This window comes from Bradyrhizobium sp. Kon56 (assembly GCF_055807635.1).
The window spans coordinates 1-222,196 of the sequence record NZ_JBVVOU010000005.1 but is presented as its reverse complement, the minus strand read 5'-3'; the positions used below and the strand labels follow the sequence as shown (position 1 = coordinate 222,196).

Below are 222,196 nucleotides of genomic sequence, written 5' to 3'. Positions count from 1 at the left end.
GACGTCGGACGGCTATCTCAGCGTCATCGTCTACAACGACAAGCAGTGGGAGAACTTCTTCACGGCGACGGGACGCGACGATCTGCGGGCCGACGCGATGTTCGCGACATTCGCCGGCCGCGCCGCCAATATCGACGTGGTCTATGCCGAGCTCGCGCGCATCTTCGAGACGCGTTCCACAACGGAATGGATCGACCTGCTCACCAAGGCCGACGTGCCTGTGATGCCGATGCACGATCTCGCGTCGATGCTGCACGATGAGCATCTGGAGGCGACCGGCTTTTTCCCAGTGGTGAACCATCCAACTGAAGGGCCGATCCGGAGCATGAGGGTGACGGCGACCTGGTCCGAGACCGAAGCCGAACCGGTGCGGCTTGCGCCGCAGCTCAACGAGCACGGCGCGGAAATCCTGCGTGAGATCGGCTATTCCGCCGACGAGATCGACGCCATGGTCCGCGATGGCGTCACCCGTTCGCCGCCCCGGAATGACGATGCATTGGTGCGCCCATGAGCTTCATCACCGGCGTCGGCCTCACGCCTTTCGGCAAGCACGAAGGCTCGTCCTCGCTGGACCTGATGAGCAAGGCCGCGCAGGCCGCGCTCGACGACGCCGGGCTCGAGCGCGCCGAGATCGACGGCATCCTCTGCGGCTACTCCACCGTGTCGCCGCACATCATGCTGGCGACCGTCTTTGCCGAGCATTTTGGCATCCGGCCCGCTTACGCCCATGCCGTCCAGGTCGGCGGCGCGACCGGGCTCGCGATGACGATGCTCGCCCATCATCTCGTCGAAGCGGGCGTCGCCCGCAATGTGCTCGTGGTCGCCGGCGAGAACCGCCTCACCGGGCAGAGCCGCGATGCCTCAATCCAGGCGTTGGCGCAGGTCGGCCATCCCGACTACGAGATGCCGCTCGGCCCGACCATTCCCGCCTATTACGGCCTCGTCGCGAACAGATACATGCACGAATACGGCGTGACGGAAGAAGACCTCGCCGAATTCGCGGTGCTGATGCGCGCCCACGCCTGCACCCATCCCGGTGCGCAATTCCACGATCCCATCACGGTCGCCGAAATCATGGCCTCCAAGCCCGTGGCAATGCCGCTGAAGCTGCTCGATTGCTGCCCGGTGTCCGACGGCGGCGCAGCCTTCGTCATCAGCCGCGAGCGGACAGGAGAGGCCGGCGTGCGCATTCGCGGCTGTGCCCAGGCCCATACCCATCAGCATGTCACCGCAGCGCCGCGCTTAAGCGAGCTCGGCGCCGAGATCTCCGTCGCCCGCGCCAGGGAGGCCACCGGCCTGGCGATTTCCGACGTGCGCTACGCGGCGATCTACGACAGCTTTACCATCACGCTCGCGATGCTGCTTGAAGACCTTGGTCTCGCTGGCCGCGGCGAAGCAGCCGCACGCGTGCGCGCAGGCCATTTCAGCCGCGACGGCGCCATGCCGCTGAACACCCATGGCGGCCTGCTCAGCTACGGTCATTGCGGCGTCGGTGGCGCCATGGCGCATCTGGTCGAGGCCCATCTGCAGATGACGGGACGGGCGGCGAATCGCCAGGTGCGCGACGCCTCGATCGCGCTGCTGCACGGCGACGGCGGCGTGCTGTCGTCCCACGTGACCATGTTCCTGGAGCGGGTGCGATGAGCGAGCATCTCAACGACTGGACCAAGGGTGAAGAGGCCATCACCTTCCAGACCTGCACCCCATGCGGCCATGTGCAGTATTTTCGTCGCGCCTTCTGCGCGGCCTGCGGCGCGTCCGATCCGCGCGAGCAACGCGCCAGCGGCAAGGGCAGGGTCTACGCGGCATCGCTGGTCTGCCGCGCCGCCACGCCCGAGACGCGCGCGCACGTGCCCTACAACATCCTGCTGGTCGATTGCGCCGAGGGTTTTCGCATGATGGTGCATGGTGAGAATGATCTCGCCATCGGCGATGAGGTCAATGCGAGCTTCAAGCTGTTCGCCGGAAAGATTGTGCCGTTCTTCGCCAAAGACAGATAGCGAACTTTGAATGCTCGAGCGTAGCCCGGATGGAGCGCAGCGAAATCCGGGTTTTCACCTCACCGATAGACTTTCCCGGATTGCGCTTCGCTCCATCCGGGCTACCGCAGCAACGCGAGCGGTGGGATTCGTCATTCGGGGGCGGTCCTGAGAGACCGAGCCTGGAACGGGAATTCTGGGCCTGGCCTGTGCGAGGGCCACCCCGGAATGACGAAAGCTCTCACCCGGCTCTTAACTAGCGCCCGTAGAACAGGATGCTGGCGATGACGAGCATCGCCATCACCGCCAGCATATGCGCGAACGCTTCCGAGGCCGCCCCCTTGGTGGCTTCCTTCATGCCGTTTTCTCCCTAGACTTGGGCGTGACTCATCGATGCGCGGTTAGCGCCCAACGGCCAATTGTTTTTACTCGGAACACCCCTTGCGAGTATCCGCCGCGATCAAGTCCCCACGCGGCGAATATCGACTGTGCCAAGGTCGTTCAGCAATGCGGCGGCATTTTGACTCGATGTTGTTGCTCCTGCGGACGCGCAAGAATACAGTTTCGTGGAACTTTCGCCGCTAACGACAAAAAGCATCAAAGGCTTAGGGAAAAACTTCAGGAAAATCATGGCCCGCATCAACTACAGCGACCCATCCAAAGCATCCGACCGCACCCGCGAAATCCTCGACAAGAACCGTAATGCCAACATCTTCCGGATGATGTCGCATTCGCCGAGCTATTTCGAGCAATACTGCCGCCTCGGCGGTGCCATCCGCCACAAGGGCGAGCTCGATCCGATCGTGCGCGAGCTAGCGATCACCCGCACCGGCATTTTGTGCGAGGCGCCGTATGAGATCGTCGCGCACAAGCGCATCGGCAAGAATGTCGGCGTAACTGACGAGCAGAATGAGGCGATCGAGAACTGGCAGGCCGCGAGCTGTTTCGACGAGACGCAACGCGCCGCACTCGCCTTCACCGACGAGATCGTCAAGCTGAACAAGCCGACCGATGCGACCTTTAAGGCGATCTCGTCGAAACTGACGCCGGCCGCGCTCGTCGAGCTGCAGCTCTCTGTCGGCTTCTACATCATGACGTCGAAATTTCTGGAGACCTTTGAGATCGACCTTCAGCCGGTCACCGAAGTGGTAGGCTGATCGAGGCATTGCTGTGAGGGACGCTCATGACGATTGATGAATATGCCGCCTGGGCTGCAACGATTGCGAAAGTCGATGAGCGTCCGTCCAACGAACGGCTGTCCTATCTCGGGCTCGGCCTCGCCGGCGAATCCGGCGAAGTCGCCGACCACATCAAGAAGCTGCTCCGCGATGACTGGCTCGACCAGGCGGGCCTCGTCGAAGAGCTGGGTGATGTCATCTATTACTGGGCATGCCTGTGCGTGGCGACCGGCCAGCAGCCATCCGAGCTGCTCAAGACCAGTGCCGCCAAGATCAAGCGGCGGATCAGCGAGGCGGCGAGCCGCTAGGCCGCTCAGGTCGACGTCAGGATATCCACCCTGGCGTTGGCGACGATCAGGCGGTCGGCGAGAAGCTGCGCAAGATTGCGCATGATGCGTTCGCTGGCGTGCGGGTGCTGCTTGCGGAAGCGTTCGAAATCCTTCAGCGGCACTTCGAACGCCGTCGCTGCCATATCGGCGAAGACGTCCGCGGAGCGGGTGGTCTCGATCAGCGCCATCTCGCCGAACGCCATGCCAGCGGTGAGTGTTGCCAGCCGCACGCCGTCCGGCAGGGTGACATGCACCGCGCCGCTGCGCAGGAAGAACAGGGAATCGGCTGCGGCGCCAGTGGAGAGGATTTTCGCGCCAGACTGATAGGTCCGGATCGTGCAGATCGAGGCGAGGTCGGTCAGCTCTTCCTCGCTCATGCCGGCCAGCAGCGGCTGCTCGGCAAGCTCGGAGGTCTCGTGGAAATCGATCGAGCCTCCGTACCGATAGATGATCTGGTCTTCGGCCCATTCGATCGCTGTGTCGAGCAAATAGAAGTCGCGGACGTTCTTGAGCTCGGCGGTCCATTCCCGCAGGCTGTCCCATTCCTTGGAGGCACGCCTGACGCCTGACAGGACGGCGGTCACATTCAGCGCCGCGAGTTCTTCGAACGCTTCGGCCACCAGCCGCGCTCCGGCGCGTGTGGTGGAGGTGACGCGGTGGAGATCGAAGATCACGAATTGCGGCCGCGGCCGACCCGCAAGCCGGCGCGAGACATAGTCGACCGCCGACAGCGACAGCGTGCCGACCAGCTCGATGATCCTCACCTCCTGCTCGTGGGCTGCGAGAATATCGCGTTCCTGCGGGCGGCGGACGCGGCGCGACGGACTCTTGCCGATGTCGTAATCGGCGATGACGGCGTTGCGTGCGTCGTCGCTGCGGTTGAGCATATGCAGATCGTAATGCGAGGACAGCGCCTCGCAGACCTTGATGCCGCGCACGCTGTTGCCGTGCTTGTCGAGCCTTGGCGAATAGCTGCCGAGCCCGAGGCGGGCGGGGAGTGCGGCGAGAATTCCGCCGCCGACGCCACTCTTGGCGGGGATGCCGATCCGGTAGATCCATTCGCCGGCATAGTCGTACATGCCCGACGACGTCATCACCGACAGCGTGCGCGAGATCGCGTAAGGCGTCAGCACCTGCTCGCCGGTAACCGGGTTGACGCCACGGTTGGCGAGCGTTGCCGCCATCACAGCGATGTCGCGCGCGGTGACCAGCACCGCGCATTGCCGGAAATAGACGTCGAGTACGGCCGCGACATTGTCCGAGATCACCGCATTGGTCTTGAGGAGATAGCCGATGGCACGGTTGCGGTCGCCGGTCTGGCTTTCGGAAGCGTAGACGGCCTCGTCGACGGCGAGATCGCGGCCGGCAAAACGACTAAGCGCGAGGCGAATTTGCTCGAAGGCATCCGGACCCTTGCTGTCGTGGATCAGCCCGGTGCAGGCGATCGCGCCGGCATTGACCATCGGGTTGAATGGATGATTCTCCGAGTTGAGCCGGATCGAGTTGAAAGGATCGCCGGAGGGCTCGACGCCGATTGCGCTCTCCACCCTGTTTGCGCCGAGCAGGTCCAGCGCCAGCGCGAACACGAACGGCTTTGACATCGACTGGATGGTGAAGGGCGCCCTGGAGTCGCCGACCTCGTAGACATGACCGTCCAGGGTCGCGAGGCTGATGCCGAAACAGGCAGGATCGGCCTTGCCGAGCTCGGGAATGTAGTCGGCGACCGCGCCCGAGGTCTCTGCCGAGAATTCGTTGAGGCAATTGTCCAGAAACCGCAGCAAAGGCGGCTTCGAGCGCGTCCAGGCGGTAGCGAGAGGCGAAAGCGGTTTCATTGCCTCTCTTTGTGCAACGCAATCAGGGCACGCGCAACCCGTCCGGCACCACGGTCTGCCGCCGGACCAGCAGCAGGGCGAGCAAAATCGTGGGGATCAGGATGGCGAGGCCGAGCAGCGTCACCTGCATCTGCGACAGCGGCATGATGCCGCCGCCGGGGGTGGCCACCACGAAACCGCCGATCACCAGCAGCACGCGGATGGGCCACTCCAGCGCACCGGCGCCGCGGAGATCGCCGACGAAGGGCTGGTAGCCCTGGATGCCGCCGCAGATGAACAGCGTGCCGAACGCCGCGAGCGCCATCAAGCCGAGACCGGCCAGATAGGGGCTCGGCCCCTGCAGCACCAGCGCGGGATTGAGCACGAAGAAGAACGGGATGAAATAGATGATGCTGCCGACCCACATCGATTCCCAGCCCGTCTTCATCGCCGGCGAGCCGGCAATACCTGCCGCTGCGAATGATGCAATCGCGACCGGCGGGGTGATCGACGACAGCATGCCCCAGTAGAAAATGAACATGTGCACGGCCATTTTGTTCAGCCCGAGCTTCTCCAGCGCGGGTGCGACCAGGATGGCGAGGAAGATGTAGCAGGCCGTCGTGGTCAGGCCGAGCCCGAGAATCAGGCTAGTCAGGGCGCACATGCCGAGCAGCAGGAACGGATTGTCGCCGGCGATATGCAGCAGGTCGTTGGCGAGGCTCGACACCACGCCGGTCATCGAGAAGGCGCCGATCAGCAGGCCGCACCCGGCGAGGATGCCGACAAGCTCGACGAAGGTGCGGCCGTTGACCTCGAGGAATTTGCCGATGGTCGCGACAGTCCAGCGCGTGTCCTTCGAGAACAGCTGGTTGAGCACAAGAAGCAATGCGGTGGCGTAGAATGGCGCATGGCTCTCGCGCTTGAAGTAGAGCAGCATCACGATCAGGAGGGCGATGACGAAGACGTAGTACCAGCCATCCTTGATTGTATCCATGACCCGCGGCAGCTCCGCGCGCGGAATGCCCTTCAGCCCGTGTCGTGCGGCGTAGGAATCGACCTGCATGAACAGGCCGATATAATAGAGCGCGGCGGGAATGATGGCCGCGATCGCGACATCGGCGTAGCTGACATTGAGGAACTGCGCGATTACGAAGGCGGTCGCGCCCATCACCGGCGGCGCCAGCACCGCGCCGGTCGAGGCACAAGCCTCGATCGCGCCCGCATAGGAGGCGCGAAAGCCGCTCTTCTTCATCACCGGAATGGTCATGGTGCCGGCGGTCAGCACGTTGGAGATGATCGAGCCTGACATCATGCCGAGCAGGCCGCTGGCGAAGATGCACACCTTGGCCGCGCCGCCGCGGAACGTGCCACACAGCGCGAAGGCGAGATTGATGAAGAACTTTCCGGCGCCGGTCATCATCAACGCGGTGCCGAACACCAGGAAGCCGATCACGGTGTCGGCAAACGCCTGGATGGGAATGCCGAGCAGGCTCTCGCCCGACAGCACGTGATAGGCGGTCGCCTGCTCCAGCGTCGACTGCGTGCCGCGGAACGGCCCGAGCCAGCTGGATTCCGCGAACAGCGGATAGACGGTGAAGGGAAGCACGCTCAGTAGCAGGCTCCAGCCGCCGGTGCGGCGCAGCGCCTCCATCAACATCACCCACATCACGAGACCGGCTGCGATCACGCTGTTCGGCGCGCCGCCGAATTCCCAGCCGGCCTCGGCGGCCTTGCGGACGTTCGACATCAACAGCAGCGCGGCGGCAAAGGTCACGACGAAGCAGAGAAGGTCATACCAGGGAATGCGGTCGAGCGGCGCGCGCGGGGTCCCCGGGAAGATCAGGAACGTGAACGGCAGCATCAGGGCGATCAGGAGGTAGAAGTATTCCGTGTTGAGCTGGGTGTAGCCGACGAAGAAGCGCAGCGAGAATTGCTGGTTGATGCAGAGCAGGATGGTCGCGGCGGTCGCGAGGACGAGCAGCCAGCGCCACGCGCCACGCAAGCTTCGCACGCGCGTAACTTCAGCTTCCTGCATGTTGGCGGCGGCGCCATGCGGATCGTCGAACACGATCCGCTTGGCCTCGTCCTGGGAGGGGGTGGAGACTGAAGCAGACGACATGATCGACCCCGGGCGTGGACAATTAACGCTGTGAACTAATCCTCGAACCCGTTCGGCATGTCGGCCTTCGCAAGCGCCGCGGCACGCGCCTTCATCCAGGCGTCGAGGAACGCCTTATCATCCGCAGGCGGATTGGATTTTCCGTAGTCGGTCCACGCGGCGCCAAGCACCTCTTGCCGCTTGATCAGTCCGTTGTTGTGCGCCTCCTGTGCGTCGTTCCATTGCCCGGCCTCCTTCAAAGCCTTCACCGCGCCGGGATGCACCGGCACCACCCAGTTCTTGGTCTGGCGATCGGCCGCAAGCCCGCCGGCGCCGGGCGCGGAGTCCTTGTAGGAATCGTAGTTCACGATCATCGCCTTGGTGATCGCATAGACCTGCTCGGGGGCTTGCGAGGCGTAGGCGACGAAGATCGGATAGGGATAGTTGCCGAGCTCGATCGGCTTGTCCGGCGAGATACCGGCGCCGCAGGTCGCTGTCTGCGGGAAGAAGAACGAGCCGACCTTCTGCATCCGTGCCCAACCTTCCTTGTCCTTGGCGGGCAGCGGCGGCCAGACCAGCCCGCGCGGCGAAGTCTCGGCTTCCTTGGCGGGACCGGTGATGGTGGTGCCGAAGGCCGCATCGGTGTCGTTGTTGATCAAGCCCTTCCACATCGCGCCGTAGCTTGCGAACTCGACGATCTTGACGTCCTTCTGCGTCAGGCCGGCGAAGGCGAGCACCGCGAGCGAGTTCTGGTTCAGTGCCGGCGAGCCGACGACGAAGCCGACGCGCTTTCCCTTGAGGTCCTTCAGCTCCTTCACCCCTGTATCCGCGGCCACGCCGAGCGAACCGCAATTGCAATCAACGCTCGAGAGCAGGATCTGGAGCGGCTGCGGGCCCCATTCCCTGGAGCCGAACTCGAACACGCCCTCCTGCGCGAAATATGTCCCCGATCCCATCGCCGCGGAGACCGCGCGCTTGGCGCGCAGCGGCGCCAGACGCGCGACATCGTTGCCTGCGGGGAGCACGCGCACGTCGGTCGAGTATTTGTCCTTCATCATCTTGCCGACGCCGACCGCGATGTTGAAGCCGGCGGTACCGGTGTCATAGGCGGTGAACGTCAATGTTGCCGGCAGCTTGATGTCGTCGGCGAATGCATAGCGTGTAGACACAAAAGAAAGGCCTGCCACCACGGCAGGCGCGAGCATGATCAGCCCACGACGCATGTTTCCCTCCAATGATCCTCGCGTTTGCCGCGACGATTTCTTTCTTTGTTTGAAACAGGTTTTGTTTGAGAGATCATGTCATCGCGGTCAGGCAATGGCAACGCCGTACCGCGAACGCAGCAATGAGGCTGACAGAATGTCGCGGAAAACGACGGAGAATGCAGTCAGCTTGCGACGATTGCGATCGCCTGTCCTTCGGTAACGACGTCGTCGAGCTTCACCAGAAGCGATGTGATCTCGCCGCTCACAGGCGAAAGCACCGGTATCTCCATCTTCATCGCTTCGACCACCACAATCTCATCGCCATCTGCAACGGTTCCTCCAACCTGCACGGGAGTTGCGCAGACGCGTCCGGCGATCTCCGTGACGATCTTAATTTCTGGCATGCCATCGCCTTTTTGTTGTGGTCGCAAAATGCCTGAGGTAGTTTCTTCTGCAAGCGGAATTTAATTCCGCACAGCGGAACAAGCGGTAGGGATCATGGGACGACGTTCGGAGCGGTTGAGTAGACAAGGTGCGCTCGCTGGCGAAGCCGGTGAGGGTGATGTCATCCAGGTGGTGTCGCGCGCGTTCGACGTGTTGCGATGCTTCGAGGGCCACGAGGCCAGGCTTGGCAATCTGGAAATTTCAAATCGCTGCGGCCTGCCGCGCTCGACCGTGTCGCGGCTCACGCACACGCTGACGCGGATGGGGCAGCTGGTCTATCTGCCGCGCGATCAGAAATATCGCATCGGGCCAAGCGCGGTGGCGATGAGCGCCTCGATGATGAAGGGCGCGCAGCTGCGCAGCATGATTCGCCAGCGGCTCCAGGAAGTCGCTGAGCAACTGCCGGGCACCGTCGGCTTCGTGGTCCCCGATCGCTTCCATCTGGTCTATCTTCAGTTCGCGCGTTCGGCCTCGGCACTCGGGCTGCACGAGGGCACCGGCAGCCGCATCTCGATGGCCTCGACCGCTGCAGGCGCAGCCTACACTGCGGCATTGGCGCCCGAGGTCGGCGATGCCTTCATCGCGGACATGGAGCGGGAAGCTCCCGAGGCTGCGAAAATCCTGCGGCCCCGCATCGAGGCCAACCGGCAGTCGCTGCATGAGCGCGGCTATGTCGTGGCCTGCGGCCTGTGGAGCCCGCATATCAACGGGCTCGCGGTGCCGATCTGGTCGCCGCAATACCAGACCTTCGTCGTCATCACGATCGGTCTTCTGTCGGCGATGTACGACGAAGAGCGCCTGCATGCCGAGGTCGCGCCGCTGATGCTCGCGCTCGGCCGTTCGCTCGGCAGCCTGATGGAGGGCGCGGAAGGCGACGTCTTCAACGCCCGCATCCCGCGTAAACCGGTCGCCATCGCCGTGCACAACAATAACAAGCCGATCAATTCGGAGGGAGTGAATGAACTGGAAGCCGGAACTCGACGAGCTCGCCCGGCGCGAAGCCTTCGCGCGGGAGATGGGCGGCGTTGACAAGGTCAAGCGTCAGCATGACCAGGGCCGACTGACTGTTCGGGAGCGTATCGACAGACTGACCGACAAGGGCAGCTTTCACGAGATCGGCGCCGTCTCCGGCGTCGGTGAATACGATTCCAGCGGCGAGTTGCAGAAATTGACGCCGGCGAACTGCGTGTTCGGCCGCGCGCGCATCGAAGGCCGCACCATCGTCGTGGTCGGCGACGATTTCACCGTGCGCGGCGGCTCGGCGGACGCGTCCATCTCCGCAAAACCGCTGATGGCGGAGGAGATGGCGCATGATCTCCGCCTGCCCATCGTCCGCATCATCGAAGGCTCCGGCGGCGGCGGCTCGGTCAAGACTATCGAGACCAAGGGCGCGGCGAACTTGCCGGGCGGCATCGGCGGCACACGCTGGTATCGCTTCACCACCGAGAATTTGTCGCGCGTGCCCGTGGTCGCGCTCGGCCTCGGCTCGGTCGCAGGGCTCGGTGCCGCGCGTCTTGCCGCCAGCCACTATTCCATCATGACCCGGAAGTCCGCGATGTTCGTCGCAGGTCCGCCGGTGGTGAAGGCGCTGGGGCAGGACCTCTCGAAGGAAGAGCTCGGCGGCGCCGACATCCAGACCCGCGCCGGCGCGGTCGATCATGCCGTCGACACCGAGGAGGAGGCGTTTGCCTGCGCCCGGCGATTCCTGTCCTATCTGCCGTCGTCGGTCTACGAGCTACCACCGACCTTGCCCTGCACCGACAATCCGGAGCGCACAGAAGAGGCGCTGATGAGCGCGGTGCCACGCAACCGCAAGCAGGTCTACAAGATACGGCCGATCGTCGAGCAGGTCGTGGACAAGGGCTCGTTCTTCGAGGTCGCCAAAAATTTCGGCAAGCCGATCATTGTCGGCCTCGCGCGGCTCGAGGGCAGGGCGGTGATGGTGCTCGCCAGCGACAGCTTTCACTATGGCGGCTCCTGGACGGCGGATGCCTGCCAGAAGGTGGTGCGCTGGGTCGACTTCGCCGAGACCTTCCATTTGCCGATCGTCTATCTCATGGACTGCCCCGGCTTCATGATCGGCCTCGATGCGGAGAAGGCGGGCACCATCCGCCATGGCGTTCGCGCTATGGCCGCGGTCAACCAGGCCACGGTGCCCTGGTGCACGGTGATCCTGCGCAACGCCTTCGGCGTCGCCGGCGTGGTGCATCAGCCCGCCGACCGCTTCTCGATCCGCTACGCCTGGCCGTCGGCTTATTGGGGCTCGCTCCCGCTCGAAGGCGGCATCGAAGCCGCCTACCGCGCGGACATCGACGCGGCCGAGGACAAGGCGGAGAAACTGAAAGAGATCGAGGACCGCCTCAACAAGCTGCGCTCGCCATTCCGTTCCGCCGAAAAATTCTGGGTGGAGGAGATCATCGATCCCAGGAAGACGCGGTCGCTGCTGTGCGAGTTCGCGCGGCTGTCGGAGCCATTGCGGAAGCCAGGGCCGCCGGAGAGTTTTTCGATCAGGCCGTAGCCTCAGCCGTCACTGCGAGCTGCTGATGCCGATCTCAGCCTAATTGCAGTTCGGCAAAATTGATCTATCGCAACACGTAGCGTTCGATTGTCTGCAAGCGTCTCGTTTGAAACGAGGGAGAGACGTCATGACAAATGCGGGTAACGCGCTGCTTTGGACAGCCATATTTTTCTGCCTGTCGTTCGCTTCGATTTTTGTAGTCTGGTTTGCCGAGAGGTTGCGCGCGGGCTTCGTAAGGAAGCCGTAAAGCCTCCTCGGTTCGCTCCCTCGTCACCTGCTGACCGGACGGCAGATGCCTGCCGCCGGGCGGTGCCCTCGGCGTCGACGGCGTTGTGCTCGCGCTTTGCCGCGGCAGCGATGACGTGACCTCAAAACAATAACGCGCTACGCTTCCCGGGCAAGAACAAGAGGAAGCGCCAATCGTGTACGACTTCATTATCGTGGGCGGCGGCTCGGCGGGGTCCGTGCTGGCCCACCGGCTCTCCGCGAGGAGCGCCAACAAGGTCCTGCTCTGCGAGGCTGGACAGGACACACCGCCCGGAGACGAGCCGGCCGAGATCAAGGACAGCTATCCGGGGACGGCCTATTTCGATCCGCGCTTCCACTGGACCGAGCTCAAGGTCACGACCCAGATCGTCAGTCACAACAACCCGGACGAAGGGCGCCCGCCCCTGCGCAAATACGAGCAGGCTCGCGTGCTTGGCGGCGGCTCCTCGATCAACGGCCAGATGGCCAACCGCGGCGCGCCGACCGATTACGACGAATGGGAAGCGCGCGGCGCCGCGGGGTGGAGCTGGAATGATGTGCTGCCCTTCTTCAAGAAGGTCGAGCGCGACCTCGATTTCGACGGTCCCTACCACGGCAAGGACGGCCGCATCCCGGTCCGCCGAATCCCCAGGGAGCACTGGACGCGGCATTCGCAGGCGTTCGCGCAAGCCTTCCAGCAGGCCGGACATCAGTTCCTGCCCGACCAGAATGGCGAGTTCGTCGACGGGTTTTTCCCGGTGACGCACTCGAACCAGGCCGAGCAACGCGTCTCGGCTGCCATGGGCTATCTCGATCGAGACACGCGCAAGCGCGCCAACCTCACGATCTCCACCAACACGCAAGTCAGGGAGTTGCTGTTCGAGGGCACGCATTGCGTCGGCGTGAAGGCGGTGGTCGACGGGCGGGAGCAGGAATTCCGCGCCGGCGAGATCATTCTCTCCAGCGGCGCCATCCATTCGCCGGCGCATCTGTTGCGCGCCGGCATCGGCCCGGTCGGTCACCTCAGGGATATGGGCATTCCCGTGTTGATGGGGCTGCAGGGCGTCGGCCAGCGCCTGATGGATCATCCCTCGATCTCGCTATCGTCCTTTGTCCGCCGCGGCGCGCGGATGAACGAGCACACCAGGCGCCACATGCAGCTTGGCCTGCGTTACTCGTCCGGGCTCGAAGGCGTACCGAAAGGCGACATGTTCGTCGTCCTGCTCAGCAAATCGGCCTGGCACGCCGTCGGTGAGCAGATCGGATCGCTGCTGACGTTCGTCAACAAGACCTATTCCGAGACCGGACAGGTCAAACTTGCCTCGCGCGACACGGCAGTCGAGCCGATCGTCGAATTCAACCTGTTGTCCGACCGGCGCGACCTTGATCGCCTGATGAGCGGTTTCCGCAAGATGGCGGCCGTGCAGATGAGCGACGTCGTCAGGGCCGTGACGGACAAGCCGTTCCCGGCCTCCTATACCGACCGCGTGCGCAAGATCGGCGTGGTCAACACCAAAAACAGGATTCTCACCAAGATCGCCGCGGCCCTGATGGACGGGCCGGCGGCGCTGCGCCACTACATGATCGACAATTTCGTGGTCGAGGGCTTCACCTTCGACGACGTCATCAACGATGACGAGGCGCTGGAAGCCTTCGTGCGCAAGGCCACGATCGGCGTGTGGCACGCCTCCTGCTCGTGCCGCATGGGCCGGACCGATGATCCGATGGCGGTGGTCGATCCAGAGGGGCGCGTCAAAGGCGTGCAGGGCCTGCGCGTCGTCGATGCCTCCATCTTCCCGGTGGTGCCGTGCGCCAACACCAATTTTCCAGTCCTGATGTCGGCGGAGAAGATCTCGGCCGCGATGATGCAGTGAGCTGGCGCGGCTTTCGGGGCGCGAACTGGCTTGTCGACGCTGACCGGCTGGGACCGCCAGTCAGACCGCAAAAGCTAAAATAGGGGGCGAGAACGGTTCCGCGGCAGACGGTCTGGCGGACATGCATCTGAAGGCGGAACTTGGAACCCGGCTTGGGCGTTCTTTGCCAAATTTCGCCTTACGGCCGGGGCCGGACCGCTGACCGCGCGTCCATCTCGGGGCCGGACCGCACTTTTGGCGATGGAGCTTCACGGGGGTTCAATGATCAATTCATCGAGCCGGGCGCAAACCAGCGACCCCGGAGAGTTGCCCAGGATTTCGACCGGCAGTGATGGCCTCGACGATATCCTCTACGGCGGGCTCGATCCCAATCGCATGTACCTCTACGAGGGTCGGCCCGGCTCGGGCAAGACCACGATGGCGCTTCAATTCCTTCTCGAGGGCGCCCGCTCCGGTGAACGCGTGCTCTATATCTCCTTGTCGGAAACCAAGCGTGAGCTGACGCTGGTTGCACAGCGGCACGGCTGGTCGTTGCAAGGAGTCGACATCTTCGAACTGGTGCCGCCTGAGACGACGCTCGATCCGGAGCGCGAGCTCACCGTCTTCCACCCCGCCGAGATGGAGCTGAGCGAAACCACGGGCCTGATATTCAAGGAGGTCGAACGGATCAATCCCGCGCGCGTGGTGCTGGACAGCCTGTCCGAGCTCCGCCTCCTTGCGCAGAACCCGCTGCGGTACCGGCGCCAGGTTCTGGCCCTGAAGCACTTTTTCACCAACCGCAACTGCACGGTCATCCTCCTCGACGATCTCTCGTCCTCCCAGGACGATCTGCAACTCCATTCGATCGCGCATGGCGTCGTGATGCTCGAACAGCTCGCCATTGATTATGGGGCAGAGCGCCGGCGGCTTCGCGTGATCAAGATGCGCGGCATTCGATTTCGCGGCGGTTTCCACGATTTCACGATCGAAGCGGGAGGGGTGCGGATATTCCCCCGTCTGGTGGCGGCGGAACATCACACCTCGTTTATCGGTGAGTTGACGCCCAGCGGCAATGCACACCTCGACCAGCTACTGGGAGGAGGGCTCGAGCGCGGCACCAGTGCGCTGCTCTTGGGCGCCGCCGGTGTCGGCAAGTCGTCTCTCGCGCTGACCTATGCGATCGCGGCGGCAGATCGCGGTGAGCATGCGGTGTTCTTTGCCTTCGATGAAGGTCGCGGTACAGTGGAGGCCCGGGCTCGAACGCTGGGCCTGCCGCTTGAAAGCCATCTGCAATCGGGACTCATCCGATTTAAACAGATCGATCCCGCCGAAATGTCCCCCGGCGAATTCGCCGCCAATGTGCGCAACAGCGTCGAAAAGGACAACGCCCGAATTGTTGTCATCGACAGTCTGAACGGCTACCTCAACGCAATGCCGGATGAGCGATTTCTCATCCTCCAGATGCACGAGCTCTTGAGCTATCTCGGGCAGAAAGGCGTGCTGACCGTCCTTATCCTCGCTCAGCATGGGCTGGTCGGCCCGATGGAAACGGCCCTCGATATCAGTTATTTGAGCGATGCCGTGCTCATGCTGCGCTATTTCGAGGTCGGCGGAACGGTGCGGCGCGCCCTCTCGGTCGTGAAGAAGCGCAGCGGCAATCATGAAAATTCCATCCGCGAGTTTCGTCTTGGCAGTGCCGGCATTACGGTCGGTCCTCCGCTGACCGGATTCAGCGGCATCTTTTCCGGGAATCCGCGTTACTCGGGCACGGAGATACCGGAGGGGCTGTCGGAATGAGCGCCGACCGCGATCATTGCGTCCTCGTGTTTGCTCCGATTGGCCGCGATGGACCGGCATCGGTCGAGCTTCTCCGCAGTTCGAATCTCGTGGCAATCAATTGTCGAGGTCTGCCTGAACTGGTCAACGAGATGTCGGCTGGCGTGGGCGCGGTGCTTCTCGCCGAGGAGGGCTTGTTCGGAAAGGATACCCAGCCGCTGGCACATTGGATCGAGCGGCAGCCGCCCTGGTCCGACCTGCCCTTTGTCATTCTTACCAGCCACCGGGAGCAGCCGGCGGTGGTTGCCTGGCGCCGCAGCATCGTCGAGACACTCCGCAACGTCTCGCTGCTCGAGCGCCCGGTTCAGCCGATCACGCTGACGAGCGCAATTCAATCCGCAATGCGGGCCCGCCGGCGGCAATATGAAATTCGGACCTTGCTGCAGGCGCGCGAGCGGACGGCCCAGGAGCTCGAGAAGCTCGTGGTCGAGCGCACCCGTGCCCTCGAGGAGGCCAACAAGCATCTGCGGGCCGAAATGGAAGAGCGCGCCCGCGTCGAGGAGACCCTTCGTCAGGCCCAGAAGATCGAGGCCATTGGGCAATTGACCGGCGGAGTAGCTCACGATTTCAATAATCTGCTGATGGTGATCTCCGGTGGATTGGACATGCTCGACCGACAGACCGATCCTGATCGGCGGCGTCGGCTGTTGGAAGGAATGGTTCAGGCGGCGCAGCGTGGTGCGGGCCTGACCAGGCAGCTTCTGGCTTTTTCACGGCGGCAGAAGCTCCGGCCCGAGGCCGTCGACATCCCCGCGCAGATCGGCGGCATGCGCGAATTGCTCGATCGGAGCCTGAGAGGCGACGTTCACGTCGAGTTCGATTTTCCGGAGGGGCTTTGGCCGGTTGAGGTCGATCCGGGAGAGCTCGAACTGGTCATTCTCAATCTGGCGGTCAACGCCCGCGATGCGATGCCGAACGGCGGTACGATCGTTGTCCGTGGCGAGAACCTGGCCGGCCTGAACGAGAACGAGATCGCGGGCGATTACGTTCGCCTATCCGTGGTCGACAGGGGTGTTGGAATGAGCCCCGAGATCCTGGCGCGGGTCTTCGAACCGTTCTTCACGACCAAGGATGTCGGGAAAGGCTCGGGCCTGGGGCTTGCTCAGGTCCACGGATTTGCCACGCAATCACGCGGGATGGTTCGAATAAAATCGATCGTCGACGAGGGCACCAGCATCGAGCTCTATTTGCCGCGATCCAGGAATATCCCTTCGGGTGAACGGCACCTCATCGACCTGAACAGGGCGCGGCCCAAGAAGGCCAATCAGGGGCGAATCCTCCTCGTCGAAGACGACGACGAGGTCGCCGCGCTCGTCAGCGAGATGCTTGCGCAGCTCGGTTACCAGGTCACGCGGGCGGCCAGCGCTGCGGCGGCTCTCGGTGCCCTAGCGGACGGCCGCTCCGTCGATCTGGTGTTTTCCGATATCATGATGCCGGGCGGCATGAACGGTGTCGAACTCGCGCGCGAGATCAGAAGAAGGCGAAGCGACATTCCGGTCCTGCTGACGAGCGGATACGCCGAAGCCGCGGTTCACGACGCCGAGCAGGCCGGGATCCGGATCCTATCGAAGCCTTACCACATCGACGAGCTCGCCGCAGCGCTCGGCGCTGCAAAATCGGACTTTGCGATAGCCACAGGAGCGGGTTTGGCGACGACTCGGGGTTGACCAAGCGCGCAACAATCACCGGCCGGGTTTATGGCTCGAGGGGTACCCTGCGCAATTGTGCGCTCGGGCCGGTCGACGCCCATCGGTGAGCGGCGCGTGCACATGCGATCGCGTTTCGGTTGCGACGACACGCGTTCGTTCTCTGCGAGTTATCTATCTCCGCCGCTACGTCTGGGCTATGAGGACTGCAGAAATCGGCCTGCAAATGAAGCCACTTTTGGCCGTTCTTTTAGCCGATTTCAGCCAAACTGTTATTGGTTTCTCATTGCCGGGGCAGGGATCTTCAATTTGGAGCCCTGCAATGTTCAAGGCGGTTCTTTCTGCGTGTCTCTTGGTTGCCCTCAGCTCCGTCGCTTCCGAAGCACGGACTTATCGCATTCATCAAGTACCTGAATGCAACGTCACGATGCCCTGCGACTTCTCATATGCGCAACCGCGCCGTGAGCGGGCTTCCCGGTCCCCACTGAATCCCAGGTCCTCGCTACAAGCCTATCGCGCGACGCAATTGACAGTGACCGACGCGGGCGGCGCCCCGACGACGAGCATCTCCAGCGCCCGCATCGTCGGCAGTCGTCCGGCAGGGTGTCCTTCCTCCTTCTGCGGCTGCGGCGCGGCTCTGCGCGTGTTCGGCCGTATCGTGCCGGAATTGAATCTTGCGGCCAATTGGCTGCGCTTCCCGCGGACATCACCCGCACCGGGAATGGTCGCAGCGCGACGTGGACATGTATTCGTCCTCGAGCAGCATTTGGAAGGGGACATCTGGATGGCGTACGATGCCAACTCGGGCGGACACGCGACGCGAATGCATGCGCGTTCATTGCGTGGCTATACGATCGTCAACCCGCGCGGGGGGTCCCTCGCCTGAGCGGCCAGCCGACATAATTGCGACACATGAACATCCGCAAGGCGTCTGTTGACGGTTACGGCAGGTTCGCCTTGCTGATTTTCGATCTGCGACGGCTGGTCGCGCTTTACCTTCAGGTACGTCTTCCGCAATCGAGCGGCACCCCGAACCCGGACGACCCGCCTCGTGTCGGGCGGATCGGTGACGCCGCATTCTACGGCGTCACCGGCACCATCAGATACTAAGCCATCGCCGCTTGCGGCTTCGGCTTCGGTTGTCGCGACAGCGTCAGCACGATCAGCGAGGCGAACACGCAGAGCGCGCCGGCGATGAAGAAGGCGGGCAGGTAGCTCTGATAGACCGTCCGCGAGAGACCGGCGCCGAAGGCAGCGGTGCCCGCGCCGAGCTGGTGGCCTGCAAAGATCCAGCCGAACACCAGATTGGCGCGCTCAGGTCCGAATTTCTGCGCGGTCAGGCGCACCGTGGGCGGCACAGTTGCAATCCAGTCGAGCCCGTAGAACATCGCGAAGATCGAGAGCCCATAGAACGAGAAATCGCTGAAGGGGAGGAAGATCAGCGAGAGCCCGCGCAGGCCGTAATACCAGAACAGCAAATAGCGGTTGTCGTAGCGGTCCGAAAGCCATCCCGACATGATGGTGCCGAAGAAGTCGAAGATGCCCATTGCAGCCAGCAAGCCCGCGGCCTGCACCTGCGGGATGCCGAAATCGAGGCACATCGGAATCAGATGCACCTGCACGAGGCCGTTTGTGGATGCGCCGCAGACGAAGAACGTCGCAAACAGGACCCAGAACGCGCCGCTCTTCGAGGCCTCGCGCAGCGTGCCGAGTGCGACGCCGGTGATCGAGCCATGGCTGACGGGCGGCGCTGGCAGGGGTGTGGTGCCTTCGTCGCCGAACGGGCGCAGGCCCAAATCGCTCGGACGGTCGCGCATCGCGAGCAGGACCGCGAGGGCGGAAACACCAAGTGCGATGCAGACGAAGCCGAGCGCAAGCCGCCAGCCGAAGCGTTCGGTGAGGCTTGCCAGCAGCGGCAGGAACACGAGCTGACCGGTGGCGACGCTCGCGGTCATGATGCCGACGACGAGGCCGCGCCGCGCCGCGAACCAGCGCGTCGCGATGGTAGCGCCCAGCACCAGCGCGGTCATGCCGGTGCCGATCCCGATCACGACGCCCCACAGCGCGACGAGCTGCCAGACCTCCGTCATGCCGAGCGAGAGCACCAGCGCCGAGACCACGATGAGCTGCGCGGTCAGCGTGACATTTCGCAGGCCGTAGCGGTTGAGCAGGGCCGCCGCGAACGGCGCCATCAGCCCGAACAGGATGAAGCGAATCGACAACGCCGACGAGATCTCCGCCGTGCTCCAGCCGAATTCCTTCTGAAGCGGAACAATGAAAACGCCGGGCGCGCCGACCGTGCCGGCGCTGATCAGCGCGGTGAGGAAGGTCACGCCGACCATCACCCAGCCGTAGTGGATATTGCGGCGGCCGAGTGTTGCCGCGAGCCAGTTCGAGATCATTGGGCCTCAATCTTGATGGGCAGGCGAGAGCCTGCGCAAGTTTTCAGAATGGCACGGGACGCGTCTGTCGGAAATGACGGAGTTCCCTCATTTCCGGACGTTCTCGTCAGTGCGTCAGGCGCTCTACCGCGATCGCAGTAGCTTCGCCGCCGCCGATGCAGAGCGCGGCGACGCCACGCTTGAGGTTTCGCGCCTCGAGCGCATGCAGCAGCGTCACGATCAGCCGTGCGCCGGTGGCGCCGATGGGATGGCCGAGCGCGCAGGCGCCGCCGTTGATGTTGAGCTTGTCGCGGGGAATGCCGAGATCGCGCTGGGCCGCCATCGCCACCACGGCGAAGGCTTCGTTGATCTCGAACAGATCGACATCGCCGGCATTCCAGCCGACTTTGTCCAAGAGCTTGCGGATCGCCGGGATCGGGGCCGTAGTGAACCATTGCGGCTCCTGGCTGTGGGTGGTGTGGCCTTTGATCACGGCGAGAGCCGGCAGGCCGCTGCGATCGGCGAGCGAGCGCTTCGTCAGAACCAGCGCAGCGGCGCCGTCGGCGTTGGCGGAGGAGGCCGCCGGCGTGATGGTGCCGTTGGCGCGGAACGCCGGCTTCAGCCCGGGGATCTTTGCGGGATCGACCTTGAGCGGATGTTCGTCATTGGCGACGATGCGGGGGCCGGCCTTCTCACTCAGCGTGATCGGCGCGATCTCGGCCTTGAACGCACCGCCCTCGACCGCCTTGCGTGCGCGGCTGAGCGTTTCCATCGCAAAGGCGTCCTGGTCCTTGCGGGTGAACTGATAGGCTTCTGCGGTGGCCTCGCCGAAATCGCCCATGGAGCGGCCGGTCTCGTAGGCGTCTTCGAGGCCGTCCATCATCATATGGTCGATGATGCGATCATGGCCGGCGCGATAGCCGCCACGCGCCTTGGCGAGCAGATACGGCGCGTTGCTCATGCTTTCCATGCCGCCGGAGACGACGATCTCGGCCGAGCCGGCGCAAATGATGTCGTGCGCCAGCATGGTCGCTTTCATGCCGGAGCCGCAGACCTTGTTGACAGTAGTCGCGCCGGTGGCATCGGGTAGGCCGGCGGCCCGCGCCGCCTGGCGCGCGGGGGCCTGGCCCTGGCCGGCGGGAAGGACGCAGCCCATGAAAACCTCGTCGATTTTCTCCGGCGCAAGCTTGGCACGCTCCAGTGCCACGCCGATCACGTGCGATCCGAGCTTGTGCGCGGCCAGCGGCGAAAGCTCGCCCATGAAGCGGCCGAGCGGTGTCCGGACGGCGGAGACGATGACGACGGGATCGGCGGCTTCGGCCATGGGTGAGACTCCGTGAGATGCCAACTATGTAAGATTACGGTCATCATATGATGCGGCGCAAAAAATGCAACTGCGCGGGGCATGAGAAATTGTCGTAGGTCGGATGAGATTTGCTCGTTCGATCGGACGAGGTGGAGAGCGCCTACCGCTTCCGATTCACAAACGCGCCCATCAGCCGCGTCGGCTCGTCCGTCAGGAACGACTCGCCGAAGACTTTGACGCTCAAATTTACCGACTCGGTCAGCGGCAGCTCCTCCCATTGCCGCAGCAATGCCTTCTGCGACCGCAGCGCCTCGGGGCCGCATTCGAGCAGGGCCTTCACGAGGTGCTCGACCTCGGCATCGAGCCCACCCTCCGGCGCGACCTTGTCGACCAACCCCCAGGCCAGCGCCGTCGGCGCGTCGATGTTCTCAGCGGTCATCACCAGCCAGCGCGCGCGGGCCCACCCGATCAGGCGCGGCAGCAGCGCGGCATGGATCACCGAGGGAATGCCGACCCGCACCTCCGGCATGCCGAAATGCGCATCACGGGCGGCGATCCGGAAATCGCAGGCCGCGGCGACTTCGAGCCCGCCGCCGAGGCACCAGCCGGGCATGCGCGCGATCATAGGGGCCGGGAAGGCGCGCACGGCCTCGCAGAGGTCGCGCAGGCGGCTGATGAAGGCCTCGGCGGACTTCTGGTCGAGCTTGGCCATCTCCTTGATGTCGGCGCCGCCGATCATGCTCTTCTCGCTCTGGCCGCGCAGCACCACGACCCGGATGCTGCGGTCGGACGAGAGCTGCTGCAGGCCTTCGCGCACCGCATCGGTGACGGGCGAGCTCAAAATGTTCAGCGAGCCGGCATTGCAGATCGCGACATGAACGACGCCGCGCGCATCGCGCGTCACGCCGCAGTGGTTGTTGAGCATTTCCATGAGAGGATCTCTGAGCTTCGTAGACGTGCGAATACGCCGGTCAGGTCACACTTCCGGGCCGAAACGCATTGCTTGTCAAGCCGGCGGGGAGGGAGTTGCCAGCGCTAAGTCCGCAGCATAGTATGATGAAAATCATACAAAAGAGGCCGCGATGACCGACATCGATCAACTCGACCTGTTTTCGCCTGCGGGCCGGCGCGAGCGGGTGGTTGAATGGCAGGTGCCTGCGCCGGTTGCGAAAGTGGCGATGGGCCTGTCAGGCATGGATGCGATGCTGGGCATCCGCGACGGAAGGCTGCCGCCGCCACCCTTTGCCAAGCTGATCGGCTTCATCATGGCCGTGGTCGAGCCGGGCCGGATCGTCATGGAACTCGAGCCGCGCGAGGATCTCGAAAACACCATAGGCCTCCTGCACGGGGCCACAGCCGCCGCGCTGCTCGACACCGCCATGGGGTGTGCGATCTCGACCCGGCTGGAGCCCGGGCAGGGCTCCGTCACCCTCGATCTGAAAATGACCTTCCTGCGTCCGCTCTCGGTCCGGTCCGGGTTGATCTCCGCCGAAGGCAAGGTGATCAAGCTGGGACGCCAGACCAGCTACGCCGAGGGATTTGTCCGCGACGGTAAGGGGGCGCTTGCGGTGCACGCAACGGCGACCTTTTCCATGATCGGCAACAATTTTACCGGGAATTAATGCGCCGTCCGGCCGATATCCGTGTTATTAGATGACCCCCGACATCCAATGAGATCCGCATGCGCTATTCCCGGGAACACAAGCAGGAAACCCACGACCGCATCGTGAAGAAGGCTTCCGTGCGGCTGCGCGAAAAGGGCGCCCACGGCATCGGTGTCGCCGACCTCATGAAGGAAGCGGGCCTGACCCATGGCGGCTTCTACGCCCATTTCGATTCCCGCGAGGCGCTGGTGATCGAGGCGTTTGGCTACGCTATGGATCGCTCGATGGAGCACTGGCGCAAGCAATCCGATCAGGTCACGCCGGAGAAGCAGCTCAGTCAGATCGTTGAGACCTATCTCTCCGCGGTGCATCGCGACAACCCCGGTCACGGCTGCTCGATCCCCGCGCTCGGCGCCGAGATCGCCCGAGAGAGCCCGAAGACGCGAAAGGCCTTTGCCGGCAAGCTCGACGAGATGATCGAGATGATCACGGACTTCATCCCGAATCTGCCGCGCAAGGCCGCGCGCAAGCAGGCGATCGCGACGCTGGCGACCATGGCCGGCACCATGTTGCTCGCGCGCATTGCCGGCTCGAGCGAGCTGTCGGATGAGGTGCTGAAGACGGGCAAGGACAGCGCGCTGGACGGCGCGCGGCGTGAGCCGAAGGCTGCGGCGGCGAAAAAGGCGAAGCAGAGCTAGGCTTCAGAGCCCCGCAAACAACGCCCGCTCGCGCTCCACAATCTCGGAAATATAATCCGCCACCGCGCGGATGCGTGCGAGGTCCTTGCTGTCGGCGTGCATCAGCATCCAGAAGGTGCGGGTGATCGAGACCTCTTCCGCCAGCACCGCAATCAGCTGCGGATAGTCGGCCGCCATGAAGTGCGGCAGCACCGCAATACCGAAGCCGGCGAGCGTGGCGTTGAGTTGTGCGATCAGATTGGCGCTGCGCAAGCGCGCGGAGATCTTCGGCGAGACCTGCGGCAGATAGTCGAGCTCGGGCGTGAACAAGAGCTCCTCGATATAGCCGACGAATCGATGCTGCGGCAGGACCTCGCGCGAGGTGATTTTCGGGAAGCGGTCGAGATAGGCGGGCGCGGCATAGAGTCCGAGCCGGTAGTCGAGCAGCTTGCGGCCGACGATGCGGCCTTCCTTCGGCATGGTCAGGCTGATGGCGATATCGGCCTCGCGCTTGGAGAGGCTGAACAGCCGCGCGGTGGCCACCAGTTGCAGGTCGAGATCGGGATACCGGTCCGCGAACGGCGCCAGTCGCGGCGCCAGGAAGGCGGTGCCAAAACCGTCCGGCGCGCCGATCCGCACCGTGCCGGTCAGCCGCGCCACGGAGCCACCGACCTGCTCCTGGTTGGCGACGATGGTCGATTCCATCGCTTCCGCGCTGTCGGCGACGCGCTGGCCGGCCTCTGTCAGCAGGTAGCCGGTCTTGCGCCGGTCAAACAGCTTGGCCGAGAGGTGCTTCTCCAGCCGGTCGACGCGGCGGATCACGGTGGCATGGTCGACGCCGAGCTGTTTTGCCGCAGCCGAAACCGAGCCGCCCCGCACGATGGCCAGCACGAACCGGAAGTCGTCCCAGTCGATAGCGCCTTGATCCAGCATTTTCGCACATCTATGGTGCATTATCTCAGACTTGAATCCTATAAAATGCAGGTCGATAGGATTTGTCAAAGCGTTCAAGCTCGCCTCAAGGAGACCATTCCATGCGTTCAGTCGGACATTTCATTGGTGGCAAGGAGGTCAAGGGCACCTCGGGCCGCACCGCCGACGTTTTCGAGCCGATGACCGGTGACGTTCAGGCCAAGGTGGCGCTGGCGTCCAAGGCCGAGGTTCGCGCCGCCGTGGAAAACGCCCGCGCCGCGCAGCCGGAATGGGCCGCGACCAACCCGCAGCGCCGCGCTCGCGTCATGATGAAGTTCGTCGAGCTGGTGCAGCGCGACTACGACAAGCTGGCCGAACTGCTTGCCCGCGAGCATGGCAAGACCGTTCCTGACGCCAAGGGTGACATCCAGCGCGGCCTCGAGGTCGCGGAGTTCGCCTGCGGCATTCCGCATCTGATGAAGGGCGAGTACACCGAAGGCGCCGGCCCCGGCATCGACATCTATTCGATGCGCCAGGCGCTCGGCGTCGTCGCCGGCATCACGCCGTTCAATTTCCCGGCGATGATTCCGATGTGGAAGTTCGCTCCTGCGATTGCCTGCGGCAACGCCTTCATCCTGAAGCCGTCGGAGCGCGATCCCGGCGTGCCGATGATGCTTGCCGAACTGATGATCGAGGCGGGCCTGCCGTCCGGCATCCTCAATGTCGTCAACGGCGACAAGGAAGCGGTCGACGCCATCCTCGACGATCCCGACATCAAGGCCGTCGGCTTCGTCGGCTCCACCCCGATCGCGCAATACATCTACGAGCGCGCCACCCAGACCGGCAAGCGCTGCCAATGTTTTGGCGGCGCCAAGAACCACGCCATCATCATGCCGGATGCCGACATGGACCAGGCAGTCGACGCACTGATCGGCGCCGGCTACGGTTCGGCCGGCGAACGCTGCATGGCCGTGTCAGTCGCGGTTCCGGTCGGCAAGGCCACTGCCGACCGCCTGATGGAAAAGCTGGTCCCGCGCGTCGAGAGTCTCAAGATCGGCACCTCGATCGATCCCTCCGCCGATTACGGTCCGCTGGTGACGCGCGAGGCGGTCGAGAAGGTCAAGGGCTATATCGACATCGGCATCAAGGAAGGCGCGACGCTCGCCGTCGACGGCCGCGGCTTCAAGATGCAGGGCTACGAGAACGGCTTCTATCTCGGCGGTTCGCTGTTCGACAACGTCACCAAGGACATGCGGATCTACAAGGAAGAGATTTTTGGCCCCGTGCTCTCGGTCGTGCGCGCGCACGATTACAAGGAAGCGCTGGCGCTGCCGTCGGAGCATGATTACGGCAACGGCGTTGCGATCTTCACCCGCGACGGCGACGCCGCGCGCGACTTCGCGGCCAAGGTCAACGTCGGCATGGTCGGGATCAACGTGCCGATCCCGGTGCCGATTGCGTACTACACCTTCGGCGGCTGGAAGAAGTCGGGCTTCGGCGATCTCAACCAGCACGGCCCGGATTCGGTCCGCTTCTACACCAAGACCAAGACGGTGACCTCGCGCTGGCCGTCCGGCGTCAAGGAAGGCGCGGAGTTCTCGATCCCGCTGATGAAGTAACCGTCGTTGGAGCGAAGCTAACAGATGCAGTTCGCTCTGAACGAGGATCAGATCGCGGTTCGCGACATGGCGTTGGCGTTTGCGGCGGAAAAGATCGCGCCGCACGCGCTGCGCTGGGACGAGGAGAAGCATTTTCCCGTCGAGGTGATGCGCGAGGCCGCCACGCTCGGCATGGGCGGCATCTACATCCGCGAGGATGTGGGTGGCTCCGCCATGACACGGTTCGACGCGGCGCTGATCTTCGAAGCGCTGGCGACGGGCTGTCCGACCACCTCGGCCTTCATCTCCATCCACAATATGGCGTCGTGGATGATCGATGCCTACGGCAGCGACACCCAGCGCCACAAATGGCTGCCCAAGCTCTGCACCATGGAGCTGATCGCGAGCTACTGCCTGACCGAGCCCGGCGCCGGCTCGGACGCGGCAGCGCTCCGCACCCGTGCCGTGCGCGACGGCGATCATTACGTTCTCAACGGCCAGAAGCAGTTCATCTCCGGCGCCGGCGGGACCGATCTCCTGGTCGCGATGGTGCGCACCGGCGGCGATGGCCCCGGCGGCATCTCGACGCTGGTCATCGACGGCAACACGCCGGGCGTCTCGTTCGGCGCCAACGAGCGCAAGATGGGCTGGAACGCGCAGCCGACCCGCGCCGTGATCTTCGAGAACGCCCGCGTGCCGGTCGCCAACCGGCTGAGCGAGGAGGGCGTCGGTTTCAAGATCGCGATGGCAGGCCTCGACGGCGGGCGTCTCAACATCACAGCGTGCTCACTAGGCGGCGCGCAGACCGCGCTCGACAAGGCGCGTTCCTACATGAAAGAGCGCAAGGCTTTTGGAAAACGCCTCGACGAATTCCAGGCATTGCAGTTCCGTCTCGCCGACATGGCGATCGAGCTCGAGGCCGCGCGTACGTTCCTGTGGCGCGCAGCGGCGGCGCTAGACCGCAAGGATCCCGACGCCACGATGCTCTGCGCGATGGCCAAACGCTTTGGCACCGATGCCGGCTTCGAGGTCGCCAACCAGGCGCTTCAGCTGCACGGCGGCTACGGCTATCTCAGCGAATACGGCATCGAGAAGATCGTGCGCGATTTGCGCGTGCACCAGATTCTCGAAGGCACCAACGAAATCATGCGGCTGATCGTGGCGCGCAAATTGATCGAGGGCGCCCGATGAGTGGAGCGGAGGAAGGCGATCTGGTCGCATGGGTCGAAGGCTCGGCCGGATTTATCAGGCTCAACCGCCCCAAGGCGATCAATGCCGTGACGCTGGAGATGTTTCGCGACATCGACAAGGCGCTCGACCGTTTTGAGGCCGATCCCGCCGTTGCCGTGATCGTGCTGGAAGGTGCCGGCGAGCGTGGCTTGTGTGCCGGCGGCGACATCCGTGCGCTCTGGGAAAGTTCGAAGGTCAATGGTGACCTCGGCAAGATCCTGTGGCGGGAAGAGTACATCCTCAACGCCCGGATCAAGAAATTCCCGAAACCTTATGTCGCCTTCATGGACGGCATTGTGATGGGCGGCGGCGTCGGACTCTCGGCGCATGCGAGCCATCGAATCGTGACTGACCGTACGAGGCTTGCGATGCCCGAGGTCGGGCTCGGTTTCTTTCCCGACGTCGGCGGCACTTGGCTGTTGTCACGCTCGCCGGGCGAGATCGGCACTTATTTCGGCCTGACCGGCCAGACCATGAACGGCCCCGATGCGATCCATGCCAGGTTTGCCGACGCGGTGGTATCGGCGGCCAAATGGCCCGAGTTGCGCGACGCGCTGACCAAAGTTCGCCAGGGCGTCACCGCGGCCGATGTCAGCAAGCTCATCAACGGTTTTGCGACCGGGGAGATCGCGGGGCCGGTCGCCGCAAAGGAGCCGGCGATCGACGCACTGTTCGGCTTCGACCGCATGCAAGACATTTTTGCCGCGCTCAAGCGCGACGGTTCCGAGTTCGCGCTGGCGACGTTGAAGGCGCTCAACGAAAAATCGCCGCGCGGCATGGTGGTGACGCTCAAGCTGCTGCGGCTCGCGCGCACCGCGTCGAGCCTGGAAGAATGCCTGGTGCGCGAATATCGGGCTGCGCTGGAAGTCTTCCGCAGCGACGACTTTCGCGAAGGCGTGCGCGCCGCCGTGATCGACAAGGACCGCAATCCGACCTGGTCGCCGTCGCGAATCGAGGACGTCACGCCGGACATGCTTGCGCACTATCTCGCCGAGATCGGCGCCGACGAATTGAAGTTCAACTAACAACGTCTTTCAAGCGGAGGAAACCAAGATGGCCACGATCGCATTCATCGGTCTCGGCAACATGGGCGGCCCCATGGCCGCCAATCTGGTCAAGGCCGGCCACAAGGTCGTCGCTTTCGACCTCGCCGAGGCCTCCCGCAACCAGGCCAAGGCCGACGGTGCCGGCATCGCAGAGAGCGCTGCGGGCGCCGTGAAAGGTGCCGATGTGGTCGTCACCATGCTGCCGGCCGGCAAGCATGTGCTCGGCGTGTGGGGCGAGGTCGTTCCCGCGATGACCAAGGGCGCGTTGATCATCGACTCCTCCACCATAGACGTCGAGAGCGCGCGGCAGGCGCATGCGCTCGCGGCCAAGCACGGCGTGCTTTCGGTCGACGCGCCGGTGTCCGGCGGCACCGGCGGAGCCAAGGGTGCGACGCTCACCTTCATGTGCGGCGGCGAGGACAACGCGTTTGCAGCGGCAAAGCCCGTGCTGGAGAACATGGGCAAGAAGATCGTGCATTGCGGCGGTGCCGGCGCGGGCCAGGCGGCAAAAATCTGCAACAACATGATCCTCGGCATTTCCATGATCGCCGTGAGTGAGGCGTTCGCGCTGGCCGAGAAGCTCGGGCTCTCGCACCAGGCGCTGTTCGACGTTGCCTCGACCTCGTCGGGCCAGTGCTGGTCGCTGACGACCTATTGTCCGGTGCCCGGGCCGGTGCCGACCTCGCCCGCCAACAACGACTACAAGCCGGGCTTTGCCTCGGCACTGATGGTGAAGGATCTGACACTGGCGCAGGACGCCGCCAAGGCCGCCGGCGCGGCGACGCCGCTCGGCAAGCATGCGCAGGAAATCTATCAGGCCTTTGACGCAGCCGGCCAGGGCGGGGTGGATTTTTCCGGAATTATCGAGCACGTTAGGGAGCTGGCCGGGAAAGCCTAATGACGACATTTCAGGAAGCGCGCGCGTTTCTGCTTCACAACCGCACGGACTATGAGACAGCGGTCAAGGGCTTCCGCTGGCCGGATCCGATTCCCTTCAACTGGGCGCTCGACTGGTTCGATGCCGAGCTAGCGGCGAATGCGGACAGCAAGGATCGTCCTGCGCTCTGGATCGTCGATGCCGCGCAGGATCGGCAGACCAAGCTCTCGTTCGGGGCGTTGTCGCGCCGCTCCAACCAGGTCGCCAACTTCCTCCGCGCGCAAGGCTTGAAGCGCGGCGATCATCTCCTGCTGCTGCTCGGCAATGTCGTTCCGCTGTGGGAGACGATGCTGGCCGCGATCAAGCTCGGCGTCGTCGTGATTCCCGCGACGACGCTGCTCACCGCCGACGAGCTGCGCGACCGGCTCGATCGCGGCAAGGCAAAGGCGGTGGTGGCCGCGCAGGACCAGGTTGCGAAGTTCGCAAGTCTTGGCGCCGATAATATCGTCCGCATCGTCGTGGGCGAGGCCTCCGATGGCTGGCTTTCCTATGATGACGCCGCAAGGGCGTCGGAGAGCTTTGCAGCCGACGGCCCGACCAACGCTGACGACCCGATGCTGCTCTATTTCACCTCGGGCACCACGGCAAAGCCGAAGCTGGTGCGGCACAGCCAGCGCAGTTATCCCGTCGGCCATCTCTCGACCATGTATTGGATCGGGTTGAAGCCCGGCGACGTCCATCTCAACATCTCCTCGCCCGGTTGGGCCAAGCACGCCTGGAGCTGTTTCTTTGCGCCGTGGAATGCGGGCGCGACCGTCTTTGTGGTCAACCAGCCGCGCTTCGACGCCAAGGGGCTGCTTGCCACCATTGGCCGCTGCGGCGTCACCACGCTGTGCGCGCCGCCGACGGTGTGGCGGCTGTTCATCCAGGAGAATCTTGCGTCGTTCAAGGTGGCCTTGCGCGAGGTCTGCGGCGCCGGCGAGCCCCTCAATCCTGAAGTGATCGAGCAGGTGCAGGCCGCCTGGGGCCTCACCATCCGCGACGGGTACGGCCAGACCGAAACCACGGCGCTGGCCGGCAACTCGCCGGGGCAAAAGATCAAGGTCGGCTCGATGGGCCGGCCGCTGCCGGGCTATCGCGTGCAGGTCAGCGACGCCGATGGTCATCCGGCCAAAGAGGGCGAGGTGGCTCTAGTGCTCGGCGAAAACCGCCCCGCCGGCCTGATGCAGGGCTATCAGGGCGACGACGGTGGGCTGTCCGGCGCCGAAGGCGAGCTTTATCGCAGCGGTGACGTCGTGTTCGAGGATGACGATGGCTATCTCACTTTCGTCGGCCGCTCCGACGACGTATTCAAATCCTCCGACTATCGCATCAGCCCGTTCGAACTCGAGAGCGTGTTGCTCGAGCACGAGCTCGTCGCGGAAGCTGCCGTGGTGCCGAGCCCGGACCCGATCCGGCTCGCGATCCCCAAGGCCTATGTGCTGCTGACATCCGGTGCGGAGCGTTCGCCGGAGACGGCGCTCTCCATCTTCAGGCATCTGCACACGCGCCTTGCACCGTTCAAGCGCATCCGGCGCCTCGAGATCGTCACGGAGCTGCCGAAGACGATCTCGGGAAAGATCCGCCGCGTTCAGCTGAGACGGCTGGAGCGTGACGACGACCGCAATGATGCCCTGCGCGGCCGGGAATTCCGCGAAGAGGACTTTCCGGAGCTGCCGAAAACACGGAGTGAGAATTAAGTGAACGAAGTCTGGAAGAAGCCGCCGATTTCCTTGGGCGCCTATCAGGCCATGGTCGGCAAGGAGATCGGCGTGTCGTCGTGGCACCTGGTCGATCAGCCCCGCATCGACACCTATGCCGACGTGATCGAGGATCACCAGTTCATTCACGTCGACCCGGAGCGTGCGAAGAAGGAGACGGCGTTCGGCACCACCATCGCGCACGGCTTCCTGACGATGTCGCTGCTGTCGATTATGTCCTACGAGGTGATGCCCGTCATCGCGGGCACCACGATGGGGGTCAATTACGGTTTTGACAAGCTGCGTTTCATCTCGCCGGTGCGCTCGGGCAAGCGCGTTCGGGGCCGTTTCGTGCTGGCGGAAGCCAAGCTGCGCAAGCCGAATGAATTGCAGTCGCGCACCAACGTCACCGTGGAAATCGAAGGCGAGGACAAGCCCGCGCTGGTCGCGGACTGGCTCGGGTTGATCTATTTCGCCTGAGTGGGCCGTCGCTGCCGGGCTTGACCCGGCAGCCCATCGCTGCTCAAAAGTTGTCCAAATCGGTGCGCTCGAACCCTCTCCCTCGCGAGAGAGGGTGGCGAAATCGAGCGGAGCGAGATGAAGCCGGGTGAGGGGTATCTCTCCACACGCTCATCTGCCGAGACAGATCCCTCATCCGGCGCTTCGCGCCACCTTCTCCCACAAGGGTAGAAGGGAAGACAGCACAAGGAAGCACAATGGCAATCAGGTTCGACGGACGCGTCGCCATCGTCACCGGCGCGGGCAATGGTTTGGGGCGCGCGCATGCGCTGGGATTGGCAAGCCGCGGCGCGAAAGTCGTGGTCAACGATTTCGGCGGCGCGCGCGACGGCAGCGGCGGCTCGCTGTCGCCGGCGGAGACCGTTGTCGAGGAGATCCGCAAAGCGGGCGGCACCGCCATGGCCGACGGCGCCGACGTCTCGAATTTCGAGCAGGTCACCGCGATGGTCGAGCGCGCCACCAAGGAGTGGGGCAGCGTGGACCTCTTGTGTGCCAATGCCGGCATTTTGCGCGACAAGTCGTTCGGCAAGATGGAAGCGGCCGATTTCCAGAAGGTGCTCGACGTGCACCTCGTCGGCACCTTCTATTGCTGCAAGGCGGCCTGGGCCGGCATGCGCGATCGCAACTATGGCCGCATCGTCCTGACGACGTCGTCCTCCGGCCTCTACGGCAATTTCGGCCAGGCCAATTACGGAGCGGCCAAGTCCGGCATGGTCGGCCTGATGAACGTGCTGGCGGAAGAAGGCCGCAAGAGCGACATCCGCGTCAACATCATCTCGCCGACGGCAGCGACCCGCATGACGGAAGAGCTGCTGCCGCCGCAGGCGCTGCAGTTGATGAAGCCGAACGCGATCACGCCCGCGGTCGAGTACATGCTGAGCGAGGACGCGCCGACCCGCACCATCATGGGCGCCGGCGCCGGCTCGTTCGCGGTGATCAAGATCGTCGAGAGCGAAGGCATCAACCTGCCGGAGTCCGAGTGGACCCCGGATGCGGTCGCGGCGCATTTCGCCGAGATCAGCGACATGTCAAAGGCGAAGGCGCTGCAGGGAGCTTTCGAGCAGACGCAGAAATACGTGGCGCAAGCCGCTGCGCGCGCCGGGGTAAAACTCTGACAGCGGTCGCCGTCATCGGCGCCGGCCCTGCCGGTCTGATGGCGGCCGAAGTGCTCGTGCAGGGTGGTGCTCGCGTCACCGTCTACGATTCGATGCCGTCCGCTGGCCGCAAATTCCTGATGGCCGGCCGCGGCGGGCTCAATCTCACCCACAGCGAACCGCTGCCTCAGTTCATCACGCGCTACCGCGAGGCGGCGCAGAGGTTGCAGGCTGCGATCGAAGCGTTTCCGCCTGACGCGCTGCGCGCCTGGAGCGAGGCGCTGGGCGAGCCGACCTTTGTCGGCTCCAGCGGGCGTGTGTTTCCGAAGGCCTTCAAGGCCTCGCCCTTGCTGCGGGCCTGGCTGCGACGCCTCGATGCCGCCGGCGTGCACTTTGCGTTTCGCCAGCGCTGGATGGGATGGGACGGGGACGGACGACTGGTCTTTGACCCACCCGGCGGCGGAGACGGCATCGCCGCGGACGCGATAGTGCTGGCACTCGGCGGCGCCAGCTGGCCGCGACTGGGCTCCGATGGCGGCTGGACGACGATCCTGGCCGACAAAGGCGTTGCGATCTCGCCGCTGCGGCCGGCGAACTCCGGCTTCACCGTCGCATGGTCCGAAATCTTCCGCACGCGCTTCGAGGGCCAGCCGCTCAAGGGCATCACGCTCTCCTTCGGCCCACACCGCGCCCGCGGCGAGGCCATGATCACAAGCGGCGGGATCGAGGGCGGGACGATCTATGCGTTGTCGGCCGAGCTGCGCGAGGCGATCGCAGCGAACGGCGCAGCGGTCCTGCACGTCGCGTTGCGGCCGGATGTCGATCATGGCGAACTCGTCAAGCGCCTGTCCGCCTCGCGCGGCAAGCAATCCTTCTCCAACTTCCTGCGCAAGGCTGCGCAGCTGTCGCCGGTCGCGGTCGGGCTGCTGCAGGAGGCCACCATCGGTGCTGGCCAGTCGTTGTCGGCAATATCGGCCGAGCGATTGGCGGAGCTCATCAACGCCGTGCCGGTCAAGCTCACACGCGTCGCGCCGATCGCGCGCGCGATCTCCAGCGCCGGCGGGATTTCCTTCGACGAACTCGACTCGGACTTCATGATCCGCAAACTGCCGGGCGTGTTCGCGGCCGGTGAGATGCTGGACTGGGAGGCGCCGACCGGTGGCTACTTGCTCCAGGCCTCGTTCGCGACGGGAGCTGCGGCGGGCAGGGGTGTGTTGCGACGGCTCGTCCAACTGTCGTCCTGACCATCCGCATCATGACGTCCCGGTCCGGGTTGCGAGATCCGTGAGGAGGCCGAGCACGCCGAAGCTTGCCGCCACCGCGCAGACCATCGTCCAGCCGCCAAAACTCCAGGCCAGCGATGCCGCCGCCGCGCCGATGCCACCGCCAACGAAGAACAGCGCGACGAACAGGCCGTTCATGCGACCGCGGGCCTCGGGGCGCAACAGGTTGATGGCGCGGCGGCCCAGCGTCTGATCGGTGGTGATGCCGACGTCGAGCAGGATCGTGCCGAGGCTCAGTACCAGCAGACCGGTGATCTGGGATTCAAGCACGCTCGCCCAGGCACAGAGCGCAAGCGAGCCGATGATGAGCAGATGGGCGGCAAAGAACATCGGCCGCGCCCGGCCCTTGTCGCCCCAGCGTCCCGCGATCGGTGTCGCCGCGGCGCCCGCCACACCGAGCAGCGCGAAAGCCGCAATTCCCTTGGCGTCGAGGTCGAACGGCGCATCCGGCAGCCGCAGCGCGACCGCCGACCAGAACGCCGTGAAGGAGGCCATGACAAGCGAGGCGGTCCAGGCCCGCACGCGCAGCACCGGCTCTTCGCGCAGCAGTCTTGGAAAGGACAGCAGTAAATCGGCGTAACTCGCGCGTGCCGACGGTCGAAGGGTTGGAAGGTAACGGGCGAGTGCGCCGGCAAGCAGGGCCATCAGAGCGGCCGAAACGACATAGTAGGCGCGCCAGCTCCAGAGATCGGCGATCAGGCTCGCCGCAGGTCGTGACAAGAGGATGCCGATCATCAATCCGCCCATCACCTCGCCGATGGCCTGACCGCGGCGATCCGGCGCCACCATAGATGCGACCAGCGGAACCATCATCTGGATCGCCGCGCAACAGGCGCCAAGGATGAAGGTGGCGAGCAGCAGAAGCGCAGGCGTCGGCGCGAGCGCCGTCGCGAGAGCGGCGAGGATCGCGCAGCCGAGTGTGCGGAGGATGACAAGCCTGTTCTCGACCAGATCGACAAGAGGCACGAGCAGCAGCAGGCCGAGTGCGTAGCCGAGCAAGGTCAGCGTGCTGATCAGCCCCGCCTGCCACGCCGGCATGGACATTGACCGGCCGATCAAGCCGAGCAGGATCTGTGGCGCGAACAGATTGGTGACGATGACACCGGCGGTGATCGCGCCGAGCCAGATCAGCGGCCGCTCGGCGAGCTGGTTTCGGGACGCAGGCCTGATGGTTTCGGAGACAGTCATGGGACCTCGCAGCTGTAGCGCGAGACCCTTTAAGCGGAGCGAGCAATATGCTACAATTCAAATAAGCCTATAAAGAATATGCGGGTTTGTTATGAATACCCATGACCTTGTCGCTTTCGTCGCCGTGGTCGAGACCGGATCGATTGTCGCAGCTTCGGCGCGTCTCAATCTCACCCAGCCTGGCGTGACCCGACGCATCCAGAATCTCGAGGAGATGTTGGGGGCGCAGCTTCTGGATCGGCTCTCGAAGCCCCTGAAGCCGACGGCAGCGGGGCATGAGGCCTACGAGCAGGGCAGGCGCCTGCTCAGGATGCTGGACGACCTCAAGTCGGGCGTTGCCAGCGACGGAATGGTCCGCGGCGAGTTCAGGCTCGGCCTGACGCCGTTTCTCTCGGAAGCGGGCTTGACCGCACCACTCGATGCGGTGCGCGCCGAATTTCCCGCGCTGGCGGTGCGGGTGGTCTCCGGTTGGTCGCCGAACCAGCTCGAGCGTGTCTGCCGCAACGAGCTCGATGCAGCCGCGATTTGTCTCCCCGACGGTGCAGTGCCGCCCGCCGATCTGGCGGCCGACGATCTCGGCGCGCAGCCCGTCGTCTTCGTCGTCGCACGCGAGATGAAGATCCCGCGCACCGTCGACCTGGAACGGCTGTCCCAACTGTCGTGGGTGATCAACCAGGACGGCTGTGGATTTCGCGATACGCTGAAGCGAAAATTCGATGCCTCGCATCTGCCGTTCAACATCGCCGTCGAGGCGCTGGACAGTGAGCTCCGCCTGTCGCTGGTGTCGCGCGGCCTCGGCGTCGGGCTGGTCACCCCGATCGCCCTGAAACGTAGCGCATTTCGCGACAGGCTCAAGCCGGTCGCCGCGCGCGACTTCAAACCCGCCGTGCGCGCTTGGGTGGTGCATCGCGCCCCCGCCGGTCGGCTGGAGCGGCCGATCAAACTCTTTCGCGACGGATTGGTCCGGGAACTCCAGGCACTGATCGGGGGCTAGCTATCTCAGCTTCCCCCGTGCCGCCACCGGCAGCGTGCCGATGATCTCCTCGCCGCGCACCATCACCACTTCGTCCATCATGTTGACGACGACGCAGACATGATTTGGCACGACCCGCACGACGTCGCCGACGTTAGGCCGGGTGTTGCTGCGGGAGAGGTCGAGGAAGCCGTGCTCCTCGGCGAAGCGTGCGATCTTCGCTTCGGGGTGCTCCAGGATGAGGCCGTGGCCGTCGAGGCCGCCGGTGTCCGTCGTCAGAGTCTTTGAGCCGGCGTCCAGAATCCCGCGCTCAGGCGCGGCGCGGCTGACCACGGTCGAATAGATGTGCAGCGCGCAGTCGTCCCAGGTGGCGACGCCGGCCGCGACCTGCATGCGGTCGTTATAGATGTAGGTGCCGAAGCGATGCTCGGTGCCGCCCTTGAGCTTGCCGAGGTTCTTCAGGTTCGGCGTGCCGCCGGTCGAGACGATTTTTGCATCCAGCCCGTGTGCGCGCACGCCGGCCAGAGCTTCGTCATAGAATTTTTGGGCGTCCGCCCAACCAGTCTCGGTCGGATACAGCATGAAGCCGGCGAATTGCAGGCCCTTGGATGCGGCAATCTTCTGCGCCAGTGCAATCGCCTCGGCGGGCGTCTCGACGCCGGCGCGCTGGCGGCCGGTATCGCATTCGACCACGACCGATAGCGGTCGACCTGAGGCTGCGGCGGCCTTGGGCAGGCCGGCGACGACGGTCGAATTGTCAGCCGCGACCGTCATGTTGGCCTTCGCCTGCAGCGCCCCTAACCGCGCCATCTTCTCTTCGCCGAGCAGGTTGTAGCTGATCAGGATATCGTCGATGCCGGCATTGGCCATGATCTCGGCTTCACCGAGCTTCTGGCACGTGATGCCCTTGGCACCGGCCGCGATCTGCATCTTCGCGATGGTGGGGTTCTTGTGCGTCTTGACGTGGGGACGGTTGGCGATCCCGGCGTCGTCGCAAGCCTTCTGAATCCGCGCGATGTTGCGCTCTACCTTGTCCATGTCGATAACGGCGCAGGGCGTGCCGTATTCGCGGGCGATCTTGGCGGCAAGGGTCGTTGTCATGGAAGTCTCTGAGTTGGCGCGCATCCCGTTTGCAAAAGCGGTGCCCACTTTTGCGGAATGCACGCTAGGCCTGTTCAATCTCTTCGCGCCGCACTTCGAGCTCCAGCCATTTGTCCTCGGCCTCGGCCAGTTCCTTTTGCGCCTTCGTCAGAGCGTCGGAGGCCTGGTCGAAGCGCTTGCGATCCTTGCGAAAGAGATCGGGGTCGTCAAGGAAGCGCTGCTGCTTGGCGATCTCGGCCTGCAGCTTGGCGATGGTCTTGGGCAGCGTCTCCAGCGCGTGTTGCTCGTTGAAGGTCAAGCGTCGTCTCGCGACGCCGGACGGCACGGCTGATCGCTGCTCTCTCGTCTCTTCGACGGCCTTCGCGGTCGCGCGCTTCACGTCGGCGCCGCGCTGGGCCAGCATGTCGGTATAGCCGCCGGCATATTCGAGCCAGCGTCCGTTGCCCTCGGGCACGATCACTGACGTCACCACGCGGTCGAGAAAATCGCGATCGTGGCTGATCAGAATCACGGTGCCCTCGTAGTCGCTGAGCATCTCCTCGAGGACGTCGAGGGTCTCCAGGTCGAGGTCGTTGGTCGGCTCGTCCAGCACCAGGAGGTTGGAGGGTTTTGCCAGCGCGCGCGCCAGCATCAGCCGGCCGCGCTCACCGCCCGACAGCACCTCCAGCGGCGTGCGCATCTGTTCCTGGGCGAACAGGAAGTCCTTCATGTAACTGACGACATGCTTCGGCTTGCCGCCAACCATGACATGGTCGCCGCGGCCGCCGGTCAGCGCCTCGGCCAGCGTCGTCTTCGGATCGAGACTTTCACGATGCTGGTCGAGCGTCGCCATCTCGATGTTGGCGCCGAGCCGTATGCTGCCGCTGTCCGGTGCGCTGCCGCCGGTCAGCATCTCGATCAGCGTGGTCTTGCCGGCGCCGTTCGGGCCGACGATGCCGATGCGATCGCCGCGCTGGACGCGGATCGAGAAGCCGTCGACGATCTTTCGCTCGCCATAGGACCGGCTGATATTCTTGGCCTCGATGACGAGCTTGCCGGACTTGTCGGCCTCGGCAGCCGCCAGGTTGGCGTTGCCCGTCGCGCCGCGATGGGTGCGGCGCTGGTCGCGCAGCGCGTGGAGATTGCCGAGTCGCTTGACGTTGCGCTTGCGGCGGCCCGAGACGCCGTAACGCAGCCAGTGCTCCTCGTTGACGATCTTGCGGTCGAGCTTGTGCTGGTCGCGCTCTTCCTCCGCGAGCACCTCGTCGCGCCAAGCCTCGAAGGCACTGAAGCCGCGGTCGATCTGCCGGATCTGGCCGCGGTCGAGCCAGGCGGTGCTGCGCGACAGATTGCCGAGGAAGCGCCGATCGTGGCTGATGATCACCAGCGCGCAGCGGCGGCTCTCCAGTTCACTCTCCAGCCATTCGATGGTCGGAAGATCCAGATGGTTGGTCGGCTCATCCAGCAGCAGGATGTCGGGCGAGGGCGCCAGCACGCGTGCCAGCGCGGCGCGGCGCGCTTCGCCGCCGGAGACATGCGCCGGATCTTCTTCGCCGCTGAGACCGAGCTGCTCGACCAGATAGCGCGCCTGATAGTGGTCGTCGCCAGCATTGAGGCCGGCCTCGACATAAGCGAGCGTGGTGGAGAAACCGGAAAAATCCGGCTCCTGCGGCAGGTAGCGAATGGTGGCGCCGGGCTGCACGAAACGGCTGCCGCCATCCGGTTCGACCAGGCCGGCGGCGATCTTGAGCAGCGTCGATTTGCCGGAACCGTTGCGGCCGATCAGGCAGACGCGCTCGCCGGTCGAAACCGACAGTTCGACGCCCGCCAGGAGCGGCGTGCCGCCAAAGGTCAGCTTGATATCGCGCAGTTGAATCAGCGGTGGCGCCATGCGGTGTCTCAGTCCTGTCTTGTTGCGGCCTGGTCGGCGCGGCGGCGCTGAATGCGGCGGATGGTCTGGTCGAGCGTCGACAGAAACGTCGAGCGGTCGCGCGGTGAATACGATTTCGGACCGCCGGTGACTTCGCCGGCCGAGCGCAAATCGGTCATCAGGTTGCGGACCGCGAGCGTCATCCCGATCGATTCCTCGGTGAACGCCTTGCCGTTGGACGCGATCACATCGGCGCCGGCCTTCACGCAGCGGCTTGCGAGCGGAATATCCGAGGTAATGACGATATCGCCGGGCCCGGCGCGTTCCGCGATCCAGTCATCGGCTGCGTCCATGCTGGCACCAGCGGCGATCCGCTCGATGAGTGGATCCTGGGGCACGCGGATGAAATTGCCCGCGACCACGCTCACGGGCAGGCCGTGCCTGCCGGCAACGCGATAGATCTCGTCCTTCACCGGACAGGCATCGGCGTCGACATAGATACGAGTGGTGTTTTGAGGGTTCGTCATGGTCCGTAGATGGGGCTTGCGAAGCGGTTCCGCAGCAGCCGCGTGGTACCCCATTCGGGCCGCAAAGGCGAGGGGATTGACCCCGGTTCCTCAGGGCCTACGATCGGGCCGAAACAACAAGAAATTGGGGAAAGCCAAGCCATGCCGAACCGGCTCGAAACCTATCGCGTCGAGGCCTACAACACGGCCAAGCAATCCGAAAACAAGATGCATGACGATGCAGTGGCGCGCCGCTTCGGGTTCTCCGGCGGGCTGGTCCCCGGCGTCGACGTCTTCGCCTACATGATGCATGTGCCGGTGTCGCGCTGGGGCCGCGATTTCCTGTCGCGCGGGCTGATCGAGGCGCGTTTCATCAAGCCGGTCTATGACGGCGAGACCGCCGACGTCGATGCGACCGAGCACAACGGCCTGCTCACCATCGAGGTGTTCAGCCGCACCGAGCTCTGTGCCACCGGCACGGCGGCGCTGCAGGCAACTGCGACTGCGGCTGCGGTGTCGTTGAGCGACTATGTCGAGGTCCCCGCGGTTGCCGAGCGCAAACCGGTCAGCCCAGCAACCTTCGAGACCGGCAAATGGTTGGGCACGACGCCGCGCCGCTGGGCCGGGCAGGATGCCGCCGACTATCTCGCCGACATCCGTGAGACCGATCCGATCTTCGCGGGCGAGGGGCTCGGCCATCCCGGCCTGATCCAGCGCGTCATGAACCGCGTGCTGGTGGACAACACGATGCTCGGCCCCTGGATCCATGTCGGCAGCCGCATGCAATTGCTGTCAGCCGCGCGCGCCGGCGACGAGATCACCGCGCGGGCAAAAGTCACCGCGAACTACGAGAAGAAGGGCCACCGCTTCGTCGAGCTCGACGCGCTGGTGGTCGCCAACGGCACGACGCCGCTGGCGCACTGCCAGCACATCGCGATCTACCAGCCGCGCGAGCAGGCGGCGGCGTAGGGAAGGAGCACAGCGCGTCCTCACACTCGCTGTCATTCCCCGCGAAGGCGGGGAATCCAGTACGCCGAGGCTCCTCCGTATCCCACGACCGTCTCTGGAATACTGGATCGTCCGCTTTCGCGGACGATGACAGCGGAGTTTGTGGCGACGACGGAACGCCCTTTACGCCGCTTTCCCCTTCGCATCCTGGATCGCGCGCCACACGCGTTCCGGCGTCAGCGGCATGTCGATGTGCTTGATGCCGTATTCGGAGAGCGCGTCGATCACCGCGTTCACGACCGTCGACAGGCTGCCGGCGCAGCCGGCTTCGCCGCAGCCTTTGCTGCCGAGCGGATTGGTCGTGGCCGGCACCGGGTGGTCGCCGACCGTCATGTTCGGAACGTCCTCGGCGCGCGGCAGAGCGTAGTCCATCAGCGAGCCCGTGATCGGCTGGCCGCTCTCGTCGTAGCGGACGTGCTCCATCAGCGCCTGGCCGATGCCCTGGACCACGCCGCCATGGAGCTGGCCCGCGACCAGCAGCGGATTGATCACCGTGCCGAAATCGTTGACCGCGCTGTAGCGCACGATCTGCACGACGCCGGTCTCAGGGTCGATCTCGACCTCGGCGACATGGCAGCCGTTCGGGAAGGCTGATGGCACCGGTTCGCTGGTGTGATCGACGTCGAGGCTGTCGGGTACGCCCTCCGGCATCTTGCTGTCGTGCAGGCGTTTGGCGAGCTCCATGATGTCGATGCTGCGGTCGGTGCCGGCGATCGTAAAGCTGCCGCCTTCGAATTCGATATCGGCTTCGGAGGCCTCCAGCATGTGCGCGGCGGCGCGCTTGCCCTTTTCGATCACGAGCTTGGCGGCGCCCACGATCGCCATGCCGGTCGCGGTGATCGAGCGCGAGCCACCGGTGCCGTTGCCGGTGTGGACGATGTCGCTGTCGCCCTGCACCAGCTTGACGCTGTCGAAGGGAACGCCGAGCTGCTGGCAGAGGACCTGCGCGAATGCGGATGCGTGGCCCTGACCGTAATCGAGCGTCCCGGTGATGAGCTGCACCGAGCCATCGGGATCGAACACGATCTTGCCGAGCTCGACGCCGGGAGGTGCGGTCACCTCCAGATAGGAGCCGACGGCGATGCCGCGCAGCTTGCCGGACTTCTTGCTCTCCTTCTTGCGCTTGGCAAAATTCTCGTGGTCGGAGATTTCGAGGGCCTTGTTGAAGACGGCCTGGAAGTCGCCGCTGTCATAGGTGACGCCGGAGGACGCGGCGAACGGCATCTGGTTCTGCTTGATGAAGTTGCGCTTCCGCAGGGTCAGCCGGTTGATGCCCATCTCGTCCGCGGCGCGGTCGATTAGCCGCTCCATGTAGTAGTTGGCCTCGGGCCGGCCGGCGCCGCGATAGGCGCCCATCAACGTGGTGTTGGTCAGCACCGTCTTGATGTCGACGGCCATCAGCGGCGTGCGATAGACGCTGGAAAAGTTCTTGCTGGTGTTGAGCGAGAGCGGACTGGGAGCAACGCCGGTGATGTAGGCACCGAGATTGCCGTAACCCGAGAGCTTGGCGGCGAGGAAATGCCCCTCGGCGTCCAGCGCGAGCTCGGCATGAATCTTCTGCGCGCGGCCGTGACTATCGGAGAGGAAGCTGGTCGAGCGCTCGTCCAGCCACTTCACCGGTCGTCCCAGCGTCTTCGCCGCGTACAGGATGCACATGTATTCGGGGTAATTGATGTTCTTCATGCCGAAGGAGCCGCCGACATTGGCGGTGAGAATGCGCACGTTTTCGTTCGGCACTTTCAGATTCTTGGCGAGATTGGCACGGTTGCCTGCCACCCCCTGCGTGGGCACCTGAAGAGTGTAGCGCTCGGTCTTCTTGTCATAGGAGGCAAGGCCAACGCGTGGCTCCATCGAGACCACGGCGACGCGGGTGTTCTCGATGTCGACCTTGGTCACGTGAGCAGCACTGGCGAAGGCCGCGTTCACCTTGTCGGTGTCGCCATAGTGGTAGTCGAGCGCGACATTGTTCGGGATGTGGTCGTACAGTTGCGGCGCGCCGGGTTTTGCGGCTTCCTCGGGATCGGTCACCGCCGGCAGCGGCTCGATGTCGAGTTCGACCGCCTCGGCCGCGTCGCGCGCCTGGGCCAGCGTCTCCGCCACCACGAAGGCGACGGGATCGCCGACGAAGCGGACCTTGTCGGTTGCGAGCGGCTGGCGGTTGGTCTGGAGCAGGGGCGAGCCGTCACGGCTCTTCAGCGGCAGGCCGCAGGTGAAGGGGCCGTAGCCGGCCGCATCGAGGTCTTCGCCGGTCCACACCCCGAGCACGCCCGGCATTGCTCTGGCTGCATCGATGTTGATGCCGCGAATGACGCCATGGGCATGGGTCGAGCGAACGATCACGGCATGGGCCTGGCCGGGCAGGTTGAAATCGTCGGTGTAGCGGCCCTTGCCGCGCACCAGGGTATCGTCCTCCTTGCGGCGGACCGGCTGCCCGACGCCATATTTTTGCAGTGCAATAGCGTTTTCGAGCGTGGAGGATTTGGTGTGTTCTTGCATGGAATTGACCTGAAAAGCCGGCAAATGCGCGGTTTGGGGGGCGCCTGGGGTCCGGACCCCTCAAAAATAACCCACCGGCCCGCTCACGACAACGCACGAATGGGCATGGTCCCATGTGATGCGTTGTTGCGCAGGATTGGTGCGCTGCTAATGTTTCAGGCGAAAAAGCAATTCCAGATCGGCCTAACCGGCCGCGGAAAGACAGTTTGTATGAATGACCACACGCGGCTCCGCGACGGCCTTGCGCCGCACGGTGAGCTGGGGTCGATGGCGGCGGCGTTCGCCACTGAACCGGCCGTCGGCGCGCAAGCGCCGGGAACCGGCGTCTACGCGGCGCTCGACCTCGGCACCAACAATTGCAGGCTCCTGATCGCCTGTCCGACCCACGACGGCTTTCGCGTGGTCGATTCCTTCTCGCGCATCATCCGGCTCGGCGAGGGCGTCTCGGCAACCGGGTGCATCAGCGAGGCCGCGATCGAACGCGCCATCGTGGCGCTTGGCATCTGCCGCGACAAGATCAACCTGCGCAAAGCGCGGCGGCTGCGGCTGATCGCCACCGAAGCGTGCCGCGCCGCCTCGAATGCCGAAGGCTTTCGCAGCCGCGTCGCTGCCGAGACCGGGATCGAGCTCGAGGTAATCGACCGCGAGACCGAGGCGGCGCTTGCCGTGCTCGGCTGCTCGCCGCTGGTCGATCCCAGGGGGCGCGGCGCAATCCTGTTCGACATCGGCGGCGGCTCGACCGAGCTGGTACGGATCGAGCGCGACGCCGCAAATCCGGAGCCGCGCATCAAAGCCTGGATGTCGATCCCGTTCGGTGTGGTCACGCTTGCCGAGCAGTTCGGGGGCCGCGACGTGACGCCCGAGATCTACGCCGCGATGGAGCGCGAGGTCGCCCATCACATCGCGCCGTTCGCCGAACAGCATGGCGGCGATCTCACTGATATGCATCTGCTCGGCACGTCAGGCACTGTGACGACGCTCGCCGGCATCCATCTCAACCTCGCGCGCTACGACCGCCGCCGCATCGACAGCGTCTGGATGAACGATACCGACGTCACCGCGACCATCAACAAGCTGCTTGGCATGAGCTACGAGGAGCGCGCCGCGAACAGCTGCATCAGCGTTGAGCGCGCCGATCTCGTCCTGGCCGGCTGCGCCATCCTCGACGCGATCCGCCGCGCCTTTCCGCTGCCACGCCTGCGCGTCGCCGACCGGGGCTTGCGCGAAGGCATGCTGGTCGAGATGATGCGCGAAGACGGCGCGCTCAGGAGCTGGTGAGATGGTCAAGGACACCACCGGCCGTTTGCACGTCCAGGTCAAGACCCACGGCAAGCGCAAATTGTCGTCGAAGCTCTGGCTGGAGCGGCAGCTCAACGATCCCTATGTGGTGAAGGCGAAGGCGCTGGGCTATCGCTCGCGCGCCGCGTTCAAGCTGCTCGAGATCGATGACAAATACCGGCTGCTGAAGCACGGCATGGCTGTGGTCGATCTCGGCGCCGCGCCGGGCGGCTGGAGCCAGATTGCCGCCAAGCGCGTCGGCTCGGTCGACGGCAAGGGCAAGGTCATCGCGATCGACCTGCTCGAAATCCCCGAGATTGCCGGCGTCGAGTTCGCGCAGCTCGACTTCATGGACAATGACGCGCCGGACAAGCTCAAGGCCATGCTCGACGGCGGCGCCGACATTGTCATGTCCGACATGGCTGCCAACACCACCGGTCATCGCAAGACCGACCAGCTTCGCATCGTCGGCCTGATCGAGACCGCTGCCGCGTTCGCCTGCGATGTGCTGAGGCCGGGCGGGACCTTCCTGGCGAAGGCGTTCCAGAGTGGCGCCGACGCCGAACTGCTCGCCCAGCTCAAGCGCGATTTCGCCACGGTGCGTCACGTCAAGCCGGCCGCAAGCCGTGCGGATTCCTCGGAGCGCTACGTCCTCGCGACGGGATTTCGGGGCGGGGCGACGCAATAGCGGACGAGAAGAGAGCCTACCCCAGCCGCTGATCCCGCACATCCTGCGTATCCTCGGTCGCCGCCTTGACGGCCGCCTTGGCCGCGCCCTTGCCGGCGCCCTTGCGGCTCGCGATCTCCACGGCTTTGCGGCCGGAAACTTCGTGGCCGGCATCGGCGGGCATCTGCCAGAAGAACCAGCTCGACGCCGCCGAGGTCACGGCGATCACGACGAAGGCCGGCGCAAACACGGTGGCGTCGAGCTCGCTGACGTGGCTGAACCACATCGTCGTCTCCACGGAGGCGGCGCCGACCGCGACGCCGGCCGAGACCGCGAGCTGCTGGTTGACGCTGACGAGCGTGGTGGCGCGGCTCATCTGCGCCTGCTCGACCTCGGCATAGGCCACCGTGTTGATCGCGGTGAACTCGAGCGAACGGAAGAAGCCGCCGACCACCAGGATGATCATGATGATCAGCAGGGGCGTCGTCACGGTGAAGAGGGCACAGGCGGCCAGGAAAACCGCACTGATGATCGCGTTCACCGTCATCAGGTTGCGGAAGCCGAAGGCGCGGATGATGCGCGCGGCCAGCGCCTTCATGCCCATGGCGCCGAGCGAGGAGCCAAACGTGACGAGGCCGGACTTGAACGGCGAGAGGCCGAATCCGATCTGCATCAGCAGTGGCAGCAGGAACGGCAGCGCGCCGATGCCGAGCCGGAACATGAAGCCGCCGAGAACGGCCGCGCGCAGTGTCGGCAGCCTCAGCAGCGTAAAGTCCAGCACCGGCGACCCCGTTCGCCGCGCGTGAAGGACATACAGCGTCATCGAGATCGATCCGCCGACGACCAGGGCGGCAACCGTGCTCCATGGCAGCAGATTGAGTCCGGCGACCGACAGCCCGAAGGCGATGCCGGCGAGCCCGAGGCCCGCGAGCACCATGCCGTAGAGGTCGAACGGCTCTCGTTCCTCGCTTTTGATGGGATCGATGAAGCGCAAGGCCATGAAGATGCCGAGCAGCCCGATCGGGATATTGATCAGGAAGATCCAGTGCCATGACGCGTAGGTGGTGATGAAGCCGCCGAGCGGCGGCCCGATCACGGGTCCGATCAGGGCAGGGACCGTCACCCACGCCATCGCGTTGACCAGCGCGCTCTTGTCGACCGACCGCAGCAGCACGAGGCGCCCGACCGGCGTCATCATTGCCCCGCCCATGCCTTGGAGGATGCGCGCGAACACGAAATCGGTGACCGATGTCGAGAGCGCGCAGCCGACCGAGCCGACCATGAACACGCCGACGGCAATCGCAAACACCAGGCGCGCGCCGAACCGGTCGGCGGTCCAGCCGCTCGCCGGGATGAAGACCGCAAGCGACAGCAGATAGGAAGTGATCGCGAGCTTGAGCGTCAGTGGGCTGGTGCCGATGTCGGCCGCAATCGCGGGCAGCGACGTGGCGATCACCGTCGAGTCCATGTTCTCCATGAAGAGAGCAGTGGCTACGATCAGCGGAATGATGCGTTGCTTGTCGACCATGACGGATTGGTAATGGACATCGGGAACGAAGGGCGAGAATTGCGGCTTATCACCGCCACTGGGCCGCGACCATTGCGGATCGACGCATAGCACCTAAATCCCGCGTGACCCCAAGCGGGTGCGCCCTGCGCCGGAGATCACGATGATCTGCTGTTCGCCAGTACGTGCCGCCGCGAAGGCTATCCGCCGCCGAACTTGCCCAAAAAAGCCTGTGCATGGCTGGCCGGCGGTCCGAATTGCTTTGATTCGTCGCCCGCCCGTGCTATCGACCCGCGTCAACCCCACCGATGGGCTCCGATTCTCCGGCGTTGCCGCAAGGTACGCCGAGGGCGGCGCTCATCCATAGCTATTTGCGGCAGGGCCGCGGAAGGAGTTGGCACATGGCCACGGTGCAACAAGGCATTCGCGAAGCCCTCACGTTCGACGACGTGCTGCTGAAGCCGGGCCTGTCGGACGTCATGCCGGGCGAGGTCGACATCCGCTCCCGCGTCACCCGCGCCATTCCGCTCAACATCCCGATCATGGCCTCCGCCATGGACACGGTCACCGAAGCCCGCATGGCGATCGCCATGGCGCAGGCCGGCGGCATCGGCGTCATCCATCGCAATTTCGATCCCGAAGGGCAGGCTGCCCAGGTGCGGCAGGTCAAGCGCTACGAGTCGGGCATGGTGGTGAACCCGCTCACGATCAGCCCGGACGCCACGCTGGACGATGCGCTCAAGCTGATGAGCGATCACGGCATCTCCGGCATTCCCGTCGTCACCGGTGCGGGCAAGTCCACGCCGGGCAAGCTGGTCGGCATTCTCACCAACCGCGACGTCCGCTTCGCCACCGACCGCCAGCAAAAAATCTCCGAGCTGATGACGCATGAAGGTCTCGTCACGGTGCGCGAGAATGTCAGCCAGGACGAGGCGCGGCGGATGCTGCATCAGCATCGCATCGAGAAGCTGCTTGTGGTCGACGAGCAGTATCGCTGCGTCGGCCTGGTCACCGTGAAGGACATGGAGAAGGCGGTCGCCCATCCGCTGGCCTGCAAGGACGCGCAGGGCCGCCTCCGCGTCGCCGCCGCCACCACGGTCGGCGATAGCGGCTTCGAGCGCACCGAGCGGCTGATCGATGCCGGCGTCGATCTCGTCGTGGTCGACACCGCGCACGGCCATTCCCGTCACGTGCTCCATGCGGTCAACCGCATCAAGCGCCTGTCCAATTCCGTGCAGGTCGTTGCTGGCAACGTCGCGACCTCGGAGGGTGCGCAGGCGCTGATCGATGCGGGCGCGGACTGCATCAAGGTCGGCATCGGCCCGGGCTCGATCTGCACCACGCGCATCGTCGCCGGCGTCGGCGTTCCGCAGCTCACCGCGATCATGGATGCGGTCGAGGCGGCGAAGAAGTCGGACATCCCCGTCATTGCCGACGGCGGCATCAAGTTTTCCGGAGACCTTGCCAAAGCGCTCGCTGCCGGTGCCGACATCGCGATGGTCGGCTCACTGCTCGCCGGCACCGACGAGACGCCCGGTGAAGTGTTCTTGTGGCAGGGCCGCTCCTACAAGGCCTATCGCGGCATGGGCTCGGTCGGCGCGATGGCGCGCGGCTCGGCCGACCGCTACTTCCAGCAGGACATCAAGGACACGCTCAAGCTCGTGCCCGAAGGCATCGAAGGCCAGGTGCCTTACAAGGGCCCGGTCGGCAACGTCATGCATCAGCTCGCGGGCGGCCTGCGCGCCGCGATGGGCTATGTCGGTGCAAAGGACATGAAGGACCTGCACGACAAGGCCCAGTTCGTCCGCATCACCGGCGCGGGCCTGCGCGAAAGCCACGTCCACGACGTCACCATCACGCGCGAAGCGCCGAACTATCCGGGCGGGGGTTAGTCTCCGCTCTCGTGCCGCTCGGCTGCGCGTTGTTTTTCGCGCGCTAGCCTCGCATGCGCTGTCATGCCCCGGCTTGACCGGGGCATCCAGTACGCCGCGGCCTTTTCGGCTCGATCACGGCCGCCTCTGGAATACTGGATCGTCCGATCAAGTCGGGCGATGACAGCGAGGGCGTAGTTGGTGTGTACCAAACTTCATTTGCGGCGCTGTCGCGCCACCACGCTCCACCGTTTTTGTATTGACGCAGCTGCCTCCCTCCGCTTCCGTCCACGCCGAAGTATAATTTGGAGGAAGCCATCATGTCCCAAGGCAAACGCATCGTTCTCGCCGCGCGTCCCGTCGGGGAGCCAAAGCCGTCCGATTTCCGCATCGAGGAATTCGCGGTTCCTACGCCTGCCGCAGGCGAAGTCCTGCTGCGCACGATCTGGCTCTCGCTCGATCCCTATATGCGCGGGCGCATGAGCGACGGTCCGTCCTACGCGACGCCGGTGCCCGTCGGTGGTGTGATGGAAGCCGGTACGGTCTGCGAGGTCGCAGCCTCCAACAATCCAAACTTTGCCAAGGGTGACATCGTGCTCTCGCGCGCGGGCTGGCAGACGCACGCGATCTCCGACGGCAAGGGGCTGAACAAGATCGACCCGAAGCTCGCGCCGATCTCGACGGCCGTCGGCGTGCTGGGCATGCCCGGCATGACCGCCTACACGGGCCTGCTCGATATCGGCAAGCCGCAGCAAGGCGAGACCGTCGTCGTCGCCGGCGCCTCCGGCGCGGTCGGCTCGGCCGTGGGACAGATCGCGAAGATCAAGGGCGCACGCGCGGTTGGAATCGCCGGCGGCAAGGACAAATGCGATTACGTCGTGAAGGAGCTCGGCTTCGATGCCTGCATCGATCACCGCGATCCCGATCTGGCGACGAAGCTGAAGGACGCCTGCCCGAAGGGTATCGACGTCTATTTTGAGAATGTCGGCGGCGCCGTGTTCGAGGCGGTGTTCCCGCTGCTCAATGCGTTTGCGCGCGTACCCGTCTGCGGCCTCATCGCCCACTACAACGACACTGAAGCGAAGCCGCCGAAATGGGCCGCCAGCATGATGCGCGCGACCCTGACCAAGCGGCTGACCTTCCGCGGCTTCATCGTCTCCGACTTCGCCTCCCGCCATGGCGACTTCCTGCGCGACATGTCCGGCTGGGTCCGCGAGGGCAAGGTCAAGTACAAGGAGTTCGTCACCGAGGGCCTGGAGAGCGCGCCCGAAGCCTTCATGGGGCTTCTCAAGGGGGCCAATTTCGGCAAGCAGCTGGTGCGGGTCGGGCCGGACAAAGCTTGATCGGCCGCTCTCGCCCCCTCGGGGGCCGGGTATGGTTAACAAAGAGTGACTGATCGGCCACACCCGCCCGTAAAAGCCGCAGGTGTGACCGTCGGTTCATTGACGGGCTCGCGAAGGCATTGAATCATTGCGCATATTTCAGGTGCGATGATGTTAGAGCTTGTTGTTTTCTGCGTAATCCTGCTGGCTGCCGGTTATTGGGCGACCATGTTTGTCATGGGCCGTCGCGACGACGTCATCCATGGCAAGTTCGTCCATACCGAGGACGTGTTCGCGCAATCCGCGATGCCCACACCCACGCCGCCATTCCCCAAGCGCCCGGTCAATGCCGCGCGGCCTGCCAATGTTCTGCCCGCCAATACCGGGGCCAAACCGGTGAACAGCGACGCGCTGCAGTCCTTGCTTGCCGCGATCCAGCAGGATCTCAAAAGCGTCGCTTGAGCCGCGATGGGCAGCGCTCATGCTCGCCGCCCATCTTGGGGCGATCGAACAAAGTTTAAGGCACGCGATAGCGGATTGTGTAGGCGTCCTGCGGCGCGACCGGGCTTGCCAGCGGCGAGGCGATGCGGTCGGCGAGGTGCCAAGGGCCGAACTGAGGGCCGAACTGAGGGCCGAACTGAGCGCCGGACTGTTCGGAGCGATGCGGCTCGGCCGGCAGGCGGAGGCGGAATTCGAAGGTGCCCTTGCCGGGCAGGTTCACGACCAGCACGCGGTCCGCAGTGCGGTGGTTGAGCGGTACCGCGCCACGCAGCACGGAGCGGCCATCACCGAGCTCCCGCACGCCCTCGACCAGTGCCAGCGTCTGGTTGCGGTCGGTATGCAGCTCGATCTGGGTGTCGGACGCCGCCGCCAAGGTCTCCTTGGGCATGCGGATCTCGAACTCGACCGCGGGTTTCGAGGGATTGAGGCCGAGATAGGCGAGCGCGGCATGGCGCATGTCGTAGGCGGCAAACGCAAACAGAGCGAGGGCGGCGAGCGCAGCGAGGCCATGCCTGAGGACATCGCGCCAAGTCCGATAGCTCATTCGGGAGTAGACCGTCATTGCCAGCGCCACCGCGAGCGCCGTCGCGATGCCTGCCAGCGCCGACATCAGGATGCCGAACTGGCCGTCGGCGGACTCGGTCAAAGCGCCGGTCAGGCTGCCGATCTGGCTGAAGAGGGTGTTCATGGCGGTCTCTCGCCTTGCGCCCCCGAGGGGCCAAAATCGCTTTAACTGTCGACAGTTGGTCGCCTCATCGGGAACGCCGGTTCAACTCGTTGATTGTCAGGACCAGCGGTGACCGCTAATGGACGCTAGCTGTGCCTTCCGCCGGATGGGAAAATCCCGAGAAATTCCGATGTCCATTCAAATGGTTTTGCTGCCGGTCTTCGTGCAAGTCGGCCTCACCTTCGCGCTCCTGATCGCCATGGCGATGGGACGCCGGCGCGCGCTCGTTTCCGGCGAGACCAAGAGCCGCGACATTGCGCTCGGCGAGCCGAACTGGCCGAAGGGCGCAACACAAATCGCCAATTGCTACCGCAACCAGTTCGAGCTGCCGGTGCTGTTCTACGCCCTGATCGCGCTGGCGCTCCCCTTGCGCCATGCCGATTTGTTCATCGTGCTGATGTCCTGGGTGTTCGTGGTGACGCGCTTCGTCCATGCCGGAATCTTCGTCTCCTCCAACAATCTCGGCCGCCGCTCCACGATCTGGCTCGCCGGCGTGCTCGTCCTGCTCGCGATGTGGATCTACTTCGCGTTGAAAATGCTGTTGCTGATCTAGGCGCTACTCGCCGATCCTGATCTGAAAGATTCAAATGACTCCCGCTGCCCGGCTGTCCGCAGCCATCGAACTGATCGACACCATCGAGAAGGACCGCGTGCCCGCGGCCAAGGCGCTGAAGGAGTGGGGCACCGCGCACCGCTTCGCCGGATCCGGCGACCGCGCCGCCATTGCCGGCCTCGTCTGGGACGTGCTGCGCCGCTATGCCTCGAGCGCCTACCTGATGGATTCGGATACCGCGCGTGCGCGGCTGATCGGCATGCTTCGCCTCGAGCGCAACATGGATACGGCGACGATGGCCGCGCTGTTCGACGGCAGCCGCTTTGCCCCCGCGCCGTTGACCGAGCCCGAGCAGGCCGCGCTCGCCTCGCGGTCGCTTGAAGGTGCCCCGGCCGCGATCGCCGGTGACTATCCGGAATGGCTGGATCCGTATTTGGCAAAAGCGTTCGGCGACGAACGCGTCGCGGAGGCGGCCGCGATGGCGAGCCGGGCGCCGCTCGACCTGCGCGTCAACACGTTAAAATCCAATCGCGACAAGACGCTGGGGGCGCTTGCTCACCTTCATGCGAAACCGACGCGTTGGTCCGCAACCGGCCTGCGCATCGAGCTTTCGGCCGATGCGCGCAACCCCGGCATCCAGGCCGAAGAGGATTTCATCAAGGGTGCCATTGAAGTGCAGGATGAGGGGTCACAGCTTGCGGCTGCGTTGACCGCGGCAAAACCCGGCGAGCAGGTGATCGATCTCTGTGCGGGGGCCGGCGGCAAGACGCTGGCGCTCGCCGCGATGATGCAGGGCAAGGGCCGGCTGATCGCGACCGACAGCGACAAGCGGCAACTTGCGCCCATTCACGAACGCCTGTCGCGCGCCGGCGTCCACAATGCCGATGTGCGCACGCCCAAGGGCGAGGCCGATCCGCTGGCGGAGATCAGCGCGACCGCCGACCTCGTCGTGATCGACGCGCCCTGCACGGGAACCGGAACCTGGCGCCGCAATCCCGATGCCAAATGGCGCATGCGTCCGGGCGCGCTGGAGATCCGCCTGCGGGACCAGACCGCGGTGCTCGATCGCGCGGTTCCGCTGCTCAAGGCCGGCGGCCGCATTGCCTACATCACCTGCTCGGTGCTCTCAGAGGAGAACGGCGACCAGGTGAGGGCGTTCACCGCCCGCCATCCCGAGTTCGCTGTGGTGCCGCCCGAGCAGACCGCGAGCGTGCTCTGGGACAAGGCGGAGGAGTTTGCGCAAGCCGCGCTGCAATCGCCGGAAGGCTGGCTGATGACACCGCGGCGGACGGGAACGGACGGGTTCTTCGTCTCGGTCTTGAAGAAGGCATAGCCCACCCCACGACATCGCGGATGACGCGACGCCTGTCTCACCAAACAAGAACCCCGCGAACCGGAACCCGGTCGCGGGGTTTTCTAACTCGACGTTCTGCCGGTACGTCCGTGGTCAGAACGGTGCGCGGGCTTTAGCCGACGCGGAGATTGTCAGCCGAGGACTTGCCGCTGCGACGATCGGCGACGATGTCGAACGAGACCTTCTGACCTTCGTTGAGGGTCGAGAGGCCAGCGCGCTCGACGGCGCTGATGTGCACGAACACGTCCTTGTCGCCGTCATCCGGCTGAATGAAACCAAAACCCTTTTGATTGTTGAACCACTTCACGGTGCCCATAGCCATGGGAATTTCCTTTGCTTAAGAAGTTAACACGCGGACCGGTACGCACTATTGCGCCCATAGTCCTGATCAGTCGATGTTGGAGAAATCATCTGAAGCGTGCGCGCCCGTCAGCAACGAAGCGAAGCGGCCCAGTCGTTCGGCCAAGTATCGATGATCACAATATAGCGAGATTTTGGGGCCACTTCAAGGCACCACCCGCCGCTCGGGATGTCGCCGAATTTTGCTATTTTGCGGTGCAAATTAACCCTTCCGGGGCGCCTCAATCGACGATAAACAGCGTCGCCCCCGTCGTCGTCGAGGATCGGTGCGCTGCATCGCCGAAATCCGAGACCTGGTAGCTCATCCCCGCCGTGAGCTTGAACTTGCGGCCGTCGCGCAGCTCGCTGTCGAGCTCGCCCTGCAGCACGTACAGCACGTGGCCGCGGTCGCACCAATGGTCGGCGAGATAGCCCGGCGAATATTCGACCATCCGCACCCGGAGATCGCCGATGTCGAGCGTACGCCACTTGGCTTGCCCGGTCTCGCCGGGATGGACGGTCGGCTCGACCTTGCTCCAGTCGGTGACGGTGAACGGGGAGGTGGGCAGCTTCATGATGGTGATCCTGAGGCGGCGACGGCAGTGCCGTTACTATCGGATGCTTTCGCGGTAGTCCTCATTTTTACAGTTCTTATTGTTTTCGGCCCTTATTTTTGCCCATGCATCAGCGCGCAATCTGCCGTCACCGGCATCCTGCTTGCGATGATGACCCAGACCAGCAGCGCGGCGGCACTGATTCCCGCGCCGAGCACGCAGACGCCGGACCAGCCGGCCATCGCGTACACCATCGTCGACGCGATCGCGCCAATCGCGCTTCCGACCGAGTAGAACACCATGTAACCGCCCACCAGTCGGCTCGCCGCATCGGGCCGCACGGCGATGATCAGGCTCTGGCTCGTCACGTGCACGGCCTGGAGTCCCAGATCCAGCACGATCACGCCGGCGACGACCAGCCAGAGCGAGCTTTGCAGGCAGGCGATCGGAGCCCAGGCACCCAGCATCAGCAGCAGTGACAGCCCGGTGGTCCGCTGGGCCCATCCGAGATCGGCAAGCCGCCCGGCATTGCGCGCCGCGAGCGCTCCGGCGAACCCGGCGACGCCGAGCAATCCGATGGTGGTATGCGACAGCGCGAAGGGAGGCGCCGAGAGCGGCAGCACGATCGACGTCCAGAACACGTTGAGATTGGCGAAGATCAGAAACGCAAACAACGCGCGCTCGCGCAGTATCGGCTCCTCGACAAACAGCGAGGCGGTTGAGCGCAACAGCGACAGATAAGAGGATCGGGCCAGCGCCGACTGCCGGCCGCGCGGCAGCACGCGCAGGAGCAGCGCCGCCATGGCCAGCATGAGGCCGGCCGAGACCAGGTAGACCATTCGCCAGCCGCCGAAATCGGCCAGCGCGCCCGAGGCGAACCGCGCCAGCAGGATGCCGGCGACGACGCCGCTCGTGACGGTGCCGATCGCGCGGCCGCGCCCGTCCGGTCTGGCCAGCGTCGCGGCAAAGGCGACGAGGACCTGGACGACGACGGCGAGCATGCCGACTAGCGCCATTCCCACAAGCAGCACGGCGGCATGCGCCGCCGTGCCGACGATGACGAGGCCGATCGCCGACAGCACGGTCTGGCCGACGATCAGGCGGCGGCGATCCCAAAGGTCGCCGAGCGGCACGACCAGGATCAGGCCGAACGCGTAGCCGATTTGGGTGAAGGTCACCACCATCCCGATCGCGGCGGGGTCGATGCCGAGATCGCGCGCCATGGCATCGAGCAGCGGCTGCGCGAAGTAGATATTGGCGACGCTCAGGCCGCAGGTCAGCGCCAGCAGCATCGCCATCCCGCGCGAGAGCCCGCGCCCGGCGGTGTCGTCGGCCTTTTCGTCGGCGTTGGTCGGTCCGGCTGTGGCGGCATCGTGGATTGTCATTGTCGTCTCCGGCACGTTCTATCTAGTCTTAAAATAAGACCAGTTGCACACCGCGCTGTCCAGTCCTATTTTAAGACCAATTTGGAGGGCGGCGAATGAAGCGGACCGGTTTTGCCGAGGCTGACTGCCCGGTGGCGCGTGCACTGGACGCAGTTGGGGACATTTGGTCGCTTCTGATCGTGCGCGATGCCTTCGACGGGCTGCGTCGATTTGGCGATTTCCAGAACAACCTCGGCATCGCCAAGGGCATGCTCACTGCGCGGCTGCACAGGCTGGTGGAGCTTGGCGTGCTCGAACTGATTCCGGCCTCCGACGGCAGCGCCTATCGGGAATATGCGCTGACCAAGAGGGGGCGCGAGCTGTTTCCAGTCGTGGTCAGCTTGCGCCAATGGGGCGAAGCGAATCTCTACGCGCGCGGCGAAGTCCATTCGGACCTGGTGGACGAGACGGGCCAGCCGGTCGGGAAGCTCGTGCTTCCGTCGCGGGCCGGCCGTCCGCTGGCATGGTCCGATACCAGGGTGAGAAAGGCCGGTCTGCGCAAGCGCTGATTCGCGTCGGCCTTGGTGCGTCCTCGAGCTAGAAGCGCGACTCAGGGCACCGGATGATTCGCCGATCCCTGCACGATCTTTCCGGCCGCGTTCACCCGCAGATATTCGCAGATCCGCTTTCCCCGCTCGTTCTCGTAGAACACCACCACGCTATCAGGGCTGACGAACAATTCGATCAGCGAGAAATGCAGATTCGGCAACAGGGCGAGCGCCTTGCCCCAATAGGCGCGCAACGCATCCTTTCCGCGCACGGTGCCGCTTTCATCGAATCCCATCGCGGGGATGCGGTCCGAGGTCATCACGGTGTCCTCGTCATAGAGCGTGAGCACGCGTTCGAGGTCGCGCGCGTTCCAGGCCTCGACCCAGGTGCGGCCGAGCTCTGCAAGCGATGACGGCTGATGATGGTTTGGCATGGCGTTCTCCCTGATCGGCCCTTGGTGAGTGGCGGGCCATATAGGTCAATAATACTTACCTATATCGATCTGTCCATACCCCAAAGAAGAATGTGGGCGCGCGGCCCGCGCGGTTGCGGGAAAAGCCCCCGTCGCGTATCTGCTTGCCATGACAGCAGCACAGACCGACCGCTCCGCGTCGACGCCCTCCGTGGCCTCGGCGCATGACAAGATTCTCATCGTCGACTTCGGCAGCCAGGTGACGCAGCTCATTGCGCGTCGCGTGCGCGAGGACGGCGTCTATTGCGAGATCGTCCCGTTCAACAAGGCCGAACAAGCCTTCAACGAGATGAAGCCGAAGGCGGTGATTCTCTCCGGCGGCCCTGAATCGGTGCATGAGGCCGGCTCGCCCCGCGCCCCGCAAGCGATCTTCGATTCCGGCGTGCCGGTGATGGGCATCTGCTACGGCCAGATGGCCATGGCGGAGCAGCTCGGGGGCACGGTCGAGGGCGGCCATCACCGCGAATTCGGCCGCGCCGATGTCGAGGTGAAAGCGCCGAGCAAGCTGTTCGAGGACGTCTGGTCGCCAGGCGGCAAGAACCAGGTCTGGATGAGCCATGGCGACCGCATCACCAAGATGCCGCCGGGCTTCTCGGTGGCCGGCACCTCGCCGAACGCGCCGTTCGCCATCATCCAGGACGAGACGCGCAAATATTACGGCCTGATGTTCCACCCCGAAGTGGTGCACACACCGGACGGCGCCAAACTCATCCGCAATTTCGTTCGCAAGATCGCAGGCCTGTCCGGTGACTGGACCATGCGCGCCTTCCGCGAGGAGGAGATCGCCAAGATCCGCGCCCAGGTCGGCAAGGGCAGGGTGCTCTGCGGCCTGTCCGGTGGGGTCGATTCCGCGGTCGCGGCCGTGCTGATCCACGAAGCGATCGGCGAGCAGCTCACCTGCGTTTTCGTTGATCACGGCATGCTGCGCCTTGACGAAGCGAAGACGGTCGTCGACCTGTTCCGCCACCACTACAACATCCCGCTCGTGCACGTGGATGCCTCGAAGCAGTTTTTGGGCGAGCTCGAAGGCGTCACCGACCCGGAAGTGAAGCGCAAGACCATCGGTCGCCTCTTCATCGAGGTGTTCGAGGCGGAGGCCAAGAAGATCGGCGGCGCTGACTTCCTGGCGCAAGGCACGCTCTATCCTGACGTGATCGAGAGCGTCTCCTTCACCGGCGGCCCGTCGGTGACGATCAAGTCGCACCACAATGTCGGCGGTCTCCCCGAGCGCATGAACATGAAGCTGGTCGAGCCCCTGCGCGAGCTGTTCAAGGACGAGGTGCGCAAGCTCGGCCGCGAGCTCGGCCTGCCCGAAATCTTCGTCGGCCGCCACCCGTTCCCGGGCCCCGGCCTCGCCATCCGCTGCCCCGCCGAGATCACCCGCGACAAGCTCGAGATCCTGCGCAAGGCGGACGCGGTCTACATCGACCAGATCAGGAAGCACGGTCTCTACGACGACATCTGGCAGGCCTTTGCCGTGCTGCTTCCTGTGAAGACCGTGGGCGTCATGGGCGACGGCCGCACCTACGACTTCGTCGTCGGCCTGCGCGCCGTCACCTCCACCGACGGCATGACCGCGGACTTCTACCAGTTCGACATGAAGTTCTTGGGCGAGACCGCGACGCGCATCATCAACGAGGTGAAGGGCGTGAACCGGGTGGTGTATGACGTGACCAGCAAGCCGCCTGGGACGATTGAGTGGGAGTAGTTTTTAGAGACCGAGGCATGCTGATGCGCGCCGCGTTGAAAGTGGTGATGGCCGCAATATTTGCCATGCCGGCTGCGGTGGCTCTGGCGAAGTCTCCGGACTGCGCGAGTTGGCCCAATAACATGGCCCTCGTGCACCTCAAGAACGCCGGCCTGATTGATATCCCATCAGTGATCGAGGCGCAGACCAAGGCCGTTCGTCTCGCATCCGAAAAGATCGGCAAAGACCTCTACCAGCAGGTTTACGACATCACGTTTCACACCAAGGATGGCAAGACGATCGAGGTCATCACGAAAAGCCAAGCATCAAGCGAGGAATGCTCGATGAGCGGCGTCGACATCTACGTGGTCTCGAACAAAATCGGCGGGTCGGCGGAGCTGCCATCTGACGGCAGGACTAAAAAGTGATCCGGTTGCATCGAAAGCTCAAGAACCGAAATTGACCTGCAGCGGATGCGTAGGGCGGATTAGCCGCAAATCCGGCCTCTCTCGCCGAGTCGCGCGCAAGATGGCAGATTACGCTTCGCTAATCCGCCCTACGATCTCTGTCACGGCTTCACGAACCGATACACGAAGCGATCGGTTTTGCCCTTGATGGCGGGATCGAACACCTTGATCGTGTGCGGGTCGTCCTTGGTCGCGAGCAGGGTGCTTTCCGCGTCCAGCACGAAGCCGGCCGCCTCCACCTCCTTGCGAACGGATGCAGGCTCAAGCCGATGCAGCGATTGGGCCTCGCTCGTGCCCGCCCCGAGCGCGGCGGCGTGGTCGACGATGACGTAGCACCCGCCGGGCTTCAGCCGCTCGTAGACGGCGCGATTGAAGTCGGCCGCCGTCGCGCCCCTGGCCTGGATCAGCGCGGTGTGGAGGTCGTGATAGAACAGGTGCAGCCACAGGACATCCGCTGGTCGCGTGACCTGCGGCATCGCCACGAGGTCCGCTGACACGGCTTCGACGTTGTCTCGGCCCGGCTCCTTCGCAAGCCTCCGCATAAGGCCGAGCGGATCGTTCTTGAAGTGCGCGACTTCGGCCGGCACGAAGCTGTCAACCCGTCCTTCGGGTCCCACGATCTCGGAGAAGACACGGGTCCAGTCGCCGTCGCCTGGGTAAACGTCGATCACGGTGGCGCCCGCATCGATACGTGCGAACCGGATCAACTCGGACAGCTTGGATTGGTCGTACATCTGGATTTCCTTTAGGCTTGGGCATTCGACACGCGCGCGGCTCGTGCCAGTGCCTGCGTGTCGACGTACTCCCGGATGTTCGTCAGTTTGCCGTTGCGAACGGTGATGGCGAAGACCCAGTCGTCCCTAAACGTCTTGTTCGTGGCTTTGATCTTTCCCTTTGCGAATCCGACGACCAGGACCCGGTCTCCTTGCGCCACGAACTCGCGGGGTTCGGTGGACGTTTCGATCGACTTGGATGCCCTCTCGAGCAAATCCGCCACCCCGTCGTGCCCGCGATGCGTTCCGGCCAGCGGCCAGTCCTCGCCGGGGATGATCCACTCGATGTCTTCGGCGATCAGCGCCAGCAGAGTTTCCCTGTCGCCTCGGCCGATCGCGGCGAAGAAGTCCTTCACGGTCTGGATGTTTGTCTCGATACTCATGGGAATTTCTCCATTTCGCTCCGATCGGATCGCGCTCGATCCGATCGCATGCTTGGTGTCCTCGTGTTCATCAGTCGAACTTGACCAAATCCTTGAAGATCAGGTGGCCCCAGCTGTTTCCGCGCGCCTGCACAAGCAGCCCGCCTTCCGAAAGCCCGCCGAGCTTGATCGGCGCGAAGCCGAGAGTTTCCGCAAGCGTGCCAATCGCCGCTGCGGCAGCGTCATCGTCGCTCGCCAGGAACACGACTCTCCTGCCACCATGGACGGCCGGATCCTGGGCAAGGACGGCAGCACCCAAATGGTTGAAGCCCTTGACCAGTCGACCGCCGGTGAAGGCTTGCGCGAGGGCCTTGGACGAAGGTTGTCCCCCCAGTTTCTCAGGCGGCACGCCGTAGGCGTTGGTCACATCGACGATCGTCTTGCCCTGCCAGGTGGGCAGCGCTTTCGCGACATCCTGGTGCGACTCGAAACGGACCGCCAAAAAGACGATGTCCGCCTTGACGGCGTCCGCCAGCTTTTTGGGAATGATCGAGGGTCCGATCACGGCCGCGGCGGATGTAAAGCTTTCCGGGTCGCGCGTGGTTGCAACGGAGACTTCGATGCCGTTGCGGGCAAACGCGCTGGCCAGGGCTTGGCCGATAGGGCCGAAGCCGATGATTGCGTAGCTCATGATGTTTCTCCGAACTTGTGTCGATGGCGCGGTCAGACCTGGGCCATGCCGCCATCGACGGCGAGCTCCACGCCGGTGATGTAAGAACTTTCATCGGAGGCGAGGAACGTGACGGCAGCCGCGATTTCCTCCGGCTTGCCCCTGCGACCCATCGGGACCTGTGAAGCAAATTGGCTGGCCGCTTGCTCGGCTTGCTCGCGGGTCAAGCCCGTCGTCGTCTCCAGGGCGGGGGTCTCCGTTGGCCCGGGGCTCATCGTATTGACGCGGATTTTGCGGTCCTTCAGCTCCAGCGTCCAAGCGCGCGAGAAGCTGCGCACCGCCGCCTTGCTCGCGGCGTAGACGCTGAACCCCGGCAGCCCCTTCACGTTCGACACCGAAGAGTTCAGGATGATCGAACCGCCGTCCTTAAAGAGGGGGAGGGCTTTCTGCACCGTAAAGAACAGGCCCTTCACGTTCACATCGAAGGTCTGGTCGAAATGGGCCTTGGTCGCTAGCGCGAGCGGCGCGATTGTCCCCGCGCCTGCGTTCGCGAAGAGAATGTCGATGTGACCATGTTTCTCCTTCACGACGGCATAGAGCCGGTCCAGATCTTCCAGGCGCGACACGTCGCTCACGACCGTCGTCACGTTTCTCTCGATGAAGGCTGCGGCCTCCTTCAGCTCTTTCTCGCGTCGCCCGGTGATCACCACGTGCGCACCTTCGTCCACGAAGCGCTTGGCCGTGGCCAATCCAATGCCGCTGCTGCCGCCGGTGATGACGGCGATCTTGCCTTCTAGTTTTTTCATGATGTTTATCTTTCATTGTGTGTGGGCCAGGCGCGGGACCGCGCCGGGATCAGAGTTGCGCCAGGCCGCCGTCGACGGCGACTTCGCTGGCGGTCATGAAGCTGCTGTCCGAGGAGGCGAGAAAGGCAGCCACCGCCCCGATCTCCGCCGGATCGGCCATGCGCTGCAGCGGAGTCATCGCGGCGAACACCTTCTGTCCCTCTTCGCCCAGCGCTTCCTTCGCGAGTTCGGTCGCGGTCGCTCCGGGCGACAGCACGTTGACCCGGATGCCGCTGCCTTTCAGGTCCTCCGCCCAGGTCCGCGCGAGGTTTCGCACGGCCGCCTTGCTCGCGCTGTAGGCGCTCATGGCCGGGGCGCCCGTCGTGCCGGCGCTCGATCCCGTCAGGATGATCGAACCGCCCCGGCGCATCAGCGGCAGCGCCTTCTGCACCGTGAAAATCGTACCCTTCACATTGGTGTCGAAGGCCTCATCGATGTGCGCGGCGGTGATCTTGCCGAGCGCAAGCTGACTTCCCGCGCCGGCATTGGCGAAGACGATGTCGAGGGTTCCGCGCTCGGCCTTCACCGCCGCGTAGAGGCGGTCGAGGTCGGCTTCATCCGAGACTGAGCCCTTCACCGCGCGGGCATTGGGCCCGAGGGCGGCGACAGCAGCGTCGAGGGCTTGCTGTCGGCGGCCGAAGATGAAGACGAAAGCGCCATCCTCGATGAAGCGCTTTGCCGCGGCGCGGCCGATGCCGGTCGCGCCACCCGTGATGACTGCAACCTTGCCGTCAAGCTTTCCCATGATGTCTCCTGTCGTGGTGTCGGGGCAGCATCTGCTCCCGAGGACCCCGACATAGGTCCGCCGGCCCCAGGCGTTGAGTGCGGAAGCGCGCACATCGGTGGTGCGAAATCGATCCGGCCGGACGACTAACGCCGACGGCGACGATCGGTGTCCGTCGCTCAGAATGGGCCCTGCTGGCCGGAACCGGCTATGATGACTGCCCATACTGCTGTAGGAGGCATCAGATACGGCTTGAAAGGCGCACCGCGCGGTGCGGGATTGCACCATGATCGACTGGGACGATGTTCGCTATTTTCTAGCCGTCGCGCGGGGAGGCTCGGTGCGGGCGGCCGCCGAGCACCTCGGCGTGAACCACGCGACCGTGCTGCGACGCATCGCCCAGCTCGAGGAACGCCTCGGGGTCCAGATGTTCGAAAAGCTGCCTTCGGGCTACCGGCTGACGGCTGCGGGCGAGGAGGTCCTCGAATTCGCCGACCAGATGGAAGCCTCGTCACACCAGCTGGAGACGCGCGTGTTCGGGCGCGATCAGAGCGTGCGCGGGCGTCTGCGGGTGACGCTGGCGCCGCCGATGGCGACACATTTGCTGATGCCTGATTTCGCCGATTTCGCGCGTCTGCATCCCGATATCGAGATGGATGTCCTGTCGTTCGGCGAACTGGCAAATCTGACCAACCGTGAGGCCGACGTCGCGATCCGCGTCGTCTACGACCGCAAAACCCTGCCGCAAAATCTTCATGGCATGAAGGGACCGGAGCTGTTCGGCGCCGTCTACATGTCCAGGGATCGACTGGCCGCGTGGCGTGCGGGCGCGCCGGATCCCTTCCGCTGGATCGTCATCAGCATGCACGGCATCCCGGATTGGGCCAGCGCGGGCGAGGTTCGCACCACGGGCGTTCCATTCAGGACCAGTGACGCCGGAGCGCAGATCGCTGCTGTCCGGCAAGGGCTGGGGATCACGACACTGCCGTGCTTCGTCGGCGATGCCGACCCGCTGCTGGTGCGGGTGCCCGGGACCGACCTGCACATGTACGGAACGGTCTGGCTCCTCACGCAGGGAGAGACGCGCAAGACCAAGCGCGTGCGGCTGTTCACGGAGTTCGTATCACGCAGGCTCGCCGCGTACGCGCCGCTGCTGGCGGGGCTGTCGGTGGCGGGCGAGTGACGCGGGGCGGGTCGTGGGCGGAAAGCTTGGCCTCGACAGATCAATGCGTTATCGTGCTTCCGAAACAATCGAGTGGGAGTAGGGTTGTGACTGCTATTGATCCAGCATCGCTGGGTGTTGTTTCCTGGAGAGGCAGCGCCGCTTAGGTCATGGGGTTTGGGGTATTCATCCATCGATTGGACTCGATCTACGACGACAGCCCCGCTGAGCAGTACCAATTTCCCAGTCAATATCTTCATCGCGTTGAAGCCTGCATCGGCGATTGGATAGTATATTACGAACCGAGCAAGGTTGCTGAAACGCGCGGTTACTTTGCAATTGCTCGGGTTCAGCAGGTTCTTCCCGATCCCGGTACTTCCGGGATGTATCTCGCTTTAATGGAACCGGGAAGCTATCTCGATTTTGCCAATTCAGTCCCATTCAACGGACCGACGGGTCCAGTAGAGCGCGGTGTTCTTAACGAACAGGGGCGGATTTCAGGACGCGCTCAGTCCGCAGTCCGCCCAATCTCTCCCGACGATTTCAATAGAATATGCGAGCTTGGTTTCGCGGAGAACGCGCCGCTGCTGCCGCGGCGCGACGGCGACCTTCCATCGCTCGATCTTAACGACCAGCCGCAGGTGCCATTCGCGGTTGAGCAGCAGCGCGACCGTGTTAGCGTAACGATCTCGAAAGTCCTGCGTGATCGAGTTTTCCGCCGCATCGTGCTGCCTGCCTATGAAGAGCGTTGCGCCGTCACCGGCCTCAAGCTCATCAATGGAATGGGGCGCGCGGAGGTCGCGGCGGCTCACATACGCTCCGTCGAGGCAAACGGGCCGGACATCATCAGCAATGGCGTTGCTCTTTCGGGCACCGCACATTGGATGTTTGATCGTGGTCTCATCAGCTTCGCGGACGATCTGGAGATATTGATCTCGCGCCAGACAAACGATCTGGAGGGAGTGCAATCGATCATCAACAAGACGGGGCGCGCTCTTGCGCCGCGTCGTGCGTCAGATCGGCCACCTCCGCACTTCTTAAAGTGGCACCGCGAGCATTGTTTCAAGCAATAAGCAAAACCATACGGCTCATGCGCTCGTACCCGCCCGCCGCTGAGCCGCAATCAGCATCTCCACAAACGCGGTCACCTTCGGCGGGCGGAAGCGGGCTGCGGGGTAGACCGTGTGGATGCCGCCGGATGGCAGTTGCCATTGCGGCAGGATGTGGATGAGGCGGCCCGCCGCGAGATCGTCGGCCACCAGGAAATCCGGCAGCACCGAAAGGCCGCCGCCGGCGAGCACCGCTGCGAGCACCCCCGGCGTCGTGTCGATGGCGATGCTCGCCTGCAGGCGCACGGCGCGTCGGTCGAGATCACCGCGCGAGAACTGCCACAGCAACGGCTCGCGCAGCGCCATGTTGGCGATGAACGGTAGCGTCACCAATTCGTCGGGATCGCGCGCGGCGGCGATCCGATCCGCGAATGCGGGAGCGCCGACCAGACATTGCCGGAACGATCCGATCTTGCGCGCCTGCAGGCTGGAGTCGACCAGCCACCCCACACGGATCGCCATGTCGATCTGGCCTGAGGCGAGATCGACGGTCTGATCTCCGAGCGTCAACTCCACGCGGCAGTGGGGATAGCGTGCCGCGTAGGCCGTGACGACGGCGACGACGACGGCGGTGCCGTAGTCGTTGGGCGCCGTGATCCGCAAGGTGCCGGTCGGCGCGGCGGCTGCCTGAGCGAGCTCGTCGAAGGCATCCTCCGCTTCGCGCAGGATCATGACGCAGCGCGCATGAAACATGCGGCCCGCCTCGGTCGGATGAACCCGGCGCGTCGTGCGCACGAGCAGGCTGGTGCCGAGATCGCGCTCCAGCTGCGCCACCTGCTGGCTCACCACGGCCTTGGTGATGCCGAGCCGTTCGGAGGCCCGCGTGAACGATCCGCTGTCCACGACGGCTGCGAAATAGGCCAGTCGGTTCAGGTTCATAGGTTCTGCCCGGTCAGATTTATTGTCAGTCAATACCATACATTATGTCTGTTTTGTTGATATTTATCTACCAATGTGCGCGTGCCACATTGCGGTTCAAGGAGATCGCCATGTCCGCGCCCATTCAAATCACCTACCTGTTCGATCCGCTCTGCGGCTGGTGCTACGGCGCCGCCACGCTGCTCGAACAGCTCGTGACCCGTCCGGATTTCGCTGTCGAACTTGCGCCGACAGGTCTGTTCGCCGGCGAGGGCGCCCGTCCGATGGACGACGGCTTTGCCGCTTATGCCTGGAGCAACGACCAGCGGATTTCGCGCTTGAGCGGCCAGCCCTTCAGCGAAGCCTATCGCCGCGATGTGCTGGGCGACCGTACGCGCCTGTTCGATTCCGGTCCGGCGACACTGGCGCTCACGGCTGTCGCGCTCACGGCGCCTGATCGGGAGTTCGCGGCGCTGAAGGCCTTCCAGCTCGTCCGCTATGTCGAGGGCCGCGACAGCACGGACATCTCCGTTCTGTCGGATGTGCTGCGCGCGATGAATTTGCCGGAGGTTGCCGCGCGCCTGGCGAGCCCCGACGCCGCGTTGATCGCCGCGTATCGCGCACGCCTCGAGGCCGCGCGTGCCGAGATGCGCCGGTTCGGCGTCAGCGGCGTCCCGGCCCTGATCGTAGGGGCCGGCGATGACCGCCGCCTCGTGCAGGCAAGCGCCCTGTTCGGCAGCCTGGACGTCCTCGTCGACGGACTGAAGGCGGCCTGAGCGCCGCGATCAACAGAGACCGGACCATCCAGCTTTCATTTCGCAATCGTAGACAAGCACCAGGAGACCAACATGCTGACAAGGAGAACCATCATGAAAACCACTCTCGCCGCGGGCGCCGCCGCCGTCTTCGCACGCGCAGGCCTCGGCCATGCCGCGGGCGGGCTCGCCTGGAAGCATTTTCCAGCCGGACAGAACGGCTTCTTCCGGGCGCCCGTTCTGGTGTCCGGGCCGAGCGAAGCCGTGCTGATCGATGGCGGCTTCACGCTGTCCGATGGCAAGGCTGTCGCCGACGCCATCAAGGCCACCGGCAGGAAGCTCACCACCATCTATATCAGCCAGTCGGACCCGGATTATTATTTCAGCCTCGGCGCGATCAAGGCTGTCTTCCCCGAGGCCCGCGTGCTCGCGTCGCCAGCGACATTGGCGGCCATTCACGCCAGCGTCGAAAAGAAGCTTGCCGTCTGGGGCCCGCAGCTCAAGGCGAACGGCCCGCAGGTGCTGGCCGATGTGGTCATCCCCGAAGCGTTCGACGGCAAGACGCTCAGCGTCGACGGCGAGACCATCGAGATCGTCAGCGCCGACGGCCTGGCCAACCGGCGCTATCTGTTCGTACCCTCGCTCAACGCGGTGTTCGGCGGCGTCCTGATCTTCTCCGGCGTCCATGTCTGGACCGCCGACACGCCGACCAGGGAGCAGCGTGCCGCCTGGATCGCCAATCTCGAAAAGATCGCGGCGCGCAAGCCGGCGATCGTCGTGCCCGGCCATTTGTCGGCGGATGCGAAGACCGACCTGTCCGGTGTCGAGCACACCATCGCCTACCTCAAGGCGTTCGACGAAGAGTTGGCCAAAACCAAGGATTCGGCGGCGCTCAAGGCGGCGATGGAAGCGCGCTTCCCCGGCCTCGGCATGGGCGTTGCGCTCGACATCGGCGCCAAGGTCGCCACCGGCGAGATGAAGTGGGGTTGAGATGGGGGCGAACCTCGACCTGATCCGCGCCACCTATGAGGGATCATCGTCGGAAGAGAACGGCCGCAACTTGCTGGCCGCTCTCGCTCCCGATGCCGCATGGACCGAAGCGGAAGGGTTTCCATACGCGGGCACCTATGTCGGGGCGGACGCGATCATATCAGGCGTGTTCCGGCGTCTCGCCACCGAATGGACCGGCTACCGCGCCGATGTTCACACCTATCTCGAAGACGGCGACCGCGTCGCCGCCTTCGGCGTCTACTCCGGGACCTACAAGGCGACGGGCAAGTCCATGCGCGCCAATTTCGCGCATCTTTATCTGGTGAAGGACGGCAAGATCGCCAGCATGACCCAATATGTCGACACCGCGATGGTGCAAAAGGCATTGGAGCCTGCCGGCCGGTAACAGCCGCATCACGTCGGAATGTAGGAGTGGGGAGCCCGCGACATGCGGGCTCCCCTTTTTCGTTCCGGCGTCTGCTAGATCTTGATGGAATTGTGCGCGGCCGAGGAAGTCCACCGCGCGCGTGAACGTGGTCATGGATATCCGTGCCAAACCGCAAGATCGGTCGAGCGTGTCATGGCCGTCAGCGACTAGATGGAGCCGCCACGGAGGAGGGACGATGAAGGCGGCGCTGCAAAACTATCAGGACCGCATGCGACGGGTGCTGGACCATATCGACCGGCATCTCGACGGAGATCTGGACCTGGACGGCTTAAGCGCTGTTGCCGCCTTCTCGAAATTTCATTTCGACCGGCAGTTCTCGGCAACCTTCGGATTATCTGTGCATCGCTATGTCCAGCTGGCCCGCATGAAGCGCGCTTCGCACCAGCTGGCCTATATGGACGCCCTTGATGTCACGGATGTTGCGATGGATGCCGGTTACGACGCACCGGATGCCTTCGCCCGCGCCTTTCGGCAACGGTTCGGGCAATCTCCGTCGTCGTTCCGGAAGTCTCCCGACTGGGAGCCGTGGCTTGCGGCCTTAGGGCCTCTCGACAACGCCAGGAGCAAGCTCATGCAGAAGACGTTTACCACCGACGACGTGACGATCCGCGATGTGCAACCCACCAAGGTGGCGATCATGGAGCATCGCGGCGACCCGGCTACGCTTCCCGCCACAATCCAGCGCTTCATCGCGTGGCGCAAGGCGGCTCACCTGCACCCCAGCACAAGTCCGACCTTCAATGTCTGGCGTTCCGAGCGGCGGCCTGCGTCACCCGCCGATTACAGCGTGGACCTTTGCGTCGGGACCGCACAAGCGATCGTGGCGAACGGCGAAGAAATCAAGGCCGGCGAGATCCCCGGCGGACGCTGCGCGGTGCTGCGCGTTGTCGGTTACACCGACAATCTGGAGCCCGCCGCGCTCTATCTTTATCGCAACTGGCTTCCCGCCAGCGGCGAAGAAGCACGCGACTTCCCGATCTATTGCCAGCGGCTGAGCTTCTTCCCGGAGGTGCCGGAGCACGAGACGGTCGCGGACGTTTTTCTGCCGCTGAAATAGCGCCGCTCGCGGCGGCCTGTCGCTTCCGATCACGGAAACGGGCAGGCCGCCATTCCCCGATCAATATCGCCACGATGTGATCCCGCGTTCAACTCGGGAAACGGGTGGCAGCTCGCCGGTGCCTGATGTCTTGTTCGGCTCCTTTTTGACATCAGGAGAGTCTCGCGGTGGAACTGGCCAACAAGACGATCATCATAACCGGCGCCAGCAGCGGTATCGGTGCTGCCGCAGCGTCGCTGTTCGCGTCCGAAGGCGCCGATGTGGTGCTCGGGGCGCGTCGCGGCCCCGAGCTGCAGGCCGTTGTTGCAAGCATCAAGAGCGCCGGAGGGCGCGCGACGTTTCTCGCCGGGGATGTTCGGGACACCGGCTATGCAGCCCGCCTTGTCGAGCACGCCGTCAAGACTTTCGGAAAGCTCGACGGCGCTTTCAACAATGCCGGCATTGTCGGCGAGATGACGCCAGTCCCCGAGATGAGCGTCGAAAACTGGACCGATGTGCTTGCGGTGAATCTCACCTCGGCGTTCCTCAGCGCGAAGGCGCAGATCCCGGCACTGCGCAAGCAGGGCGGCGGTTCGATCGTTTTCACCTCGTCCTTCGTTGGCTTCAGCAACGGGGGCCTGCCGGGAATGGCGGCGTACGCAGCCTCAAAGGCAGGACTGATCGGCCTGGCTCAATCACTGGGCGCCGAGCATGCGGCCGAAGGCATTCGCGTCAACGCGCTTCTGCCTGGAGGGACCATCACCCCGGCGGCGGGCGAAGGAAATCCCGACGCCCTGAATTTCATCGCCGGGCTCCACCCGATGAAGCGGATGGCCAGTCCCAAGGAGATCGCGCAGGCGGCGGTTTTTCTCCTGAGCGACCGGGCATCGTTCATGACGGGCAGCCCCATGACGGTTGACGGCGGCATGTCGGTCCGCCTGACCTGACCACGAATCCGCTCGGGCCCGATCGACGGGGCTCTGCGCCGTCGATCGAGCCAATTGATAGCGGGGCGCGCAGTGCGCGAAAGGCCTGCTTCACCCGTGCGCCTCCTGCCAGTGCGGATAGGTGACATAGGCGGTGACGGCGCCTTGCTCATGCGAGCGAATGGTGACCTGCGTGCCCTTGGGCATGTGGACGGTCTCGCCCGGACCGGCGGTCACGGTGCCGGCGTTGCTCGACACCGAGAGCTTCCCTTCGAGCACGATCATCACGTCGTCGACGGCGATTGTCTCGTCGAGGATCTGGTTCGGCGCGTAGCGGCCGTAGCCGATGGTGATCGGCGCGCCGTGACGCTGGTCGATCACGTTGCCGACGAATATGTCGCCATCCTGGCCGGGCGAACGCTCGAGCGTTGCGTCCGAGATGGCAAACTTGCGAACTTGCATGAGATGTCGTCCGTCTTTTCAAAGTGGGCGGGTTGAGGACGATAGAAGCCTCAGGCAAGTGTTTTGTTCAGCGCGCCTTGCGGGACCGTTTGACGCAGATGGTGCGACGATGGCTGGCGCGCAGGAGACGATTGGTGCCCAGCCCACGGCGACGGTCGCCTCGGCGCAAACACTGGATGTTCGCCACGCGTCTCCATGATACGAAACCCCCGTCGTTCGCTTCCGGAGCCAATGTTCATGTCTGCCACCGCGCCGAGTCAGTCGCCCGCAACCTCCGCCGAAACCGATCCCGAAACACTCGGCTGGATGAAAGGCTTCCCGCCGTCTCCGGACCGCACCATCAGCTTCCAGGATGGTTCGTTCCGCAGCTTCCCCGAGCTACGCTGGGCATGGAGCAACATCCGCCAGCTGGTGCCGACCGTGAATGTCTGGCGCGGGGCGGGGCCTGCATCGGTGTTGCCGCGGGAAGACCACGACATCGGTGCGTCGGCCTCGACCACCATGGACAGGCGGCCCATGACGTTCGCGAAGATGCTCGAGGAAACCTACACCGACGGCATCGCCGTGCTGCATCGGGGCAAGCTGATCTATGAGCGCTATTTCGGCGCGTTGAAGCCGCACAAGCCGCATATCGCGATGTCGGTGACGAAGTCGTTCACCGGCTTGCTCGCCGGCATTCTGGTCGCCGAGGGCAAGATCGATCCGCAGGCGCCCGTCACGGACTATGTGCCGGAGCTGAAGGCGAGCGCGTTCGGCGACGCGCGCGTGCACGAGGTCATGGATATGACCCCCGGGCTCGAATACACCGAAATCTACACCGACAAGAACTCGCATGTGTGGGGACTGCGGCGCGCCAACGGCATGGCGCCGATTCCACCCGACTATGACGGTGCGACCACCATCTTCGATTTCCTGGTCGGGCAAAAGAAGCAGGGCGAGCACGGCAAGGTCTTTGCCTACAAGACCGTCAACACAGACGTGCTGGCCTGGATCATCCGGCGCGTCAGCGGCATGACGTTGTCCGATCTGCTCTCCGAGCGCATCTGGCAGCCGATGGGCGCGGAGGAAGACGCGCATTACCACGTCGATCGCATCGGCACCGAAAGCGGCGGCGGCGGCCTGTCGACCTGCTTGCGCGATCTCGCCCGATTCGGCGAGACCATGCGCAATCACGGCCGCTTCAACGGCCGGCAGATCGTGCCTTCATCTGTCGTCGAGGACATCGCGCGCGGCGGCGATCCCGAAAAATTCAAGCCGGCTGGCTACACCACGCTAACAGGTGCCTCCTATCGCAATCAATGGTGGGTCACGCACAACGCCCACGGCGCCTATATGGCGCGTGGCGTTCACGGCCAGGGCATCTATATCGATCCCAAGGCCGAGATGGTGATCGCGCGCTACGCCTCGCACCCCGCAGCGGGCAACGCCGCCAACGATCCCGTGACGCTGCCGGCCTACATGGCGCTGGCGAAGGAGCTGATGGCGAGCGGGTGAGGCCGCCTACGGCAGCTCCCGCCAGCGCATCGGCAGAATGCCGTCCTGCCTGAAACTGTCGATGAAGCGGAACCGGGCGGCTTGCGGATTGGGACGGGCTTCGATCGGTGTGCCCAGGATCTGCACGACGTCGTTCTCGTCATAGGTGGGCCAGGGTGGCAGGCCTGATCCGTTGGGATCGCCGTGCGCTGCGAAATTCACCCAATAGGCCATCATGGTCCGCGCCAGAGCGCGGTCCTCTTCGGCCGGCGGTGCCGAGCTGCCGATCACCTGCTGCGGAGTGAGTGTGCCGAACACGAACGGAATTTCAGTCACGTGCGAGGCGATCGGCGTGTAGTGCGAGGTATAGCTGAAGTGATAGCCGTAGACCGGCGCTCGTCCCCCGCGCCGATGCAGACGCAGCCACTGCCAGCATTGCTCGCCGACCACGATGTCGCCCGTGAGCGCCGCCGCGGAAGTCCTGGCCTCCGCATCGGTCGCCGCGGGATAGACCTTCAAGAAATCGTTCATGCGCCCCTTCCCGAACATCGCCTCGGCCGCGGCGAGAAAGACTTGTGCCGATTGATCAGGGAGTGACTGCGAACGGAAAGGAAATTCCTCGGCCGCATTCCAGCCCGCCAGCAGCGGGATGTGCATCTGTTCGCCGCGCCGGAAGCGCCGCGCGGGCACATCAGGAACGACAAGACCATCGATACTCGGCGAGAAGGCCGTCACGACCGGGCTGTTCCTGAAACTCCACGGCGCGGCTGCATTCAACGAATCGGCCGGCATGCTGCGCAAAGCTGCGATCGACGCGTTGTCCTGTTGCCGGGCAAAAGCGAGACCACGCGCGCGGGCTTCTTCAAAGCCCTGAAGCGGGCCGTGTTTGCCATCCCAGAACGCGCCGCTCTGTCCTATGGCCTTGTGAAACAGTCCGTGCGCGAGCGGCGAGGCGATCAGGATTCCGACGGCCATGGCGCCGGCGGATTCGCCGAACACGGTGACGTTCTCGGGGTCGCCGCCGAAGCCGGCGATGTTGGCCTTGACCCAGCGCAGCGCCGCCAGTTGATCCTGCAGGCCGTAATTGCCTGAAGGCGCCTCCGCGTCGAGATCGGGGTGGGCGAAGAAGCCTAAGATGCCGAGGCGGTAGTTGAAGCTGACGACGACGACACCTTTCGCTGCTAGCGCGTTGCCATCGGTTGCGGGATTCGCCGAGGAGCCGAACTGAAAGCCGCCGCCGTGAATCCACACCATCACGGGCCGCTTCTCATCCGCGTGCTTCGCCGCGGTCCAGATGTTGAGATAGAGGCAATCCTCGTCGCGCGGTCCCGGCCGCGGGTCGTTTTCGAGCGCCGATAGACACCCCGCGCCGAACACAAGCGCATCGCGCACGCCATCCCAGGACTCCGGGGGCTGCGGAGCGCACCAACGCAGAGGCCCGACCGGCGGTGCTGCGTAGGGAATGCCTTTGAACGAGATCACGCCGCTTGCATCGCGCGGGCCGCCACGCACGGCCCCCGCTTGCGTGCGGACCACGCGTTGCAGCCCGGCTGCTGTCGTACTCGTGAAACCATGCATGGCCGTTTCTTTCGATAGCGTGGGCGGCGCCCGGACGCCCCCCGGGCAGGTTCAGGCGGCACCCTATCGACATTCCTCTTCGCTCGATTTAGATGTTCTGCCAATCAATTTCTAAAAACCGGCAAACATGCGGCAGCCGCTCCGTTTTCCATGGCCTGATCTTGATGTGGATGATGTCTCCGCGCCCGTTATCGCCGTGCGCGTCGACGTGATCGGGACCAACGACGAGGTGCCCGATCACAGGCACCGCAAGGGGCAACTTGTCTTTGCGCTGGGCGGCGCCGTGACGTGCCGCGTTCCCACCGGTCTGTGGATGGTGCCGCCGCATTGCGCGGTGTGGATTCCAGGAGGCATGCAGCACAGCAACCTCGCGACGGAAAACGCCCGGCTGTTTTTCGTCTACATCGAGCCTGAGGTCGTGGACCTGCCGGATCGGTGCTGCACGCTTTCGATCTCCCCACTGCTGCGTGAAGTGATCGTCGAGCTGGCCAATCAGATCGCGGATGACGAGGCGAGGGTGGAGCTTCTGGCGAGCGTCCTGCTGCGCGAGCTTCCCCGCATGCCGGTTCAGCAGCTGCATCTGCCGCTCTCGCCCGAGCCGCGGTTGAAGAAGATTGCCGCGGCGCTGGCGAAAAACCCTTCCGATCGCAGGACGTTGGCCGAATGGGCCGATCGCGTCGCGCTGAGCGAGAGCAGCCTCGCGCGTCTCGTGGTCAGGGAGACGGGCTTAAGCTTCGGGCGGTGGCGCCAGCAATTGCACCTGATCGTCGCCTTGCGGGAGCTGACGTCCGGCGCGAGCGTGCAGCAGGTGTCCGCCGATCTCGGCTACGACTCCGTCGCGGCCTTCATCACCATGTTCAAGAAGGCGCTCGGGAAACCACCAGGGAAATATCTGAGCGGTATTTTCCCTGAATATAAGAATTGACTTATATTAGCGTCGACCGATATTAATCCTGGCACGAAACGACAAGGAGGAGCGCCATGGAGATCGACGTCGTCAGGGTATTAGGGCTGGTTACGCGTTCGGTGAGGAATTTCGAGAAGGACGGGAAGGCAGCCAGTGCGGTGACACTGACGCGGCTTTACGAGACCAGCGTCGACGATCTCTGGGACGCAGTGACCAGCGAGCAACGCATTCCGCGCTGGTTCTTGCCGGTCGAGGGAGATCTCCGGCTCGGCGGAAAATACCAGCTCAAGGGGAATGCAGGCGGGACCATCACGGCATGTACGCCGCCGACCCATTTTGCGGCGACCTGGGAATTCGGCGGCGCGATGAGCTGGATCGACGTCAAGCTGACGGCAGAACGAAGCCAGGCGCGGCTGACGCTCGAGCACACCGCGATGATCGAGGATCATTGGAATCAGTTCGGTCCAGGGGCAGTCGGGATCGGCTGGGATCTCGCCATTGCCGGGCTGGAGCGATATGTTGCGACCGGGGCATCGGTCAACCATGAGACGGCCGAGGCATGGATGGGCTCTCCCGCGGGCAAGGAATTCATGACGAGCAGCGGCGAGTATTGGCGCGCAGCGCATGTCGCAAGCGGCGTGGATCCTGCGTCCGCGAAACAGCGGTCGGACCGTACCATCGCTTTCTATCGCGGCGAGACGCCGCCCGACGTGGCGCATCCGGGCACAGGAAGCTGATGCAAATCTTCGAGGTCCTTGCCGACCCCGTCCGCCGTCGCATCCTCGAGCTGCTTGCGCCCGGCGAGATGGCGTCCGGCGAGGTCGTCGAAGTGATCGGAGCGGAGTTCGGGATCACGCAGGCCGCCGTGTCGCAGCACCTCAAGGTGCTGCGCGAGAGCGGCTTCGCGACGGTTCGGGCGGAGGCGCAAAGACGGCTCTATTCGGTCGATGCTGCGGGCCTCCAAGCGGTGGATGCATGGATCGGTCAGTTCCGCAATTTCTGGGAGCCGAAGCTGGATGCGCTGGCGACGGAAATCGCGCGCGGCAAACGCGAGCGTCGTAACGCGCCAATGAGCAAGCGGAGCGGGAAGCGGGCGTGAAGGCATCGCGGCCACGCCTCATGGAGACGTTTCCGTTCTTTGCCCGGCGGGGGATGGGCTTAAGCGGCGGCATCTCGGTGTCGCCCGGGCTGGCGGCCCATCTGAGGCCGTACTGCAGGTTCGCGGCCTGCGCGGCGGCGACAAGCTGTACAAAGCCCCAGACGATTGCGGCGGGCAGCATCGATAGCTCGAAGCTCATCGCCATTGGCTGTCCCCCAATCTGCAAGAAATCAGCGCGATCCCGGGTGCCATCCGGGAGTTTGGGAATCTCGGGATCGAGGTGATCCCAGGCATATCCGCGCGAGCAGAACAGCACGACGGACGGTTTGAACGTGCTGGCATCGTGCAGCGTGCCGACATAGATGCCGATTAAGTCCAGCTTCTCGTCCGGCTTGTTGTAGATAGGCGAGCCGCAGTTCGGACAGAACCCTTTGCGCTTGACCGCGCCGCTGACGGCAGTGCGCTCGATTTCGCGCACCTCGCCTGTCACCGCGACTGCGCTGCGCGGGAACACGAAGATGGAGCTGTGGCCGCTGCCGGTATCGCGCTGACAGTCGCTGCACTGGCATTGGAAGCCGCGGATCGGCGCGGACGCAATGGTGTAACAAACCGCGCCGCAGGCACAACGACCTGAATATGTCATTCGTCTCCCTCCCAACGGGCCGGCGCGATTTCACACAAGCCGGATATTTGCCGGCCCGCTCACTCGCGCGACATCTTCTCGAACCTCTTCACCAGCCGCTCCCGCTTCAGCCGCGACAGGCGCTGGATCCAGAACATGCCGTCGAGCTGGTCGATCTCGTGCTGGTGGCAGACAGCACGCAAGGCTTCCGACTCCTCTTTGTGCATGCTGCCGTCGAGATCCCGATAGCTGATCCGCACGCGGGCGTGGCGCTGGACCTCGTCGTTGACGCCGGGCATCGAGACGCTGCCTTCGCGATGCAGGATCATCTCGGGTGAGGCCCATTCGATCTCCGGATTGACATAGGTCTGTGCACCGTCCCTGGCGTCGAGCTCGAGCACGACGACGCGCAAGGGCACGCCGACATGCGGCGCCGTGATGCCGATCCCGGGCGCGGCGCGCATGGTCTCGAGCAGATCATTTGCAAGCTCGCGGAGCGCATCGTCGAACGCGGTGACGGGGTGAGCCGGCATCGCGAGCCGGCGGTCGGGATAGCGGACGATCGGGCGAATGGTCATGCAAGCTCCTAGCACTCACGGATGGTTGAAGCATCCCGTTCTTGACGCCCTACCAACTGGAAGGTAGCTAGGGACCATGACCCACGTTTCCTCGACAGCCGACGACATCCTGGCCTGCGCGCGCAGCTTGATCATCGCGGGCGGCTACAATGGTTTCAGCTACGCCGACGTGGCCGAGGTGGTCGGTATCCGCAAGCCGAGCATCCACCATCATTTCGCCAGCAAGGTCGATCTGGTCCGCACGCTCGTGTCGCGCTACCGCGCCGAAGCCGAGGCGGGACTGTCCGCGCTCGAGCGCAATGTCCCTGATCCGCGCGACCAGCTCGAAAACTATGTCGCGTACTGGAAGGCGTGCATCAATGATGCGACAGCGCCGTTCTGCGTGTGCGCGCTGCTGGCCAGCGAGCTTCCGATCCTGCCGGAGGAGGTTGCGCTCGAAGTCCGTGCGCACTTCCGCTCCTTGGCTTCCTGGCTGACGGCCGTCATGGAGCGTGGCAAGCGGAAAGGGCAACTCAAACTCTCCGGCACAGCCCGCGTCGAGGCCGAAGGATTCATGGCGACCATTCACGGCGCCATGCTGTCGGCGCGTGCCTATGGCGATCCAAAGATGTTCGGTGTGATTACCACCCCGCTGCTGGACCGGCTGTCCAACAAGCACTGAGAGACATCGGCGAGACGATGACGATAGCCAGCAAGTGGGCTGGATCGAAGACGGTTTCGTTGTGTGTAAGAAAACTACCAACTAGTAGGTATAGGAGAGACTGCGATGGCGCGATATCAATTGAATCCGGTTCATTGCGACCGCGAGCGATGGCTGAAGCAATATTACTTCGTGCGAGCGGCGTTCTCGGTTGCCTGGGTCGCTGCTGCGTTTGCCGCCGGGGCTTCTTCTCCAGTGATCGCCGGCGCCTTGCTCGTCCTCTATCCCGCATGGGACGCCGCTGCCAACTTCGCGGACGCGGTTCGCAGCGGCGGACTCGCTCAAAGCCGCCCGCAGGCTCTGAACGTTGTGGTCAGCCTGGCGACCACCGTCGCGGTGCTTGTGACCTTGCAGATGAGCATGAACCGGGTGCTCGGAATCTTCGGGGCATGGGCGATCCTGTCGGGATTGCTCCAACTCGGAACGGCCATCCAGCGCTGGCGGAGTTTTGGCGCGCAATGGGCCATGGTGCTCAGCGGGGGCCAGTCGGCTCTCGCAGGCGGCTTCTTCATCTTTCAGGCCACGATGCCCGCGATTCCCTCGATCGCGAATGTCGCGGGCTATGCTGCAGTCGGTGCGCTCTACTTCCTGGTCTCGGCGGTCTGGCTCACGGTCGGCGAGTGGCGGCGTAGCGCGGCTGTTTGAAGCCTTGCCATTCAAGCCTTGTCGCGGACGCTCACCCGTCCGGATAGGGCGTGCCGTCCTTGTGCACGAATCGGCCGTCGGAGTTGGCGCTCATCATGTCGATGTCGGAGCAAATCGTGAGATCGTCGGGCGAGCGAGAGCCGACTTCGAGATAGAGGGCGATGGCGCTCGAACGGTTGATCAAGTGATGGCCGTTGCCGCTGTTTTTCGCGAAGGCGGCGCAGTCACCGGCGCGGAGCACGATCTCGCATTGGTCCTCGATCAGCGTCACTTCGCCTTCGAGGACATAGACGAATTCGTCCTCATGCGAGTGCCAATGTCGCTGGCTCGACCAGCTGCCCGGCGGCAAGCGCATCAAGTTGACGCCGAAATCGGACAAGCCTCCGGCATTGCCGAGCCGCTGCCGGACCCGATCGGCGCAAGGTGCATCGAAGGGCGCGGGGTAGCTGGAGCCCTTGCGGGCGGGTACGGCAGCGAGGTCGATTTTCGGCATGGGCACTTCCCTGCAGTTCTTTAGCGTCGCGTGGCCTGGCACATCACGGAGCGCGGGGCTCGTCGTCGAACCCGGTCACGGACTTCGCCGCATCCGCACGGCCAGTTCCGCACGGCAAGGCCGGATGGCGCGCGAGAAGGCGGACGATCGCGTTCGCGACGGGACGAATTCAATAGCGGCGGGATGATGCCATCATGCAGGTGTTTTGCCCGACGAGTCAAACGGCGGGTCTTCCTTCGCACTGCAAAGAGCTGCGCTGTAAGTCCTTGATCCCAAAGCGCCCGGCTACTGTGCATGGGGTTGTTTTCGCATTTTTTGTTTGGCAGGTCACAAAAGCGTGCCGCAAAAACTTGCGTCGGCCTGTCGGCCCACCATGTTCCCATTCGTCTTCCACCCAGACAGATCTGACGGGAGACCAAAATGAACGCTTCCTCCTATCGCTGGGTGATCGTCGCCGCGGGCGGCTTGCTCGGGTGCGTCGCCATCGGCGGCATGTTTTCGCTGCCGGTGTTCCTGCAGCCGATCGCAAAGGATACCGGCTGGTCCGTGACCGGCATCTCCAGCGCGATGACGATCGGCTTTCTGGCGATGGCCTTCACCAGCATGGCCTGGGGCACGTTGACGGACCGGTTCGGGCCGCGGCCGGTGGTGCTGACGGGATCGACGGTGCTGACCGTGAGCCTGTTCGCGGCGAGCCACGCAACCTCGCTGCTGGCGTTTCAATTCGTCTTCGGGCTTCTGGTCGGGGCTTCCTGTGCGGCGATCTTCGCGCCGATGATGGCGACCGTGACCGGCTGGTTCGACACCCATCGCAGCCTCGCGGTCTCGCTGGTGTCGGCCGGCATGGGCATGGCGCCGATGACGATGGCGCCGCTCGCGGCCTGGCTCGTCTCCGGCCATGACTGGCGCACCTCGATGCAAATCGTGGCGCTGGTGGTCGGCGCCATCATGATTCCGGTCTCGTTCCTGGTGCGCCGCCCGCCGGCGCTCGCGCACGCCTTGGCCGCGCCTGCGGGCGAGGGCGCCGTGCAAGGTGAGATGTCGATGGGAGAGGCGCTGCGCTCGCCGCAATTCCTGATCCTGCTCGCGACCAACTTCTTCTGCTGCGCCACGCATTCCGGTCCGATCATTCACACCGTCTCCTATGCCGTGAGCTGCGGCATCCCGCTGGTCGCGGCGGTGACGATCTACAGTATCGAAGGCTTTGCCGGCCTCGGCGGACGCATCGCCTTCGGCCTGATGGGTGACCGCTTCGGCGCCAAGCGCGTGCTCGTCTCGGGCCTGCTGTTGCAGGCCTTCGGCGCACTCGCCTATGTCTTCGCGCATCAGCTCGCGACGTTCTACGCCGTCGGGGCCGTCTTCGGCTTCATCTATGCCGGCACCATGCCGCTCTACGCGGTGCTGATCCGCGAAAATTTCCCGCTCAAGATGATGGGCACCGTGATCGGCGGCACCGCCATGGCCGGCAGTCTCGGCATGGCCACGGGCCCGCTCGCCGGCGGCCTGATCTACGATGCGTTCTCGAGCTACGCCTGGCTCTATATCGCCTCCTGGGCGATGGGCCTCGGCGCCTTCCTGATGGCGATGAATTTCAAGCCGTTCCCGAAGCCGCAAGCGGAGTTGGCGCCGGCGGCAGCGTAAGCAGGTTCATCGAGGCGCAGCGCTAGAGCTGCGCCTCGATCGCGAGCTTGTCGACGATGGACCACACGTGCCGTATTTTTCCGTCGCGAAATCGATAGAACACGTTTTCGCAAAAGGACACGCGCCTGCCGTTCACATCCAGCCCCAGAAACGTTCCAGCCGGTGTGCAATCGAACTTCAGCCGGGCGGCGATGTGGGGCGGATCGCAGACCAGCAGCTCGATGTTGAAATGCAGATCCGGAATTGTGCGAAAATCCTGCTCCAGCATGGCACGATAGCCGGACAGTCCGAATGGTCGCGCATTGTGGGCGACATCATCGTGGACGAACTGTCCGAGCGCGGGCCAATCCTGCCGGTTCAGGCAGGCGATGTAATTGCGGTAGATGTCGGCGAGGTCGGACCTGGTCATGGCGTGCTCCTGCGGCTCCGGCCCTAACGCGGCAACGAGAGAAAAGGCGCCGGCGCTCACAGGCGTTTTTCGAAGAACAGGTCCGGGTAGGGGTCGTCATTGAAGCGGGGGATCTCGCTCCAGCCGCTTCGTCGGTAGAGCTGGCCGGCTTCCGCCAAGGCGCTGTTGGTGTCGAGCCGCAATAGCTTGATGCCGAGCCCGCGCGCGGCGTTCTCGGTCATGTCCATCAGGCGCCGGCCGAGCCGCAATCCGCGCGCCGCCGGTGCGACCCACAGCCGCTTGATCTCGGCATAGCCGTGATCGGTGCCCTTGAGCCCGACGCAGCCGACCGGTAGCGTGTCCGACATCGCGACGATGAACGTGCCGCGCGGGCGGCGCATATCCTTGGCGTCGGGATCGCGCGACAGCGAGACGTCGAACCCCTGCTTGAAGCGGCGGCCGAGCTCGCGATAATATTCGCCGAGGCAATAGCGCGCCTGTTCGCTCCGTGGGTCCATCTCGTCCAGCGTGACGCGCTCGCGCGTCAGCGCGGAAGCAACCAAATCCATCGCCGCCAGCAGCGCCTCGCGTTGCGCATGTTGGGCGAGGAAGCCCTCGGCCTGCGTATTCGACAGCGCCTCGTAGGCCGCGAACTCGCGCCGGCCCGCACGCGTCAACGTCGCGACGCGACGGCGCGCATCGTCCTCATGCGCATTGGTCTCGACCAGCCCTTCGTCCTCGAGGCAGCGGAGGAGGCGGCTCATCAGGCCGGAATCGAGGCCGAGATAGTCGCGAATCTCGGCCACGTCCGAACGTCCATGCCCGATCGCGTTGAGCACGCGCGCCGCCCCCAGTGGCCGCCCGCGTCCCAGGAATGACGTGTCGAGCGCGCCGACAGCGGACGTGACGGCACGATTGAAGCGGCGGACGCGGGAAACAGGGTCGAGCATGATATATCTGACTTTAGTCAGACATATCATCGAAGTCAATCAGTGCACGTTTTCGCTTCACCAGCGAACTGCGCTTCAATCCAGGCCCAGGACCTTGCGGGATTTCCGCGTGAGTTTCGCCGCGATCAGCGCGTGCGCCTGCGCCAGATAGGCCGTGAGCTCGGCGTCCGGCAGCGCGTTGTTGCCGACGAGTTGCACCCATTTGGCGCGCGCCAGATAGGGCGCCGGCCGCGCAAGGCCGTGCTCGATCAGCATGGCATAGGCCATGTTCGAGACCTTGAACATGTAGCCGCCGGAGCGCGCGGCAAAGCCGCCGCCGAGTGCGAACATCTTGCCGCCGACCTTGAACACGGAGGTGCCCTCCCACTGCACCACCTTGGTGACGGCGGGCAGGCGCAGGCAGCGGGTTTCGAAAGTTTTGGGAGTCATCGCCTAAGCGATAGCACAGCGTACGCGGCTTGCAACGCCGCAACGATGGAGCGCCTCTGCGTGCCGCACCGCGTCCGCGATACGAGAGGAACGACCCCACTTGTATCGTGCCGTCCGATCCCCCACACTCCACATCACTCAATCAGTCACAGGAATAAGGTCATGGCTCGCATTCGCTGTATCACCGAGATGGGGATGGGCGTCGACGTGCACGGCAGGGACGCCACCAAGGCGGCGAAGCGTGCCGTTTCTGATGCCATCAGGCATTCGAGCCTCGGCTTCTTCCGGATGATCGACAAGACTGCGAACGACATGTTCGTCGACGTCACGATCGCGGTGCCGAATCCCGAAGCCGTCGACAAGGACGCGGTCGCGAAGGAACTGCCTTACGGCACCGTCACCGTCAACGCGGTGAAGGGCGGGCTGGAGATTCCCTCGGCTGCGGAGCAGGGTAACGACCCCATCCTCATCGCCAATGCCGCCGTCATCGTCAGCTTCGATAAGGACTAGGCCGGTGTCCGACGGTGACGTGACCCTACTGGATCGCCCGATCTGGAGCGCGCTGACGACCAGCCACAAACATCTGGCCGAGGGTGGCCCGGGAGCGCTGCGCTATCCGGTGGACGTGACGCCTTTTGCCGACATGGTCGACATGTCCGAGACGAGCTTTGCCGAGCTCGGCAATCTCCTGTCGGGCTCGCAGGTCGCCGCGCTGTTCACACCCGAGGCCGTCGACGTTCCCGCCGGTTTCAAGGTCGTGCTGGCCGGACCCTGCGAGCAGATGATCGGCTCCCCGGCCGATAGCCCGCTTCGCGATGCCGAGATCGTCCGGCTGGGTGCAGCCGACGTTCCCGCCATGATGGCATTGACGGATTTGACGAAGCCCGGTCCATTCGCGCGGCGCACGCACGAACTCGGGACGTTTCTTGGCATCCGCGCCGGCGGCGAATTGGTCGCGATGGCCGGCGAGCGCATGAAGCCGGGCAATTTCGTCGAGATGACGGCCGTCTGCGTCCACCCTGATCATCGGGGGCGGGGCTACGCGCAGGCGCTGCTGGCGGCGGTCGCGCGGCAGATCGAGGCGCGCAGCGAAATTCCGTTCCTGCACGTGTTCTCGAGCAACTCGTCGGCCATCGCGCTGTACCAGCGGCAGGGGATGCGGACTCGGCGCCGCCTGCACGTGACTGCGTTCATGAAGCAGAGATGAGCCGCGCCGTCCGGTCAGGCTTCATATCTGGCGAATTCACGCTATATCGATCCCAACCATCATTGGGGAAACACATGGACGCCAGAACACCTGATTTTTCCGCCACGCGGACAGCAATGCAGCGTTACGTCGATCAGGAGATCATTCCGGGTGCATCCTGGGCGGTGCTGCGGGGCCGCGAGGTCGTCGATCAGCAGTGCGTCGGTTTCGCCGATCGCGAGACCAGCACCGCGCTGCGGCCCGATCACATTTTTCGCGCCTTCTCCAATACCAAGATCTTCGTCACCTGCGCGATCATGCTGCTGGCCGAGGAAGGCCGCATCGGGCTCGATGACGTTGTCGAGAAATTCCTGCCGCAACTCGGCAATCGCAAGGTTCTGAAGCCGGGCGCTTTGAGCCTTGCCGACGTCGAACCGGCGAAGAGCCCGATCACGATCCGGCAGCTTCTGACCCATACCTCCGGCCTCAGCTACGGCATCTTCGATCCCGGCACGGTGCTGTTCAAAAGCTATAACGAGGCACGCGTTCTCAATCCGTTGACGCCGCTGACTGACATGATCGACCGGCTCGCCGATCTGCCGCTGTCCTTTCATCCCGGCGCGTCCTGGGAATATTCGGTTGCGACCGACGTGCTCGGGCGCGTCGTGGAGGTCGTCTCCGGCAAGCCGCTCGACGCCGTGCTCAAGGCGCGCATTTTCGAGCCGCTCGGCATGACCGACACTGGCTTCCACGTGCCGGACGCGCAGCAGGGCAGGCTGGTCGCCCTCTACAACGGCGCGGATGTGCTCGATCCCATGAAGCCCGGCCTCACCCGGGCCGACGACCTGCCTTATCCGCAGGCCTATCGGCGGCAGTTCCCGCGGCTGTCGGGTGGCGGCGGACTGGTCTCGACCTTGCCCGACATGCTCGCTTTGATACAGGCGCTGCTTCCCGGCTCGGATGCTCTGCTGAAGCCGGAGACGCTGCGGCAGATGACGACGAACCAGCTGCCCGCCGGCGAGAACATTCGCTTCGCCAATCTCGGCCCGATCCCCGGCAAGGGCTTTGGCCTCGGCGGCGCGGTCACCTTCGCGCCGATGCCGTTCGATCCCCCGAATTCGACCGGCGAATTCCAGTGGGGCGGCCTCGCCGGCACCCATTGGTGGATCTGCCCGCAGGCCAATACCGCCGGTGTGCTGATGACGCAGCGCTACATGGGCTTCTGGAATCCGTTCTTCTTCGAGTTCAAGCGTCTGGCCTATCAGGCCGTCGGAGGCTGATCGCGAAAAAAATTGCAGGTTGCCGCGAATCCTTTCCGGTCGTCGCGCCCTCTCTTGACGGTCGAGGCATTTTGCTTCGGCTCATCTCGGAGGATGTGATGGCATTTTACAGAAAGAACATCGGCGGCCTGCATCAGGCCGTGCGGATCGCCTTAGGCGTCGCGGTGGCGGTCGCGGCATTCGTGTATCTTACCGGCGCTGCGGCGTGGCTGGTTGCGCTCGGCGGCGCCGGCTTCGCACTGACCGGCCTCGTCGGCTATTGTCCGATTTGCGCGATGGCCGGCATCGGAAGAGGAGGCGCGTCGTGAGCGCGGCCGGGATCTCGCCGGACCTGTTCGAGGCCGCGCGCCTCGGCGATCCCCAGGCGATCGCGTCTCTGCTCGAGACGGCGCAACCGAACATCCGCCGCTACGCCCGCGCCACCTGTCGCAGCTCGGCGGACGCCGAGGATGCGACGCAGGAGGCGCTGTGGATCCTGTTTCGCCATGTCGGCACGATCCGCTCGTGGCTGGCGTTTTCGGCCTGGCTGTTCAGTGTGGTCCGCCGCGAATGCCTGCGGCTTGCCCGCAAGGCAGGCCTCGCGCCGGCGATCGACGACGGAGAGGCAGAGGCGCTGCTGCTGTCGCGTCCTGAAGCCGATTTGCGGATCGACATCGCGGCGGCCTTCGAGGCGCTGCCGCCGCACTACCGCGACGTCGCGCTGATGCGCGACGTCAAGGAAATGACCATCGACGAGATCGCCGTCGCGCTCGGCGCGACCCGGCAGACCGTGAAGGCACGTCTGCATCGCGCCCGCGCCCTGATGCGCGAATATCTGACGAGATGAGCCATGACCGATTATCAAAGCCGTGACGACCTGAAATCTATCCCGGCCTTCGTGGCGCTCGCGCCGGTCGAGGCCAACGCGTTCCTTGCGTTCAACCACGCGGTCGAAGGACGGATTGATCCCGCTAAAATATCGCGAGCTGATCTCGCTCGCAGTCGTGCTCACCACGCAATGCGCCTATTGCCTCGACGTGCACACTGCGCAGGCGGCGAAGGCCGGTGCAACGCGCGAAGAAGTCGCGGAAGCCGCGTTGATTGCGGCCGCGGTTCGCGCCGGCGGCACGCTCGGCCACGCGTTGCTGGCGCAGCGCCTGCTCGGCCGGGTCTTGAGCGGCTGCTCGCGCTGCCGCATGCCCGGGCGATGATCGACATGCCGATCGGATTGAAATGGAGTGGTTATCGCATCTGCGATTTGCGCGCACGCGAGCTGGTCGGTCCCGCCGTGTTTCTCGGCGCCCGCCGCGATCTCTGGACGTTCGCCGATATGGCGGCAGCCAATCGCCACTACTGGGAGCGCGAGGGCAAGGGCAGGGGCGTATCGGCGCAGCTCTGGAACATCAGGGACAAGATCAGGGACGTCGACGCGATCATGACGCCGGCGCGGCAGGCGACCATCGGCGAAGCGCATCCGGAATTTGGCTGGGCGGGTCCGGCTTGCAAAGAAGACATCGGCGGAGGGCCGCGGGCAGCGCATCGCACTCCTGCAGCAGCGCGGCTTCGGGCGCTTGCCGACATGGCTGACGCAACGACATGGCACCGGCATCGGCCGTGACGATCTGATCGACGCCTGTGCCTGCGCGATCGCGGCACGCGACAGCACGCAGCGATTCGGCGGGGAGGAGCCCGATCCGCGAGGCTTGCGGATGGAGATCAATTATTGAGGTCGTCGGGGTGCGAGGGACCGGGAAAAAGCTGCAATTTATTTGAAGCTTGCAGGAACAGACGACGGCTGGCCCGCGTTCCTCGTGCGAACCGAACACGGAGAAGCTCGTCCGATGAGGGATGTCAGTCAGTTCGCGACCGCGATGCTTGCGCTCGTCTTCACCGGAGCACTGCTCGTCACCGGCCAGCTCTTCATCGAGCAACGCGCACAGCGCGATGTGATGCACGCCACCAACCATTTGCTGCGGCCATTGTGACCTGTACGGGAAAATGACCTGACTACTCGACCTTGCGTCGTTCGTCCGCTCGCCTAGACTGGGCGGCATCTCATGAACGAAGCCGGGGTCCTGATGTCCGATCTGTCCGCCTTTCCCATCACCAAGCGCTGGCCGGCCAAGCACCCGGAGCTGCTCCAGCTTTATTCGCTACCGACGCCGAACGGCGTCAAGGTCTCGATCATGCTGGAAGAGATCGGGCTTCCCTACGAAGTCCATCTCGTCGATTTCGGCAAGGATGACCAGAAGACGCCGGAATTCCTCTCGCTCAATCCGAACGGCAAGATCCCGGCGATCCTCGATCCCGATGGTCGCGGCGGCAGGCCGCTGCCGCTGTTCGAGTCCGGAGCGATCCTGCAATACCTCGCGGAGAAGACCGGCAAGCTGCTGCCGCAGGACGCCGCGCGCCGTTATCAGACCATCCAGTGGCTGCATTTCCAGATGGGCGGCATCGGGCCGATGTTCGGCCAGGTCGGCTTTTTCCACAAATTCGCCGGCAAGGACTTCGAGGACAAGCGGCCGCTCGAGCGCTACGTGGGCGAAGCCAAGCGGCTGCTCGGGGTGATGGAGATGCATCTTGCCGGCCGGCAATGGTTCATGGACGACGATTACACCATCGCGGACATCTCCATGCTCGGCTGGGTGCGCAACCTCATCGGGTTCTACGGCGCCCGCGATCTCGTCGAGTTCAGCCAGTTCAAATCCGTCGCCGCCTGGCTCGACCGCGGGCTGGCGCGTCCGGCGGTCGAGCGCGGGCTGAATATTCCGAAGCGGGCCGGAGGCTAGAACAGCCGTCCGCCGTTCGGCACGGGCTTGCTCGGCTGCACCAGCACGACCTTGCCGTCGGCATCGGGGAAACCGAGGGTCAGCACCTCCGAGACAACGGGGCCGATCTGGCGCGGCGGGAAATTCACGACCGCAGCCACCTGTTGGCCCACTAGCGTTTCAAGCGGATGATTTTCGGTGATCTGCGCCGAGCTCTTGCGCACGCCGATCGCGGGACCGAAGTCGATCCACAGCCGCCAGGCCGGCTTGCGCGCCTCGGGGAACGGCTTTGCATCGACGATGGTGCCGACGCGGATATCGACCGCGAGAAAAGTGTCGAAGTTGATGGTCGGCGATGCGGTCGCGGCTGGATCGTGGGTGACGTGCATGGAGTGTCCGTTCGAAGAGCTGGCATCGTTTTCGCAATATTGTCGCGCGAACCGGAGTTGCGTACAACGCCTTGGGATCACGATACGACGCATGCGCGAGGAACGCTTTGCCCAACATCATCTACGGCATCAAGAACTGCGACACCATGAAGAAGGCGCGCGCCTGGCTCGACAGCCATGGCGTCGCCTACGCGTTTCACGACTACAAGACGGCGGGCGTGGAGAAGGACAAGCTCAAGCAGTGGAGCGAGAAGGTCGGTTGGGAGACGCTGCTCAACCGCGCCGGCACGACTTTCAAGAAGCTGCCCGATGCCGACAAGGAAGGCCTCTCCGAGAAAAAGGCGCTGGCGTTGATGCTAGCGCAACCATCGATGATCAAGCGGCCGGTGCTTGAAGTCGGCGGCAAGCTGCTGGTCGGCTTCAAGCCGGAGATCTATGCCAAGGAAGTCACGACCAAGGAAGCCGCCGCCAAATCGCGCTGACCGCTAGTTCAGCTCGATGATCTCGGTGGGAACACCTGAGCCCTGCTGGTCCGCGAACTCGACCAGTTCGGCCGGCGCGATGCGGCCCGGGGTGCGATGGAACAGGTCGTGGTCGATCACCGCGCGCAATCTCGGGCGCGGCAGCGCGTCATTTCCGCGCATCAGATTCTTGATCTCGAAGCCGCCGTCCTCGCAGAAGGTCTTGAGCGACGCGATGATGTGACAGACCTTGCCGTCGCTCTGGAACGGCAGCAGCAGGCGCTCATAGGCGACGATACGGCCGTAGATGTCATCGACGTCGGCAACGCTGTAGACAGGCAGCCCACGCGCCACGCATTCATGATAGACCGGCATCACCAGGGGCGCGAGACGCGGCCCGATATAGTCGTCGAGCAGAACGCCCTTGCCGGTGTGTCCATAGGCGCGCGAGATGCGCGTGCCTTCGCTCTGGATGGTCAGACGCGGTGTCGGCATCGACGCATCCACCGTATAATAGATCAGATCGGAGAGCTCTTCCTCGAGCCGCGCAGGCTGGTACTCCCAGATCGCCGGGGCCGTCTGCTCGCGCGCATAGAGCCGCAGCCACGTGTTCAGGAGATCACGCTGCCTGATCGACTTGACCACGGAAGGAGCCGCGCTTGCAAAATCCAAGACAATATTCCCGGCGAATAGAAATTCCGGACGCATGAAACCCGCGCATGATCCTCGCTGCGGGAAAATTTTCTATGAAGGCTGGCGCATGGAACGAAAGACCGTTAACGACGGCTTGATGACCGGCGCTTTGCGAACCGGGAAGCCGGGCAGGCGCGACATCAAAACATGTCCGACTAAGGGAGCATAAGTCTCCCGGCCGGAGGCCTGACCTGCTCAGCTTTCCGCCTTGCCTAACCCCCGTCACCTCCGGCATATTCCGCGCCCGGAGGCGGCGTTCCGGATGGGCTCCAGGGAGTGGCTCCAAGGGCCTCCGGAAAGCCGAAGCAACAAGGATAGCCACGCGCGTTGTGCGGGCAGGGGGAAAACTGTTTGGCCGATGAGTTCATTCTCGAAACGGAAGGCTTGACCAAGGAGTTCGCGGGCTTCTTCGCCGTCCGCGACGTTGCGCTCAAGGTTCGCCGTGGGAGCATTCACGCGTTGATCGGCCCGAACGGCGCCGGCAAGACGACGTGCTTCAATCTTTTGACCAAGTTCCTCAAACCGTCTGCCGGAAAAATCCTGTACAAGGGGCAGGACATCACCGCGATGGCGCCCGCCGACGTGGCTCGCCTGGGGCTGGTTCGCTCGTTCCAGATCTCGGCGGTATTTCCCCATCTCACCGCGCTGGAAAACGTGCGCGTCGCGCTTCAGCGCCAGCACGGCAGCTCCTTCGATTTCTGGCGCTCCAAGTCCGTCCTCAACCAATTCAACGATCGCGCGCGCGAGCTGTTGAACGATGTCGGCCTCAGCGAGTTTTCCAATACGCCCGCGGTCGAGATGCCCTACGGGCGCAAGCGCGCACTGGAGATCGCAACCACGCTCGCGCTCGACCCGGAGATGATGCTGCTGGACGAGCCGATGGCCGGCATGGGCCACGAGGACATCGACAAGATCGCGGCGTTGATCAAGCGCATCTCCGCGAAATACACCATCCTGATGGTCGAGCATAATCTGAGCGTCGTTGCCAATCTCTCCGACATCATCACCGTGTTGACGCGCGGCCAGGTGCTGGCGCAAGGCCATTACAGCGAGCTCACCAAGGACGAACGCGTCAAGGAAGCCTATCTGGGAGCCGGTCATGGCTGAGACTGCAACGGCGGAAGCTCCCGCAAAGGCCGCGAGCGGCGGCAACCTCCTCCAGGTCCGCAACCTCGAAGCTTGGTACGGCGAGTCCCACATCCTGCACGGGATCAACTTCGACGTGAACGCGGGCGAGGTCGTCACCCTGCTCGGGCGCAACGGCGCCGGCAAGACCACCACGCTGAAGTCGATCATGGGCATCATCGGCAAGCGCACCGGCTCGGTGAAGTTCAATAACCAGGACATCATCCGCACGACCTCGGACAAGATCGCGCGGATGGGAATCGCGTTCTGCCCGGAAGAGCGGGGAATTTTCGCCAGCCTCGATGTCCGCGAGAACCTGCTGCTGCCACCGGTGGTGCGTCCCGGCGGATTGCCGCTCGAGCAGATCTTCGATCTGTTTCCGAACCTGAAGGAACGGCTCAACAGCCAGGGAACCAAACTCTCCGGCGGCGAGCAGCAGATGCTCGCGATCGCGCGCATCCTGCGCACCGGCGCGAACTTCCTGATGCTGGACGAGCCGACGGAGGGTCTCGCGCCCGTCATCATCCAGCAGATCGGCCACACCATTGCGCGGCTCAAGAAGGAGGGTTTTACGATCCTCCTGGTCGAGCAGAACTTCCGGTTCGCATCCACTGTCGCTGACCGCTATTACGTGGTCGAGCACGGCAAGATCATTGACGGATTTTCCAATGCGGAGCTCGCCGCCAACATGGACAAGCTCCACACCTATCTCGGTGTCTAGAACTGCCAACAAGAAGATTCATAGGGAAGTAGCATGATGACAAAGTCGATTGCGTCGTTTCTGCTCGGCACGGCGCTGGCCGTGACCACCGCGGGCGTAGCCTTCGCGCAGGACAAGACCGTCAAGATCGGCGCGCTGTCCGATCAGTCCGGGCTCTATGCCGATCTTGGCGGGCCGGGCTCGACGCTCGCCGCGCAGATGGCCATTGAAGATTCCGGTCTGGCTGCGAAGGGCTGGAAGATCGACATCATCTCGGGTGATCACCAGAACAAGCCCGACATCGGCACCGCGATCGCGCGGCAATGGTTCGACGTCGACAAGGTCGACCTCATCGTCGACGTGCCGAATTCCGGCGTGGCGCTCGCGGTCAACAACGTCATCAAGGAAAAGAACGGCGTCTATATCAACTCGGGCGCGGCGACCTCGGATTTGACCAACGCGCAGTGCTCGCCCAACACGGTGCACTGGACCTACGACACCTACATGCTTGCCCACACCACCGGCCAGGCGCTGGTGAAGGCCGGCGGCGACACGTGGTTCTTCCTGACCGCGGACTACGCCTTTGGCGCGGCGCTGGAGCGCGACACCACCGCTGTCGTTACCGCAAATGGCGGCAAGGTGGTCGGCGGCGTCAAGCACCCGCTGAACACGCCGGACTTCTCGTCCTTCCTGCTGCAGGCGCAGGCTTCCAAGGCCAAGATCATCGGCCTTGCCAATGCCGGCGGCGATACCACCAACACGATCAAGCAGGCGGCCGAGTTCGGCATCGTCAAGGGCGGCCAGAAGCTCGCGGCGCTGCTGCTGTTCCTCACCGACGTCAAGGCGATCGGGCTCGAGACCGCACAGGGCCTCAACTTCACCGAGACCTTCTACTGGGACATGAACGACCAGACCCGGGCGTTCTCGAAGCGCTTCGCCGAGAAGATGAAGAACAACGCGCCGCCGACCATGGTGCAGGCCGGCGTCTATGCGGGCGTGCGTCACTATTTCAAGGCACTGGAAGCGCTCGGCGGCAACCCGCATGACGGCGTCAAGGTCGTCGAGAAGATGAAGTCGATGCCGACGGAAGACGATCTGTTCGGCAAGGGCGAGATCCAGCCCAACGGCCGCACCATCCACAATGCCTATCTGTTCGAGGTGAAGAAGCCCTCCGAGTCCAAGGGACCGTGGGACTTCTACAAGCTGGTCGGCACGGTGCCGGGCGACCAGGCCTTCACGCCGCTGTCCGAGAGCAAGTGCGCGCTCTTGAAGAAGTAAGCTAACCGCCCGCAGGCCATCAGGCCTGCGGGCGACTTTCAGGGAACGCCGAAGGGACCAGGTGCGGGATCGATGCAGGCTCTTTACGCTCAGCTACTGGTAGGACTGATCAACGGCTCGTTCTACGCGCTGCTCAGTCTCGGGCTTGCCGTGATCTTCGGCATGCTCAACATCATCAATTTCGCCCATGGCGCGCTCTACATGATGGGCGCGTTCGTCGCCTACTTCCTGCTGAACCTCGGCGGCATCAACTACTGGTGGGCGTTGCTGCTTGCGCCTGTTATCGTCGGCATCTTCGGCATGATCCTGGAACGGACCATGCTGCAATGGCTGACCGGGCTGGATCATCTCTACGGCCTGCTGCTGACCTTCGGCATTGCGCTGATCGTGCAGGGCGTGTTTCAGAACTACTTCGGCTCCTCCGGCCTGCCTTACGCCATTCCGGACCAGCTCAAGGGCGGCATGAATCTCGGCTTCATGTTCCTGCCGGTCTATCGCGGCTGGGTCGTCATCTTCTCGCTGGTGGTCTGCATCGCGACCTGGTTCCTGATCGAGAAGACGCGGCTCGGCGCCTATTTGCGCGCCGCCACCGAAAACCCGACGCTCGTGCGCGCCTTCGGCGTCAACGTGCCGCGCATGATCACGCTGACCTACGGCCTCGGTGTCGGCCTTGCAGCGCTCGCCGGCGTGCTGTCGGCGCCGATCAACCAGGTGCGGCCGTTGATGGGCGCCGACCTCATCATCGTGGTGTTCGCGGTGGTCGTGATCGGCGGCATGGGATCGATCATGGGCTCCATCATCACCGGCTTCGCGCTCGGTGTGATCGAAGGCCTGACCAAATATTTCTACCCCGAGGCCTCCAACACCGTCGTGTTCGTGCTGATGGTGCTGGTGCTCTTGGTGAAGCCAACGGGATTGACGGGAAGGGCGGCCTGATATGACAGCCTTGACGGACGACACGCTGCCGGTAACCCCGCGCGCGATCCGCGACGAGATGATCGTGTTCGTGGTGATGGCGCTGCTGCTGGCTTCGGTGCCATTCACGGGGGTCTACCCGTTCTTCGTGATGCAGGCGCTGTGCTTCGCGCTGCTCGCCTGCGCCTTCAACCTGCTGATCGGCTACGGCGGTTTGCTGTCCTTCGGCCATGCGATGTTCCTGGGCACGGCCGGCTATTGCAGCGCGCATGCGCTGAAAGTATGGGCGCTGCCGCCGGAACTCGGCATCCTCGTCGGCGTCGCCGGTGCCTTCGTGCTCTCGCTCATCACGGGCTATATCTCGATCCGCCGCCAGGGCATCTATTTCTCGATGATCACGCTGGCGCTGTCGCAGCTCTTGTACTTCATCTACCTCCAGGCGCCGTTCACCCATGGCGAAGACGGCATCCAGGGCATCCCGCAGGGACGCATGTTCGGCCTGTTCGATCTGACCAAGCCCACCGTGCTCTACTACGTGGTTCTGGTCGGTTTCCTCGCCGGCTTCCTGCTGATCTTCCGCATCATCAACTCGCCGTTCGGCGAAGTCCTCAAGGCGATCCGCGAGAACGAGCCACGGGCGATCTCGCTGGGTTACCGGACCGATCAGTACAAGTTCCTGGCTTTCGTCCTGTCGGGCACGCTGGCCGGCTTTGCCGGTGCGCTGAAAGTCTTCGTGGCGCAGAATGCCTCGCTCACCGACGTGCACTGGTCGATGTCGGGCGAAGTCGTGCTGATGACGCTGGTCGGCGGACTCGGAACCGTCTTCGGTCCCGTGGTCGGTGCCTTCGTGATCATCGCCATGCAGCAATATCTGGCGGGGTTCGGCCAATGGGTGACCGTGATCCAGGGCTCGATCTTCGTGATCTGCGTGCTCACCTTCCGCCGTGGCGTCATCGGCGAAATCGCGCATTACTTCCGGCGGTCGCTGTAAGTCGTTGATATAATAGAAGATGTGTTGACGCGCGAAAGCGGTGGATGATCCGGCTCCACGGGCGTGAGGTGGCACGCGCGTGGATCGAAAATGGTCTATGACAGTTTCATGACGGCCCGCTTGGGCCAGGCCATCATCCAACCGGTAGTCTCTCCCCCATGATGCGATTGTTTCGCGCTTTCCTGCCGAAGGAAGAACGGTTCTTCGACCTGTTCGACCGCCACGCCCAGACCGTGATCCAGGGCTCGATCGCGCTCCAGAGCATGCTCAACGGGGGCGAGGAGACGCCGGTCTATTGCCAGCGCGTCAACCAGTTCGAGAACGATGCCGACAACATCACCCGTGAGGTGCTGACCGCGGTGCGCCGCACCTTCATCACCCCGTTCGACCGCGGCGACATCAAGAACCTGATCACCTCGATGGACGACGCCATCGACCAGATGCAGCAGACCGCCAAGGCCGTGATGCTGTTCGAGGTCCGCAGCTTCGAGCCGCCGATGCGGGAGATCGGCGGGCTTCTGATCGAATGCGCCAATCTGGTCGGCCGCGCGCTGCCGCTGATGCAGAAGATCGGTCAGAACGTGGCCATGCTGACCGCGATCACGGAAGAGCTTGGCAAGCTGGAAGGCCGCGTCGACGATCTCCATGATATCGGTTTGAAGGAACTGTTCCTCAAGCATCGCGGCGGCAACGCGATGGATTTCATCGTCGGCGCAGAGATCTACGACCATCTCGAGAAAGTCGCCGACCGCTTCGACGACGTCGCGAACGAGATCAACAGCATCGTCATCGAGCAAGTTTAGGGCAGGGGCCACGCCGTGGATGTTGCGTTGGGTCTTCCCGTCCTGGTCGGATTGATCGCCGTCGCGCTGCTGTTCGACTTCCTGAACGGCCTGCACGACGCCGCCAATTCGATCGCGACCATCGTCTCGACCCGCGTGCTGCGGCCGCAATACGCGGTGTTCTGGGCCGCGTTCTTCAACTTCGTCGCCTTCATGGTGTTCGGGCTGCACGTTGCCCAGACTATCGGCACCGGCATCATCGATCCCGCGATCGTGGATGCTCAGGTGATCTTCGCCGCGCTGGTCGGCGCCATCGTCTGGAACCTGGTGACATGGGCGCTCGGCATCCCATCGTCCTCGTCTCATGCATTGATCGGCGGCTTGTTTGGTGCCGGCGTGGCAAAAGCCGGCCTTTCAGCGGCGGTCTGGAGCGGGTTGTCCAAGACGGTGATCGCCATCGTGCTGTCTCCGCTGGTCGGCTTCCTGCTCGCGATGGTGCTGGTCGCGATCGTCTCCTGGGCCTCGGTGCGCTCCACGCCCTTTGCCGTGGATCGCGCCTTCCGCATCCTGCAATTCGCCTCCGCCTCGCTCTATTCGCTCGGCCATGGTGGTAACGACGCTCAGAAGACCATGGGCATCATCGCCGTGCTGCTCTATTCGCAGGGCCAGCTCGGCGGCGAATTCTTCGTACCCTTCTGGGTGGTGCTCTCGTGCCAGGCCGCGATGGCGATGGGGACGCTGATGGGCGGCTGGCGCATCGTCCGCACCATGGGCCTGCGCATCACTAAGCTGACCCCGATGCAGGGCTTTTGCGCCGAGACCGGCGGTGCCGCGACCCTGTTCATGGCGACCTTTCTCGGTGTTCCGGTCTCGACCACCCACACCATCACCGGCGCCATCGTCGGCGTCGGCGCGGCCCGCCGCCTCTCGGCGGTGCGCTGGAACGTCGCCAGCTCGATCGTCTATGCCTGGGTGATCACGATGCCGGCCTCGGCCATCGTCGCCGCACTGAGCTGGTGGGCGGTCAAGATCTTCGTCAGGTAACCAGCTTCAGTCCGACAATGCCGGCGACGATCAGCCCGATGCTGGCGAGGCGGAACGCGGTGGCCGGCTCGCCGAACAGGATGATGCCGAGCGTCGCGGTGCCGACCGCACCGATGCCGGTCCAGACCGCATAAGCGGTTCCAATCGGCAGCGATTTGAGAGCGAGCCCGAGCAGGATGATGCTGCCGGCCATGGCGCCGAGCGTGAGGATTGACGGAACGAGCCTGGTGAACCCCTCGGTATATTTGAGGCCGATGGCCCAGGAGATCTCCAGCAGACCGGCGACGAACAGGATGCTCCAGGCCATGACGACCCTCCATTCAAGGCAGGGTCGTCCCCGCGACTGGTGTGCTGATAGCAAGGGAAGGCCGTCCCTCCCAACCCAAGCCCGATATGGGGCTGGCCGGAAGCCTCCGCAATCACCAGATCAGGCTTGATCAGGCTCATTTTCCCTGCCAAACGCTGCCGCAATGTCCGACATCGCCACCACAGCCGAATCGACGGCCCGTTCCTCGCTTGCCGCTGAAGTGTCGCGGCGGCGTACCTTTGCGATCATCTCGCATCCGGACGCCGGCAAGACCACGCTGACCGAAAAGCTGCTGCTGTTCGGTGGCGCCATCAATCTGGCCGGCCAGGTCAAGGCCAAGGGCGAGCGGCGCAACACGCGTTCGGACTGGATGAAGATCGAGCGCGAGCGCGGCATCTCGGTCGTGACCTCGGTCATGACCTTCGAGTTCGAGGGCCTCGTGTTCAACCTGCTGGACACGCCGGGCCACGAAGACTTTTCGGAAGACACCTATCGCACGCTCACGGCGGTCGATTCCGCCGTCATGGTGATCGACGCCGCCAAGGGCATCGAGGCGCGCACCCGGAAGCTGTTCGAGGTCTGTCGTCTTCGCGACATCCCGATCATCACCTTCATCAACAAGATGGACCGCGAGAGCCGCGACGTCTTCGAGCTGCTCGACGAGATCGAAAAGACGCTGGCGCTCGATACCACGCCAATGACCTGGCCGGTCGGCCGCGGCCGCGAGTTCCTCGGTACCTACGACGTCGTCAATGGCGGCGTGCGCCTGCTCGAAGGCGGCGGCGCCAAGACCGGCGCGGCGCAGCAGATCGAGATCGCCGAGCTCGCCAAGCTCAACGCCAATCTCGACGTATCGGCGGTCAAGGACGAGCTCGAGCTCGTCACCGCGGCTTCAAAACCGTTCGAGCTCGAAGCCTTTCGCGAGGGCCATCTGACGCCGGTTTATTTCGGCAGCGCGCTGCGCAATTTCGGTGTCGGCGACCTGCTGCAAGGGCTCGGCAAGTTCGCGCCCGAGCCGCGCGCGCAGGAGAGCGACCAGCGCAAGGTCGAAGCCACCGACCCGCGCATGAGCGCCTTCGTGTTCAAGATCCAGGCCAACATGGATCCCAATCACCGCGACCGCATCGCCTTTGCCCGCCTGTGCTCCGGCAAGCTCAGCCGCGGCATGAAGGCGAAGCTCGTGCGCACCGGCAAGAGCATGCCGCTGTCCAGCCCGCAATTCTTCTTCGCGCAGGACCGTTCGGTTGCGGACGAGGCTTATGCCGGCGACGTCGTCGGCATTCCCAATCACGGCACGCTGCGCATCGGCGACACGCTGACCGACGGTGAGGATTTCAACTTCGTGGGCGTGCCGAGCTTTGCGCCGGAAATCGTCCGCCGCGTGCGTCTCACCGATGCCATGAAAGCGAAGAAGCTGAAGGAAGCGCTTCAGCAGATGTCGGAAGAGGGCGTGGTGCAGGTATTCCGCCCGCGCGACGGCGCACCGGCGTTGGTTGGCGTCGTTGGCGCACTCCAGCTCGACGTGCTGAAGGCCCGGCTGGATGCGGAATATTCCCTCCCAGTCGAATTCGAGGTCAGCGAGTTCCAGCTCGCGCGCTGGGTCTCTTCGGACGACCGCAAGAAGCTCGATACCTTCATCGCTGCCAACACCTCCAGCATCGCCGACGATGTCGACGGGGATCCCGTCTATCTGGCGCGGAACGAGTTCTATCTCGGCTACACAAGGGAACGTGCCGAGGGCATCGAGTTCACCAACGTCAAGGACGTCAAGAAGAAGGGCTAGGGCGTAGCTCCGTCCGCTCCTCACCCTCCGCTGTCATGCCCCGGCTTGACCGGGGCATCCAGTACGCCGCGGCTTCCCGGCTCAATCACAGACGTCCCGGAGTACTGGGTCGCCCGGTCAAGCCGGGCGACGACACCGAGGTTGAACGCGAGCACGTGAACGCCGGCGATCTTGACGTTGTCGGAGGTAATGCCACGTTTTACTCTTGCGGTATTGTGAGATCGCATGATGTGGCGCGGCATCCTTGTTTTTCTCCTGCTGGCGATCTCGATCGTTGCCGCCGACGCGCGGCCGCGACAGATCAACCCAATTCCGTTTTCGCACGAGCCATGCAGTGTGCTCGACGGCCGGCCCTGCACGCCGTCCTATTGCAGCCCGCTTGAGCCTGGTCCCTGTATTCCCGAGATCGACTATCCCTATGGGCAGAACCTCCAGCTCACGATCCAAAGCGTGCCAGCGGACGCCGATCGCGCCAAATATCAGAAGCCCGATCACGATCTCGATACGATCGGCGATCTCTTCGCCGAGCTGCGCACCTGCTGGTCACCGCCATCGGACAATGCGCGCGCGGGCATGCAGATCGCCGTGCGTTTCAGCTTCAACAAATCGGGCGGCCTGATCGGCCCGCCGCGCCTGACCTATGCGACCGCAGGCGTCCCCGCCGAGACGAGAACCTCCTACCTCAATGCGATCAATTCATCGTTGAACGCCTGCCTGCCGCTGAAATTCACCGGCGGCCTTGGCGGTGCCATCGCCGGGCGGCCGATCGCGATCCGGTATGTCGACAATCGCGAGATCGGCAAGTAGCGCATCAGTTGCGACCCGCGGCCAATCGATGATACGCCATGGGCTGGGGCGCTGGTTGAGGGGAGAATCTCGTGGGTCTGCTGGTTATGATCCTGGGGCTTGCGCTGTTTTTTGCGGCGCATGTGTTCACGACGAAACGCGATGCACGCGCGCAGGCCATCGCGAGAGTGGGCGAGGGGACCTACAAGATCCTCTATTCGCTTGCCTCGCTTGCGGGGCTCGCACTGATCATCTGGGGCTTCGCGCATTATCGCGCGACCGGCTGGATCGACGTCTGGTATCCGCCGAAGGCGCTGAAGCACATCACGCTCGCACTGATGCTGCCCGCGGTCATCCTGGTGGTTGCGTCCTATCTGCGCGGCCGCATTTACGCGACACTGAAGCATCCGATGCTGGCCGGCATCAAGCTGTGGGCGGCGGCGCATCTTCTGGCCAATGGCGATCTCGGCTCCATCATCCTGTTCGGGTCCTTTCTGGGCTGGGCGGTGTATGACCGCATCACGCTGAAGCGTCGCACCGATGGCGGCGGTCCGCCGATTCCGGTCGGCGGCGTCACCAACGATCTGATCGCGGTCGTGGTTGGAATCGTCGCTTATCTGGCGCTGGCTTTTGCGTTCCATCCCGTCGTCATCGGCGTTCCCGTGATGGGCGGCTAGCCGATCAGCACAAGACAGGACCGCATGCCCGTGCGCGGAAGATAACGAAAGTAACAAGCCAAGGGCAATCCGATGGACTGGCCGCATTCTCAGATCCCGCCAATGCGGTTCGAGGCGCGCTTCGGCGATCGGGTGGTACCGGCATTTTGCGATCGGCCGTCGAGCCTGTGGGCGATGATTGCGGACGCCTGCGCCCGCAATCCCGACGGCGAAGCGCTGATCTCAGGCGGTGTCCGGCTGAGCTGGCGGCAGGCCGTCGAGCAGGCTGCGCGGATCGCGGCGGGATTTCGCAAGCTCGGATTGCAGCGCGGCGATCGTGTCGCGATCCTGCTCGGCAACCGCGTCGAATTCCCGCTGCTGCTGTTTGCTGCCGCGCATGAGGGGCTTGTCACGGTGCTGCTCAGCACGCGGCAGCAGAAGCCGGAAATCGCCTATGTGCTCGCCGACTGCGGCGCCAAGATCCTGATCCACGAGGCGGCACTTGCGGAGCGGCTGCCGGACGCACTGGACGTGCCCGATGTGATCGACCGCATCGCCATCGACCACGATCCGGCTCTGTCGGATTTCGCGGTGCTCGTCGACAACGCCCCGGCCGCGGCGCCGGTCGAGACGAGCGAGGAGGACACCGCGATGATCCTCTACACCTCGGGCACGACAGGCAAGCCGAAGGGCGCGATGCTGGCCCATTGCAACATCGTCCATTCCTCGATGATCTTCATGTCCTGCCTGCAATTGACGGCGGCCGACCGTTCGATCGCGGCAGTGCCGCTCGGCCATGTCACCGGCGTGGTCGCCAACATCACGACGATGATCTGCTGCGGTGGCGCGTTGATCATCATGCCGGAGTTCAAAGCCGGCGAATATCTCAAGCTCGCCGCGCGCGAGCGCGTCACCTACACGGTGATGGTGCCGGCGATGTACAATCTGTGCCTGCTCCAGCCCGATATCGAGAGCTACGATCTGTCGAGCTGGCGCATCGGCGGCTTTGGCGGCGCACCGATGCCGGTTGCCACCATCGAGAAGCTCAAGGCGATCATTCCCGGCCTCGCGCTGGCGAATTGCTACGGTGCGACCGAGACCACGTCGCCGTCCACGATCATGCCGGGCGAGTTGACGGAAAGCCATATCGACAGCGTCGGACTGCCGTGTCCGGGTGCACGCATCCTGGCGATGGACGCGGACGGGCGTGAGCTGCCGCCTGGGGAAATCGGCGAGCTCTGGATCCAGAGTGCCTCCGTCATCAAGGGCTATTGGAACAATCCGAAAGCCACGGCCGAAAGCTTCACCAGCGGGTTCTGGCATTCCGGCGATCTCGGCTCGGTCGATGCGGAGGGATTTGTCCGGGTGTTCGACCGGCAGAAGGACATGATCAATCGGGGTGGCCTCAAGATCTATTCGGCCGAGGTCGAATCGGTGCTGGCCGGCCATCCCGCCGTGGTCGAGAGCGCGATCGTCGCCAAGGCCTGTCCGGTGCTGGGCGAACGCGTCCACGCCGTGGTGGTGGCGCGTGCGCCGGTGGACAGCGAGGCCTTGCGCGCCTGGTGCGCGGAACGGCTGTCCGACTACAAGGTCCCGGAGACCATGGTGATCACCGCGGAGCCGCTGCCGCGCAATGCCAATGGCAAGGTGCTGAAGCGACAGCTGCGGGAGCTGTTGGGAAATTGACCCGGGGAGGCGGTCTCTCGGGCTGTCCCGGGTGGTTAACGCCTTGATCGGGCTCGCTTTGCCTTGCCACCGCCATATCGTTAGGGTACCCCGCCGCCACGTGGGGACGGGATTCCTGACGCGAACGCTTTGGCGCGCGCACCCGGACGGGCATGGGATTAGCATAAGTGTCTGAATTATTTGACGAAGTCGACGAGGAAGTACGTCGCGAACAGCTCAAGAAGCTGTGGGATAAATATTCGATCGTCTTTATCGCACTGATGGTGCTGATCGTCGCCGCCGTGGGTGGCTGGCGCGGTTACCAATATCTTGAAGCCAAGAAGGCTGCCGAGGCCGGTGCTGCCTTCGAGAAGGCCGCTGAGCTGTCCGAGCAGGACAAGCATGCGGAGGCCGAGGCGGCCTTCACCGAGCTCGCTGCCAAGGCTCCATCGGGCTATCGCACCCTGGCGCGGCTGCGTGCTGCGGCCGAGGCGGCGGCCCGCGATCCCAAGGCAGGCGCCAAGCTGTATGACGACATCGCCGCCGACCGCAGTGTAGGCGGCGAGTGGCAGGATCTGGCAAAGATCCGCGCCGCCGGTCTCCTGCTCGACAGCGCCGGCTATGCGGACATGCAGCAGCGGCTGGAAGCCTCGACCGCACCCAAATCGACCTTCCGTCACACCGCCCGCGAGATGCTGGCGCTGTCGGCCTGGCGCAACAACGATGTGACTGCGGCCCGCAAATGGCTCGACGCGATTGCCGAGGACGGCGAAACGCCGCCCGGCCTGCGCTCACGCGCCGAGGCGCTGCAGGCCCTGCTGCCGCCCGTAGCGAAGAGCTGAGCCGAGAGCTGAGACGAGATACCGACATGCGCCGCACGCCACGCTTGATCGCAACCGCCGTCCTGATCGCCTTCACGGGCGTGCTGGGCGGTTGCTCCAGCTTCGATCCGAGCGACATGCTCGACTTCCTCGACACCAAGAAGAAGCTGCCGGGCGACCGCAAGCCGGTGTTCCCGGAAGGCGTGCCCGGCCTCGAGCAAGGCGTTCCGAAGGATATGTACAAGGGCGCCCAGCAACAGCCCGATCCGAACGGACCCGCCGTTGCGGCTCTGCCCACCGAGCCTGCGCCCGAGCCGAAGCCGGCGAAGGGTGCCAAGGCGAAAAAGACCAGGCAGCCGGCCACCGCAGCCGTCGCGCCGGCTGAGGCGCCCGCCGGCGAAGTCGACGGCGAGGCCCAGCCCGAGGCCGCGCCGCCCGCGGCCACGCCGCCGCCCAGGCAGAAGATCGTGCGCAAGCGCACCACCGCGCCGCCGCCCGATCAATCCGTCCAGCAGGCGCAACCGACCCAGACCACCCAGCAGCAAACGCAGGGCGCCTTCCCGGCGCCCATGCCGAGCGGCAGCTTCTCGCGCTGATTTTTTCATTTCATTGACAGGCGCGGCTCCGGCAGCGCACGAATGACCCATGTCCTTTAAGATTGCCATTATCGGCCGACCCAATGTCGGCAAGTCGACGCTGTTCAACCGTCTGGTCGGGCAGAAGCTCGCGCTTGTCGATGACCTCCCCGGCGTCACCCGCGACCGCCGCGAGGGCGAGGCCAGGCTCGGCGATCTCGACTTCACGATCATCGACACCGCCGGCCTCGATGAGGGTGCCAAGGGCTCGCTGACCGCCCGCATGCAGGAGCAGACGGAGGCCGCGATCGCACAGGCCGACGCGCTGTTCTTCGTGATTGATGCCCGCATGGGCCTCACGCCCAACGATCGCGCCTTCGCCGATTTCGCCCGCAAGGCCAACAAGCCGGTGATGCTCGTCGCGAACAAGAGCGAAGGCAAGCACGGCGATGCCGGCGCGATGGAGGCTTTCGCGCTCGGCCTCGGCGATCCCATCCAGATCTCGGCCGAGCATGGCGAGGGCCTGGGTGAGCTCTATGACGCCTTGAGAGAGCTGATGCCGGAGCCCGTCGAGGAGGATGAGGTCGAGGACGACGAGCCGCTGACGGAGGAAGAGGCGGCCACGCGTCCGATCCGGGTCGCGATCGTCGGCCGGCCCAACGCCGGCAAGTCGACGATGATCAATCATCTGCTCGGCGAGGAGCGCCTGCTGACGAGCCCGGAGGCGGGTACCACGCGCGATTCCATCGCGGTCGAGATCAACTGGAAGGGGCGCGAGTTTCGGGTGTTCGACACCGCAGGTCTGCGCCGGCGCTCGCGGATCGAGGAGAAGCTCGAGAAGCTCTCGGTCGCCGACGCACTGCGCGCGGTGCGCTTTGCCGAAGTCGTCGTGATGATGATGGATGCGCAGAACCGCTTCGAGGAGCAGGATCTTCGCATTGCCGACCTGATCGAGCGCGAGGGTCGGGCCGTCGTGCTCGCCGTCAACAAATGGGACCTGATGGAAAGCAAGGGCGGCGGCGCGATCTCGAACCTGCGCCGCGATGCCGATCACTTGCTGCCGCAGATCAAGGGCGTGCCGATCGTCGCCGTCTCCGGCTTGATGGGCGAGGGCATCGATCGATTGATGCAGGCGATCCAGGATGCCTATGCGCTTTGGAACAGGCGTGTGTCGACCGCGGCGCTGAACCGCTGGTTCGAGGAGGCGGTCCAAGCCAATCCGCCGCCGGCCGTGTCCGGACGACGACTCAAGCTGAACTACATCACGCAGACCAAGGCCCGCCCGCCAAGCTTCGTGTTGTTCTGCTCGCGTGCGGACGCGGTACCGCAGTCGTATCTGCGATATCTCACCAATTCGCTGCGTGAGGCCTTCGAGCTGCCGGGCACGCCGGTGCGCATCACCTTGCGCGAGAAGGCCAATCCGTTCGCCCACAAGCGCAAGCGGCCGTCGTGAGCAACGACGCCGGCGAGGCGATGGCGCAGGGCGCAGCGCCAGTCCGGCGCGGTGCGGTCGCCTTCATCTTCGTCACCATCCTGCTCGACATGCTCGCGCTCGGCGTGATCATGCCGATCCTGCCAAAACTGATCGAGAGCTTCGTCGACAACGACACGGCCCATGCGGCCCGCATCTTCGGCCTGTTCGGCACCGCCTGGGCGCTGATGCAGTTCGTATTCTCGCCGGTGCTCGGCGCGCTGTCGGACCGCTTCGGGCGGCGGCCGGTGGTGCTGCTGTCGAATTTCGGGCTCGCGGCAGACTATGTGCTGATGGCGCTGGCGCCGTCGCTGGTCTGGCTGTTCGTCGGCCGCGTCATCTCGGGCATCACCTCGGCCAGCATCTCGACCGCCTTTGCCTATATCGCCGACATCACGCCGCCGGAGCGGCGCGCAGCGGTGTTCGGCAGGATTGGCGCTGCATTCGGCGCCGGCTTCGTGCTGGGCCCGGCGCTGGGCGGCCTGCTCGGCGATATCGATCCGCGCCTGCCGTTCTGGGCCTCGGCGGCCTTGAGCTTCGCCAATGCGCTCTATGGGCTCTTCGTCCTGCCGGAATCGTTGGCGCCGGACAAGCGCGCGCCGTTCCGCTGGAGGAGCGCCAATCCGCTCGGAGCGCTCCGCCTGCTGCGTTCCAACGCCGTGCTCGCTGCGTTGTCCGTCGTCAACTTCATCGCGCAGGTCGCGCATGTCGTGCTGCCCTCGACCTTCGTGCTCTATGCCACTTATCGCTACGGTTGGGATTCGAAAACCGTGGGGTTGACGCTGGCGATGGTCGGCATCTGCGCCATGGTGGTGCAGGGGCTCGCGATCGGCCCGATCGTGCGCGTGCTCGGCGAACGCAACGCGTTGTTGATGGGCCTGTGCTGCGGCGCGGTCGGCTTCGTGATCTTCGGCGCGGCGCCGACCGGGCCGCTGTTCTGGATCGGCATTCCCGTGATGTCGCTGTGGGGCATTTCGGGCGCCGCCATGCAATCGCTGATGACGCGGCTGGTCGCGCCCGATCAGCAGGGCCAGTTGCAGGGCGCGACCGCGAGCGTGCAGAGCGTGTCGCAGCTCGTCGGCCCGTTCCTGTTCACGCTGACGTTTTCATATTTCATCGGCGTCAGCGCGCCGTGGCAGCTGCCCGGCGCGCCGTTCCTGCTCGCGGCGGTGTTGATGGTGATGTGCGTGGCGATCGCGGTGCGGGCGCTGGGAGCGACGAAGACGGTTACGTAGGGTGGGCAAAGCGAAGCGTGCCCACCGCCTTCTTCAGTTGTGGAGAGATGGTGGGCACGGCGCTTTCGCGCCTTTGCCCACCCTGCGACACCAATGCCTTTACTTCTTCACCAGCGGGCACTCGCTGTCCTTGAGCGGCTTGGCCGCATCTTCCGCCGGGATGGTGGCGATCAGCTTGTAATAGTCCCACGGTCCCTTGGATTCTTCCGGCTTCTTCACCTCGAACAGGAAGGCGGGAATGATGCGGCGTCCGTCCTCGCGCAGCGGGCCCTTGCCGAACAGCGGATCGTCGGTCGGAAGCTCCTTCATCTTGGCGACGACCTTGGCGCCGTCATGCGGATTGCCGCCGAGCGCGTCCATGGCCTTGAGGTAATGCAGCACGGCGGCATAATTGCCGGCCTGCGTCATCGAGGGCATCGCCTTGTTGGCGACCTTGTCCTGAAAGCGCTTCGAGAAGGCGCGCGTGCCTTCGTTGAGATCCCAATAGAAGGATTCGGTGAAGGTCAGGCCGTGCGCGGTCTTCAGACCGAGCGAGTGGACGTCGTTGATGAACAGCAACAGCGCGGCGAGCTTCTGGCCGCCTTCGACGATGCCGAACTCGGCCGCCTGCTTGATCGAGTTGGTGGTGTCACCGCCGGCATTGGCGAGACCGATGATCTTCGCCTTCGAGTTCTGCGCCTGCAGCAGGAAGGAGGAGAAATCCGACGTGTTGAGCGGATGCTTGACGCCGCCGAGCACCTTGCCGCCGTTCGCGGTGACGACCGCGCTGGTGTCACGCTCGAGCGCGGCACCGAAAGCGTAGTCGGCGGTCAGGAAGAACCAGCTGTCGCCGCCGGCCTTGGTCAGCGCCTTGCCGGTACCGTTGGCGAGCATGTAGGTGTCGTAAGTATAGGAGATGGTGTTGGCGTTGCAGGCCTTGCCGGTGAGGTCGGCACTGGCACCGCCATTGTTGAGCAGGACCGCGTTCTTTTCCTTGACGACGTTGCTGACGGCCAGCGCCACGCCGGAGTTCGGGGTGTCGGCGATCACATCGACCTTCTGGGTGTCGATCCACTGCCGCGCGATGTTGACGCCGACGTCCGGCTTGTTCTGGTGGTCGCCGCTGATCACATCGATCTTCCAGCCCTTGGCACGAAGACCGGAATCTTCCACCGCCATGTTGACCGCCGCCACGGCGCCGGGGCCGCCGATGTCGGCATAGAGGCTGGACATGTCGTTGAGCACGCCGATCGTGACCGACTTGTCCTGGGCGAAGGCGGATGTGGCAAAACCGAAGGCGGCACAGGCCAGAAGGGCCGCAGAGCGGCGCGCGAACGTCGTCGTCATAAAAGATTTCCTCCATTGTCAAACATGCGGACGGCTCTCTTGAATGGGAGCCTTGTTCCGGCTGATGGCTCTACCGTGTCCCACGGCCGGCGGCAATGCGCCTAAAGCCGGATGACGCTGCGTCGCAGCGTCATCCCTCCGTTAACTTTTGGAGAAAATGCGTCGAGACGCTATTTCAGCGCGTCCGATGTCAGCTTGAATTTCTGGATGCGCTTCCCGGTGTCGACCTCGGCGGTATAGACGTTACCCTTGGCGTCGATCGCCATGGCATGCACCCAGTGGAATTGTCCGGCATTGCGGCCGTTGTGCCCGAAGCTGCCGACCACGTTGCCGTCCTCGCGCTTGATCACCCTGATCTCGTTGTTCTCGCCGTCGGCGCTGAGCAGCCAGGTCTGCTTCGGGTCGGGCCAGATCGCGACATCCCACACCGCGCCGTTACCGAGCGTGTTCTTCTCAAAGAAGAACTCCTTCACGAAGCTGCCGTCCGTCTTGAACACCTGGATGCGGTTGTTGATGCGGTCGCAGACGTAGACGAGGCCGTCATTGGCGAGCTTCACGCAGTGGACGGGATTGCCGAACTGCTGGGACACTGGCGCCTTGGGATCATACGCCGCCTGCTTGGTGTCGTCGGGCTTGTTGCCGTAGGCGCCCCAGTGCCGCTTGTAGGCGAGCGTGGTCGCGTCGAACACGATGACGCGGCGATTGCCGTAGCCGTCGGCGACGTAGATTTCGTTGGCGGCCTTGTCGATCGCGGTCTCGGCGGGCTTGCCGAGCTGCGTCGTGTCGTTGCTGCCGAGGCTCGGCGCGATCTTGCCGATCTGGGCGACGAACTTGCCGTCGAGCGTGAATTTCAGGATGGCGTTATCATTGTCGGCATTGCCACCGACCCAGACGAAGCCGCGCTCGTCGACCTCGATGCCATGCTCGCGGCCGACCCATTCATAGCCTTCGCCCGCGCCGCCCCACGATCGCAGCAGATTGCCGTCGCTGTCGAATTCGAGCACCGGCGGCGCCGACACGCAGCATTTGGAACGCGGCGGGGTGAGGCTCGCGCCTTTCTCGTCGTCGGTGAGGGAGCGGGGACGATGGATCACCCAGATGTGGCCCTGCCAGTCGACGGTGATGCCGCCGACCTGGCCGAGGATCCAGTTGTTCGGCAACGGCTTTGGCCAGGACGCATCGACCGCGAAGGTCGGGACATCGCCGGCGGTCGCCGCGCCCGGAAGCGCAAACGCGACGGCCACGATCAGAACGGAGAGGACGCGAGAGACATTTGCGAGCGCACGCTTAAAGCCTGCGCGATTCCGCCATGGCGCCATGGCAACCTCCCTTTATTGGCTTGCGGCTTGCTGCCGCTTGAGCGCGGGCAGTCAATCGCGGGGAGGCCGTCAAGTCAATCAGGCCGGCGAGCGGAAGCTCATCAGGCTGCGGGTCTTGTAGTCGTAGAACTTGCCGGTCTCGGTCCAATCAGGCGCGCACATTGGCACGATGAATTCGGCGACCTGCTCGGCTGTATCGAGCGTCGCCGGATCCTCGCCCGGCATCAGCGTCGCGCGCATCCGGGTGCGGACGGGGCCCGGATTGAACAGATTGACGCGCAGCTTGGTGTTCGCGGTCTCCTGCGCCCAGGCGCGCGCCAGCGTCTCCAGCGCCGCCTTGGAGGCCGCGTAGGGGCTGACATAGGCGGTCGCCTTGTTGGCGGCGCCGGAAGTGATGAACACCGCGCGACCGGCGTCGGACTGCTTGAGCAGCGGCTCCATGCAACGGATCAGCTGGAAGTTCGCGGCGACGTTGACCGCCATCACGTCGGTGAAGGCCTTCAGCTCGATATGGCCGATCGGTGAGGAGGGCCCAAGCACGCCGGCATTGCCGACGAGGATGTCGAGCTTACCGTACCGCTCATGCAGGCCGGCACCTAGGCGCGCGATGCCGTCGGAATCGGTGAGGTTGAGCGGCACCAGCGTGGCGCTGCCGCCGTCCTTGCGGATCTCGTCGTCGAGCTCTTCCAGCCCGCCCTGCGTGCGCGCGACCGCAACGATATGCGCGCCGGCCTTGGCCAGCGCCTTGGCCGTGGCGAAGCCGATTCCGCGCGAGGCGCCGGTGACGAGAGCGATGCGGTTGGCGAGGGGATTTGTCATTGAAAGGTTCTATCCAGCGTCGTCCTGGCGAAAGCCAGGACCCATACGCCGTGACGTTTATGGCTAGGGAAGATGATTGTCACACCTTCTTCGTACCAGAAAGGCCTGTGGTAATGGGTCCTGGCTTTCGCCAGGACGACGAGCCTAGCTCGCCTCCGCCAGCAACGACAATTGCCGCGGCTGCTGCTCGGTCTGGGTCTGGTCGGTGAGGTGGGTCGGATAAGCCCCGGTGAAGCAATGATCCGAGAATTTCGGATTGGCGGGGTCGCGGCCGGGCTCGCCCATGGCGCGGTACATGCCGTCGATCGACAGGAAGGCGAGCGAGTCGGCGCCGATGATCTCGCGCATCTCTTCCAGCGAATGTGTCGCCGCAAGAAGACCACCACGGTCCGGCAGATCGATACCGTAATAGTCGGGATAGAGGATCGGCGGCGAGGCGAGGCGGAAATGCACTTCCTTGGCGCCGGCATCGCGCATCATGCGGACGATCTTCTTCGAGGTGGTGCCGCGTACCAGCGAATCGTCGATCAGGATGATGCGCTTGCCTTCGATCGCGGCGCGGTTGGCCGAATGCTTCATGCGCACACCGGATTCGCGGATCGCCTGCGTCGGCTGGATGAAGGTGCGGCCGACATAGTGGTTGCGGATGATGCCGAGTTCGAACGGGATGCCGGAATGCTGGCTGTAGCCAACCGCCGCGGGCACGCCGGAATCCGGCACCGGCACCACGACATCGACCGGCACGTGGCTCTCGCGCGCAAGCTGAGCACCAAAGGCCTTGCGCACCTCGTAGACCGAGCGGCCGTGGACGATGGAATCCGGACGGGAGAAGTAGATGTACTCGAAGATGCAGGGACGCGGCGCGATCGGCGGGAACGGCTTGTGGATGTCCTGCCCGTTCTCGTCGAACACGATGACCTCGCCGGGCTCGATGTCGCGGACGAAGCGTGCGCCGATGATGTCGAGTGCGCAGGTCTCGGAGGTCAGGATCGGACAACCATCGAGTTCGCCGAGCACCAGCGGACGGATGCCGCGCGGATCGCGCGCGCCGACCAGCTTCTTGTTGGTCAGCGACACCAGCGCATAGGCGCCCTCGATCTCGCGCAGCGCGTCGATATAGCGCTCGATGAAGCGGCTGCGCCTGGAGCGCGCGACCAGGTGCAGGATCACCTCGGTGTCGGTGGTCGACTGCATCATCGCGCCGTTCCTCACGAGCTCGCGGCGCAGCGTCAGGCCGTTGGTGAGATTGCCGTTGTGGGCGACCGCAAGGCCGCCGGCATTCAGTTCGGCGAACAGCGGTTGCACGTTGCGCAGGATGGTCGCGCCGGTGGTGGAATAGCGGACATGGCCGACTGCCATTGTGCCGGGCAGGCGGTCGATCACCTCTCGGCGGGAGAAGGTGTCGCCGACGAGGCCGAGGCGGCGTTCGGAATGAAAGCGGCCGCCGTCATAGGAGACGATGCCGGCTGCTTCCTGGCCGCGGTGCTGAAGGGCATGGAGGCCGAGCGCCGTGATGGCGGCGGCATCGGGGTGGCCGTAGATGCCGAAGACGCCGCATTCCTCGCGCAGCGTATCCCCCTCCAGATCGTCTTGAAGTTCCAGCGCGGCCGGGCCGAGATCAAGTAGGGCGTCCTGGTCAGGATTTCGCATCTCGTCCGAGCCTCTCGTTAGGGCTTAATCAACGCGCCGCGGGTTTCTCGATCAGCTTTTTAAGGCTGTCACGAGCCGGTTTGCTGTATCCGTCGCCACTGCCCGAAGGCTGCTGCTCGGAATCAGTTTGCTCTTCATCTGGTTTGTTTTTCTTGAATCTCTTCAAGATGGTGTTCTCGGGGTCGTCAGGCAAGAGGGCCATCAGCCAATCCCCGGTTCCCTGCAGCACCACGCGGGATTTGGCCCCCGTGACCCAATCCGGGCGCTGCTTGTCCGGCACGAGCCAGGTGAAGAACAGGAAGGCGACCACGACGATCAAAAGTCCGCGCGCCAGCCCGAACAGAAAGCCGAGGGTGCGGTCCAGTGCGCCGATGCGCGAATCCAGGATCATGTCGGAGATCCGGACCGTGATCACGGAGACCACGACCAAAGTGCCCACGAACACGCCGGCAACCACGACCACGCTCGCGACGGTATCGTTGTTGAAATAGGTCTTTGCGGTCGGCAGCAGCTTCGAGAATGAATAAAGCGTGACAATCGCCGCCGTGCCCCAGGCCGCGATCGACAGGATCTCGCGCATGAAGCCGCGAACCATGGCGAGCAGGCCCGAAATCAGCATCACACCGAGCAGGATCAGGTCGAGGATGGTTACTGGCATCGGCTGGTCTGGTCCGCTCGTACTTCAAGGTGCTCAGCGAATCGGTGCTTGGCCGCCGCCCTAAGTGAGGGCCAGACGACGTTCCCGGCAAGGCCGCAACCACGCAATCCCATGCTGCTTTTGTGACGGCTGTATAGCGGCGAGGGCGGGGGACGTCACCACCGGCTAACCCTCTCCACGGCGGAATCTTGCTGGTGTGGCATTTTTCTCTGCCGGTGCGCTCGAGTCGCCCCGCCGGGAGCCGCGTGCGGCGATCTCGGCGACCAATGTCGTCAGGCTGTTGATCGCGTTCAGCGACAAGCCGGCATCGCCGCCGGCTTCGCCCCGGGCCGATTCGGGCAGAACGGCACGCTGGAAGCCGAGTTTTGCCGCTTCTTTCAGCCGGGCCGGGGTCTGCGCTACCGGGCGCACCACGCCGGACAGCGAGATCTCGCCGAAATAGACCGCATCGGAGGGCAACTGCGCATTAACCAGCGAGGACACCAGCGCCGCCGCGGCGGCCAGATCAGCCGCGGGCTCGTGGATGCGCAGGCCGCCCGCGACGTTCAGATAGACGTCGTGGCCGGACAGCTTCACCCCGCAATGGGCTTCCAGCACCGCCAGCACCATCGATAGCCGGCTCGGATCCCAGCCCACCACGGCCCGGCGCGGGGTGCCGAGCGAGGTCGGCGCCACCAGTGCCTGCAATTCGACCAGAACGGGTCTTGTACCCTCGATACCCGCGAAGACTGCGGTGCCGGGCGTGCCGAGATCGCGCTCCGACAAAAACAGCTCGGAAGGATTGGTGACTTCGCGCAGGCCAAGCCCGGTCATCTCGAACACGCCGATCTCGTCGGTCGGCCCGAAACGATTCTTCACGGCGCGCAGGATGCGGAATTGCTGCGAGCCTTCGCCCTCGAACGACAGCACCGCATCGACCATGTGCTCGACCACGCGAGGGCCGGCGATCTGTCCGTCCTTGGTTACATGGCCGACCAGGATGATGGCCGCGCCGGTCCTTTTGGCAAAACGGATCAGGGCCTGCGCCGAGGCGCGCACCTGCGTCACCGTGCCGGGTGCCGATTCCACCGTGTCGGTCCACATGGTCTGAATCGAATCGATCACGATCAGCCGCGGCACCGCGCCCTCAGACAGCGTCGAGACAATGTCCTCGACCGACGTTTCGGCGGCGAGCTGCACCGGCGCATCCGACAGCCCGAGCCGTTCGGCGCGCAACCGCACCTGCGCGACCGCCTCTTCGCCCGAGATGTAGACGACGCGGTGTCCGGCGCGCGCGAGCAGGCTTGTGGCCTGCGTCAGCAGCGTCGACTTGCCGATGCCGGGATCGCCGCCGACCAGCAGCACCGAGCCGCGGACAAAGCCGCCGCCGGTCACGCGATCGAGCTCCGTCATGCCGGAGGACAGGCGCGGGGCGTCCTGGGTTTTTCCGGACAGGCTCTCGAGCGCGAAGGTCCGCCCCTTGCGCTTGGAGCGGATCGACACCGGCACGCTGCCGGTCGTGTCCTCCTCCGCGAGCGTATTCCACTCGCCACAGGACTCGCATTTGCCCTGCCAGCGGTTATAGGCCGCGCCGCAGTTCTGGCAGACGAAGGAAAGTGTGTTCTTGGCCATGGGGACAGCGAGTCCGGGGACAGCGAGTCGGGGGTTTCAGGTTTGCTGATAGCACGGAATGACGGGTCGAGAGAGTGAGCCCCGGCGCCCCCCCGAAGCCCGGCTACGGCTGCGCCGCGTTCCAGAGCATGGAGAGGCCGGCCGCGATCATGATTGCGTCCATCACCAAGCGGAACATCTCCGGCTTCAAGCGCAGCACGAAGCGTTTGGCGATGAAGGCGCCGGCCATCAACGACGATCCTGCGACCAGGCCTTTGACGAACACATCGCCAGTCAGCGCGCCGAAACGTTCGAAAGTCACGGATTTCGCAACATAGAGCCCGAGCGAAGATGCCGCTTCGGTGGCGAGGAAAGCGCCGCGGGACAAGCCGTAGAACAGGAATAGCGGCACGCTGAGCGGGCCGGTGGAGACGACGATGCCGGTGAGATAGCCGATGACGGCCCCGCCGATCGCCAGATGCCAGAGATTGGCCTTGAGATCGTGCCGCGCCAACCAGTGCCGAACCGGCACCATCGCGATCAGGAAGACGCCGATGGCGAGATCGACGGCGTGCGAGGGCAGGGCCAGCAGCGTCCGCGCGCCGAGCACGGCGGCTGGAATGCCTGTCACCGAATAAGCCGTGCAGGCCCGCCAGTCGACCTCGCGCCACCAGGCCAGGATTCGTGACAAGTTGGCCATGACGGCGGCCAATGCCATGATCGGCACCGCCTCCTTTGGCCCATAGGCATAGACCAGCACCGGCATCAGCATGATCGACGAGCCCGTGCCGACGATGCCGGAAATGGTGCCTGCGACGAGGCCGACGATCAGGACGAACAAGAAAGCCAAACCAGTCTCCACGAATCGGGAGAGTTTAGCCGCGGCCAGCGGCGCGGGCGATCCGCGAGGCGAGAGAACCTTATCTTGCCGAGAGCCCGGCGTTAACCATCGCCGACGGTTCCAGTCTGAGCGAAATCGCTTCGAAGTTTCTTAAATCTTACTGGGTACCTCTCTTGGGCATAGTGACCTGGGGGAAGAAGAGTATGGGTAAGCGAGCCAAACGCGGAAAGGCGCAGACGTTCGCAATCCCGATGGCCGCGAGAGTTGCAGTTGGCGCCGTCGCCGTCGCAGCGTTGGGGTACGGCTTGCTGTCCCGACCGGCGAACGTGCAACCGGCACGAAAGCCGTCCGCGCACGAAGCCCAAGCGTCATCAACTCCGGTTTACGTCTCAACGCCTGTTCATGCATCAGCTCCGACGCCGGCTTCGGCTCCGCTTACGGCCCCGGCGCCTCTGGTCGAACCGCCCAAAGCGGCTGACGTTCCCGGAGCATTCGTGCGGCAGGTGGTTGACTACGCCAGCCGCCAGACGCCGGGCACCGTGATCATCGATACCAAGAACACATTCCTCTATCTCGTTCTGAACGACGCGCAGGCACTGCGCTACGGCATCGGTGTTGGCCGCGAAGGTTTCACATGGTCCGGTGAGCAGACTGTGGCTCGTAAGGCAGAATGGCCGGATTGGCATCCGCCTGCGGAGATGGTCTCGCGTCAGCCTTATCTGCCGCGGTTCATGGCAGGAGGTCCTGGCAACCCGCTCGGCGCTCGGGCGATGTATCTGGGCGACACCGAATATCGAATTCACGGCACCAACAAGCCCGATACGATCGGGAAGCGGGTCTCGTCCGGCTGTATCCGACTGACCAATGAGGACGTCGTTGACCTCTATGATCGCGTGAAAGTCGGCGCGAAAGTGATCGTGCTTCCGACGACCGTTGCCCGCCGAGCACCCCAGGGAGCGCCAGCCGACGCCGCTTTCCGATTACCGGACCCGGCATCACCGCCGAACCGGCCCTCGGCAACTCACGCGCAGATGCCGTCATCTGGAGCGAAGATCGCCGAGGCGCAGTAATTCGTCCTCCGTCCTCATCCTGCAACGGAGGACAAGGAGGCAATTCAAGTCGCCTACGAGGTCATCCGGTCGGAAGCTTGTGACAGGCACAAACAATTTATGGCTTGTAGGGCGGAGGACAGACCACCACCTCGCCCGAAGAACTTCTCCGGCACGGCTCAGTCACCCCGATTGCGGTATGAGTATAATCGTAGCTCAGAGCTGCGCCGGTTAGAGCAGCACCAAGGATTGCAATTTGCCATCGCAATTTCATGCCGTCGACGTCCCCGAAGAGGGGCGTCGACGGGCTGCCCCTTCATATCGAAGCCCGAGCTGTCTCCCGTAGGCCCTTCGCATCGCATGACGCGCTGCTGCGATGAAGTCCACGCTCCACCGTGTCGACGACCGCTTCTGAAAACATCCCGCCAGTGTTTGCCCGACGCGTCAAATCAGTGTTTCGGAGCATGCGTAACCCATTGATTTGCCAGCCATCGGCTACTGTGCATGGGGTTGTTTTTCATGTTTTTGTTGAGTTGGCGCGGCAAGTCGGTGCTCGCAGCACATGGGGCAAGTCCGGCTGCGCGCTGCTGACAGCATGTTGGCAGCAGGGTCCGGCTACGACCATCTCCTGACAAAACAAAGAGTGGGTCATGCGGGTCGAGGGAAGCTGTCATTGCGGTGAGACGGTGTTCGAGGTGACGGAGGCGCCCGCGAGCGTCACCCGTTGCACCTGTTCGCTCTGCGCCAAGCGCGGCGCGTTGTGGGCCTATTACACGCCGGCGCAGTTTCGGCTGCTGTCGCCCGCGGAGAACCTCGCGACCTATCTCTGGGGCAGCCGAACGGTCAAACACCATTTCTGCGCAAGCTGCGGCTGCGGTACCTATTCGGAGTCGCCGGACTGGTCGACCGGCAAGCCCGATTTCGACAATCCGAGGGTCGCCGTCAACGCGCGCCTGTTCGACGAGTTCGATCTCGAGACCGTGCCGGTGACCATAATCGATGGCAAGAATTTATGGTGAGCATGCGCTCTCGCGCATGTCTGCTGCTCGTCCGTGCTCTTGAGGCCCTCTTGAAAAGCTGATCTGTTTCCGGCCCGACAGAAAAAGGGGAGGAAGCCGATGATGCGTCTTTTCGCGCGAGTGATGCTCGCGATGTGTCTGGCCGTTGTAGCCGGCTTCAATGCGCAGGCGCAGACCAGGCCCAAGGTCACGACATCAGGACCGGATTTCCCCAAGGCCGCGCTGTTCGTCGGCAACAGCTTCTTCTATTACAACAACGGCATGCCCGGGCATCTCTCCTTCATGGAGCGGGCTGCGGACCCTGAAAACAAGACGGCCTATCGCAACACCATGGCGACGATCGGCGGTTCCGGCCTCGATTGGCATGACATGGACAACCTGCTGCGGCCGGGTGGCCTCGGCGCCTATTCGTTCGACGAGCAGAACAACGTCGTCTTCAACAAGCCGGGCAGGCAGTACGACGCCGTCGTGATGATGGATTGCAGCCAGTGCCCCATCCATCCGCAATTGAAGGACGCGTTCACGACCTTCGTAAAGAAGGACAGCGAGATCGTCCGCGCCAACGGCATGCGGCCGGTCTTGTTCATGTCCTGGGCTTACGCCGACAAGCCTGAGATGACGGAAGCGTTGGCCGAGGCCTACACAATCGCAGGCAATGCCAATGATGCGCTGGTGATCCCCGCAGGTTTTGCCTTCGCGCGCGTGCGCAAGCTGCAGCCCGAGCTCAATCTGTATGCGCCGGACAAGCGGCACCCGAGCCCCGCAGGCACATATCTGGCGACCTGCGTGACGTTCGCCGCGCTGACCGGCCGCTCGCCGGTCGGCAATTCCTACACGATGGGACTGGACGGCCCGACGGTGGAGCTGCTGCAGAAAGCAGCGTGGGACACGGTGCAGGAGTATTACGGGCGTTGACCTAGCGCAGCACGACCCACGCCGGTGCGTGGTCGCTCGCGCCTTCTTCGCCGCGAACCTTCTTGTCCACGCCGGCTTTTGCCAGGCGTGAGACGAGGGTAGGGCTGAGCAGGACATGGTCGAGCCGCAGGCCCGCATCTCGCGGCCAGCGGTTTCGCTTGTAATCCCAGAAGGTGTAGATGCGCTGCTCGGGGTGCAGTTCGCGGATCGCGTCACACCAGCCTTGTGCCAGCAGCGAGGCAAAGGCCGCACGGCTCTTCGGTTGGATCAAGGCATCCTTGTCCCACGAGCGCGTCGGATAGATGTCGAGCTCATCAGGTGCAACGTTGTAGTCGCCGGCGAGCACCACGGGCAGCTCCTGCTTGAGCAAGGTTCTGGCATGGCGCTTGAGCCGCGCGAACCAGTCGAGCTTGTAGTCGAATTTCGGTCCCGGCTGCGGATTGCCGTTCGGCAGGTAGATGCTGGTGACGATGACACCGCGTACCGCGGCCTCGATGTAGCGGGCTTCGTGATCGGCAGGTTTTCCCGGCAAGCGATCGCGGGTGAGAATGGGCTCGGCATTGCGGGCCAGGATGGCGACGCCGTTCCAGGTCTTCTGTCCACACCACACTGCGCCGTAACCGGCCTTTTCGATCGCGGTCGCCGGAAATTCGCCATCACTTGCCTTCAACTCCTGAAGTGCGACGACATCTGGCTTCGCCGTTCGCATCCATGCCAACAGATTGGGCAGGCGGCGATTGATGTTGTTGATGTTGAATGTCGCGATCTTCATGTAGAGCTACCGGCTCCTGCCTTCCGTTACCGGAGAAACAATGTCCAAGTTGAGCTTTGCCGTCATCGCCGTCGCCGTTGCGTTCTCCGGGGTTGCCTCGGCACAATCATCCGATCCGCGCGGCGCGTGCAAGGCCGACTACGACAAATTCTGCGCCGGCATTGCGCCGGGCGGCGGCATCGTTGCCTGCCTCAACGGCAAGCGCGACAAGCTCAGCGCAACCTGCAAGACGGCGCTGGACAGCAGGAAAAAGAAGTAGGCGGCAAGTCGCTCAGCCCGGCAGCGGCGGCGCGCTTGCGGGCTGTTCGATCGATGGCGGAGCGGGCGTCTGCTGCTCGACCGCCTGCGCGGAAGCCGGCCTGGCCAGCGGCTCCGCCACATTTCCGCCCTTGTAGATGCGGGCGTAGCGGCGGCCGAGGCTGGTCAGCACCTCGTAGCCGATCGTTCCGAAATGATGCGCGAGCTCGTCGACGGTGATGCCCTCGCCGAGCAGCGTCACCATGTGGCCGCGCCGCGCCGCATTCGGCGGCAGATCGGTGATATCGATCGCGATCAGGTCCATCGAAACGCGGCCGGCGACCGGACAGCGCTTGCCGGCGACGATGACCTCGGCGCCGCGGGTGCCGTCATTGGAGCTTGCGGCGCGGAAATAGCCGTCGGCATAACCGACCGCGATGATCGCGAGTTTCGTCGGTCGCCGTGCCGTCCAGGTGCCGCCATAGCCGACGCTCTCGCCGCGCTCGACATTGCGGATCTGCACGATGCGGGCCTTGAGATCGACCACCGGCTGCATCGGATTGTCAGCCTCCGGCGTCGGGTTGACGCCGTAAAGCGCGGCGCCCGGCCGCACCATGTCGAACTGGAAGGGCGCGCCGAGGAAGACGCCGGACGAATTGGCGAGCGCCGCCGGCACGCCGGAGAATTCGCTGGCGATGCCGCGGAAGGCCGCGAGTTGCTTGGCATTCACCGGGTTGTTGAGCTGCTCGGCCGAAACCAGATGGCTCATCACCAGCGTAATGCCGTGATCGCCGGCGTTGATGCGGGGGATAATGGCCTGCGCTTCCGCGAGCGTCAGGCCGAGTCGATTCATGCCGGTGTCGATGTGGATGGCGGCGCCACCGGTCCAGCCGGTGCGGCGGCAGAACACGTCCCATTCGGCGAGCTCGTTGAGATCGCCGATCACGGGGCGGCAGTTGATCTGGGCGTAGTGCTCGCCGGTGTTCTGGAAATAGCCGCCGAGCACGTAGATCGCAGGCTCCGGCACCGCCGCGCGCACCTTGCGCGCTTCCTCGATGGTGGCGACGAAGAAGGTCTTGCAGCCGGCCTTGTTCAAGGCACCCGCGACCTGCTCGGCGCCGCAGCCATAGGCGTCTGCCTTGATCACCGCCGAGCATTCGGCCGGCACCGCCGTCTTCTCGAGCTTACGCCAATTGGCGATGATGGCATCGAGATCGACGGTGAGCACGCCGCCGAAGGTCGCGAGCGCGGCAGCCTGATTGGCCTCCGCGGAGAGAAGGCCGGATTGCGGGATCATTTTCGGGTCGGACGCCGTTGTCATGGCGCCGTTTTACGCAAGAGGCCGGTCAGGTTCAACCCAGGGAACTCAATAGTCGCCGCCGCCGCGGTCCGGCACCTGGCTGTCCGGCGCAAGGTCGCCGAACCGGGTGACCGACGCTTCGAAGGCCAGATCGACGGTGCCGGTCGGGCCGTGGCGCTGCTTGCCGATGATGACTTCGGCCTTGCCGTGCGCAAGATCCATGTCCAGGCGCCATTTTTCGTGCTCGGGTGTGCCCGGGCGCGGCTCCTTGTTTCCGAGGTAATATTCCTCGCGATAGACGAACAGCACGACGTCGGCGTCCTGCTCGATCGAGCCGGATTCGCGCAAATCCGAGAGCTGTGGCCGCTTGTCGTCGCGCGATTCGACCTGGCGCGAGAGCTGCGAAAGCGCAATCACGGGCACGCTGAGTTCCTTGGCGAGCGCCTTCAGACTGGTCGTGATCTCGGTGATTTCCTGCACGCGGTTTTCGCTGCGCTTGCCCGAACCCGACAAGAGCTGGATGTAGTCGATGACGATGAGGTCGAGGCCCTTCTGCCGCTTCAGCCGGCGGGCGCGCGCCATGAGCTGCGCAATCGAGAGACCGCCGGTCTCGTCGACATAGAAGGGCAGCGACTGCAGCTCGATCGAGACCTCGCGGATCTTCTCGAAATCGGCCTCCGAGATGCCGCCGCGGCGGATCGAGGAGGAAGGGATGCCGGTGCGCTCGGCCACAATACGCGTGGCGAGCTGGTCGGCCGACATTTCGCAGGAGAAGAAGCCGATGACGCCGCCATGGGCGGCCTTCATGGTGCCGTCGGCCTGGAGTTCTGGAACGTAGGCCCGGGCGACGTTGTAGGCGATGTTGGTTGCAAGCGACGTCTTGCCCATGCCGGGGCGGCCGGCGACGATGATGAGGTCGGAGTGCTGCAACCCGCCCATTTTGGTGTCGAGGTCGCGCAGGCCCGTCGAGATGCCCGACAGCTTTCCGTCGCGCTGGAACGCTTTCGCGGCCAGATCGACCGCAAGCGTCAGCGCCTGCGAGAATTTCTGGAAGCCTCCGTCATAGCGGCCGGATTCGGCGAGTTCGTAGAGGCGGCGCTCGGCGTCCTCGATCTGCGCCCGCGGCGCGAAGTCGACCGGGGCGTCATAGGCGACATTGACCATGTCCTCGCCGATGCCGATCAGGTCGCGTCGCAATGCCAGATCGTAGATGGTGCGCCCATAATCCTGCGCATTGATGATGGTCGTCGCTTCGGCGGCGAGGCGCGCCAGATATTGCCCGATGGTCATGCCGCCGATGTCGGTGTCGGCGGGCAGGAAGGTCTTCAGGGTGACGGGCGTCGCGATCTTGCCCATCCGGATCAGGCTGCTGGCGGTCTCGAAGATGGTCTGGTGCAGCGGCTCGAAATAATGCTTCGGCTCCAGAAAATCGGAGACGCGGTAAAACGCGTCGTTGTTGACCAGGATCGCGCCCAGAAGGCTCTGTTCCGCCTCGATGTTATGCGGCGCGCTCCGATAGGCCGGGGTTCCGGCTTCGGGCGCGAGTTTGAGAACGTTCGAATCAGTCAGGGCCATGGTCGAGCGATAGCAATTTTCTGGGGCGGATGCGGGGCCGGGATAAAGCGCCGCCTCAGCCCAAAGCGGAAGCAAAAGCTCGCCGCTATCAACCGATCATTAAAATGGTGGATGATTGACCGCCGCAGCACGCGCCGCGCTTGACGGATTTCGTGGAACCAGGTCGCGGCCTAGATGCGGTCGTTACGCACCCCGGAAAACGCCGGATGAAGTGAACCTGATGGGGTGCCGGGCAGACACATCGAGACGCGCGGGAATGACCCACGGCCAGGCGCTTTTGGCTCGGTTCAGACCAGCAGGAGGTAGACCAGTGCAACCAGGGCCGCCCCGACGCCGGTAGCGATCAGGGCGTAATCGGTGCGGAGGTCGTCCTGCACGTCGAATGAGGTTTTGGTCTCGTTGCTCATGGCGACGGTCTAAGCCAGGGCTGACGAGACTTTTGTGAAGCAGATCACATCTCCCCGGATTCTTTCGGGGGGTACAGCCGGAACAGGTTAGCGGGCGGGGGGTTGTCTCCTGATCTGCCACCAGGGAACGAGGCAAGCGATGCGGCCAGAACGGCAGCCCCGGAATTGGCGAAGCGAAGCAGGCAGCCGACTTTGGCTGTCGGGGCTGATCGCGGCCATGGAGCACGCTGAGCGGCCGGAAGTGCGTCGGGAACCGGTCGCCCCTGAAATCCTGAAAGCGCTGCGGATGCAATTGGCCTTAACGGCCTCTTCCCCGTCCGCTCCGGTTTCGACCCTGCGCCACTAGGACTCATTCACCAGCCAGCTTCAGCCTCGGCGTGGCGCCGGCTTCGACGGCCCGCAGTCGGGCTTCTTCACGAGCGATGTAGTTGCGCGTCATCGGCACGACGCCCTGACGGCGGGTGAGTTGAATCTGGAAGTTCATCATATGCTGCTTGCGGAACGTCATCTCGCTGGCTGCTAGATAAAATTCCCACATCAGCGCGAAGCGCTCGTCATACAGCTGCACGGCTTCTTCGCGTCGCGCCATGAAGCGCTCGCGCCATGCCTTCAGGGTTTCGGCGTAATGAAGGCGCAAAATCTCGATGTCGCAGACCAGCAAGCCCGCCCGCTCGATCGCCGGCAGCACCTCCGAGAGGGCGGGGATGTAGCCGCCGGGAAAGATGTATTTGGCGATCCAGGGATTGGTGGAGTCCGGGCCCTGCGAACGGCCGATCGAGTGCAGCAACATGACGCCGTCCTTATCCAGCAGCTCGGCGCAGCGCCGGAAGTAGGTGTCGTAGAAGCGGGCGCCGACATGCTCCAGCATGCCGACTGAGACGATGCGGTCGAACGGACCGGCGATGTCGCGATAGTCCTGAAGCAGGAATTTGGCCGATCCGGTCAGGCCCTTTTCGGCTGCGCGCGCATTGGCGATCTGCAACTGCTCGGTCGACAACGTTATGCCGGTGACGTCAGCACCTGCGATCTCGGCGAGATAGAGCCCAAGTCCGCCCCAGCCCGAACCGATGTCGAGGACGCGCTGGCCGCTCTTGACGAGCAGCTTTGCGGCGACGTGCCGTTTCTTGGCAAGCTGTGCATCGTCGAGTGTGCTCTCCGGCGTCTCGAAATAGGCGCAGCTATATTGCTTGTCGGCGTCGAGGAAGAGCGAATAGAGCCTCGCATCGAGATCGTAATGATGTGCGACGTTGCGGCGGGATCGCGGGCGCGGATTGAACTGCTTCAGGTGCCGCACCAGATAGCGCAGGTGCCACCAGGGTTTTGCCCAGTGCGGCAACAGGTCGGGTTGACCGAGCAGGATCGCGAGAGCATCAGCTATGGTGCCATGCTCGACAATGAACTCGCCGTCCATATAGGCCTCGCCAAGCCCGAGCTCGGGATTGACGAGGATCTTCCGCTCTGCGTCCGCGGTGACGAAGCGGACTGCGACCGGTTCGCCCGAGCCGTCGCCGACGGTGAACTTCGAGCCCTTCGCCGTGGTCACCGTCATCGACCCGCGGCGGATGAATTGAGACAGGAATTGACGCAACAATCGGTCCATCGGCACCCATCCTCTCGAGCGAACCTGAAGAGATGCGACTAACCCGGCCTTTCACACCCTACGCCCGGGCATCTCAGCGGTTCCTATGCGCTTGCATCTAGATCTAGGGAGGTGTCCCGGGCCCGCTATTGCGCTGTGCTCAAAGCGGATATTCCAAAACCGCTTAATCACATCCTTGCGCGCGGTGCCTGCTTCCATTCGCGGCTCAATCGGATAAAAGGTGACCCGCCGCGGCGCCGCCTGCCGGCTGCACCTCTCGGAATTCAATGGAGATGATGGGAATGTCGAGCCGAGCGCTCAGCCTCGCGACGATCTTGCTTCTGATCGGCTTCGGCGCGACCGATACCGTTTTCGCGCAGGCGACGAACCTCGAGGCCGGCAAGGCCCCATCCCAGCTTTTCGCGCAGACCTGTAATGCATGTCACAAGAGCCCGCGCGGCCTTTTGAAAACAGTGGCGCCGGGCTCCTTGCCGGGCTTCCTGCGCCAGCATTACACGACCAGCCCCGACATGGCCGGCGTGCTTGCCTCCTACCTCGTCTCCAACGGGGCCACCGACACCCGCTTCCAGGCGAAGGACGGCCATAAGGACGGCAAGGACAAGAAGGACGGCGCCAAGGATAAGGACAAGGAAGCCAATACCAATCCCGCGCAGTCTCCTGAACATCAGGGCCGCCGGCAACGTTCCCAGGAGTCCGCCAAGCCGGAAGGCGAGGGTGCCGCTCCCGCGGCCGAGGGCGCGCGTCAGAAGCGCGCCGCGCGGCCGGCCGAAGAAGGAACGAAGGAAGGTGCGAAGCCCGAGGGCCAGGCTGTCCCCGAAGGGCGCAAGGCCAAGCGTCTCGGCAAGCGCGGCAAGCCGGGAAGTGATGAGGCGCCGAAGGTCGATGCCGCGGCGCCGACGGCAGACGACAAGAAGAGCGAGCCGAAGGTCGAGTCCAAGCCTGAGACAAAGCCCGAGACTGCGAAGGTGGATTCCGGCGAAGCTAAATCCGAAGGCAGCAAACCCGAAGGCAGCAAACCCGAAGGCAGCAAGCCGTCCGACAAGCCCGCCGAGGCCAAGCCGGAAAGCGCCAAGGTGGAGCCGCGCGGCAGCGAAGCTCCGGCGTTGCGGCCCGATCCGGTGCCGCAGGTGACGCCGGCCGCACCGTCCGCCGCGAAGCCTCCCGAGCCAGCTGCGCCCAAGGCGGCGGAAGAGGCTGCTCCCAAGCCCGCCGCGAGCGCCGAACCGCCAGCGAAGTCGCAGGAACCGGCGCCGCCCGCGACCGCTGCGACTCCACCGGCGCCAGCCGAATCGTCCGGTCCGCCGACGCCGCCGATTTCGCGATAGGCGACCACATTTTTAGACATGCGAAGGCCGCGCTCTCGCGCGGCCTTCGTCGTTTCGGCTACAAGCTCAATCTGTTGTCGCCCGCGGTCGGCGAGAAGCGGATCTGCCGGGCGAGGGTGATCAAGTCGGGCCGTCAGGTCTCCGTCGCCGCAGCCGGCGTTTTCTGCGTCAGCGCCGGGGTCGAGACCATACGGCGACGGCGCTCGCGTCGATCGCGATGCTGAGCGAGGATTGTGCCGCCACAACGAAAAACCCGGCCGCCTGAGGCGACCGGGCTTCGAAAGCCTGCGCGAACGCGAGGCTTACTTCTCGGTCTCTTCCGCGGCCGGCGCCGGCTCGGCGTCGTCCTGCAGGGCTTCCGGGTCGAAGAACTCGCCGGCGGCTGCGATCGCTTCGGCCGCAGCATCCCGGTCTTCGTTCCGGCTCGAGATGTCCTCGCCGCGGTTGATGCGCTCGGCCTCGTCCTGGCTGCGCGCCACGGTGACACTGATCTCGACCTCGACCTCGGGGTGGATGGCGACCGTGATGGTGTGCTTGCCGATGGTCTTGATCGGCGCATCGAGCTGAACCTGCGGGCGGGACAGCGAAACCCCGTCGGCTTCGAACGCCACGACGATGTCGCGCACGTTGACCGAGCCGAACAGTTGACCGGCTTCCGAAGCTTGACGGATCACGATGATGTTCTTGCCCTGGATCTTCTCGGCGACCTTGGACGCCTCGCCCTTGGACTCAAGGTTGCGAGCCTCGAGCTCGGCCTTCATGCCGTCGTACTTGGCACGGTTGTCGGCGGTGGCGCGCAGCGCCTTGCCGCGCTTGAGCAGGAAATTGCGGGCATAGCCGTCGCGAACCTTCACGACTTCGCCCATGTGACCGAGCTTGTTGACGCGTTCCAGCAAAATGACTTCCATATTCGTTCTCCTTTGATGTGTTGAGTGAGGTGGAATTTCGAACTTGAACTTTCGGACTTGAACTCAAGAGGTCGGCAGCGGCGGTGGCTGGCGCGTGCGAAGGAAGCGTTCGCGGAGGCCGAACACGGCATCGGCGAGGCCGAGGATCACCATCGCGATGACGGGCCATCCGAACACGACGACGACGGCGTAGGTCGAGCCGAGCCAGAAGGTGCGGCTCTTCAGCGCCAGCGTCAGCGTATGCAGCACGGCAAAGCCGGTCAGCGCGTACCCCATCATCAGCGCAGCCGTCGCGATTTGCGCCGCGATCGCAAGCAGTCCGCCGGTGAAGCAGAAGGCGAGCGCGACGCAGAGCGCCACGAGCGTCATCGGCGGCAGCTCCGCGGTCATCAGGTCCGGCCAGGGGCGCCGCAACCGGCCCGACGTCGCCGTCACCTTGGTGCTGAGCCAGAGGTTGAGGGTCAGCGTCATCATCGCAACGATGGTGGCACCCGCCGGCAAGATACGCACCAGTGCGCCGACGAATTGGTCGGTCTCGCCGGAGCTCTGCGGGTCGGCGGCGCGGAGGAGGCGCATCAAGCCACGGCGCAGCGTGCCGGTGATGGTCTCCGCGTCGGTGCCGATCGTGAGCAGCGCGGCGATCGTGGTCAGTGTGGCGAAGCCCGCGATCCACAGCAGGATACGGCCGACCGGATACCACTCCAGCGCAGGCTCGGTGGGCGGCTCGGCGGCGGGCTCCGGCGCGGCGGCTCCGACCGGCCGGCTGAGCAGGACGAGATGGCCGAGCCACCAGGCCGGCAATGCGACGGTGAGGGCGAAGGCGATGCAATAGGGCAGGCCGAACAGGGCGCCGAGGCCAAGCGCGGCGGCGATGCCGCCGAGGCTCGCGCAAAGCGGTCCCCAGCCGATCGAAGCGACCATCAGCGGCAGCGGTGCGAGATAGAACAGGACGAGCGAGATCAGCGCGCCCGAAATGATCGAGGCGAACATCAGGGCCGACGCAGCGCCGGCGATCAGAGCTATCAATCCAAAGGCCATCATCAGCTGTCCCGCTCCCTTCGAGCGGTTAGAGGCATCTCGCCCCAACCATCGGCGACCGGACGACCCGGAAGCCTTATGAGAAACTAGGTCGTACGGCCGGCGGCGATGTCGCCGCCGGCCGAATTCGTCTTAGCGAATGACGTAGGGCAACAGGCCCAGGAACCGCGCGCGCTTGATGGCGCGGGCAAGCTCACGCTGCTTCTTCGCGGACACCGCGGTGATGCGGCTCGGCACGATCTTGCCGCGCTCGGAGACGTAACGCATCAGCAGCTTGGAGTCCTTGTAGTCGATCTTCGGAGCATTCGCGCCCGTGAACGGGCAGCTCTTGCGGCGACGGAAAAACGGGCGGCGTGCACCAGCTTCAGCCATTGTTCTTACTCCCCATCCGTCGTGGTGGTGGTGGTGGTTTCAGCGTCTTCACGCGAACGGCGCGGACCGCGGTCACCGCGGAAGCCGCCGCCTTCACGATCGCCGCCACGGAAACCACCCTCGCGGTCGCCACGGAAGCCACCGCCTTCGCGATCGCCACGGAAGCCGCCGCCACGGTCGTCACGCTCGCGGTCACGGTCGGCCTTGCGCATCATCGCGGACGGGCCTTCCTCGAGCTCCTCGACGCGGACGCTGAGATAGCGGATCACGTCTTCGCTGATGCGCTCCTGGCGCTCGATCTCGGCGATCGCCGCGGACGGCGCGTCGATGTTGAGCAGCACGAAATGCGCCTTGCGGTTCTTGTTCATGCGGTAGGTGAGGGAGCGTACGCCCCAATTCTCGGTCTTGCTGACCTTGCCGCCGAGACCTTCGACGATGCCGGTCATCTGCGCAGTCAGCTCTTCGACCTGCTGCGTGCTCGCGTCTTGGCGCGCGAGAAAAACATGCTCATAGAGAGCCATGGAAGTCCTTTCCTCATGTTGGCGCATCGCCCGGCGTCAAGCCCTTAAGAGGCCTTCGGAAAGGACTCTGGGATTAAGCTCAGAAGGCGGAAACACGGGACGACGGGCCGACTGGCCCTGCCACACCAAAATCACGAATGATTTGCTGAGACCGTCCGTTCAGCTCCCGGCCGGGGTCTGCGGATGGGCGCCTTATACGGATTTCGGCTGACTTGGCAAGGTTGCAGGCGCCGTTTCGGCGCGGGGATCGCAATGCGGGCGGCCGGATCCGCCGCCGACCATCATACCGGCTTGATTTATTTGTTTGTATATCATACAAATAAATCAACCGGAGCGAACTCCAATGGCAGAAAAGCCGGCCCACGAGCCCCTCAAGGAGGCAGGCGATCCCAAACACGCCGCCCGCGCCACGCGGTCGGCCGGCCGCAAAATGCGCTCGCTGCTGCTTGATGCCGCGAGCCCGCTGTTTCGGGAGCGGGGGCTGTCGGGTACGGCGATCACCGACATCGCGGCCGCTGCGAACGCGTTCCCGAGCCAGATCACCTATTATTTCCGTACCAAGGAGGCGCTGTTCGTCGAATGCGCCTGCCGCGAGCTGCTGTATCTGGCGCGGGCGACCGAGCAGGCGGCGCTGAAGGCGCGCGCGCCGCGGGATTATACCCACGCGCTGGCCGAGACCGTGACGACGAGCGATTCGGTGGCCTTCTTCGCCGAGGCGCTGACGCTGACGCGGCGGCGCCAGGATCTCGCGCCGCTGGTCGAGCGCACCATCGAGCGCCTGCACAGTGAAGGTGCGCGGGCCTATGCGAGCCAGGTCGCGCGGCACGGCTGGCGCTCCCTGCGCGCGCCCGACGAGAGTTCGCGGCGGTTCTGGGCCGTCGCCATCGGCGTCATCCTTGAGGGCTACGCCATGGGCCGTTCGCCCGAGGCGCTGTGCGCCGAGATGCTGCGCGTGCTGGGCGAACAGGCGAAATCCTCTGATGACACTGCGCGGCTGCGCCTCGTCGACGCGCGCGACGCATCGAGCAATTCGAATGAGGAGGATTAGGCCATGACTGCGCTTCGCATGCGTGCCCGCGATTTCCTGACCGACGAGCAACTTGCCGACGTGCGCCGGCGCGTGACCTGGAAAGGCGTCGCGCTGATCGCGCACGCCTGGGCGCTCATCATCGCGGCAATCGCCTTGGTCGCGTGGTGGCCCAATCCGATCACTTATGTGCTCGCCGTTGCCATCATCGGCTCGCGCCAGCTCGGGCTCGCGATCCTCATGCATGACGGCGCGCATGGCTGCCTGTCCCCCGACGAGAAGACCAATCTGACCCTAAGCCAGTGGTTCTGCGCCTATCCTCTGTTTGCGGAGACGCGCAGCTATCGGCGCTATCACCTTCAGCACCATGCGCGCACCCAGCAGGAGGACGATCCCGATCTCGTGCTGTCGGCGCCGTTTCCGATCACGAAGCTGAGCTATCGCCGCAAGTTCATTCGCGACCTCACCGGGCAGACCGGCTACCAGCAGCGCAAGGCGCAATTGCTCAACGCGCTCGGGCCGAAGGACTGGCCATCGCGGCAGCGCGCGGCGCATTTGTGGGAGAAGCTTGGCCCGCAATGTCTGGTCAATGGCGCGATGTTCGCAGCGCTCACGGCGGCCGGCGTGTGGTGGGCCTATCCGCTGCTATGGCTGGTGCCGCTCCTGACCTGGATGATGGTCATCACCCGCATCCGCAACATCGCAGAGCACGCGGTCGTACCTGACAGCAGCGATCCCCTGCGCAATACCCGCACCACCTATGCCAATTTCCTCGAGCGCTTGTTCATCGCGCCGTACTACGTGAACTACCACCTCGAACATCATCTCTTGTTCTACGTGCCCTGCTACAATCTGCCGAAGGTGCACCGCTTGCTGAGTGAGAGCCGGCATGCGGGCCGGATGGAGGTGCAACCGAGTTACGCCGCCGTGCTGCGGCTTGCGACCGCGAAGCCGAACCGCGATGACCGGCCGGGGCAATTGGTCAACAGCGCGCGCCGCGCGCAGGCGGGGTCCGAGGTCGATGCCAACCAGACGGCTGGCGGATTCTAGGAACCCGTCACTCCGGTTGAAGGCTGCCAGTCGAAGGCTGATCGAAGTTCCCATCTTGGCTTGACATTCCGGCCCCGGACAGTGTCTACGGCCCCCTTTGGAGCTTGATCCGGAACCATGGCCTAAGGCCGCGCGTCATCGGCTGCCGGTTCTCGCAGGGATCACGCCCGACAAGCAGGGAGCGCCGATGACGGCAGCATTCACATTTCCGGGGCAGGGTTCCCAGGCGGTCGGCATGGGCAAGGCCCTGGCCGATGCCTTTCCGGTGGCGCGCGCCGTGTTCGACGAGGTCGATGCCGCGCTGGGGGAGAAGCTGACGGCGACCATCTGGGATGGTCCGGCTGAAACCCTCCAGCTCACCCAAAACGCCCAGCCGGCCCTGATGGCGGTGTCTATCGCCACCCTGCGGGTGCTGGAGGCCGAAGCCGGGTTTTCCGTGCGGCGGGATGCGGCCTTCGTCGCCGGCCACTCGCTCGGCGAATATTCGGCGCTGGCCGCGGCCGACAGCCTGACGATTTCCGACACGGCGCGGCTGCTTCGCATCCGCGGTCTCGCAATGCAAAAAGCTGTGCCGGTCGGCGTCGGTGCGATGGCCGCTCTGCTCGGCCTCGACTACGAGGCCGCCGTGGCGGTGGCGGAGGAGGCCGCTCAGGGAGAGGTCTGCCAAGCCGCCAACGACAATGGCGGCGGGCAAGTGGTCGTCTCCGGCGACAAGGCTGCGGTCGATCGCGCCGTCGAGATCGCCAAAACCAAGGGCGCTAAGCGAGCAATGCTGCTGCCGGTGTCCGCACCGTTCCATTGCAAACTGATGCAGCCGGCTGCCGACGCAATGGCGGAGGCGCTGGCCGGGGTCACGATCAAGGCGCCGGCCGCCCCGCTGGTGTCGAATGTGCTGGCGAGCGCGATCACCGATCCCGACGAGATCCGCCGGCGCCTGGTCGAGCAGGTCACCGGCACTGTGCGGTGGCGCGAGTCGGTTGCCTATATGGCGGGGCAGGGCGTCACCCGTTTCTTTGAGATCGGTGCCGGCAAGGTGCTGACGGGCCTGGTCAAGCGTATCGCAGGCGGTGCCGTCGGCGTTGCGGTCGGTGGTCCCAACGACATTGCTGCTGCCAAAGATGCATTGGCTGCTGCCAAGCAGGCCTGAAGCGCGATAATTCGTCGTCGCGCGCGAGTTCTACAGTTGACGCACGACCCTTTCGGAAAACCGCTGCGCGCGTTTCCGGATCGTGCCTTGGAGGAGTTATCGATGTTCGATCTGACTGGCAAAAAGGCGCTCGTCACCGGCGCAACCGGCGGCATCGGCGGCGCGATCGCGCAGGCGCTGCACGCGCAGGGCGCCACCGTCGCGATATCGGGGACGCGCAAGGAAGTGCTGGATGAGCTTGCAGGCAAGCTCGGCGAGCGCACCCATGTGCTGCCCTGCAATCTCTCCAAAGTCGAGGAGGTCGAAGCGCTGGTGCCCGCTGCGGAGGCGGCGATGGGACAGGTCGACATCCTCGTCGCCAATGCCGGCATCACGCGCGACAATCTCTTCGTGCAGCTCCGTGACGAGGACTGGGAGGAGGTCATCAACATCAATTTGACCTCGACCTTCCGGCTTGCCCGCGCCGCAACCAAATTGATGATGCGCAAGCGCTTCGGCCGCATCATCGCCATCACTTCGGTGGTCGGCGTCACCGGCAACCCGGGGCAGGGCAATTATACTGCGTCGAAGGCAGGCCTGATCGGGATGATCAAGACGCTGGGTGCCGAATACGCCAAGCGCGGCGTCACCGCAAACTGCATCGCTCCCGGCTTCATCAAGACGCCGATGACCGATGCGCTCAACGACAAGCAGCGCGAAACGATTCTGACCAAGGTTCCGGCCAATCGCCTGGGGACGCCAGAGGACATCGCGGCGGCCGCCGTCTACCTGAGTTCGAACGAAGCGGCCTATGTCACCGGCCAAACCATCCACGTCAACGGCGGCATGGCCATGATCTGACGCCTCATGCCGCACCGCCCCCCTAGGCAGCCGAATGCGGCAAACGGCCGTTTCCGGAGCGAAATGAGGCTTGTAGTCAACGCAATTGAAGTATGATAACCGGACCTTCAACGGATGGGCAAAGAACGCCATTGCAGGTTTTTGAAACCCTGTATATTGGCGATGCGGAGCCTTGGCCGTCATTCGCCGGGCCTGCATCGGTTAGGATGGGGCCAGATCAAAGTTCGTAAGCGAAGGCAGTCAACGACCACGACGGCTCGTATCGTCCCGGGGGGTCGGGTCTACAGGGAACAACACGAGGTTATGCAATGAGTGAGATTGGCGAGCGGGTTAAGAAGATCGTGGTCGAACACCTTGGTGTTGAACCCGAGAAGGTTGTCGACGCTGCGAGCTTCATCGACGACCTCGGCGCCGACAGTCTGGACACCGTCGAGCTGGTGATGGCGTTCGAAGAGGAATTCGGTTGCGAGATTCCGGACGATGCCGCGGAAACGATTCTCACCGTCGGCGACGCCACCAAGTTTCTCGAGAAGAACGCGAAGAGCTAACGCTCTTCATTTTCGCGGGGACAACATTGAAACCGGACGGACCGCCCAACAGCGGTCAGCCGGTTTCTTGTTATTGGCCGTGAATCTTTCGATGCGGAGTTTTCGGACATGAGGCGGGTTGTCGTTACGGGTCTTGGCATGGTTTCGCCACTCGGCTGCGGAGTCGAGCCGACCTGGAAGCGCATCCTCGACGGCGAAAGCGGCGCACGCAAAATCGAGAGCTTCGATGTCTCCGATCTTCAGACCAAGATCGGCTGCACGGTCGTGCGCGGCGACGGCACCAACGACACTTTCAATCCCGACATCTGGATGGAGCCGAAGGACCAGCGCAAGGTCGACGACTTCATCATCTTCGGCATGGCCGCAGCCGGCCAGGCGCTCGACGATGCCAACTGGCATCCCGAGACCGAAGAGGATAAATGCGCCACCGGCACCATGATTGGATCCGGCATCGGCGGCCTCAACGGTATCGCCGAGACTGCGGTCCTGCTGAAGGAACGCGGGCCGCGCCGGGTCTCGCCGTTCTTCATTCCGGGCCGCCTGATCAATCTCGCCTCCGGTTATGTCTCGATCAAGCATGGGTTGAAGGGGCCGAACCATTCGGTGGTCACGGCCTGCTCGACCGGCGCTCACGCGGTCGGCGATGCCGCCCGCCTGATCGCGCTCGGCGATGCCGACGTCATGGTTGCGGGCGGCGCGGAATCGCCGATCGGCCGCATCGGCATTGCCGGCTTCAACGCCGCGCGTGCGCTCTCGACAGCCTTCAACGAAACGCCTGAGAAGGCCTCGCGTCCCTACGACAAGGACCGGGACGGCTTCGTGATGGGCGAGGGCGCCGGCGTTCTGGTCCTGGAAGAGCTTGAACACGCCGAGCGCCGCGGCGCGAAGATCTATGCCGAGGTGATCGGCTACGGTCTCTCGGGCGATGCCTACCACATCACCTCGCCGTCACCCGACGGCGACGGTGGCTTCCGCAGCATGGCGGCAGCGCTCAAGCGCGCCGGCCTTACCGCGTCCGATCTCGACTACATCAATGCGCACGGCACCTCGACACCGCTCGGTGACGAGATCGAGCTCGGTGCGGTCGAACGTCTGCTCGGCAATGCCGCTTCCAAGGTCGCGATGTCCTCGACCAAATCGTCGACCGGTCACCTTCTGGGTGCGGCTGGCGCGATCGAGGCGATCTTCGCCATTCTCGCGATTCGCGATAATGTCGTGCCACCGACCATCAACTTGGACAATCCATCGGTCGAGACTGCGATCGATCTCGTGCCGCACAAGGCGAAGAAGCGCGAGGTCAACGTCGCGTTGTCGAATTCTTTCGGTTTTGGCGGTACCAACGCGTCGGTGATCTTCCGGCGTCCGGTCCAATAGTTTGTGTTTGCGACGAATCCACCGTTTTGCCGTATTCGGCGATAGTCATACAAGTGGGCGCGTGTACTTGGCCAGACAAGCGATTGTCGGGTCGCATTTGAACCGGCAGGATTCAGGTTGCTTCGATGAGTGAAAGGCCGCCCATTTCGCCCCGGAGCCCGCGGGCAGCGCTCGAGCCCGAGCAGGTCCCGCCGCCGCCGAAGCGATCGGACCGCGCGCGCAATCCGTTCGTGATCGTCGGCAACGCCATCATCACCCTGCTGCTGATTGCAATGATCGGTGCGGGCGGCGTGTACTATTACGGCCGGCAGGTGCTCGAGGCGCCGGGACCGCTGAAGGAAGACAAGATCGTCAACATCCCGCAGCGCGCCGGCAAGCGCGACATCGCCGAGACGCTGAACCGGGAAGGCGTGACCGACGTCAATCCGTGGGCGTTCATTGCCAGCGTCGCTGCGTTGAAGGCGAGCTCGGACCTCAAGCCCGGTGAATACTCGTTCCAGAAGAACGCGTCCTTGCGCGACGTCATTGCCACAATCGTCGAGGGCAAGGTGGTGCAGCATGCCGTGACGATTCCGGAGGGCCTCACCTCCGAGCAGATCGTGGCGCGCCTGTCCGACAACGACATCTTCACCGGCAGCGTGCGTGAGCTGCCGCGCGAAGGCACGCTGCTGCCCGAGACCTACAAGTTCCCGCGCGGCACCCCGCGCGATCAGGTGATCCAGCGCATGCAGCAGGCGCACAAGCGCGTGCTGACCGAGATCTGGGAGCGCCGCAATCAGGACATTCCGGTCAAGAGTCCGGAGCAACTGGTGACGCTGGCCTCGATCGTCGAGAAAGAGACCGGCAAGCCTGACGAGCGCAGCCGTGTCGCCGCGGTGTTCGTCAATCGCCTGAAGCAGAGGATCAAGCTGCAGTCCGATCCCACGATCATCTATGGCCTCGTCGGGGGCAAGGGCACGCTCGGCCGTCCGATCAAGCGCAGCGAGATCACGCAGCCTTCGCCCTACAACACCTATGTCATCGAGGGCCTGCCGCCGGGCCCGATCTCCAACCCCGGCCGCGCCTCGCTCGAGGCTGCCGCCAACCCGGCCCGTACCCGCGACCTCTATTTCGTCGCGGATGGTACCGGCGGGCATTCCTTTACCGAGACCTACGACGCGCACCAGAAGAACGTCGCCAAGCTGCGCGCCATGGAAAAGCAGATCCAGAACGACACGGTCGAGCCGGCCGAGGACGCGCAGCCGCCGGCCGCCGCCGCGCCCGGCGCCGCCGATACGCCGACGGCGACGACGCCGGCACGCCCCAACCAGCAGAAGAAGCCGCCGGCCGCTCGCCCCCCGGGTCCGCCGCCGGCCCGACAAGGCGCGGTGCAGGCCTCGCCCCCGGTGGTGCAGCGCTAGGCCTGCGCGTAGACCTGCCCCGCGGGACTTTGCGGATTACATTTTCCTGCAAAATAGTCTTAAGATTCGCGTGGCTTGATGGCCGCGCGAATCCCGTGCTTCTGGAGAAATTGACCTGATGGCGTTGTCGTCCATGACCGGCTTTGCCCGAAGCCACGGCGCGAGTGGGCCGTATACGTTCGAATGGGAATTGAAGTCGGTCAATGCCAAGGGCTTTGACTTGCGGGTGCGGCTGCCGCAGGGGTTCGACGAGCTGGAGGCTCATGCCAAGAAGCGCGCCGCCGAGCTGCTCTCACGAGGCACCGTCTACGCCAATCTGACCGTCAAGCGGGCCAATGCAGCCACCAGCGTCCGCGTCAACGAGGACGTGCTCAACGCCGTCCTCAAGGCCGCCGCCGTGATCGCCGGCAAGGTCGATGCGGTCGCGCCGAGCGTCGACGGGCTTTTGGCCATCAAGGGGGTCATTGAGGTCGCCGAGCCCGAGGGCGACGAGGAGGAGGACAAGGCCGCGCGCGCCGCCGCCGCGGATGCCTTCGACAAGGCGCTCGCCGAACTCGTCGAGATGCGCAAGCGTGAGGGGACCTCGCTCGGGCAGATCCTGATCCAGCGCGTCGACGAGGTCGAGCAGCTGGCGAAGAAGGCGGAGGCCGCGCCCGGTCGCAAGCCCGAGGCGGTCAAGGCCAGGCTCGCCGAGCAGATCGCGAGCCTCCTCGACACCTCCGACCGTTTTGATTCCGACCGCCTGATGCAGGAAGCGATCCTGATTGCGACCAGGGCCGACATCCGCGAGGAGCTCGATCGGATCGCCTCGCACATCGCGCAGGCGCGCGAGCTGATCGGCAAGGGCGGCCCGGTCGGGCGCAAGCTCGACTTCCTGGCGCAGGAGTTTCACCGCGAAGTCAACACCTGCTGCTCGAAGTCGAACGACATCGAGCTGACCAATACGGGGCTCGCCATGAAGAACGTGGTCGAGCAGTTCCGCGAGCAGGTCCAGAATCTGGAGTGATCGATGACGATTGGCGGTCACGGAACTGATGGTGTCGAGCGGCGCGGATTGATGTTCGTGCTGTCCTCGCCGTCGGGCGCGGGCAAGACGACGCTGTCGCGCATGTTGATCGACCGTATGCCCGGCCTTCGAATGTCGGTGTCGGCGACCACGCGGGCGATGCGGCCGGGCGAGGTCGACGGCAGGGATTATTCGTTCGTCGACAAGGCTACCTTCGGCGCGATGGTGAAAGCCGACCAGCTGCTGGAATGGGCGACCGTGTTCGACAACAGTTACGGCACGCCGCGTGCGCCGGTCGAGGCGGCGCTGTCAGCCGGGCAGGACGTGCTGTTCGACATCGACTGGCAGGGCACGCAGCAGCTCCGAGAGAAGGCGCGCGCCGACGTCGTCAGCGTGTTCATCCTGCCGCCCTCGGCTGCCGATCTCGAGAAGCGGCTGCATTCGCGCGCGCAGGATTCCGACGAGGTGATCCGCAAGCGCATGAGCCGCGCCAGCCACGAGATGAGCCACTGGGCCGAGTACGACTACATCGTCATCAACCACGACGTTGACGAGGCCTTCGCCGAGGTGCAGTCGATCCTGAAGGCCGAACGCCTCAAGCGCGAGCGGCAGACCGGCCTCGTGGGCTTCGTGCGAGGTCTGCAAGGTCAACTTCAAGGCTAGTAGGCTGCGTCAGCCGCGGCCCGTCCTTCGCCAACCGTTCCAGCATCGTCGTGATCACGTCGATGTCGATGGCGTTCTCGACTCCCGCGTCGTCATGGCCGGCCGGCTCTTCGTCATTCACGTCGTTGGCCGCGAGCTGCGGTGCGGCCTCGATCTGGAATTCTCCGTTGAAGATATCGGCCTCGTCGAGCTCTGCGGCCTCGACGTGGACTTGGTCTTGCGCTTGCGGGGCGAGCTCGTCGATCACATCGATCTCGCGATCGATCGCGGCGAGCTGCGCGGTCTTGAGCTGGGTTGACTGCGGACGCAGGGCATCGAAATCCACCGGGCGGGGCTGCCGAGCGTGCGGCGCGCCGGCGGGCGCAGCGTTGAGCCAGGGTGCACGGCCATCGTCGTGATCGTGCGGCTCAAAATTGTCCCAGTTGACGCGGCGCTGGTCGGCGGCCTGGACGCGCATGCGTCCACCGGCGAAGCGGTAGATGACGCTGGCGAGGATGCCGGCAAGCGCCAGCGCGCCGCCGATCACGAGCAGCAGCATCTGGAGCGAGCCGGTCTGCTTGTCGGCGGTGCTGTCTGCCGCGGCCAGAGCCATCGGAGCAGGGGACTTCGCCGGCTTCGCGGTCGGCTGCGCGGCGGCCGCGACAGGTGCAGGCGACGGCTGCTCTGTGGGCGCGGCGGACGCCGTGGAGGCGTCGGGCCAGCGCCCGGCGACGGCGGGCTGCTGTGCGTTGGCGTCAGCGGAGGGGTTCGCAGCTTGCTGCGTCGGCGCCGGTCCCGCCTGTGCAGGCGTCTTCACGGCGGCGATGCTCTGCGGCGTCAGATATTCGGCGCGCGCGTCCTCGACCGAGTGCTGCTGCGGCACGGCTGAATCCGCTGCAGGCGTATCGGGCGCAGTCTGTGCGGTTTGGGTGGCCTTGCCGCCTTCGGCGCGCAGATACCAGCACTGCCGCTTGGTCGCGCGCTCGAGGCGATAATGCCAATGCTGGCCCTGCGGCGCGGCGCCCTTTGGCGAGCCAAGGCAGTCGCTCGCGGCATTTGCCGTGCTCGGTGGCGTCGATCCATTCTGCGACACGGCGGCAAGTGGCGCGCCGGCAATGATGCTGCCTACGAGGGCAGATAAGAATTTTGCGGTGCGGTTGCCCATCCTGGTCTCCCGATTACGCATGACGCAACTCGTTACCTTCCCTTTGTCGTCAAAGACTTGGGTGGCAATGAGCCGCAAATCCGGAGAGGATGTGGCCTGAATCGGGCTTGCGCGGCGTTCGTTCCCCCGCGAAACCAGACTTTTTCGCTGCTATTGCTTGGTCGAAGTCCAGGTTCCGCCGCAGCCGTCCGAGCGGCGGAAGGAACCGGAGCCGCTCCGGGCAGCGAGGCGGCCCGAGCCGGTAAAGGTCACGCCATCGCCTTGACCGAACGTGCTGACCGCGCCGCTCGCGCTGACGGTACCCGTGACGCCTTGGCCTATGACCTTGCCCGAGGAGACCACGACCGCGCCGGACGTGGTGCCGCCGCAGCCGACGCTGACGACCATCCAGGCGCCGTCGAAACTCACGCCACCGCCTCCACCACCGCGTCGCGAGGAGCTGCGCGGCTCCTCGGCGGGCTTGCTGCGGCGCGCCGAGGGCGCCGGCTCGGCGGAACGATCCGACCGCGAGCCGGACAGCGACTTCTCGTCATTGCCGATCGAGCCGCCGGCGCTGCCGGACTGCGCAACGGCGGACGGTGGAGCGCCGACGGCGGACAGGAAGACGGTCAGGGCAATCGCAGGGATGATGGCGCGCATGAGTAAAAATCCAGAATGAAAAATCGTATCAGCGGCCGGAGCCGTCGGCACAGACGGAACCGATAATGCGGCAAGCTTTGCCAGCCTTGCCGCATTCGTCAAGCGCGGCATCTTTCGCGCGCTGCACGCTGTCGCGCTGGACCAGCGACCAGGATTTGTCGGAGATCGCGAACGCGCCGCAGCGGTTGCCATAGAAAGACAGCTCGATCGGACATTTGGCGCCGGCGCAATTGCCGCGCGCATCCGCCACCGCCGCGCGCCGCGAGGCGTGGTTCCAGGAGATTCCCCATTTGCTGCCGTCGGGGCCGTAGACGATCGAGCCCCATGGCTTCAGGTCCTCCATCTTGCGCATCCGCAGCAGCAGGCCCTCGGTGGCTTCGCCCGTCGGCGCCATGGAAATCCGTTGCTGGAGCTTCGTGATCGCGCGCGTCAGTCCGTCAGGGCTGTCAGGATCGAAATTGAGCTCGTAGAGCCGCTCGCTGAGTTCGCTCAGCAGGGCGGCATCGCGCAACGGGACGCGGTCTGGATCGGCGCGCAGCCGATCCGCCGGCAGCCGATCGGGCTGCATCGCTGCGACCTGCGGCGGCGCGGTTTGCGTGGGGGCGACGAAATAGAAGGTGCCGTCGATCGGCGAGGACGACACCCAGGGCTGCTGCGCGCCGGACGTGGCGCGCTTCACCGCGAGGCCGACCTGGTTGAAGGTCTGGAACACGTCGAGGCCCGCGGTCCGGACCGTCGCGGCCAAGGCCTTGGTGTAGGGGCTGTGGCCGTCGCTGCCGTCCTGGGCGACGTTGCCGGGTTGGGTTGCGTAGGAGATCAGCGTGCCCTCGGGCGCGCGCATCTGCGCGAGGCCGCCATCGGAGGCGCGCAGGCCGCGTGAGCCGAAGGGGTTGTTGCGGCAGGCGTCCAGGATCACGAGGTTGAGGCGCGTGCCCGATCCCTGCATCTGGCGCAGCACGAGGTTGACATCGGTCATCTGGAAGTCGACGTCGGCCTCGCGGGTCGGATTGGCGCCGACCGGCACGAGATAGTTGGCGCCCGAGACCTGCACGCCGTGGCCGGCATAATAGAACAGCGCGACGTCGGCGCCCTGCACCTGCCGGCCAAAGCTCTGCACCGCCAGATCCATCGCGCCCTTGTCAAGATCGAGTTGGGCGCGGCCTCCGACCAGCGTAAAGCCGAGCAGGCCAAGCGTGTCCGCCATCAGGCTCGCGTCCTTGGATGGATTGTCGAGCGGCGTGATGTTCTTGTAGGCGGAGTTGCCGACCACGAGCGCGATGCGCTTCTCGGCCGATGCCGGGTGCGTTGCGACGACGAGCAGGGCTGCGACCAGCATCGCCAGCCCCGGGACGCGATTGAAAATCCTCGCGCGCATCAAAATTCCCCAAACAATATCGCCATTCTACCAGCTCGAGGCGCGGGCGAAAAGCGGTGCGACAGTGTGTACAGCGTTGGCCGGTCGCGCCGGGGAGGGCGCACGCTTGCGCGTTCCCGCGGCAGATTCTGCCCGAACCTTGCTGCCGTTCATCGCCCACTGGAGGCCAAAGGGCGCAGGGAAGGCCGGGCGCTGGCGGCACCCGTTGGTCCGTGCGCTACAGGAATGCACACGGGGTGGACCGATAGGGTGGCCGATCGCCCGGCCTTCCCTGCGCGGATGGTTTTAACGGTGTCCTTCGTGCTCTCCCCGGGGAGCGATGCACTATTGCCCCCGTCGCCTGGCCGATCGCTGATGCGCGCGCCCGGTCGGGCCGCCACATCACCGCGAGGCTTGACGCACAGACCCCGGGCGTCAGGACCACACGACTTCTCCGTCCGCGGACGGTCCGGCCGAAATCATCGAGGGCTTGCGTGTGCTCACCCCCGATGACCGACAAGCCCGCTCTCCAGCGCCGTGTCGTACGCGTCGCGCGAGGACTCACGGTTGCCCGCCCTGTCGTCACGCCGCCCGCGCCGTCGCTGCCGCGTCCACCGCCACCCGGCCCGCATGTCGTGACGGTCGCGAACGCCCCTTTGGCAGGGCCAGGATGACGGGCGTATGCCACAAATCCGAAATTCGGAAAAGCGAAATATTTTTGCGCGGAGGCCTTGACGGGGGTGTTTTGCCCGACGCGTCAGCGCCGGTGGCGAACGACCCAAATCGGGCTTGGAGCCACCTGAAACGCTTGTCATCCGCTGGCAAGAACAATGTCGAAATGCGCGACCAACGCATGCCTCTCAAGGCGTGATGGCGAATTTTGCAGAGTAACGATTAACCTTTCCGGATGCGGGGCCGCATTGAGCCAGCGGTCGGTCACGTTTTCTTCTTCGCCAGCGAAATACAACTGGGTCACCAGGCAATCGAACCGCCCCTCAACGGTGAGATGAATGTGCGGCGGCCTGACGTCGCCCTCTGCTGTCGGATAGCGGCCCGGTTTGACGGTACGAAAGCTGTAGTGCCCGGCCGCATCCGTTGTGAGACGCGCGAAGCCTTTGAAATTGGGATCGAGCGGCGCCGGATTGATATCACTCGGATGACGATATTTCCCCGCCGCGTTGGCTTGCCAGATGTCAATGCGTGCATGCGGCACCGGCGCTCCCGAACGCGTGAGCACGCGTCCGCTGAGATGGATGAGCTGGCCCAGCGCCTCAGCGGTGCTGCCGCTTGGACGCGCCAGATCGGTTGCCAGATCGGGGTGCTCCGAGACCGGGTAGAACGGGCCGACGATCTGGGGCGGCGTGATCGCCAATGCTGCTGCATCGCGGCCACTCGTCTGGGCTTTGGATGGGGTCTGGCTCATCAAGGCAGCTTGATATCCGCATCCTTGACGACCTTGCCCCAGTGGGCGATGTCACTCCGGATTCCCTCACCAAATTCTGCGGCGGTGCCACCCACGGCTACGGCTCCTATCTTGTCGAGCGAAGCGCGGATCTTCGGCTCGAGAAGTACCTTGTTAATTGCCTTGTTGAGCTGCGACGTTACTTCCGCAGCCGTTCCACGCTTCGCTGCAAAGCCGATCCAATCGGCTGTCACCAGATCGGGAAAGCCTGCCTCGATCACAGTGGGAATGTCTCCCAGGGCAGCAATCCTGGTGGGGGCGGTGACGGCAAGCGCTCGCAACTTGCCGGTCGCAATGAGGTCAATAACCGGAAGCGTGGTGACAAACATGTATTGGACGTTGCCGCTGATCAGATCGGTGATTGCTTGGGAAAACTGCTGGTAGGGCACGTGGGTGGCGCGCACGCCCGCCTGCAATGAAAACATTTCGCCGATCAGATGCGAGGGGGTCCCGAAGCCCGCGGAAGAGAAATTGAGCTTCCCTGGCTTGCTCTTGAGCAACGCCACCAGACCGGCTAACGAGTCGATCGGCAAGGAAGGCGTTGTAACGAGCACGGTGTAGGATTTCGATATCTTGATCACCGGATCGAAATCCACATCCGCCCGTGTCTCCGCCTTCGGAAGCAGGGCCGGGGTGACCGTCATCGGAAGGCTCATGGTCAGCAGTGTATAGCCGTCCGCCGGACGACCGCTCACGTCGTTCATGGCAATGGTCTGCAGCGCACCGGGGCGATCTTCCACCACAAGTCGCCAGCCTTCATTGGCGGCGAGCTCGTCGGCGATCATGCGGCTGATGATGTCGGGCGGTGTCCCCGCGCCGGCAGGGACTACAACACGTATGAGATTGGACGGATAAGGTTGCGCGGCGACCTGGCCGGGCAGCAACAATCCCGCGAGGCTTCCGAACAGGAAGGTGCGACGGGGTACATGAATGTTCGACATGGCTGCTCCAAACCTTGGCGGTGGAGGGTAACGCGAATTGCAGCTTGTCCCGCGGATCTATATAAGAAAAGTTCTATTTCTCGATAGTTCTATTCCATTTCGGAAAGGGTCGCATGCTCGATGCATCCCAAATCAGCCGTCGGATCAAGCTGCGGCAACTGAACGTGTTTATCGCCGTCGTGGAATACGGGAGCATGGCGAAGGCGGCCGAGCACCTAGCCATTTCTCAGCCTGTCATATCCAAGATGATCGCAAGCCTGGAGCAAACGATCGGCCTTCCGCTTCTGGAGCGCAGCCGGCTCGGCGTTGAGCCCACGCTTTACGGCAAGGCCTTGCTCAAGCGCAGCATTGCTTTGTGCAACGATTTGCGGAGTGGCGTCGACGAGCTGCAATCGCTCGCTGATCCCGCGGTGGGTGAATTGCGCATTGGCAGCACCGAGCCCGTGATGGCCGGACTACTGCCCGTCATCATTGACCGGCTATCCCGGCAATATCCGAGGCTCGCGCTTCACATCATCGAGGGCGAACCGCCGGAGCTTCAGGATCGTCATCTGCGCAATCACGACATCGACCTCATGATAGGGCGCCTGCCGAGCCCGACACCGGCTGCCGATACCGATGTCGAAGTGCTGTTGCACGAAAGCGGTGTCGTTGTCGCAGGCTTGCACAGTCCGTGGGTGGGGCGGCGCAAGATCCGCCTCGACGAGCTGGTCAACGAGCGTTGGTGCCTGCCGCCGCGCGAAAGCTTTCCGGGCGGCTGGATTGCCAACGCATTTCACGCCTCCGGGCTGGAGGTGCCACGTGCCAGCGTAACCGTGTATTCGATCCTTATGCAGTCGGCGTTGCTCTCGTCGGAACGATTCCTGAGTTTCCTTCCGGCATCGATGTTGCACTTCAGCGCGAAGCGGCTGTCGATGAAGGTTTTACCGGTGGAAATGCCTATTCAGATGTGGCCGATCGGGATCATTGCGATGAAGGGCAGAACGCCAAACCCTGCTCAGCGGCTGCTCGTCGAGTGCGCCCGGGAGGTCGCAAAGCCGCTCGCAGGTAAGCGAAACGCGCGTCGTTCCGCTCCTGCGCGGCCATCGTCGGCTACCCCGGGGTAAGGCGGTGGCCGGGTGAGCGCAGCGAGCATTCCGGAGTGCTGCCGCGGAACGATTTCTGGAATGCTTGTCTTCGCCGGAAATGACGCCGAGGAGATGGCGGTCCAACCGGATCACCTCGGGAAACTTATCCTTCCGGCCGTCGTTTAATTGCGGCTGAGGAGACGCCATGCCGATCAAGGACCAGATCAAAAATCTCGCCAAGAAGTTCGTTGAGGATCACCCCGACGCGGCAACGCTGCGGGCGCTCGTGCGGGCTCGGAAGCCGACAGCCATCCGTTTCCAGGACGATGGCATCGTGCCGAATAACCCGCATTTTCCCGTCTTGCTCTATCGCGGCGTGGTGAACCTGAAGACCCGGCGTTTTGCTCCAGAGGTCATCATCGACACGCTGTTCGATCGTCACGGCTGGGGCCGCTCTTGGCGCGATACGGTTTATGACTTTGTCCACTATCATTCGCAGATCCACGAAGTGATGGGCGTGGCACGCGGCATGGCCAGGATCGAGTGCGGCGGGATCAGGGGGCGAATCCTGAGCGTGAAGGCCGGAGATGTTCTGGTCCTTCCCGCAGGCACCGGACACCGACTGATCGAGTCCAGCCGGGACTTCCTGGTCGTCGGAGCGTATCCGCAGGAGGGGACGTATGACGAGTGCACCGACACGCGAGAGCGTCCTGACGCCAGCAAACGCGTCGCCAAGGTCCGCAAGCCGAAGACCGATCCCGTGCTGGGTGCCGGCGGCCCGTTGCTCAAATCATGGCGGATAAAGCCGTCGCGATCGTGAGGCGGGGGATCGCTTTTGCTGTGCCGGTTCGAATGTCGTTCGTTGGAACGCCGCCCGTCTTTGTCAGGTCAGATAATCCGGCGTGAAATCCGCGAGCGCGCGGAGCTCGTCGGGTTGCAACAGCTCGATCTCGCTTCCCTCCCAGGCAATCAATCGGCGCCCTCTCAGCTCCTGGATGGTGCGATTGACGTGGACGATCGACAAACCGCAGGCATCGGCGACATGCCGCTGCGTCATCGGTATCTGGAAGCGGCCGTTATTGACGAGGCCCACGACCTCCAGCCTTGCGGCGAGCTCGCAGATCAGATGCGCCACCTTCGGCAGTGCCGCCTGTGCGCCGAGGCGCGCGATCCATTGTCGCGAGATCGCCGCATCGATCAGCGTCTCGCGCCAGAACGCGCGGGTCAGGTGAATGGAGCCGTCGAGCAGCTGCTTGAGTGGGCTGTGTGCGACGTAGCCGACGAGGGAAGGGCCAAGACCGACGAGGTCCGCATCCATCGGCGAGACCAGCAGCGTGTGCAGGCACGGCATGTCGCCGGGAACGTGGAAGGCGAGGATCTGGCTGCGATCGCCGACGATGCGCGCCTGATAGAGGAAGCCGCTGACGACGAAAACGCAGCGAGAGGTATCTTCACCCTGGCGCAGCAGGGTCTCGCCGTCGGAGACCTGGCGCAGCGTGGACGGCAGAGCCGCGATCTGGCGGCGTTCGTCGTCGGAGAGGCCTTCAATCGCCTGGAGATGTCCGATGAACTTGGGGTGCGGCATGGAGAGGAGGAGGTGTTTCAGTCGTCACCCGGCATCGCCGGCTCGAGCAGGCATCGTGAGAGTTTCGCGATGGTCCAATCGGACACGGGAACCGCCTGGAACTCGCGGATGGCGCGCGCAAGCTCCTGATCCGACATCGGCCGCGCCGGCTCCTTCAGCGTGCCTCGCTGGAAGGCAGCGCTGATACTGTCCAGGTGCTCGCCCGACTCCGATGCGAACAGGTGGCGAATGCGCTTCAGGATCGTCGTAGAGCTCATGCGAATGGCGGGCGCAGTCAGCGATCGAGGGACGGTGGGCTGCAACCAAGTAATGTCGCAGACCGGTAGCAACCTGTGCTTCCGACCCGCGTTCTAGTCCGCTGGATACGGGCCAGATGTATCATTTGATCGAACCGGCAGGATTTTTGGCGGGACACATGGAAAAAGCGCATGACGTGCTGATCCGGAACTTGGGCGAGCACACCGCGCTCGCCCAGGAGGATGTCGCCGAAATTCGCGGGCTGACCTTTGTGCAGCGCGAGTTCGCGCCGAACGAGGATTTCATCCGTCAGGGCGACGAACCCGAGCATTCGGCGCTGGTCGTCTCCGGCATGATCGCGCGCTACCATTTGCTCGACAGCGGCCGGCGGCAATACCTCGCGTTCCATCTGTCCGGCGACCTGCCGGACTCCCAGGGCTTGTTCATCGACCAGATGGACCATGGCCTCTGCGCCCTCGGGCCTGCCTCGGTGGCCTTCATCCCGCATCGCGAATTGTTCATTGCCTTCCGGCGACGGCCGACCTTCGCACTGTCGGTTTGGCGCGAGACCCTGCTCGATGCCGCGATCTTTCGCGAGGCCATCACCAACAACAGCGCCCGGCCGATGCACGCGCGCATGGCACACCTGTTCTGCGAGCTGTTCTACCGCGCCCGCGCAGCGCAGCTCGTCCGCGGCAATCGCTGCCGCCTGCCGCTCAGCCTGGCGCAGCTCGGCGAGACCTTGGGTATGGCGATCGCGACGGTGAACCGGACGCTCGCCGACCTCAGGCGGAGCGGGACCATGGACATGCACGACGGCGAGCTCATCGTCATGAAATGGCGCGAATTGCAGCGGCTCGGAGGCTTCAGTCCGACCTATCTGCACTTGAAGCGCCAATCGCCGCCGCATGCGTGAGACCTAAAGCTAACCGTCCGCGGCCGTGCGTCCCATCACCTCGTCAAAGTGCTTCTTCACCCAGTCGTTGCAGGAGCAGGCTCTGGCTTCGAGCGCCGGCGCATCTAGGATCAGGATGGCGCCGCGGCGTGTCGCGAGGATCCGCCTGGCCTTGAACATCTGGATGACGCGGCTGGCATAGCTGCGGGACACGCCGAGCATGCCGGCCAGCTGCTCATGGGTGAGGGGGATCTCGGGGCCGCCGACGTGCTCCTGCGCGGAGATGATCCACTTGGCGGCGCGCTGCTCGATCGAATGCGCGGCATTGCAGGCCGCGGTCTGGAGCAGCTGCGCGAACTGGCAGTCGGCGTAGCGAGAGAAGATTTGCAGAAGCGTGGCCGACCTCTGCTGGGCCTGCTCGAGCACGCGCGGCGGCAGCCGCAGCAGGGTGCCGCCCAGCTTCACGACGATGCGCGAATAGGCCAGCGAGGCGCTGCGGCCGGCGGCAATGCCCACCGCGCCCTCGCGCCCGACCAGCAGGCTTTCGACCTCGCGATCGTCCTCGACCGGCACGGCGAACGACACGAGCGTGGAGCGGCAGGGAAAATGGACCGCCGCCACCTCGTCGCCGGCATGATAAAGGATGTGGCCCGCCTCGAGTTCGACCGGCTGGAGGTGCGGCGCGAGCAGTTCGAAATCCGGGCGGCTGAGCTGCTGGAGAAGATCGTTCTGGGGCCGACCGGTCACATGTCTTGCTCTGGCCGGGAATCGGCACCGGCCAGAACCCTACGTTTCCGTGACGGAGCCGACGGTTCCAAAGTGCACACAAGGCGTTTTTCAGCCGTTGAAAAATGGCCTCCGGCTTGCGGAATTCCAGAAAGTTTTGGCGAGGCATGGGACGAGGCAATGGCGCAGCCGAACCCAGCGGCCTTCAACATTGCGAGCTCTGTGCAGGAGTGCACACAGCAGGGGCGCGGCTCCAGCGTAGCGCGCTCGTCGCGGAGCGCCGCAGCCCGTGCGCTCTGCCCGACGGACCGCCGGCCTATACCTCAACGCCGCCGGGCCGGCGGGCCCGAGGGCGGCCGGGATGTTCATCACCCGAAGTTCGTCACCCGAAGCGTGCTTCGCAATCGTGCGCGGGCCGGCCTTTTTCCGCGTGGGCGCGATAGGCATCGATCGCCCTGTTGGCGAGCATCAGTTGCCGGCGCTCGCCGGTCCTGAGCTGGGCCTCAATGGCGTCGAGCAGGACGTTCGCCGTCTCGTCCGGGGAGCCGAGCTCTCCGCTCTGCTCCAGGAAACTCCAGGCGATGAAGAATGCGTTCTCGACGGTGCAGCGAATGGACATGGCTGCCAACGCGGCGCGGCCGTTGCCGTTCCGCGGGACAGACGAATGCTTTGAATTGGCGCGCGTGCCCGCTACTTCAGCGAGCTGCCGATCGAGGTGAACTTCTTGTTCAGCGTCGCGCCGAGATTGTTGACGACGGCGATGATCGCAAGCGCAATGCCAGCGGCGATCAGGCCGTACTCGATCGCTGTGGCGCCGGACTCGTCGGCGAGGAAGCGGCGGATCGTCTGCATGGTTGCCAGAAATCCAAAAAGAGAGCTGGCGAGGACCGTATTCTGCAGAGAGCGGGTTCCCCAATTTGGAACACGGGTCTGCGTCAGTTTCTAGTTCTTGAGCACGATGCGGCCGACGACCTTGCCGGCGCGAAGCTCGTCGATCCATGTTTGGACGTCGGCCATCGGCTCCTCGCGCATCGGCGTCGGCTTGATCTTGCCGGCGCGGGCGAGCGCCATCAGCTCGTGAGCCTCGGTGAGTGTGCCGACCATGAAGCCCTCGATGGTCATGCGCTTGTAGACCCATTGCACCATCGGCAACGTGAACTGGCCCCCCATCAGGCCGGAGACCACGATCTTGCCGCCGCGCGCGGCGACGGCGACCGCGAAAGCCATGGACTTCTCGTTGCCCGCGAAGTCGACGATCTCGTCGAAGCCGCCATCGGTTTCCTTGAGGATGCGCTTGACCACGTCGGGCTCGGCCGGATCGTAGGCCACCGCCGCGCCGTTCTTCAGCGCGGTTTCGCGCGCGGCACCGCTGAGGTCGGCGACCGTGATCGGCTGCTTGAACATGGCCGCCGCGAAGGAAAGGCCCATCATGCCGACACCGCCGAGGCCGATCAGCAGGAGGTTGCGCTGGCGCGGCCGGTCGACCAGGCGCTTGAGCGCGCCGTAGGCGGTGACGCCGGAGCACATCAGCGTCGCGGCCTGGTTGACGGGCAGGGGATCGTAGTCGAGCAGATATTTCGCGTCGGGCACCAGCACGTGGGTGGCGAAGCCGCCGTCGATGGAGACGCCGAGAAAGCGCTGTCTGGCGCAGAGATTCTCGTCGCCATTGGCGCAGTCGCGACACTGGCCGCAACCGATCCACGGAAACACCGCCTTCTTGCTGCCGACGAGACCGGCGAATACCTCGGGGCCGACTTCGTCGACCACGCCCGCGATCTCGTGGCCGAGCGTGAAGGGCAGCGTCATGCCGCGCGTAGTGTCGAGCTTCTTGCCGCCGCCGAGATCGGCGTAGCCGTCCTGGATGTGCAGATCGGAGTGGCAGAGGCCGCAACGCTCGATCCGCACCAGCACCTCTCGACCTTGCGGCTTCGGCGTCTCGACGATGGTCTCGCACAGCGGCGCATCGAACTTGACGAGGGACTGCCGACGCATCAACGCCATATTTCTTCCTCCGAAATTATCTCTCTGTTTCGCTGCGTATATTGGCCAATTCACGGGCCATGGCAACAAAGCCGGAAATCGGAACGGTCTCCGCGCGCCGCGTCGCATCGACGCCGGCAGCTGCGGCGAGCCGCGCGGGATCGGCGCCGAGCGCCTTCAGGCTTTGCCGCAGCATCTTGCGGCGCTGGCCGAAGGCGGCGGCCGCGACCTGTTCGAGCAGCTTGCGATCGCAGGCGAGAGGCGTTTCGCGCGGGATCAGTCGCACAACGGAAGACGTAACCTTCGGCGGCGGCACGAAGGCGGACGGCGCGATGTCGAACAGGATCTTGGTCTCGCAGCGCCAATTGGCGAGCACGCCGAGTCGGCCGAAGGCCTCTTCGTCCTCGCGCGCCACGATGCGCTCGCCGACCTCGCGCTGGAACATCAGGACCATCATTTCGTACCAGGGCGGCCAGGGTTCGGTGGTGAGCCAGCCGACGAGGAGGTGGGTCGCGATGTTGTAGGGCAGGTTGGCGACGATTTTTGCTCTTTCGCCTGATAGCAGCGGGCGCGGGTCGAAGGTCATGGCGTCGCCATGGACGATCTCGAGTCGGCCGGGATAGCGCGCAGCAATATCCTGCAAGGCAGGGATCGCGCGCTCGTCATGCTCGATGGCGATGACGCGTCTGGCGCCGAGCGCGAGCAGGGCGCGCGTCAGCCCGCCCGGGCCGGGGCCGATCTCGATGATGGTGGAATCCTCGAGTGGAGCCGCCGCACGCGCGATGCGCGCGGTGAGATTGAGGTCGAGGAGGAAGTTCTGGCCGAGCGATTTGCGCGCCGACAAGGCGTGCTGGCGAATGACCTCGCGAAGCGGCGGGAGGTCATCGATCGTGCTCATCGGGTTTTCGCAGCCGCCATCCGGCTCGCAAGCCTCAACGCAGCGATCAGGCTTGCCGGATTGGCCTTGCCGGTGCCGGCGATGTCGAAGGCGGTGCCGTGGTCGGGCGAGGTGCGGATGAAGGGCAGTCCGAGCGTGACGTTGACCGCGTCATCGAAGGCCACAGTCTTGATCGGGATCAGCGCCTGGTCGTGGTACATGCAGACGGCGCAGTCATAGCTGTTTCGCGCGGCTTCGTGGAACATGGTGTCGGCGGGGAGCGGTCCCTTCGCCTCGATACCGTCGCCCCGCAACGTCTTGATCGCCGGCGCGATCACGGTCTGCTCCTCGTGGCCGAGCGAGCCGTCCTCGCCCGCGTGCGGATTGAGGCCGGAAATCGCGATGCGCGGATTCGCGATGCCGAAGCGGGATTTGAGTTCGGTCGCGACGATGCGCACGGTCGAGACGATCAGCTCGCTGGTGAGCTGGGCCAGTGCATCGCGCAAGGAGACGTGGATGGTCACGGGCACTACGGCGAGCCGCGGCGACCACAGCATCATCACCGGCTGCGGCGTGGGGCCGTCTTCCGCGGCGAGTTCTGCGAGGAATTCGGTATGGCCGGGATGGCGGAAGCCGGCACGATAGAGCACGCTCTTGGCAATCGGATTGGTGACAACGGCGCCGGCGCGGCCCTCGCGGACATCCGTGACCGCCTGGCGGATCGAGGCGAGCGCGGCCGGCGCGCTCGATGCGTCGGGCTTGCCGGGCGCGGCGCTCGCGGGCTCGCCGGACGCAACCACGGGCAGGGCCTCGGGGAAGGCGGCCTCGGCCTCGCCGGTGGTCACCGAAGCGATCCTGACGGCAGCGCCGAGCGCCTTGGCGCGGCGGGCGATCAGCGCCTCGTCGCCGAGCAGATAGAAGGCGGGCAGGTCCAGTTCGCGGCGCTTGAGCCAGGCTGCGATGGTGATGTCGGGGCCGATGCCGGCAGGCTCTCCCAGCGTCAGGGCGAGGGGCTTGGCAGGCTGCTTGGCCATCAGCGGTTGCGATACTCGATCATCGCCGCCTTGCGGAGCTCCTCGAGATAGGTCTTCTGGGTCTTCTCGTACTTCTCCTGATACATCTTCTCGCGGACCTCGCGCTTCTTCGGCGTGTCGATCATGGTCGGCTTGCGCGAGCACAGCACCACCATCTCGATGCCTGCCTTGGTCGTCTCGGGCGCGGTCAGGTGGCCGATCGGCGTGTCGTCGAGCACCTTACGCAGCGCCTCGGGTAATTCAGCGGTGGTCTTGGTGACGACGTCGCGGATGGTGGCGTTCGGCGTGGAGCGGAACAGCGAATTGGCTTCTTCGCAGCTTCCGACGCGCGAGCGATACTGCTCGGCTTCCTTATGCCGTGTCTCCAGGAACGCCGGCGACGAGCCCCGTGGCACGATCAGCACGATCGGCTGCATCTTGTATTCGGTGCCCTCGATCTGCAGCTTGTCGCCGGTCTGGGCCTGCACGGCCTGCGCGACGTCCTTCTCGCCGACCAGCAGCTTCTCCTTGAAGCGGCCGCGCACGAGGCTGGTCCAGACCATCTCGGCCTTCATGCGGCTCTTCAGGGTTTCGGGGCGGACGCCCTTGACCTCGAGCGACTTGGTGAGCTGGTCCGGCGAGATGCGCATGCGCTGCGCCATGCCCTCGTAGGACTGGTTGATGTCGGAGACGCCGGGGTCGACACCATATTTCTTGCCTTCCTTCATCTTCACCCGGTCGTCGATCAGCTCGTTGATGACGTCCTGGCGGGCCGGTGTCTTCTGCGTCGTCAGCTGGTCGAGCTTGGAGCGCTGCTCGATGTCGAAGTCGGTGATGGGATCGCCGTTGACCATCAAGACGATGTTCTGCGCACGCAACGGCGCGCCGGCCAGCAGCAGGGCGGCGAGGATGAGGAAGAGGCGGAAGACAGGCAATGGGATCGTCATATTTGTCGCTCGCATGTCAGCCGAGGTGAACCTGCGATCGGGAACACGCGGCCGGCACCTTCAAACCGTTCACTGGAGTCCGCCGCCGGAACTGCTGGTGGTCGCTGTGTTCGCCAGCGTGCGCAGGCCGATCTGGAACATGATCGCGTGGTTCAGCACGGGCGGGGTCGAGCCTGCGGAATAGCTATACGCAGTTACATAGTTCAAGCCGAGCACAAAACAATCGTCGACGTAGCCGGCACCGAGCACATACTGGTTGATCTTGTTGGCCTCAAGGTCCCAGCGCGCCGAGCCCGTGACCACCCAATTGGCCGCGAGCTTGATCGAGCCTGACGTCAGGATGCCCTCGCGGCGGGTTAGATAGCCGAGTTCCGGCTGCGCCGCGTAATTGCCGTACAGCATGCTGACTGACCAGCGGTTGAAGTTGGCGCGGCCTTCCGCCTCGAAGCGCTGCACGTTCCAGGTCTGCTCGTCCATGCGCGAGCGAACGCTGAACGTATAGGTGCTGTTGGGCGAATAGGCGGCGCTCGCCACATAGTCGGAGCGCGGCCTTTGCAGGCCGGAATCCACGCCGGTATTGATGGAGTCCTGGACCGCGAAGGAGTTCATGCCGAACAGCTGGTAGGACTGGCCGAACAGCGTCTTGATGGCTCCGCCCCTGTCGAACTGCGTGGTGGACTGCACGCCGACATTGGCGCGGCCGCCGCCCTCGACACGGTCGTAGCCGGAGAACTTGTCGACGCTGAACAGGTTCGAGGCGTCGAACACCATGCTCTGCGCGTCCTCGTTGGGGAGCTTGCCGGCATAGGTCTCGTTCGGCCGGATGATGATCTGCGCGATCGGCTCGATGGTGGTCGAACCCCAGGGCTGAACGTTGATGAAGGGGTAGCGGTATTCGAGGCCCACGGTCGGCATCAGGCGGAGCGCCTGGGTATCGCCGACGGGCAAATAGTTCGACACGCCCGGCTGGTTGGAGACCGAGGAGTTGATCGCGTCGGCGCGGAGAATGGCGAACGGCGTCCAGATTTCACCGAACGGATCGGTGAAGGACTTGCGCCACTGCGCTTCCGCCGTCAGGCGGGTGTAGGTACCCGGGAAGCCGCGCAGCAGGCACTGCGACGGCGTACGCGCGAGCGGATCGGCCGACACCGTCGTGCACAGGCTGTTGGTGTTGGCGAGCGTCGTGATCGGATCGAACACCGCGGTGTCACGCGACAGGTTCACGAAATTGGTCTTGTAGCTGAACTCGCCGCCGAAGACTGGATAGTTCAGCACGTTCGAGTAGTCGATCACGGGGTAGACGACCGGCACCTGGTTCTGGTTGCCCGAGTAACTCAGCCAGTACATCGTGCGCGCGTCGAAGAAGCTGCGATTGCCGACACCGGTCAGGTAAAGCTGCGAGAGTGCATCCGTCGGCAGATACAGGAACGAGCCCAGCGGATCGCGATATTGCGACAACCGATAGTCCGAGAAGAAATAATAGTCGGACATCAGGACACCGTCCCAACCCCAGACCCATTTGTCGTTCAGCGCGAACTGACCCTTGGTGTCGACGGCGCCGCGGAACTGCTTGTCGCCGGGCTGGCCCGCGAGCGCGCTCCGATCGAGCTGGTCGATGCCGTAGACGCGGATCTGATAGGCGCCGTCCATCAGGCGCTGGCGGAATTCGGCCTGGAACAGCACGCCCTGCCTGGACGTGATGCGCGGGTTGAAGGTGGCGTCCATGTCGGGCGCGATCGCCCAGTAGAACGGAACCTCGACGCCGTAGCCGAACGGCGTATTCGACGTGAAGCCCGGCATCAGGAAGCCGGTCTTGCGCTTCACGGTCGGGTCGGGCGTCGAGAAATAGGGCATATAGGCGATCGGCACGCCGAAGAATTCGAGCTGCGCCGTCTCGAAATACAGCATCTTCTCCTGCTGGTCGTGGATGATGCGCGCACCCTTGACCTGCCAGAGCGGCGGCTTCTTCGGATCGTCCTTGCACGGCGCGCAGGCCGTGTAGACGCCGTTCTCGAACACCGTGTAGTTGCCGCTGGAGCGATCGGAGCGGCTCGCCGCCATGCGGGTCTGGTCGGCCGTATCAACGCGCAGCGAATCGACGAAGCCGTCACGGTAGTCGTCGGACAGGTCCAGGATCTCGGCATAGGTGATCTTGCCGTCGGCATCCGTCATACGGATGTTGCCTTCGGCATGGAGCCGCTTGGTCTTCTGGTCGTAGATGACCTTGTCGGCCTCGACGCTGGTGCCGTTGTAGAACAGCTGGACGTTACCGACCGCGGAGACGCGCGAATTGTTGTAGTCGTAATCGACCTCGGTCGCCTGAACCAGCATCTGGTTGTCGTTGACGGCCTTCGGCGGCTTCGCACGCGGCGGCAGCGGATTGTAGGTGAAGCTCTGGGCGGATGCCGGCGTCACGGCGGCAACGTCCATCACGCCACCGAGCGATGCCACGGCGGCGACAGCAAGCAGGAATCTGCGAATGGACAAGCCACACCCGTTCGCGCGCACCAATGTGCGCCGCGTCAAACGAGACACGGGCCCTCGGTGGACGGCCGTCACTATCCGTCCTCCTGATACAGCAAGGCCAAAAAGCCGGTGAGGCCGCCCACCACCACGGGCAACCACGCCGCAGCGATCGGATGCATCAACTCAGCCTTGCTCAAATCTTCAGTCACTTTCGACAGAACGTAGAGCAGAAAGCCTGCGCCCACGCCACTCAAAACCATCTTCTGCACGCCGCCCATCCGGAAGAAGCGCAACGACACGGAGGCCGCGAGCATCACCATGGCTGCAAGCAAAAACGGCTGTGCCAGAAGCTTCTGATACTGGAGTCGGTATCCGGCTGTCGCGAAGCCCGAGCTTTCGGATGAGCGGATGTAGCTCGGTAGTTGCCAAAAGGACACAGTCTCGGGTGTGGAAAAGCTGTTGCGGACCTGGGCCTCGGTCAGCGTGGTCGGAATCTCCAGGCTGGCCTGATCGACCGGCGGCGAATCCAGCGAGAAGCGGCGGACGCCCTTGAACAGCCAACGGCCGGCCTCGAGCGTCGCCTCGCGCGCCTCGACCCGTTCCTTGAAGTGCTGCTCTGTGTCAAACCGGAACAGCGTGAGTCCGGTGAGCCGGATACCCTGCTGCTCGCTGCGCGCCGCATTGATGATCGTCTCGCCGTCGCTGGTCTTCTGGTTGAGCCAGAAGCCGGAGGCGTCCTGAATGCCGCCGCCGGGCGCCGAGCCGAACAGCTCGGCTTCCATGCGCTTGGACAGCTCGCGCAGATTGGCCGACATCGGATTGTAGGCGACGGTGGCGATCACGCCGATCAGGAGCGCGCTGCCGAGCGCCGGCGAGATGAATTGCCATGCGGAGACGCCGGCGGCGCGCGCGACGACGAGCTCGAGCCGGCGGGAGAGGGCGAGATAGCAGGTCATGGCGCCGATCAGCATGCAGAACGGCGTCAGCTTCTCCAAAAGCTGCGGCACGCGGAACAGCGAGGTCTCGGCCACCATGACTGCGGAGGCGGATGCGAGCCCTGAGGTCTTGCGCACCATCTCGATGTAATCGACCAGCACCAGCAGCAGGAAAATGCCGGCGAACACGCCGAGCGCCGCGACCACGAAACGGCCGGCGAAATAGCGCCCGAGTGTGTTGGTGAGCATGCTCATGCGGTGGCCGGCCGTCCGAACAGCCGCGCGATGCGCGCGTTCGACCTGTTGATGGCCTCCATGAGGCGCGGCGGCGGTTCGACCACAAGGCCGCCAATGATGATCGCCAGCCCGACGCCGATGGCACCAATGACCATGGCATATTGGACCAGCACCGCGCCCGGCGATTTCACCGCCATCACCGAGCAGGCGAAGCCGGCCATGCGCAGGCCGAACACGGCGAGGATCGAGGAGCCGATCGAGAAATTGCGGCTCTGGCGCGTGGTGCGAGGCGCACCCAGAAACGCGAAGGTCAGCACGGCAAAGGCGAAGGGATAGATCGGCGCCAGCAGGCTGTCATGCAGGGCCGAGCGGAACTGGCCGGGAATCTGCTTGTAGACGGGATCGTCCTCGGACGGCGAGAGCAACTCCCAGAGATAACGCTCGCGGATGCCGAGGGTGACGTCGCGGCCCTGGCCCGAGAACTTGGACATGTCGAAGCCGTAGCGGCCGAACGCCACCAGCGCGGGATCGCGCTTGCCGGCCTCGAAGCGTTGGAGATTGCCGGTCTCCAGCACCAGGAACGATCCGGTCTCGTTCTTCACGACTTCGCCGTGCTCGGCGACGATCGAGACCCGCTCGTTCGGATCGCGGCGGTCGTCGATGAAGATGCCGGCGAGGATGCCGCCGGGCTGGCGTTCGCGAATCCGGATCGTCAGGTTCTTGTCGAGCTGGGCGAAGCGGCCGGGCTGCAGGATGTTGGTGAGCACGTCGGCGGTGATCTCGGCGTCCCACTGCTTGATCCGCCGCATGCCGTCGGGAGCGAGATAGGCCGCGATGAAGGCGACCAGCAGCGCCACCACGCAGGTGGCGTAGAAGAACGGATAGAACAGCCGGAATGGCGAGAAGCCGGCGGCATTCATCACGATGATCTCGGAATCGGTCGCGAGCTTGTTCAGCGTATGCGAGATCGCGATCATCAGCGCGATCGGCGAGATAATCAGGACCAGCGCGGGCACGACGAGGCTGGTGATCCCGAGGAAGGTCAGGATGGTCTGACCCTGGCTCGTCATCAGGTCAATGCCGCGCAACGCCTGCGTAATCCAGATCACGCCCGTGAGGCTGACCAGGACCAGCGCAAACGACGCGAGCGTCGTGCGGAAGATATACCTATCGATTGACCCCATGCGCTACCGCACGAATCCCACCAAGTCCCCAATGCCGGCCGGAATTCCGGCTGTCCAACCAATCCCCGCAAGGGGATCCCCAAGGTCGGCCAACCATCTCATCCGCCGGCTTACTCTCTCAGTACCATCCCTTTGATCCGTCAACAAAATGGCTGCCCCGTGGCACCCTCAATATATGGTTAATATTTCCCTCGTTGTGGCCCCTCGGCCACGGGGGGTGCTTGGCATCTGCCGGGCCGGTGGCCCATAGTGCGGGACGCTCAGTGAATCGCCGTTCAGCTCCGGCCCGTGGCCGGGACCGCCGATCGGTAAAAAGCGCAATGTTTTTGAGGAGTTACTCATGTCCGATGCCATTAAGGTCGGCTTCGTTCCATTGTCTGCCGCCGCCCGTGGCATCATGGTCGTGTTCTGCGACGACAGCCTGAAGCTCGGCCCGGCGACCGCCAAGGCGCTCGGCGGGGCCACCGAACTCGTGAAGCGGGCGGCCACCGCCGCCGCTTTCAAGGGCAAAAGCGGCGCGGCGCTCGACATCCTTGCGCCCGAAGGCGTGAAGGCCACCCGCCTGATCGTGATCGGTGCCGGCAAGGCGGCCGGCCTGAAGGCGAACGACTTCCTCAAATTCGGCGGCGTGGCGGCGAGCAAGCTTCCGGCCGGGGCGGCGGCCATGACCATCATGGCGGAGCTTCCAAACGGCGCCATGACCAGCGAGCAGGCGGTCGCGATCGCCTCGGGCCTGCGGCTGCGCACCTACAAGTTCGACCGCTACAAGACCAAGAAGAAGGACGGCGAGGAGGGCGGCACGCGCGCCGACGTCTCGTTTGCGGTCGGCGACGTGGTCGCCGCGAAGAAGGCGTTTACATCGGCGGCTGCGATCGTGGACGGCGTGATCATTGCGCGCGACCTCGTCAACGAGCCGCCGAACGTGCTTTTTCCCGAGGAGTTCGCGCGCCGCGCAGGCCTGCTCCGCAAGCTCGGCGTCAAGATCGAGGTGCTCGACGTCAAGGCGATGGACAAGCTCGGCATGGGCGCGCTGCTCGGCGTCGGCCAGGGCTCCGCGCGGCCGAGCCGCACCGTCATCATGCGTTGGGACGGCGGCAAGAAGGGTGAGGCGCCGGTTGCCTTCGTCGGCAAGGGCGTCTGCTTCGACACCGGCGGCATTTCGATCAAGCCGGCCGGCAGCATGGAGGACATGAAGGGCGACATGGGAGGCGCTGCCTGCGTCGTCGGCCTGATGCATGCGCTCGCGGCCCGCAAAGCCAAGGTCAACGTCGTCGGCGCCATCGGCCTGGTCGAGAACATGCCGGACGGCAACGCGCAGCGCCCGGGCGACATCGTCACCTCGATGTCGGGCCAGACCATCGAGATCATTAACACCGACGCGGAAGGCCGCCTGGTGCTTGCCGATGTGCTCTGGTACGTCGCCAAGAAAACCAAGCCGAAATTCATGGTGGATCTGGCGACGTTGACCGGCGCCATCGTGGTCGCGCTCGGCACCGAGCATGCCGGCATGTTCTCCAACAATGACGAGCTTGCCGAGCGGCTGCTGGCGGCCGGCATCGAGAGCGGCGAGAAGGTCTGGCGCCTGCCGCTTGGCCCCGAATACGACAAGCTGATCGATTCCCAGTTCGCGGACATGAAGAACACCGGCGGCCGCCATGGCGGCTCGATCACCGCGGCGCAGTTCCTCCAGCGCTTCGTGGACGGCACGCCCTGGGCGCATCTCGACATCGCCGGGACCGCCATGGGCACGCCGAAGACCGACATCAATCAGAGCTGGGGAAGCGGTTACGGCGTTCGCTTGCTCGACCGTCTGGTCGCCGACCACTACGAGCGCAAATGACCCGAGATGACTGAAGTCCTGTTCTACCATCTGCAAAACATGACGGTGGAGAACGTGTTGCCGCCGCTTCTCGAGAAATCGCTCGAGCGCGGCTGGCGTGTCGTCGTGCAATCGACTTCGCCGGAGCGCGCCGATGCGCTCGACGCTCATTTGTGGACCTATCGCGACGATTCCTTCCTGCCGCACGCGACATGGCGGGTGAGCGACGCTGCCGATCAGCCGATCGTGCTGGCGGTCGAGGAGGACAATCCGAACGGTGCCAATGTCCGCTTCCTCGTCGACAACGCCGCGCTGCCGCAGGACGCGCAGGCCTATGAGCGCATGGTGCTGCTGTTCGATGGCGACGATCCGGACGCGCTTGCGTTCGCCCGCAGCGCCTGGACGGATTGCAAGGCGCGGGGATTTGATGTCACCTATTGGCAGGCCGACGAGCGGGGCCGGTGGCAGAAGCGGAATTAGCGGTCGCTCGCATTAATGATAATTTGCGCTTTTCGGGTGATGATGGCTTTTGTCACCTTCGTGCCGCAAAGTGGTGTTGGTACAATTGCTTAGGGCCGATCCTTAACTCGGGAATTGAGTTTATCGTGCGACATCAAAAGCTTCCCAGCTCGCTCATAGTTGCGTTGGCGGCCATAGCCCCGCTGGTTGCGGGCTGTTCGGGCGGGACCGATCTGTTGTCCAGGGATGCCCAGTGGTTCAACACGCCCAGCCGCCTGTTCATCAAAAGCATCTCGATTGAGTCGCCGCCGCTGACCCCCGACAAGCCGGTTGGGGCCGAGGATCTGGTCAGCGCCGACGGGGCTTGTGCTGGCATGGCGCCGCCGCCCGGGCCGGCCGATGCGAATGCGTCGACGACCGCGCCGGCTCCCATGGGCGGCACCGTCGCGCTCGGCCACACCGAATGCGACGTGGTGCGCGGCATCGGCGCGCCCTCGAGCGTCAACCTCTCCGGTGATGCCGCCGGCAGGCGCGTTGCGGTCGTGACCTGGACGACCGGTCCGCGCGCTGGCATCTACACCTTCACGGCCGGTCGCCTGTCCTCGATCGAGGGCACGCCGGAGGCGCCGGTCATGCCGAAGGCGACCAAGCCGAAGCCGAAGAAGAAGTCGGCGTAACACGGGTCGACCTTTTGGCCTGAAGCTGGTTGCGGCTGTCGATGCGATCAGCCGCGCACTCCTATCCCCATCATCAAGCGGCTTTGCATTCCTTGATCGCGGTGGCCGAGGCGCGAACCGTGATCTCTCCGTTCGCGCTCGCCGGCGATCTTGTTCGCGAGTTTCGACATCGCGGATGCCGCCCTTCGCCCAATACGCCTTCATTGCCTCGAGCCGCTTTCCTCTGCGCGCGTTGAAAATCACGGGGTCGTTACGCGTGATCCGTGATCAGGCGGTTCGTGATGAGCGAGCCTTCGCATCCGCTTTCGAAAACTGCCCCGAAGCAAAACTGGAGGAAATCTCCAGAATAATCACGCGCGTCTCAAGCAACGGTTCAAGAATGTCATGTGCGCGAATGCTACGCACCGAGGGGAGGGGCTAGGTCGGAAGGATCATTTGGATGTCCATTACCTCTGTGTTTTCCCCGGTTACGGGGCAACTCACCATTTTCGGCGACAGCGCGAATAACGGCCTCGTGATAAGTCGCGACAAGTCCGGCCGCATCCTGGTTGATAACGGGCACGTGAAAACGGTTGGTGGCGAACCCACGGTCGACAACACCACCGCGATCGACATCTTCGGTCAAGGCGGTGACGACACGATCACCGTCGACGAATGCCACGGACCGATGCCGGCGGTGCACATCTTCGGCGGCGACGGCAATGACAGGATCACGGGCGGCTCGGGAGCCGACCTGCTGTTTGGTCAGGCCGGCAACGATTTGATCAAGGGCGGCGGCAACGATCTGCTGTTCGGCGGAGCGGGTAACGACGTCCTGGACGGCGGCAGCGGCGACAACCAGCTGTTCGGCGAGGCCGGCGACGACGTCATGATCTGGAATCCCGGCGGCGGCACCAACCTTTTCGAAGGTGGTGAGGGCAACGATACGGCTCAGGTCAACGGAAACAACGCCGCCGAGACGTTCACAATCACGGCGAACGGCACCCGCGTGCGGCTCGACGGGACGGGCGCGGCGCCGTTTTCGCTCGACATCGGCACGACTGAAAATCTCGTCTTGCACAGCGGCGGCGGCGACGATGTCATCACCGCGGGCAATGGGCTCGGCAGCCTGATCTCGCTGACGCTCGATGGCGGCGCCGGCAACGACCGGATCATCGGCGGCGACGGCAACGACCTCATCATCGGCGGCAGCGGCGACGACATCGTCAATGGCGGACGCGGCAACGACGTCGCCCAGCTCGGGAGTGGCGACGACACTTTCATCTGGAATCCCGGTGACGGCAGCGACACGGTCGAGGGCGGCTCGGGCAGCGACAAGCTGCTTTTCAATGGCGCTAACATCAACGAGACCATCAACATCTCGGCCAATGGCGGCCGGGTGCGCTTCACCCGCGATGTCGCCAACATCACGATGGATCTCAACAGCGTCGAGCAGATCGAATTCGATGCGCGTGGCGGCGCCGACAACATCACCGTCGGCGACCTCACCCGGACCGGCGTCAAGCAGGTGCTGGTTGATCTCGGAGCCGTTCCGGGAGGGACGCAAGGCGACGGCGCTGCTGATACGGTGACCGTCAACGGCAGCAACGGCAATCAGCACATCGAGGTCACAGCCGCGGGCACAACGGTCACGGTCACGGGGCTGCCGGAGGTCGTGACGATCGCAAATGCAGAGGCCGGCAACGACCGGCTGGTCGTGCAGGCGCTCGGCGGCAACGACGTGATCGATGCATCCACGCTCGGCGCGGCGATCGGGCTGACCATCGACGGCGGTGCGGGCAACGACACCATCACCGGCAGCCAGGGAGCCGACACCCTGATCAGCGGCGACGGCAACGACAAGGTCATCGGCGGCCGCGGCAATGACGTCGCGCTTCTCGGCGCAGGCGACGACATCTTCACGTGGAATCCCGGTGACGGCAGCGACACTGTCGAAGGCGGCACGGGAACCGATACGCTGGTGTTCAACGGCGCCAATGTGGCCGAGACCATGTCGATCTCGGCGAACGGAAGCCGTGCGCTACTCACCCGTGACGTCGGTGCTATCGTCATGGACCTCGCCGGCGTCGAGCACGTGCAGATCGCGGCGGCAGGCGGCGCCGACAACATCACCGTCAACGATCTGACCGGGACAGGAATCACGCAGGTTGCCATCGACCTCAGTGCCGGCCCCGGCAGCCAGAGCGGCGATGCCGCGGCGGACCGCGTGACCGCGAACGGCACGACCGGTGACGACAACATATCGGTCGTGACCGCCGGCGGATCGATCGTGGTCAACGGCCTCGCTGCGCAGGTGACGATTGCGCATGCGGACGCCGGTGATGTGCTCGGCATCAACGGCGGCCAAGGCAATGATGTCATCGATGCGTCTTCCATCAAGGCGGGACAGTTGTTCAGCCTCAACATCAATGGCGGCGACGGCAACGACACCATCACAGGCAGTGCCGGCAATGACATTGTGAACGGCGGACGCGGCAACGATTTCGCCAATCTCGGTGCGGGCGACGACACCTTCGTCTGGAACCCCGGCGACGGCAGCGATACCGTCGAAGGCGGGAAGGGCACCGACACTCTGGCATTCAACGGCGCCAATATCAGCGAGAACATCAACATCTCGGCCAATGGCGGCCGGGTGCTGTTCACGCGAGATGTTGCCGCCATTGCGGTGGACCTGAACGGGGTCGAACATGTCGACTTCAATGCTCTCGGCGGTGCCGACAACATTACGGTCGGTGACCTCTCCGGCACCGGCGTCAGCCAGGTCGACCTCGATCTCGGCGCCAATGACGGCGCCGCGGATACCGTGACCATCAACGCAACCGGCGGCAACGACGTCATCACGGTGACCGAGCACGACGGCATCATCACGGTGTCGGGGCTTGGCCAGGACATCAACATTACCGACGCCGGCGCGGGCGACAGGATCGTCATCAACGGTCTCGATGGCGACGACGTCATCACGGCCTCCGGTCTGCACGGCGGCATCCAGCTCGTTGCCAATGGCGGCAACGGCGACGACGTGCTGATCGGCAGCCCCGGCAACGACACGCTGGCAGGTGGTGCCGGTGATGACGTGCTGATCGGCGGCGGGGGCCTCGACGTCCTCGACGGCGGCACCGGCAACAACGTCGTCATCCAGGGCGGTGCGTTCGCGGCCGCGATGCTGCTCAACCAGGCCATGGCGGCCAGCTTCGTCCCGGCAGGTGAGGGGAACGGCGAGATGCCGCTGCCCGATCCGCACGCGACGCAGAGCCAGGTGCTCGCACCGCCGCAGCACGCCTGACAGTAAGGCCTGATGGGAAGAGCCTCACTAGCGCTCCGACGGAGGTGCGTTCCCTCCCCCCCTTGCGGGGGAGGGTTAGGGAGAGGGGTAGCCCAGGAAAAGGTGCCGATGGTTGAAGATGCAGTGTTAGCGGCCGAACGTCGGAAAGAATCCCCGTGGGGCACCGCCCTCCCGGTCCCTCCTCCACAAGGGGGGAGGGACCGGATAGAGCGCGGCTGCTGGCCAAGCTCGATTCGACTTCACGCCATTGCGTTCTCGCTGAATCGGCCCGGAGAACGCGCATGATGACGAATGCGGTCTCCACCGACACGGGGCTCGATGCGTTGCTCACGCTGCTGCATCTGCAGGGTGTTGCGGCCGATCGCGAGCAGCTCAGGCACCGGCTGGGCGCGGCAAGCTTCGGCGTAGCGGATATCGTCCGCTGCGCCAGGTCTCTCGGACTTAAAGCGCGAACCTATCGAACGCAGTGGAGCCGGCTGTCGGACACCCCGCTGCCTGCGATCGCAATGCTGCGGGACGGCGGCTTCATGGTCATCGCAAAGGCCTCCGCCGACAAGGTGCTGGTGCAGTCCCCGGAGGCACAGCGCCCGGTGCTGATGGATCGCGACGAGCTGAGCGCGATCTGGGACGGCGGCTTGATCCTGATGGTCCGGCGCGCCGGCCTGTCCGACCTCGGGCGGCACTTCGATATCACCTGGTTCATCGGCGCGATCGGCAAATACCGGCGGCTGCTGGGCGAGGTGCTGGCGGCTTCGTTCTTCCTCCAGCTTTTTGCGCTGGTCTCGCCGCTGTTCTTCCAGGTCGTCATCGACAAGGTGCTGGTGCACCGCTCACTGTCCACGCTCGACGTTCTCGTCATCGGCCTCGTCGTCGTCTCCCTGTTCGACACCGTGCTTGGGATCCTACGCAATTACTTGTTCGCGCACACGACCAACCGCATCGATGTCGAGCTCGGGGCACGGCTGTTCCATCATCTGCTGGCGCTGCCGATGGCCTGGTTTCAGGCCAGGCGCGTCGGAGATTCCGTGGCCCGGGTCCGCGAGCTCGAGAACATCCGCAATTTCATCACCAGCTCGTCACTGACGCTTCTCATCGACCTGGTCTTCACCTCGGTGTTCCTGGCCGTGATGTTCGCCTATTCGGCGCAGATGAGCTTCATCGTGCTGGCATCGTTCCCGTTCTACATCGCGATCTCGGCCGTGGCGACGCCGCTGTTTCGCCGCAGGCTGGACGAGAAATTCCGCCGCGGCGCGGAGAACCAGGCCTTCCTGGTCGAGAGCGTCAGCGGCATCGAAACGCTGAAGGCGATGGCGGTCGAGCCGCAGATGCAGCGCCGCTGGGAAGAGCAGCTCGCCGGCTATGTCTCCGCGAGCTTCGGTGTCACCAGCCTCGGCAACACGGCAAGCCAGCTCGTGCAGCTCGTCAGCAAGGTCGTCACTGCCGCCATTCTCTATGTCGGCGCCAGGCTGGTGATCGGTGACGCATTGACGGTCGGCGAGCTCGTGGCCTTCAACATCTTCGCGGGGCGGGTGTCGGCCCCGGTGCTGCGGCTCGCGCAAGTCTGGCAGGATTTTCATCAGGCGCGGCTGTCGATCGCGCGGCTCGGCGACATCCTCAACAGCGCGGCGGAGCCGGCTTACTCCGCCGCCCGCGCGGGGCTGCCGCCGATCCGGGGCAACATCCGCTTCGAGCACGTGTCTTTCCGCTACCGGCCCGATGGGCCGGAGATCCTGCACGATGTCTCGTTCGATATTCCAGCCGGACAAACCGTCGGCATCGTCGGATCGTCCGGCTCGGGCAAAAGCACCTTCGCCAAGCTGGTGCAGCGGCTCTACGTTCCGCAAGGCGGCCGCGTGCTGGTCGACGGAATGGATCTGATGACGACCGACCCGGCCGGGCTCCGTCGGCAGATCGGAATCGTGCTCCAGGACAACATGCTGTTCAATCGGTCGGTGCGCGACAACGTCGCCCTGGCCGATCCGAGCCTGCCGGTGGACCGCATCATCGATGCGGCGAAGCTGGCGGGCGCGCATGACTTCATTCTGGAGCTCCCCGAGGGCTACGATACGGTGGTCGGCGAGCGCGGCTCGACGCTCTCGGGCGGGCAGCGCCAGCGCATTGCGATTGCCCGCGCACTGGTGGGCAATCCCCGGATCCTGATCCTCGACGAAGCCACCAGCGCGCTCGACTATGAAAGCGAGCGGATCATCCATGACAACATGAAGGAGATCGCGAAAGGCCGTACCGTCCTGATCATCGCGCACCGTCTGTCCACCGTCCGCGGCGCCGATCGCATCTTCACCCTGGAACGCGGCCGTCTGGTCGAGGACGGCACGCATGATGCGCTGATCAAGACCGGCGGCCGCTACGCCGCCCTGCATCGTCTCCAGGGAGGCATTTATGAGGTCGGCTAGCACTGTGCCGGCGGCTCGGCCGGAGCAGACCGTGATCCCGTTCCGGAATGGAAAGGGCCGGCGCGCCGAGGAAGTCGCCTTCCTGCCGGCGGCGCTGGAAATCACGGAGACACCGCCATCGCCGATCGGCCGCGCCATCGCCCTGGCCCTGATGCTGCTTGTCTGCGCGGCGCTGGCCTGGTCGGCCTGGGGCACGATCGACATCGTGGCCTCCGCAACCGGCAAGGTCGTGTCGAGCGGGCGAAGCAAGGTTGTCCAGCCGTTCGAGACCGGCGTAGTGCGCGCCATTCACGTGCAGGACGGGCAATCGGTCAAATCGGGCGACCTGCTGATCGAGCTCGATCCGACGGTGAACGCCGCAGAGCGCGATCGTCTGCACGACGATCTCATGGCCGAACGGCTCAACGTCGCGCGCCTCCGCGCCGCATTGGCGGGCGGCGAAGGGGTATCCGCTGATCTCGTCGTACCAGAGGATGCCGATCCCATGCTGGTTGCGACGCAACGGCAGCTCCTCGCCAATCAGGTCAGCGAGAACAGGGCCAAGCTCGCGGCGCTGGCACGTCAGGAAGCGCAGAAGGAGGCCGAACATCAGACGATTGCGGCGACGATTCACAAGCTTGATGCGTTGCTGCCGATCACCCAGCAGCGTGTCGAGATCCGCAAGACGCTGATGGAGAAGGAGATCGGCTCGAAGCTGACCTACTATGAGACCCTCCAGCTCCAGATCGAGCAGCAGGAGGAGCTTCGCGTCCAGAGCAGCCGCTTGAAGGAGGCCGAGGCGGCCGTCGCCGCGATCCGGGAGACCCGCATCCAGGCCCTGGCCGAGTACAGGAAGAGTCTCTCCGACGAGCTGGCTAAGAGCGAACAGAAAGCCAATGGCGTCGCACGCGATCTGATCAAGGCGCAGCAGAGGACGAGGCTTCAGCAACTGACGTCGCCGGTCGACGGCGTCGTGCAGCAGCTTGCGGTCCACACCGTGGGCGGCGTGGTCACGCCCGCGCAGTCGCTGCTGGTAATCGTGCCGACCGATACGCGGCTCGAGATCGAGGCGATGATCTCCAATCGCGATATCGGATTTGTCGAGGCCGGGCAGGGTGCTGCCATCAAAATCGACACTTTCAATTTCACCCGCTACGGGCTTCTCGCAGGCCAGGTCGTGAGCGTCTCGCAGGACGCCATCATCCGCGACCGGCCGCAGGAGCGCGGGAGCGACCGTCCGCTCGCGACACAACGCGACAGCAGCGAGCCCAGCGGGCAGGAGTTGAGCTACAGCGCCCGCATCTCGCTAGATCGCACCCAGATGCAGGTGGACGACCGCCTCGTCAGCCTGTCGCCGGGAATGGCGGTGACCGTCGAGATCAGGACCGGTTCGCGCACCATCCTGAGCTACCTGCTATCGCCGCTGCAGCGCTACCGGCACGAGATCATGCGCGAGCGCTAGTTCCCGCATGATGCCGACGAAGCTTCGCGAGACGCGCTGAGAACCAATCGGGCTTTTCGGCAGCTACACCATGCCGCGGGCGCGCCACTCCTGATGAAGTCATTTTGGTGTGGCCCCGCAGCCCGGAATGCGTACATAGGAGCAAGCAAAAAAATTTGGAGGAAAGCATGCGGCTCATTGCCCTCGTATCGGCTCTGGTCCTGCCGTTTGGCGCGGCGCTCGCCCAGGACTATCCGATCAGGCCCGTCACCATGCTGGTGCCGTTCGCCGCCGGCGGACCTACGGACACGATTGCTCGCCTGACCGCGGCCGGCATGGCGAAATCGCTTGGCCAACAGGTCGTCGTCGAGAACGCGCCCGGCGCCGGTGGTACCATCGCCACGACCCGCGCCTCGCGAGCCCAGCCCGACGGATACACGCTGCTGATCCATCATGTCGGCCTCTCGACGGCCGCCACACTGTACCGCAACCTCAGCTATGACACGAAGACGGCCTTTGCGCCGATCGGGCTTGTGACCAATGCGCCGATGACCATCATCGCGCGTCCGGATTTTCCGGCCGACACGCTGAAGGAATTGATCGCCTACGCCCAACAGCAGGGCGACAAGCTGACCTATGCCAATGCCGGACTCGGCGCGGCGTCGCATCTCTGCGGCATGCTGTTCATGACAGCGATCCAGAAGCAGCTCACCGCGGTGCCCTACAAGGGCAACGGCCCCATCATGAACGACCTTCTCGGCCGGCAGATCGATCTTACCTGCGACCAGGCGACGAATACCACCGGCCCGATCATGTCGAAGCAGGTCAAGGCCTATGCGATCACCACCAAGGAGCGGCTGAAGAGCCTGCCCGATCTGCCGACCGCCGACGAGGCCGGCCTCAAAGGGTTCGAACTTGGTGTCTGGCACGGCATCTATGCCCCCAAGGGAACACCACCGGCGGTCGTTCAGAAGCTGACCGCGGCGCTCCAGTCCGCCCTTAGGGATTCCACGCTGATCGCCCGGTTCAACGACATCAACACGGAGCCGGTCCCGCAGGAGAAGGCGACGCCGGAGGCGCTGGCCGCGATGCTCGCGAGCGAAGTCGACCGTTGGGCTCCGATGATCAAGGCAGCGGGCCAATTCGCGGACTGAGCCATTCCTGCTCAATTCGTGCCGACATCGCTGCGTGAGCGGGCTAAGTCACCACGGTAAAAAACAGTCCATTCAACAGCCAATCACCGGGTAGCAAAATACCGGTACTGTGCATGGGGTTGTTTTTGCGATTTTATGGGGTTGTTTTTGCGATTTTAATGTCGGGCCGGTCGCGGAGGCGTCAGCCCGCCGCCTCGTCGAACTGCGTGCTCGCCTCGAGCCACTGCTCCTCGGCGCGCGCCAGCGCGTCGGCCGCATTGGCGCGTGCCTTCGACAGTTGCGCGGCTTGCTTGGGGTCGCGGGTGAAGATGTCGGGCAGGGCCAGCGCAGTGTCGATCTTGCTGATGATCGCGCTGACGCGGGCGATCTCGGTCTCAGCTTCCGCGATACGTTTCTTCAGCGAGCCGCGATTGTCCGATCTCGGACGCTGCGGCTTCTCGCTCGGCGCGTTGCGCTCTCGCGGGGCGGGCTCGCCATTGCGCGCGGACAGCACCAGGCGGCGATATTCGTCGAGGTCGCCGTCGTAATTAGTCACGGTGCGGTCGGCGACGATCCAGAGTTGATCGGCGCAGGACTCGATCAGATAGCGATCGTGCGAAACCATGATGACGGCGCCGGGGAATTCGTTAATGGCTTCCGCAAGCGCGGCGCGGCTGTCGATGTCGAGATGGTTGGTCGGCTCGTCCAGGATGATCATGTTGGGGCCGAAGAAGGTCGCCAGTCCCAGCAGGAGCCGCGCCTTCTCGCCGCCCGACAATTTTCCGACCTTGGTATCGGCCGCCTTGCCGGAAAAGCCGATCGCACCGGCGCGGGCGCGTACTTTGGCTTCCGGCGCCTCGCCCATCAGCTTGCGGACGTGGTCGTAGGTCGAGGCATCCTCGTTCAATTCGTCGAGCTGGTGCTGGGCGAAATAGGCAATCGAGAGCTTGTCGGCGCGGGTCACCTTGCCCGAGAACGGCGCGAGGCGGCCGGCGAGCAGCTTCACGAGAGTCGACTTGCCGTTGCCATTTGAGCCGAGCAGCGCGATGCGGTCGTCATTATCGACGCGCAAGGTGACGCGGTTCAGCACGGGCGTGGTCGGATCGTAGCCGACCACGACGTTGTCGGCGGCGATGATCGGCGGCGACAGGATTTTCTCGGGCGCGGGAAAGCTGATCTCGCGTACGTCCTGGGTGACCAGCGCCGTGATCGGCTTCAGCCGCTCCAGCATTTTCACACGGGACTGCGCCTGGCGGGCTTTCGAGGCCTTGGCCTTGAAACGGTCGACGAAGGCTTGCAGGCGGGCGCGTTCGGCTTCCTGGCGCTTGACCGCTTTGGCATCGAGCATCTCGCGCATGGCGCGCTGCTCCTCGAAGGAGGAGTAGGTGCCCTTGTAAAGGGTGAGCTTGCTGCGATCCAGATGCAGGATCTGGTCGACCGAGCTTTCCAGCAGGTCGCGATCATGGCTGATCACGATAACGGTGCGCGGATAATGCGCGAGGTGATCCTCGAGCCACAGCGTGCCTTCGAGGTCGAGATAGTTGGTGGGCTCGTCGAGCAGCAACAGGTCGGGAGCCGCAAACAGCGTTGCGGCGAGCGCAACGCGCATGCGCCAGCCGCCGGAGAATTCGGCGCAGGGGCGGAGCTGGTCGGCGGCGGAGAAGCCGAGACCGGAAAGGATGGCTGCGGCGCGGCTCGGCGCCGAATGCGCGTCGATGTCGACCAGCCGGGTCTGGATCTCGGCGATCTGGTGCGGGTCGGTCGCGCTCTCGGCCTCGGTGAGCAGTGCGTCGCGTTCGAGGTCGGCCTTGAGCACGACCGAGATCAGGCTCTCGGGGCCGTTCGGCGCTTCCTGCGCCAGGCTGCCGACGCGCCAGCGGGGCGGCAGGCTCACCGTGCCGTGCTCGGCGGCGAGCTCGCCGCGGATCACCTTGAACAGGGTCGATTTGCCGGTGCCGTTGCGACCGACCATGCCCACGCGGGATCCGGGCGTGATCTGCACGGAACTCTGGTCAATCAGAAGGCGTCCGGCGAGGCGGATGGAGAGGTCGGTGATGGAGAGCATGCGGCCTTGTCACCGCACCCGCGATCAAACGCAACCCGTTTTTCTGTGTTTGCAAGCCGGTGCTTGTCAACTCAGTGCGAATCGCGCTCGCGCTGCTTCAGCTCATTGAGGAGTTGCTCGAGGTGCGTCGGCAGCCTGGCTTCGGGCCGCAGGCTCTGCTGGAGCCGTTCGCCCACCGCATCGCGGATCGAGCGGCTGGTGCGCCGGTCGATTTGCTCGCTATCGTCGGCGAAAAGGCTAACCATCGCAGAGTTCCGTGTTCTCAAAGAAGCGACACGGTACCAAGTCCTTGGCCCCCAAATGGTTTCGCCACTCGCGGCGATTGCGCGGCATTCTAGCAAAAATTGTGTGAAGCCGCGCAATATCCTCTCCGAATACAAAGCCCCGGCGCTGGGGGACGCCGGGGCTTCGCCTGGAAGGTACCTTGGGGGCTCAGGTATCTTTGGAAAGGTGCTGTCGGGCTCAGTAGCAGCGGTTGATCATCCGCCAGCGGGGTCCCCAGGGAGTCGGGACCAGCCGGCGCACATAGCAGCCGCCATAGCCGTAGGAGACGGGAGCATAGAAGCGCGGTCCACCCCAGCCGTGGCCGTTGTGCCAGCCACCGCCGCCGTGCCAGCCGCCGCCGCCACCATGCCAGTGCGCGGAGGCGGAGGTCGGCGCCAGCGCGGCACCAAGCGCAACCGCGGCGACGGCGGCGAGGGAAAGTTTCCTCAACATGGTGATCTCCTCAAATCTGTTGGCGCGGGGCTATCGCGTCGATGGAAAGGCCGCCGAAACGGTCTGCCTCTGAAAGAGGCTTTGGTTTCGATGGACCCGAGGTTATCCGAGCGAGGCTGAACCAAACCCTGACGAGGCCTTCAGAATGGGTTCATCTGGGTGAAATCATTGTAATCCACGTTGGACTTCCAACCCTGAAAGGGGGACCCACCACGCGTCCGCAATGGATGGGAAGGAGACCACGGAAGCTAAGCTTCGCGTCTGCCTTGAGTGCTACGGTCATATAGAGTCTGCCATGGTCGATCCTCAGTCACACCAGGAAGGGGCCTTCGCGTGATCACCGTTTGGGGCGGACAGACCTCGCGATCGATCCGGGTCGTATGGGTGCTGGAGGAGATGGGCCTTCCCTACCGCGTGCGGCAGGTGGACATGCTGGCCGCCAAGCAGGACCCCGAGTTCCTGGCGGTCAACCCCGCTGACTACATCCCGGCGATCCAGGACGGCGACGTCGTCATGGTCGAGTCGATCGCGATCATGGAGTACCTGATGGCCCGCTACGGGCCGACGCCGCTGGCGCCCGCGCCGCAGGATCCCACGTTCCCCGCCTACCAGCAATTTCTGCATCTGGGCGAAGCCGGTCTCGCGACCCTGATGATGCCCGTCGTCGTCAGCCGCTTCATCGCGCCCGATGCCGAACGGGAGAACTGGGGCGCGACCTGGTGCCTGCAGTCGTTCCAGAAGCGGCTAAAGCTTGTCAGCCAACGGCTTGCCGACTCGTCCTACCTTGCCGGCGAGGCTTTCACAGCAGCCGACATCTCGGTGACCTACGCCCTGAACCTGGGCCAACGGAACTGCGGGATCACCCTCGGCGACGCCGAACAGGCCTATCTCGCCCGCACCACCGGCCGCGACGCCTACAAGCGTGCCATGGAGCGTTCGCACGAAGGGGTGAACACCTGATTCCCGTTTCCTCCGCGAATCGAGACACGAGAGGTCAGCACTCAACGTCATGGGGTCGAAAGCGGCCCTAAGCCCGACGCCGACCTTCGGACGCCCAGATCGCCGCCATCTACAAGTATCGGTTCAGGTGAACACTCGCCCTCGGCCTGCGGCGAAGCGCCCGCGAGCCCGTTTGGGCGGTCGCTTGCCGTATCGCGAAGGCGCCGATATAAGCCCGGCAACTCCGAACCACTGTTTTCTCTTCAAGGACAACATCATGGCCATCGAACGCACCTTCTCGATCATCAAGCCCGACGCCACCGCGCGCAATCTCACCGGTGCGGTTAACGCCGTGATCGAGAAGGCGGGCCTGCGCATCGTCGCGCAGAAGCGTATCCGCATGACCAAGGAACAGGCCGAGACCTTCTATGCGGTCCACAAGACGCGCCCCTTCTTCGGTGAGCTCGTGGAGTTCATGACGTCGGGCCCCGTGGTCGTCCAGGTGCTGGAAGGCGAGGGTGCCGTCGCCAAGTATCGCGACGTGATGGGCGCGACCGATCCGTCCAAGGCGGCTGACGGCACCATCCGCAAGCTCTACGCAAAGTCGATCGGCGAGAACTCCGCGCACGGCTCGGATGCGCCGGAGACCGCCGCGATCGAGATCGCGCAGTTCTTCTCGGGCAACGAGATCGTCGGCTGACCCGTCAGCCGATAAGGTAACGAGACGCGGCGAAAGGACGTAGTGTGAACTGGCTCTGGCAGATCTTCGATCCCGCTACGATCGGGGCATTCTTCACCCAGTTCCGCGTTGAGATGGCCGAACCGACCTTTTGGGTCGCGGTCGGCAAGATCATCTGGATCAACATCCTCTTGTCCGGCGACAATGCGCTGGTGATCGCGCTTGCCTGTCGCGGCCTCAAGCCGCGGCATCGGCTGTGGGGCATGATCCTCGGTGCGGGCGCCGCGGTGCTGCTGCGGATCATCTTCACGGGCATCGTCGCGAGCCTGATGGAGTTGCCGTACCTCAAGCTGGTGGGCGGCCTCGCGCTGATCGTGATTGCGGCCAAGCTGCTGGTGCCGGAGCAAGAGGACGAGGACGGCGTCGAGTCGGCGTCGCATCTGTGGCAGGCCGTGCAGATCGTCGTCGTTGCCGACATCGTCATGAGCCTGGACAACGTCATTGCGGTGGCCGCGGCCGCCAATGGCAGCGTGCCCTTGCTGGTGCTCGGTCTTGCCATCAGCGTGCCCTTGATCGTCGCCGGCGCGGCGCTGATCATGGCGCTGCTCGCAAAGCTGCCGGTTCTGGTGTGGGCCGGCGCGGCGCTGCTCGGCTGGATCGCGGGCGAAGTGATCGCGACCGATCCCGGCATCGCGCCGAGGCTGCATGCGCTGTTCGACGGTCCGTTCGGCGCTTCGCTCGACAACATGCTCGGCGCCTTGCGCATCCCGCCGCAATTCGCCCATGGCGGCGGAGGCGGCGAATATCTCTGCGCAGCTCTCGGCGTCGTTGTCGTGCTGGTCGTCGGCTCCATCTGGCGCCGCCGCAGCATGAGCGCGGCCGCGCTCGAGTCCTCCGAACGCCACGTCAAGGCCTCGGCGGAGTAGATCTATCTTTTGAGCATGATCTCTTGGGAAAAGCGCTAGCGTCGGACGATCGAGCCGGTGCGGTTGATCAGGCGGGCGAGCGCGCGGAAGCGGCTGCCGACTCGATCCGCGACGAGATCGCCGAGGCGGTGCTCGAACACCAGCAACAGCTTGCGGCCCATGCTGCGGAAATGCGTCGCGGGCAAGACGCCCGGACGCGCCGCCGAGATCAGATGTGCGACGCGGAAGGCCGCGCCCAGCAGGCGGGCGCGTTCGAGCTGCGCCGGCGTCAGCAGCTCCTGCATGGCGACCGGCGGCTGGTTCTCCTCGCTGAGGCCCGCATAGCGATAGAACACGGACAACCCGACGAAGGCGCGCTCGGTGTGGGTGATCGCGCCGAAATTACCGTTGACGACGAGGCTCAGCGTCTGCTCGCCGCGATGGTCGGGATGCACGCGCCACCCGATGTCGGACAGCAGGCACGCGGCGTGGCGCAGGCGGCGGTCTTCTTCGGTCTCGCGCAGCTTCACCACGCGCGCGAGGCGGTCGGTCCAGGCGATCAGCTCGCGGGCGTGCTTTGCCGAACGCGACAGCAGCTGGTTCAGCTCCTCGGCCGCGCAGATCAGTCCGTCCTTGTTGCGCTCGGACTCCGGCAGCTTCTCGTGCAGCAGGCCCTCGCGCACGCCGAAGGTCGAGAACACGATGGTCTTCGGCTTCGCCACCCGGATGATGTGCTCGAGCACCAGCGCCGCATAGGTGAGGAGCGGACGCCGGGCATCGGCGACGATCTCGATGTCGGCGAGCATGCCGGCGGCCGCAAGCCGGCGGAGACGACGCGAGAAATCGAGCGCCTCGGCCGCCGAAATCGAATAGCCGTGCATCACCTGCAGCGGATAGCCGCTCTGGATGATGTGGATGCGCGCAAGCGCGCGCCAGGTGCCGCCGACCGCGTAGAAGCTGCGGCTGCTCCCCGCCTTGAGCTGCGGCACCCCATCGAGCGCTTCGCGCACGATGCGGTCGGCGCGTTTCAGGGATTTATGCGCGAGGTCCTGCAGCGCGAGGCCGCCGAGCGGCAGCGTCACGCCGCTGCGCACGGTGTTTTTGCGCACGTCAATCAGTTCGAGCGAGCCGCCGCCGAGGTCGCCGACGATGCCGTCAGGATGATGGATGCCGGAGATCACGCCAAGCGCCGACAGCCGCGCCTCGCGCGGGCCCGACAGGATCTCGATCTTCACCGCGCAGATGCGCTCGGCTTTCGCGATGAAGTCGGCGCCGTTGGAGGCATCGCGGCAGGCGGCGGTCGCAATCGCAAACACCCGCCCGACCTGCATGACCCGGCACAGCGCACGGAAGCGCTTGAGCGAGGTCAGCGCCTTGTCGACGGCGTCGGGCGCAAGCAGTCCCGTGCTCTGCACTTCGCGCCCGAGGCCGCACAGCGTCTTCTCGTTGAAGATGGGAATGAGGCTCCGCGTCAGTCCCTCGTAGACGACGAGACGGACCGAGTTGGAGCCGATGTCGATGACCGCGACGCTCGAGCCGCGCTTGCGCGGCCGCTTCACGTCGACGATCCCGGATCAGGATTGATGACGTTCATTACGGCGCGTGAGGCGGCGCGGCGAGGATTCCTTGAGCGACTTACCACGGCCAGACAGACTCGGATTTGTCATGAAGTAGTTGTGGACGTTGAAAGGCTCCTCGCCCTTCGCGGTCTTCATACGCGTTGAGGACCCGTCCGGCAACAATTGCCAGCTCTGTTCATTGTCCTTGAGATTCGCGACCATGATCTGTTCGAGAACCTGCTGATGCACCGTGGGATTCTGCAGCGGACACAGCACCTCGACGCGGCGGTCGAGGTTGCGCGGCATCATGTCGGCTGAGGAGATATACACAGCCGCTTTCGCGCTCGGCAGGCCCTGGCCCATGCCGAAGCAGTAAATTCGGCCGTGTTCGAGGAATCGTCCGATGATCGACTTGACGCGGATGTTCTCCGACAGGCCGGGAATACCGGGCCTGAGGCAGCAGATACCGCGCACCACGAGCTCGACCTGCACGCCGGCCTGGGAGGCCTCGTAGAGCGCGTCGATGATATCGGGGTCGACCAGCGCGTTCATTTTCATCCAGATCGCAGCAGGCCGGCCGTGCCGCGCATGCGCGGTCTCGCCCTGGATGTGCTCGATGATGCGCTTGCGCAAGGTCAGCGGAGACACCGCCATCTTTTCCAGATCGCTCGGCGCAGCGTAGCCGGTGATGAAGTTGAACACGCGCGCGGCGTCGCGGCCGATGGTCGGCTCCGAGGTGAAGTAGGAGAGGTCGGTGTAGATGCGCGCGGTCACCGGGTGGTAATTGCCGGTGCCGGTGTGGACGTAGGTCGTGAGGCTGCCGCCCTCGCGCCGCACCACCATCGAGAGTTTCGCGTGGGTCTTCAGTTCGAGGAAGCCGTAGACGACCTGCACGCCGGCGCGTTCGAGGTCGCGCGCCCAGCGGATGTTGGCCTCCTCGTCGAAGCGGGCCTTCAGCTCGATCAGCGCGGTGACGGATTTGCCGGCTTCGGCGGCTTCCACGAGCGCGCGCACGATCGGCGAGTTGCTGGAGGTGCGGTAGAGCGTCTGCTTGATGGCGACGACGTCGGGGTCGCGCGTCGCCTGCTGGAGAAACTGCACCACGACGTCGAAGGATTCGTAGGGGTGATGGACGACGAGGTCCTTCTGCCGGATCGCAGCGAAGATGTCGCCGCCTTGCTCGCGCACGCGCTCGGGATGGCGCGGCACGTAAGGGGTGAATTCGAGATCGGGCCGGTCAAGGCGGGTGAGCTGCGAGAGCTCGTTCATGGCGAGCACGCCATCGACCAGGAACACCTCGTCGTCGGCGGTCGACAGCGCGTGCTGCACGAAACTGCGCAGCTGCTCCGGCATCTTGGCGTCGATCTCGAGTCGGATCACCGAACCGCGGCGGCGGCGCTTCAGCGCGGTCTCGAACAGGCGGACGAGATCCTCGGCCTCTTCCTCGATTTCGAGTTCGGAGTCGCGGAGGACGCGGAAGGCGCCCTGGCCGTGAAGATTGTAGCCGGGGAACAGGCGGTTGATGAACAGCGCGGTGGCCTGCTCCAGCGAGATCAGCCGGACGACCTTGCCGTCAGCCGGCAGACGGATGAAGCGGTCGATCTTGCCGGGCATGCGGATCAGCGCGTTCATCTGCTTGCCGTCGGCGGCGCGCGTGAGCTGGAGCGCGATGGTGAAGCCGAGGCTCGGAATGAACGGGAAGGGGTGGGCCGGGTCGATCGCGAGCGGCGTCAGCAGCGGGAACACGTTGCTGAGGAAGTAGTCCTCGACCCAGGTTCGTTCCGCCTTGGTGACCTCCTTGCCCTCGACCAGCACGATACCCTCGTCGGCGAGCGTGCCGCGCAGGTCGCGCCAGATTGCCTGCTGGTCGGAGGCAAGCTGCGAGACGGTCCGGTTGATGAGCGCGAGCTGCTCGGACGGGGTCAGACCGTCGGGGCTGCGCTCAGCAATACCCTCGCGCACCTGGGCCTTGATGCCGGCGACGCGGACCATGAAGAACTCGTCGAGGTTATTCGCTGAAATCGACAGGAATCGCACCCTCTCCAGCATGGGGTGGCTGGGATTGACCGATTCCTCCAGGACGCGGCGGTTGAAGTGCAGCCAGGAAAGCTCGCGATTGATGAACCGCTCGGGGCTCGATGCGATCGCCGGCGGGCCTTCGGCTTCCGGGGCTTTTTCTTTAACTTCAACAGCTTGCGCAGAATCCATCAGAAGTCGGTCCATCCAGTTCGCCCCAATTTGCGACTTACGCGCAAAACCCGCGGGAGCATGTGTTAGAGCGATGACGTTTCGATGACATTGATGTTCCGCCGCCCGGCCGCGTCAACCCGCCTTGGTCAGACATCCCGGAGCAGCTCGGCCGCCAGGGCCCGGGTGACGGGGCGGCCGAGGCGCAAGGCCTCGCTGTCCAGCAGGTTCACAGCCCGTCGGGCGGCGGCGGAGGACCGCTCCAGGCGAGTGGCGAGGTAGCTGACCACGCTCTCGTCCACCGCGAGCTGGCGGTCGGCGCAGAACTTGACGATCAGGCCGCGGAAGAGCTGGTCGTCGGGCGGCAGCAGCGAGACAACGGGGACGGCGCGGAGCCGCGAGCGCAGGTCGGCGAGCTCGATCTCGAGAGACGCGGGCACCTCGCGTCCGGTGAAGAGGACGTAGGCGCCGTCCTCGCGGGCCAGATTCATCAGATGGAACAGGGCGCGCTCGTCGAATTCCCTGGCTTTGGGATCCTCGACCACCAGCGCGCCGGTGGCGAGCGCAGCCGGGACGGCCTCGGCGGTCAGCCCATTGGCCGTGGTCGAGCGGGCGCCTGAAGCCTCGGCCCAGATCGCGGCGAGATGGCTCTTGCCGCTTCCTTCCGGGCCGGCCAGCCACATGATTCGGTTCGGCCATTCCGGCCAGGCGTCGATGAGGGCAAGACCGGCGGCGTTGACGGGGCCTTCGAGGAAATTGTCCCGGCTCAGGCTCTCCGCATGCGGAAGCGAAAACGCCAACTGTCGGGGATGAACGCGGCTTGGCACGCTTGCTTTGCTCCGTGCCGGCGTGCCGGCTTCGTTTGACGAGATGCGACCTAATCGAGCGGGAGTTGGCCTTTTACGGGGCCGCTCCCAACTCACTTGGCCTCGATCGTGCTCATGTGCCGCAACCATTCGACAAGATAGAGCGACACGGAGGAGAGCGTGAAGACCGTGACGAGGCCCATCAGGATTATATCATAAGGACCGGGTTTGAAGCCGAAGGCGAGGGCGGCCAGCACCAGCGCCGCGAACGCCACTTGGGCCACAGTGTTGAGCTTGGATACCTTTGAGGGCTTCATCTCCACAGGTCGGTCGAACAGCCACGATATGATCACGGCGGCGACGATCATGATGTCGCGCGAGACCACCAGGATGACGATCCAGCGCGGAATCGCGCCCCAGATGCCGAGCGCCATGTAGATCGAGACCAGCAGCGCCTTGTCGGCGAGCGGGTCGAGCAAGGCGCCGAGCTCGCTCGTCATGTTGAAGCGCTTGGCAAGGAAGCCGTCGACCGCGTCGCTGATACCGGCGATCAGGAATACGGCGAACGCCACCTCCATTTGGCTCGACACGATGGCCCAGACGATGATCGGGACCAGCATGATGCGGCCCAAAGTAATGATGTTCGGTATACTCACACGGCGCTTCCCGGCACCCGGCCTGACCTCGAATTCGGCCCTTTGGAGGCTGAACCGGTTGATATCTCTACATAGTATACGGCGGCGCGCCATGCGAGCCATTGCGCGTCCCCGGAATTCGACGTAACCAGCCGCAAACCCACTGGAAATCGGGCATGACCGACCGCAAAAACGGCCTCACTTACGCCGATTCAGGCGTCGATATCGATGCGGGCAACCGCTTGGTCGACCTGATCAAGCCGATGGTGCGCGCCACCGCACGGCCCGGCGCCGACGCCGAAATCGGCGGATTCGGCGGCCTGTTCGATCTCAAGGCGGCCGGTTTCAAGGATCCCATCCTGGTGGCCGCGACCGATGGCGTCGGCACCAAGGTCAAGATCGCGATCGAGACCGGCCTGCATGGCGGGATCGGCATCGACCTCGTCGCCATGAGTGTCAACGACCTCGTGGTGCAGGGCGCCGAGCCGCTGTTCTTCCTCGACTATTTTGCCTGCGGGAAGCTCGATCCGGAGGCGACCGCGTCGATCGTCGCCGGTGTCGCCGAAGGCTGCCGCGAATCCGGCTGCGCCCTGATCGGTGGCGAGACGGCCGAGATGCCCGGCCTCTACAAAGACGGCGACTACGACCTCGGCGGCTTTGCCGTCGGCGCCGCGGAGCGGGGCACGCTCTTGCCGCGCAAGGACATCGCCGCCGGCGATGCCGTGATCGGGCTCGCTTCGTCGGGCGTGCACTCCAACGGTTTCTCGCTGGTGCGCAAGATCGTGGAACAATCCGGCCTCGGCTTCGGGGCGCAGGCGCCGTTTGCGCCCGTCATGACGCTGGGCGGCGCGTTGCTGACGCCGACGCGTCTCTACGTCAAATCCTGCCTGCGCGCGATCCGCGAGACCGGCGCGGTGAAGGGGCTTGCCCACATCACCGGCGGCGGCTTCACCGACAACATTCCGCGCGTGCTGCCGAAGCATCTCGGCGTCGGTATCGATCTGGCGCGCCTGCCAGTGCTGCCGGTGTTCAAATGGCTGGCCGCGCAGGCCGGCATCGCCGAGCTCGAAATGCTGCGGACCTTCAATTGTGGGATCGGCATGATCGCGATTGTCGAGCCGGACAAGGTCGAAGAGGTCGTGGAGATCTTCACTGACGCCGGTGAGACCGTGGCACAGCTCGGTAGCGTGATCCTGGCCGAGGGCGAGCACCGCGTCGTCTATAACGGCCATCTCGACCTGGCGCTGTAATGACCGGCGCTGTAATGAAACGCCGCGTCGCCATCCTGATTTCCGGCCGTGGCTCCAACATGGCTGCGCTGATCAAGGGCGCGGCCGCGCCGGATTTTCCGGCGGAGATTTCGCTCGTCATCTCGAACAAGGCCGATGCGCTGGGGCTGGAAAGGGCCAAAGCGAGCGGCGTGAAGACGCTGGTGATCGAAAGCAAGCCGTTCGGCAAGGACCGCGCCGGCTTCGAGAAGGTGCTGCAAGCAGCACTCGATCAGCACGGCATCGAGCTGATTTGCCTCGGCGGCTTCATGCGCCTGTTCACGGCCGAATTCACCAAGGCGTGGTACGGGCGGATGCTCAACATTCATCCCTCGCTGCTGCCGTCCTTCCCCGGTCTCGACCCGCACGGCCAGGCCTTGCGCGCCGGCGTCAAGCTGTCCGGCGCGACGGTGCACTTCGTGATCCCCGAGACCGACGCCGGCCCAATCGTGATGCAGGGCGCGGTTCCCGTCAGCGACCACGACACGGCGGACACGCTGTCGGAGCGTATCCTTGAAGTCGAGCACCGCATCTATCCCGCAGCACTGAGCCTGCTCGCGACCGGCAAGGTCCAGATCGAGGGCGATGTGTGCAAGACCGCGGGCAGCGGGCCGTCGGAGAATTTTCTGGTTTCGCCGTTGGTGCGGTGAAGCGCCGTCGCACTCGGAATACTTCTCATTCCAAACAAAAACCCCCGGCAGAGCCGGGGGCAACGTCATGATCTCTTGCGCAGACCGCGAGAGAAATCAGGAAACCTTGAGGTTCTCCGCGGATGCCTTGCCGCGGTTCTCCACGAGATCGTATTCAACCACCTGATTTTCATTGAGGGTCGAGAGTCCGGCGCGCTCGACGGCGGAGATGTGGACGAAGACGTCCTTGTCACTGCCGTTCGGCTTGATGAACCCATAGCCCTTGGTCGGGTTGAACCATTTGACGGTGCCCTTTTGCGGCATCCTCAGTCTCCTCCGCTAGATACAAAAACGACGCGGCCGCTTTTCGCGTGCCACGCCACAAACGGGCTTCCGGTAGTCTGTTCGAGTCTTGAGTCTCAATGTCGCGAAACGCACAGTCGAGCGGCCAATTCCGATTGTGTCTGATATTGCAACATGAAAATCGCCCGTTAGCAAGCCGCGCGCGAATTTCAAGACTTCGACCCGAGTGCCCGTCCGCAATTTGCGACCTGTGGCCGCGGAACCACAATCGGAAGCAATGCCTTTGCCGGGACGCGCCAGCCGGTTGACCCTCAGTAACAGTTCGGCACAAATCGCGGCACGCGTGCGCCGCTCCTGTTGCTTTTTTGCGCGCCGCCCTTTGCTTCAGGATTTGTCGCCATGTGCTGCATTTCGCAGCCCTCAGAGACACGGCAGGCGATCAGGCTGAACCGCGTCCGCTGGATCGCGGCTGCCGTGGCGTTTGCTCTCATCATGGTACTGTCGACGACATCAGGCTTTGCGCAGAGTCCCACGCCCACGCCGACCCCGACACCCACGCCGTCACCGACGCCGATTCCGATGCCAATTCCGATGCCGACCGCGACCAATTACGACCAGTCGGCCGGCAACAGCTCGCTCAATCTCGGCTCGAATTTCCTGGAGCGGCTCGGAAACCAGGCATCTGGCGGCGTCAACCGGGCGTTTCGGACCAATCCCGGCGGCGGCGGCGCGTCGGCGAGCACGGAAGACCCGCGCTACCGCACCTGGTTCGAGGGTTATGGCATCTCGGTCCGGACGGATGCGCAAGGAGACTTTGTCGGCGACAAGCGCAAGACGTTTGGCGGTGTCGCAGGCTTTGGCGCGCGGCTCGCGCCGGGTGTCAATCTCGGCTTCTCCGTCGACCAGAGCCACACCGATATCGACGTGCCGCTCGCACTTCAGTCCGCCACGCTGGATCTGACGCAACTCGGCTTCAGCGGCTCGGTCGACAAGGGCCCCTGGACCTGGGCCTTCGCGGTGGTGCACGGCTTCGGCAAGGTCCGCTCCAGCCGGGATACTGGCCTGGGACTTGCGACCGCGGGTTATCGCGCCGCAATCGACGGCGCGCTGACCGAGATCAGCTATTACTGGACCAAGGACCACATGCGCATCGTGCCCAAGGGCGCACTGGAATATGTCCGCGCCACCAGCGTCGCGTTCCAGGAGGTTGGCGGCCTCGATCCACTCAATGTCGGCTCGACGGCGCTCTCGCGCGCGCGCGTCATGATCGGAGCCGAGATCGGGCGCTACTTCATCTTCGACCAGAAGATCCTGGACCTGTCCGCCTACGGCAAGTTCGTCGACAATTTCTATCAGAACCTGGGATCGGTGCAGGTCAGCCTCGGGACCCAGAGCATCGTCGTGCCCGGCATCGGCGAGAGCCGCTACGGTACGGATGCAGGCGCCTCGGCCTCGCTCAGCCTGACCAACACGGCGCGGCTCTACGTCAACTACGACGGCAAGTTCCGCAACGAGCTGACGTCGCACCAGGGCACGGTCGGCTTCGAATATCGGTGGTGAAGCGAAGCCTGCCCGCGTCGGCCCAGAGGAGGATCCCGGAAAACTGCGAAGCGGTTTTACGAAAACATCATGCTCGAGCTTTAAGTCGGCATTGCCGCGACATAACCCGTCAATCCAAAGGCCGCGCGCGCGGCCGTCATCATCGGCGCCAGCGCGTTCGGGTGGATGAACTCGTCGCGGAAACAGGGATGGATCTTGGGATCGAAGATTTTCTTCAGCCAATCGACCACGATCTTGTGGCGCTCGGAGGCGCGGAACTCCTTATGATAGGTGAGCCAGAGATCGGCGTGGTGGCTGACGCCGAGATCGACGGCAACCAGCGGGGCGCCGAGCGCGATCGAAACCGTCGGCAGGAATCCGATGCCGGCGCCGCGCTCCACCGCATAGAGCACGCCGACCGAGGAGTTAGTCTTGATCCCGACGATGCCCTCGAGCGACTTCAGTCCGAGCACGCGGGCGTAGGCGCCGTCGTCGACCTGCGGGGCGCTCTGCTTGATGATGCGGTGGTTCTTCAGCTCGGCCAGGGTCGCGGGCACGCCGTAGAGGTTTTCGTACTCCTTGGAGACGAAGGGATAGATGTGCAGGCGGCCGAGCTTGGCGACGATCAGATCGGGATTGGTCGGCGGCTCGAGCTGGATCGCGATATCGGATTCGAGCCGCGCGACGTCGGCCTGTTCCATCGCGCAGCGCAGGTCGACGGTGATCTTGCGATAGGTTTTCTGGAAATCGATCAGTCGCGGCAGAATCCAGAAATTGCCGGGGCCTTCCGTCACCGCGACGCGCACGGTGCCTGACATATCGTTCGACGATCGCGAAGCACGCCGGAACACATTGAAGGCATGACGCTCCATGTGCGCGACGTCGGCGATCATCGCGCTGCCTTCGTCGCTGAGCGTGAGCCCGCTCTGGTCGCGCAGGAACAGCTTGCAGTCGATGCTCTCTTCGAGCCGGTCGATCCTGCGCATCAGGGTGGTGGAGGTGAGCCCGAGCTCCTCGGCGGCGTTGCGGAAGCTTTTATATTTTGCGCAAGCTAAAAACAGTTTCAAATCGTCCCAGGACATGTCCAGGGTTTCTTCACGGTGCTGCATCACCGCAGCACCCCGGTGCAAGAACTGCTGCATACGCCTGATCCCCAGCCGCTAAGCTCATCGCCATAGCGGGGCACGAAAGCCGCGAACGATAGAGGGGCGACATGAGTATGGAAAGGGGCTCGTTTGCCGCAAGGCATGATTTCGACGCGCTGCCGCTCAGTCCGGATGTCGACGTCCGTCGCGCCAAATTTTCCGAAATCGCCGCGCTTTCGCAGTTGGCGCACCGGCTGGTGCCGGGCGTTCGGATCGGGGCGACTGAGCTTGCAAAATATTTCGCCTTCGATCCCGAGAGCATCCTGACTTTCAGCCGGAAGGGCAACCTTGTCGGCGGCATGGCCTTCCTGTTTCTCAACGATCGCGGGCATGATGCGTTGCTGCTCGACGAGATCTGCCTCACCGCGCCGGAGACGCGCTATCTCGCGTCCGCGAAGGAAGACGTTTCCGCTATCTACATCTGGGCGATCGCGGCGACGGGGCGCGGCGTCGCCGGTCTCGGCAAGGCCGCGGCTCATCTTAGACAGCTAAGGTTTCGCAACGCGGATTGCTATGCGCAGCCGTCAACCGTGGCCGGCCGCGACATCATGAAAGCGACAGGCTTCGAGCCTGTTCCAAGCTTCCAACCCGACCTCTGGTGCTACGAGCGGCCCTGGCATCGGCAGCCGATGCGCATGCCGAGCGCGATCATCCAAGCAAGGAGTTTTGCAGATGCACGGTACTAGGATTCCTCTCGCCAAGCCCGATTCCCGCGCCATCACCATTCGCCTCGCGCGCGATCTCACCGATCTCATGCTGGTCACCTCGATCCGCTCAGCCGTCTATCTCGCCGAGCAGGATTGCCCGTTCGATGAAGAGTTCGACGGCAACGACATGGTCGCCGCGCATTTCATCGGCTATGTCGGCAACGAGCCTGCGGGCTGTCTGCGGGTGCGGTTCTTCGGCGATTTCGCCAAGGTGGAACGGCTTGCGGTGCGGCACCAATACCGGCGGTCGCGGGTCTCGTTCAAGCTGGTACAAGCGAGCGTCGACTATGTGAAGCGCAAGGGCTTTCGCAAGATCTACGGTCAGGCGCAGGACCGGCTGGTCGATTTCTGGGCCCATTTCGGCGCCAAGCCGCTTGGTCACAATCGCAAGATCACATTTTCCGACTTCTCCTACACAGAAATGCTGCTGGAGATCGAACCGGGCCCGGATGCCATTACGCTGGACAGCGATCCTTACGTGATCATCCGCCCCGAGGGCGATTGGGACCGGCCGGGCGTGCTCGACGCCTCGGCAGGACGGGCCGTGACGTCGCCGCTGCGGGACGTCGCGCTCGCTGGCCGTTGAAACTGGTGCAGCTGCGCGCAAAACCATGCTGGTTTCCATCACAGACGATCCGCCGATCCTGGTCTGCGCGGATCTCCAGGTCGAATATCTGACCCCCGGACGTCGCCACGTCATCCTCGACGGCGATGCCGCAACGGCGCGCTGCGTGGAACTGCTGACGTTCTGGCGCGACAATCTCTGGCCGGTGATGCATCTGAAGCGCATCGCGCAGGCGGCCTGGTTCAATCCGGCATCCAAGCTGACCGATTGGATCGCGGAGGCGAAGCCGCGGCCGGGAGAAATGACCTTCGAGCACCCGCTGCCGTCGGCCTACAGTTCGGCGCGGTTTGTGGACTACATGTCCAATATCCGCAATGTCCGTTGCGTGCTCGCGGGCTTTTCCCTGGACGAAACCGTCCTGGCCACCGCTATTGACGGGTTTCACCGCAGTCATCGCTTCCAGCTGGTGGCCGACGCGGTGGCCTGCCGGCAGCCGGGGACTGGCGATGCTGCCGCCTACAAGCATGCGGTAGTGAATGTGATCGGGAATTTTGCTACAATCCAGTCCAGCGCCGAACTGATCAGAACCAGCGGCGCCGTTGCGGTGTAGGCGGCCGCGATCGACGGATGGAGTGGGACATTGTCACGGGGAGATCAGCTCGAGGAGCTGGCAAGCGACCTGTCGCGTGCCGCCGAGGCGGCACGCCGTCTTGGTCTGCCAACGACGGTGTATCTGCTCTCGATGGCGCTGGTGGAGGTGCGGGAGGCCGCTGCCGCCGATAGCGATGGGAATGACGACGGTGCGGCGTGACAGCTGCCCGATGTGCGGCTTTGTGCAACGCAGCTGAGCGCTTCCTGCCGACGAATTGACGTTGCAAGTTTTGCGCGGTGGCAATAGCCAAGGAGCTGGATCATCGAGTGATGACGCTGGCCGCGCCGGCGACGTGACGCTTTCAAGGATTCCTGCAAATGTCCATGCTGCCCAATTCGCAAGAGGCCCGGGATGTGGCCTACCAGCTCCATCCCTACACCAACGCGCGCGCCCATCAGCAGGCCGGTCCCCTGGTGATCGAACGCGGCGAGGGGCCTTACGTGTTCGATGCGTCGGGCAAGCGCTATTTCGAGGCGATGGCAGGCCTGTGGAGCGTCGGACTCGGCTTCAACGAGAAGCGGCTGGTCGACGCCGCGCACAAGCAGATGCTGGCGCTGCCGTTCTATCACACGTTCTCCGCCAAATCGCACGGGCCCTCGATCGATCTCGCCGAGAAGCTGGTCGCGCTCGCGCCTGTTACGATGAGCAAGGTGTTCTTCACCAATTCCGGCTCGGAGGCCAACGACACTGTTCTGAAGTTGATTGCCTATCGTTCCAATGCGCTCGGCCAGCCACAGCGCAAGAAGGTGATCAGCCGGATGCGCGCCTATCACGGCGTCACCATCGCGTCCGCCAGCCTCACGGGGCTGCCGAACAACCACCGCTCTTTCGACTTGCCGCTCCCGAACATCCTGCACACGGGCTCGCCGCATTTCTACAAGGATGGCGCGCCCGGGGAGAGCGAGGAAGCGTTCGCGACGCGGCGGGCCGAGGAACTCGATGCGCTGATCCAGAAGGAAGGCCCGGACACGATCGCTGCGTTCTTCGGCGAGCCGGTGATGGGCGCGGGCGGCGTCATCGTGCCGCCGGCGACCTATTGGGACAAGATTCAGAAGGTGCTGAACAAGTACGACATCCTGTTGGTCGCCGACGAGGTCATCTGCGGCTTCGGCCGCACCGGCAAGATGTTCGGCTGCGAAACCTACGGCATCAAGCCCGACGCCATCGTGGTCTCCAAGCAGATCACCTCGAGCTATTTCCCGCTGTCGGCCATCATGATGAACGATCGCATGTTCGAACCGATCGCCGACGAGAGCAACAAGATCGGCGTGCTCGGCCACGGCTTCACCGCGGGCGGCCATCCGGTGGGCTCGGCGATTGCGCTCGAGAATTTGAAGATCATCGAGGAGTGGGGCCTGGTTGCGCACGCCGCCGAGCTCGGTGGCTACATGCAAGGCAAGCTGCGTGAACTCACCAGCCATCCACTGGTGGGCGAGGTCCGCGGTGTCGGCATGATCGCTGCGATCGAACTGGTGCTGGACAAGGCGCGCAAGACCGCAGCGGCAACGCCGGGCGCCGTCGGCGGCATGGCCAGCCGCATGCTGCAGGAGCGCGGCGTGATCTCGCGCAACATGCTCGATGCCATCGCCATCTGCCCGCCGCTGATCGTCACCAAGGCCCAGATCGACGAGCTGGTCGCGGCGATTTCAGGTGTGCTGGACGACATGAAGCCCGAAGTGGCGAAGCTGACGCCGGCGTAGGGGACGGCGCTTCACGCGTGAGCGTAGCGCTCTATCACACCCCCGATGTCGTCCTGGCCTAGTGCGCAATTGCGCACTAGGCCAGGACGACATCGGGGGGCATCGGGGCTATTCCGCTCGCTGAACCCCGATCACGCGGCCTTTCTCGACCGCCAGCGCCAGCTCGCCGCGCTTCAGTTTCAGGGCGGCCTCGCCGAACAGCTCGCGGCGCCAGCCGCGTAGCGCCGGCACGTCGGCCTCGTCGTCGGCCGCAATCTCCTCGAGATCGTCGACGGTCGCAATCACCTTGCTGGCGACCGCATGGCGCTCCGCGGTCATGCGCAGCAACACCTTCAACAGCTCGACGATCGCGGCGCCATTGTTATTGTTGCGCGGCTTTTCCAGCTTCGGCAGCGTGGCGTGATCGCGCGCCAGCCCGCGCTCGACAGCGGCGACGATGTCGGCGCCCCATTTGGATTTCTCAAAACCCTTCGGCACGGAGCGCAGGTTTGCGAGCTTCTCGATCGTGTTCGGCGCATGGGTCGCGATGTCGCTGACGGCCTCGTCGCGCAGCACGCGGCCTCGCGGCACGTCGCGGCTCTGCGCCTCCTGCTCGCGCCAGGCGGCGACCTCCATGAGGACCGCAAGGTCCTTGGGCTTGCGCACCCGCGTCTTGAGCCGTTCCCAGGCGCGCTCGGGATGGAAGTCGTAGGTCTTGGGCGAGGTCAGGACTTCCATCTCGATCGAGACCCATTCGCTGCGCCGGCGCTTTTTAAGGTCGGCATCGAGCGCTGCGAACACGTCGCGCAGATGCGTGACGTCGGACACGGCGTAGTGCATCTGCTCCTTGGTCAGCGGCCGGCGCGACCAGTCGGTGAAGCGGTGGGTCTTGTCCGGGCGGTGTCCGGTGACCTTCTCGACCAGGGCGTCGTAGGCGATGCTGTCGCCGTAGCCGAGCACCATGGCCGCGACCTGGGTATCGAACACCGGGTGCGGGATGATACCCGCCTGGTGCCAGATGATCTCGATGTCCTGGCGGGCGGCGTGGAACACCTTCAACACGCCCTCGTTGCCCATCAGCTCGAAGAACGGCTTGAGGTCGATGCCCTCGGCCAGGGTGTCGATGACGATCGCTTCCTCGGCGCTGGCCATCTGCACCACGCACAGCAGCGGGTAATAGGTGGTCTCGCGCAGGAACTCGGTATCGACGGTAATGACGGGGTGCTTGGCCAGCCGGCTGCAGGCAGCCGCAAGGTCAGCGGTGGTGGTAATCAAATCCATGAACGGCCCATGACAAGTCCATCAGCCGTTCTGCCGAAAGCGCTGTGATGTCAAGGGGCTCGAAGCGAATTCGAGCCTTGCATTTGGACCGGAATCGCATTTTCCGACGAAATCCTATTCGTAGCGGACCCGCCGGGAGGGTTTGCGCGCGCAGGGCAGTGCCACCACGACCACGCACATGGCGACCAGCGCCAGCCCCAGGAACTCGAAAACCAACAGATCCACGGCAAAATCCCCCAGCAACATTGCTAAACTTGTCGGGGGCGAATTGAGGGTCTGTTAATTCTCGTGGTTACCGGCGGCGGGTCGGGCCGGATGGTGGACGGGGGGTTAACGGCCGCGGCATGCTATGCAGGCGTCACGGCATCCGGCGTCAGGTCATGAGCTTCGGCAGGGCGGTCGCCAAGGCGTCCACGGCGGCGCGAACTTTCGGCGGCATCCGGGACGAGCGTGGCCAGAGCGCGTGACAGTCGTAGAGAAATCCCGGCTGACCGCTCAACAGAGTGACGAGTCTACCGGCGCGCAGGCGTTCGCGGACTAGCCAGTATGGCAGCCAGGCCAGTCCCATCCCCTGTGACGCGGCGTCCGCGATCGCGTCGAGATCGTCGAGCCTGAGCCTTCCCGCCGGCACGATTTCGCTCGGAGGCTGGCCCTCGCGGGGAAACAGCCACGGCCGGACGCGTCCGGAGCGGCGATAGATGATCGCCTGATGCTGGGCAAGATCGTCGAGCGATTTCGGCTTGCCGTTGGCGCGCAAGTACGAGCGCGTGCCGCACACCACCATGCGCTGGCTTGCGATGCGCCGCGTCATCAGGCCGGATTGATCGTGTAGATCGCCGGTCCGGATCGCAAGATCATAGCGGCCCTCGATGATGTCAGCGATCGGGTCGCCGAACGAGAGATCGAGCTCCAGATGGGGATATCGTCGCGCGAGCTTCATCAGCAAGGGGGCGATGCAGTGCCGGCCCAGCAGGGCGGGCATGGTCACGCGGAGCCGGCCACGCGGCTCGGACAATTCATCGGAAGCGACGGCGTCGGCGGCCACGGCTTCAGCGAGCACAGTGCGGCAGCGCTCGTAGTAGGCTTGGCCAGTCTCGGTCAGGCTCTGGCGCCGTGTGGTGCGGTTGAGGAGGCGGACGCCCAGGCGCTCCTCGAGGAAACGAACGTGCTTGCCGACCATTGGCCCCGACATTTCGAGCGCATCGGCGGCAGCGGCGAACGAGCCCACATCCACCGCCTTGACGAAGACGGCCATGCTGGTCAGGCGGTCCATGATTGCAAACTCCTGGTTTCGACTGTTCACCTCTCCGCACGCTTTATCCGGCGCCGCCCGGTTGGCATAGGTCCATTGAATTCAATTATTTTGGAGTGTGTTCATGGCGCGCGTCGTTCGCTTCCGCAGACATGGTGGCCCCGAGGTGCTGCGCATCGAGACCGTCGACGTCGCGCCGCCAGGGAGGCGCGAGGTGCAGATCAGGGTCAAGGCCCTCGGGCTCAATCGCGCGGAAGCGCTCTTGCGGAAGGGGACCTATATCGAGACCGCGACCTTTCCGTCCGGCCTCGGTCTCGAGGCCGCCGGCATCGTCGAGGCGATCGGCGAAGGCGTGAGCGGCTTCTCGCCGGGCGAGGTCGTCAGCATCGTGCCGCCCGTGTCGATGGTGCGATGGCCGGCTTATGGCGAGCTCGTCACGTTTCCGGCGGAGTTCGTCGTTAAGCACCCGCCCGAGCTCGGCTTCGACGCCGCGGCCGCGGTATGGATGCAATATCTGACGGCGTTCGGCGCTCTGGTCGATATTGCTGGGCTGGAGCGAGGGGAGTCCGTAGTCATCACCGCGGCGTCGAGTAGCGTCGGGCTTGCAGCGATTCAGATCGCGAACCGGATCGGTGCGATCCCGATTGCAGTGACGCGAACCTCGATCAAGCGGCAGGCCCTGCGCGATGCTGGCGCCGCCGACGTTATCGCCTCCGTGGAAGAGGACATCCGGTCACGGCTGCAGGACATTGTCGGCTCAAACGGCGTTCGCGTGGTGTTCGACGCGGTCGGCGGTCCCATATTTGGGCCGCTCACCGCCGCGATGTCGCCGGGTGGCGTTCTCATCGAATATGGCGGCCTGAGCCCAGAGCCAACGCCGTTTCCGCTGGTCAACGTCCTGACCAAGAGCCTGACGCTGCGCGGCTATCTCGTGCACGAGATCATCCGCGACCCCGCGCGGCTTGCTAACGCGAAGACCTTCATCCTCGACGGGCTGCGGGACGGTGCATTGCAACCGATCATCGCCAAAACGTTTCAGTTTGAGGAGATCGTCGAAGCGCATCGCTTTCTGGAGTCAAACGAGCAGTTCGGCAAGATCGTGGTAACGATCTGAGCGAATGATCGTCTTGAACAAACGGTTTCGGCACCCCGGCATCTGGATTATGCCTTCGGCTCGTCCACCGTGCGCACCGAGCTTGCCTCACGTCCCGCAGAACGTCTGCAGCACCCGCTGCTCCGGCAGCGGCGGATCGGCGTAGGCTGCATAGCCCGGCTGGCCCTCGAACGGTTTAGCCAGCACCTTCACGAATTCCTCGAACGGCGTGTAGTCGTCATCGTTGACCGCGGCCTGGATCACGGCCTCGACGCGGTGGTTGCGCGGGATGAACATCGGGTTGACGGCGTGCATGGCGGCTTGCCGTTCGGCTGCGGTTTGCGGCTCCAGCGCCGTGCGCTCGTGCCAGCGCCTGGCCCACTCGTCGAACGCCGCGGGGTCCATGAATTGCGCGCGTGCATCGCCAGCAGCCGGATCGCCAGCGGCGTCGCCGAGTTTGCGGAAGGTGAGGGTGAAGTCGGCCTGGTTCTTGGCCATGGCGTCCAGCAGGTCCTGGATCAGCGCGTCGTCGCCGTCGCGCTCCGTGAACAGGCCGATTTTCTTGCGCAGGCCCGCCTGATAGGCGTCGCTGAACGTGTCGGAGAAGGCGCCAAGAATGTCCTGGGCCTCGGCGACCGCCTTTTCCTGATCCTCGGAAAACAGCGGCAGCAGGCATTCGGCAAGCCGGGTCAGATTCCACAGCGCGATGCGCGGCTGGTTGGCATAGGCGTAGCGGCCCATCTCGTCGATCGAGGAAAACACTTGCGACGGATTGTAGGCGTCCATGAAGGCGCACGGACCGTAATCGATGGTCTCGCCTGATATCGATGAGTTGTCGGTGTTCATCACGCCGTGGATGAAGCCGACCAGCAGCCAGCGTGCGACCAGATCGGCCTGGCGTGCGACGACGCCACCGAGCAGCGCGTGATAGGGCCGCTCGGCGCCGAGCAGCTCCGGATAGTGCCTGGCGATGACGTGGTCGGCGAGCCGGCGAATGGCATCGGTGTCGCGGCGGACGGCGAAGAACTGGAAGGTGCCGACGCGGATATGGCTCGAGGCGACGCGGGTCAGGACCGCGCCGGGCAGCGCGGTCTCGCGGATGACGTGCTCGCCGGTGACGACGGCAGCGAGTGAGCGCGTGGTGGGGATGCCCAATGCGAACATCGCCTCGCTGACGATGTATTCGCGCAGCACCGGCCCGAGCGCGGCACGGCCGTCGCCGCGGCGGGAGAATGGGGTGGGACCGGAGCCCTTGAGCTGGATGTCGCGGCGGATGCCGTCCTTGTCGATGACCTCGCCGAGCAGGACCGCCCGTCCGTCGCCCAGCTGCGGAACGAATTGCCCGAACTGGTGGCCGGCATAGGCCATGGCGATCGGATCGGCGCCGGCGGGAACCGTCTTGCCGGCCAGGATTTCGGCGCCCTCAGGGGTTTCCAGCACATCAGGATCCAGCCCGAGCTGGACCGCCAGCGGCCGGTTCAGCTTGATCAGCCGGGGCGCTGCCACCGGCGTCGGTGCGACCCGGGCGAAAAAGCTGTCCGGCAGCGCCGAATAGGAGTTCTGGAACGGGAAATGGACTGTCATGGCCTCAAGATAGGCGTGGAACGCCTGATGGCAAAGGCTTGAGCCGAGATTGGGCAAAAATGGCCACTTCCAGCCGAAAACGGGCCGTTCCCTTGGTTGCCGCCCCCGTCCTGCCGAGGTAAACCCTGCCGCAACTTTGAACCTGCCGTTTCGGCGGTTCGATTCGATCCTCCGACATTGAATTTGGGACGACCATGCATCGCTACCGGTCACATACATGCGGCGCGCTCCGCGAGAGCAACATCGGGGAGACGGTCCGCCTTTCAGGCTGGGTCCATCGCGTTCGCGACCATGGCGGCGTGCTGTTCATCGACCTGCGCGACCATTACGGCCTGACCCAGTGCGTAGTCGATCCGGACTCGCCGGCGTTCTCGCAGGCCGAAAAGCTGCGTTCGGAATTCGTGGTGCGGATGGACGGTAAGGCCCGTCGCCGCCCCGAAGGCACCGACAATGACGATCTGCCGACTGGCAAGATCGAGATCTATGTCAGCGAGATCGAGGTGCTGGGCCCGGCCGGCGACCTGCCGCTCCCGGTGTTCGGCGACCAGGAATATCCTGAAGACATCCGCCTGAAGTACCGCTTCCTCGATCTGCGTCGCGAGAAGCTGCACCAGAACATCATGACGCGCGTCGAAATCATCAAGTCGATGCGTCGGCGCATGGAGGGGCAGGGCTTCTTCGAGTTCAACACGCCGATCCTGACCGCGTCCTCGCCGGAGGGCGCGCGCGACTTCCTGGTGCCGTCGCGCATTCATCCCGGCAAGTTCTATGCCCTGCCGCAGGCGCCGCAGCAGTACAAGCAGCTCTTGATGATGTCGGGCTTCGATCGCTACTTCCAGATCGCGCCCTGCTTCCGCGACGAGGATCCACGCGCGGATCGTCTGCCGGGCGAGTTCTACCAGCTCGACGTCGAGATGAGCTTTGTCACGCAGGACGATGTCTTCGCCGCGATGGAGCCTGTCATCACGGGTGTGTTCGAGGAGTTTGCCAAGGGCAAGCCGGTGACCAAGGGCTGGCGCCGGATTCCGTTCGCGGAAGCCTTGCGCAAATACGGCAGCGACAAGCCGGACCTGCGCAACCCGATCGAGATGCAGGACGTCTCCGAACACTTCCGCGGCTCCGGCTTCAAGGTGTTCGCGCGCATGTTGGAGGACCCCAAGAACCAGGTCTGGGCGATCCCGGCGCCGGGTGGCGGCTCGCGCGCCTTCTGCGACCGCATGAACTCCTGGGCGCAGGGCGAAGGTCAGCCCGGCCTCGGCTACATCATGTGGCGCGAGGGCGGCGAAGGTGCCGGTCCGCTTGCCAACAACATCGGTGCTGAGCGCACCGCCGCGATCCGCGCGCAGATCGGCGTGAAGGAAGGCGACGCCGCCTTCTTCGTCGCCGGCGATCCCGACAAGTTCTGGAAATTTTCAGGGTTGGCCCGCAACAAGGTCGGCGAGGAGTTGAACCTCACCGACAAGGAGCGGTTCGAGCTGGCCTGGATCGTCGACTTCCCGATGTACGAGTACAACGACGAGGACAAGAAGGTCGACTTCTCGCACAACCCGTTCTCGATGCCGCAGGGCGGTCTCGATGCCTTGAAGGGCCAGGACCCGCTGACCATCAAGGCGTTCCAGTACGACATCACCTGTAACGGCTACGAGATCGCCTCGGGTGGCATCCGCAACCACCTGCCGGAAGCGATGGTGAAGGCGTTCGAGATCGCCGGCTATGGCGAGCAGGAAGTCGTCGATCGCTTCGGCGGCATGTACCGCGCCTTCCAGTACGGCGCCCCGCCGCATGGCGGCATGGCCGCCGGTGTCGACCGCATCGTCATGCTCTTGTGCGGCACCAACAATCTGCGCGAGGTCTCGCTGTTCCCGATGAACCAGCAGGCCATGGACCTCCTGATGGGCGCACCGTCGGAGCCCAGCCCCAAGCAGCTCCGCGAGCTGCACGTGAAGGTGAGCCTGCCGCAGAAGTGAGGCTGTCTCCACAGCGTCATTGCGAGCGAAGCGAAGCAATCCAAAATCTTTCCGCGGAGTGACTCTGGATTGCTTTGCTTCGCTCGCAATGACGGGGAGGGATTTTCGCCGGTCCAACTGCCATCCCCGCGCGCAGCGTCGTTCCCTACAGCCCCGTCGACGCCTCGATCCTGAACTGCGCAAGCGCGCTCTGTGGGTCGGTTTGCAAGAGCTGCATCAATTGCATCAGCGGTCCCTTGGCGCGCGGGGACAGCTTGATGGAAAGCGTCTGGCTCGGCGTCTCGACGAAGCGGGCGATCGCGTCCACGGCCGCGTTCGCATCCGGATTGGCGGAAGCAACTTGCTCGCGTTTAGCCTTGATGCTTTCGACGAGCGCCTGGCGTGCGGTATCGCGGCTGACATTCTGCATGCGCGCGAACTGCGCCGCGACGAGATCGATGACGCCGCTGTCGCGCAATGAGAATTCGAGCGTGCCCGCCTCGATCCGGGCCGCCTGGCCCATGAGCTGGGCCGGATCGGCCGAAAACACCTCGCGTGGTACGTTGCCGAGCGCCATACGCAGTTGCGCTCTTGCGATGCCTCCGATGTCGAGGGTCGCGGGCGTCAGAGCGAAGCTGTTGGACTGTTCGGTCCAGGCAGCGCCGAGATCGAGGTCGATCGCGAGCTTGTCGATCCCGCTGGCAATCAATGGAAGCTGTTTTGGACCGGATGGATCGGCTGGCGTGACAAATTTGGCAACCACATGCGCCTTGCTCGGGATCGAGCCGACCAGCTGCCCCCAGTCCAGGCTCAGTGTGTCGATCATGACCAGCTTATTGGTGGTCTTGAACGGCGCCGTCACGCCCTTGATCTCCGCGCCTGCGAGCACGCCGAACAGCCCGAGCATCTGATCCGGCGAGGGCGCCCGCCCGGCAGTGGTGAGGCTTGCTGCCCAGCGCATCAAACTCGCCGTGCTGAAGGACTTCAGCGCAAAGCGCTCCATCTTGAACTGTCCCTGCGGAGACGGCGCGTCGACGCCTTCGACCGCGAACTCGCCGTCGCGAAATCGGATGGCACCAACCGTGGCCGTTCCTTGCGGCGTGCCGACCGACATCTTGCCGATTTCGGCCTTACCGATGCGAAGACCCTCATAAACTCCGGCGAGCTTCTCCAGCAGCTCGCGTGCCTGCGCCGGAGTCGGCGGGGCCGATTGATCCCGTGGCAGCGCGGCAAATATCTCGGCCAGCCGGAATTGCGACGGCTGGACGGCGATGTCTTCCATGGTGAACCCGTCGACATCCACTCGCATCCCCTGTGCCGATTTGAGCGCATAGGGGCCCGTCGAGACCTGCCGATAGACCCGGCGATAGCTGTCGTCGCTGGCCGTCTGCGGATCGAGCGCGGCGATGATCGCGGTCGCGTCGAAATCGTTGACGATGATGTTCGACGATTCACCCGTCAGCTTGTCCGTCTTGCCGGGTTGCTTCACGTCGACCGAGATCACGGCGCGGTCCGACTTCATCCCGTCGATCTTGCCGTGCTTTAGGTTCTGGATCGCCAGTCCGGAATAGGTGACCTCGCCGCTGCCGGCGGCGCGGGAATCGAAGCTGATCGTGAGGGTCGGAGCCGTGAGCGACGATGCAGCGACACTCGCATATTGGCCGAGCACGTAGCGGTACATATCGACCAGCGAGCTGTCCGCCGGCACCTGACCCGCCTGAACAGGACCGGCATAGTCGCGCATGACCAGGTGCGGGATCTTGTACGCGACCTTCAGCTTGGCAGCGCCGATCTGGTCCAGCGTAACCTCGAGCCCGGTGATGTCGACGGCGTCGGCCGAGATCCTTGTTTCGTCGATCTGGCGAACGCCCGTGCCCTTGATGGCGGCGATCCTGATCTGCGCCTGCGGTGCCTTGCCCGGCGTAACCGCGATGTCCTCGATCGTGAGGGTGCGCGTGGGCAGATCGAAGGCGATCTTGCCGTAGCTAGCCTTGCCGCCTTGCTTGCGGATTTGCTCGAACGCGGTCTCCACCTCGGCGGTGACGCGATGTTTTGCGTAGAAGCTGAAGCCCAACCATCCGCCCGCCGCCACCACGGCCACGACGATGAAGCCGATCAGGATTCGCTTCATTCCCAGCTCCAGTTGCTCGCGTTGCAGCACGCAACCTGCCATATTCGCAAAGCAACGCGCGGTCCAGAGAAAGCGAGCGCTATCAGATATTTGACCGCGCGGCCTGTTGATGGGGCCGCAATCGGATGTTGCCACCGGGCCGCCCGACGTGCTTCATCCCGTTTCCATGACCCGGAAATACCACCCGAAGGCGGGCCGGTCAGGACAACGTAGTTTGAGGCCGGTAACGCGAGGCAAGACACCGCATGTCGTCCTATTCTGATGATCTCCACCAGGCGGCGCTGGCCTATCATCGGCTGCCGCGCCCCGGAAAGCTCGAGATCCAGGCGAGCAAGCCGCTCGCCAACCAGCGCGACCTCGCGCTGGCCTATTCCCCCGGCGTCGCCGCCGCCTGCATGGAGATCGCCAAGAACCCCGCGGAAGCGGCGACGCTGACGATACGCTCCAATCTGGTTGCCGTGGTTTCGAACGGCACCGCCGTGCTCGGCCTCGGCAATATCGGCCCGCTGGCCTCGAAGCCGGTGATGGAGGGCAAGGCGGTCCTGTTCAAGAAATTCGCCGGCATTGACGTGTTCGACATCGAGATCGCGGCCGACACCATCGAACGCGTGGTCGAGACCGTGGCCGCGCTCGAGCCGACCTTCGGCGGCATCAATCTCGAGGACATCCGCGGACCGGAATGCTTCGAGATCGAGGCGCAGCTCAAGGAGCGCATGAAGATCCCGGTCTTTCACGACGACCAGCACGGCACCGCGATCATCGTCGCCGCCGCGATCACCAACGGTCTGCGCCTGAACGGCAAGAACCTGTCGGACGTCAAGATCGTCGCATCGGGGGCAGGGGCCGCAGCGCTTGCGACACTGAACCTGCTGGTGTCGATGGGGGCGCAGCGCAAGAACATCTGGGTCTGCGACATCGACGGCCTTGTTCACGAAGGCCGCAACACCACGATGGACCGCTGGAAGGCGGTCTATGCGCAGAAGACCGACAAGCGCACGCTCGCCGACGTCATCGGCGGCGCCGACATCTTTATCGGCCTCTCCGCACCGGGCGTGCTCAAGCCCGAGATGGCCAAGGCGATGGGCGACAAGCCGCTCATCATGGCGCTCGCGAATCCGACGCCGGAGATCATGCCGGAGGAGGCGCGCAAAGCCCGTCCCGACGCCATGATCTGCACTGGCCGCTCCGACTATCCGAACCAGGTCAACAACGTCCTGTGCTTTCCCTTCATCTTCCGTGGCGCGCTCGATGTCGGCGCCACCGCGATCAACGAGGAGATGAAGCACGCCGCCGTCGAGGCCATCGCGCAGCTCGCGCGCGAGGCGCCGTCCGATGCGGTCGCGCAAGGCTTCGATACCGGCGAGACGCAAGGGTTTGGCCCGGGCTCGCTGATCCCGAGTCCCTTTGATCCGAGATTGATCCTGCGCATCGCGCCGGCGGTGGCGAAGGCCGCGATGGAATCGGGCGTTGCGACCCGGCCCATCACCAATTTCGACGAGTACACCGCGTTGCTCGAGCGCTTCGCCTTCCGCTCCGGCCTCGTCATGAAGCCGATGTTCGCCAAGGCCAAGACCCAACCGGTGCGCGTGATCTACGCCGAAGGCGAGGATGAGCGCGTGCTGCGCGCCACCCAGGTGGTGCTGGAAGAGAAGCTGGCGATGCCGATCCTGGTGGGACGTCCGTCGGTGGTCGAGGCCCGCATCGAGCGCTTCGGCCTGTCTATCAAGGCCGGCAGGGACTTCGACCTGGTCAATCCCGAGGACGATCCGCGCTACCGCTCCTACGTGCAGTCCTATGGCGAGGTCGCCGGCCGCCGCGGCGTGACGCCGGATGCGGCGCGCACGGTGGTGCGCACCAATAACACCGTCATCGCGGCGCTCGCGGTGGTGCGCGGAGAGGCGGACGCCATGCTCTGCGGCGTCGAGGGCCGCTACATGAGCCATCTGCGCCATGTTCGCGAGATCGTCGGGTTCACCCCGGGAATCAGCGACTATGCGGCGCTGGCGCTGCTGATCACGAGCAAGGGCGCCTTCTTCATCGCCGACACCCAGGTGCGGCCCAATCCGAGCGCCGAAGAGCTCGCCGAGATCGCCTCGCTCGCGGCGGTCCACGTCCAACGCTTCAACATCAAGCCGAAGATCGCCTTCGTCTCGCATTCGGATTTCGGCAGCTACGACACGGAATCCTCGCGCAAGATGCGCCGGGCGACCCAGCTCCTGAAGGAGAAGCATCCGGAACTCGAGGCCGACGGCGAGATGCAAGGCGACACCGCGCTCTCGGCCGCCGCGCGCAAAATGGTGCTGCCGCACTCCAAGCTCGAGGGCGAAGCCAACATCATGATCATGCCAAGCCTCGACACCGCCAACGTCGCTTATCAGATGATCAAGTCGCTGGCGGACGCGCTCCCCGTCGGGCCGATCCTGATCGGCCCGGCGCGCCCGGCTCACATCCTCACCCCGTCGGTAACGGCGCGCGGCATCCTCAACATGACCGCAGTGGCTGTGGTGGAAGCGCAGGAGCGCGCGTCGCGGCAGCAGCCGACGTTGTTTACGTAGGCCGCTGCGTGGCCTTCCCCTCTCCCCTTGTGAGAGAGGGTGGCTCGCCGCGGAGCGGCGAGACGGGTGAGGGGTTGCTTCCGCGCGCACATTTCTCACGGTTGAATTGCAGAGCGCGACCCCTCATCCGGCGCTTCGCGCCACCTTCTCCCGCGAGGAGAGAAGGTGCAGTGCCGGGCCACCAACTTTGAATTGCTCGCAGTTAGCCATTTCCCCGTTTGTAAACCGGCGAATGTATCTTCATAATCGCGAAGTGCTTTCGCGAGAATTCAAAAGCCTGAGCAAAGAGGCCGATCATGCCAGCGTTCGTAACTTTCGGGCGGATCCTGTTCGCCGTGCTGTTCATCTACACGGGTGCGGCAAGACTGTTTGCCATGCAGGCGACCGTTGATTTCATCGCCGCCAAGGTCGTGATGCCCGACATGATCGCGCCTTACGCCAAGCAGATCGAGACGGCGACGGCCATGACCACGCCGCAACTGCTGGCGATCGCAGTCGGCGTGCTCGAGATCATCGCAGGCGTGATGATCGCGCTGAATTTCGGCGCGCGCTTCTTCGCGATGCTGATGATTATCTATGTCGCGGTCGCGACCTTCCTGTTCTACGACTTCTGGAACCAGGTGCCGCCTGACAACGGCAAGATGCTGGTCGACGCGCTCAAGAACCTGTCGATCATCGGCGCCCTGTTCATGATCATGGGCTACGGGCGCGCCACGCGTCCGGCCGAAGCGGCCTACGGGGACGTATAAAGGTTAAGCCACTACGTCCTGCGCCATGGCGTCACCGTCACGTCATGCGCGGCGTCGAGCAGATACGGCGCGCCCGGCTTCATCCCGTGTGAGGCCAGCACCTCCTGAGGCGTGCGCCCCGGTACTTCGACAAAACAGCCCTCGCCGCGGGGCAGCCGAAGGTGCGGGGCTTCCGACAGCCAGAACGTATCGTAGCGATCCATGAACATGTCGAACACGACGGGGCCGCCGATGATTGCGACGGTGCCGGAAGCGACATCGGCGAACGCACAGGCGTCCTCAAAGCTGGTGTGAGCCGGATTCCACAAGGTCGCGTTCGGCATCTCGGGATCGACGGTCAGAGTCTGGATCTTGCGGGTCAGGATCAGGCGCTTGCGCTTGGGTGAATTCGGCTGCTGCTCATGCGAGTGACGGCCGTGCACGATCAGCGCGGCGCGATCGAGCGCCTGCTCGAAGAACAGCTTGTCGCCTTCGAACTTCAGGCTGTCGGGCATGACATGGTCGGCGTCCGCGAGCATGCCGTCCGCGGAGACGATGACGTAGCCTTCGATCCGAAAGGACAAGGGCGCGGCTATTCGGAAACCGTTGTCACGACGCTGTTGACCGGCCGGGTGCTCACCGTCGGCAGCTTGACGTCCTTGAGCAGTTCCTGGTCGTATTCCGGCAGCGTCGAGGCCGGGAACTTGGCGCGCATCGCCACCACCTTGTAACCGCCGGCCTTCAGGCGCTTGAGCAATTCGGGCAGGGCTTCCGCAGTGTGCTTCTGGAAGTCGTGCATCAGGATGATGCCCTTGCCCTTGCTGTCGAGCTTCTTCATGACGGTCTCGATCACCTTCTCGGGCTTCGAGGCCTTGAAGTCGAAGGAGTCGATGTCGCAGGAGAAGATCGCTGTGTTGCGGTTGCCGAGATAGGTGACCATCTCCGGCGGATGCTGGAGCGCCGGGAAGCGGAAGAAAGGCGAGGGCGAAATGCCGCCGAGCGCCCATTTCACCGCGGAAAGACCCTTCTCGATCTCTTCCTTGCGCTGCGCTTCCGTGAGCTTCTTGTTGTTGAGGTTGGCGTGCGACCAGGTGTGGGTGCCCACGGTATGGCCGGCCGCGTAGACCTGCTTCAGGATCTCCGGCTCGTAGGTCGCGTGCTTGCCGATCGAGAAGAAGATGCCGGTGGTGCACTCGTCGGCGAGCGCCTTCAGCACCGCGGGCGTGTTCTTGGGCCAGGGGCCGTCGTCGAAGGTCAGCACCACTTCGTGGTCGCGCAGGAAATCGAGCTCCTTGAAATGCTCGAAGCCGAAGCCAGGACCGCCCGTGGTGTCGATCTCGACGGTGCGGGCGACCCCAAGCGCGCCCGGCGTGTTGCAGGCTGCGCGGGCGGGCTGGGGCGCCTGCTTAGGCGGCGGAGGATTGACGAAGCCCGCCGGCGCGGCGGCTGCTGCAGGAGCGGGTGCGGGAGCTGCAGCGGGCGCAGCCGCAGCCGGTGTTGCCGCCGGTGCGGCCTGCGTCGCGGCGGCGGGCTTTGCAGCCGGGGTCTGCGACCATGCCGCGCCCGTCATCGCCAGAGACATCGCGCTTGCCAATATCAGTCCTGCCGCCACACGCATGGTGTTGTCCTCGAGATTGATCCCGTTGTTCCGCCGCGGCTTTTCGCCTTCGGCAAAACCATCCTGCCCATAACAATCCTAGCCTAGATGGTGGGCCCTCGCCATTGCAACGGCTGTTTGGCGCGCCAGCCCAATTGTGCCCAACCGGGTTGGGGACGCGTGGCGTCAAGTGTCGGCCAGCGCCTTGGCGATCGCCGTCTTGATCCGCGTGTCTGTCGGTTCGACCGCGGATGCAAAGACATCGGCGATATAGCCGTCCCGGCCGATCAGATATTTGTGGAAGTTCCAGCGCGGAACTTCTCGCGGGCGCGCCTCTGCCGCCCATTTGTAGAATGGATGCGCCTTTGCACCGACCACGATGGCCTTGGCCGCGATGGGGAAGGTAACGCCGTATTGGTGGTGGGCGGTTTCCGAGATCTCACTGGTGCCGCCGGGCTCCTGTCCGCCGAAATCGTTGGAGGGCACGCCAATGACGGTGAGGCCGCGTTCGCGAAACTCGCTCCAGATGTCTTGCAGGCCGGCATATTGCGGCGTGTAACCGCAGAGCGAAGCGGTGTTCACCACCAGCAGCGGCCTGCCAGTGAAGGCCGCAAGGCGGATGTCGTCGCCTGACAATGCCGGGAAAGAGAAGGCGTAGGCGGAAATTCGGCTCATGCCGCCATCCGCCAGTGCACGCGTCGCCGGCGCCAGCGTGCCTGCAAAGGCGGCGATGAGTATGGTCCTGCGGTTCATCATAACGGCGTCCCCCGAAATGATCCGGGGCGCATGTTACCCCGTCGGTGCGAGCGGCGTCGTCAACACGGCGTTATCTGCCGCGATGAGGCGCGTTAGTACAGGCGGACGATGAAATCGGTGCCTTCGCCAGTCTCGCCCTGGTTGATGCCCTGGTCGGAGACGATGATCGAGCCGCCCGATGTCAGCATTTCGTTGATCCTCGCGATCGTGTCGGCCGGGATCGAGACGCGGTCCAGGGCCTCGGCTGGACTGTCCGGCGGGACCACAGGCTTTACGGCGACGGGAATCACCGCCGCGCCACGTTGGCGGCCTGTCACGCGGCCGTCATCTTCGCGCGCGGCAGAACGGACCGACACTGGCAAGGACACCACCGACCAATGCAGCGCATTGGAATCGGCCTTGTCGATTTCGGCGGTAAAGACATGCGTGCCGAGCGGCCGATCACTCGCGGCGATTGTGACAGGCACCTCGAACAGCGGCGCAAAGTTCTGCCGCACGTAGAGCTTGGAATCCTTGCGGCTGATGAAGACCGCGATCTGGCCCGCTCGCTTGGGCGCTTCAGGTTTTGCCACGGGCGCCGGATCGGCAACGCGGGTTTCGTCCTTCTTGACGTCGGTCGTGGCCGCCTGCGCTGGCGCCGCGGCCGGTGCATCGGATGTCTTCGCGAGTTCGGACTTCGGCGTCTCCGCGGCGTCGACAGGCTTCGCTTCAGTGTTCGCGGGCTGCGCGGCGTCTCCGGCCTCTGGCTTGGCCGCGTCCGCCGCCTCAGCGGGCTTGGTCTCGGGCTTTGCCGTTGTCTCGGTGTTGTCGGCCGATGCCGGGGCCTCCTCGCGGGCTGGGGCATATCCGGTGGTCACGTCCGACATCACGGTGTGGCCGACCGACGAGCGCAGCTCGGGCACGCCGTCGGCGCTGGCGGTTTTCGTTTCAACCGGCTTTGCTTCGGTGGCCGCGGTATTGGCTGTGCCCTTGTCGGCCTTGTCGCCGGCATTGGTCTGCGGCTCGAGGCTGGCCGCGGGTTGCGGTGGCACGCGCAGCGAGGCAAGCAGCGGATGTGAGAACTTCTGCGGCGACATCTGACCGGGCGAAACGATCACGCGCGCGCCCATCCTGGTCCAGTTCCACATCTTCACCGCGAACGCCATCGGCATGCGGATGCAGCCGTGCGAGGCTGGATAGCCCGGCAGCACGCCGGCATGCATGGCAACGCCCGACCAGGTGATCCGCTGCATGTACGGCATCGGCGCGCCGCTATAGATGTTGGAGTGGTGGAATTTGTGCTTCTGGATGACGCTGAACACACCCATCGGCGTCGAATGGCCCTTCATGCCCGTCGAAACCGGGGATTCCGCGAACACGCCTTTGCTGTCGTAGACCGTGACCTTCTGCCGGTCGATCGAGACGACGATGACGAGAGGACCTTGCGGTTTGGTGCCGGCTTCTTTTTCGGCAACAAGGTCTTTTTTGCCGACCGCACCGCGCTTCTGCGGTTTCTGGCGCGGGACGTCGAGATGGCGCTCCTGGCGCCCGTAGGACCCGTCGGAATAGTCCGTCCAGTAATAAAACGCTGCGTCCGCCTGGCTTGCCGTGCCGATCGCACCCGCCGCCGCCAAAATGGCGACCTGCCAAAGCCGCGTCGGCTTGGCAGAAAAACCGGCCCCGTTCACGCTGTTCATCCTCGAATCCATAATCCAAATCAGATGTTAGTCTCTCAGAGGGGATACGCGTTCACCAGCATGGCGGTTCTGCCATCAGCTACATTTGTCCAAAGCGTAGCAAAAAAGCCTCACGGAGCGGTAAACGGCGGCCGTGTCGGCTTGCCGGTCGTCTTCCTGATCGGTCGCCTCATCCCTACATTGCTGGAAGTTGTTACCGGAGAGGTTCATGTCATCTCGTTTCCGCAGTCTTTCCAGCATCCGCTTGAAAGGCCTCGCTTTATTCCTCATGGCGTTGACCGTGCCGGCAGCGTCCGCCTTCGCCGCCGACGAGCCGGATCTGATCTTTCGCCGCTCGACCGTGTTCAAATGGATGAGCCCGAACGACAAGCTTGCGACCTACGGCCTCGACGATCCTGAAGTCGAGGGCGTGGCCTGTCATTTTACGGTGCCGGAGAAGGGCGGCTTCAAGGGCTGGCTGGGCCTTGCCGAGGAAGTCTCGGACATTTCGCTCGCCTGCCGTCAGGTCGGCCCGATCAAGTTCAAGAACAAGATGGAGCAGGGCGACGACATGTTCCGCCAGCGCCGCTCGCTGTTCTTCAAGAAGATGCAGATCGTGCGCGGCTGTGACGCGAAGCGCAACGTGCTGGTCTACATGGTCTATTCGGACAGGCTGATCGAGGGTTCGCCGAAGAACTCGACCTCGACCGTGCCGGTCATGCCGTGGGGACCGGCGGACGCCAACGTCCAGAAGTGCGGAGAGTTCTTCACTCAGTGACGCTCTTGCGTTCACTCAGTGACGCTCTCGCGTGCACTCAGTGAGGGGTTTGCGTTCACTCGATGATGTCAGCGCGGATGGCGCGCGGTTTTGCAAGATGCGAGCCGGTCAGCCGCACGAATGACTGCGGCGTGGCCTCAAAGCCCCGGCTCGATTGTAGCGCCATTTCGCCAGGCGAATGGCTGTGAACAGGTCGTTGCTCCCGGCGGTCCGTTCGTTGGTCCGCATCGCGCGTCGTTGCGCGATTCTGCGCGGTCATGATGGCTGTTCCTCACATGAACACGCTCGGCGATGCTCGGGCGTCCTCGGTCTCGATAGCTTGGGTCGCAGTCGAAGCGCCCCCGGTTCGACAGGACCCAGCCTTCGTTCGGCTTCTCTTCAGCAGAAAAACGTAAAACGCATGTGAAGGGTGTGAGGCGGGATCATGACGGCGCCGGCGTTCCGCGGCGCATCCGAGCTCGCCGGAACCTGCCAAGCTACATTGGGTGACCGCACGACCCATCTGAAAAGATTGAGATTTTCCATGGAATATGTCGTCGCCTCGAGCGGGACGAAACAATTCTCACGCAGACGAAACCATTTTCCGGCTTTGGCGCATCACGCGCGAAACCGCCCATGGTTATCAACCTCACGACGACGACGGCGCACGCCGGCCACCGAATTCGGAGAGAACTTCATGCGCACGCTCAGCCTCATCCTTGCTTTCGGTTTCGTGCTCGCCGGCTCCTCGTTCGCAGGCTCGCCGGACGGCAATGTCCCGGGTATCGGTACTTTCCAGTACAGCGGCTCGCCGATCATGATCCCGGCACCGCAGCCGATCGTGGTTGCCGCGCGCTTCTGATCGCCAACAAGAAAAATCAGCCAATAAAGGCCATCATGCTTGTTCGTTCCTGCGCTGCGGCGTTCATATCCCTTCTGACGATCAGTGCCGTTCAGGCGCAGGTGCGCTCTCCATCCAGATTACCCGATCCCCGTACCGAGTTCGTGAGGCAATGCGCGCCGCGCATGCTCGGACGGTGGGAGCATCCGGAAGAGGTCTGCGGCTGCCTGCATGATCATGCTGCCGCCGTCGTCGAGGATCGCGATCTTCGCGAGGCCCTGCTGCGCGGCATCAGCGAGACCGGGGTGCCGACGATCGAGACCGACTGGGTGCCGGCCGCAAAGCAGACCGAAATCGGCCCGACCTTCACCAAGATCGCCAAGCCGACCCTGCAATGCATGTTCGATCCGGCGAAGTAGCGCTCATCGCTTTGATTTTGGACCAAACCGCGACACACAGATGCTCGTCCGTGCGACGCCCTTGTCGGTCATTTTGGCGCCTCGCACTTCCTTGACCTGTCCGGCGGGACAGGTTCCGTCGTCCACTTGAACGCGCTGGCCGAGCTTGAGGTCGACGATGTCCTGCTCGCGTCCGACGGTACCTGCGCGCGCTGTCGCAGCGAGTGCGATGAAGATCAGGAGCGAGAGGCAAGTCGCGCGGCGTAGCAGCATGGTGAGAGCTCCCAGCATCGATGTCGCAATGTAGGGAGCGGCAGCCGATTCTCATAGTGAACGTTCGTCATGCCCGCCCGGCCGGCTTGCTCCTCGCGCGCAAGGCCGCTCGCGATTCCCGCGCGAGTCGTTCGGCGGAGGCCACGAGCTTCGAAACCGCGTGGCCGGAAAATCCCAGCACGAAACCGGGCTGTGGGCGCGCGCGTGAATAGGTGTCGGCCAACAGCCAGCCTTCGGCGCCCGCGGCCTGCTTGGCTTTCGCCGCCACAGACAGATCGACCGAGGGATCGAACCGGGCGACTAGATGCAGACCCTGTGATGGGACCGGCACCGACAGCACGCCATCGGATGCGGCTTCGAGCCTCCCGGCCAGCGCGTCGCGCGCCTCGCGGTAAAGCTTGCGCACGCGCTTCAGGTTCGCCGCGAACGCGCCGGAATTGAGCATGTCGGCCACCGCACCCTCGATCAGCGTGCCGGGAAAGCGGTCGAGCGCAGCCCGCGCCGCGGTCACATCCGCAATCAAGCGCTCGGGCAGGGCGCAATAGCCGATGCGCAGGCCCGGAAACAACGTCTTGGCGAACGTGCCCATGTAAATCACGCGCTGGAGGTGATCGATGCCGGCCAGCGACATCAGCGGCGCGCCGTCGTAACGGAATTCGCTGTCGTAATCGTCTTCCAGCACGAAGGCGCCGGCCTGCCTGGCCCAGTCCAGCAGCTCGAGCCGCCGCGGCATCGACATCTGCACACCCAGCGGAAACTGGTGCGACGGCGTCACATAGGCTGCGCGCGCGGACGGCGCCGCTGCGCGGCCTTTGGCGACACGCATGCCGTGCGCGTCGACGGGAACGGAGACGGCACGATAGCCGCAATGCGCGATGGTTTTTCGCGCGGCGGGGTAACCTGGGTCCTCGCACCAGACCTGATCTTCGGGCTTCAGGATTGCGCTCAGCAAGATGCGCAGCGCGTGCAGCGTGCCTGACGTCAGCATGATCTGATCGGGATCGCAGCGCAGGCCCCGCGCCGACAACAGATGATCGGCGATCGCCGCACGCAGTTCGCGGCTGCCACGGGGATCGCCATAGTGCAGATGCTCCGCGCCGAAGGCGCGCATGCGACGGCCGACAAAGGCCCGGAAATGCTGCACGGCACGCGCGTCGATATGGGTGCAGCCGAGTGAAAACGCGCCTTGCCCCGGCGTTTCGACGCTGATCTTGGGCCGCTTCGGCTCGGCCGCGCGCGCGGGGATGCGCGCGGCGACGAAGGTGCCGGAGCCGACGGTTGCGTCGGCAAAGCCGTCGGCGATCAGCCGCTCATAGGCGGTGACGACGGCATTGCGCCGAAAGCCGGTCTGTTTGGCCAGCGTGCGCGACGGCGGCAGCGGCTCGCCGGGTTTCACCAGACCGCCGACGATCATCTCGCACAGTGCCTGATACAGCCGGTGCGCCGACGAGGCGCCAGCCGTGATGTGCGGGCCTGCGAGATCGAGCGGCAGCTCGGCTTTGGCCGGCGAGGGGACAGAATTGGTCGGAATTTTTCGCATGGAATTGGCACTATCGCAGACCAAATCCACGGATACAACTGCTCTGGAATTGTTCAAATCCGACAGGAGCGGCCGTGAGCCAGACCGAGAACCAGAATTCCTATCCGACATCCGCGCGCAATCAGGTGAAGCGCCGTCACGACCGCGGCTTCTACGATCACGACACCGTTCATCGCATCCTGGATTCCTCGATGCTCTGCCACGTCTCCTACGCCATCGACGGCCAGCCCTATTGCACGCCGACTTTCTTCTGGCGCGAAGGGACGAAACTGTACTGGCACGGCTCGAGCGCCAGCCGCATGCTGCGCAACCAGACCCTGGGCGAGCGCGTGTGCCTGACGGTCGCCCATCTCGACAGCCTGGTGCTGGCGCGCTGCGGGTTCAATCACTCGGCCGATTACCGCGCCGTGATGGCATTCGGCACCGCCTATCTCGTCACCGATCCCGAGGAGAAAGAACGCGCGGTGATCGCGATGGTCGACCGCTTCTTCCCGGATCGCACCGCCAGCCTGCGGGCGAGCAACACGCAGGAGATCAAGGCGACCTCCTTTATCGCGATGGAGATCGAGGAAGCCTCCGCGAAAATCCGGGCCAAGGGTGTCGCCGACGACGACGAGGACTATGAATTGCCGATCTATGCCGAGCGCATCCCGGTGCGCACCGTGCTCGGTGCGCCGGAACCTTGCCCGCGGCTGCTCGACGGCGTGAGCCGGCCGGCGACACTGAATGGCTATTCGGAGGGCCGGCTGCTCGAAGACGCATTGCGGGATGCCTATTTTGCAGAGTACCCGAACGGCTGAAATCGGTTAGCTTACGCTCCATCGATGATCTCAATGCCGATTGGAGTTGCCTGATGAATGCCGAAACGCAGCAGAGGATTCTTGACGCCGTTGATGCCGGCTTCGAAGCCCAGCTCGCGACCACACGCGATTTCGTCGCGATCCCCTCGACGCGCGGTGCGGAGGGGCCATGCCAGGACATGATGGGCGACCTCCTGCGCGCGCGCGGCTACGAGGTCGACGACTGGCACATCAATGTCGACGACCTCAAGGATCTGCGCGGCTTCGGGCCCATCGAGCACGATTTTTCGAAGGCGCGCACTGTGGTCGGCACGTACCGGCCCAAAACCGAGGCGGGCAAATCGCTGATCCTCCAGGGCCATTGCGACGTGGTGCCCGCGGGGCCGCTGGAATTGTGGGACACCCCGCCGTTCTCGCCCGTCATCAAGGACGGCAAGATGTTCGGTCGCGGTGCCTGCGACATGAAGTCGGGCACCATCGCAGCGCTCTCCGCGCTCGATGCGATCAGGGCCGCGGGCCTGAGGCCGACGGCGCGGATTCACTTCCAGTCTGTGATCGAGGAGGAGAGCACCGGCGTCGGGGCGCTCTCGACGCTTCAACGAGGCTATCGTGCGGATGCCTGCTTCATTCCTGAGCCGACCGGCGGCAAGATGGTGCGCTCGCAGGTGGGCGTGATCTGGTTCCGCCTGCGCGTGAAGGGCCATCCGACCCATGTCGCCTTCGCCGGCTCCGGCGCGAATGCAATCATGGCGGCCTATCATTTGATCCAGGCGCTGCAAAAACTCGAGATCGAGTGGAACGAGCGCGCGAAAGCCGATCGTCACTTCAAGACGCTGAACCATCCCATCAACTTCAACCCCGGCATCATCAAGGGCGGCGACTGGGCCTCCAGCGTGCCGGCCTGGTGCGACGTCGATTGCCGGATTGCCGTGTTGCCCGGCTGGTCGATCGCCGAGCACCAGAAGGAGATTCTTGCGTGTGTCGCCGCCGCCGCACGCAACCACCGCTTCCTCGCCAACAATCCGCCGGAGATCGAATGGTCGGGCTTTTTGTCGGAAGGCTATGAGCTGACCAATGCCACCGCGCCTGAGGCGGCGTTCGGCAAGGCCTTCAGCACCGTCTATGGCGGCCAAATCGAAGACCTCGTCTTCACCGCGCTTACCGACACCCGCTTCTACGGCCTCAATCACGGCATCCCGAGCCTGTGCTTCGGCGCGAGTGGCGGCGAGATGCACGGCTTCAATGAATATGTCGATCTGGACTCGCTGAAAAAGACGACCAAGGCAATGGCGCTGTTCATCGCGGATTGGTGCGGGGTGGAGCAGGGGTAGCCCTCGTGTCCCGGACAGAGCCAGGACCCACGTCACCGCACATTTGGACCGCGGTTCAGCAGCGCATCGTTTCACGCTGCGCTGCGCCCTGGGGAACGAACCATCTTCCGGCTGCCCAATCCACCGGCGCCCAAATCCTTTAAGCTTAAAGAAAGACTAGGATGCCGCCCGCGCTGGTGGCAGACTGGCGCCTGGTCCACAAGGCCTTGAGTCCGTCGAGGAAGCACGATGCGCGATTGGGATGACGCCTACGCCAATTCGGCCCATATCCCGGGCTCGGACAAGATACCGGCGCTGTGGGCGGAGCGGGCGGCGGCTTATCGCGCCGGGCTGAAGGAGTTTCGCGCTGACATCGCCTATGGCCCCGGTGAGCGCCAGCGCCTCGATCTGATCTTGCCCGACGGCGACAGCAAGGGCCTCGTCGTGTTCGTCCACGGCGGCTACTGGATGCGCTTCGACAAGTCGACATGGACTGATCTCGCCGAAGGCGCGCGCCATCACGGCTGGACGGTGGCACTGCCAAGCTACACGCTGACGCCGGCCGCGCGCATCTCCGACATTACGGCGGAAATCACCACAGCGATTGCCAAGGCGGCCTCGCTGGTCGCGGGCCCGATCCGGCTCGCCGGCCATTCCGCCGGCGGGCATCTCGTTACGCGTATGCTGTGCGACGACAGCCGGCTGGAGCCCGCCGTCTACAACCGCGTCGCCGGCACGCTGTCCATCAGCGGCCTGCATGATCTGCGTCCGCTGCTCAAGACCAGGATGAACGACACCCTGCGCATGACGATGGAGGAGGCGACGCTGGAAAGCGCGGCGCTGCATCTGCCGCGCGGGCCTTCGCCGGTGACCGCCTGGGTCGGTGGCAACGAGCGGCCCGAATTCATCCGCCAGTCCGATCTGATGGCCAACGTCTGGACTGGTTTCGATGTGCCGACGCGTCTTGTCGTCGATCCCGGGCTGAACCATTTCACCGTGATCGACGCCCTCAAGGACCCGTCGTCGCCCACCACCGCGCGCCTGATCGGCCTCGACTGACGAGGCCTTGAAGATCGATCGAAAGGGCCTGCCATGACGTCCAGCCAATACGATCCCGCAAGCGAAGGCGCTGAGACCGATTTCGCCCGGCGCATGTCCTATGGACACTATCTGGCGCTGGACGCGATCCTCGGCGCGCAGCATCCCCTGTCGGAAGCCCATGACGAGATGCTGTTCATCATCCAGCATCAGACCACCGAGCTGTGGATGCGGCTCGCCATCCACGAGCTCAGCGCCGCACGCCGTTCGATCGCGAAGGATGAGGTGCAGCCTGCAATGAAGATGCTGGCACGGATGTCGCGCATCTTCGAGCAGCTCAACGGCGCCTGGGACGTGCTGCGCACCATGACGCCCAGCGAGTATACGCGCTTCCGCTCGCAGCTTGGCCAGTCCTCAGGCTTCCAGTCGCGGCAATACCGGCAGATCGAATTCCTGCTCGGCAACCGCAACCACGCCATGCTCAAGCCGCACGCGCACGATCTGGAAACAACGCAGCTGCTCGAAGCCGAGCTCGCAACGCCAAGCCTCTATGACGAGGTGCTGCGGCTCGCCGACCGCAACGGGCTCAAGATGCCTGCGGCCGTGCTGGCGCGCGATGTTCGCGAGACTCATAGCTTCAATGAAGGTGTGCTGCAGGCTTGGCGTATCGTCTACGAGGCGCCGGAAACGCACTGGATGCTCTACGAGCTCGCCGAGAAGCTGGTCGATTTCGAGGACTATTTCCGGCGCTGGCGCTTCAACCATGTGACGACGGTCGAGCGCGTCATCGGCTTCAAGCGCGGCACCGGTGGCACCGGCGGCGTCAGCTACCTCAAGCGCATGCTGGAGGTCGAGCTGTTTCCGGAACTCTGGCGCGTGCGCACGATCCTGTAGAGAATTCCATGACCAAGCTTCGCGTCTACGACGACACCAAAGCGCTGTTCCATATGCCGGACGGTGTGATCTATCTCGACGGCAATTCGCTCGGCGCGTTGCCGCTTGGCGTTGCCGAGCGCGTCAGCCGCGTCATCACCGCCGAGTGGGGCGATGACTTGATCCGCGCCTGGAATACGGCTGGCTGGTATGCCCAGCCGCGCCATGTCGGCGATCGCATCGCGCGCCTGATCGGTGCGGAAGCCGGCTCCGTCATGGTCGGAGATACGCTGTCGCTCAAGGTCTATCAGGCGCTCGCCGCCGCGCTCGACATGAACGCGTCGCGCAAGGTCGTTCTATCGGACACCGGCAACTTTCCGACCGACCTCTACATGGCCGAAGGCCTGATCGCGACCCTTGGCCGTGGCCATCAATTGCGCCTGGTGGCGCCGGAGGAGATCGAGGCTTCGTTGTCGGAGGAGATCGCGGTGCTCTACATCACCGAGGTCGATTACCGCACCGGACGGCGCCACGACATGGCGAAGCTGACTGCAAGAGCGCATGCGCTCGGCATCGTCACGGTCTGGGACCTCGCGCATTCGGCCGGCGCGCTGCCGGTTGACCTTGCAGGCACCGGCGCGGATTTCGCCGCTGGATGCACCTACAAATACATCAACGCCGGCCCCGGCGCGCCGGCCTTCCTCTACGTTGCGCCGCGCCACGCCGACAGCGTGCGCGCCGCTTTGTCGGGTTGGATGGGGCATGCAAAGCCGTTCGCGTTCGAGCTTGCCTATGCGGCCGCAGGTGGCGTTGAGCGCATGCGCGTGGGAACGCCGCCGGTGCTGGCAATGGCGGCATTGGAAGCTTCGCTCGACATCTGGGATCGCGTCGATATTGCCGAGGTCCGGGCCCGCTCGCTGGCCCTCGGCGATCTCCTGATTGCCGAGGTCGAACGCCGCTGTCCGTCCTTGAAGCTTGTTACGCCGCGCACGCATGAGCGTCGCGGCTCTCAGGTCTCCTTCGCCTACGGCGGCGGCTATGCCGCGATGCAAGCTCTCATCGCCCGCGGCGTCATCGGCGATTTCCGCGCGCCTGACATCATGAGATTTGCCATCACGCCGCTGTATATCGGTGAGGGCGAGATCGTGCGGGCAGCCGAGTTCATCGAAGAAGTGATCGCGGGCGAAATTTGGCGGCGGCCGGAGTATCAGGTGGTGAATGCGGTGACGTGAGGTACGAACGCTGTCTCCCCGTCATTGCGAGCGCAGCGAAGCAATCCAGAAATGTATCCGCAGAAAAATTCTGGATTGCTTCGCTGCGCTCGCAATGACGACCTCGGACGTCATTGCTTTGCCGCGAAGAGCAATTCACCCTGTGAGCAGAATGATTTGGGAGGAGATCCGATGACGCCGCTCGATAAACTTAAAGCAATGAAGATGCCGTTTGCCGAACTCAAGGGCGTCGAGTTCGTCGAGGCCGAGAGGGATCGCGTGGTGGCGCGGATGACGGTCAGGCCCGATCTCTGCACGCTTCATCATACCATTCACGGCGGCGCGGTGATGGCGCTGGCCGATTCCGTCGGCGCGGCGGCCACCGTGATCAATCTGCCGGAGGACGCCAAGGGCACGACCACGCTCGAGAGCAAGACCAACTTCATCGGCGGGGCCAAGGAGGGAACCACGGTAATCGCGACCGCCACCCCAATCCACAGAGGCCGGCGGACCCAGGTCTGGACCACCCGGCTGGAGACCGAGGACGGCAAGCTGGTTGCCGTTGTGACGCAGACCCAGCTGGTCCTCGTGTGAATACGGGGGGCTTGATTTTATTAAAGAATTAGTCGCTTCCGATGCCCGAAACTTGGGCAGGTTCCCGTCTTGAAAAGTTTGTTGCGATGCACAATATTGGAGGCCTAGGGATTCGAACGCCTCCTCGAGGGACACCAAGAGGAGTTTTGACTTGTCACTCGCAGCAGATTTTGGACTTGAAATAACCAACCGCCCGAAGTCCGTTCAGGGCTACGTGCGGACCTTGAGCCAGCAGGAAGAATTGCCGCTTTTGCGCGATCACCTGCTGAGGCTCGATGCCGAAAGCCGGCACGACCGCTTCAACGGTTTTCTCGACGACAGTTTTATCGAGCGTTACGCCGCCCGCTGTGCCGAGGACGGCACCGTTATTGTCGCCTATATCGTCGATGGCGTGGTCCGCGGTGCGGCCGAGCTGCATCCGCCCGAGGGCGATTCGCTGCCCGAGGTCGCCTTCAGCGTGGAAGCTTCGGCGCGGCGCCAGAACGTCGGCACCGTGCTGTTCAGCCGCCTGATCGCGGAAGCGCGCTGGAAAGGCTACAAGTGCCTGCGCATCACCACCGGCGCCGAGAATCACCCGATGCGCGCGCTCGCCAGGAAGTTCGGGGCGCATCTGCAATTCCGTCATGGCGAATCGACCGGCACGATCGATCTCGCCAAGGCGCCTGAGGACGAACTCGCTGATCTCGCGGCCTCGCCATTCACGGCCGGCCGCGCTCTTCTCAGCTTCAACTCGACCTGCTGGAAGATCATCTCCAGCATCTACGGCAATCGCGCCGCCTGACCTGAAAAGCCGACTGGAATCAAAAAAAGCGGACCGGTAAAACCGGTCCGCTTTGTACTGGATATAGGGGAACTAAGCGCTCAGGTGCCGGTGCGCTTGTCGTTGCCGAAGCGGCGCACGACACGGCGTTCGACCACCACCGAGCGCTGCGCACCCTGTTCGCCGGCGATCACGCGGGTCGAGGTGATGCGGCTGTTGGTGCGAACCTGTTTCTTGACCTCGGCCTGGACGACATCGAGCGGCATGCCCATCAGGGCTGCGGCGATCTCGGCCTGCTGCTCCTGATCATCGGTGATGCCGACGGCGGCGAAGATCGCCTCGTCTAAGGTCGGCGGATCGTGGCGAACGCGCCGCGTGCCATATTTGGTATTCCAGTCTGCGTTCATAACGGCCTCGTTTCGATGCCGGGATACCTAGTGCCGTCTATGTTGCATTGCAATATGAAATCGGTGTGGCATCTCAGCTATGCACCGGTTGGGTGTCAGGGTGGTGACGGGAGACCGGCAACATCCGCAACCCGCTGTTGTGGCCAGCGTTTCAGCGCCGCCTGGCCAGCTTCCGTCAGCCCGTAGATTCCCCGCTCGGTGCGTTCGAACCAGCCATACACATTGTTAAGCATGATCTTGCCGGCATCGGGACAGCGCCGGCGCAATTCGCTCACCCGCCGCGGGCCTGCCGCGAGCTCCGAGGCGCAGGCCAGTGCCTGCTGCCGATAGGCCGTCATGATCGGCGCGCGCGTGCTGCCGCCCGGCGCCGGATCGCCCTGGCGGCGCTGATGCTCTGCGACCAGGCGCGAACGGACCTTCGGCTCCCGGCGTGGGGCTGCCGTCGGCGGCTTCACCAGCACCTCGACCTGACCGCGGTCGGTCACCCCGAGCATGCCGAAGCCGAGGCGGCGACAGAGATTGCGATACCGTGCGTCGGTCTCGCGTCCCTTGCCGCGCGCTGACATCTTTGCCGCAATCCAGACCTCGTCGCCGGCCGGTGCACGATCGACCGCCTGAAGGATCAGCTCGAGATTGAAGGTCAGCTTGAGCTCGCCGATCACCACCACCGGAGGATCGCCGGCGCTGAGGCCCACGAGATCGCAGCCGCCGATCTCGCCCTTGACCGTGAAGCCGAGCTCTTCGAGGAAGCGTTTGACAGGCAGATAGAGCGTGGTTTCCAAAGGAAGCTTCCGAATGTCACGTTCGATCGGAGAATCAGTCTGCGGCAGTTTAGCCCCGGAGTGGACTTAGAGCTCTGCGCCATTTGATCGGGAACAGATGATCCGGCTATCCTGCGGGTGGGACAATCGGGCGCTTCACGAAGATGACCATCAGGAATGGGCTCTATCATATCCGCATCGAAATGCTGGATGCCGTTCAGGGCGGCAACCAAGGCGTCATGGTGATGCGCGACGGCACCATGCGGGGCGGGGACTCATTCTTCTTCGCCTACGGCAGCTACACCTCGGCCAACGGCAAGTGGAAGGGCGAGCTGACCAACGAGGAGCATTCCCCCTCGTTCGACGAGCGCCCGGTGTGGGGCCGCAAGGTCGTGACCATCGGCTTCAGTGGCACTTACAATGGCGAGACCGCGTACGGCGAGGGCATCGCGCTCGCCGGCAAGCAGAGCATCCGTTTCAGAGGCAATCTCCGGCTCTTGGTGCCGGATTGATTACACCCGCCCGCCAACCGGGATCAGCGCGCCGGTGACGCCGCTGGCGGCATCGCTGGCGAGGAACAGAATGACTTCGGCGAGTTCCTGCGGTGTCACCCATTTGGCGAAGTCGGCCTTCGGCATGTCGGCGCGGTTGGCCTTGGTGTCGATGATCGAGGGCAGCACCGCGTTCACGGTCACCTTGCCTTTCCACTCGCTCGCCAGCGCCTCGGTGAGCCGGTGGACGCCGGCTTTCGACGCCGCATAGGGGCCCATGCCGGAGCCGGCCTGAAGCGCGCCCATGGCCCCGATATTGACGATGCGGCCGGCCTTGGACGCGGCCAGATGCGGCAGGGCCGCCTGCGAGGCGTTGAGTGCCGTCAGCACGTTGAGCGCATGCATGCGCTGCCATGTCTTGACGTCGCCGTCGCCGACGGTCTCGAAGGCGAAGCCACCGGCGATGTTAACCAACACGTCGAGCCCGCCAAAGTGTCTCGCCGCTGCCTCGACCGCCGTCTTTGCTTGTGCTGCGTCGGACAGATCGACGCCGCCGATCTCGATGCGCTCAGGCATCGCGGAGATTTGCGATGGCGCATGGTCGATGCCGGCCACGCGCGCGCCGCGTGCCAGCGCGGTCTCGGCGACCACCTTGCCGAGCGCGCCGAGTGCGCCGGTCACGATCAGAACCTTGCCTTGCATCATTGTTCTCCCGGCACGGCCGCTTAAGATTTACGGCCGCCTACGATTGCAGATAGCGCGCCTTCAGTGCGATCCGCTCCGGTGTGCCGAGCTCGAGACCGTCGCGCAAGTAGGTTTCGAGATCGCCATACTCGCTACCGACGGCCTCGAAAGCAGCCGCAAGATACGAGGCCTCGACGTTGCCGATCGCGTCGAGAACACCGGCGGGAAGATCGGAGACGTTTGATGCGTCGCGCTTGTAGTGCTGGTTGGTCAGCAGATAATCCTCGGCAATGACGTCATCAGATACGCCGAGCGCATGCAGGATCAGCGCGCTGGCAAAGCCGGTGCGGTCCTTGCCGGCGGTGCAGTGGATCACGAGCGGCGCGCGGTCCTCCAGGAGATGCCCGAACAGGTTGCGGAAACTGGCCGTGTTGTGGCGTACATAGTTGCGATAGGATTCGCGCATGAGTTCGAGCGCGACCGGCGCGGTCAACCTGCCCCTGCCGAGCTCGGCGCGCAGCGCAGCCACGACTGTCGGCTCGATCGGCAGCGAATGCACGGCGATCTCGTTGACCACGCAGACACCCGCCGCGCGTTCCTCGACGCCGCGAAAATCGAAGGCGCTGCGCACGCCCAACGCGCGGACGATCTCGATATCGGCAGCAGTGAGCTGGCCGAGATGGTTGGAGCGGAAGATCTGCCGCCATCGCGTGATACGGCCATCTGCGGTCGGATAGCCGCCGAGGTCGCGAAAATTGCTGGCGCCTTGCAGGGCGAGATGGCGGGCAGGGAAGTCTTTCATGGAGGTGTCTTGTCAGGCATTTGAAACGGTCTGTGATCACCTGCGCGACCATATAATCCCGCAATCAAGTCCGGAATGGAAAAGGGCCGAAACACCGTTGTTTCGACCCTTTTTCGAACTGACGCCGGGCATCGAGAGACCGCGGCGGTATTGAACCGAACGCAGGCATCAGCGATCCCATTTCGGCTTGGCTTCATCGACTGCTTCCTGATGGTACCAGCTGCCGCTGCAAATCGTCTCGTTCACGGGAAGCGAGGCGTGGTTGGCGGGAAGGCGGGTCTCACCGTTGCGGCGCCCCCCGAGAGCCGAGCGGCCCCCGACAGGGAATTGGTAGATCTGTGCAGATCCGTGACTCAGTCCATTGTTCATCATTGCATTATCTCCCGAGATCGCAGCGCTGGCCTCCATGGTGCGCCCGACTCGTTGGCTTGTGGTTACTGGAATCCCCATATCGGCCGTGCATTCCGAAATGCAAAGTGCTGAAAAGGAAATCAGCGTTGGCCTATTTTGTAGGCAGACTGCATTCTGCTTCCTCTAAGGCAGCGCTCGGGTGGCTAACGCGTGGGCCGTTGCGAAGGTTGCGGGCGACGGTCGCAGTCTTGGCGAATATTGCCCGACGTTGATGCGCGTTTAGCCGGCAACCTTAGACCCGGGCCGGCCTGCTTCAAAATCGGGCGATTTCCGCGGGATTTTTGCGATGCAGCTTCACGCAAAGGTGCGCCGCTATGACGCGCGGCGCACTGGCCGATCCGCCGGGAGGGAAGAGGGGGCCGGCGGCGGTGGAAAACCTCCCGCGCTGCGGCCTTTTGGCACGTTAAATGCTTGGAAAGGGTCGGCCGATGTTGGCCGGGTAAACAATCGTGCGGGGGCCTGCGGCCCCCACCTTTCGCATCATCTACAGAGAGGCTCAATGACCAAGTATAAGCTCGAGTACATCTGGCTCGACGGATATACGCCGACTCCGAACTTGCGCGGCAAAACTCAGATCAAGGAATTCGCGTCGTTCCCGACGCTCGAGCAGCTTCCGCTCTGGGGCTTCGATGGCTCCTCCACCCAGCAGGCTGAAGGCCACAGCTCCGATTGCGTGCTGAAGCCGGTCGCGGTGTTCCCGGATGGCGCCCGCACCAACGGCGTGCTCGTGATGTGCGAAGTCATGATGCCCGACGGCAAGACCCCGCACCCGACCAACAAGCGCGCCACCATCCTTGACGATTCCGGCGCCTGGTTCGGTTTCGAGCAGGAATACTTCTTCTATAAGGACGGCCGTCCGCTCGGCTTCCCGGCCTCGGGGTATCCGGCGCCCCAAGGTCCGTACTACACCGGCGTCGGCTTCTCGAACGTCGGCGACGTCGCCCGTAAGATCGTCGAAGAGCATCTCGACCTCTGCCTGGCTGCCGGCATCAACCATGAAGGCATCAACGCGGAAGTCGCGAAGGGCCAGTGGGAATTCCAGATCTTCGGCAAGGGCTCCAAGAAGGCCGCTGACGAAATGTGGATGGCCCGCTACCTGATGCTGCGCCTGACCGAGAAGTACGGCATCGACATCGAGTTCCACTGCAAGCCGCTCGGCGACACCGACTGGAACGGCTCCGGCATGCACGCCAACTTCTCGACCGAGTACATGCGTACGGTCGGCGGCAAGGAGTACTTCGAGGCGCTGATGGCGGCCTTCGACAAGAACCTGATGGACCACATCGCCGTCTACGGCCCGGACAACGACAAGCGTCTGACCGGCAAGCACGAGACCGCGCCCTGGAACAAGTTCAGCTACGGCATTGCCGATCGCGGTGCTTCGATCCGCGTGCCGCACTCCTTCGTCAACAATGGTTACAAGGGCTATCTGGAAGACCGTCGTCCGAATTCGCAGGGCGACCCATACCAGATCGCTTCGCAGATCCTGAAGACGATCGCCTCCGTGCCGGCCGACAAGAAGGCCGCCGCCTAAGATCCTCCCGGCCCGGGCTGGGGGGCTGGCCCCGGTTGGACTTCGATCCGCCGAAGCCGAAAGGCTTCGGCGGATTTTTCATTTTGCTGACAGCCGTTGCGGAGACTCATCGGACCTCATGGCCGGAAACTTGTCCATCGCCGCCGAAAGCGGGATAGACTGCGTCTGGGTGCGCGCAGGGCCGGGGACGGCTGGTGTTTGAAGGCTTCTACAAGGTGAGATTTCAGCTCGGCGACCGGGTCGGCCGGAGCGTGATGCATGCCGGCAACGGCAAGATGCTCGGCGGCAATTCGGCCTTCGCCCATATCGGCACCTACGTGAAGACCGAAGCCGGCGTCGACGTCGTGATCAACACCGTCCGCCACAACCCCGATCCGAACTATCGCGCCATGGCGGGCACGGACGATGCGACGTTGCTTGCCAAGGGCTGGGCCGACGGCGATCTCTATCGCTTCAAGGGCGAGCTCAAGGAGCTGCCCGGCGTACCCTTTCAGTCGTTGATGACACCGATCACCGAAGACGAGATGCCGATCGCCGGCGGTGTCGGCGAGGCCGGTATCGCCGACGGGCTCTACTCGGTGCATCTGCGCATGCTCGATGGCGTCGACGGCGGTCTCACCGGCGTGATGCTGCTCAACAAGGGCCGCATCCTCGGCGGCGATGCATCGTTCTATTATCTCGGCAGCTACACCGCCGCCAACGGGCGCTGGAAGGGCCAGATCCTCAATCAGGAGCACACGCCGGCCAAGGACGATCCGATCTTCGGCGGCCACGAGGTCGGCATCGGCTTCTCCGGCACCTATGATGCCGAAGAGGCGGTGCTGGAGGCAACGGCGCTCGCCGGCAAGCGCAGCCTGCGCCTGACCGCCGCGCTCAAGCTGATGCACCGCGCCTGATCGTCACGGGAATCGCTGATGGAAACAATTCGCATGCTCTCGACGCTCGGCCTGATGGGCGCGATGCGCAGCCTCTCCTCCGCGTACGAGACCGCGACCGGCGTCCACATCGATGCCGATTTCGCGCCGACGCTGGCGCTGCTCAAACGGTTGCGCGACGGCGAGGCCGCCGATCTCGTCATCCTCACCCGCGAAGGGCTCGACGAGATGATTGGCGAGGGCCGTGTGATCGCCGAGAGCGCTGCCGATCTCGCGCGCTCCTTCGTCGGCATCGCGGTGCGGGCAGAGCAGGCACATCCCGACATCGCCACGGCATCCGCACTGCGCAACACGCTGCTCGCGGCGCGGTCGGTGGCCTATTCGCGACTGGGGGCGAGCGGGGTCTATTTCGCCCGGTTGATCGCGCAGATGGGGATCGCGGAAGAGATCAACGCCAAGGCCACCATCGTCGAGCAGGGCTTTACCGCGGAGCGGCTCGTGAGCGGCGAGGCCGACCTCGCGGTGCAGCAGATCAGCGAGCTGAAGCAGGTCGAAGGCATCGAGGTGGTCGGCCCGATCCCGCACGATCTGCAAACGCCGGCCGTGTTCTCCGCCGGTCGGATGACAAACGCCGAGAACGCCGACGCCGCTGACCGGCTGCTGCGCTATCTGGCATCGCCCGAGGTGGTCCCCGTGCTGCGCCAATCGGGACTCGAGCCTTGAATTTGCCGAGACTGCGACGCAACCTGGCGTCCATGCGGACTTTCCTCGTTGCCATCCTTCTCACGCTTGCGGTGCCGTTGTCGGGGCATGGGCAATCGGCCGACCTCGTGCTGTGCGACCGGGTCGCGGCCGATCCCAGCGATCCCGACAAGCCGGCCGACGTCAGGGGCGCGACCGAGATTGCGGCCTCCGACGTTGCGACCGCCATCAAGTTCTGCAAGCAGGCCGCGTCGTCGTCGCGGCGCGCGATGTTCGCGCTCGGCCGCGCCTATGCGGCCAACCGGCAACCGGCGGACGCGATGGCAGCCTGGCGCAAAGCTGCCGACAAGGGATCGAGTGCGGCGATGGTCGAGCTCGGCGTGGCCTACGGTACCGGCTCCGGCGTCGCCAGGGACGAAGCGCAGGCGCGGAAATTGTTCGAGAAGGCGGCGCAGGCCGGCAATCCCCGCGGCATCAGCAATCTCGCCGCGCTCGGCGGCAGCGGCGGTGCCGCGCCGGCCGATCCGGCACAGGCGCGCGCATTGCTGGGCAAGGCCGCCGAGACCAACGCGGAGGCGCAGTACCAGCTCGGCATGATGCTCTCCGAAGGCACGGGCGGGGCGAAGGACGACGCCGCGGCGCGCGCGCTGTTCGAAAAGGCTGCCGGGCAAAACCATCCCGGCGCGCTGGAGCGGATGGGCGCCTTCGCGCAGGAGGGCCGCGGCGGGCCAAAGGACAAGGACGCCGCGAAATCCTACTACGAGCGCGCCGCAGCGCTCGGCGACGAGGATGCCAAGCAGGCGCTGGAGCGGCTGCGCTGTCCCTATGCGATCAAGGACAAGCAGGGCAAGCTCGTCACCACGCTGTGCTTCTAAAGCCCGATGAACGCGCTGTAGATTTATTTGTGAGCATGATCTTTTCGGGAAACCGCTGCGCATTTTTCCGGATCATGCCGTAGCGCCTCGGCCGGCGGGTTCGAAGCCGGCTTTGGTGAGTGCGCAAGGACCGTTCGCGACCGGCCAAACAAAAAAACTCGAAAAACAACCCCATGCACAGTAGCCAAGTGGTTGAAATCACAGGCCTGCAAATGGTGTGAATCGCCATATGCGGAATTGCCGAAATTGCTTGCGCCGTCGGGCAAAACAGGCGCATGATGGCATCATGGCAGGGCGTGGCTTCGCGAATGGCCCTGCGCGAAAAAGCCCGATGGTCTTGATGCGATGGCAGTGCTAGGTAGCGCGTGCTTTCCTTATGATTTTGCGGGTCACTTGCGTTGCTGGACGGGCTCTACAAGGTTGAATACGGCGTCAACGATGCCTTCGGCCGCAGCATCATGTGCATGCATGATGGCAAGCTGCTGGGCGGAAATTCGGCCTTCGCGCATCTCGGAAGCTATTTCGAGCGCGACGGCGAGATCATCGCCGAAGTCATCACCGAACGGCACAACGACGATCCCAACTACAAGCCGCTGATGGGGGCTGATGTCGCCGCGATCGGCGCGCGCGGCCGACTCGTCGGCAACCAGATCCGTCTCGCGGGCAGCGCGGACACGATGCCGGGCGCCGGTTTCTGGGCCAATCTCACGCGGCTCGATGACGAGGGGTTGCCGCCGCAGGGGACGATCGGTCCAGGCGGGGTGGTGAACGGGCTCTATGCGATCCATCTGCGCGCGCTCGACGGCGTCGATGCCGGGCTCTCCGGCGTCATGCTGCTGATGGACGGCCGCATCCTCGGCGGAGATGCGTTCTTCTACTATCTCGGCTCCTATTCCTCGGCTGACGGCCGCTGGAAGGGCGAGATCCTCAACCAGGAGCATACGCCGGCAAAAGGCGAGAACCCCGTGTTCGGCGGCTATGAGGTCGGGATCGGCTTCTCCGGAACCTGCACGGCGGACAGCGGCGAACTCGAAGGCATCGCGCTCGCCGGCAAGCGCAGCCTGCGGCTCGCGGCCTCGCTCAAGCTGATGCGGCGGGCGTAGGGCGGTTACTCAAAGATTTGGGATCTCCGCTCGAGAGGCTCAACAGGCCTGACGTCCGAGCCGCGGCAATGTCGGCAAGTGACCCCCAAGCGGACATATCGAAATCAGGACAGATCGAAACGGCCGAGACGAGAAGCACTGCGGCTCAGCTAGGGAAGTCCTTTTGTCATCGTAAAGGGATTGAACCCACGTTCCGCAAGGGCAGCCCACGAAGCTGCGCCAAGATGTGACAATCGGAAATAGTTTCGCGGCTTGGTCGGGTCGGTGTCCAACACGAACCCCGTCGGTAACGCGCGGACAGTCGTGGCATAGAACCCACCATCGGGCGACCTCTGGGATTCGATGACAGCGATCAGCGATTCTGCCCTCTTCGTCTTGCCGAGCAATTTCATCAAGAGAGCCATTTGGCTCGTACCTTCGGTCCACACACCGTCTCGGTCTTCACCGTAAGAAAAGCCTCCGCCGACACTCATTCGCTGTTCGGCGGTCGTCATTGCCGATGCAAATTTCCCGGCCGCTCCGTGAAGCGCTGTTAAAGGCCAGATCTGGGCATCCAGAGCCAAAATCGGATTATGCGTGACACCGTCTTCAGCGGTTCCTGCGGCGAAACAGACGCACCCCGGATCCCACATCGTATTTACAAAGTACTCGGCAACCGTTGCCTTATCGCGCCAGCGCGAATCGCCTGTGCGGATCGCAAGAAGGCCAAACGCGGCGGCGAGGTCAGTATTATGTTCAGTCGATTTCCACGTCCGCACTTCCGGCGTCGGTTCGTGCCCAAACGTACCTCCCGTGAAACCGCCAGTACCGCGCGTATCGGCCCATTGCGCGACCCAAGCGCCAAGCCGCGCTGCACCATCGCGAAACGGGGAGCCGGTGTTCACATCATCAATCGACAGCAACGCCAACATGGCCCATGCCATGTTACCAACATCGCTTCCCACCTGATATCGATCCTCCAACCATTCGTTCCGATTATTGTCCCACCAACCCGGAAGTTTGGCGGAGCCATTCGCCACCACACCCGCGGCGTAAGCGTTTCGGAGCCGTCCATCATGCCAGGTCCGGTCATTATCGACGGCCCAGAGGATCGCCGCGCCCATCCGACTTGCTTTGTCTCGCTCACCGCAACCGACCAACGCGATGACGGCCACCGCATTGTCATAGAGGTATGCGGCGCCATGGAGAGGCCCCGATTCCACGGTCGGATAGCTGGGCAAAAACAACGGCCCTGGCTGCGCCTTATCAATTTGACTAGCGAGGTACCCGCATGCAGACGCTTCCGGTGTTGCCAAAGCCCGTAGTGGAGCGGTGGCTAAAATGATTATGAAGGTCGTTACGATCCATACGAAGGTTTCTATTCGGGCCACTTGGCCGTTCTCCAGGGTGGACGATGATTCTATATACCCATCGGCGAAGTCTGGAAGTGGCCCCATCGCAATCGCGCTTGCGGTGCCCGCTCATGTCCGAAGTTGAGGGTAGACCGCCCGCCCTGACTGCCCACAGCTATTGACCCACCGCGGAGTCCGACGCATCGAGCTCCCCCCGAGGGAGTGGACGGTCGGGTTCCGATACTCGGAACTCATCGGGATCGCAACGGGATTCACATGCCTTAATGAAGCCGCGCACGACCGCTGCTTTAATTCGCGGTCCGGTAGCGAATTTGAGTAATGGGGGCGATCATGCAGGACTTTCAAGCTGAGCTGGCCTCTCGGCTCAACGACCTCTATTGCCGGCTCTCAGAACTGGAAAATCTTCGACTTCAGATCGAAGATGCGGAGCGATGCCATCGGGCTGTGATTGCACCGCCGCCCCTCGCAACTATTTCGCCGTCAAGCTCGAAAAGAGCCTGCACTTCGCTGAGGGAGCGGACGCGCTTTTGACCACCCGTGGCGGACATCGCTGTGTTGAGCTATAAGCGCAGGAGCGAACGTCCTTTTGGCATCATCTGATGGAGCAGCAAGGTCAGTGGCAGGTCGCTGGTAGTGCGCCCGAAGTGTACGAACGGGAGTTGGTCCCGGCTGTGTTTGGGCCATGGGCCCCCGTCCTGATAGACCTCGCTCGGCCGAAGCTGGGCGAACGCGTAGTCGATATTGCTTGCGGCACTGGAATAGTGGCGCGCCTCGCGGCGGTGAAGGTGGGCCCTACCGGGATCGTGACGGGCATCGATCTCAATCCTGGCATGTTGAACGTGGCACGATCGCTCGGGATGGCCGATGACGCTGCCTCGGTTCAATGGCAGGAGGCCAGTGCAGACAAACTGCCGTCCGCTGACAGCGCGTTTGATATTGCGTACTGCCAACTCGGCCTCCAGTTCTTCGCCGACAGACCAGCTGCTTTGCGCGAAATGCGCAGAGTTCTATCTTCAAGGGGAAGGCTCGCCCTCATGGTGTGGTGCGGCATCGATCAAAGTCCCGGGTTTGAATCTTTAGCCAAAATACTGGAGCGCCACATCGGTCCAGCGGCGGCCACAATCATGCGAGCTCCATTTGGACTCGCCGATGCCGATGAGCTGAGCCGACTTGTCGCTGCTGCGAACTTTCAGGATATCACGGTTCAACGGAGGGTCGGTGCCATCGAGTTTCCATCCGTCGAACGATTTGTATCTAGCTATGTTGCGGGTTCGCCACTGGCCAGTCATGTATCGCAAGCAAGCGAGGTGGCTCGCGAACACCTGGCCGAAGATACCAAGTTGGAGTTGGGAAAATACGTGGGTAGTAGCGGGTTATCGTTCCCGATAGCAGCTCACCTACTCACCGCAACCGCTTGATACGTCCGCTGATGGCATGGCCCTTAGCGGACCGCTGGCCTAGCCGCGCGGCCCCCGAGGGAGTGGATGATCCGCCGGTTTGCACGGGAACTTTTGTGCACTTTTGCACTTATCAGTCCTGCCGCGATGGTCGCGCTGATCAAGCGCTCCATCGAACTCCTCCAAGCATCAGCTCCTAAAGTTCAAAGCCGAATGCCATCCGGTCGTCGACCTCCGAGCGATGCACCGTCCTGAGGGGAGTGAACTTCATCCATCCTTGCACGATGAGGCTTGAGCGGGGGGCTCATTTGGCGATGCCCGCTTCTGGCCGATTTTGTTGCAAAAGTTGGCTGCAATGGATTTGGCCGCTGGGCCTTTTGTTGAGCCGCGCTTTGAAGCGCTGGC

The 222,196-nt window shown here is 64.3% G+C and carries 220 protein-coding genes and 5 pseudogenes (1 of these 225 cut by a window edge); 130 read left to right on the top strand and 95 right to left on the bottom strand.

Annotated features, from left to right (window positions below; translation table 11 throughout):
* The 5 genes from AC0L3B_RS10775 to AC0L3B_RS10755 form a co-directional block, all read left to right on the top strand.
* A protein-coding gene (locus AC0L3B_RS10775) for a CaiB/BaiF CoA transferase family protein (RefSeq protein ID WP_473380377.1) crosses the window boundary here: on the top strand, nt 1-511 show its end. The gene continues 713 nt to the left of window position 1, outside the view; 511 of the gene's 1,224 nt are visible here — the last part of the coding sequence; its start codon lies beyond the left edge, outside the window; its stop codon occupies nt 509-511.
* Nucleotides 508-1,644, top strand: coding sequence for a thiolase family protein (locus AC0L3B_RS10770; protein ID WP_473380376.1), 1,137 nt, complete (start codon nt 508-510; stop codon nt 1,642-1,644). The genes AC0L3B_RS10775 and AC0L3B_RS10770 overlap by 4 nt, the downstream gene beginning before the upstream one ends.
* A complete protein-coding gene (locus AC0L3B_RS10765) occupies nt 1,641-2,000 on the top strand; it encodes a Zn-ribbon domain-containing OB-fold protein (protein ID WP_473380375.1) in 360 nt (119 codons plus the stop codon). Before AC0L3B_RS10770 ends, AC0L3B_RS10765 begins: the two co-directional genes overlap by 4 nt.
* A 608-nt stretch (nt 2,001-2,608) precedes the next feature.
* Nucleotides 2,609-3,136, top strand: a complete 528-nt coding sequence (locus tag AC0L3B_RS10760; RefSeq protein WP_473380374.1) for a carboxymuconolactone decarboxylase family protein — start codon at nt 2,609-2,611, stop codon at nt 3,134-3,136.
* Nucleotides 3,137-3,162: 26 nt separating this feature from the next.
* Nucleotides 3,163-3,465: a nucleoside triphosphate pyrophosphohydrolase family protein gene (locus AC0L3B_RS10755; RefSeq protein ID WP_026233761.1), complete on the top strand. Its 303-nt coding sequence runs from the start codon at nt 3,163-3,165 to the stop codon at nt 3,463-3,465.
* A gap of 5 nt (nt 3,466-3,470) precedes the next feature.
* On the opposite strand, the gene glsA is transcribed toward AC0L3B_RS10755, so the two are convergent.
* The 4 genes from glsA to AC0L3B_RS10735 all read right to left on the bottom strand — a co-directional run bounded on the left by glsA (nt 3,471) and on the right by AC0L3B_RS10735 (nt 9,004).
* Complete coding sequence (glsA, locus tag AC0L3B_RS10750; RefSeq protein ID WP_473380373.1) at nt 3,471-5,318, bottom strand: glutaminase A; 1,848 nt, start codon at nt 5,316-5,318, stop codon at nt 3,471-3,473.
* Nucleotides 5,319-5,340: 22 nt separating this feature from the next.
* Nucleotides 5,341-7,416 carry a TRAP transporter permease gene (locus tag AC0L3B_RS10745; RefSeq protein ID WP_018459233.1) on the bottom strand — a complete coding sequence of 692 codons (2,076 nt, stop codon included), beginning with the start codon at nt 7,414-7,416 and terminating at the stop codon, nt 5,341-5,343.
* A 35-nt stretch (nt 7,417-7,451) separates the two neighbouring features.
* Nucleotides 7,452-8,618 carry a TAXI family TRAP transporter solute-binding subunit gene (locus AC0L3B_RS10740; RefSeq protein WP_018459232.1) on the bottom strand — a complete coding sequence of 389 codons (1,167 nt, stop codon included), beginning with the start codon at nt 8,616-8,618 and terminating at the stop codon, nt 7,452-7,454.
* Nucleotides 8,619-8,782: 164 nt separating this feature from the next.
* Nucleotides 8,783-9,004, bottom strand: a complete 222-nt coding sequence (locus AC0L3B_RS10735; protein ID WP_018459231.1) for an acyl-CoA carboxylase biotin carboxyl carrier protein subunit — start codon at nt 9,002-9,004, stop codon at nt 8,783-8,785.
* Between the two features lie 94 nt (nt 9,005-9,098).
* Here AC0L3B_RS10735 and AC0L3B_RS10730 point away from each other — a divergent pair, with 94 nt between their 5' ends.
* The 7 genes from AC0L3B_RS10730 (at nt 9,099) to AC0L3B_RS10700 (ending at nt 18,253) form a co-directional block, all read left to right on the top strand.
* Nucleotides 9,099-10,073: an IclR family transcriptional regulator gene (locus AC0L3B_RS10730; protein WP_026233760.1), complete on the top strand. Its 975-nt coding sequence runs from the start codon at nt 9,099-9,101 to the stop codon at nt 10,071-10,073.
* A complete protein-coding gene (locus AC0L3B_RS10725) occupies nt 10,003-11,562 on the top strand; it encodes an acyl-CoA carboxylase subunit beta (RefSeq protein WP_473380372.1) in 1,560 nt (519 codons plus the stop codon). Before AC0L3B_RS10730 ends, AC0L3B_RS10725 begins: the two co-directional genes overlap by 71 nt.
* A gap of 422 nt (nt 11,563-11,984) precedes the next feature.
* Nucleotides 11,985-13,682 carry a GMC family oxidoreductase gene (locus AC0L3B_RS10720; RefSeq protein WP_018459228.1) on the top strand — a complete coding sequence of 566 codons (1,698 nt, stop codon included), beginning with the start codon at nt 11,985-11,987 and terminating at the stop codon, nt 13,680-13,682.
* 261 nt (nt 13,683-13,943) lie between these two features.
* Nucleotides 13,944-15,458, top strand: coding sequence for an ATPase domain-containing protein (locus AC0L3B_RS10715; RefSeq protein WP_018459227.1), 1,515 nt, complete (start codon nt 13,944-13,946; stop codon nt 15,456-15,458).
* Complete coding sequence (locus tag AC0L3B_RS10710) at nt 15,455-17,164, top strand: response regulator (protein WP_018459226.1); 1,710 nt, start codon at nt 15,455-15,457, stop codon at nt 17,162-17,164. The genes AC0L3B_RS10715 and AC0L3B_RS10710 overlap by 4 nt, the downstream gene beginning before the upstream one ends.
* 178 nt (nt 17,165-17,342) lie before the next feature.
* Nucleotides 17,343-18,029, top strand: coding sequence for a hypothetical protein (locus AC0L3B_RS10705; protein WP_245288529.1), 687 nt, complete (start codon nt 17,343-17,345; stop codon nt 18,027-18,029).
* A gap of 26 nt (nt 18,030-18,055) precedes the next feature.
* On the top strand, nt 18,056-18,253 hold the full coding sequence (locus AC0L3B_RS10700; protein WP_018459224.1) for a hypothetical protein: 198 nt from the start codon (nt 18,056-18,058) through the stop codon (nt 18,251-18,253).
* On the opposite strand, the gene AC0L3B_RS10695 is transcribed toward AC0L3B_RS10700, so the two are convergent.
* From AC0L3B_RS10695 to AC0L3B_RS10685, 3 genes are all read right to left on the bottom strand, one after another.
* Nucleotides 18,250-19,545, bottom strand: a complete 1,296-nt coding sequence (locus AC0L3B_RS10695; protein ID WP_018459223.1) for an MFS transporter — start codon at nt 19,543-19,545, stop codon at nt 18,250-18,252. The genes AC0L3B_RS10700 and AC0L3B_RS10695 overlap by 4 nt on opposite strands.
* Nucleotides 19,546-19,651: 106 nt before the next feature.
* Nucleotides 19,652-20,848 carry an acetyl-CoA C-acyltransferase gene (locus AC0L3B_RS10690; protein WP_247338094.1) on the bottom strand — a complete coding sequence of 399 codons (1,197 nt, stop codon included), beginning with the start codon at nt 20,846-20,848 and terminating at the stop codon, nt 19,652-19,654.
* A 142-nt stretch (nt 20,849-20,990) separates the two neighbouring features.
* Complete coding sequence (locus AC0L3B_RS10685) at nt 20,991-21,761, bottom strand: enoyl-CoA hydratase (RefSeq protein WP_018459221.1); 771 nt, start codon at nt 21,759-21,761, stop codon at nt 20,991-20,993.
* Nucleotides 21,762-21,912: 151 nt separating this feature from the next.
* Here AC0L3B_RS10685 and AC0L3B_RS10680 point away from each other — a divergent pair, with 151 nt between their 5' ends.
* A complete protein-coding gene (locus AC0L3B_RS10680; protein ID WP_018459220.1) occupies nt 21,913-22,452 on the top strand; it encodes a PaaI family thioesterase in 540 nt (179 codons plus the stop codon).
* Between the two features lie 59 nt (nt 22,453-22,511).
* Complete coding sequence (locus AC0L3B_RS10675; RefSeq protein WP_018459219.1) at nt 22,512-23,132, top strand: TetR/AcrR family transcriptional regulator; 621 nt, start codon at nt 22,512-22,514, stop codon at nt 23,130-23,132.
* Between the two features lie 3 nt (nt 23,133-23,135).
* Here the strand turns inward: AC0L3B_RS10675 and AC0L3B_RS10670 are convergent, their stop codons facing one another.
* Complete coding sequence (locus AC0L3B_RS10670; protein ID WP_018459218.1) at nt 23,136-24,044, bottom strand: LysR family transcriptional regulator; 909 nt, start codon at nt 24,042-24,044, stop codon at nt 23,136-23,138.
* A 101-nt stretch (nt 24,045-24,145) separates the two neighbouring features.
* On the opposite strand from AC0L3B_RS10670, the gene AC0L3B_RS10665 reads away from it, so the two are divergent.
* The 8 genes and pseudogenes from AC0L3B_RS10665 to AC0L3B_RS10630 all read left to right on the top strand — a co-directional run bounded on the left by AC0L3B_RS10665 (nt 24,146) and on the right by AC0L3B_RS10630 (nt 33,370).
* On the top strand, nt 24,146-25,642 hold the full coding sequence (locus AC0L3B_RS10665; RefSeq protein WP_473380371.1) for a CoA-acylating methylmalonate-semialdehyde dehydrogenase: 1,497 nt from the start codon (nt 24,146-24,148) through the stop codon (nt 25,640-25,642).
* A 24-nt stretch (nt 25,643-25,666) separates the two neighbouring features.
* Nucleotides 25,667-26,812 carry an isobutyryl-CoA dehydrogenase gene (locus AC0L3B_RS10660; protein ID WP_018459216.1) on the top strand — a complete coding sequence of 382 codons (1,146 nt, stop codon included), beginning with the start codon at nt 25,667-25,669 and terminating at the stop codon, nt 26,810-26,812.
* Nucleotides 26,809-27,876 carry an enoyl-CoA hydratase/isomerase family protein gene (locus AC0L3B_RS10655; protein WP_018459215.1) on the top strand — a complete coding sequence of 356 codons (1,068 nt, stop codon included), beginning with the start codon at nt 26,809-26,811 and terminating at the stop codon, nt 27,874-27,876. The genes AC0L3B_RS10660 and AC0L3B_RS10655 overlap by 4 nt, the downstream gene beginning before the upstream one ends.
* A 13-nt stretch (nt 27,877-27,889) precedes the next feature.
* Nucleotides 27,890-28,795 (top strand): annotated as a pseudogene (mmsB, locus tag AC0L3B_RS10650) (3-hydroxyisobutyrate dehydrogenase); the annotation flags it as partial.
* Nucleotides 28,795-30,513 (top strand): AMP-binding protein, encoded by a 1,719-nt coding sequence (locus AC0L3B_RS10645; RefSeq protein ID WP_473380370.1) that lies wholly within the window; start codon nt 28,795-28,797, stop codon nt 30,511-30,513. The pseudogene mmsB and the gene AC0L3B_RS10645, both read left to right, overlap by 1 nt.
* Nucleotides 30,514-30,993, top strand: coding sequence for a MaoC family dehydratase (locus AC0L3B_RS10640; protein WP_473380369.1), 480 nt, complete (start codon nt 30,514-30,516; stop codon nt 30,991-30,993).
* Nucleotides 30,994-31,229: 236 nt separating this feature from the next.
* Nucleotides 31,230-32,147 (top strand): SDR family NAD(P)-dependent oxidoreductase, encoded by a 918-nt coding sequence (locus tag AC0L3B_RS10635; protein WP_018459211.1) that lies wholly within the window; start codon nt 31,230-31,232, stop codon nt 32,145-32,147.
* On the top strand, nt 32,144-33,370 hold the full coding sequence (locus AC0L3B_RS10630) for a BaiN/RdsA family NAD(P)/FAD-dependent oxidoreductase (RefSeq protein WP_083926554.1): 1,227 nt from the start codon (nt 32,144-32,146) through the stop codon (nt 33,368-33,370). The genes AC0L3B_RS10635 and AC0L3B_RS10630 overlap by 4 nt, the downstream gene beginning before the upstream one ends.
* A 9-nt stretch (nt 33,371-33,379) precedes the next feature.
* Here the strand turns inward: AC0L3B_RS10630 and AC0L3B_RS10625 are convergent, their stop codons facing one another.
* Entirely contained in the window at nt 33,380-34,597 is a 1,218-nt protein-coding gene (locus tag AC0L3B_RS10625; RefSeq protein ID WP_473380368.1) for an MFS transporter, read from the bottom strand.
* Between the two features lie 91 nt (nt 34,598-34,688).
* On the opposite strand from AC0L3B_RS10625, the gene AC0L3B_RS10620 reads away from it, so the two are divergent.
* Nucleotides 34,689-35,591, top strand: coding sequence for a LysR family transcriptional regulator (locus tag AC0L3B_RS10620; RefSeq protein WP_204510951.1), 903 nt, complete (start codon nt 34,689-34,691; stop codon nt 35,589-35,591).
* Here AC0L3B_RS10620 and AC0L3B_RS10615 read toward each other — a convergent pair whose 3' ends face one another.
* From AC0L3B_RS10615 to AC0L3B_RS10605, 3 genes are all read right to left on the bottom strand, one after another.
* On the bottom strand, nt 35,592-36,671 hold the full coding sequence (locus tag AC0L3B_RS10615) for an alanine racemase (RefSeq protein WP_026233758.1): 1,080 nt from the start codon (nt 36,669-36,671) through the stop codon (nt 35,592-35,594).
* A gap of 64 nt (nt 36,672-36,735) precedes the next feature.
* Nucleotides 36,736-38,541: an ABC-F family ATP-binding cassette domain-containing protein gene (locus AC0L3B_RS10610; RefSeq protein ID WP_018459206.1), complete on the bottom strand. Its 1,806-nt coding sequence runs from the start codon at nt 38,539-38,541 to the stop codon at nt 36,736-36,738.
* 8 nt (nt 38,542-38,549) lie between these two features.
* Nucleotides 38,550-39,047 carry a YaiI/YqxD family protein gene (locus tag AC0L3B_RS10605; RefSeq protein WP_018459205.1) on the bottom strand — a complete coding sequence of 166 codons (498 nt, stop codon included), beginning with the start codon at nt 39,045-39,047 and terminating at the stop codon, nt 38,550-38,552.
* A gap of 141 nt (nt 39,048-39,188) precedes the next feature.
* Between AC0L3B_RS10605 and AC0L3B_RS10600 the strand changes: the two genes are divergently transcribed.
* Nucleotides 39,189-39,995 carry a hotdog family protein gene (locus tag AC0L3B_RS10600; protein WP_018459204.1) on the top strand — a complete coding sequence of 269 codons (807 nt, stop codon included), beginning with the start codon at nt 39,189-39,191 and terminating at the stop codon, nt 39,993-39,995.
* Between the two features lie 162 nt (nt 39,996-40,157).
* On the opposite strand, the gene AC0L3B_RS10595 is transcribed toward AC0L3B_RS10600, so the two are convergent.
* A complete protein-coding gene (locus tag AC0L3B_RS10595) occupies nt 40,158-42,530 on the bottom strand; it encodes a xanthine dehydrogenase family protein molybdopterin-binding subunit (RefSeq protein ID WP_018459203.1) in 2,373 nt (790 codons plus the stop codon).
* A 210-nt stretch (nt 42,531-42,740) separates the two neighbouring features.
* Between AC0L3B_RS10595 and AC0L3B_RS10590 the strand changes: the two genes are divergently transcribed.
* Complete coding sequence (locus tag AC0L3B_RS10590) at nt 42,741-43,808, top strand: Ppx/GppA phosphatase family protein (protein WP_026233757.1); 1,068 nt, start codon at nt 42,741-42,743, stop codon at nt 43,806-43,808.
* Between the two features lies 1 nt (nt 43,809).
* Nucleotides 43,810-44,496 carry an RlmE family RNA methyltransferase gene (locus AC0L3B_RS10585; protein WP_473380367.1) on the top strand — a complete coding sequence of 229 codons (687 nt, stop codon included), beginning with the start codon at nt 43,810-43,812 and terminating at the stop codon, nt 44,494-44,496.
* 16 nt (nt 44,497-44,512) lie between these two features.
* Here the strand turns inward: AC0L3B_RS10585 and AC0L3B_RS10580 are convergent, their stop codons facing one another.
* A complete protein-coding gene (locus tag AC0L3B_RS10580; protein ID WP_473380366.1) occupies nt 44,513-46,003 on the bottom strand; it encodes an MFS transporter in 1,491 nt (496 codons plus the stop codon).
* Between the two features lie 380 nt (nt 46,004-46,383).
* On the opposite strand from AC0L3B_RS10580, the gene guaB reads away from it, so the two are divergent.
* From guaB to AC0L3B_RS10565, 3 genes are all read left to right on the top strand, one after another.
* On the top strand, nt 46,384-47,874 hold the full coding sequence (gene guaB / locus AC0L3B_RS10575) for an IMP dehydrogenase (protein WP_007609139.1): 1,491 nt from the start codon (nt 46,384-46,386) through the stop codon (nt 47,872-47,874).
* Nucleotides 47,875-48,173: 299 nt separating this feature from the next.
* Nucleotides 48,174-49,196, top strand: coding sequence for an NADP-dependent oxidoreductase (locus AC0L3B_RS10570; RefSeq protein ID WP_085395926.1), 1,023 nt, complete (start codon nt 48,174-48,176; stop codon nt 49,194-49,196).
* A gap of 150 nt (nt 49,197-49,346) precedes the next feature.
* Complete coding sequence (locus tag AC0L3B_RS10565) at nt 49,347-49,637, top strand: hypothetical protein (RefSeq protein WP_026233756.1); 291 nt, start codon at nt 49,347-49,349, stop codon at nt 49,635-49,637.
* Between the two features lie 55 nt (nt 49,638-49,692).
* On the opposite strand, the gene AC0L3B_RS10560 is transcribed toward AC0L3B_RS10565, so the two are convergent.
* Nucleotides 49,693-50,364, bottom strand: a complete 672-nt coding sequence (locus AC0L3B_RS10560; protein WP_473380365.1) for an acriflavin resistance protein — start codon at nt 50,362-50,364, stop codon at nt 49,693-49,695.
* 169 nt (nt 50,365-50,533) lie between these two features.
* On the opposite strand from AC0L3B_RS10560, the gene AC0L3B_RS10555 reads away from it, so the two are divergent.
* Nucleotides 50,534-50,956, top strand: a complete 423-nt coding sequence (locus AC0L3B_RS10555) for an MAPEG family protein (protein WP_007592199.1) — start codon at nt 50,534-50,536, stop codon at nt 50,954-50,956.
* Between the two features lie 34 nt (nt 50,957-50,990).
* Nucleotides 50,991-52,289: an RsmB/NOP family class I SAM-dependent RNA methyltransferase gene (locus AC0L3B_RS10550; protein WP_018459195.1), complete on the top strand. Its 1,299-nt coding sequence runs from the start codon at nt 50,991-50,993 to the stop codon at nt 52,287-52,289.
* 133 nt (nt 52,290-52,422) lie between these two features.
* On the opposite strand, the gene AC0L3B_RS10545 is transcribed toward AC0L3B_RS10550, so the two are convergent.
* The 3 genes from AC0L3B_RS10545 to AC0L3B_RS10535 all read right to left on the bottom strand — a co-directional run bounded on the left by AC0L3B_RS10545 (nt 52,423) and on the right by AC0L3B_RS10535 (nt 54,588).
* On the bottom strand, nt 52,423-52,632 hold the full coding sequence (locus AC0L3B_RS10545) for a cold-shock protein (RefSeq protein ID WP_007592195.1): 210 nt from the start codon (nt 52,630-52,632) through the stop codon (nt 52,423-52,425).
* A gap of 259 nt (nt 52,633-52,891) precedes the next feature.
* The gene (locus tag AC0L3B_RS10540) at nt 52,892-53,224 is read right to left on the bottom strand and encodes a DHCW motif cupin fold protein (RefSeq protein WP_085362172.1); all 333 of its coding nucleotides are present in this window, start codon (nt 53,222-53,224) and stop codon (nt 52,892-52,894) included.
* Nucleotides 53,225-53,316: 92 nt separating this feature from the next.
* Complete coding sequence (locus tag AC0L3B_RS10535) at nt 53,317-54,588, bottom strand: MFS transporter (protein ID WP_085395929.1); 1,272 nt, start codon at nt 54,586-54,588, stop codon at nt 53,317-53,319.
* A 95-nt stretch (nt 54,589-54,683) separates the two neighbouring features.
* Here AC0L3B_RS10535 and AC0L3B_RS10530 point away from each other — a divergent pair, with 95 nt between their 5' ends.
* The gene (locus tag AC0L3B_RS10530) at nt 54,684-55,136 is read left to right on the top strand and encodes a winged helix-turn-helix transcriptional regulator (RefSeq protein WP_085395930.1); all 453 of its coding nucleotides are present in this window, start codon (nt 54,684-54,686) and stop codon (nt 55,134-55,136) included.
* A gap of 41 nt (nt 55,137-55,177) precedes the next feature.
* Here the strand turns inward: AC0L3B_RS10530 and AC0L3B_RS10525 are convergent, their stop codons facing one another.
* Entirely contained in the window at nt 55,178-55,549 is a 372-nt protein-coding gene (locus AC0L3B_RS10525; RefSeq protein WP_085395931.1) for a nuclear transport factor 2 family protein, read from the bottom strand.
* Between the two features lie 148 nt (nt 55,550-55,697).
* On the opposite strand from AC0L3B_RS10525, the gene guaA reads away from it, so the two are divergent.
* Nucleotides 55,698-57,296: a glutamine-hydrolyzing GMP synthase gene (gene guaA, locus AC0L3B_RS10520; protein ID WP_473380364.1), complete on the top strand. Its 1,599-nt coding sequence runs from the start codon at nt 55,698-55,700 to the stop codon at nt 57,294-57,296.
* A 17-nt stretch (nt 57,297-57,313) separates the two neighbouring features.
* Complete coding sequence (locus AC0L3B_RS10515) at nt 57,314-57,703, top strand: hypothetical protein (RefSeq protein WP_018459189.1); 390 nt, start codon at nt 57,314-57,316, stop codon at nt 57,701-57,703.
* Between the two features lie 140 nt (nt 57,704-57,843).
* On the opposite strand, the gene AC0L3B_RS10510 is transcribed toward AC0L3B_RS10515, so the two are convergent.
* The 5 genes from AC0L3B_RS10510 to AC0L3B_RS10490 all read right to left on the bottom strand — a co-directional run bounded on the left by AC0L3B_RS10510 (nt 57,844) and on the right by AC0L3B_RS10490 (nt 61,137).
* A complete protein-coding gene (locus AC0L3B_RS10510) occupies nt 57,844-58,476 on the bottom strand; it encodes a class I SAM-dependent methyltransferase (RefSeq protein WP_085395933.1) in 633 nt (210 codons plus the stop codon).
* An 11-nt stretch (nt 58,477-58,487) separates the two neighbouring features.
* Nucleotides 58,488-58,898, bottom strand: a complete 411-nt coding sequence (locus AC0L3B_RS10505; RefSeq protein WP_085395934.1) for a nuclear transport factor 2 family protein — start codon at nt 58,896-58,898, stop codon at nt 58,488-58,490.
* 70 nt (nt 58,899-58,968) lie between these two features.
* Nucleotides 58,969-59,568, bottom strand: a complete 600-nt coding sequence (locus tag AC0L3B_RS10500) for an NADPH-dependent F420 reductase (protein ID WP_085395935.1) — start codon at nt 59,566-59,568, stop codon at nt 58,969-58,971.
* Between the two features lie 32 nt (nt 59,569-59,600).
* Entirely contained in the window at nt 59,601-60,353 is a 753-nt protein-coding gene (locus AC0L3B_RS10495) for an SDR family NAD(P)-dependent oxidoreductase (protein ID WP_085395936.1), read from the bottom strand.
* Between the two features lie 49 nt (nt 60,354-60,402).
* Complete coding sequence (locus AC0L3B_RS10490) at nt 60,403-61,137, bottom strand: SDR family NAD(P)-dependent oxidoreductase (RefSeq protein ID WP_085352864.1); 735 nt, start codon at nt 61,135-61,137, stop codon at nt 60,403-60,405.
* A 265-nt stretch (nt 61,138-61,402) separates the two neighbouring features.
* On the opposite strand from AC0L3B_RS10490, the gene AC0L3B_RS10485 reads away from it, so the two are divergent.
* Nucleotides 61,403-62,299, top strand: coding sequence for a LysR family transcriptional regulator (locus AC0L3B_RS10485; protein ID WP_085395937.1), 897 nt, complete (start codon nt 61,403-61,405; stop codon nt 62,297-62,299).
* A 149-nt stretch (nt 62,300-62,448) separates the two neighbouring features.
* On the top strand, nt 62,449-63,351 hold the full coding sequence (locus AC0L3B_RS10480) for an HNH endonuclease (RefSeq protein ID WP_473380363.1): 903 nt from the start codon (nt 62,449-62,451) through the stop codon (nt 63,349-63,351).
* A gap of 15 nt (nt 63,352-63,366) precedes the next feature.
* On the opposite strand, the gene AC0L3B_RS10475 is transcribed toward AC0L3B_RS10480, so the two are convergent.
* Nucleotides 63,367-64,266: a LysR substrate-binding domain-containing protein gene (locus AC0L3B_RS10475; RefSeq protein WP_473380362.1), complete on the bottom strand. Its 900-nt coding sequence runs from the start codon at nt 64,264-64,266 to the stop codon at nt 63,367-63,369.
* Between the two features lie 110 nt (nt 64,267-64,376).
* Here AC0L3B_RS10475 and AC0L3B_RS10470 point away from each other — a divergent pair, with 110 nt between their 5' ends.
* The 5 genes from AC0L3B_RS10470 (at nt 64,377) to AC0L3B_RS10450 (ending at nt 68,421) form a co-directional block, all read left to right on the top strand.
* A complete protein-coding gene (locus AC0L3B_RS10470) occupies nt 64,377-65,021 on the top strand; it encodes a DsbA family protein (protein ID WP_247396394.1) in 645 nt (214 codons plus the stop codon).
* Between the two features lie 72 nt (nt 65,022-65,093).
* Entirely contained in the window at nt 65,094-65,990 is an 897-nt protein-coding gene (locus AC0L3B_RS10465; RefSeq protein ID WP_446480213.1) for an MBL fold metallo-hydrolase, read from the top strand.
* A 1-nt stretch (nt 65,991) separates the two neighbouring features.
* Nucleotides 65,992-66,396 carry a nuclear transport factor 2 family protein gene (locus tag AC0L3B_RS10460; RefSeq protein WP_085352867.1) on the top strand — a complete coding sequence of 135 codons (405 nt, stop codon included), beginning with the start codon at nt 65,992-65,994 and terminating at the stop codon, nt 66,394-66,396.
* 217 nt (nt 66,397-66,613) lie between these two features.
* Nucleotides 66,614-67,495 (top strand): AraC family transcriptional regulator, encoded by an 882-nt coding sequence (locus tag AC0L3B_RS10455; RefSeq protein ID WP_473380361.1) that lies wholly within the window; start codon nt 66,614-66,616, stop codon nt 67,493-67,495.
* 167 nt (nt 67,496-67,662) lie between these two features.
* Nucleotides 67,663-68,421: an SDR family oxidoreductase gene (locus AC0L3B_RS10450; RefSeq protein WP_446480215.1), complete on the top strand. Its 759-nt coding sequence runs from the start codon at nt 67,663-67,665 to the stop codon at nt 68,419-68,421.
* Nucleotides 68,422-68,511: 90 nt separating this feature from the next.
* On the opposite strand, the gene AC0L3B_RS10445 is transcribed toward AC0L3B_RS10450, so the two are convergent.
* Nucleotides 68,512-68,862: an ethanolamine utilization protein gene (locus AC0L3B_RS10445; RefSeq protein WP_085395943.1), complete on the bottom strand. Its 351-nt coding sequence runs from the start codon at nt 68,860-68,862 to the stop codon at nt 68,512-68,514.
* 237 nt (nt 68,863-69,099) lie between these two features.
* Here AC0L3B_RS10445 and AC0L3B_RS10440 point away from each other — a divergent pair, with 237 nt between their 5' ends.
* Nucleotides 69,100-70,356 carry a serine hydrolase domain-containing protein gene (locus tag AC0L3B_RS10440; protein WP_446480216.1) on the top strand — a complete coding sequence of 419 codons (1,257 nt, stop codon included), beginning with the start codon at nt 69,100-69,102 and terminating at the stop codon, nt 70,354-70,356.
* A 6-nt stretch (nt 70,357-70,362) separates the two neighbouring features.
* Here the strand turns inward: AC0L3B_RS10440 and AC0L3B_RS10435 are convergent, their stop codons facing one another.
* Entirely contained in the window at nt 70,363-71,913 is a 1,551-nt protein-coding gene (locus AC0L3B_RS10435; RefSeq protein ID WP_473380360.1) for a carboxylesterase/lipase family protein, read from the bottom strand.
* 127 nt (nt 71,914-72,040) lie between these two features.
* On the opposite strand from AC0L3B_RS10435, the gene AC0L3B_RS10430 reads away from it, so the two are divergent.
* Genes AC0L3B_RS10430 through AC0L3B_RS10420 form a run of 3 tightly spaced genes read left to right on the top strand, consistent with a single transcriptional unit; the run spans nt 72,041 to nt 73,919 of the window.
* Nucleotides 72,041-72,838, top strand: a complete 798-nt coding sequence (locus AC0L3B_RS10430) for an AraC family transcriptional regulator (RefSeq protein ID WP_473380359.1) — start codon at nt 72,041-72,043, stop codon at nt 72,836-72,838.
* Nucleotides 72,839-72,894: 56 nt separating this feature from the next.
* Nucleotides 72,895-73,557 (top strand): SRPBCC family protein, encoded by a 663-nt coding sequence (locus AC0L3B_RS10425; protein WP_473380358.1) that lies wholly within the window; start codon nt 72,895-72,897, stop codon nt 73,555-73,557.
* Entirely contained in the window at nt 73,557-73,919 is a 363-nt protein-coding gene (locus AC0L3B_RS10420; RefSeq protein WP_018459176.1) for an ArsR/SmtB family transcription factor, read from the top strand. The genes AC0L3B_RS10425 and AC0L3B_RS10420 overlap by 1 nt, the downstream gene beginning before the upstream one ends.
* Nucleotides 73,920-74,280: 361 nt before the next feature.
* Here AC0L3B_RS10420 and AC0L3B_RS10415 read toward each other — a convergent pair.
* Together AC0L3B_RS10415 and AC0L3B_RS10410 are read right to left on the bottom strand one after the other, a co-directional pair.
* A pseudogene (locus AC0L3B_RS10415) lies at nt 74,281-74,562 on the bottom strand (GFA family protein); the annotation flags it as partial.
* Between the two features lie 59 nt (nt 74,563-74,621).
* Nucleotides 74,622-75,119 (bottom strand): peptide deformylase, encoded by a 498-nt coding sequence (locus AC0L3B_RS10410; RefSeq protein ID WP_085395946.1) that lies wholly within the window; start codon nt 75,117-75,119, stop codon nt 74,622-74,624.
* A gap of 76 nt (nt 75,120-75,195) precedes the next feature.
* On the opposite strand from AC0L3B_RS10410, the gene AC0L3B_RS10405 reads away from it, so the two are divergent.
* Entirely contained in the window at nt 75,196-75,780 is a 585-nt protein-coding gene (locus AC0L3B_RS10405) for a TetR/AcrR family transcriptional regulator (RefSeq protein ID WP_085352877.1), read from the top strand.
* A gap of 105 nt (nt 75,781-75,885) precedes the next feature.
* Nucleotides 75,886-76,464 (top strand): membrane protein, encoded by a 579-nt coding sequence (locus AC0L3B_RS10400; RefSeq protein WP_018459172.1) that lies wholly within the window; start codon nt 75,886-75,888, stop codon nt 76,462-76,464.
* A gap of 31 nt (nt 76,465-76,495) precedes the next feature.
* Here the strand turns inward: AC0L3B_RS10400 and AC0L3B_RS10395 are convergent, their stop codons facing one another.
* Nucleotides 76,496-76,957 carry a cupin domain-containing protein gene (locus AC0L3B_RS10395; RefSeq protein WP_446480220.1) on the bottom strand — a complete coding sequence of 154 codons (462 nt, stop codon included), beginning with the start codon at nt 76,955-76,957 and terminating at the stop codon, nt 76,496-76,498.
* 420 nt (nt 76,958-77,377) lie between these two features.
* Between AC0L3B_RS10395 and AC0L3B_RS10390 the strand changes: the two genes are divergently transcribed.
* The gene (locus AC0L3B_RS10390) at nt 77,378-78,598 is read left to right on the top strand and encodes an MFS transporter (protein ID WP_473380357.1); all 1,221 of its coding nucleotides are present in this window, start codon (nt 77,378-77,380) and stop codon (nt 78,596-78,598) included.
* 22 nt (nt 78,599-78,620) lie between these two features.
* Here the strand turns inward: AC0L3B_RS10390 and AC0L3B_RS10385 are convergent, their stop codons facing one another.
* The 3 genes from AC0L3B_RS10385 to AC0L3B_RS10375 form a co-directional block, all read right to left on the bottom strand.
* Nucleotides 78,621-79,007 carry an ester cyclase gene (locus tag AC0L3B_RS10385; protein WP_473380356.1) on the bottom strand — a complete coding sequence of 129 codons (387 nt, stop codon included), beginning with the start codon at nt 79,005-79,007 and terminating at the stop codon, nt 78,621-78,623.
* 56 nt (nt 79,008-79,063) lie between these two features.
* Nucleotides 79,064-79,936 (bottom strand): bifunctional helix-turn-helix transcriptional regulator/GNAT family N-acetyltransferase, encoded by an 873-nt coding sequence (locus tag AC0L3B_RS10380; RefSeq protein ID WP_473380355.1) that lies wholly within the window; start codon nt 79,934-79,936, stop codon nt 79,064-79,066.
* Nucleotides 79,937-80,011: 75 nt separating this feature from the next.
* A complete protein-coding gene (locus tag AC0L3B_RS10375; RefSeq protein WP_085352880.1) occupies nt 80,012-80,365 on the bottom strand; it encodes an MmcQ/YjbR family DNA-binding protein in 354 nt (117 codons plus the stop codon).
* Between the two features lie 162 nt (nt 80,366-80,527).
* Here AC0L3B_RS10375 and AC0L3B_RS10370 point away from each other — a divergent pair, with 162 nt between their 5' ends.
* The 9 genes and pseudogenes from AC0L3B_RS10370 to AC0L3B_RS10330 all read left to right on the top strand — a co-directional run bounded on the left by AC0L3B_RS10370 (nt 80,528) and on the right by AC0L3B_RS10330 (nt 85,599).
* Nucleotides 80,528-80,875, top strand: a complete 348-nt coding sequence (locus tag AC0L3B_RS10370; RefSeq protein WP_026233749.1) for a Lin0512 family protein — start codon at nt 80,528-80,530, stop codon at nt 80,873-80,875.
* Nucleotides 80,876-80,879: 4 nt separating this feature from the next.
* Nucleotides 80,880-81,572: a GNAT family N-acetyltransferase gene (locus AC0L3B_RS10365; RefSeq protein ID WP_204510970.1), complete on the top strand. Its 693-nt coding sequence runs from the start codon at nt 80,880-80,882 to the stop codon at nt 81,570-81,572.
* Nucleotides 81,573-81,646: 74 nt separating this feature from the next.
* Nucleotides 81,647-82,831 (top strand): serine hydrolase domain-containing protein, encoded by a 1,185-nt coding sequence (locus AC0L3B_RS10360; RefSeq protein WP_085395952.1) that lies wholly within the window; start codon nt 81,647-81,649, stop codon nt 82,829-82,831.
* A 98-nt stretch (nt 82,832-82,929) separates the two neighbouring features.
* The gene (locus AC0L3B_RS10355; RefSeq protein ID WP_162496413.1) at nt 82,930-83,139 is read left to right on the top strand and encodes a YgaP family membrane protein; all 210 of its coding nucleotides are present in this window, start codon (nt 82,930-82,932) and stop codon (nt 83,137-83,139) included.
* Nucleotides 83,136-83,657: an RNA polymerase sigma factor gene (locus AC0L3B_RS10350; RefSeq protein ID WP_085352883.1), complete on the top strand. Its 522-nt coding sequence runs from the start codon at nt 83,136-83,138 to the stop codon at nt 83,655-83,657. The genes AC0L3B_RS10355 and AC0L3B_RS10350 overlap by 4 nt, the downstream gene beginning before the upstream one ends.
* 3 nt (nt 83,658-83,660) lie before the next feature.
* Nucleotides 83,661-84,021: pseudogene (locus AC0L3B_RS10345) on the top strand (carboxymuconolactone decarboxylase family protein).
* Nucleotides 84,018-84,537 (top strand): annotated as a pseudogene (locus AC0L3B_RS10340) (DUF429 domain-containing protein). The pseudogenes AC0L3B_RS10345 and AC0L3B_RS10340 overlap by 4 nt, the downstream one beginning before the upstream one ends.
* 114 nt (nt 84,538-84,651) lie before the next feature.
* Nucleotides 84,652-84,795, top strand: a complete 144-nt coding sequence (locus AC0L3B_RS10335) for a hypothetical protein (protein WP_162847292.1) — start codon at nt 84,652-84,654, stop codon at nt 84,793-84,795.
* Nucleotides 84,796-84,888: 93 nt separating this feature from the next.
* Nucleotides 84,889-85,599 (top strand): glutathione S-transferase family protein, encoded by a 711-nt coding sequence (locus AC0L3B_RS10330; RefSeq protein ID WP_473380407.1) that lies wholly within the window; start codon nt 84,889-84,891, stop codon nt 85,597-85,599.
* Here AC0L3B_RS10330 and AC0L3B_RS10325 read toward each other — a convergent pair.
* Nucleotides 85,596-85,967: a tRNA-binding protein gene (locus AC0L3B_RS10325; protein ID WP_247391370.1), complete on the bottom strand. Its 372-nt coding sequence runs from the start codon at nt 85,965-85,967 to the stop codon at nt 85,596-85,598. The two genes, AC0L3B_RS10330 and AC0L3B_RS10325, sit on opposite strands and share 4 nt — an antisense overlap.
* A gap of 107 nt (nt 85,968-86,074) precedes the next feature.
* Between AC0L3B_RS10325 and AC0L3B_RS10320 the strand changes: the two genes are divergently transcribed.
* On the top strand, nt 86,075-86,449 hold the full coding sequence (locus tag AC0L3B_RS10320) for an ArsC family reductase (RefSeq protein ID WP_018459155.1): 375 nt from the start codon (nt 86,075-86,077) through the stop codon (nt 86,447-86,449).
* A gap of 3 nt (nt 86,450-86,452) precedes the next feature.
* On the opposite strand, the gene AC0L3B_RS10315 is transcribed toward AC0L3B_RS10320, so the two are convergent.
* Nucleotides 86,453-87,136, bottom strand: a complete 684-nt coding sequence (locus AC0L3B_RS10315) for a PAS domain-containing protein (RefSeq protein ID WP_018459154.1) — start codon at nt 87,134-87,136, stop codon at nt 86,453-86,455.
* A gap of 336 nt (nt 87,137-87,472) precedes the next feature.
* On the opposite strand from AC0L3B_RS10315, the gene AC0L3B_RS10310 reads away from it, so the two are divergent.
* From AC0L3B_RS10310 to AC0L3B_RS10280, 7 genes are all read left to right on the top strand, one after another.
* Nucleotides 87,473-88,228, top strand: coding sequence for an ABC transporter ATP-binding protein (locus AC0L3B_RS10310; protein WP_018459153.1), 756 nt, complete (start codon nt 87,473-87,475; stop codon nt 88,226-88,228).
* Entirely contained in the window at nt 88,221-88,967 is a 747-nt protein-coding gene (locus AC0L3B_RS10305) for an ABC transporter ATP-binding protein (protein WP_007609233.1), read from the top strand. The genes AC0L3B_RS10310 and AC0L3B_RS10305 overlap by 8 nt, the downstream gene beginning before the upstream one ends.
* A gap of 33 nt (nt 88,968-89,000) precedes the next feature.
* Nucleotides 89,001-90,224 carry an ABC transporter substrate-binding protein gene (locus tag AC0L3B_RS10300; RefSeq protein WP_018459152.1) on the top strand — a complete coding sequence of 408 codons (1,224 nt, stop codon included), beginning with the start codon at nt 89,001-89,003 and terminating at the stop codon, nt 90,222-90,224.
* 72 nt (nt 90,225-90,296) lie between these two features.
* Nucleotides 90,297-91,160, top strand: coding sequence for a branched-chain amino acid ABC transporter permease (locus AC0L3B_RS10295; RefSeq protein WP_018459151.1), 864 nt, complete (start codon nt 90,297-90,299; stop codon nt 91,158-91,160).
* Between the two features lies 1 nt (nt 91,161).
* On the top strand, nt 91,162-92,130 hold the full coding sequence (locus AC0L3B_RS10290; protein ID WP_219683217.1) for a branched-chain amino acid ABC transporter permease: 969 nt from the start codon (nt 91,162-91,164) through the stop codon (nt 92,128-92,130).
* A 158-nt stretch (nt 92,131-92,288) separates the two neighbouring features.
* Complete coding sequence (locus AC0L3B_RS10285) at nt 92,289-92,933, top strand: DUF47 domain-containing protein (protein ID WP_018459150.1); 645 nt, start codon at nt 92,289-92,291, stop codon at nt 92,931-92,933.
* A 15-nt stretch (nt 92,934-92,948) separates the two neighbouring features.
* Complete coding sequence (locus tag AC0L3B_RS10280; RefSeq protein WP_085395960.1) at nt 92,949-93,956, top strand: inorganic phosphate transporter; 1,008 nt, start codon at nt 92,949-92,951, stop codon at nt 93,954-93,956.
* On the opposite strand, the gene sugE is transcribed toward AC0L3B_RS10280, so the two are convergent.
* The gene (gene sugE, locus AC0L3B_RS10275) at nt 93,949-94,263 is read right to left on the bottom strand and encodes a quaternary ammonium compound efflux SMR transporter SugE (RefSeq protein WP_085395961.1); all 315 of its coding nucleotides are present in this window, start codon (nt 94,261-94,263) and stop codon (nt 93,949-93,951) included. The genes AC0L3B_RS10280 and sugE overlap by 8 nt on opposite strands.
* Before the next feature lie 163 nt (nt 94,264-94,426).
* Between sugE and AC0L3B_RS10270 the strand changes: the two genes are divergently transcribed.
* A complete protein-coding gene (locus tag AC0L3B_RS10270) occupies nt 94,427-96,046 on the top strand; it encodes a peptide chain release factor 3 (protein WP_085352891.1) in 1,620 nt (539 codons plus the stop codon).
* A 20-nt stretch (nt 96,047-96,066) separates the two neighbouring features.
* Here AC0L3B_RS10270 and AC0L3B_RS10265 read toward each other — a convergent pair whose 3' ends face one another.
* Nucleotides 96,067-96,288: a hypothetical protein gene (locus AC0L3B_RS10265; RefSeq protein ID WP_157643098.1), complete on the bottom strand. Its 222-nt coding sequence runs from the start codon at nt 96,286-96,288 to the stop codon at nt 96,067-96,069.
* Between AC0L3B_RS10265 and AC0L3B_RS10260 the strand changes: the two genes are divergently transcribed.
* The 7 genes from AC0L3B_RS10260 to AC0L3B_RS10230 all read left to right on the top strand — a co-directional run bounded on the left by AC0L3B_RS10260 (nt 96,275) and on the right by AC0L3B_RS10230 (nt 103,255).
* Complete coding sequence (locus AC0L3B_RS10260) at nt 96,275-96,853, top strand: hypothetical protein (RefSeq protein ID WP_026233744.1); 579 nt, start codon at nt 96,275-96,277, stop codon at nt 96,851-96,853. The genes AC0L3B_RS10265 and AC0L3B_RS10260 overlap by 14 nt on opposite strands.
* A gap of 71 nt (nt 96,854-96,924) precedes the next feature.
* Nucleotides 96,925-97,509 (top strand): NnrU family protein, encoded by a 585-nt coding sequence (locus AC0L3B_RS10255; protein ID WP_026233743.1) that lies wholly within the window; start codon nt 96,925-96,927, stop codon nt 97,507-97,509.
* Between the two features lie 72 nt (nt 97,510-97,581).
* The gene (locus AC0L3B_RS10250; RefSeq protein ID WP_247297483.1) at nt 97,582-99,174 is read left to right on the top strand and encodes a class I adenylate-forming enzyme family protein; all 1,593 of its coding nucleotides are present in this window, start codon (nt 97,582-97,584) and stop codon (nt 99,172-99,174) included.
* A gap of 167 nt (nt 99,175-99,341) precedes the next feature.
* The gene (locus tag AC0L3B_RS10245) at nt 99,342-99,995 is read left to right on the top strand and encodes a tetratricopeptide repeat protein (protein ID WP_018459142.1); all 654 of its coding nucleotides are present in this window, start codon (nt 99,342-99,344) and stop codon (nt 99,993-99,995) included.
* 26 nt (nt 99,996-100,021) lie between these two features.
* Complete coding sequence (locus AC0L3B_RS10240; RefSeq protein WP_026233742.1) at nt 100,022-100,570, top strand: hypothetical protein; 549 nt, start codon at nt 100,022-100,024, stop codon at nt 100,568-100,570.
* Nucleotides 100,571-100,619: 49 nt separating this feature from the next.
* Entirely contained in the window at nt 100,620-102,002 is a 1,383-nt protein-coding gene (gene der / locus AC0L3B_RS10235; protein WP_018459140.1) for a ribosome biogenesis GTPase Der, read from the top strand.
* Nucleotides 101,999-103,255: a TCR/Tet family MFS transporter gene (locus AC0L3B_RS10230; protein ID WP_473380354.1), complete on the top strand. Its 1,257-nt coding sequence runs from the start codon at nt 101,999-102,001 to the stop codon at nt 103,253-103,255. Before der ends, AC0L3B_RS10230 begins: the two co-directional genes overlap by 4 nt.
* 99 nt (nt 103,256-103,354) lie before the next feature.
* Here the strand turns inward: AC0L3B_RS10230 and AC0L3B_RS10225 are convergent, their stop codons facing one another.
* From AC0L3B_RS10225 to AC0L3B_RS10195, 7 genes are all read right to left on the bottom strand, one after another.
* The gene (locus tag AC0L3B_RS10225; RefSeq protein ID WP_085395967.1) at nt 103,355-104,581 is read right to left on the bottom strand and encodes an ABC transporter substrate-binding protein; all 1,227 of its coding nucleotides are present in this window, start codon (nt 104,579-104,581) and stop codon (nt 103,355-103,357) included.
* Nucleotides 104,582-104,751: 170 nt separating this feature from the next.
* The gene (locus AC0L3B_RS10220; RefSeq protein ID WP_247396336.1) at nt 104,752-105,900 is read right to left on the bottom strand and encodes an NHL repeat-containing protein; all 1,149 of its coding nucleotides are present in this window, start codon (nt 105,898-105,900) and stop codon (nt 104,752-104,754) included.
* A 78-nt stretch (nt 105,901-105,978) separates the two neighbouring features.
* Entirely contained in the window at nt 105,979-106,719 is a 741-nt protein-coding gene (locus AC0L3B_RS10215; RefSeq protein WP_473380353.1) for an SDR family NAD(P)-dependent oxidoreductase, read from the bottom strand.
* 144 nt (nt 106,720-106,863) lie between these two features.
* Nucleotides 106,864-108,369: an amidophosphoribosyltransferase gene (gene purF / locus AC0L3B_RS10210; protein ID WP_018459135.1), complete on the bottom strand. Its 1,506-nt coding sequence runs from the start codon at nt 108,367-108,369 to the stop codon at nt 106,864-106,866.
* Nucleotides 108,370-108,397: 28 nt separating this feature from the next.
* Complete coding sequence (locus AC0L3B_RS10205; protein ID WP_007592055.1) at nt 108,398-109,027, bottom strand: CvpA family protein; 630 nt, start codon at nt 109,025-109,027, stop codon at nt 108,398-108,400.
* 165 nt (nt 109,028-109,192) lie between these two features.
* Nucleotides 109,193-110,638, bottom strand: coding sequence for a DNA repair protein RadA (radA, locus tag AC0L3B_RS10200; protein ID WP_018459134.1), 1,446 nt, complete (start codon nt 110,636-110,638; stop codon nt 109,193-109,195).
* Between the two features lie 103 nt (nt 110,639-110,741).
* A complete protein-coding gene (locus AC0L3B_RS10195; protein ID WP_018459133.1) occupies nt 110,742-111,467 on the bottom strand; it encodes a sulfite exporter TauE/SafE family protein in 726 nt (241 codons plus the stop codon).
* Nucleotides 111,468-111,661: 194 nt separating this feature from the next.
* Here AC0L3B_RS10195 and AC0L3B_RS10190 point away from each other — a divergent pair, with 194 nt between their 5' ends.
* The 3 genes from AC0L3B_RS10190 to AC0L3B_RS10180 all read left to right on the top strand — a co-directional run bounded on the left by AC0L3B_RS10190 (nt 111,662) and on the right by AC0L3B_RS10180 (nt 114,441).
* On the top strand, nt 111,662-112,528 hold the full coding sequence (locus tag AC0L3B_RS10190; RefSeq protein WP_085352901.1) for a L,D-transpeptidase: 867 nt from the start codon (nt 111,662-111,664) through the stop codon (nt 112,526-112,528).
* A gap of 629 nt (nt 112,529-113,157) precedes the next feature.
* Nucleotides 113,158-113,526 carry a GFA family protein gene (locus tag AC0L3B_RS10185; RefSeq protein ID WP_473380352.1) on the top strand — a complete coding sequence of 123 codons (369 nt, stop codon included), beginning with the start codon at nt 113,158-113,160 and terminating at the stop codon, nt 113,524-113,526.
* 99 nt (nt 113,527-113,625) lie between these two features.
* Nucleotides 113,626-114,441, top strand: coding sequence for an SGNH/GDSL hydrolase family protein (locus AC0L3B_RS10180; protein WP_018459130.1), 816 nt, complete (start codon nt 113,626-113,628; stop codon nt 114,439-114,441).
* 1 nt (nt 114,442) lies between these two features.
* Here AC0L3B_RS10180 and AC0L3B_RS10175 read toward each other — a convergent pair whose 3' ends face one another.
* Complete coding sequence (locus AC0L3B_RS10175) at nt 114,443-115,213, bottom strand: exodeoxyribonuclease III (RefSeq protein WP_247368422.1); 771 nt, start codon at nt 115,211-115,213, stop codon at nt 114,443-114,445.
* A 40-nt stretch (nt 115,214-115,253) separates the two neighbouring features.
* Here AC0L3B_RS10175 and AC0L3B_RS10170 point away from each other — a divergent pair, with 40 nt between their 5' ends.
* Nucleotides 115,254-115,472, top strand: coding sequence for a cysteine rich repeat-containing protein (locus AC0L3B_RS10170; protein WP_247368419.1), 219 nt, complete (start codon nt 115,254-115,256; stop codon nt 115,470-115,472).
* 12 nt (nt 115,473-115,484) lie between these two features.
* On the opposite strand, the gene alr is transcribed toward AC0L3B_RS10170, so the two are convergent.
* The 3 genes from alr to AC0L3B_RS10155 all read right to left on the bottom strand — a co-directional run bounded on the left by alr (nt 115,485) and on the right by AC0L3B_RS10155 (nt 120,332).
* A complete protein-coding gene (gene alr, locus AC0L3B_RS10165; RefSeq protein WP_473380351.1) occupies nt 115,485-116,771 on the bottom strand; it encodes an alanine racemase in 1,287 nt (428 codons plus the stop codon).
* Nucleotides 116,772-116,816: 45 nt separating this feature from the next.
* Nucleotides 116,817-118,325 carry a replicative DNA helicase gene (locus AC0L3B_RS10160; RefSeq protein WP_018459126.1) on the bottom strand — a complete coding sequence of 503 codons (1,509 nt, stop codon included), beginning with the start codon at nt 118,323-118,325 and terminating at the stop codon, nt 116,817-116,819.
* Between the two features lie 756 nt (nt 118,326-119,081).
* Nucleotides 119,082-120,332, bottom strand: a complete 1,251-nt coding sequence (locus AC0L3B_RS10155) for an SAM-dependent methyltransferase (RefSeq protein ID WP_018459125.1) — start codon at nt 120,330-120,332, stop codon at nt 119,082-119,084.
* Between the two features lie 281 nt (nt 120,333-120,613).
* Here AC0L3B_RS10155 and AC0L3B_RS10150 point away from each other — a divergent pair, with 281 nt between their 5' ends.
* Nucleotides 120,614-121,657: a hypothetical protein gene (locus tag AC0L3B_RS10150; RefSeq protein ID WP_026233740.1), complete on the top strand. Its 1,044-nt coding sequence runs from the start codon at nt 120,614-120,616 to the stop codon at nt 121,655-121,657.
* 26 nt (nt 121,658-121,683) lie between these two features.
* Nucleotides 121,684-121,922 (top strand): annotated as a pseudogene (locus tag AC0L3B_RS10145) (PaaI family thioesterase); the annotation flags it as partial.
* A 37-nt stretch (nt 121,923-121,959) separates the two neighbouring features.
* On the opposite strand, the gene rplI reads toward AC0L3B_RS10145, so the two are convergent.
* From rplI to rpsF, 4 genes are all read right to left on the bottom strand, one after another.
* Nucleotides 121,960-122,565 (bottom strand): 50S ribosomal protein L9, encoded by a 606-nt coding sequence (rplI, locus tag AC0L3B_RS10140; protein ID WP_007609316.1) that lies wholly within the window; start codon nt 122,563-122,565, stop codon nt 121,960-121,962.
* Nucleotides 122,566-122,628: 63 nt separating this feature from the next.
* Entirely contained in the window at nt 122,629-123,606 is a 978-nt protein-coding gene (locus tag AC0L3B_RS10135) for a hypothetical protein (RefSeq protein WP_204510986.1), read from the bottom strand.
* Between the two features lie 129 nt (nt 123,607-123,735).
* Complete coding sequence (rpsR, locus tag AC0L3B_RS10130) at nt 123,736-123,975, bottom strand: 30S ribosomal protein S18 (protein WP_007592020.1); 240 nt, start codon at nt 123,973-123,975, stop codon at nt 123,736-123,738.
* 5 nt (nt 123,976-123,980) lie between these two features.
* Nucleotides 123,981-124,496, bottom strand: a complete 516-nt coding sequence (gene rpsF, locus AC0L3B_RS10125; RefSeq protein WP_446480233.1) for a 30S ribosomal protein S6 — start codon at nt 124,494-124,496, stop codon at nt 123,981-123,983.
* A 343-nt stretch (nt 124,497-124,839) separates the two neighbouring features.
* On the opposite strand from rpsF, the gene AC0L3B_RS10120 reads away from it, so the two are divergent.
* The 9 genes from AC0L3B_RS10120 to gmk all read left to right on the top strand — a co-directional run bounded on the left by AC0L3B_RS10120 (nt 124,840) and on the right by gmk (nt 133,551).
* On the top strand, nt 124,840-125,544 hold the full coding sequence (locus AC0L3B_RS10120) for a TetR/AcrR family transcriptional regulator C-terminal domain-containing protein (protein WP_247368408.1): 705 nt from the start codon (nt 124,840-124,842) through the stop codon (nt 125,542-125,544).
* Nucleotides 125,545-125,547: 3 nt separating this feature from the next.
* A complete protein-coding gene (locus tag AC0L3B_RS10115) occupies nt 125,548-126,573 on the top strand; it encodes a fatty acid desaturase family protein (protein ID WP_018459119.1) in 1,026 nt (341 codons plus the stop codon).
* Nucleotides 126,574-126,760: 187 nt separating this feature from the next.
* Complete coding sequence (fabD, locus tag AC0L3B_RS10110) at nt 126,761-127,720, top strand: ACP S-malonyltransferase (RefSeq protein ID WP_473380350.1); 960 nt, start codon at nt 126,761-126,763, stop codon at nt 127,718-127,720.
* 102 nt (nt 127,721-127,822) lie between these two features.
* Entirely contained in the window at nt 127,823-128,560 is a 738-nt protein-coding gene (gene fabG, locus AC0L3B_RS10105) for a 3-oxoacyl-[acyl-carrier-protein] reductase (RefSeq protein ID WP_085396013.1), read from the top strand.
* Between the two features lie 308 nt (nt 128,561-128,868).
* Nucleotides 128,869-129,108, top strand: coding sequence for an acyl carrier protein (locus AC0L3B_RS10100; protein WP_006020277.1), 240 nt, complete (start codon nt 128,869-128,871; stop codon nt 129,106-129,108).
* Between the two features lie 108 nt (nt 129,109-129,216).
* Nucleotides 129,217-130,482 carry a beta-ketoacyl-ACP synthase II gene (gene fabF, locus AC0L3B_RS10095; protein ID WP_026233736.1) on the top strand — a complete coding sequence of 422 codons (1,266 nt, stop codon included), beginning with the start codon at nt 129,217-129,219 and terminating at the stop codon, nt 130,480-130,482.
* Nucleotides 130,483-130,607: 125 nt separating this feature from the next.
* Nucleotides 130,608-131,882, top strand: a complete 1,275-nt coding sequence (gene mltG / locus AC0L3B_RS10090; protein WP_018459115.1) for an endolytic transglycosylase MltG — start codon at nt 130,608-130,610, stop codon at nt 131,880-131,882.
* Nucleotides 131,883-132,000: 118 nt separating this feature from the next.
* Nucleotides 132,001-132,888, top strand: a complete 888-nt coding sequence (locus AC0L3B_RS10085; RefSeq protein ID WP_018459114.1) for a YicC/YloC family endoribonuclease — start codon at nt 132,001-132,003, stop codon at nt 132,886-132,888.
* Nucleotides 132,889-132,891: 3 nt separating this feature from the next.
* A complete protein-coding gene (gene gmk / locus AC0L3B_RS10080; protein WP_018459113.1) occupies nt 132,892-133,551 on the top strand; it encodes a guanylate kinase in 660 nt (219 codons plus the stop codon).
* Here the strand turns inward: gmk and AC0L3B_RS10075 are convergent.
* The 5 genes from AC0L3B_RS10075 to AC0L3B_RS10055 form a co-directional block, all read right to left on the bottom strand.
* Nucleotides 133,484-134,695 (bottom strand): hypothetical protein, encoded by a 1,212-nt coding sequence (locus tag AC0L3B_RS10075; protein ID WP_473380349.1) that lies wholly within the window; start codon nt 134,693-134,695, stop codon nt 133,484-133,486. The two genes, gmk and AC0L3B_RS10075, sit on opposite strands and share 68 nt — an antisense overlap.
* A gap of 150 nt (nt 134,696-134,845) precedes the next feature.
* Nucleotides 134,846-135,334: a hypothetical protein gene (locus AC0L3B_RS10070; RefSeq protein ID WP_018459111.1), complete on the bottom strand. Its 489-nt coding sequence runs from the start codon at nt 135,332-135,334 to the stop codon at nt 134,846-134,848.
* A 28-nt stretch (nt 135,335-135,362) separates the two neighbouring features.
* Nucleotides 135,363-136,709, bottom strand: a complete 1,347-nt coding sequence (locus AC0L3B_RS10065) for a caspase family protein (protein WP_446480234.1) — start codon at nt 136,707-136,709, stop codon at nt 135,363-135,365.
* 790 nt (nt 136,710-137,499) lie between these two features.
* Nucleotides 137,500-138,111, bottom strand: coding sequence for a dioxygenase family protein (locus AC0L3B_RS10060; RefSeq protein ID WP_247338059.1), 612 nt, complete (start codon nt 138,109-138,111; stop codon nt 137,500-137,502).
* Nucleotides 138,111-139,091, bottom strand: coding sequence for a Bug family tripartite tricarboxylate transporter substrate binding protein (locus tag AC0L3B_RS10055; protein WP_446480235.1), 981 nt, complete (start codon nt 139,089-139,091; stop codon nt 138,111-138,113). The genes AC0L3B_RS10060 and AC0L3B_RS10055 overlap by 1 nt, the downstream gene beginning before the upstream one ends.
* A 113-nt stretch (nt 139,092-139,204) precedes the next feature.
* On the opposite strand from AC0L3B_RS10055, the gene AC0L3B_RS10050 reads away from it, so the two are divergent.
* Both AC0L3B_RS10050 and AC0L3B_RS10045 read left to right on the top strand, forming a co-directional pair.
* Nucleotides 139,205-140,197, top strand: a complete 993-nt coding sequence (locus AC0L3B_RS10050) for a LysR family transcriptional regulator (protein ID WP_473332222.1) — start codon at nt 139,205-139,207, stop codon at nt 140,195-140,197.
* 166 nt (nt 140,198-140,363) lie between these two features.
* Nucleotides 140,364-140,978, top strand: coding sequence for a cupin (locus AC0L3B_RS10045; RefSeq protein ID WP_473380348.1), 615 nt, complete (start codon nt 140,364-140,366; stop codon nt 140,976-140,978).
* Between the two features lie 63 nt (nt 140,979-141,041).
* Here the strand turns inward: AC0L3B_RS10045 and AC0L3B_RS10040 are convergent, their stop codons facing one another.
* Both AC0L3B_RS10040 and AC0L3B_RS10035 read right to left on the bottom strand, forming a co-directional pair.
* Nucleotides 141,042-141,743, bottom strand: coding sequence for a Crp/Fnr family transcriptional regulator (locus AC0L3B_RS10040; RefSeq protein WP_085395984.1), 702 nt, complete (start codon nt 141,741-141,743; stop codon nt 141,042-141,044).
* Between the two features lie 17 nt (nt 141,744-141,760).
* Nucleotides 141,761-142,000 (bottom strand): hypothetical protein, encoded by a 240-nt coding sequence (locus AC0L3B_RS10035; protein WP_018459104.1) that lies wholly within the window; start codon nt 141,998-142,000, stop codon nt 141,761-141,763.
* Nucleotides 142,001-142,158: 158 nt separating this feature from the next.
* Here AC0L3B_RS10035 and AC0L3B_RS10030 point away from each other — a divergent pair, with 158 nt between their 5' ends.
* On the top strand, nt 142,159-142,896 hold the full coding sequence (locus AC0L3B_RS10030) for a Crp/Fnr family transcriptional regulator (protein WP_018459103.1): 738 nt from the start codon (nt 142,159-142,161) through the stop codon (nt 142,894-142,896).
* Nucleotides 142,897-142,905: 9 nt separating this feature from the next.
* Here AC0L3B_RS10030 and AC0L3B_RS10025 read toward each other — a convergent pair whose 3' ends face one another.
* The 10 genes from AC0L3B_RS10025 to lptF all read right to left on the bottom strand — a co-directional run bounded on the left by AC0L3B_RS10025 (nt 142,906) and on the right by lptF (nt 153,240).
* A complete protein-coding gene (locus AC0L3B_RS10025) occupies nt 142,906-143,622 on the bottom strand; it encodes a Crp/Fnr family transcriptional regulator (RefSeq protein ID WP_018459102.1) in 717 nt (238 codons plus the stop codon).
* A 361-nt stretch (nt 143,623-143,983) separates the two neighbouring features.
* Nucleotides 143,984-144,220 carry a hypothetical protein gene (locus AC0L3B_RS10020; RefSeq protein ID WP_018459101.1) on the bottom strand — a complete coding sequence of 79 codons (237 nt, stop codon included), beginning with the start codon at nt 144,218-144,220 and terminating at the stop codon, nt 143,984-143,986.
* A 71-nt stretch (nt 144,221-144,291) separates the two neighbouring features.
* Entirely contained in the window at nt 144,292-144,453 is a 162-nt protein-coding gene (locus AC0L3B_RS10015) for a Flp family type IVb pilin (protein ID WP_018459100.1), read from the bottom strand.
* Nucleotides 144,454-144,543: 90 nt separating this feature from the next.
* On the bottom strand, nt 144,544-145,602 hold the full coding sequence (locus AC0L3B_RS10010; protein ID WP_018459099.1) for an alcohol dehydrogenase: 1,059 nt from the start codon (nt 145,600-145,602) through the stop codon (nt 144,544-144,546).
* Between the two features lie 16 nt (nt 145,603-145,618).
* Nucleotides 145,619-146,479 (bottom strand): 16S rRNA (adenine(1518)-N(6)/adenine(1519)-N(6))-dimethyltransferase RsmA, encoded by an 861-nt coding sequence (rsmA, locus tag AC0L3B_RS10005; protein ID WP_018459098.1) that lies wholly within the window; start codon nt 146,477-146,479, stop codon nt 145,619-145,621.
* The gene (gene pdxA / locus AC0L3B_RS10000; RefSeq protein ID WP_085352922.1) at nt 146,476-147,492 is read right to left on the bottom strand and encodes a 4-hydroxythreonine-4-phosphate dehydrogenase PdxA; all 1,017 of its coding nucleotides are present in this window, start codon (nt 147,490-147,492) and stop codon (nt 146,476-146,478) included. The genes rsmA and pdxA overlap by 4 nt, the downstream gene beginning before the upstream one ends.
* On the bottom strand, nt 147,492-148,418 hold the full coding sequence (locus AC0L3B_RS09995) for a peptidylprolyl isomerase family protein (RefSeq protein WP_026233734.1): 927 nt from the start codon (nt 148,416-148,418) through the stop codon (nt 147,492-147,494). Before AC0L3B_RS09995 ends, pdxA begins: the two co-directional genes overlap by 1 nt.
* 69 nt (nt 148,419-148,487) lie before the next feature.
* The gene (locus AC0L3B_RS09990; RefSeq protein WP_026233733.1) at nt 148,488-150,977 is read right to left on the bottom strand and encodes an LPS-assembly protein LptD; all 2,490 of its coding nucleotides are present in this window, start codon (nt 150,975-150,977) and stop codon (nt 148,488-148,490) included.
* On the bottom strand, nt 150,977-152,074 hold the full coding sequence (gene lptG, locus AC0L3B_RS09985; RefSeq protein ID WP_018459094.1) for an LPS export ABC transporter permease LptG: 1,098 nt from the start codon (nt 152,072-152,074) through the stop codon (nt 150,977-150,979). Before lptG ends, AC0L3B_RS09990 begins: the two co-directional genes overlap by 1 nt.
* Nucleotides 152,071-153,240 (bottom strand): LPS export ABC transporter permease LptF, encoded by a 1,170-nt coding sequence (lptF, locus tag AC0L3B_RS09980; RefSeq protein ID WP_018459093.1) that lies wholly within the window; start codon nt 153,238-153,240, stop codon nt 152,071-152,073. The genes lptG and lptF overlap by 4 nt, the downstream gene beginning before the upstream one ends.
* Before the next feature lie 340 nt (nt 153,241-153,580).
* Between lptF and AC0L3B_RS09975 the strand changes: the two genes are divergently transcribed.
* The 7 genes from AC0L3B_RS09975 (at nt 153,581) to AC0L3B_RS09945 (ending at nt 164,466) form a co-directional block, all read left to right on the top strand.
* Nucleotides 153,581-155,080 (top strand): leucyl aminopeptidase, encoded by a 1,500-nt coding sequence (locus tag AC0L3B_RS09975; RefSeq protein WP_473380347.1) that lies wholly within the window; start codon nt 153,581-153,583, stop codon nt 155,078-155,080.
* 6 nt (nt 155,081-155,086) lie between these two features.
* Complete coding sequence (locus tag AC0L3B_RS09970; protein ID WP_473380346.1) at nt 155,087-155,539, top strand: DNA polymerase III subunit chi; 453 nt, start codon at nt 155,087-155,089, stop codon at nt 155,537-155,539.
* Nucleotides 155,540-155,703: 164 nt separating this feature from the next.
* A complete protein-coding gene (locus tag AC0L3B_RS09965; protein ID WP_473380345.1) occupies nt 155,704-156,195 on the top strand; it encodes a hypothetical protein in 492 nt (163 codons plus the stop codon).
* Between the two features lie 439 nt (nt 156,196-156,634).
* The gene (locus AC0L3B_RS09960; RefSeq protein WP_473380344.1) at nt 156,635-159,478 is read left to right on the top strand and encodes a beta strand repeat-containing protein; all 2,844 of its coding nucleotides are present in this window, start codon (nt 156,635-156,637) and stop codon (nt 159,476-159,478) included.
* 281 nt (nt 159,479-159,759) lie between these two features.
* On the top strand, nt 159,760-161,892 hold the full coding sequence (locus tag AC0L3B_RS09955) for a type I secretion system permease/ATPase (protein ID WP_473380343.1): 2,133 nt from the start codon (nt 159,760-159,762) through the stop codon (nt 161,890-161,892).
* Nucleotides 161,879-163,333, top strand: a complete 1,455-nt coding sequence (locus tag AC0L3B_RS09950; RefSeq protein ID WP_026233732.1) for an HlyD family type I secretion periplasmic adaptor subunit — start codon at nt 161,879-161,881, stop codon at nt 163,331-163,333. The genes AC0L3B_RS09955 and AC0L3B_RS09950 overlap by 14 nt, the downstream gene beginning before the upstream one ends.
* A 167-nt stretch (nt 163,334-163,500) precedes the next feature.
* Nucleotides 163,501-164,466 (top strand): tripartite tricarboxylate transporter substrate-binding protein, encoded by a 966-nt coding sequence (locus AC0L3B_RS09945; RefSeq protein WP_204511001.1) that lies wholly within the window; start codon nt 163,501-163,503, stop codon nt 164,464-164,466.
* 181 nt (nt 164,467-164,647) lie between these two features.
* Here AC0L3B_RS09945 and AC0L3B_RS09940 read toward each other — a convergent pair whose 3' ends face one another.
* The 3 genes from AC0L3B_RS09940 to AC0L3B_RS09930 form a co-directional block, all read right to left on the bottom strand.
* A complete protein-coding gene (locus tag AC0L3B_RS09940; protein ID WP_018459084.1) occupies nt 164,648-166,510 on the bottom strand; it encodes an ABC-F family ATP-binding cassette domain-containing protein in 1,863 nt (620 codons plus the stop codon).
* 71 nt (nt 166,511-166,581) lie between these two features.
* Nucleotides 166,582-166,755: a hypothetical protein gene (locus tag AC0L3B_RS09935; RefSeq protein ID WP_007609361.1), complete on the bottom strand. Its 174-nt coding sequence runs from the start codon at nt 166,753-166,755 to the stop codon at nt 166,582-166,584.
* Nucleotides 166,756-166,972: 217 nt separating this feature from the next.
* Nucleotides 166,973-167,227, bottom strand: coding sequence for a sulfur globule protein precursor (locus AC0L3B_RS09930; protein ID WP_247368370.1), 255 nt, complete (start codon nt 167,225-167,227; stop codon nt 166,973-166,975).
* Between the two features lie 333 nt (nt 167,228-167,560).
* Between AC0L3B_RS09930 and AC0L3B_RS09925 the strand changes: the two genes are divergently transcribed.
* The 3 genes from AC0L3B_RS09925 to AC0L3B_RS09915 all read left to right on the top strand — a co-directional run bounded on the left by AC0L3B_RS09925 (nt 167,561) and on the right by AC0L3B_RS09915 (nt 169,771).
* Nucleotides 167,561-168,187, top strand: a complete 627-nt coding sequence (locus AC0L3B_RS09925) for a glutathione S-transferase family protein (protein WP_085352938.1) — start codon at nt 167,561-167,563, stop codon at nt 168,185-168,187.
* 256 nt (nt 168,188-168,443) lie between these two features.
* A complete protein-coding gene (gene ndk / locus AC0L3B_RS09920) occupies nt 168,444-168,866 on the top strand; it encodes a nucleoside-diphosphate kinase (protein WP_473380342.1) in 423 nt (140 codons plus the stop codon).
* 44 nt (nt 168,867-168,910) lie between these two features.
* Nucleotides 168,911-169,771 carry a TerC family protein gene (locus AC0L3B_RS09915; RefSeq protein ID WP_085352939.1) on the top strand — a complete coding sequence of 287 codons (861 nt, stop codon included), beginning with the start codon at nt 168,911-168,913 and terminating at the stop codon, nt 169,769-169,771.
* A gap of 35 nt (nt 169,772-169,806) precedes the next feature.
* On the opposite strand, the gene ppx is transcribed toward AC0L3B_RS09915, so the two are convergent.
* From ppx to AC0L3B_RS09895, 4 genes are all read right to left on the bottom strand, one after another.
* The gene (ppx, locus tag AC0L3B_RS09910; RefSeq protein ID WP_247391406.1) at nt 169,807-171,309 is read right to left on the bottom strand and encodes an exopolyphosphatase; all 1,503 of its coding nucleotides are present in this window, start codon (nt 171,307-171,309) and stop codon (nt 169,807-169,809) included.
* A 15-nt stretch (nt 171,310-171,324) separates the two neighbouring features.
* Nucleotides 171,325-173,517 (bottom strand): RNA degradosome polyphosphate kinase, encoded by a 2,193-nt coding sequence (locus tag AC0L3B_RS09905; protein WP_026233127.1) that lies wholly within the window; start codon nt 173,515-173,517, stop codon nt 171,325-171,327.
* A gap of 128 nt (nt 173,518-173,645) precedes the next feature.
* Complete coding sequence (locus AC0L3B_RS09900; protein ID WP_473380341.1) at nt 173,646-174,323, bottom strand: P-loop NTPase family protein; 678 nt, start codon at nt 174,321-174,323, stop codon at nt 173,646-173,648.
* Between the two features lie 92 nt (nt 174,324-174,415).
* The gene (locus AC0L3B_RS09895; RefSeq protein WP_026233129.1) at nt 174,416-174,958 is read right to left on the bottom strand and encodes a CDP-alcohol phosphatidyltransferase family protein; all 543 of its coding nucleotides are present in this window, start codon (nt 174,956-174,958) and stop codon (nt 174,416-174,418) included.
* 155 nt (nt 174,959-175,113) lie between these two features.
* Between AC0L3B_RS09895 and purM the strand changes: the two genes are divergently transcribed.
* Both purM and purN read left to right on the top strand, forming a co-directional pair.
* A complete protein-coding gene (gene purM / locus AC0L3B_RS09890) occupies nt 175,114-176,187 on the top strand; it encodes a phosphoribosylformylglycinamidine cyclo-ligase (protein ID WP_018456277.1) in 1,074 nt (357 codons plus the stop codon).
* A gap of 14 nt (nt 176,188-176,201) precedes the next feature.
* On the top strand, nt 176,202-176,855 hold the full coding sequence (purN, locus tag AC0L3B_RS09885) for a phosphoribosylglycinamide formyltransferase (RefSeq protein WP_204511004.1): 654 nt from the start codon (nt 176,202-176,204) through the stop codon (nt 176,853-176,855).
* Nucleotides 176,856-176,951: 96 nt separating this feature from the next.
* Here the strand turns inward: purN and AC0L3B_RS09880 are convergent, their stop codons facing one another.
* Entirely contained in the window at nt 176,952-177,158 is a 207-nt protein-coding gene (locus AC0L3B_RS09880; protein WP_007591938.1) for a cold-shock protein, read from the bottom strand.
* 378 nt (nt 177,159-177,536) lie between these two features.
* Here AC0L3B_RS09880 and AC0L3B_RS09875 point away from each other — a divergent pair, with 378 nt between their 5' ends.
* Nucleotides 177,537-178,697, top strand: a complete 1,161-nt coding sequence (locus AC0L3B_RS09875) for an autotransporter outer membrane beta-barrel domain-containing protein (protein WP_085352948.1) — start codon at nt 177,537-177,539, stop codon at nt 178,695-178,697.
* 80 nt (nt 178,698-178,777) lie between these two features.
* Here AC0L3B_RS09875 and AC0L3B_RS09870 read toward each other — a convergent pair whose 3' ends face one another.
* Nucleotides 178,778-179,818, bottom strand: coding sequence for a LysR family transcriptional regulator (locus tag AC0L3B_RS09870; RefSeq protein WP_473380340.1), 1,041 nt, complete (start codon nt 179,816-179,818; stop codon nt 178,778-178,780).
* Between the two features lie 71 nt (nt 179,819-179,889).
* Between AC0L3B_RS09870 and AC0L3B_RS09865 the strand changes: the two genes are divergently transcribed.
* The 5 genes from AC0L3B_RS09865 (at nt 179,890) to AC0L3B_RS09845 (ending at nt 183,445) form a co-directional block, all read left to right on the top strand.
* On the top strand, nt 179,890-180,507 hold the full coding sequence (locus AC0L3B_RS09865) for a hypothetical protein (protein WP_026233132.1): 618 nt from the start codon (nt 179,890-179,892) through the stop codon (nt 180,505-180,507).
* Nucleotides 180,494-181,114, top strand: a complete 621-nt coding sequence (locus AC0L3B_RS09860) for a GNAT family N-acetyltransferase (RefSeq protein WP_018456283.1) — start codon at nt 180,494-180,496, stop codon at nt 181,112-181,114. Before AC0L3B_RS09865 ends, AC0L3B_RS09860 begins: the two co-directional genes overlap by 14 nt.
* Nucleotides 181,115-181,139: 25 nt before the next feature.
* Nucleotides 181,140-181,703 (top strand): isochorismatase family protein, encoded by a 564-nt coding sequence (locus AC0L3B_RS09855; protein ID WP_368508177.1) that lies wholly within the window; start codon nt 181,140-181,142, stop codon nt 181,701-181,703.
* Between the two features lie 30 nt (nt 181,704-181,733).
* On the top strand, nt 181,734-181,904 hold the full coding sequence (locus AC0L3B_RS09850) for a hypothetical protein (protein WP_007609402.1): 171 nt from the start codon (nt 181,734-181,736) through the stop codon (nt 181,902-181,904).
* A 158-nt stretch (nt 181,905-182,062) separates the two neighbouring features.
* Nucleotides 182,063-183,445 carry an aspartate aminotransferase family protein gene (locus tag AC0L3B_RS09845; RefSeq protein WP_473380339.1) on the top strand — a complete coding sequence of 461 codons (1,383 nt, stop codon included), beginning with the start codon at nt 182,063-182,065 and terminating at the stop codon, nt 183,443-183,445.
* 108 nt (nt 183,446-183,553) lie between these two features.
* Here the strand turns inward: AC0L3B_RS09845 and rnd are convergent, their stop codons facing one another.
* Both rnd and AC0L3B_RS09835 read right to left on the bottom strand, forming a co-directional pair.
* On the bottom strand, nt 183,554-184,705 hold the full coding sequence (gene rnd / locus AC0L3B_RS09840) for a ribonuclease D (protein ID WP_018456286.1): 1,152 nt from the start codon (nt 184,703-184,705) through the stop codon (nt 183,554-183,556).
* A 373-nt stretch (nt 184,706-185,078) separates the two neighbouring features.
* The gene (locus AC0L3B_RS09835; RefSeq protein WP_018456288.1) at nt 185,079-185,978 is read right to left on the bottom strand and encodes a LysR family transcriptional regulator; all 900 of its coding nucleotides are present in this window, start codon (nt 185,976-185,978) and stop codon (nt 185,079-185,081) included.
* Between the two features lie 103 nt (nt 185,979-186,081).
* Here AC0L3B_RS09835 and AC0L3B_RS09830 point away from each other — a divergent pair, with 103 nt between their 5' ends.
* Nucleotides 186,082-187,071, top strand: a complete 990-nt coding sequence (locus AC0L3B_RS09830) for a zinc-dependent alcohol dehydrogenase family protein (RefSeq protein WP_018456289.1) — start codon at nt 186,082-186,084, stop codon at nt 187,069-187,071.
* Nucleotides 187,072-187,158: 87 nt separating this feature from the next.
* Here AC0L3B_RS09830 and AC0L3B_RS09825 read toward each other — a convergent pair whose 3' ends face one another.
* The gene (locus AC0L3B_RS09825; RefSeq protein ID WP_473380338.1) at nt 187,159-188,634 is read right to left on the bottom strand and encodes a protein adenylyltransferase SelO; all 1,476 of its coding nucleotides are present in this window, start codon (nt 188,632-188,634) and stop codon (nt 187,159-187,161) included.
* A 194-nt stretch (nt 188,635-188,828) separates the two neighbouring features.
* Between AC0L3B_RS09825 and aspS the strand changes: the two genes are divergently transcribed.
* Nucleotides 188,829-190,601: an aspartate--tRNA ligase gene (aspS, locus tag AC0L3B_RS09820; protein ID WP_473380337.1), complete on the top strand. Its 1,773-nt coding sequence runs from the start codon at nt 188,829-188,831 to the stop codon at nt 190,599-190,601.
* A 145-nt stretch (nt 190,602-190,746) separates the two neighbouring features.
* On the opposite strand, the gene AC0L3B_RS09815 is transcribed toward aspS, so the two are convergent.
* A complete protein-coding gene (locus tag AC0L3B_RS09815; protein ID WP_473380336.1) occupies nt 190,747-192,711 on the bottom strand; it encodes a hypothetical protein in 1,965 nt (654 codons plus the stop codon).
* Nucleotides 192,712-192,956: 245 nt separating this feature from the next.
* Here AC0L3B_RS09815 and AC0L3B_RS09810 point away from each other — a divergent pair, with 245 nt between their 5' ends.
* Both AC0L3B_RS09810 and AC0L3B_RS09805 read left to right on the top strand, forming a co-directional pair.
* Nucleotides 192,957-195,266 (top strand): NADP-dependent malic enzyme, encoded by a 2,310-nt coding sequence (locus AC0L3B_RS09810; protein ID WP_018456292.1) that lies wholly within the window; start codon nt 192,957-192,959, stop codon nt 195,264-195,266.
* Nucleotides 195,267-195,562: 296 nt separating this feature from the next.
* Entirely contained in the window at nt 195,563-196,015 is a 453-nt protein-coding gene (locus AC0L3B_RS09805; protein ID WP_018456294.1) for a DoxX family protein, read from the top strand.
* A gap of 11 nt (nt 196,016-196,026) precedes the next feature.
* On the opposite strand, the gene AC0L3B_RS09800 is transcribed toward AC0L3B_RS09805, so the two are convergent.
* From AC0L3B_RS09800 to AC0L3B_RS09785, 4 genes are all read right to left on the bottom strand, one after another.
* A complete protein-coding gene (locus AC0L3B_RS09800) occupies nt 196,027-196,578 on the bottom strand; it encodes a dihydrofolate reductase family protein (RefSeq protein WP_018456295.1) in 552 nt (183 codons plus the stop codon).
* 8 nt (nt 196,579-196,586) lie between these two features.
* Entirely contained in the window at nt 196,587-197,612 is a 1,026-nt protein-coding gene (locus tag AC0L3B_RS09795; protein WP_018456296.1) for a polysaccharide deacetylase family protein, read from the bottom strand.
* A gap of 165 nt (nt 197,613-197,777) precedes the next feature.
* Entirely contained in the window at nt 197,778-198,347 is a 570-nt protein-coding gene (locus tag AC0L3B_RS09790; protein ID WP_085352959.1) for a glutathione peroxidase, read from the bottom strand.
* Between the two features lie 92 nt (nt 198,348-198,439).
* A complete protein-coding gene (locus AC0L3B_RS09785; RefSeq protein WP_085384887.1) occupies nt 198,440-200,023 on the bottom strand; it encodes a L,D-transpeptidase family protein in 1,584 nt (527 codons plus the stop codon).
* A gap of 208 nt (nt 200,024-200,231) precedes the next feature.
* Here AC0L3B_RS09785 and AC0L3B_RS09780 point away from each other — a divergent pair, with 208 nt between their 5' ends.
* On the top strand, nt 200,232-200,780 hold the full coding sequence (locus AC0L3B_RS09780; protein WP_026233134.1) for a CreA family protein: 549 nt from the start codon (nt 200,232-200,234) through the stop codon (nt 200,778-200,780).
* Nucleotides 200,781-200,835: 55 nt separating this feature from the next.
* Here the strand turns inward: AC0L3B_RS09780 and AC0L3B_RS09775 are convergent, their stop codons facing one another.
* Nucleotides 200,836-201,039, bottom strand: coding sequence for a hypothetical protein (locus AC0L3B_RS09775; protein ID WP_026233135.1), 204 nt, complete (start codon nt 201,037-201,039; stop codon nt 200,836-200,838).
* A gap of 417 nt (nt 201,040-201,456) precedes the next feature.
* Here AC0L3B_RS09775 and AC0L3B_RS09770 point away from each other — a divergent pair, with 417 nt between their 5' ends.
* A complete protein-coding gene (locus AC0L3B_RS09770) occupies nt 201,457-201,621 on the top strand; it encodes a hypothetical protein (protein WP_018456302.1) in 165 nt (54 codons plus the stop codon).
* Between the two features lie 35 nt (nt 201,622-201,656).
* The gene (locus tag AC0L3B_RS09765; protein ID WP_026233136.1) at nt 201,657-202,019 is read left to right on the top strand and encodes a hypothetical protein; all 363 of its coding nucleotides are present in this window, start codon (nt 201,657-201,659) and stop codon (nt 202,017-202,019) included.
* A gap of 3 nt (nt 202,020-202,022) precedes the next feature.
* On the opposite strand, the gene AC0L3B_RS09760 is transcribed toward AC0L3B_RS09765, so the two are convergent.
* Nucleotides 202,023-202,271, bottom strand: coding sequence for a DUF6719 family protein (locus tag AC0L3B_RS09760; protein ID WP_018456304.1), 249 nt, complete (start codon nt 202,269-202,271; stop codon nt 202,023-202,025).
* A gap of 67 nt (nt 202,272-202,338) precedes the next feature.
* Complete coding sequence (gene pdxR / locus AC0L3B_RS09755) at nt 202,339-203,811, bottom strand: MocR-like pyridoxine biosynthesis transcription factor PdxR (RefSeq protein WP_247297464.1); 1,473 nt, start codon at nt 203,809-203,811, stop codon at nt 202,339-202,341.
* Nucleotides 203,812-203,885: 74 nt separating this feature from the next.
* Between pdxR and AC0L3B_RS09750 the strand changes: the two genes are divergently transcribed.
* The 7 genes from AC0L3B_RS09750 (at nt 203,886) to AC0L3B_RS09720 (ending at nt 210,418) form a co-directional block, all read left to right on the top strand.
* Entirely contained in the window at nt 203,886-204,611 is a 726-nt protein-coding gene (locus AC0L3B_RS09750) for a pyridoxamine 5'-phosphate oxidase family protein (protein WP_247297463.1), read from the top strand.
* A gap of 53 nt (nt 204,612-204,664) precedes the next feature.
* Nucleotides 204,665-205,942, top strand: coding sequence for an ArgE/DapE family deacylase (locus AC0L3B_RS09745; protein WP_018456309.1), 1,278 nt, complete (start codon nt 204,665-204,667; stop codon nt 205,940-205,942).
* Between the two features lie 228 nt (nt 205,943-206,170).
* Nucleotides 206,171-206,980, top strand: coding sequence for an alpha/beta hydrolase (locus tag AC0L3B_RS09740; RefSeq protein WP_018456310.1), 810 nt, complete (start codon nt 206,171-206,173; stop codon nt 206,978-206,980).
* 33 nt (nt 206,981-207,013) lie between these two features.
* Nucleotides 207,014-207,853: a tryptophan 2,3-dioxygenase gene (kynA, locus tag AC0L3B_RS09735; RefSeq protein ID WP_018456311.1), complete on the top strand. Its 840-nt coding sequence runs from the start codon at nt 207,014-207,016 to the stop codon at nt 207,851-207,853.
* An 8-nt stretch (nt 207,854-207,861) separates the two neighbouring features.
* Complete coding sequence (gene kynU, locus AC0L3B_RS09730; RefSeq protein ID WP_018456312.1) at nt 207,862-209,064, top strand: kynureninase; 1,203 nt, start codon at nt 207,862-207,864, stop codon at nt 209,062-209,064.
* A gap of 171 nt (nt 209,065-209,235) precedes the next feature.
* Nucleotides 209,236-209,637, top strand: a complete 402-nt coding sequence (locus AC0L3B_RS09725) for a PaaI family thioesterase (protein WP_026233137.1) — start codon at nt 209,236-209,238, stop codon at nt 209,635-209,637.
* A gap of 151 nt (nt 209,638-209,788) precedes the next feature.
* Entirely contained in the window at nt 209,789-210,418 is a 630-nt protein-coding gene (locus tag AC0L3B_RS09720) for a GNAT family N-acetyltransferase (RefSeq protein WP_473380335.1), read from the top strand.
* Nucleotides 210,419-210,498: 80 nt separating this feature from the next.
* Here the strand turns inward: AC0L3B_RS09720 and AC0L3B_RS09715 are convergent, their stop codons facing one another.
* A complete protein-coding gene (locus tag AC0L3B_RS09715; protein WP_007591844.1) occupies nt 210,499-210,804 on the bottom strand; it encodes a hypothetical protein in 306 nt (101 codons plus the stop codon).
* Nucleotides 210,805-210,899: 95 nt separating this feature from the next.
* Nucleotides 210,900-211,586 (bottom strand): DUF2161 domain-containing phosphodiesterase, encoded by a 687-nt coding sequence (locus tag AC0L3B_RS09710; RefSeq protein ID WP_473380334.1) that lies wholly within the window; start codon nt 211,584-211,586, stop codon nt 210,900-210,902.
* A 143-nt stretch (nt 211,587-211,729) separates the two neighbouring features.
* On the opposite strand from AC0L3B_RS09710, the gene AC0L3B_RS09705 reads away from it, so the two are divergent.
* The gene (locus AC0L3B_RS09705) at nt 211,730-212,077 is read left to right on the top strand and encodes a GrlR family regulatory protein (RefSeq protein WP_018456317.1); all 348 of its coding nucleotides are present in this window, start codon (nt 211,730-211,732) and stop codon (nt 212,075-212,077) included.
* Here AC0L3B_RS09705 and AC0L3B_RS09700 read toward each other — a convergent pair whose 3' ends face one another.
* The 3 genes from AC0L3B_RS09700 to AC0L3B_RS09690 form a co-directional block, all read right to left on the bottom strand.
* Complete coding sequence (locus tag AC0L3B_RS09700; protein WP_026233139.1) at nt 212,078-212,758, bottom strand: SDR family oxidoreductase; 681 nt, start codon at nt 212,756-212,758, stop codon at nt 212,078-212,080. It abuts the gene before it with no gap.
* A gap of 40 nt (nt 212,759-212,798) precedes the next feature.
* The gene (locus AC0L3B_RS09695) at nt 212,799-213,542 is read right to left on the bottom strand and encodes a tyrosine-protein phosphatase (RefSeq protein WP_473380333.1); all 744 of its coding nucleotides are present in this window, start codon (nt 213,540-213,542) and stop codon (nt 212,799-212,801) included.
* A gap of 168 nt (nt 213,543-213,710) precedes the next feature.
* Complete coding sequence (locus AC0L3B_RS09690; RefSeq protein ID WP_371261365.1) at nt 213,711-213,911, bottom strand: DUF2735 domain-containing protein; 201 nt, start codon at nt 213,909-213,911, stop codon at nt 213,711-213,713.
* Between the two features lie 541 nt (nt 213,912-214,452).
* Here AC0L3B_RS09690 and AC0L3B_RS09685 point away from each other — a divergent pair.
* The 5 genes from AC0L3B_RS09685 (at nt 214,453) to AC0L3B_RS09665 (ending at nt 219,042) form a co-directional block, all read left to right on the top strand.
* Nucleotides 214,453-215,487, top strand: coding sequence for a glutamine synthetase beta-grasp domain-containing protein (locus AC0L3B_RS09685; RefSeq protein ID WP_018456321.1), 1,035 nt, complete (start codon nt 214,453-214,455; stop codon nt 215,485-215,487).
* 194 nt (nt 215,488-215,681) lie between these two features.
* Nucleotides 215,682-216,383 carry a GrlR family regulatory protein gene (locus AC0L3B_RS09680; protein WP_018456322.1) on the top strand — a complete coding sequence of 234 codons (702 nt, stop codon included), beginning with the start codon at nt 215,682-215,684 and terminating at the stop codon, nt 216,381-216,383.
* Between the two features lie 18 nt (nt 216,384-216,401).
* Nucleotides 216,402-217,085: a substrate-binding domain-containing protein gene (locus AC0L3B_RS09675; RefSeq protein ID WP_026233140.1), complete on the top strand. Its 684-nt coding sequence runs from the start codon at nt 216,402-216,404 to the stop codon at nt 217,083-217,085.
* Between the two features lie 32 nt (nt 217,086-217,117).
* On the top strand, nt 217,118-217,939 hold the full coding sequence (locus AC0L3B_RS09670; RefSeq protein ID WP_377790457.1) for a tetratricopeptide repeat protein: 822 nt from the start codon (nt 217,118-217,120) through the stop codon (nt 217,937-217,939).
* Nucleotides 217,940-218,337: 398 nt separating this feature from the next.
* Nucleotides 218,338-219,042: a GrlR family regulatory protein gene (locus tag AC0L3B_RS09665; protein ID WP_018456325.1), complete on the top strand. Its 705-nt coding sequence runs from the start codon at nt 218,338-218,340 to the stop codon at nt 219,040-219,042.
* A 149-nt stretch (nt 219,043-219,191) separates the two neighbouring features.
* Here AC0L3B_RS09665 and AC0L3B_RS09660 read toward each other — a convergent pair whose 3' ends face one another.
* Nucleotides 219,192-220,412, bottom strand: a complete 1,221-nt coding sequence (locus tag AC0L3B_RS09660; RefSeq protein WP_240543387.1) for a hypothetical protein — start codon at nt 220,410-220,412, stop codon at nt 219,192-219,194.
* A gap of 581 nt (nt 220,413-220,993) precedes the next feature.
* Here AC0L3B_RS09660 and AC0L3B_RS09655 point away from each other — a divergent pair.
* Nucleotides 220,994-221,812 carry a methyltransferase domain-containing protein gene (locus AC0L3B_RS09655; protein WP_377790461.1) on the top strand — a complete coding sequence of 273 codons (819 nt, stop codon included), beginning with the start codon at nt 220,994-220,996 and terminating at the stop codon, nt 221,810-221,812.
* Nucleotides 221,813-222,196: the final 384 nt, after the last annotated feature.

Bases quoted from the DNA above. Each gene is read 5' to 3' on its own strand.
- AC0L3B_RS10770 (WP_473380376.1), top strand. From the start codon at position 508: ATGAGCTTCATCACCGGCGTCGGCCTCACGCCTTTCGGCAAGCACGAA.
- AC0L3B_RS10765 (WP_473380375.1), top strand. From the start codon at position 1,641: ATGAGCGAGCATCTCAACGACTGGACCAAGGGTGAAGAGGCCATCACC.
- AC0L3B_RS10760 (WP_473380374.1), top strand. From the start codon at position 2,609: ATGGCCCGCATCAACTACAGCGACCCATCCAAAGCATCCGACCGCACC.
- AC0L3B_RS10755 (WP_026233761.1), top strand. From the start codon at position 3,163: ATGACGATTGATGAATATGCCGCCTGGGCTGCAACGATTGCGAAAGTC.
- glsA (WP_473380373.1), bottom strand. From the start codon at position 5,318: ATGAAACCGCTTTCGCCTCTCGCTACCGCCTGGACGCGCTCGAAGCCG.
- AC0L3B_RS10745 (WP_018459233.1), bottom strand. From the start codon at position 7,416: ATGTCGTCTGCTTCAGTCTCCACCCCCTCCCAGGACGAGGCCAAGCGG.
- AC0L3B_RS10740 (WP_018459232.1), bottom strand. From the start codon at position 8,618: ATGCGTCGTGGGCTGATCATGCTCGCGCCTGCCGTGGTGGCAGGCCTT.
- AC0L3B_RS10735 (WP_018459231.1), bottom strand. From the start codon at position 9,004: ATGCCAGAAATTAAGATCGTCACGGAGATCGCCGGACGCGTCTGCGCA.
- AC0L3B_RS10730 (WP_026233760.1), top strand. From the start codon at position 9,099: ATGGGACGACGTTCGGAGCGGTTGAGTAGACAAGGTGCGCTCGCTGGC.
- AC0L3B_RS10725 (WP_473380372.1), top strand. From the start codon at position 10,003: ATGAACTGGAAGCCGGAACTCGACGAGCTCGCCCGGCGCGAAGCCTTC.
- AC0L3B_RS10715 (WP_018459227.1), top strand. From the start codon at position 13,944: ATGATCAATTCATCGAGCCGGGCGCAAACCAGCGACCCCGGAGAGTTG.
- AC0L3B_RS10710 (WP_018459226.1), top strand. From the start codon at position 15,455: ATGAGCGCCGACCGCGATCATTGCGTCCTCGTGTTTGCTCCGATTGGC.
- AC0L3B_RS10705 (WP_245288529.1), top strand. From the start codon at position 17,343: ATGAGGACTGCAGAAATCGGCCTGCAAATGAAGCCACTTTTGGCCGTT.
- AC0L3B_RS10700 (WP_018459224.1), top strand. From the start codon at position 18,056: ATGAACATCCGCAAGGCGTCTGTTGACGGTTACGGCAGGTTCGCCTTG.
- AC0L3B_RS10695 (WP_018459223.1), bottom strand. From the start codon at position 19,545: ATGATCTCGAACTGGCTCGCGGCAACACTCGGCCGCCGCAATATCCAC.
- AC0L3B_RS10690 (WP_247338094.1), bottom strand. From the start codon at position 20,848: ATGGCCGAAGCCGCCGATCCCGTCGTCATCGTCTCCGCCGTCCGGACA.
- AC0L3B_RS10685 (WP_018459221.1), bottom strand. From the start codon at position 21,761: ATGGAAATGCTCAACAACCACTGCGGCGTGACGCGCGATGCGCGCGGC.
- AC0L3B_RS10680 (WP_018459220.1), top strand. From the start codon at position 21,913: ATGACCGACATCGATCAACTCGACCTGTTTTCGCCTGCGGGCCGGCGC.
- AC0L3B_RS10675 (WP_018459219.1), top strand. From the start codon at position 22,512: ATGCGCTATTCCCGGGAACACAAGCAGGAAACCCACGACCGCATCGTG.
- AC0L3B_RS10670 (WP_018459218.1), bottom strand. From the start codon at position 24,044: ATGCTGGATCAAGGCGCTATCGACTGGGACGACTTCCGGTTCGTGCTG.
- AC0L3B_RS10665 (WP_473380371.1), top strand. From the start codon at position 24,146: ATGCGTTCAGTCGGACATTTCATTGGTGGCAAGGAGGTCAAGGGCACC.
- AC0L3B_RS10660 (WP_018459216.1), top strand. From the start codon at position 25,667: ATGCAGTTCGCTCTGAACGAGGATCAGATCGCGGTTCGCGACATGGCG.
- AC0L3B_RS10655 (WP_018459215.1), top strand. From the start codon at position 26,809: ATGAGTGGAGCGGAGGAAGGCGATCTGGTCGCATGGGTCGAAGGCTCG.
- AC0L3B_RS10645 (WP_473380370.1), top strand. From the start codon at position 28,795: ATGACGACATTTCAGGAAGCGCGCGCGTTTCTGCTTCACAACCGCACG.
- AC0L3B_RS10635 (WP_018459211.1), top strand. From the start codon at position 31,230: ATGGCAATCAGGTTCGACGGACGCGTCGCCATCGTCACCGGCGCGGGC.
- AC0L3B_RS10625 (WP_473380368.1), bottom strand. From the start codon at position 34,597: ATGACTGTCTCCGAAACCATCAGGCCTGCGTCCCGAAACCAGCTCGCC.
- AC0L3B_RS10620 (WP_204510951.1), top strand. From the start codon at position 34,689: ATGAATACCCATGACCTTGTCGCTTTCGTCGCCGTGGTCGAGACCGGA.
- AC0L3B_RS10615 (WP_026233758.1), bottom strand. From the start codon at position 36,671: ATGACAACGACCCTTGCCGCCAAGATCGCCCGCGAATACGGCACGCCC.
- AC0L3B_RS10610 (WP_018459206.1), bottom strand. From the start codon at position 38,541: ATGGCGCCACCGCTGATTCAACTGCGCGATATCAAGCTGACCTTTGGC.
- AC0L3B_RS10605 (WP_018459205.1), bottom strand. From the start codon at position 39,047: ATGACGAACCCTCAAAACACCACTCGTATCTATGTCGACGCCGATGCC.
- AC0L3B_RS10600 (WP_018459204.1), top strand. From the start codon at position 39,189: ATGCCGAACCGGCTCGAAACCTATCGCGTCGAGGCCTACAACACGGCC.
- AC0L3B_RS10595 (WP_018459203.1), bottom strand. From the start codon at position 42,530: ATGCAAGAACACACCAAATCCTCCACGCTCGAAAACGCTATTGCACTG.
- AC0L3B_RS10590 (WP_026233757.1), top strand. From the start codon at position 42,741: ATGAATGACCACACGCGGCTCCGCGACGGCCTTGCGCCGCACGGTGAG.
- AC0L3B_RS10585 (WP_473380367.1), top strand. From the start codon at position 43,810: ATGGTCAAGGACACCACCGGCCGTTTGCACGTCCAGGTCAAGACCCAC.
- AC0L3B_RS10580 (WP_473380366.1), bottom strand. From the start codon at position 46,003: ATGGTCGACAAGCAACGCATCATTCCGCTGATCGTAGCCACTGCTCTC.
- guaB (WP_007609139.1), top strand. From the start codon at position 46,384: ATGGCCACGGTGCAACAAGGCATTCGCGAAGCCCTCACGTTCGACGAC.
- AC0L3B_RS10570 (WP_085395926.1), top strand. From the start codon at position 48,174: ATGTCCCAAGGCAAACGCATCGTTCTCGCCGCGCGTCCCGTCGGGGAG.
- AC0L3B_RS10565 (WP_026233756.1), top strand. From the start codon at position 49,347: ATGTTAGAGCTTGTTGTTTTCTGCGTAATCCTGCTGGCTGCCGGTTAT.
- AC0L3B_RS10560 (WP_473380365.1), bottom strand. From the start codon at position 50,364: ATGAACACCCTCTTCAGCCAGATCGGCAGCCTGACCGGCGCTTTGACC.
- AC0L3B_RS10555 (WP_007592199.1), top strand. From the start codon at position 50,534: ATGTCCATTCAAATGGTTTTGCTGCCGGTCTTCGTGCAAGTCGGCCTC.
- AC0L3B_RS10550 (WP_018459195.1), top strand. From the start codon at position 50,991: ATGACTCCCGCTGCCCGGCTGTCCGCAGCCATCGAACTGATCGACACC.
- AC0L3B_RS10545 (WP_007592195.1), bottom strand. From the start codon at position 52,632: ATGGCTATGGGCACCGTGAAGTGGTTCAACAATCAAAAGGGTTTTGGT.
- AC0L3B_RS10540 (WP_085362172.1), bottom strand. From the start codon at position 53,224: ATGAAGCTGCCCACCTCCCCGTTCACCGTCACCGACTGGAGCAAGGTC.
- AC0L3B_RS10535 (WP_085395929.1), bottom strand. From the start codon at position 54,588: ATGACAATCCACGATGCCGCCACAGCCGGACCGACCAACGCCGACGAA.
- AC0L3B_RS10530 (WP_085395930.1), top strand. From the start codon at position 54,684: ATGAAGCGGACCGGTTTTGCCGAGGCTGACTGCCCGGTGGCGCGTGCA.
- AC0L3B_RS10525 (WP_085395931.1), bottom strand. From the start codon at position 55,549: ATGCCAAACCATCATCAGCCGTCATCGCTTGCAGAGCTCGGCCGCACC.
- guaA (WP_473380364.1), top strand. From the start codon at position 55,698: ATGACAGCAGCACAGACCGACCGCTCCGCGTCGACGCCCTCCGTGGCC.
- AC0L3B_RS10515 (WP_018459189.1), top strand. From the start codon at position 57,314: ATGCTGATGCGCGCCGCGTTGAAAGTGGTGATGGCCGCAATATTTGCC.
- AC0L3B_RS10510 (WP_085395933.1), bottom strand. From the start codon at position 58,476: ATGTACGACCAATCCAAGCTGTCCGAGTTGATCCGGTTCGCACGTATC.
- AC0L3B_RS10505 (WP_085395934.1), bottom strand. From the start codon at position 58,898: ATGAGTATCGAGACAAACATCCAGACCGTGAAGGACTTCTTCGCCGCG.
- AC0L3B_RS10500 (WP_085395935.1), bottom strand. From the start codon at position 59,568: ATGAGCTACGCAATCATCGGCTTCGGCCCTATCGGCCAAGCCCTGGCC.
- AC0L3B_RS10495 (WP_085395936.1), bottom strand. From the start codon at position 60,353: ATGAAAAAACTAGAAGGCAAGATCGCCGTCATCACCGGCGGCAGCAGC.
- AC0L3B_RS10490 (WP_085352864.1), bottom strand. From the start codon at position 61,137: ATGGGAAAGCTTGACGGCAAGGTTGCAGTCATCACGGGTGGCGCGACC.
- AC0L3B_RS10485 (WP_085395937.1), top strand. From the start codon at position 61,403: ATGATCGACTGGGACGATGTTCGCTATTTTCTAGCCGTCGCGCGGGGA.
- AC0L3B_RS10480 (WP_473380363.1), top strand. From the start codon at position 62,449: ATGGGGTTTGGGGTATTCATCCATCGATTGGACTCGATCTACGACGAC.
- AC0L3B_RS10475 (WP_473380362.1), bottom strand. From the start codon at position 64,266: ATGAACCTGAACCGACTGGCCTATTTCGCAGCCGTCGTGGACAGCGGA.
- AC0L3B_RS10470 (WP_247396394.1), top strand. From the start codon at position 64,377: ATGTCCGCGCCCATTCAAATCACCTACCTGTTCGATCCGCTCTGCGGC.
- AC0L3B_RS10465 (WP_446480213.1), top strand. From the start codon at position 65,094: ATGCTGACAAGGAGAACCATCATGAAAACCACTCTCGCCGCGGGCGCC.
- AC0L3B_RS10460 (WP_085352867.1), top strand. From the start codon at position 65,992: ATGGGGGCGAACCTCGACCTGATCCGCGCCACCTATGAGGGATCATCG.
- AC0L3B_RS10455 (WP_473380361.1), top strand. From the start codon at position 66,614: ATGAAGGCGGCGCTGCAAAACTATCAGGACCGCATGCGACGGGTGCTG.
- AC0L3B_RS10445 (WP_085395943.1), bottom strand. From the start codon at position 68,862: ATGCAAGTTCGCAAGTTTGCCATCTCGGACGCAACGCTCGAGCGTTCG.
- AC0L3B_RS10440 (WP_446480216.1), top strand. From the start codon at position 69,100: ATGTCTGCCACCGCGCCGAGTCAGTCGCCCGCAACCTCCGCCGAAACC.
- AC0L3B_RS10435 (WP_473380360.1), bottom strand. From the start codon at position 71,913: ATGCATGGTTTCACGAGTACGACAGCAGCCGGGCTGCAACGCGTGGTC.
- AC0L3B_RS10430 (WP_473380359.1), top strand. From the start codon at position 72,041: ATGCGGCAGCCGCTCCGTTTTCCATGGCCTGATCTTGATGTGGATGAT.
- AC0L3B_RS10425 (WP_473380358.1), top strand. From the start codon at position 72,895: ATGGAGATCGACGTCGTCAGGGTATTAGGGCTGGTTACGCGTTCGGTG.
- AC0L3B_RS10420 (WP_018459176.1), top strand. From the start codon at position 73,557: ATGCAAATCTTCGAGGTCCTTGCCGACCCCGTCCGCCGTCGCATCCTC.
- AC0L3B_RS10410 (WP_085395946.1), bottom strand. From the start codon at position 75,119: ATGACCATTCGCCCGATCGTCCGCTATCCCGACCGCCGGCTCGCGATG.
- AC0L3B_RS10405 (WP_085352877.1), top strand. From the start codon at position 75,196: ATGACCCACGTTTCCTCGACAGCCGACGACATCCTGGCCTGCGCGCGC.
- AC0L3B_RS10400 (WP_018459172.1), top strand. From the start codon at position 75,886: ATGGCGCGATATCAATTGAATCCGGTTCATTGCGACCGCGAGCGATGG.
- AC0L3B_RS10395 (WP_446480220.1), bottom strand. From the start codon at position 76,957: ATGCCGAAAATCGACCTCGCTGCCGTACCCGCCCGCAAGGGCTCCAGC.
- AC0L3B_RS10390 (WP_473380357.1), top strand. From the start codon at position 77,378: ATGAACGCTTCCTCCTATCGCTGGGTGATCGTCGCCGCGGGCGGCTTG.
- AC0L3B_RS10385 (WP_473380356.1), bottom strand. From the start codon at position 79,007: ATGACCAGGTCCGACCTCGCCGACATCTACCGCAATTACATCGCCTGC.
- AC0L3B_RS10380 (WP_473380355.1), bottom strand. From the start codon at position 79,936: ATGCTCGACCCTGTTTCCCGCGTCCGCCGCTTCAATCGTGCCGTCACG.
- AC0L3B_RS10375 (WP_085352880.1), bottom strand. From the start codon at position 80,365: ATGACTCCCAAAACTTTCGAAACCCGCTGCCTGCGCCTGCCCGCCGTC.
- AC0L3B_RS10370 (WP_026233749.1), top strand. From the start codon at position 80,528: ATGGCTCGCATTCGCTGTATCACCGAGATGGGGATGGGCGTCGACGTG.
- AC0L3B_RS10360 (WP_085395952.1), top strand. From the start codon at position 81,647: ATGGACGCCAGAACACCTGATTTTTCCGCCACGCGGACAGCAATGCAG.
- AC0L3B_RS10355 (WP_162496413.1), top strand. From the start codon at position 82,930: ATGGCATTTTACAGAAAGAACATCGGCGGCCTGCATCAGGCCGTGCGG.
- AC0L3B_RS10335 (WP_162847292.1), top strand. From the start codon at position 84,652: ATGAGGGATGTCAGTCAGTTCGCGACCGCGATGCTTGCGCTCGTCTTC.
- AC0L3B_RS10330 (WP_473380407.1), top strand. From the start codon at position 84,889: ATGTCCGATCTGTCCGCCTTTCCCATCACCAAGCGCTGGCCGGCCAAG.
- AC0L3B_RS10325 (WP_247391370.1), bottom strand. From the start codon at position 85,967: ATGCACGTCACCCACGATCCAGCCGCGACCGCATCGCCGACCATCAAC.
- AC0L3B_RS10315 (WP_018459154.1), bottom strand. From the start codon at position 87,136: ATGCGTCCGGAATTTCTATTCGCCGGGAATATTGTCTTGGATTTTGCA.
- AC0L3B_RS10305 (WP_007609233.1), top strand. From the start codon at position 88,221: ATGGCTGAGACTGCAACGGCGGAAGCTCCCGCAAAGGCCGCGAGCGGC.
- AC0L3B_RS10300 (WP_018459152.1), top strand. From the start codon at position 89,001: ATGATGACAAAGTCGATTGCGTCGTTTCTGCTCGGCACGGCGCTGGCC.
- AC0L3B_RS10295 (WP_018459151.1), top strand. From the start codon at position 90,297: ATGCAGGCTCTTTACGCTCAGCTACTGGTAGGACTGATCAACGGCTCG.
- AC0L3B_RS10290 (WP_219683217.1), top strand. From the start codon at position 91,162: ATGACAGCCTTGACGGACGACACGCTGCCGGTAACCCCGCGCGCGATC.
- AC0L3B_RS10285 (WP_018459150.1), top strand. From the start codon at position 92,289: ATGATGCGATTGTTTCGCGCTTTCCTGCCGAAGGAAGAACGGTTCTTC.
- sugE (WP_085395961.1), bottom strand. From the start codon at position 94,263: ATGGCCTGGAGCATCCTGTTCGTCGCCGGTCTGCTGGAGATCTCCTGG.
- AC0L3B_RS10270 (WP_085352891.1), top strand. From the start codon at position 94,427: ATGTCCGACATCGCCACCACAGCCGAATCGACGGCCCGTTCCTCGCTT.
- AC0L3B_RS10260 (WP_026233744.1), top strand. From the start codon at position 96,275: ATGTGGCGCGGCATCCTTGTTTTTCTCCTGCTGGCGATCTCGATCGTT.
- AC0L3B_RS10265 (WP_157643098.1), bottom strand. From the start codon at position 96,288: ATGCCGCGCCACATCATGCGATCTCACAATACCGCAAGAGTAAAACGT.
- AC0L3B_RS10250 (WP_247297483.1), top strand. From the start codon at position 97,582: ATGGACTGGCCGCATTCTCAGATCCCGCCAATGCGGTTCGAGGCGCGC.
- AC0L3B_RS10240 (WP_026233742.1), top strand. From the start codon at position 100,022: ATGCGCCGCACGCCACGCTTGATCGCAACCGCCGTCCTGATCGCCTTC.
- der (WP_018459140.1), top strand. From the start codon at position 100,620: ATGTCCTTTAAGATTGCCATTATCGGCCGACCCAATGTCGGCAAGTCG.
- AC0L3B_RS10225 (WP_085395967.1), bottom strand. From the start codon at position 104,581: ATGACGACGACGTTCGCGCGCCGCTCTGCGGCCCTTCTGGCCTGTGCC.
- AC0L3B_RS10220 (WP_247396336.1), bottom strand. From the start codon at position 105,900: ATGGCGCCATGGCGGAATCGCGCAGGCTTTAAGCGTGCGCTCGCAAAT.
- AC0L3B_RS10215 (WP_473380353.1), bottom strand. From the start codon at position 106,719: ATGACAAATCCCCTCGCCAACCGCATCGCTCTCGTCACCGGCGCCTCG.
- purF (WP_018459135.1), bottom strand. From the start codon at position 108,369: ATGCGAAATCCTGACCAGGACGCCCTACTTGATCTCGGCCCGGCCGCG.
- AC0L3B_RS10205 (WP_007592055.1), bottom strand. From the start codon at position 109,027: ATGCCAGTAACCATCCTCGACCTGATCCTGCTCGGTGTGATGCTGATT.
- radA (WP_018459134.1), bottom strand. From the start codon at position 110,638: ATGGCCAAGAACACACTTTCCTTCGTCTGCCAGAACTGCGGCGCGGCC.
- AC0L3B_RS10190 (WP_085352901.1), top strand. From the start codon at position 111,662: ATGGGTAAGCGAGCCAAACGCGGAAAGGCGCAGACGTTCGCAATCCCG.
- AC0L3B_RS10185 (WP_473380352.1), top strand. From the start codon at position 113,158: ATGCGGGTCGAGGGAAGCTGTCATTGCGGTGAGACGGTGTTCGAGGTG.
- AC0L3B_RS10180 (WP_018459130.1), top strand. From the start codon at position 113,626: ATGATGCGTCTTTTCGCGCGAGTGATGCTCGCGATGTGTCTGGCCGTT.
- AC0L3B_RS10175 (WP_247368422.1), bottom strand. From the start codon at position 115,213: ATGAAGATCGCGACATTCAACATCAACAACATCAATCGCCGCCTGCCC.
- AC0L3B_RS10170 (WP_247368419.1), top strand. From the start codon at position 115,254: ATGTCCAAGTTGAGCTTTGCCGTCATCGCCGTCGCCGTTGCGTTCTCC.
- alr (WP_473380351.1), bottom strand. From the start codon at position 116,771: ATGACAACGGCGTCCGACCCGAAAATGATCCCGCAATCCGGCCTTCTC.
- AC0L3B_RS10160 (WP_018459126.1), bottom strand. From the start codon at position 118,325: ATGGCCCTGACTGATTCGAACGTTCTCAAACTCGCGCCCGAAGCCGGA.
- AC0L3B_RS10155 (WP_018459125.1), bottom strand. From the start codon at position 120,332: ATGGACCGATTGTTGCGTCAATTCCTGTCTCAATTCATCCGCCGCGGG.
- AC0L3B_RS10150 (WP_026233740.1), top strand. From the start codon at position 120,614: ATGTCGAGCCGAGCGCTCAGCCTCGCGACGATCTTGCTTCTGATCGGC.
- rplI (WP_007609316.1), bottom strand. From the start codon at position 122,565: ATGGAAGTCATTTTGCTGGAACGCGTCAACAAGCTCGGTCACATGGGC.
- AC0L3B_RS10135 (WP_204510986.1), bottom strand. From the start codon at position 123,606: ATGATGGCCTTTGGATTGATAGCTCTGATCGCCGGCGCTGCGTCGGCC.
- rpsR (WP_007592020.1), bottom strand. From the start codon at position 123,975: ATGGCTGAAGCTGGTGCACGCCGCCCGTTTTTCCGTCGCCGCAAGAGC.
- rpsF (WP_446480233.1), bottom strand. From the start codon at position 124,496: ATGGCTCTCTATGAGCATGTTTTTCTCGCGCGCCAAGACGCGAGCACG.
- AC0L3B_RS10120 (WP_247368408.1), top strand. From the start codon at position 124,840: ATGGCAGAAAAGCCGGCCCACGAGCCCCTCAAGGAGGCAGGCGATCCC.
- AC0L3B_RS10115 (WP_018459119.1), top strand. From the start codon at position 125,548: ATGACTGCGCTTCGCATGCGTGCCCGCGATTTCCTGACCGACGAGCAA.
- fabD (WP_473380350.1), top strand. From the start codon at position 126,761: ATGACGGCAGCATTCACATTTCCGGGGCAGGGTTCCCAGGCGGTCGGC.
- fabG (WP_085396013.1), top strand. From the start codon at position 127,823: ATGTTCGATCTGACTGGCAAAAAGGCGCTCGTCACCGGCGCAACCGGC.
- AC0L3B_RS10100 (WP_006020277.1), top strand. From the start codon at position 128,869: ATGAGTGAGATTGGCGAGCGGGTTAAGAAGATCGTGGTCGAACACCTT.
- fabF (WP_026233736.1), top strand. From the start codon at position 129,217: ATGAGGCGGGTTGTCGTTACGGGTCTTGGCATGGTTTCGCCACTCGGC.
- mltG (WP_018459115.1), top strand. From the start codon at position 130,608: ATGAGTGAAAGGCCGCCCATTTCGCCCCGGAGCCCGCGGGCAGCGCTC.
- AC0L3B_RS10085 (WP_018459114.1), top strand. From the start codon at position 132,001: ATGGCGTTGTCGTCCATGACCGGCTTTGCCCGAAGCCACGGCGCGAGT.
- gmk (WP_018459113.1), top strand. From the start codon at position 132,892: ATGACGATTGGCGGTCACGGAACTGATGGTGTCGAGCGGCGCGGATTG.
- AC0L3B_RS10075 (WP_473380349.1), bottom strand. From the start codon at position 134,695: ATGGGCAACCGCACCGCAAAATTCTTATCTGCCCTCGTAGGCAGCATC.
- AC0L3B_RS10070 (WP_018459111.1), bottom strand. From the start codon at position 135,334: ATGCGCGCCATCATCCCTGCGATTGCCCTGACCGTCTTCCTGTCCGCC.
- AC0L3B_RS10065 (WP_446480234.1), bottom strand. From the start codon at position 136,709: ATGCGCGCGAGGATTTTCAATCGCGTCCCGGGGCTGGCGATGCTGGTC.
- AC0L3B_RS10060 (WP_247338059.1), bottom strand. From the start codon at position 138,111: ATGAGCCAGACCCCATCCAAAGCCCAGACGAGTGGCCGCGATGCAGCA.
- AC0L3B_RS10055 (WP_446480235.1), bottom strand. From the start codon at position 139,091: ATGTCGAACATTCATGTACCCCGTCGCACCTTCCTGTTCGGAAGCCTC.
- AC0L3B_RS10050 (WP_473332222.1), top strand. From the start codon at position 139,205: ATGCTCGATGCATCCCAAATCAGCCGTCGGATCAAGCTGCGGCAACTG.
- AC0L3B_RS10045 (WP_473380348.1), top strand. From the start codon at position 140,364: ATGCCGATCAAGGACCAGATCAAAAATCTCGCCAAGAAGTTCGTTGAG.
- AC0L3B_RS10040 (WP_085395984.1), bottom strand. From the start codon at position 141,743: ATGCCGCACCCCAAGTTCATCGGACATCTCCAGGCGATTGAAGGCCTC.
- AC0L3B_RS10035 (WP_018459104.1), bottom strand. From the start codon at position 142,000: ATGAGCTCTACGACGATCCTGAAGCGCATTCGCCACCTGTTCGCATCG.
- AC0L3B_RS10030 (WP_018459103.1), top strand. From the start codon at position 142,159: ATGGAAAAAGCGCATGACGTGCTGATCCGGAACTTGGGCGAGCACACC.
- AC0L3B_RS10020 (WP_018459101.1), bottom strand. From the start codon at position 144,220: ATGTCCATTCGCTGCACCGTCGAGAACGCATTCTTCATCGCCTGGAGT.
- AC0L3B_RS10015 (WP_018459100.1), bottom strand. From the start codon at position 144,453: ATGCAGACGATCCGCCGCTTCCTCGCCGACGAGTCCGGCGCCACAGCG.
- AC0L3B_RS10010 (WP_018459099.1), bottom strand. From the start codon at position 145,602: ATGGCGTTGATGCGTCGGCAGTCCCTCGTCAAGTTCGATGCGCCGCTG.
- rsmA (WP_018459098.1), bottom strand. From the start codon at position 146,479: ATGAGCACGATCGATGACCTCCCGCCGCTTCGCGAGGTCATTCGCCAG.
- pdxA (WP_085352922.1), bottom strand. From the start codon at position 147,492: ATGGCCAAGCAGCCTGCCAAGCCCCTCGCCCTGACGCTGGGAGAGCCT.
- AC0L3B_RS09995 (WP_026233734.1), bottom strand. From the start codon at position 148,418: ATGACGATCCCATTGCCTGTCTTCCGCCTCTTCCTCATCCTCGCCGCC.
- lptG (WP_018459094.1), bottom strand. From the start codon at position 152,074: ATGAGCATGCTCACCAACACACTCGGGCGCTATTTCGCCGGCCGTTTC.
- lptF (WP_018459093.1), bottom strand. From the start codon at position 153,240: ATGGGGTCAATCGATAGGTATATCTTCCGCACGACGCTCGCGTCGTTT.
- AC0L3B_RS09975 (WP_473380347.1), top strand. From the start codon at position 153,581: ATGTCCGATGCCATTAAGGTCGGCTTCGTTCCATTGTCTGCCGCCGCC.
- AC0L3B_RS09970 (WP_473380346.1), top strand. From the start codon at position 155,087: ATGACTGAAGTCCTGTTCTACCATCTGCAAAACATGACGGTGGAGAAC.
- AC0L3B_RS09960 (WP_473380344.1), top strand. From the start codon at position 156,635: ATGTCCATTACCTCTGTGTTTTCCCCGGTTACGGGGCAACTCACCATT.
- AC0L3B_RS09955 (WP_473380343.1), top strand. From the start codon at position 159,760: ATGATGACGAATGCGGTCTCCACCGACACGGGGCTCGATGCGTTGCTC.
- AC0L3B_RS09950 (WP_026233732.1), top strand. From the start codon at position 161,879: ATGAGGTCGGCTAGCACTGTGCCGGCGGCTCGGCCGGAGCAGACCGTG.
- AC0L3B_RS09945 (WP_204511001.1), top strand. From the start codon at position 163,501: ATGCGGCTCATTGCCCTCGTATCGGCTCTGGTCCTGCCGTTTGGCGCG.
- AC0L3B_RS09940 (WP_018459084.1), bottom strand. From the start codon at position 166,510: ATGCTCTCCATCACCGACCTCTCCATCCGCCTCGCCGGACGCCTTCTG.
- AC0L3B_RS09935 (WP_007609361.1), bottom strand. From the start codon at position 166,755: ATGGTTAGCCTTTTCGCCGACGATAGCGAGCAAATCGACCGGCGCACC.
- AC0L3B_RS09930 (WP_247368370.1), bottom strand. From the start codon at position 167,227: ATGTTGAGGAAACTTTCCCTCGCCGCCGTCGCCGCGGTTGCGCTTGGT.
- ndk (WP_473380342.1), top strand. From the start codon at position 168,444: ATGGCCATCGAACGCACCTTCTCGATCATCAAGCCCGACGCCACCGCG.
- AC0L3B_RS09905 (WP_026233127.1), bottom strand. From the start codon at position 173,517: ATGGATTCTGCGCAAGCTGTTGAAGTTAAAGAAAAAGCCCCGGAAGCC.
- purM (WP_018456277.1), top strand. From the start codon at position 175,114: ATGACCGACCGCAAAAACGGCCTCACTTACGCCGATTCAGGCGTCGAT.
- purN (WP_204511004.1), top strand. From the start codon at position 176,202: ATGAAACGCCGCGTCGCCATCCTGATTTCCGGCCGTGGCTCCAACATG.
- AC0L3B_RS09880 (WP_007591938.1), bottom strand. From the start codon at position 177,158: ATGCCGCAAAAGGGCACCGTCAAATGGTTCAACCCGACCAAGGGCTAT.
- AC0L3B_RS09875 (WP_085352948.1), top strand. From the start codon at position 177,537: ATGTGCTGCATTTCGCAGCCCTCAGAGACACGGCAGGCGATCAGGCTG.
- AC0L3B_RS09870 (WP_473380340.1), bottom strand. From the start codon at position 179,818: ATGCAGCAGTTCTTGCACCGGGGTGCTGCGGTGATGCAGCACCGTGAA.
- AC0L3B_RS09865 (WP_026233132.1), top strand. From the start codon at position 179,890: ATGAGTATGGAAAGGGGCTCGTTTGCCGCAAGGCATGATTTCGACGCG.
- AC0L3B_RS09860 (WP_018456283.1), top strand. From the start codon at position 180,494: ATGCACGGTACTAGGATTCCTCTCGCCAAGCCCGATTCCCGCGCCATC.
- AC0L3B_RS09855 (WP_368508177.1), top strand. From the start codon at position 181,140: ATGCTGGTTTCCATCACAGACGATCCGCCGATCCTGGTCTGCGCGGAT.
- AC0L3B_RS09845 (WP_473380339.1), top strand. From the start codon at position 182,063: ATGTCCATGCTGCCCAATTCGCAAGAGGCCCGGGATGTGGCCTACCAG.
- rnd (WP_018456286.1), bottom strand. From the start codon at position 184,705: ATGGATTTGATTACCACCACCGCTGACCTTGCGGCTGCCTGCAGCCGG.
- AC0L3B_RS09835 (WP_018456288.1), bottom strand. From the start codon at position 185,978: ATGGACCGCCTGACCAGCATGGCCGTCTTCGTCAAGGCGGTGGATGTG.
- AC0L3B_RS09830 (WP_018456289.1), top strand. From the start codon at position 186,082: ATGGCGCGCGTCGTTCGCTTCCGCAGACATGGTGGCCCCGAGGTGCTG.
- AC0L3B_RS09825 (WP_473380338.1), bottom strand. From the start codon at position 188,634: ATGACAGTCCATTTCCCGTTCCAGAACTCCTATTCGGCGCTGCCGGAC.
- aspS (WP_473380337.1), top strand. From the start codon at position 188,829: ATGCATCGCTACCGGTCACATACATGCGGCGCGCTCCGCGAGAGCAAC.
- AC0L3B_RS09815 (WP_473380336.1), bottom strand. From the start codon at position 192,711: ATGAAGCGAATCCTGATCGGCTTCATCGTCGTGGCCGTGGTGGCGGCG.
- AC0L3B_RS09810 (WP_018456292.1), top strand. From the start codon at position 192,957: ATGTCGTCCTATTCTGATGATCTCCACCAGGCGGCGCTGGCCTATCAT.
- AC0L3B_RS09805 (WP_018456294.1), top strand. From the start codon at position 195,563: ATGCCAGCGTTCGTAACTTTCGGGCGGATCCTGTTCGCCGTGCTGTTC.
- AC0L3B_RS09795 (WP_018456296.1), bottom strand. From the start codon at position 197,612: ATGCGTGTGGCGGCAGGACTGATATTGGCAAGCGCGATGTCTCTGGCG.
- AC0L3B_RS09790 (WP_085352959.1), bottom strand. From the start codon at position 198,347: ATGATGAACCGCAGGACCATACTCATCGCCGCCTTTGCAGGCACGCTG.
- AC0L3B_RS09785 (WP_085384887.1), bottom strand. From the start codon at position 200,023: ATGAACAGCGTGAACGGGGCCGGTTTTTCTGCCAAGCCGACGCGGCTT.
- AC0L3B_RS09780 (WP_026233134.1), top strand. From the start codon at position 200,232: ATGTCATCTCGTTTCCGCAGTCTTTCCAGCATCCGCTTGAAAGGCCTC.
- AC0L3B_RS09775 (WP_026233135.1), bottom strand. From the start codon at position 201,039: ATGACCGCGCAGAATCGCGCAACGACGCGCGATGCGGACCAACGAACG.
- AC0L3B_RS09770 (WP_018456302.1), top strand. From the start codon at position 201,457: ATGCGCACGCTCAGCCTCATCCTTGCTTTCGGTTTCGTGCTCGCCGGC.
- AC0L3B_RS09765 (WP_026233136.1), top strand. From the start codon at position 201,657: ATGCTTGTTCGTTCCTGCGCTGCGGCGTTCATATCCCTTCTGACGATC.
- AC0L3B_RS09760 (WP_018456304.1), bottom strand. From the start codon at position 202,271: ATGCTGCTACGCCGCGCGACTTGCCTCTCGCTCCTGATCTTCATCGCA.
- pdxR (WP_247297464.1), bottom strand. From the start codon at position 203,811: ATGCGAAAAATTCCGACCAATTCTGTCCCCTCGCCGGCCAAAGCCGAG.
- AC0L3B_RS09745 (WP_018456309.1), top strand. From the start codon at position 204,665: ATGAATGCCGAAACGCAGCAGAGGATTCTTGACGCCGTTGATGCCGGC.
- AC0L3B_RS09740 (WP_018456310.1), top strand. From the start codon at position 206,171: ATGCGCGATTGGGATGACGCCTACGCCAATTCGGCCCATATCCCGGGC.
- kynA (WP_018456311.1), top strand. From the start codon at position 207,014: ATGACGTCCAGCCAATACGATCCCGCAAGCGAAGGCGCTGAGACCGAT.
- kynU (WP_018456312.1), top strand. From the start codon at position 207,862: ATGACCAAGCTTCGCGTCTACGACGACACCAAAGCGCTGTTCCATATG.
- AC0L3B_RS09725 (WP_026233137.1), top strand. From the start codon at position 209,236: ATGACGCCGCTCGATAAACTTAAAGCAATGAAGATGCCGTTTGCCGAA.
- AC0L3B_RS09715 (WP_007591844.1), bottom strand. From the start codon at position 210,804: ATGAACGCAGACTGGAATACCAAATATGGCACGCGGCGCGTTCGCCAC.
- AC0L3B_RS09705 (WP_018456317.1), top strand. From the start codon at position 211,730: ATGACCATCAGGAATGGGCTCTATCATATCCGCATCGAAATGCTGGAT.
- AC0L3B_RS09700 (WP_026233139.1), bottom strand. From the start codon at position 212,758: ATGCAAGGCAAGGTTCTGATCGTGACCGGCGCACTCGGCGCGCTCGGC.
- AC0L3B_RS09695 (WP_473380333.1), bottom strand. From the start codon at position 213,542: ATGAAAGACTTCCCTGCCCGCCATCTCGCCCTGCAAGGCGCCAGCAAT.
- AC0L3B_RS09690 (WP_371261365.1), bottom strand. From the start codon at position 213,911: ATGAACAATGGACTGAGTCACGGATCTGCACAGATCTACCAATTCCCT.
- AC0L3B_RS09685 (WP_018456321.1), top strand. From the start codon at position 214,453: ATGACCAAGTATAAGCTCGAGTACATCTGGCTCGACGGATATACGCCG.
- AC0L3B_RS09675 (WP_026233140.1), top strand. From the start codon at position 216,402: ATGGAAACAATTCGCATGCTCTCGACGCTCGGCCTGATGGGCGCGATG.
- AC0L3B_RS09670 (WP_377790457.1), top strand. From the start codon at position 217,118: ATGCGGACTTTCCTCGTTGCCATCCTTCTCACGCTTGCGGTGCCGTTG.
- AC0L3B_RS09655 (WP_377790461.1), top strand. From the start codon at position 220,994: ATGGAGCAGCAAGGTCAGTGGCAGGTCGCTGGTAGTGCGCCCGAAGTG.